Genomic DNA, 227,802 nt, shown 5'->3' with positions numbered 1-227,802 from the left:
GTTTCGTAGATCACGGCAAGCGCCCCGGCACAGGGAATGAGCCTGTGGCCGCGCTCGACGACGAGGTCCGGATTGGCGCAAATGAAGGGCAGTTTGCGCGCCGCGAGGAGGGCGAGTTCGCCGCGATAGTCCTCCGCCGTCTCCCGCTCGTCGTCGCGAAGGCCGGCGCAGACCACGGCCTCGGCCTCTTCCATCCCCACCTCGGTGACGCCGAGGCCGTCGAGCAACGGAAGGTCCTTTTCCGCGCCGATGAACCAGATCTTCTTCGGCCCCTCGGCGATCAGCGCGCGGGTGACGTCGCCGGAGGTGACGATGCGGTCATAGGCCTCGTCCACAACGCCGAGGCCGCGGATCTGCACGCGCACGCCCGGATGGGGGCGCGGCGAATTGGTGATGAGCACGACCGTGAGGCCCGCGGCCCGCGCGGCGGCAAGCGCCTCGCTCGCATGGGAAAAGGCCTCGACACCGTTATGCAGGACGCCCCAGACGTCGCAGAGCACCACGTCGTATTGCGCGGCGATGTCGCGGAAGGATTGGATGCGTTGAGCCATCAGGGTTTCCCGTGTCGAGATCGAGCCCGGCTGACATTGCAAAGCGAGGCCAAGAAAACAAGCCTCTTCCCGCATTTTTGCGCCGCCCGCCGGAAAACGGCCGAAAATTCACGGGACTGCCTTGATGGGCTGTGAAGGTGCCCCCATCTGCCGCCAGGCGGACGAGGACGGCGGTAACCATTCCGGCCGAAATAATTTCGAGGCGCCGTTCTTGACTCGAAGGGCCCTGCCGCCTATCTCGGTTCCGCTAGCACTCGCGATAGATGAGTGCTAACACCAATCCAACGGATCCGCTCGCGATCCGCAATGTCATTTGATCGAGGGAAAAGACAATGGCAAGCACCAACTTCCGCCCGCTTCACGACCGCGTCGTCGTTCGTCGCGTCGAGTCCGAAGCCAAGACCAAGGGTGGCATCATCATCCCCGACACCGCCAAGGAAAAGCCGCAGGAAGGCGAAATCGTCGCCATCGGCTCCGGCGCCCGTGACGAAAGCGGCAAGGTCGTCGCTCTCGACGTCAAGGTCGGCGACCGCGTCCTGTTCGGCAAGTGGTCGGGCACCGAAGTCAAGCTCGACGGCGAAGACCTTCTGATCATGAAGGAAGCCGACATCATGGGCATCATCGGCTGATCGCCGGTCATCCCTTCCCAATTTTGCTGACACCTCTTCAGGAGTTCTCACAATGGCAGCCAAAGAAGTAAAGTTCGGCCGCAGCGCGCGCGAAAAGATGCTGCGTGGCGTCGACGTCCTCGCAGACGCCGTCAAGGTAACCCTCGGCCCGAAGGGCCGCAACGTCGTCATCGACAAGTCCTTCGGCGCTCCGCGCATCACCAAGGACGGCGTTTCCGTCGCCAAGGAAATCGAACTGGAAGACAAGTTCGAGAACATGGGCGCCCAGCTCGTCCGTGAAGTCGCTTCCAAGACCAACGACATCGCCGGCGACGGCACCACGACTGCAACCGTCCTTGCCCAGGCCATCGTTCGCGAAGGCGCCAAGGCCGTTGCCGCCGGCATGAACCCGATGGACCTGAAGCGCGGCATCGACCTCGCCGTCGCCGAAGTCGTCAAGGATCTCCAGGCCAAGGCCAAGAAGATCAACACTTCGGAAGAAGTCGCGCAGGTCGGCACGATCTCGGCCAACGGCGAGCGCCAGATCGGCCTCGACATTGCCGAAGCCATGCAGAAGGTCGGCAACGAAGGCGTCATCACGGTTGAAGAAGCCAAGACCGCCGAAACCGAACTCGAAGTCGTCGAAGGCATGCAGTTCGACCGCGGCTACCTGTCGCCCTACTTCGTGACCAACCCGGAAAAGATGGTCGCCGACCTCGAAGACGCCTACATTCTCCTGCACGAGAAGAAGCTCTCGAACCTCCAGGCCATGCTCCCGGTTCTCGAAGCCGTCGTCCAGACCGGCAAGCCGCTGGTCATCGTCGCTGAAGACGTCGAAGGCGAAGCCCTCGCCACGCTCGTCGTCAACAAGCTGCGTGGCGGCCTCAAGATCGCTGCCGTCAAGGCTCCGGGCTTCGGCGACCGCCGCAAGGCCATGCTCGAAGACATCGCCATCCTGACGGGCGGCACGGTCATCTCCGAAGACCTCGGCATCAAGCTCGAGAGCGTCACGCTCGAAATGCTCGGCCGCGCCAAGAAGGTCTCGATCTCCAAGGAAAACACGACGATCGTCGACGGTGCCGGCCAGAAGGCCGAAATCGAAGGCCGCGTCGCGCAGATCAAGGCCCAGATCGAGGAAACCACCTCCGACTACGACCGCGAGAAGCTGCAGGAACGCCTTGCCAAGCTCGCCGGCGGCGTTGCCGTCATCCGCGTCGGCGGCTCGACGGAAGTCGAAGTGAAGGAAAAGAAGGACCGCATCGACGACGCCCTCAACGCGACGCGCGCTGCCGTTCAGGAAGGCATCGTACCGGGCGGCGGCGTTGCCCTGCTGCGTTCCTCCACGAAGATCTCCGCCAAGGGCGAGAACGACGACCAGGAAGCCGGCATCAACATCGTCCGCAAGGCGCTGCAGTCGCTGGTTCGCCAGATCGCGGACAACGCAGGTGATGAAGCCTCCATCGTGGTCGGCAAGATCCTCGACAAGAACGAAGACAACTACGGCTACAACGCCCAGACCGGCGAATACGGCGACCTGATCGCCCTCGGCATCGTCGATCCGGTCAAGGTTGTCCGCACGGCCCTGCAGAACGCCGCTTCGGTTGCCTCGCTGCTGATCACGACGGAAGCCATGATCGCCGAGCTGCCGAAGAAGGACGCTCCGGCAATGCCGGGCGGCATGGGCGGCATGGGCGGCATGGACATGATGTGATAGGCGCAAGCCTATCGCAGCGTGACCATCAAGCTTCGCCCATGCACTAAAGTTGGTTCAGCGCGTCAAGCGCGCTGAACTGGCGGCATGGACATGATGTGATAGGCGCAAGCCATCACATCTGAGCCATCCGGTTCAGTTCGGAAAGGGCGGTCTTCGGGCCGCCCTTTTCTGCTTGGAACGACTGTATCGTTTCCGGAGAAAGAATTTTTCCATTTGAATAATTATTATCAAAAACCCGTTGCTGGCATCAAAAAACCAACTATAAAGACGCCCCAAGTGAACTTTAAGATTCACCAAGGGGTTCAGGTACTGGTTTTCGGCGTATAGCCGGTCCGTTTCCGGGATTCCTCAAGTCTCATATCCCGCCGGCAGATTCGAATGGGAAATCCGCCGCGGTTTTCATGCGTACGTTCGATCCGATGCACGAGACGGAGCCGGACGCAGTTCAATACATGAAGGCATGGTTCGGCAGGCTTCGGGGAGTCAGCCGGCGCTGATTTTTACCATGTCGCGCCCGCTTCGGGCGGGCGTGCCGGCTGAATTCGAGCAACTGCTGGGGTCGTAGGTGTTCAAGATAATCAAGACCGATCTCTCCTCGCCCTTCCTTCCGGGTTCGATGGAATTCGACGAGACGGACAACGAACTGCTGACGCAATACTGCGTGACGGAGCGTTGGGCCGGCGATCTCTCCAGCGGGCTCTTCACGCTCGGCGAAAAGGCAGCGCTGGCGCACGGCCTGCCGCAGCGCCCCTGCGGGCTGCTCAACCTGATCCGCTGCTACGAGCCGGCCGACCGCGCGCGCGTGCTGGAGCTTTTCGAGCAGGCCGCGGCCTCCTCCTCGTCCTTCTGCTTCTCCACGACGATCCACCTCGACGGCGCCCCGCGCCAGCCGGTGTTCTGCGTGGGCGAATCCACGGGGCTTGAGGAGAAATACGCCGGCACGATCATCGGCGTCTTCATCTTCCCCCGCTTCCAGATCGACCTCGTGGGCCGGCGCTTCAAGCGGCAGTAGCAGAGGGGGTGAACGCCACCCGCCTCATTTCCGGTCTCAAGCCGCCGCCGTCTTCTCCATTGCGGGCCGGATATGCCCCACGGGAACGGGCCGGCCGAGGAAATAGCCCTGCGCCTCGTCGCAGCCCTCGTCGAGCAGGATGTCGAGTTGGCTGCGGGTCTCCACGCCCTCGGCCAGAACCGGCACGCGCAGCGTATGGCCGAGCGCCAGGATGGCGCGGATGATGGCCTTCGCCTCGGGGCTCGCCTCCACCTCGCTCATGAAGGAGCGGTCGAGCTTGATCTTGTCGAAGGGGAAGGCACGCAGGGTTTCCAGCGACGAATAGCCGGTGCCGAAATCGTCGATGGCGATGGTGACGCCGAAGGCCTTGATGCGGCGGAGCGTGGCGAGCGCCCGCTCCTTGTCGCCGATGATGGTCGATTCGGTGATCTCCAGCTCCAGGCGGCGCGGGCTGAGCCCCGTCTCGAGGAGGACGCGGTGCACGAGGTCGGCGACGTCGGCATTGGCAAGTTGCACCGGCGACAGGTTGACGGCGATCTTCTGCTCGTTGCCCCAGGTCGCGGCCTCGCGGCACGCTTCCCGCAGCACCCATTCGCCGATCGGCAGGATGGCGCCGCATTCCTCGGCGATCGGGATGAACTCGCTCGGCGGGATCGTGCCGCGCGAAGGATGGTGCCAGCGCAGCAGCACCTCGTAGCCGATCGTCTCGCCGGAATGGACCGCCTTCTGCACCTGGTAGTGCAGTTGCAGCTCCTTGCGGTCGACCGCCTGCCAGAGGTCGTTGGCGATGAGGCGGCGGCTGCGCGCGGCCTCGTCCATCGAGACCTCGTAGAAGCACACCGTCTCGGTCAGCGCGTCCTTCGCCCGGTACATGGCAAGGTCGGCATTGTTCAGCAGCGCCTCGATTTCGTCGGCGTCCTGCGGATAGATGGCGACGCCGATGCTGGCGCCCGGCTTGATGTCGTAGCCGTCGATGCGGATCTCCTCGTTGAGGCAGGCCTCGATGCGCTGGATGAAATCGGTAAGGTCCGACATGTCTTCGAAGCGCTTTGCGGCCGCGAACTCGTCGCCGCCGAAGCGGGCGACGGTCTCGTCGGCCTGCAGGCAGGCCTGCATGCGGCGCGACAGCGTGACGAGCACCTCGTCGCCGGCGGCATGGCCGCGCGTGTCGTTGATTTCCTTGAACTTGTCGAGGTCGATGCCGATGGCCGCGACCTTGCTGCCCGAGCGGCGGGCATTGTCGAGCTCCGCTTCCAGGCGGCCGTTGAAGTTCGCCCGGTTCGGCAGGCCCGTCAGGCCGTCGTGGCGGGCGAGGAAGGAGATCTGCTCCTCCGAGCGCAGGCGCTCGGAAATGTCCTCGTAGGTCGCGACCCAGGCGCCGTCCGGCAGCATGCGGTAGCGCAACTGGACCGAGACGCCGTTCGGCAGCTTGTCCACGGTCGCCCCGCCATTGTCGCCCTGGATGGCCGCGCGGCGGCGGATATAGGCATCGCGCGCGATGGCCGGGCGGACCTCCGGATCGGCATAGATGTCGGCCACGCCCCTGTCGACGATCTCGCGCAGGGTCATGCCCGGCCGCACGCTGCCTTCGGAAAAGCCGAAGATCTCGCTGTAGCGCTTGTTGGCGAGCAGCAGGCGCTCGTCCTTGTCGAAGAGGCAGAGGCCCTGCGACATGTTCTCCAGCGCGAGATCGAGGTTCTTGGTGACTTCGGCCAGCCGGTCGGCGTTGAGCTTCTCCGCCGTGACGTCCTTGGTGATCTTGGCATAGCCGATCAGCACGCCGGACGCATCGTGGATCGCATTGAGGACGACATTGGCCCAGAAGCGCGAACCGTCCTTGCGGTAGCGCCAGCCCTCGCTCTCGAACTTGCCCTCCTGCCGGGCGGCCTCAAGCGCCCGCTCGGGCAGGCCGGCGGCCCGGTCCGGCGCACTGTAGAACCGCGAGAAATGCACGCCGACGATCTCGTGCGCCTTGTAGCCCTTGGCGCGCTCGGCACCCTCGTTCCAGTTGGCCACGCGCCCCTGCGGATCGAGCATGTAGATGGCGTAGTCCTTGACGCCCTGCACCAGCATGGCGAACTGGCGCGTGCTTTCGCTGGCCGCAAGCTCGGCCTGCCGGGCGAAGATCGCCGCCGTGAGGCCGGTGAAGAGCAGCGAGAAGGCGACGACGGCGATCAGCGGCACCATCAGGCCGGTGGAGATCAGCGTGTCGTCGCTGACCGGCATCAGGCCGGGCTCGATCGTCACCGCCGTCATTCCCGTGAAATGGAGCGACACGACGCCGACCGCCATCAGCGCGGTGGCAAGGGCCCGGTCGCGCGCACGCGGCTGCGGGCGCATGCAGGCGATGAGCGAGAGCGCGCCGAAGACGCCGGCGAAGACGAGCGACAGGGCCACATAGCCGGGCGCCCAGCGGATGGCGCCGGGAAGCTCCACCGCCGACATGCCGATATAGTGCATGGAGCTGATGCCCGCGCCGAGCACGATACCGCCGGCGACCAGCGCGCCGCGGCCGGAACGGTAGGTGGCGATGGCAAGGCCGATGCTCGTGACGACGATGGCGACGGCCAGCGAAACCAGCGTCAGCTTCATGTCGTAGCCCACGACGACGCCCGCATCATAGGCCACCATGGCGATGAAGTGCGTCGCCCATATGCCGAAGCCGCTCGACGTGCCCGCCGCGCCCAGCCAGAGCGCGCGCGCCATCCCCTCCGATATCGCCGCCCGTTGCGCCAGCGTCACCGCCACATAGCTGGACAGGAAGCAGATGAGCGCGGCAAGCAGGACCAGGCGAAGGTCGTGCTCGACGGCGATGCAGGTGAGGATACGAAACATGAGCGGCCACCGGGCGGGATCAGGATGGCCCCAATCAGCCCGAGAACACTAAAGAATGCGTGAACCGGGAAAGCATCGCCCAGTTGGCGCAGGTCCGAGGACATATCATACTTAACGAATATCAAAATAATGCAACCGGGTGCCCCTGTCGGGGCCGCGCGGCGCAACCTCAAAGCGTCAGCGCCTTGAGGTCCGTGGCCGGGTCTTCGAGAAGCGCGCGCTCGGGCGTGCGGCCCATCTCGATCAGCTTCTTGCCGACGACATAGGCCTTCGCGTCGTTGATCGCATCGACCGCGATCAGCCGCCCGTCGCGGAAATACCAGACGGAGACGCTGCCCTCGCGCTGGCCGGGGCGCACGAACGTGTCGTCGAAGCCCATGCAGAAGCCGGCGATCTGCAGCTTGACGTCGTACTGGTCGGACCAGAACCAGGGCTTGGGCTCATAGGGCGCATCGCCCCCGGCGATGACGGCGGCGGCGGCCTCGGCCTGATCCACCGCGTTCTGCACGGATTCGAGCCGCACGCGGCTGCCCTCGAAGGGCAGGACCGCGCAGTCGCCCATGGCGAAGATCGAAGGATCGGAGGTGCGGGCATATGCGTCGACGACGATGCCGTTCGCCACCTCCAGCCCCGCCTCGCGGGCGAGCCCGTCGTTGGCCGCCACGCCGATGCCGGCGATCACCACGTCGACGGGCAGCACGAAGCTGTCCGTCAGTTCCGCGCCGGTGACGCGGCCGTTCTCGCCGAGAAGGCGCACGAGGCCGGTCTTCTCGCGCACGTCGACGCCGCGCGCGGTGTGGATCGCCTTGAGGATGGTGGCGGTGGCGGGGGAGGCGACGCGCGCGAGGATGCGGTCGGCCATCTCGATGACCGTGACATGCAGCCCCCGCCCCCGCGCGACCGCCGCCGCCTCCAGCCCGATATAGCCGCCGCCGACGACCAGCGCGCGCCGGCCCTCCTGCATTTCGAGGCCGAGCCGGTCGGCGTCGCGGTAGTCGCGCACGGTGAAGACGCCGTCGAGGTCGCCGCCGATCCCGGCCGGCAGGCGGCGCGGCGTCGCGCCGGTGGCGAGCGCCAGGAACTCATAGTCGAGCGTCAAGCCGTCGCTGAGCGCCACGCGCTTTTGCGCCCGGTCGATGGAGGTCACCTCGGTGGCAAGGCGGATCTCGACGCCGTTTTCCGCATACCAGTTTTCCGGGCGGAACATCAGGCGGGAAAGGTCGGCCTCGCCGAGCAGGTATTTCTTGGAAAGCGGCGGGCGCTGGTAGGGATGGGAGGCTTCGGCGGCGATGATGGTGATCGGCCGCTCGTCCTTCAGCGCGCGCAATTTGGCAACGAGGGCAAACGCGGCCTGGCCGCCGCCCGCAACAACCAGTCTTCCCGTCACGATGGCTCCATCCCTCTATCGTCCTGCCCAAGAGGTAGCGTGCCGCGGCGGGCGGCGTCAACGGGCCGCCGCGCCGCCGGTTTCTTCGTTTGCGTCAGCCCTATGCCGGAATCTCCAGGCCCTTTGCGGAGGCCGGGCGGGCAAGGCAGCGCTCCAGCCAGGCCATGACGGCCGGGAAGGACGCATAATCGAGCGCCTCGCGCCCGCCGTAGAAGACGTCCGCGCCGCGCACCCAGGGGAAGGTCGCGATATCGGCGATGGTGTAGTCGTCGCCCATCAGCCACTTACGGGTCTTCAGGCGCTCTTCCAGCACGGAAAGCAGGCGCTTCGATTCGTCCCGGTAGCGCTCCATGGGGTAGGAATTGTTGGCGACCTTGTCGGCGGCATATTTGAAGAAATGGCCGAACTGGCCGAACATCGGCCCGATGCCGCCCATCTGGAACATCACCCAGCACAGCGTCTCGTAGTGGCCCGCCGCATCGGCCGGCAGCAACTTGCCCGTCTTCTCCGCGAGGTAGACGAGGATCGCGCCCGATTCGAAGAGGCCGATCGGCTTGCCGTCCGGCCCGTTCGGATCGATGAGCGCGGGAATGCGGCCGTTCGGGTTGAGCGAGACGAATTCCGGCGACTTCACGCCCTCGGCGCCGAACTCGATGCGGTGCGCCTCATAGGCAAGGCCAAGCTCCTCCAGTGCGATCGACACCTTCACGCCGTTCGGCGTCGGCAGCGAATAGAGCTGGATGATATCGGGGTTTTTCGCGGGCCATTTCTTGGTGACGGGGAAGGACGACAGATCGGTCATGGGCGACTCCTTGGTGGGAGCCCATAGATAGGACAGGTCGGTGGGGGATGTCAGGGTGGGGATGGAGAAATTTGCGGCGGAGGTTGGGACACCCCCCTCTGGCCTGCCGGCCATCTCCCCCACAAGGGGGGGAGATGGGCAAGTCGCAAAAATCTTGCTCAAAGTGCAGCGTTAGAGATGGGCGAAACCAGGCCCCATCCAATCTCCCCCCTTGTGGGGGAGATGCCCGGCAGGGCAGAGGGGGGTGCCACGCGGTACTGACTCCTCAAACCACCCCGCGCACCCGCTCGACAATCTCCGCCACCACCGCACCCCCCTCATGCTCCGGCTTGCGGGCGCGCACGAGGCAGGCTTCGGATTTGAGGATCACGCCGTCGGCGAGGATTTTCAGGTGGTTGGCGACGAGGGTCGAGCCGGTCGAGGTGATGTCGACGATGATATCGGCGGAGCCCGAGGCCGGCGCGCCTTCCGTAGCCCCGAGGCTTTCGACGATGCGGTAGAGCTGGATGCCGTGGTTGCCGGAGAAGAACTGCTGCGTCAGCCGCCAGTATTTCGTGGCGATGGTCAGCCTGCGGCCGTGGCGCGCGCGGAAATCGGCGGCGACGTCGCCGAGGTCGGCCATGGTGTCGACGTCGAGCCAGATTTCCGGCACGGCGACGACGACGTCCGCATGGCCGAAGCCGAGGCGGGCGCAGAACTCGACGCGGGCGTCGGCCTCCGCCAGCCCCTCGCGCACGAGGTCCTCGCCCGTCACGCCGAAATCGACGGTGCCGGCGGCGATCTCGCGGGAGATTTCCGAGGCGGAGAGGAAGGCGATCTCGATGTCGTCGCGCCCCTCGACGCGGCCGCGATAGGAGCGGTCGTTGCCGACCGCCGTGACGGTGAAGCCGGCGCGGGCGAGCACGGCGGAACTGTCTTCCTTCATGCGCCCCTTGGAGGGAAGGCCGATGGTGATCGTCATGCCGCGGCCTCCGTCAGGCTCTGGATACGGTCGAGCCAGAGCGAGAAGCCGACCGCCGGGATACGCTCCCTCGCGCCCAGCAGCGTCAGGAGCCGGTCGTAGCGCCCGCCGCCGGCCAGCACCAGCGCCGATCCGGCCGGCGCGATCTCGAAGACGAGGCCGGTATAGTAGTCGAGCGGGCGGCCGAAGGCGGCGCGGTAGGCGATGCGCGCCGGATCGGCGCCGGCTTCGCGCAGCGCCGTAACGCGCCGGCCGAAGCGGGCAAGCGCCTCGCCGAGCGCAAGGCCGGCCTTGTCCGCGAAGGCGGCGAGCGCGGCGGGGGCCTCGGCAAGGGAGAGTTCCAGCGCGAGGAATTCCCTGAGCAGCGCCAGCGTGCGGGCGTCGAGCCGTGTGTTGGCGAGCTCCATCTTCTCGCGCAGGCGCCGGGCGATGTCGGCCGGGCTGCGGCTGGCATTGGTGGAGTAGCCGGTCGCTTCCATCGTCTCGTCGATATGGGCGATCAGCGCCGCCTCGTCGTCGAGCTTGCCGAGGATGGCGAGACGCTCGACCTCCGGGCCGAAGACGCCGGCGGGCGCGGGGCTGGAAAGGTCGGCCATCAGCCTCTGGAGCTGCGCCTGGTTGCCGAAGGCGTGGACCAGCCGCTTCTGCCAGCCGGCCGGCAGGCCGCAGGCCGCCACCACCGCCTCGAAGACCGACTGGTCGCCGAGGACGACGGAGAGCGTCACGCCCGGCAGGCGGTTCTCCAGCACGGTCATGGCATCGCGCACGGCGCGCGCATCGGCGCGGGCGACGTCGGTCTCGCCCAGATCCTCGATGCCGGCCTGGTAGAATTCGTTGGCGCCCTCGCGGCGCTGGCGGAAGACCTCGCCGAGATAGGCATAACGCCGCGGTGTGCCCATCGCCGTCTCGATATGGCGCAGGCAGACGGGAATGGTGAATTCCGGGCGCAGGCACAGGCTCTTGCCCGTCTCGCTCTCCGTCAGGAAGATGCGCCGGCGAAGGTCCTCGCCCGCCATGTCGAGGAAGGGCTCGGCCGGCTGGATGACCGGCGTATCGACGCGCTCGGTGCCGAGGCGTTCGAGATCGGCGGCAAGGTCGGGGGCGAAGGCGGGGAGGTTGCTCAGGGGCATGGCGTGAAGTACCCCCCTCTGCCCTGCCGGGCATCTCCCCCACAAGGGGGGAGATCGAATTGCCGCGCTGTCTCGCCCGTCTCCAACGCCGCGCGCCAAGCGCGGTTCTCGCTTCCTGCCGATCTCCCCCCTTGTGGGGGAGATGCCCGGCAGGGCAGAGGGGGGTGTTCCGGCAAAGCGATCATCATTGCCGTCAGCCAGCCCGCGCCCGGTCTTCGGCCTGCGCGTCGAGGATCTCGCGCACTTTCGCCACGAGCTCGGCCTCCGGCACGGAGACCTGTGCCACGCGGGCTTCGCGCCAGGTGGTGTTGTCCTCGATCTCGCCGGAAAGGCGCTTGCCCTCGATGAGGTCCTTGATCTGCACGAGGCCTTCGGCCCGCTCGTCGCCGCCCTGGATGATGGCGACGGGGGCGCCGCGGCGGTCGGCGTATTTGAGCTGGTTGCCGAATTTCTTCCAGTTGCCCTGGTACATCTCGGCGCGGATGCCGGCGGCGCGCAGCTCCTGCGTGAAGCGCTGGTAGCGGCCCATGCTCTCGATATCGCCGTCCATGACGGTGACGAGCACGGGGGCGACGACCTCCTCCTGCCCGAGCTTGCCGAGGTTCTTCAGCGCCGTCATCAGGCGCGAGACGCCGATGGAAAAGCCCGTGGCCGGCACCGGCTGGCCCATGAAGCGCGAGACGAGCCCGTCATAGCGCCCGCCGCCGCCGACCGAGCCGAAGACGACCTTCTCGCCCTTCTCGTTGGTGACGGCGAACTGCAGCTCGGCCTCGAAGACGGGGCCGGTGTAATATTCGAGGCCGCGTACGACGGAGGGGTCGATCTTGATGCGGTCCGGCCCGTAGCCGGCCGACGTGACGAGATGGCCGATCTGATTCAGCTCGTCGACGCCCTCGCCGCCCCTCGCCGTGCCTTCGACCAGTTTGGCGAGGTCGGCGGCGCTCTCGAAATAATCCCTGATGCCGACGAAGAAGAGCACCTTGCCGATCTGCTCTTCATTGAGGCCCGCGCCCTTGGTGAAGTCGCCGGATTCGTCCTTGCGGCCTGCGCCGAGCAGGAGCCTGACACCCTCGGGGCCGAACTTGTCGAGCTTGTCGATGGCGCGCAGCACGGTGAGGCGGGCGCCTGCCTTGTCGTCGCCGCCGAGGCCGATCGCCTCCAGCACGCCGTCGAGGACCTTGCGGTTGTTGACGCGGATGACGTAGTCGCCGCGGGCGATGCCGAGGGCTTCCATCGTGTCGGCCATCATCATGCACATCTCGGCATCCGCCTGCACGCCCGCCGCGCCGACCGTATCGGCGTCGAACTGCATGAACTGGCGGAAGCGGCCCGGGCCCGGCTTCTCGTTGCGGAAGACATAGCCGGCGCGATAGGTGCGGTAGGGAAGCTGGATCTCGTTGAAGTTCTCCGCGACATGGCGGGCGAGCGGCGCCGTCAGGTCGTAGCGGAGCGACATCCACTGGTCGTCGTCGTCCTGCAGCGAGAAGACGCCCTCGTTCGGCCGGTCGGCATCGGGCAGGAACTTGCCGAGCGCGTCGGTATATTCGAAGAGCGGCGTTTCCACCGGATCGAAGCCGTAATGCTCGTAGACCGCGCGGATCTTCGCGGTCATCTCGTTGACGGCGCGGATATCCGCGGCGTCCCGGTCGACGAAGCCGCGCGGCAGGCGGGCTTTCAGCTTCTGCGGTTTTTTCTGCTTTTCGCTCATCGGGATACCCGAAATTCCGTATTTCCGTTGCCGGTTTCCCTAGCGGATTGGGCGGGCAGCGGCAAGGGCGCAAAAGCCCGCCGGTTACGGACGGCGCGAGAGCGTATCCCAGCTATGCACGATGACGGCAGACGCGGTGGGCGCCTGCGCCTTCGGAATGAGGGTCGAATGGGTGTCGCCCCGGATGATGCCGCGCATCTCCGACTGGAAGGAAAGGCGCTTCAGCTGCACGTAGCCCTCCGGGATGGACGTCACCGAGAGCGCCGGGCCGCCATAGATCTCGATGCCGGCGATCTCGCGGGCACAAAGGCTTGCGACCAGCGCCCGGTCCTCGACGCAGGCGCGGTAATGGCCGGTGAGATAGCGGCGGATGCTGGTCCCGACCACGGCGCGCATTTGCGGGCTCTCGCGGTATTCCTGCTGCGAGCCGCCGAGGTAGCGGATGTCGCGGCCCTCCCAGAGATTGCGGCTTTCCCGCGAGGCGAGGATCGAGGCGAGCAGGCGCCGCTCGGTCTGCGCATCGGCCCGGCGCAGGAAATCGACGATGGCGCCGGTCGCCCGAAGGTCCGGCACGGCGATGCCGCGCTCCCAGCGCGAGACGGTGGTGGCGGAGAAGCCGAGCTTCCAGGCGATATCGTCCTGCGTCAGCCCCGTCTTGCGGCGATAGGCCTGCAACTGGTCGACCAGGTCGTGGCCGGTATGGAGGACGAAATCGGGCATTCAACCCTTCGGGGAATTTTTGGAAAACGCGCCGTCCAGTCGAGTAAACGACCAGTTGCCCCGCTTCCGGCGGCGGGCGATGTCGGTTACCCTTGAGAAAAGGTAAACGTCCATCCCGTCCGTTTGGCAAGGCGTTTTGCCCAGCGGGCGGCGGCAAATCGCGCCGGGTCCCCGGGCGCGGCCACCTTCCGGACCGATCGAATGGCATCGAAACCGATCATGCTCTCCCCGCGCCCCGCCTCCGTGGCCGATCTCATCGGCATCGACGCCGGCGAGCTGGAGACGGCCTTCGTCTGCGAGGAATGGCGGGCGGAGCTTGCGACGGGGCTCGTGCATCTCGGCCCTGCACGATCTTTCCGGCACGCGCTGCGGCATCATGGACCTCATCCAGTTCTACGAGCCGGCCGACTGGCAGAAGGTGCTGCTGGCGCTGGAGGAGGCGTCGACCGTTTCCACCACCTTCAGCTTCGCCACCGCGATCCGCCCCGGCCCCGGGCTCTACCGCCCCGTCTTCTGCTTCGGCCGGTCGGACCTGGAGGGCGTGGCGGGCGGCGTGCTTTTCGGCACCTTCGCCATCGCCCGCCTCTGTCTCGAAACCGCGTCCGGCCGTCACGGCATGGTGAACTGAGCGGTCCTTTTCTTTTGCGAAGGCAGCCCTTATCTCTGCCTGCATGAGACAGGTCCTCTTCGTCCTCGCCATCCTGGGCGCCATGATCTCCGGCTGGGTGCCGGTGGTCGCGGCGACGCTCCATGCCGCCCCGCAGGCCGGCATGCATGCGATGCACCCGATGGCCGGCGACGACGGCGCGGAGACCGGGCACAAGGGCAAGGCGGCCGCCCATCCGGTCGCGTGCTCGGCCTGTTTCGCCATCGAGGCCGAGCGGCCGGCGCCGCTTTACCGCCGCCTCGACATTTCGAGCCGCGTCCCGGCGGCAACGCCGCGGCTTGCGGGCCTCGGCCCCTTCCCACTCGATCCCCCTCCCCGGTCCTGAAAAGCGCGTGACCATCCGGGCGCCCCGCGCCCGGCCGACAACCCGCATTTTCAGAACTGGAAACGACAATGAATGCAAAGAACATGCTTCTCGGCGCAGCCCTCGCGCTCGCCTTCGCCCTTCCCGCCGCTGCCGAAGACGCCGGCAACACCGCCCATCAGGGCATGGAGATGGGAACCTCCGCGGGCAACCAGAGTGCCTCGACCAAGGCTTTTCTCGCCGCGAATGCCAAGATGCACGAAGGCATGGAGATCGAGTTCACCGGCAATGCCGACGTGGATTTCGTCCGCGGCATGATCGCCCACCACCAGGGCGCCATCGACATGGCCAAGGTCGAGCTCGAACACGGCAAGGACCCGGCCATCCGCAAGCTGGCGGAGGACATCGTCACCGCGCAGGAGGGCGAGATCGCCATGATGAAGGAATGGCTGGAGAAGAACGCCAGGTGACAAGACAGGGGCCTGCCGCAAGGCGGGCCTCTTTCTATTGGGCGGCGTGCCCTACTCCGCCGGCGTATGGTGGGCGGACGAGGCCTCGAGCAGCGAGGCGGCGATGGCGCGGGCCATCAGCAGGCTCGTCTCGCGGATTTCGGATTGGGTGCCGCTGCGGGCGGAGCGGATCAGGCGGAAGCCCTCGCGCAGCATGATTTCCTCGGCCTTGCCGCAGGCCCAGCGTTCGAGACGCATATCGACGGTTGCAGATGCGTTTGGCGCCATGTTTCCCCCACATGCCAAATCATTCAGCACAAAGCGGCACGCGCGCCAAAGCGCACGCTGACCCCGAAACTCGCATTACATGAATTTGCCGCTCAACCTTAGGCTACATGATTCGCTTGAAAAACAAACCCTTATTTACCTGACAAGACGCAAATTATGGCCTTTCGAGCTCCTTGCGCCGCTCTTCGACGGCCTGCCGGCAGAAGCAGCCCTCCACATGGTCGTTGACGAGGCCCATCGCCTGCATGAAGGCGTAGACGGTTGTGGGCCCGACGAAGGTCCAGCCGCGCTTCTTCAGGTCCTTCGACAGGCGCACGGAGGTGGGCGTGGTGGGATTGGCGGCGATGGTCTCCCAGTCGACGCGGGCGGGCCGCTCCTCCGGCTTCGGCTCGAAGCTCCAGAAATAGCGGGCGAGCGAGCCGAACTCGTCGCGCAGCGCCTGCGCGCGGCGGGCGTTGTTGACGGTCGAGACGATCTTGCCGCGGTGGCGCACGATGCCGGTATCGGCAAGGCAGCGGGCGATATCTTCGTCGCCGAAGGCCGCCACCCTGTCGAAATCGAAGCCGGCGAAGGCGGCGCGGAAGGCCTCCCGCTTCCTCAGGATGGTGAGCCAGGAAAGGCCCGACTGGAAGCCTTCGAGGCAGATCTTCTCGAAGAGCCGATGGTCGCTGGTGACGGGATAGCCCCATTCCTCGTCATGGTAGCGGCGGTAGTCGTCCAGATTGCCGTGCCAGGCGCAGCGCATGTTTCCGTCCGTGCCCTGCAGAAGTCCCCGTTCCGTCATTGCCGCCTCCGTTTCCCGTTTGTTCCGCTTTACCACTCGTCAACCACATTTGGAAAGCGGGCAATAACCCTACCCGAAGGTTTATCCGCATCGCACATATCGAATGAACGGGCGTTTACCTTTCGCTTCATCGAAGGGTGCAAGCATTCGAGGCGAACCAGCGCCGTCTTCCAATTTTTTCGCGGCGCATTCCCGGCGACGATCAGTAGCGAGTACGTCCGATGTCGATACGCATTCTCCTTGCCGCGGCCCTTCTTGCCGCCCCCGGCCTTGCCCATGCGGGCGACCGGTACATGAGCCGCCCGCCCGTCATCGTCAGCCCCGACCTCACCGCCCCCTGGGTGATGCAGCTCACCGGCGAAGGCGTGCAGCCGGCCGTCGCCACCCGGCGCGTCATCCAGCGCCAGCAGGCGGTCCAGCGCCGCGTCATCCGCCGCGACGGCGTGGCGCGCGTCGAACAGGTCTCGGCGACGGGCCAGGCGCGCACCGCCGTGCGCTCGAAGTTCGATCCCATGTACCTGCCGCAGACCGTCGCCTATGACAGCCAGTACAAGGCGGGCACGATCGTCATCGACACCAACAACCGCTTCCTCTACCTCGTCCTCGGCGACGGCAAGGCGCGGCGCTACGGCGTGGGCGTCGGCAAGCCGGGCTTCGAATGGGCCGGCACGCACAAGATCACCCGCAAGGCCGAATGGCCGACCTGGACGCCGCCGAAGGAGATGATCGAGCGCGAGGCCGCCAGAGGCCACTACCTGCCCGCCTCCATGGACGGCGGGCCGGCCAACCCGCTCGGCTCGCGCGCCATGTATCTCGGCTCGACGCTCTACCGCATCCACGGCACCAATGCGCCCTGGACGATCGGCTATGCCGTTTCCTCCGGCTGCATCCGCATGCGCAACGAGGATGTCATCGACCTTTACGACCGCGTGAATGTCGGCACGAGGGTCATCCTGATCTGAGGCCGCAAAGCACCGCGCACAGCCTGGTATAGCGACCGTCCCCCGCAGTCCGCCTGCGGGGGACGATTGCGTTTTACAGCGCTTTTGCAAGCAACGCTCCGAAGAAAACCCCGCCCGTGCGCGTCATCGATTGCGCGAGGCGACTTGAAATCGGTCAAAACTTGGCTAGCCTCGCCACATTCAGGAAGTGAGAGGGATATACCAATGCGGAAATACGCACCGATCCTGCTGGCGGCAGCCGTCGCCGTCACCGGGACCTTGCCGGCGACGTCGGCGAACGCCTTTCCCGCCGCACGACAGGGCGAGCGGATCGAGACCGCCCCGGCCGTGACGCTCGTCGCCCAGCCGCTGAGCAAGAAGCAGGTCGCGGCCAAGTTCAAGCGCACCAAGGTGCGCTTCGTCACCGACCAGGCGCCGGGCACGATCATCGTCGATACCAACAACAAGTTCCTCTACTTCGTCGAGGGCAAGAACCGGGCGACGCGCTACGGCATCGGCGTCGGGCGCGAGGGCTTCGGCTGGTCGGGCGTGGTGAAGGTCGGCCGCAAGGCCGAATGGCCCGGCTGGACGCCGCCGGCAGAAATGCGCCGCCGCGAGGCCAAGAAGGGCCATATCCTGCCGACCTTCCAGCCCGGCGGAGAGGACAATCCGCTCGGCGCGCGCGCGCTCTATCTCTACAACAAGGGCGGCCACGACACGGCCTTCCGCATCCATGGCACGAACCAGCCCTGGTCGATCGGCCTCAACCTGTCGTCCGGCTGCATCCGCATGATGAACCACGACGTGGAGCATCTCTACGCCCGCGCCGGCGTCGGCACCAAGGTCATCGTCGTCGGCCCCGGCAACAGGCAGGGCGCCGTCAGCTACAACGACCGCGGCGTCGATTTCTTCGGCAACCTGTTCGGCTTCGGGGGCTGATGGGCGGGGCCACGGCTCCGGCCGTGGCCTGCCTTGGGGGGCGAGGGATCCTCGGGTCAAGCCCGAGGATGACGACAGAAGAAAGGCATGGGGAATCGGGCAACGGTTCCGCATGCCGCACCGCTCGATGCGGTGGGCATCCTTCCCTCCCCACCGTCATCCTCGGGCTTGACCCGAGGATCCACCCACGTCGCAGACGACGCATGCCGGCCTCAGGCCGGCATTTTTATTGCAGCCGGCCGCTCCCCGCCGTAGGCCCAGTCCAGCAGTTCAACGGTGTGCAGGATCGGCACCGCGGTCCCGGTGGATATCTGGGTGATGCAGCCGATATTGCCGGTGGCGATGACGTCGGGCTTCGTCGCTTCGATGTTCTTCACCTTGCGGGCCTTCAGCTTCCCGGAAATCTCCGGCTGGAGGATATTGTAGGTGCCTGCCGAGCCGCAGCAGAGGTGCCCTTCCGCCGGATCGCGCACCGTAAAGCCGGCCGTCTTCAAAAGCGTCTTCGGCGCCATGGTGATCTTCTGGCCGTGCTGCATCGAGCAGGCCGAGTGATAGGCGACCGTCAGGCCCTTGGCCTCCTGCTGCGGCAGGTCGAGGGTTGCCAGATACTCCGTCACGTCCTTTGCAAGTGCCGAGACGCGGGCGGCCTTTTCCGCATAGGCGGGATCGAGCCGCAGCATGAAGCCGTAGTCCTTGATCGTCGTGCCGCAGCCGGAGGCCGTGACGATGATCGCATCGAGCCCTGCGCGCTCTGCCTCGGCGAGCCAGACGTCGACATTGCGCCGCGCCGCCGCCAGCGCATCGCCCTCGCGGCCCATATGGTGGACGAGCGAGCCGCAGCACACTTCGCCGGCCGGCGCCACGACCTCGACGCCGAGGCGGGTCAGGAGGCGGATGGTCGCCTCGTTGATCTCCGGCTTCAGCACCGGCTGGGCGCAGCCGGAAAGGATCGCGACGCGGCCGCGGCGCGCGCCCTCTGCCGGGTGCGTGCCCGGCCGTGCGCCTTGCGACGGCTTCGGCACCGCGCGCGGGGCAAGGTCCAGCATGGCCGCGAAGGGCTTCAGCGGCTCGAAGCGCCTGAGAAGGCCGGCGAAGGGCCGGCCGAGCGCCGCAAGCTTCAACGCCAGGCGGAAGCGGCCGGGATAAGGCAGGACGGCGGCGAGGATGCCGCGCGTCAGCCGGTTCCAGAACGGGCGCCTGTAGGTCTCCTCGATATGCATGCGGGCGTGGTCGACGAGGTGCATGTAGTCGACGCCGGAGGGACAGGTGGTCACGCAGGAAAGGCACGAGAGGCAGCGGTCGATATGGGTCACCACCTCCGCATCCGCCGGCCGGCCGTTCTCCAGCATGTCCTTGATGAGATAGATGCGCCCGCGCGGGCTGTCTAGCTCGTTGCCGAGCGTCACATAGGTGGGACAGGTCGCGGTGCAGAAGCCGCAATGGACGCATTTGCGGAGGATTTTTTCGGACGTCGCGACATGCGGGTCGGCGAGCTGTTTGGGGGTGAAGTTGGTTTGCATCAGCGGATACCTTTTCCATGCCGGCAATCGCACTGATGCCCCTCACCTGCCTGCCGGCATCCTCTCCCCGCAAGCGGGGCGAGGAACGATGGGCGCGCCGATTTCCTCCTTCTCCCCGCTTGCGGGGAGAAGGTCGCGGCAGCGGGATGAGGGGCCGTCACGACATCAACCATTTCCATTCACCCCATCATCCGAGACACGAACAACCCATCCGGATCGAAACTCGCCTTCACGCGACCCTGCAACGCAGCCACGGCTTCCGCCTGCGGCTGGAAGGCCTCTCCGGCGGCCAGCACCTCCGGCCGGGCGCGCAGGAGCGTCGCATGGCCGCCGCCGACGGCGTTGATGTAGCGGCGTAAAAGCCCGGCCTCGGGGGCCGCTTCCATGCGCAGCCAGACGAGGCCGCCCTGCCAGTCGTAGAAGGCGTCGACGCCGGTTTCGAGGCGGAGCGCGGCGACGAGCTGCTGGCCGGCGGTGGGGGCGACGGAGACGCGCCAGAGCGGGCGCGCCGTGCCGTCGGCGTAGGGCGTGGCGTCGCGAATCTCGCGCCAGAGGCGGCGCGTCTCTTCCGCTTCGAGGCGCGCGACCGGGCCGAAGCCGGCCATGGCGACGGCGAGTTTTTGCGCACGCACTTCGACGGAGGCAGAAAGGCCTTCGAGGCGCAGCGCCGTGGCGGCGCCCTCCGGCAGCGCGCCGCCGGCAAAGCGGCCGCGCACGCTTTCGGGCAGATGCGCGGCGCCGGAGACCTCCACCGACATCGACATGGCCGTCGCCATGGCGGCGGCGGCTTCTGCGTCGTTGAGGCCGGAAACGAGGATCGTGACGGCGGTTTCGGGCACCGGCAGCAGGCGGAAGGTGACTTCGGTGATGAGCGCCAGCGCCCCGTGCGAGCCGGCAAGCAGCTTCACGAGGTCGAGGCCGGTGACGTTCTTCATCACCCGGCCGCCGGCCTTCACCACCTCGCCCCGGCCGTTGACGAAGCGCAGGCCGAGCAGGCTGTCGCGCGCCGCGCCCGCCGTCAGCCGGCGCGGGCCGGAGGCATTGGTGGCGAAGACGCCGCCGATGGTGGGAATGCCGGAGGAACCGAGCACGCCGCGCAGGTCCGGCGGCTCGAAGGCGAGCATCTGGCGCTTTTCGGCAAGCGCGGCCTCCACCACCTCCAGCGGCGTGCCGGCGCGGGCGGTCATGGTCATTTCCGCCGGGTTGTAGGCGACGATGCCGGCAAGGCCGCGCGCGGAAAGCACGTCCGCCCCTTCCGGGGCGGCATGCAGGCTGCGCGTGCCGCCGCCGCGGATGACGAAGGGCGACTTGGTGAGGGCGGCGACCTGGACGAGGCGGGCGGCGGCCTCCTCGGAGAGCGGTTCGTGGATCGGCGTCATGCGGCGGGGCGCCCTTCGAGCGGGAAGACCTTCGACGGATTGAGCAGCCATTGCGGATCGAAGGCGGCGCGCACGGCCATCTGCTGGGCAAGGTCGGTGTCGGAATACTGGTGGCGCATCAGGTCGCGCTTCTCGATGCCGACGCCGTGCTCGCCGGTAAGGCAGCCGCCGACATCGACGCAGAGCTTCAGGATATCGTTGCCGGCCGCTTCCGCCTTCGCGGCGTCCTCCGGGTCGTTGGCGTTGAAGAGGATGAGCGGGTGCATGTTGCCGTCGCCGGCATGGAAGACGTTGGCGACGCGCAGGCCGTATTTTTCGACGATCTCGGCCGTGCCGCGCAGCACGGCGGGAAGCTGGCCGAGCGGCACCGTGCCGTCCATGCAGATATAGTCGGCGATGCGGCCCGTCGCGCCGAAGGCGGACTTGCGGCCCTTCCAGATCAGCGCCGCCTCCAGCGCGGACTGGCTTTCCTTGACGACCTTGACGCCGTGGCTGCGGGCAATGGCGATGATGCTGGCGAGCATCGCGTCCATCTCCGCTTCCGAGCCTTCCACCTCGACGATGAGGAGGGCTTCAACGTCCATCGGGTAGCCGGCATGGGCGAAGGCCTCGCAGATCTCAATGGCGGGCCTGTCCATGAACTCGATGGCGACGGGAATGATGCCGGCGCCGATGACGTCGGCGACGCAGGCGCCTGCCTCCTCCGAGCTGTCGAAGCCGAAGAGCACGGGCCGCGCGCTCTCGGGTTTCGCGATGAGGCGCACGGTCGCCTCGGTGACGATGCCGAGCTGGCCTTCCCCGCCGCAGACGACGCCGAGAAGGTCGAGCCCGCCGGCATCGAGAGCCTTGCCGCCGAGTTCCACGATGGTGCCGTCGATGAGCACCAGCTTGACGCCGAGCAGGTTGTTCGTCGTCACGCCGTATTTCAGGCAATGCGCGCCGCCGGAATTCATGCCGATATTGCCGCCGATGGTGCAGGCGAGCTGGGAGCTCGGGTCGGGCGCGTAGAAATAGCCGTCGGCGGAGACGGCATCGGAGATCGCAAGGTTGGTGACGCCGGCCTGAACCCTGGCGGTGCGGTTGGCGTAGTCCACCTCAAGGATGCGCGCCATCTTGGAAAGGCCGACGACGACGGCATCCTCCTGCGGGATCGCGCCGCCGGAAAGCGAGGTGCCCGCCCCGCGCGGCACGACCGGCACGCCGTAGCGATGACAGTATTTGAGGACGGCCGCCACCTGCTGGGTCGTCTCCGGCAGGGCGACGGCGAGCGGCAGGCGGCGATAGGAGACGAAGGCATCCGTCTCGAAGGGCACGAGTTCGCGCGGCTCGTGCACGAGGCAGCCTTCCGGCAGGAGATCGAGAAGGTCCGTGACGATCTCCCGGCGGCGGGAGAGCACCGCCGGCCGCGGCTGCAGAAACCCGATCTGATCCATATGCCTCGCCTCCGCCACAAGTGGTCTTTTTTCTTTACCACTTACCGATCCACCGGGCAAATAGTAAGCACTTTGTCCGCCCGGGCAACAATTGCCTCCACGACCTGGGGGACAAATATGGCCCCCGCGCGGCGGCGGATTGACCCTCCCGGCAGCGAATGCGACAGTCGCGCGACGGGGACTCGGCGGCATCGCGGACGCCTCCGTAACAAGAAAAGAGAGAGGAAACACCATGCGCAGGTCGCTCACCGCCCTTTCGGCCCTTCTGCTTCTGGCGGCTCCCGCCTTCGCGGAGGACGTGTCGAACCTCAATCCGGGCATCACCACGTCCGAGATCCTCGCGACCGCGCCGGTGCACTGGGTTTCCGTCGACCAGATCGCCGCCTCGCTGGAGGGCCAGGCGCCCATGGCCGTCGGTTTCGACGTGGACGACACGGTGCTCTTCTCCAGCCCCTGCTTCTATTACGGCAAGATGAAGTACTCCCCGACCTCGGAGGACTACCTGAAGATGGATGCCTTCTGGACGGACATCCATACCAACAATTGCGACCAGTATTCCATCCCGAAGGACGTCGCCCGCAAGCTGATCGACCTGCATACCGCGCGCGGCGACGACATCTACTTCATCACCGGCCGCACGCGCGGCAGCGGCGGCGAGACGCTGACGGCGGCGATCAAGAAGGCCTTCAACATCGAGAAGATGAACGACGTCGTCTTCACCGCTTCGTCCGAAAACAAGGTCGAGTTCCTGAAGGACCACAAGCTGAAGATCTATTACGGCGACGCCGACAGCGACATGAAGGCGGCCATCGCCGCCGATATCCGGCCGATCCGCGTGATGCGCGCGCAGAATTCCACCTACAAGCCGGAACCCAAGAACGGCAAGTTCGGCGAGGAAGTGATCGTCGACTCGACCAACTGAGACGGCGATAAGGAAGACGGCGCGTGACAAATCTCGGCGACCTCGAAATCTTCTCCCGCGTCATCTCCATGGGCAGCATGTCGGCGGCAGGGCGGGCGCTCGGCCTTTCCCCCGCCGTCGTCTCCAAGCGCGTGAAACGGCTGGAGGAACGGCTCGGCACCCGGCTCTTCCAGCGCACGACGCGGCAGATCTCGCTGACGGAGGCCGGACAGGGCTTCTACGACCGCATCGTCGGCATCCTGTCCGGCATCGAGGAGGCGGAGGCCTTCGTTTCCGGCCGGTCGGGCGCCGTGCGCGGTACGCTGCGCATCTCCGCGCCCACCTCCTTCGGCCGCATGCACATCGCGCCCCATCTCAAGGGGTTCATGGACAGCTATCCGGACCTCGTCGTCAATCTCGTGCTGACCGACGACTTCTCCGACATCGTCGGCGGCGGCTTCGACCTTGCGATCCGCATCGGCGAACTGTCGGATTCCTCGCTGGTCGCGCGAAGGCTGGCGCCCGTGCGGCGCGTGCTCTGCGCCTCGCCGGACTATATCGCCCGCCACGGCATGCCGGCGACGCTGGAAGAGCTATCGGGCCACATCTGCCTGCCGCCGCATACACAGGACGTCTGGCGCCTCGAAGGGCCGGACGGCAGCGTCACCTACCGCCCGCACGGCTCGCTCTACACCAATTCCTCGGAAGTGGTGCGCGAGGCGGTGTTCTCCGGCATGGGGATCGCGCTGCGCTCGACCTGGGACGTGGGGCCCGCGCTGAAGAGCGGCGAGCTCAGGCAGGTGCTGCCGGACTACGAGGGCTCGCGCAACGTCGTGCTCTCGGCGGTCTATCCGAGCCGCCAGTTCCTGCCCGTCAAGGTGCGGCTCTTCATCGACTACCTCGCCGAGCTCTACGGCCCGCACCCCTACTGGGAGCACTGAGGACACGCCTCAGTGCTTGTCCTCCTCGGCGTGGCGGTTGCGGATCGCCCGCACCATCAGCCACATGCCGGCGATGACGAAGGGCACGGCGATGCCCGTCAGCGTCTCCGGCTTGATGGCGAGGCCGAATTCGTGCAGCGCCTTGGCGACATAGCCGAAAAGCCCGATGACGTAATAGGAGATCGCCGCCACCGACAGGCCCTCGACGGTCTGCTGGAGGCGCAGCTGGAGTTTCGCGCGGCGGTCCATGGAATTGAGCAGCGTCGTGTTGAGCTGTTCCAGCTCGACGTCGATCCAGCTTCGCAGCAGCGCCGTCGCGCGGGCGAGTTTTCGCGAGAGGTTCGCCTGCCGCTCCTCGACGGACTGGCAGGTGCGCATGGCGGGCGCAAGGCGCCGCTCCAGGAAGAAGCCGAGCGTCTCGTAGCCGGGCACGGCCGTCTCGGCCAGCGTGCGGATGCGCTCCTGCACGATGCCGTAATAGGCGCGGCTCGCGCCGAAGCGGTAGAGGCTGAGGGCGGCATTCGCCTCCAGCTCGGCGGCAAGGCGGGTGATCTCGGTCAGGAGCTCGTCGGCCTTGTCGCGGGCGTGCTGCTTCATGGCGTTGGTGATGCCCGTCAGGCCATCCTCGATGCGGCGGATGTCCGGCGAGAGCGACTGGGCGAGCGGCAGGCCCATCATGGCGAGCGTGCGGTAGGTCTCGATGTCGAGCAGGCGCTGGACGAGCGCGCCGCGCCCCGCCTCCGTCATGCCGCGGTCGATGACGAGGATCGGCGTCAGCCCGTCGCCGTTCTGGCGAAAGTCGGTGACGATGATCGCCTGGCCGTTCTTGATCTCGCTGTAGCAGAGGCTCGTCGGATCGAAGGTGGCGATGGCTTCGCGCGTCTCCATCGTGTCGGGACGGATTTCCAGACGGATACCGGAGATCAGCGTGCCGGGCGGGGAGAAGCTGTCGCCGAAGGGATGGACGGGGACCTCGGCGCCGAATTTTTCCGGCACCGGCGCATCCCAGAAATAGGTGGAGAACTCCGTGTGCCGCTCCCAGCGCAGCGTGCCCTGCCCCCAGCTCAAGACATGGTGGCTGGAATCGCGGCCGGGCGGGGAAATGCCGCGCGAGCGCGACAGCTCCGCCATCACGGCATGGTCGACCGCCGAGCCGCCCTCCGTGAGGAAGGCAAGCTGGAAGATGACGCGCGGCGACGGCACCAGCGCATACGGCCTTGCGTGAATTTCCCCAAGCGCCTGCGCACGCGCGCTCGCCTGCGGAAAGGCGAAACTGCCCTTTGCCATGCGGCATCGTCCCCCTCATGATGCAACAGCACATCCTTAACAAATGTCAGGCCGGTTCAGATAGGGCGCATTGACGCAGCAGCGGAAAACGCACGGCTTTCCGCGCGGCCCGCCGAGTGGACAAGATTATTGACCAGTTTCCGGCCGCCTTGCTAAACTTCCACGCGTGACCGACAGCGCCTTCGACCTCTTTTCCCGCATCAGCCACAGCCGGACCTCGGACGAGGTCGTGCGGCAGATCGAGCTTCTACTCCTGGAGGGCATTTTGCGCGACGGCGACCGGCTGCCGGGCGAGCGCGAGCTTTCCCGCCGCTTCGACGTCTCGCGGCCGATCCTGCGCGAGGCGCTGAAGGAGCTGGAGAACCGCGGGCTCCTCGTCAGCCAGCATGGCGGGGGCACCTATGTCGCCGACATCATCGGCCAGGTCTTCTCCCGCCCCGTGGTCGACCTCATCGCCCGCCACCAGCGCGCGACGGAGGACTATATCGAATACCGCCGCGAGCTGGAGGGCATCACCGCCGAGCTCGCCGCCCGCCGGGCGACGGACTACGACCGGCAGATGCTGGCGCGGATCATGGAGGCGATGCGCGCGGCCCATGCGGAAGGCTCCTTCGACGCGGAGCTTGAGACGGACGTGGAACTGCACAACGCCGTGGGCGAGGCCGCGCACAACATCGTCCTGCTGCACACGCTGCGCGCCTGCTACCGGCTGCTGGCGCAGGGGATATTCTTCCACCGCCACCTCGTCTTCTCCTCCGAGGAGGCGCGCGGGCACCTGCTCTCCCAGCACGAGGCGATCTATGCGGCGATCATGGCGGGCGACGGGCCGGCGGCGCGCGCGGCCGCGCAGGCGCACATGGACTATATCGCCGCCGCCATCCGCCAGGCCGAACGCAGCGGCGAATGGCAGCGGATCTCGCAGCTTCGCATGCAGAAGCGCGGCCTTCCCCCGCAGGCCTGACTTGCGCCGCAAATCTCGCGCAAGCAAGATGACCGATAACAGTCATATACGCTTTCCCACGAAGGACCGAAGACCGCCTTGAACATTCTCAACCGCATCGTCAGCGACGTCCAGCTCATGTTCCGCCGTCCCGTGCGCGAGCAGTACGGCGCGCTGTGCTACCGGCTGAGGAAGGAGGACGGGCCGGCGGTCGAGGTGCTGCTGATCACCAGCCGGGACACCGGCCGCTGGGTCATTCCCAAGGGCTGGCCGATGGACGGCAAGAGCGCCTGCGCCGCCGCCGCGCGCGAGGCGTGGGAAGAGGCCGGCGTCAAGGGCGCCGTCTCCGCGCAGGCCGCCGGCAGCTACCGCTACAGGAAGGGCCTGCCGCATGGGCTCAAGGTCGATTGCCGGGTGCGCGTCTTTCCGCTCGCGGTCGACGACCTGTGCAAGAATTTTCCGGAAAAGGACGAGCGGCGCGCGGAATGGGTGAGCTGCGCCGAGGCGGCGGAGCGCGTGCAGGAACCCGGCCTCAAGGCCCTCCTCCTCGCCTTCGAGCGGCAGGTCCTCGCCGGGCAGGCGCCCGCCGCGAAAAACGGCGCGGGCAGCGCCTGACGAGCCGTTTCATATTGCCGCCCGGGCCGGGATTCTGTAGTCCCTTCGGTGAAACCGGAGCAGCATGAATGCCGAATTCTCAGGTCCAGCTTCGCAAGCCGACGCTGGACAAGGACCTCGAAAAACTCACCTTCACCGAGCAGGCGACGCAGTTCGTTCTGCGCTCGTGGACGGGCGTGGGCATTTCCCTGGTCTTCCTGCTGATCGCCACGGCGATTGCCGGCAGCTTCGCCGTCGGCACGTCCGGAGTGACGATCATCGCCGTGACGGCGGCGCTCGCCGCCTACATGGCCATGAACATCGGCGCCAACGACGTGACGAACAATGTGGGCGCGGCCGTCGGCGCGCGGGCGATGAGCATGGGCGTGGCGCTCGTCATCGCCGCGATCTTCGAGATCGCCGGCGCGCTGCTTGCCGGACAGGGCGTCGCCGAGACGGTCGCCTCCGGCATCGTCGACCGCTCGATCTTTCCGAATCCCGAGACCTTCGCCTGGGCGATGATGGCCGCGCTCGTCTCGGCGGCGCTGTGGATCAACATCGCGACGCTCGCCAACGCGCCGATCTCCACCACGCACGCCATCGTCGGCGGCGTCATCGGCGCCGGTGCGGCGGCGAGCGGCCTTCACAGCGTCCAGTGGGAAGCCATCGCCGTCATCGTCATAAGCTGGACGGTCTCGCCGATCCTCGGCGGCATCATCGCCGCCGCCTTCCTCTTCTTCATCAAGGAATTCATCGTCTACCGCGACGACAAGGTGGCGGCGGCGCGGACCTGGGTGCCCGTGCTCGTGGCGCTGATGGGCGGTTCCTTCGCCGCGTTCCTCGCCAACGGCGGCACCAACGGCTTCTACAGCCTGCCCTTCGGCGAGGCGATGCTGATCGGCCTTGCCTTCGGCCTCGCCACCTATGCCGTCACCCGCCCGATCGTGCGCCGCCATGCCGAAGGGCTCGACAACCGCAACCAGTCGCTGCGCACGCTCTTCCGCATCCCGCTGATCTTTTCCGCGGCGCTCCTTTCCTTCGCCCACGGGGCGAACGACGTCTCCAATGCCGTCGGCCCGCTCTACGGCGTCGTCTCGGCGCTCGGGACGGCGGGCGCGGCGACGATCCCGCTCTGGGTGATGGTCATCGGCGCCTTCGGCATCTCGCTCGGGCTCCTGCTCTTCGGCCCGCGCCTCATCCGCATCGTCGGCAGCGAGATCACCAAGCTCAACCCGATGCGCGCCTTCTGCGTGGCGCTCTCCTCCGCCGTCGCGGTGCTGACGGCCTCGGCCTTCGCCATTCCCGTCTCCTCGACGCATATCGCCGTCGGCGCCGTCTTCGGCGTCGGGCTCTTCCGCGAATGGTACACCCGCAATTCCCGGCGGAGGCTCGACTATATCCGCAGCCGCGGCAACCGCGTCGCACCGGAGGAGGAACCGGCCAACCCGGACGAGACGCGCCGGCGCTACCTCGTGCGCCGCTCGCATTTCATGACGATCGTCTCGGCCTGGATCGTGACGCTGCCCGTCTCGGCGATCCTGTCGGCCCTCGTCTTCGTCGTCCTCGACGCGCTCTTCACCTGAAGGACGGACCATGCGTGCCAATTACCGGATGCAGCGCCTCTTCATCGATGCCGGCCTTGCCGCGGGAAAGCCCGTCGAGGCTTCGAAGGAACAGTTCCACTACCTTGCCAACGTGCTGCGCATGGCGGAGGGCGACGCCGTGCTCGTCTTCAACGGGCGCGACGGCGAATGGCGCGCGGAACTCTCCTTCCCGACCCGCAAGCGCCTTCTCCTGACGCCCACGGAAGAAACCCGGCCGCAGCCGGCGCCGTCCGACCTCCACTACCTCTTCGCGCCGCTGAAGGTCGGCCGGCTCGACTATCTCGTGCAGAAGGCGGTGGAGATGGGCGCGGGCCTGCTCCAGCCCGTTATGACCCAACATGTGCAGGGCAAGATCAACAGCATCGAGCGGCTGGAAGCCAATGTCGTCGAGGCGGCGGAACAGTGCGGCATCCTGTCCATCCCGCGCGTCGCGTCGCCGCGCAAGCTGGAGGACCTGCTTGCCGACTGGCCGCGCGAGCGGCGCATCGTCTTCTGCGACGAGGGCCACGGCAGCCAGAACCCGCTGCCGGCGCTTGCCGCCATCACGGAGCGCAAGCTCGCCCTCCTCGTCGGCCCCGAAGGCGGGTTTTCCGACGAGGAGCGCACGCTCTTGCGCAGCCTCGATTTCGTGACGCCCATTCCGCTCGGCCCCCGCATCCTGCGCGCCGATACGGCGGCGGTCGCGGCCATGGCCGTCATCCAGGCGGCGATCGGCGACTGGACATAGGATGCGGCGAAAAGTCGAACGGTTTTTTTTGAACCTGCCTTGAAAGGAATTCGCTTGCACCGCATCTAATTCCGGTCCAAGCACCCTTCCAAGGCCCGGTCTTCAGCCGGGCACCATCCGTTCAGAAGAAGACGCCCATGGCCCGTGATACCACCGACCAGACGCCGATCCGCTCGCTCGCGGACATGGCGGAATACCTCGCCGCCGGCTGCAAGCCGAAGGAGAAATTCCGCATCGGCACCGAGCATGAGAAATTCGTCTTCTTTACGGCGGACAACAGCCCCGTCCCCTATTTCGGCGAGGCCAGCATCTCGGCCCTCTTGAACGGCATGCGCGGGAAGACCGGCTGGGACCCGATCATGGACGGCGAGAACATCATCGGCCTTGCCGAGCCGTCCGGCATGGGCGCGATCTCGCTGGAGCCGGGCGGCCAGTTCGAGCTTTCCGGAGCGCCGCTGGAAAACCTGCACCAGACCTGCAAGGAATCCAACCAGCACCTTGCCACGCTGCGCGAGGTCGCAGAGCCCCTCGGCATCCGCTTCCTCGGCATGGGCGGCAGCCCGAAATGGACGCTGGCCGAAACGCCGCGCATGCCCAAGAGCCGCTACGACATCATGACCCGCTACATGCCGAAGGTCGGCACCAAGGGCCTCGACATGATGTACCGCACCTGCACGATCCAGGTGAACCTCGACTTCTCCTCCGAGGCCGACATGCGCCGCAAGATGCAGGTCTCGCTGAAGCTGCAGTCGCTGGCGACCGCGTTCTTCGCCTCCTCGCCCTTCACCGACGGCAAGCCCAACGGCCTTCTCTCCTGGCGCGGCGACATCTGGCGCGACACGGACAATGCCCGCTCCGGGCTCATCCCGTTCGCCTTCGCCCCCGATTTCGGCTTTGCCGACTATGCCGAATGGGCGCTCGACGTGCCGATGTACTTCGTCGTGCGCGACGGCAAGTACCGCGACTGCACGGACATCACCTTCCGCCAGTTCATGGCCGGCGCGCTGAAGGGCAAGATCGCCGACTGGGAACCGAACCTCGGCGACTGGACGAACCATCTGTCCACCCTCTTTCCCGACGTGCGTCTCAAGCGCTTCCTGGAAATGCGCGGGGCGGACGGCGGCCCGTGGCGGCGCATCTGCGCGCTGCCCGCCTTCTGGGTCGGCCTTCTTTATGACGACGGCGCGCTCGATGCCGCCGAGCGGCTGACGCGCGACTGGACCGTCGCGGAGGTCTCGGCGCTGCGCGACGCCGTGCCGGCGCAAGGCCTCAAGGCCGAATTCCGCGGCAAGCCGCTGTTCGACATCGGCCGCGAGGTGCTTGCGATCTCCCGCCAGGGCCTTGCCGCCCGTGCGAAGGTCAACGGCGACGGCGTCGACGAGACCGTCTTCCTCGCCCCGCTCGAAGAGGTGCTGGCCAAGAAGGCGACGCTCGCCGAGGACATGCTGGCGCTCTACGAGGGCCGCTGGAACCGCTCGGTCGAGCCGGTCTTTTCCGAATACCAGTACTGAGCCGCCCTGAAGAAAGCGGTTTGCGCGGCCGAAATTCCCGTTATAGTGCAATCACATGCCTGCAAACGGGAGACGGCCATGCTTTCGCTTTACGAGATGATGATGCAGGCCCAGAACGGCAACGCCGTCGAGGCGATGGCGCGGCAGTTCGGCCTGGCGCAGGAACAGGCGGCCAAGGCCGTGGCCGCGCTGATGCCGGCCTTCTCCGAGGGCTTCAAGCGCAACGCCGCCAACCCCTATGACCTCGCCGCCTTCATGAAGGCGCTGACGACGGGCGAGCACGCCAAGTATTTCGAGGATATCGGCAAGGCCTTCACGCCGCAGGGCATGGCGGAGGGCAACGGCATCCTCGGCCATCTCTTCGGCAACAAGGAGGTCTCCCGCGCCATCGCCGCGCAGGCCGCGCAGATGACCGGTATCGGCCAGGAGATCTACAAACAGATGCTCCCCGTCATGGCGAGCGCGCTGATGGGCGGCCTCTTCAAGCAGACGCTCGCACCCTTCTTTCCCGGCGCCGGGGCGGGCACGACGTCCGCCAATCCCTTCGCCGACATGATGCAGCAATGGGCCGAGGCGACGGGCTTTGCGAAGAAGCCGGAGCCGGCCAACCCCTTCGACAATCCCTTCACGCAGGCCGCGCAGGAATTCTTCGGCACGAAGAAGGAAGCGCCCGCCAACCCCTTCACCGACAATCCTTTCGCAAAGGCCTTCCAGGACATGATGGCCGGCATGGCGGGCCAGCCCGCGGCGGCGGAAAAGCCGGACGCACCGGAAGGAACGCCGGCGGATTCGCTGAAGACCCTCGTCAACACGATGTTCGACACGGGGCTGGAGATGCAAAAGGACTACCAGCGCAACATCGAGACGATCTTCGAGACCATGCAGGGCGGCCCGAAAGCCTGAGACGAAAAAGCCCGACGCGGACCTTGGGAGTCGCACGCCGGGCAAGCGGCAGGGCTATTGGCTCTCACCCTGCGGGGAAGTGGGACGTCGCCCCGGGAGGTAGGGCGGCGCCGCGGGAAATCAATCCATGCGGCCGGTGCGCAGGTGGCGGCGGGCCCTCTCGCGCGAGACGATGGTCAGGTGCAGGCCGGCATCGGCGACGAAGGCGGCCGAGCGGACATCCTGGATATCGCTGCGGCACAGGCCCATGTCGAAGAGCTGGTGATCGTCGAGCTCGCTGAGGCGGTTGACGGCGCGGCGGTTCTGCCATGCGCGAACAAACTTGTAAGCCCCGTTGCGGACGCGCTCGAAGAGGCCGGGGGCCGCACGGCGCGTTGCGGGCGCGTCGATTTCCATTCTGCGGTCGATCATGCGCATGGCATTTCTCCTTTCCGGCCCGGCGATCCACCATGCTGCGGTGGGGTTTCGCGCAATGCCCGTAATCGTATGCCGCCCGCAGGGACGGGCGACTGCTCAAGGTCTGGTGCAAGAAGAGCCGCCCACCGGGAGGTCGGGGCGAAGCGGCAGATCCCGTCGAACGGTTTCCGTAGGGACAATCGTTCAACAATCCCTTTTTCGCAGAAAGCCATTGATCAGTCCAACGAATGTTTCTAATAGTATCGATCAAACAATCTTATGAGTATCGCCATGTCCGCTCCGTTAGACATCGACCAGCTCCAGACCTTCGTCGCGATTGCAGATACGGGAAGTTTCACGCGGGCCGCCGAACGGGTCTTCAAGACCCAGTCGGCCGTCTCCATGCAGATGCGCCGGCTGGAAGAACGCATCGGCAAGCAGCTTTTCATGAAGGACGGACGCGGCAACAGGCTGACCGCCGAGGGCGACCGGCTGCTCAACTATGCCCGCCGGATGCTGCGGCTCAACAACGAGGCCATCGCCGCCTTCGACGACAACCGCCTCGAGGGCCTGCTGCGCATCGGCACGCCGGACGACTATGCCGACCGCTACATGCCGGAAATCATCATGCGGTTCGCCAAGACACATCCGAATGTCGAGCTGTTCATCGTCTGCGAGCCCTCGGTGGACCTTGCCGAGAAGATGGCCAAGGGCGAGCTCGACATCGCGCTCGTCACCCACAATCCGCGCCAGCGCCAGTCCGACGTGGTGCGCACGGAGCCGCTGTGCTGGGTGATGTCGGCGAACCATCCCCTGCCGGAAAACGCCCCGGTGCCGCTCGCCGTCGGCCGGCGCGACTGCCAGTGGCGGCAGATCGCCTGCGCGGCGCTCGATTCGGTCGGGCGCGACTACCAGGTCCTGTTCACGAGCTGGTCGTCCACCGTCGTCGCGGCGGCGGTGATGGCCGGCATGGCGGTCTCGGTGCTGCCGGAATCGGCGCTCCGGCCCGGCATGAAGGTGCTGACGCAGGCCGACGGCTTTCCGCCGCTCGCCCCGGTGCAGATCGGCATCATGCGGCGGCCGGGCCTTTCGCCCTCGCTCTCCAACGCCATCACCAGCCATATCAGCGCGTGCCTCGACAACATCACGCCGCTGACCGCCGCCGACGACCTGCCCGAGGCGGAAGTGAAGGTCTTCCCCCGCATCCCGCGCCTGCGACCCAACCAGATCCTGCCGGGGTGGTGAGAGGGACCCGACGTGAAAGCGCCTTGGCCATTCCCCTACCCGCTCCCGCTATTGAGGATTGCCCCTCACCCTAACCCTCTCCCTGCAAGCGGGGAGAGGGGACGTGCCCTATGAACGGATTTTGCCTGGGGAAAGGGGCGCGGCATACCCCCTTCGCCCCGCTTGCGGGGAGAAGGTGCCGGCAGGCGGATGAGGGGCGCGGGAGGAGGATCAGCCGCCCGTGCCTTTCCATCCGTTGCTAAATTTTGTGACAGTGGAAATCTATCCCGGTAACATCCGTCCCGTTCAGTTTATATCCGAATATGCTCAATGTATTATAGACCTCCCCGTAAATCTTGCCACTTCCCCCATCGGCGAAAACGTCTGCCTTTGCCGAATAATAATAGCCCGCGCCATCCTCGTTGATAGTAAGCATTACCGATCTTATCTCGATCTTCTTCGGTTCAATATCGCATAAATCAGCGACGGTTCTTGCAAAAGCCGAACTCGCATCCATCTGAGCTGAACGGTAGTCGTATTTACGCTTCCCAACGCCGGCATATGAAGAAAATAAAATCAGGATCGGTAGCGAGGCAAAAATGACGGCTTTTCTCATTTACTTTCAAGCGCCCGGCTGCCGGGGAGACGTCCACCGCAAAGGACGCCACCCATATCATGTGATCTCATATTAAATAGTTTCCCCCGATGAACTTTTCTCCCGCCGCCCGCATGAGGCGATCCGTTGCTGCGCGGTTGGAGACGCTCTCTCCCACCGATCACCCGATATTCTTCTTCAGAAACGCCACCGTGCGCTGCCAGGCGAGGTCGGCGGCGGCCTTGTCGTAGCGGGCGGCGGAGGTGTCGTTGTTGAAGGCGTGGTTGGCGCCGTCGTAGACGTGGATCTCGAAGGTCTTGCCGTTTTCCTCCAATGCCTTGCGATAGGCGTCGATCCCCGCGTTGATGCGCTCGTCGAGGCCGGCATAATGCAAGAGCAGCGCCGCCTTGATAGCCGGCACATCCTTTGCGGGCGGCTGCGCGCCGTAGTAGGCGACGGCCGCCTTGAGCTCCGGCGACTTCGTGGCGAGGCGGTTGACCAAGCCGCCGCCCCAGCAGAAGCCGATAGCGCCCACCTTGCCGTTCGCCCCGTCGAGCCCCGCGAGGAACTGCAGGCTGGCCTCGGCGTCGGCGACCGTCACCGCCGGGTCGAGCTTGCCGATCATGTCGCGCGCCTTGTCCTCGTCGTCCGGCGTACCGCCGGAGGGCGAGAGGAAATCGGGCGCGAGCGCGATGAAGCCTTCGAGCGCCATGCGGCGGGCGACATCGCGGATATGCGGGTTGAGGCCGCGGTTCTCGTGGATGACGATGACGCTGCCGAGCGGCCCCGTCTCGTCCTTCGGGCGGACGAGGTAGCCCTTCATCTCGCCGGAACTGCCGCCATAGACGACATCGCGGGCGTTGAGGCGCGCGTCGTCCGCGGCGATCATCTCGGCGCTTGCGGAACTGGCGGCCAGCAGGGGCGCGATGGCCGCGGCGGCCGCGCCCGATCCGGCCAGCGCCGTCAGGCGCTCCATGAAGCGGCGGCGGTCGAGCGTCAGGTGGGTGTATTCGTCATAGGCATCGATCATCGCCTGCGTGATCTGCGACTTGTCCATGGCGGTTCCTCCGGTTGCCTGGCCGGAGGATAAGATAGGCCGGCCGCAGAGGGGCGCCCAACACTTCTGCGTTACCGCCGGTCAGGTGAGCGCCAGCCACACGGCAAGCCAGACCCACAGGAGGACGAGGACCAGCATTCCCGCAATGAAGAGCGGGCGCCGGTAGCGCAGGCGGTTGCTGGTGACATGCACATAGGCATGAGCATAGCGCAGCGCCACGAACAGCCAGCCGCCCGCCACCGTCACGGGATTGTCCGCATCGACGAGATAGAGAAGGATGCTCACCGCATAGAAGAGCATCGGCAATTCGAACTGGTTGGCGATGGAATTGCGCACCAGGAGGCTGTCGGCCGGCTCCTCGCGGTTTTCGCGGAACTGCTCGGGCCGCGCCCGCCCTTCCCGCACCGCCCGCATCCGGCGCGCGGACAGGAGAAGATAAAGGACAACGACCAGCGCGACATGCGCGATCATCGGCCAGATGGTGGCTTCAGTGGGAGACATGGCGATCCTTCGGCTTGTCGTTTCGACCGCATGCATAAAGCATTTCGGGGAAAAGTGGATACCGTACCGGCGACAAGCCGAAGGCGGCCCGTCCTATTGCGGCGTCAGGACTTCCGTGCCCGAGCCGTCCTTGCCGCTGATCGTCCAGGCGCCGTGCAGCGATCCGTCGTCGTTCACCTCGTAGACGACGAGGCCGACGGCATCGCCCAGCACATAGGCGGCGGCGAAGGCGTTGTCGTAAAGCATGCAGATGCCGTTGGACGTGGTCGAGCCGGTCTGCCATTCGATCGCGCAGGTCGTCTCGCTCGTCAGCGTGATCGTCGCCGTGCCGCCATAGGCCGAACCGTCGAGGTTCGTCCCCTCCACGTCGTAGGTGCCGGCATTGACCGTCTGCGCCTGCGCAGGCGCGATCAGCCCCAGGCCCAGCAGGGCGCCAGCCAGTATCTTCCTCATGATGTCCCCCAGTTGGCCGGCGAGATTGCCGACATTTCATCTTATGCGCGAAGACGAAAAAACGGAACGGGAATCAGAGGCCGTCCGAAAGCGAAAATGCCCGGCAAAGCCGGGCATTCCAGAGGGTGGCGGGGGCCTTTGGCGACCTCAGACGGCGCCCGGATAATTCGGGCTCTCGCGGGTGATCGTGACGTCGTGGGCGTGGCTTTCGCGAAGGCCCGCGCCGGAGATGCGAACGAAGGTCGCCTTCTCCTGGTAGTCCTTGAGATCCTTGCCGCCGACATAACCCATGGAGGCCTTGAGGCCGCCGGCGAGCTGGTGCAGCACGCCCGAGACGGGACCCTTGTAGGGCACCTGGCCCTCGATGCCTTCCGGCACCAGCTTCAGCGTGTCGCGCACTTCCGCCTGGAAATAGCGGTCGGCCGAGCCGCGCGCCATCGCGCCGACCGAGCCCATGCCGCGATAGGCCTTGAAGGAGCGGCCCTGGTAGAGGAAGACCTCGCCCGGGCTCTCGTCCGTGCCGGCGAGCAGCGAGCCGACCATGACGGCCGAGGCGCCGGCGGCAATCGCCTTGGCAAGGTCGCCGGAGAACTTGATGCCGCCGTCGGCGATGACCGGGATGTCGGAGGCCTGCGCCGCCTCGACCGAGCCCATGATAGCGGCGAGCTGCGGCACGCCGACGCCGGCGACGATGCGGGTCGTGCAGATCGAGCCCGGGCCGATGCCGACCTTGACGGCGTCCGCGCCGGCATCGATCAGCGCCTTGGTGCCGTCGGCCGTGGCGACGTTGCCGGCCATGATGCGCACCGAGTTCGACAGTTTCTTCACGCGGGCGACGGCATCCAGCACGCGCTGGGAATGGCCGTGCGCGGTATCGACGACGATGAGGTCGACGCCGGCGTCGATGAGGCGCTCGGCGCGCTCGAAGCCGTCGTCGCCGACGGAGATGGCGGCGGCGGCGCGAAGGCGGCCCTGCGCGTCCTTCGAGGCGTTGGGGTTGAGCTGCGACTTCTCGATGTCCTTGACCGTGATGAGGCCGACGCAGCGGCCGTCGCCGTCGACCACCAGCAGCTTCTCGATGCGGTGGCGGTGGAGGAGCCGCTTGGCTTCCTGCTGGTCGACCGTCTCCTTCACCGTGATGAGGTTTTCCCGCGTCATCAGCTCGTAGATCTTCTGCGACGGGTCGGAGGCGAAGCGCACGTCGCGGTTGGTCAGGATGCCGACGAGGCGGCCGGCCTTGCCTGCGCCGCCGTTCTCGACGACCGGGATGCCGGAAATGCCGTGCGCCTTCATCAGCGACAGCGCATCGGCAAGCGTGGCGTCGGGGCCGATCGTCACCGGGTTGACGACCATGCCGCTCTCGAACTTCTTGACCTGGCGCACTTCCTCGGCCTGCTCGGCGGGCGTCAGGTTGCGGTGGATGACGCCGAGGCCGCCGGCCTGGGCCATGGCGATGGCAAGGCGGCTTTCCGTCACCGTGTCCATGGCGGAGGAGAGGATCGGCAGGTTCAGTTCGAAATCGTGGGCGATGCGGGTCGCGATGTTCGTCTGGCCCGGCATGACCTCGGAGTGGCCGGGTTGCAGGAGGACGTCGTCGAAGGTCAGGGCTTCGAGTCCGGTTGCCGTTTCGATGATGCGCGCCATGGGCCAAGTTCCTTTGAGGGTAAAGCTTACGCACCAAGGGGAACTTTGGGAGCTGTCCACCTCGGTCGCTTGCAAGAAATTCTTGGAAGTTGGCGAGGGCTGGTAACACGTTCATGACGGATTGGGAATAGGAAAATGGGTAGAAGTGGCTTGCCCATAAGGGCCCACGGCGATTGCCCCTCATCCCGCTGCCGCGACCTTCTCCCCGCAAGCGGGGCGAAGGACGATCTAGCACCGCCTTGCTTCAAGTCCCCTTCTCCCCGCCTGCGGGGAGAAGGTGCCGGCAGGCGGATGAGGGGCAATCGCAGGACCGCGCCGTTCACATATCGAACTGATAGCTCACCGGCACGAAGCGAAACCCCTCGCCCGCCTTTTCCGCAAAGCCGATGGCCGGGAAGGGCATGTGGTAGCCGAGGAAGGCGAGGCGGTCGGTGGCGATCATGTCGAAGACGCGCTTGCGCGTCGCTGCCGCGGCGGCCTTGTCCATGTCGAAGCGCACTTCCCAGGCCGGCCGCTGCAGCGAGAGCACGTAGTGGTTTGCGGTGTCGGCCGTCAGCATCAGCGCCCTGCCCTCCGATTCGACGCGGAAGATCATGTGGCCGGGCGTGTGGCCGAAGGCATCGTGACCGGTGATGCCGGGCACGACCGCGCCCTCGTCCTCGATGAAGCTGAGCCGCTCGGCAAGCGGCTGCACCTTGGCGAGCACGCCCTGGTGGCCCTGCTCGGCGGGCGTGCCCATGCGCTCCGGATTGACCCAGAAATCGTATTCCGTGCGGCCGGCGACGTAGCGCGCATTCGGGAAGGCCGGCTTGCCGCCTTCCATCAGCCCGCCGATATGGTCGCCGTGCATGTGGGTGAGGACGACGACGGAGATCTGGTCCGGCGTATAGCCCGCATATTTCAGCCCCTCGCGAAGCCGGCCCATGCCGGCCTGCCGCCCGCCCTCGCCCATGCCGGTGTCGAACAGCACGACCTCCGCGCCGGTATCGACCAGCGCCGGGGTGAAGCTGTTGACGAAGCTGCCCGCGGGCAGGAAATTGTCCTCAAGCAGCCTGCCCACCGCCTCGGCGGGCTGGCCGATGCCGTAGGTCTCGCCCGGATTGCCGGAGGCGCGCATGCCGTCGCGCACCGCGAGAATTCGGAAGCTGCCGAGCTTGAAGCTGCGGATCTCGATGGGGCTCATGCGCATGTCCGTGGTGTCCTCGGCGGATCGGGCAAGGGCCGGCGTGCGGGAGAACACCAGCGGGGCGGCCAATGTGCCGGCACCGGCGGCCAGAAACAAGGACCGGCGCGAGATCGTGGAAGGGTCGTCCATGGCTCTTTCCTCTTTCGTGACGGCGCCGTCGGCGGCGCGATGCCACGGTTCCATCTAGGGCACGCGTGCGGCGCGGGCACGCCCGCATCACGGGCTTGTGATGGCGGCGGCAAATCCTCGCGGTTTGACAGATCGCGGCAAGGGGCGCAGAAGACGGGCCGGCCCGCACGGGGCCGCGGACCCGATTTGCCGATGAACCGTCTCGTACCCCTCATCCTGGCCGTCGCGCTCTTCATGGAGCAGATGGATTCCACGGTGATCTCCACCTCGCTGCCGGCGATCGCCGCCGACCTCGGCGTGGGGCCGATCACGCTGAAGCTGGCGCTGACGGCCTACATGGTCTCGCTCGCCACCTTCATTCCGCTCTCCGGCTGGATGGCGGACAGGTTCGGGGCAAAGCGCATCTTCCGCCTCGCCATCCTCGTCTTCATCGCCGGCTCCATCCTCTGCGCGGTGGCCAACAGCCTCGTCGCCTTCGTCGTCTCGCGCTTCCTGCAGGGCATGGGCGGGGCGATGATGACGCCCGTGGCGCGCCTCGTGCTGGTGCGCAGCACCTCGCGCTCCGAGCTCGTCTCGGCCATGGCGCTCCTGACCATTCCCGCCCTCGTTGGCCCGCTTGCCGGCCCGCCGCTCGGCGGCTTCATCACCACCTATTTCTCCTGGCACTGGATCTTCCTCGTCAACGTGCCGGTCGGCATCGTCGGCTATATCCTGTCGGGCATCTACCTGCCGGAAATCCGCGCCGCCGCGCCGCCGCCGCTCGACTGGCTCGGCTTCTTCCTCAGCGCGATCGCCGCCTCCGGCACCATGTTCGGCCTTTCCGTCGTCAGCCTGCCGGCGCTGCCGCCGATCATCGGCGTCGTCGCCACGGCCGTGGGGCTCCTCTGCGGCGTGCTCTATGTCCGCCATGCCCGGCGCCATCCGACGCCGCTGCTCGACCTGAAGCTCTTCCGCGACAGCGCCTTCCGCGCCGCGGCCATCGGCGGCACGCTGTTCCGCATCTCGGTCGGCGCCGTGCCGTTCCTGATGCCGCTGATGTTGCAGGTCGGCTTCGGCCTCTCGCCCTTCCAGTCCGGCCTCGTCACCTTCACCGGCGCGATCGGCGCGATCACCACCAAGGTCATCGCAAAGCGGGTGCTGGTCTTCGCCGGCTTCCGCACGACACTGCTCGTCGCCAGCGTCTGCGGAGCGGTGCTGACCTTCGTCAACGGCCTCTTCACGCCGTCAACGCCCTTCTGGTTCATGGCGGGCGTGCTGCTCGTCGCCGGCTTTGCCCGCTCCTTCTTCTTCACCAGCGTCAACGCGCTCTCCTTCGCCGACATCCCCGATGCCGACGCCAGCAAGGCGACCTCGATGAGTGCGGTGCTCCAGCAGATCAGCCTGGCGCTCGGCGTGGCGGTCGCCGGCTCCATCCTGGAGATCGAGAACGCGCTGACCGGCACCGGGCTGGAACTGAAGGATTTCCAGATCGCCTTCATGGTGATCTCGGCCCTGACGCTGACCGCCATCCTTCCCTTCCTCGCCATGGCAAAGAACGCCGGCGCCTCCGTCTCCGGCCATCGCATGGCGATGCAGCGGGAGGAAACGGCGGCGGTGAAATAGACAGGTTGAAGAGGGGAGCGCGGCTATTCCGCCCTCTCGCACACAGCGACGAGCTTGTTGCCGTCGTGGTCGCGGATGAAGGCGGCGTAGAAGCTGGCGTGGAAGGGGCGCAGACCCGGTGCGCCTTCGTCCGTCCCGCCCGCGGCAAGGGCGGCGGCGTGGAAGGCGTCGACGGAAGCGCGCGTCGGCGCGTCGAAGGCGATGGTGACGCCGTTGCCGAAGGTCGCCGGCTCCCGGTTGAAGGGTTCCACCACCCAGAAGCGGCAGCGCACGTCCTCGTCCGCCGCATAGCCGATCTCGCCCGGCGCCTGCTTCTGCCGGCGATAGCCGATGAGCGGCAGCACGGCATCGTAGAAGCGGCCGGCGCGTTCGAGATCGTTGGTGCCGACGGTGGTATAGAGCAGCATCAGGCTTCCTCGTCCGCCGGCTCTGCCTCTTCCCGGGCCTTGCGGCCCTTGAAGCCCTTGGCGAGCAGGAACATCTCCACCGATTCGGCGCGCGAGGCGCCGGGCTTCACATGGATGACCTGCCGGAAATTCTGCTTGAGCAGGTTGAGGAGGTCGCGTTCCGTGCCGCCCTGGAAGGTCTTCGCGAGAAAATGCCCGCCCTCGGCCAGCACCTCGATGGCGAAATGCGCGGCGACCTCGCACAGGTGCATGGTGCGCAGATGGTCCGTCTGGCGGTGGCCGGTGGTGGGCGCGGCCATGTCGGAGATGACGAGGTTGGGCGTGCCGCCGACCGCCTCGATCAGCTTTTCCGGAGCCTCGGGATCGAGGAAGTCCATCTGGAGGATGGTGACGCCCGGCAGCGGGTCCATCTCCAGGAAGTCGATGGCGGCGACGCGCGGGTCGGCATCCGTCGAATCGGTCACCTTGGCGGCGATCTGCGACCAGCTTCCCGGCGCCGCGCCAAGGTCGATGATGCGCCGTGCGCCGGAAAGGATATTGTGCTTCTCGTCGATCTCCAGCAGCTTGAAGGCCGCGCGGGCACGATAGCCCTCGAGCCTCGCGCGCTGCACGTAGGGATCGTTGATGTGGCGCTCCAGCCAGCGGCGGGAGGAGGCCTTGAGCTTCGTCTTCTTGACCTTCTGGCCGAGCTTGCGGCCGGTGCGGTTGCCGCCGATGGGGGGCTTGGTCATCACGCCTGTCCTTCGGGCTTTGCCGGGTTGCGGTGGCCGCCGCGATGGTTGCGGCGGTGGCGGCCGCGGCGCCAGACGCCGTCATCGGCCATCATGTCCGTGAGCAGGCCTTCCCGCAAGCCGCGGTCGGCGACGCGCATGCGGCGCGAAGGCCAGCGCTTGCGGATCGCCTCCAGGATGGCGCAGCCGGCAAGCACGAGGTCCGCCCTGTCCGGCCCGATGCAGGGATTGGCCGCGCGGGCCGAAAAATCCCAGGAGAGCAGGCGCGCCTGCATGGCCGTGACCTCGTCGTCGGAGAGCCACACGCCGTCGACCCGGCGGCGGTCGTAGCGCGGCAGGTCGAGGTGGACGCCCGCAAGCGTCGTCACCGTGCCGGACGTGCCGATGAGGTGGAAGTCCTCAGGCGCATGGACGACATCGCCGGGACAATCGAAATTCGCCAGCATGCCCTCGACTTCCGAGACCATGCCCGCAAAACTCTCCGGCGTCACGTCGCGCCCGCCATGGCGCTCGGAGAGCGTGACGACGCCGACCGGAAGCGAGGTCCAGTGGGTGATGTGGTTGGCAAGGCGACTGGAGCGGTTCTCGCCGATGCGGATGACCGCGATCTCCGACGAGCCGCCGCCGATATCGAAGAGCACGACGGATTTCGCCTCGCGCCCGACCAGCGAGGAGCAGCCGGAAACGGCAAGCCGCGCCTCGGTCTCGCGGTTGATGATCTCGAGCTCCAGCCCCGTCTCTTCCTTCACGCGCTGGAGGAAGGTCTCGCCGTTCTCCGCCGCGCGGCAGGCCTCGGTGGCGATGAGGCGGGCACGGCGGATGTTGCGGTTTTTCAGCTTGGCCGCGCAGATGCGCAGGGCCTCGACGGAGCGGTCCATCGCCTCGTCGGAAAGCCGGCCGCTCGCCGCAAGGCCCTCGCCGAGCCGCACGATGCGCGAGAAGGCGTCGACGACGCGGAACTGGCCCGGCCGCGTCGGCTGGGCGACCAGCAGGCGGCAATTGTTGGTGCCGAGGTCGAGCGCGGCATAGAGCGGCGCGTCGTAGCCGTCCCGTTCGCCGCTGCGCGGCTGCGAAGCGAAATCGCGCCGGGGCTGTTCGGGCTGGTGGGCGGGCCGAGGCGGGGCGACGGGCGCGGCGACCGCGATGCCGGCCTCGGCGGCGGGCGAAGCGGCGCGTGCGGCGGCCTTGCGGCCGCGATGCTTGCGGCGCGCCTTGCGGCCTTCGCCGTGGTGCTGGTCCTGCTGAAGCGTCTCGCGCTGGCCGACGGGCGCGAGCGGGCGCACGTTCTCGCCGCCGGCACTCCTGCCGTGCTTGCGGCGCTTGTTGCGGCGCGCGGTAGTGCCGCCGGGGACGGCCTGGGGGCGCTCGGCAAGGCCGGACGAACCGGCTGCCTGGCCTGCGGACGGCTGGGCGGCAGAGGGACTCATGGCGCCCTTCTGCTTTCCCTTGCGGCGGCGCGACCGCTTCGGCCGCCCCGCATTGCCCGCATCTTGCGCCCCGGAAACGGGCGGCTTTTCGCCGCTGTCGGGGTCGTTCACGTTACTGCCTATGGCGCCGCGCAAAGCTCAAATTGCTGCAAGCAGGCGCTCTCTCGATCTTCGTTGTCCCGACATTACCAGCGCCCGGCCCTTTCGCCAAATTCTTTTTGCGGCCGACCGGCGACGCCCAACCCTGCGAAACGGCCGATGCAATTTTTCCCGAAAAAACCATTTGCATCTCGCCGCCTTTTGTTTATAAGCCCGCCTCACAGGCACCGGCCCAGCCGGAACCAGCCATGCTGGGGAATAGTTCAACGGTAGAACGACGGACTCTGACTCCGTTAATCTTGGTTCGAATCCAGGTTCCCCAGCCAATTCTCCCTTCATAGAATTCAGCAGAAATATCAGCCGTTTCCGGCTGTCCGATGCGCTTGCGCATCCTGCGGATTCTCGTAGCCGCGACCCCACAACGCGAGCTATCGGCAATCCGGCGCGGCAGGCCGTGTTCGGCGATGAGGCGGGGGCTTAGAATTCGAAGCGCAGCGATGCGCCGATGTTTGCGCGCCAGACGTCGTCGATCCCGTAGGGATTGATCGGCGTGACGCCGAGGTTGCCGCTTCTCGTGGTGCCCGTCGCAAAGCCGCCGTTGTAGCTGAGCGCGGCGTCGAGGCCGAGGATTGCGCTTGGTGCCAGCCTGTGCCGGATCCCGGCGCCGAGCTGGGCCGCGGGGCTGACATGGGTGTGCCCGGCGATGTCGGCGAGGAACAGGCCCGATGCCCCGTCCTTCTCCACCACGTCGGAAAGGGTGTTGAACGAGAGCCCCACCCCGGCCGAGGCCCTGAGGATCGTGTCGCCGGAAAGCGCGAAATCGTAGCCGAGGTTCGCCATGACGGTGTCGCTGACGGCGGTGCCCTCGAAGCTGGAAACGATGCCGAAGGCGGGGAAGTCCACGTCCCAGTTCACGCCTCCCTGGCCGTGCCGGTAGCTGACGAATGCGGACAGGGCAGGATCGAACCTGTAGCCGATCTCGCCGCCGATCCCGACGGCGCCATGGAACTTGACGTTGCCGACCACGCCGCCGCCCGCCCAGGGCGCGCCGCCGTCCGTCGTGCCGGAGGAGCCGAAGGCCGTTCCGCCGGAAAGGTCGAGGCCGGCGAAAAAGCCCGTATCGTCGGCAAGGGCCGGTGCGGGGATGAAGGCGGCAACGACCGTTGCCGCAATCCAGGGTCTCGACGCCATCGTCACCTCCAGGAGCCGCCATCCCCTTCTTTTGGCAGAACATGGTTAATGAAACCCTCCTTCGCACGCCAGGCGTGTGGGCTTGCCGCTTGCCTTCGCTTCGCCCGCCGCCTATGTCCTTCCGCGAAAATCAGAAGAAAAAACAACGATGTCGATGACCCGAAACCTTCTCCTCTCCGCCCTCGTCGCCCTCGCCGTCGGCGGCGGCAAGATGGCTTACGACACCTGGCGCGGCGCGGAATGGGAGGTTTCTCCCCGGCAGATCGCCGATGCGAAGGCGCAAGGAAAGGCCGGTTACGAATCGTCTCCCGGCACCGTGGCCGTGCTGCCGATCCGCAGCGAGACGGCCGATCTCCTGCCGTTCATGTGGGTGCTTTACGGCCTTGCCGCCGGCGCCGTCACCTTCATCGGCCTTCGGAAAAGGAAAGCGGCCTGAGGAAGGTATAAATCCTGCGGCCGGAGACTTGCCAGCGATTTGCTCTGCTGGCACGGTGCAACCGCACGATTCACACTTGCCGGAGGGAGAAGCCCATGGCCCACAAGTTCGAGATCTACAAGGACAAGGCTGGCGAATACCGGGTTCGCTTCAAGTATAACAGCGAAGTGATGTTCTCGACCGAGGGCTATGCGAGCAAGGCTAGCGCGCAGAACGCCATCGATTCGATCAAGAAGAACGGCCCCGGCGCGCCGGTGGAAGACAATTCGCAGGCCTGACCGGCCCTGCCCCGAAAGCCCGCCCACCGGCGGGCTTTTCTCTTTCAGAAGGTCGGCGGCGTGCAGGCGCTGATGACCTCGCAGGGCACCGGCCCGACGCAGCGGAAACGGTGCGGCCGGCGGCTCTCGAAATAATAGGCATCGCCCGGGCCGAGGACGCGGCGCTCGTCGTCCACCGTCACCTCGAGCCGGCCGGAGAGCACGATGCCGCCCTCCTCGCCGTCGTGGACCAGCGGCACCTTTCCGGTGTCGGCGCCCGGCTGGTAGCATTCTTTCAGGATCTGCAGGCTGCGGCCGAAGAGGTTGTCGCCCACCTGGCGGTAGGAAATGCCGCCCTTGCCGATCTCCGTCAGCTCGTCCACCCGGTAGAAGGCCTTCTTCGGGCGGTCGGGCTCGAAGGCGAAGAATTCGGCAAGGCCGATGGGGATGCCGTCGAGGATGCGCTTCAAGGCCCCGACCGAGGGATTGGAGGCGTTCGATTCGATCAGCGAGATCGTCGAATTGGTGACGCCCGCGCGCTTGGCGAGCTCGCGCTGGGAGAGATTGTGGGCCATGCGCAGGTGGCGCAGCCTGCCACCGATATCGACGGACATGACATCCTCGTGTTCCAGATGTTCGAAATAGCGAAAATCGCCTCTCCCATATCCTTTCTTTTCAAACGCTTGCCGTCAACAAGAAAAGGACTTGTTCGCTTTGGCAAATCATGGCGTCAATCATTTTAACGAGAGGAGTTCTGTCATGAACGTTCACAACAAGCCCAACGCGCCGGTGCTCGACAGCTACTGGATGCCCTTCACCGCCAACCGCCAGTTCAAGGCCGCGCCGCGCCTGCTGGCCGCCGCCGAAGGCATGTACTACACCAGCGCCGACGGCCGGCAGGTGCTCGACGGCACGGCGGGCCTTTGGTGCGTCAATGCCGGGCACGGGCGCCGGCAGATCGCCTCCGCCGTCGAGCGGCAGCTGACGCAGATGGATTTCGCGCCCTCCTTCCAGATGGGCCATCCCATCGCCTTCGACTTTGCCGAGCGCCTTGCCGAGATCGCGCCCGGCCCGGAAGGCGCCAAGCTCGACCGCGTGTTCTACACGGGCTCCGGCTCCGAATCGGTCGACACGGCGCTGAAGATCGCCATCGCCTACCAGCGCGCCATCGGCCAGGGCACGCGCACGCGCCTCATCGGCCGCGAGCGCGGCTATCACGGCGTCGGCTTCGGCGGCATCTCGGTCGGCGGCATCGTCTCCAACCGCCGCGTCTTCCCGCAGCTTCCCGGCTCCGACCACCTGCGCCACACGCACGACCTTTCGAAGAACGCCTATGTGAAGGGCCAGCCCGAGCACGGCGCGGACCTTGCGGACGACCTGGAACGGCTCGTCGGCCTGCATGGCGCGGAAACCATCGCGGCCTGCATCGTGGAGCCCGTTGCCGGCTCGACGGGCGTGCTGATCCCGCCGAAGGGCTATCTCGAAAAGCTGCGCGCGATCTGCGACAGGCACGGCATCCTCCTCATCTTCGACGAGGTCATCACCGGCTTCGGCCGCCTCGGTGCCGTCTTCGCCACCGATTATTTCCGCGTGACGCCGGATATCGTGACCACCGCCAAGGGGCTGACCAACGGCGCGATCCCGATGGGCGCGGTCTTCTCCAGCCGCAAGGTGCATGACGCGCTGATGCAGGGCCCGGAAAACGCCATCGAACTCTTCCACGGCTACACCTATTCGGGCCATCCGGCGGCCTGCGCGGCCGGCCTTGCCACGCTCGACATCTACCGCGACGAGGGCCTTTTCACCCGGGCTGCCGACCTGCAGGACGACTGGCATGCCGCGATGCACTCGCTGAAGGGCCTGCCGCACATCATCGACATCCGCACGATCGGCCTCATCGCCGGCATCGAGCTTGCCCCGCGCGAAGGCAAGCCGGGCGCGCGCGCCTACGACGTCTTCGTCGATTGCTTCGAGAAGGGCCTGCTCATCCGCGTCACCGGCGACATCATCGCCTTCTCGCCGCCGCTGATCGCCGAGAAGAAGCACTTCGAGGATATCGTCTCGATCCTCGGCGATGCATTGAAGCGCACCGCCTGACCTTTCCCCGCTTGAAAACGCTGTTATATCTGGGCCCCTCATCCATGACGGGCCCAGTTTCATGCCAGCAGCCGCCAAAATCGAACCGAAACTCATCTTCCGGCTCCAGTTCGAGCCGGAGGGGCGAATCGGGCGCGGCAAGATAGAGCTGCTTTCGCATATCAAGGAGACCGGCTCGATCTCTGCCGGCGGGCGGGCCATGGACATGTCCTATCGCCGGGCCTGGCTGCTCGTCGACGAGATGAACCGGATGTTCCGCCAGCCGGTGGTGGAATCCCAGCGCGGCGGCAAGCAGGGCGGCGGCGCGCTGCTGACGCCCTTCGGCGAGGCGCTGATCGCCCACTATCACGCCATGGAAGAAAAGGCGCAGGCGGCGCTTGCGGACGACATCGGCTGGATCGTCGCCAACCTTTCGGACTGATCTATTCCAGCGCCACCGTCTTGATGACGGCGTGCACCGGCTTGCCGGTGACAAGGCCGAGGCGTTCGACCGAGAGCGCCGTGATGCGGGCGCGGACGTGATCGCCGCCGCAGGCAATGGAAAGGCTCGCCATGCCCTCCCCGTCCGGTTCGATGGCGTCGATGACCCCATCGAGGATGTTGAGGGCGCTGAGGCCTTCCGGGCGCACCGTCGCCACCATGACGTCGCGGGCGGGAATGCGAAGGCGCACCGCCTCGCCGGGCGAGACGGCCGCGCCCGGCACGAGGATCGCCGCGCCGCCGGCAAGGCGGATCGCGGCAAGGCCGTGCTCGGCATCGCGCGCCTCGACATGGCCGGCAAGCACGCTGCCGGCCTCGCGGCGGTCGGCGGCGGAGGCAAGGCGCGGGCCGCCGAGCACATCGGAGGCCGGGCCGACGGCCTCGACGCGCCCGTCCGCCATCAGCACGACGCGGTCGGCGAGGCGCGCCACCTCGGCCACCGAATGGCTGACATAGACGATGGGCACGCCCGCCTCGTCGCGCAGGCGCTGGAGATAGGGCAAGATCTCGCCCTTGCGCTCCTCGTCGAGCGCGGCGAGCGGTTCGTCCATCAGGAGGAGGCGCGGCGAGGAGAGCAGCGCCCGGCCGATGGCGACGCGCTGCTTCTCGCCGCCGGAAAGGTTGGCCGGCTGGCGGTCGAGGAGGTCCGCGATGCCGAGGAGGTCGATGACGCGGTCGGCGTTTTCCGTGCGCGCGCCCTTCGGCAGGAACCAGCGGCCGTAGTGGAGGTTCTGCCGCACGGTGAGATGCGGAAAGAGCCGCGCCTCCTGGAAGACATAGCCGAAGCGGCGGCGGTGCGGCGGCACGAAGCGGCCGCGGGCGGTATCGACCAGCACGTCGCCGTCGAGCACCACGCGGCCCTCGACCGGGCGCGCAAGGCCGGCGATGATGCGCACGAGCGAGGTCTTGCCCGAGCCGGAGCGGCCGAAGAGAGCCGTCACGCCCCCCTCGGAGGTGAAGGCGGCGTCCAGCGCGAAGGTGCCGAGCCTGTGGCGGATGTCGACGACGAGGCTCATTCGAGATGCACCTTGCGGCCGAGGCGCTGGGCGAGGATTTCCGAGGCGAGCAGCGCGACCATGGAGATGGCGATGGCGACGACGGTGAGGCGCAGCGCCCCCGCGTCGCCCCCCGGCACCTGCGTGAAGGTGTAGATGGCGGCCGACAGGGTCTGCGTCTCGCCGGGAATGTTGGAAACGAAGGTGATGGTGGCGCCGAACTCGCCCATGGCCTTGGCGAAGGAAAGGATCATGCCGGCGATGACGCCGGGCAGGATGAGCGGCAGGGTGACGGTGAGGAAGACCCAGAGGGGGCTTGCGCCGAGCGTTCCGGCCGCCTCCTCCAGCTTGCGATCCACCGCCTCGATGGAGAGCCGTATGGAGCGCACCATCAGCGGAAAGCCCATGACGCCGCAGGCGAGCGCCGCACCGGTCCAGCGGAAGGACAGCACGATGCCGAACCACTCGTCGAGCACGGAACCGACGGGCCCGCGCCGGCCGAACAGGATGAGCAGGATGAAGCCGGTGACGACCGGCGGCAGGATGAGCGGCAGGTGGACGATGCCGTTCAGAAGCGACTTGCCCCAGAAGCGCCCGCGCGCGAGCGCCAGCGCGACGAGGATGCCGAGCGGCAGGCTGACGACCACGGCCACCGCCGAGACCCGAAGGCTCAACCGGATCGCCGTCCATTCCTCCGCGCTCAAGGCCAGCCAGTCCAATGCGTCTTCCTTCGAAATGCGAATGGCCCCTGGTATCCGGAGCCGGGTGGAAGAGTAAAGCGCCCCCCTTCCCTACTTCCCGTTTCCTGCCTCCCTCCTCCCTCTCGCCTCTGTCATCCTCGGGCTTGACCCGAGGATCCATGCCGCGGGTGAGGCGGTGGATCCTCGGGTCAAGCCCGAGGATGACGTTGGAGAGGAGGTGGGTCTCGGTGCCCCAATACCCTCAATGCCCCGGGCCCCACAGCGCCCCGGATACCCACAGCCCCATCAGCGTCAATCAGCACCATCAGGCTAGTATCCGGGGCTTTCGCGAATCTGCCCTATTTCAGGACGGTAAATCCCTGCTCGGTGAAGAACGGCGCGGCCTTGTCGGACTTCAGGAAATCCAGATAGGCGCTCGCCGCCGGGCTCTTGGAATCGGCGAGGATGGCGACCGGGTAGATGATCGGCGGGTGGCTGTCTTCCGGGAAGGCGCCGACGATGGCGACGCCCGGATCGGCCGCGGCGTCCGTCTGGTAGACGATGCCGTAGGGCGCCTCGCCGCGCGAGACGAGGGCGAGCGCGGCGCGCACGCTCTCGGCGCCGGCCACCTTGCCTTCGACCGAGGACCAGATGCCGAGCTTTTCGAGCGCCGCCTTGCCGTACTTGCCGGCCGGCACGCTATCGACCGCGCCCATGGCGAGCTTGCCGTCGCCGATAAGGCCGGCAAGGTCGAAGCCTTCCTTGATCTCGACCTTTTCTGCCTTGTCCTTCGGGGCGATCAGCACGATGCGGTTGCCGAGGAGGTTGGAGCGGGTGTCTTCCCTGATCAGCTTCTTTTCCGCGACATAATCCATCCAGGCAAGGTCTGCCGAGATGAAGAGATCGGCGGGGGCCGCCGCCTCGATCTGCTTGGCGAGCGCCGAGCTTGCGGCATAGGAGACGGTCGTCTCGTTGCCGGTTTCCTTCTGCCATTCGGCATTGGCGGCATCGAGCGCGTTCTTCATGCTCGCGGCGGCAAAGACGGTGACCTTGTCGGCGGCGGCGGCCGGCAGGGCGAGCGGCAGCGCGGCAAAGGCGGCGACGACCAGTTTCAAAAGCAGACGACGGTTCATTCCTGTTCTCCCTTTTCCTGCCTTCCGGCATCGTAATATTGCATTGAATATATCGACGCTCGCGGCTTTGCCAGCGCTATATTTTCAAAAATATAGGGAAAATGCCTCAGGCAAACCGGAGGGAAGACGCCGGATCAGAACAGGGCGTCGTCGAAAAGCTCGTCGTCGCTCTGGGCCGCGACGGGGGCGGCCGGGGCATCCACGGGCGTGCCGAAGAGGCGGGCATGGACCTCGCGCTCGGAGACCATGGTGTAGGTGCGCGCGATGCGCCCGCCGAGCTCGGCCATCGCCTCCTCGAGGCCGGCGGTCTCGGGAAGGCCGGGGCCGGTCAGTTCGCCGGCACGCGCCGCGCAGTCGGCCAGCACGTCGCCAAGTTCGGCATTGAAATCGAGGTCGGCGATCGTCTTGCCGGCCTTTGCCGAGACGTCCGCGCCGCAGGCGCGCAGCGCCGCCATGTCCTCTTCCATGCGGTCGCCCGCCCGGCGGATATGGTCGAGCACGTCTTCGAGATGCGCGTCGAGCGAGCCGCCGGCGGCCGCGCCCGCCTCGCCGAGCTTGCCGGCATCGAGCTCCAGCGACTTGAGGGCGGCGAGGATGTGTTCGGCGGTCTCGTCGAGCTGGGCGGAGAAGGTGCGCAGCTCCGCGGTGACCACGTTGATCGCCCTGCCCTCTTCGCCGAGCTTGCTGCAGCGCAGGTTCGTGTTGAGCGCCATGTAGTGGATGTCGGTGCGCACGAGCTGGATGGTCTTCACGCCCTTCAGGAGTTCCTGCACCGTCTCGACGGTGCCGGAGCCGAGCGCGTTGGCCTTGCCGGCGGCAAGCTCGATCTCCTGCACCACGGCGCGGGCGGCCGCGATATCGGCCTCCAGCGTGCGCATGGCGCGGTCCGCCGAGCGGCCATCGGCCGAATCCATGCCGCCGTGCAGCGCCATCAACGCATCGATATCCCCGCCGAAGCTGCGGATCGTGCCGACGACCGTCCTGCATTCGCGCTCGAAATCGCGGGCGATCTCCACGAGCTGGTCGTGCACGAGGCAGCGCACGAGCGCCGTGAGGCGTTCGCCGCTCTCGCCGTCCAGCGTACCGGCGGAAAGATACTCGTCGAGGAAGGCGAAGGCGGACTGGCAATGCTCGATGCGCTGGCGCGTGATGTCGCCGATCTGCATGGAGGAGAGCGTGGTGGCGACCTTGCCCTGCACCTGGCGCGCGGAAGTGCCGACGCGGGCGGCAAGCTGCGAGAGATGGCGGCGCTGGCCGGTGAGGTCGGCGGCATTGCGCGAGAGGTTGCCGGCGATATCGGGCACGCTGCGGCGGAAGCGCTCCAGCGCCTCCCCGCCGCCGGCCGAGGCCGCGCCGATCACGCCGGCGAGCGTGGAAATCTTCGCGCCGAGCGCGTTGACCTCGCGCGTGCCGAACTGGATGCGCTCAAGGATCTCCTCAGCGAAACCGGCGAAATCGGGAATGGCCGCGCCGGTGATCTTGGCGGTGGTGGCGAAGGTGCGCAGGTAGCGCAGCGTCTCCTGCATGGTCGCGATGTAGCCGCCGAGCGACTTTTCGGTAACGGCGACGGCGGCAAGACGCTGCTGGCGCGTCTCCTCGATGCCCGGCAGGGCGGTGAGCCGCTCGACGGTGGCCGTCAGCCGGCCGGTCGTCGCCGCGGCGGTCTCCTCGTCGAGCGAGCCGGAAAGGTTCTCCAGCGATGCAACCAGCCGGTTCAGCACGTCCAGAACGGACAGGAGCACGACGCCACCATCGAGGAAACGCTGCTCGATGCGGGACCGGGCGCCTTCGAGGCGCGAGACGAGATCCGTCTCCGCCGTCTGCCGCTCCACCCGCGCTACGCTTGCTGCTCCTGACACGCCATACCCCATCCGCAAGAAATCCTGGCCGAAGCCTATGGGGCAACAAGGTAACGGCCAGTAAATTCGCGATTTCTCATAAAGTAAAACGGGGCCTGTCAAGCCCGGTTCGGGCCCTTCTACCGCGGGATGCAGGCACCCTCAGAATTAGGGATTTATAAATGATATCACTTATATCTAACTTTTTAGATTACTATTTAAAAATAATAGCTTATCTGATTTCCCTTCCGTAACGTCAGGTGTTGCATCGCTTGCCCGCCGACTACCATGGGCTGAAAGACTCAACCGGGATTTACCGTTCATTAAACCTGATCGGCGATTCTGACGCGGGAAATACTCTGTGTCAGAAGGACTACCGGGGCCGCCATGTCCATCACCCTGCCCGGTGACGCGCCGTTAACCTTACCGGCGTCGCTCACGATCAAGAATATATCGGCTGTCCGGGAGATGATCCTGGACTTCATGAACAATAATTCGACCGCGGTACTTGATATCGACGAAGAGGCACAGGTCGATCTCAGCTTCGTGCAGCTCGTCGTGTCCGCCCGCAAGCAGGCGGAAGCCGGCGAAGGCCGCCTTCTACTTGCCCGCCCGGCCGCGGGCGACCTTTACGACGTGCTGAAGCGTGGCGGTTTCCTCGACGCGATGACGCCCGAGGCCGCACATTTCTGGTTGCATCAGGAGAAGAATTGATGACCGCAAAAATCCTGACCGTCGACGATTCCGCCAGCATCCGCCTGACGACGCGGGTGACGCTCGGCAATGCCGGCTACACGGTGGAAGAGGCGGTCGACGGCCTCGACGGCCTCAACAAGCTGAAGGCCGGCGAATACGACCTCGTCGTCACCGACCTCAACATGCCGAACATGGACGGCCTCACCATGATCCGCGAGCTGCGCAAGCTGCCCGCGCATACGGGCGTGCCGGTCATCTTCCTCACCACCGAATCCGACGGCGAGCTGAAGGCGCAGGCAAAGGCCGCCGGCGCCACGGGCTGGCTCACCAAGCCGTTCGATCCGGAAAGCCTCGTCAAGATCGCCAGGAAGGTCCTCGGAAAATGAGCAACCCGGACCCGATCTCCGTCTTCCGGACAGAAGCGGCCGAACTGCTGGAACAGATCGAGTCCGGCCTTCTTGACCTGACGCGCAGCCTCGACGACCGCGACCGGATCGACGCCGTGTTCCGCGGGCTGCACACGCTCAAGGGCTCCGGCGCGATGTTCGGCTTCGACGCGCTGGCCGCCTTCACCCACCATTGCGAGACCGCCTTCGATCGGGTGCGCAAGGGCGACGTGCCCGCGACGCACGAACTGGTCTCCGCGGTCCTTTCCGCGCAGGACCACATGCGCGCGCTGCTGGAAACGCCGAACGGCGACCACGACGCGATGAGCGCGACCCTGCTCGACAACCTGCACCGGGCCGTCAACGGCGGCGCGGGCGCCCCTGCCCCGGCCGTCGCGGCTGCCGCTGCGGTTTCCGCGCCCGCCGCGCAAGCCGCCGGCGGCTTGCGCGAATGGCGCATCCGCTTCAGCCTGCCGGCCAATGCCATGGCGAACGGCACCAACCCGCTCGGCCTTCTCGACGAGATGCGCGACCTCGGCGAATGCCGGATCGTCGCGGACGCCGCAAAGGTGCCGGTGCTTGCCGCGCTCGACCCGCGCGACATCCATCTTGCCTGGGACGTGACGCTCAGGAGCGAAAAGCCGCGCAGCGACATCGAGGACGTCTTCATCTTCGTCATGGACGATATGGAGCTGGAGATCACCGAGATCGCCGTCGAAGAGCCGGCTCCCGCCCCCGTGGAAGCGCCCGCGGCAAAGCCCGCCGAGCGCGAGGCGCCGGCCGCGCAGGCCGTGAGCGATTCCAAGCAGGCGAAGTCGGCGGAGAACGTACGCGTTCCGGCCGAACGGCTCGACGAGATGATGGACCGCGTTGGCGAGCTCGTCATCGCCCAGTCGCGCCTCACCCAGCTTGCCGGCACGGCCGCGGACCTCGGCCTTCGCTCCGTCTCGGAAGAGATCGAGCGGCTTTCCGGCGAATTGCGCGACACGATGATGGTGCTGCGCATGATGCCCGTCGCCAGCCTCTTCAGCCGCTTCCGCCGCCTCGTGCACGATCTTTCGCGCGAGACCGGCAAGGAGATCGAGCTTGTCACCGAGGGCGAGAGCACGGAGGTCGACAAGACGGTCATCGACCGGCTCGCCGATCCGCTCGTCCATCTCGTGCGCAACTCCATCGACCACGGCCTGGAAAAGCCCGAGGAGCGCATCGCCGCCGGCAAGGAGCCGAAGGGCAAGGTGATCCTCTCGGCGCACCAGACGGGCGGCGAGGTCATCATCACCATCAAGGACGACGGGCGCGGCATCAACCGCGAGCGCGTGCGCGCCAAGGCGGAGGCCTCCGGCCTCATCCAGCCGGGCGCGATGCTGATGGACCAGGAGCTGCTGCAGCTCATCTTCCAGCCCGGCTTTTCCACCGCCCAGACCGTCACCAACCTTTCCGGCCGCGGCGTCGGCATGGACGTGGTGAAGAAGACGGTGGAGGCGCTGCGCGGGGCGATCGATATCACCAGCAAGCCCGGCGACGGCTCGGAAGTGTCGCTGCGCATTCCCCTGACGCTCGCCATCATCGACGGCCTGCTCGTGCGCGTCGGGCAGGGGTGCTACGTCATCCCGCTCTCGGCGGTCGAGGAATGCCTGGAACTCTCGCTCGAAGACGACCTGCGCTCGCGCGGGCGCTCCTTCATCTCGCTGCGCGACAGCCTCGTGCCGTTCCTGAGATTGCGCGAGCTCTTCCGCACCGGCACCGAGCCCGATCCGCACCAGAAGGTGGTCGTCATCTCGACGGGCGCCGAGCGGGTGGGCCTCGTCGTCGACCAGATCATCGGCGACCACCAGACGGTCATCAAATCCATGTCCAAGCTGCACCATGACGTCGCCACCTTCTCGGGCGCGACCATCCTCGGGGACGGCAGCGTCGCGCTGATCCTCGACGTCACACACCTGGTCGCAGCCGGCCAGCACCAGGAGGCGCAATTGCGCGCGGCAGGATGAGCGAAGCAGCACGGAAAATCGACTACGACGCGATCTGGGGCGAGGAGGAGGACCTGTCCGTCCTTACCTTCAACCTCAACGGCGAGACCTTCGCCATCGAGGCGATCGTGGTGCAGGAAATCCTCGATCTCCTGCCGGAAACCCATGTTCCCGGCAGCAAGCCCTTCGTTTCCAGCGTCATCAACTTCCGCGGCAAGGTGATCCCGCTCGCCGACATCCGCCTCGCCTTCGGCATGGACGCCACGGACACCACCATCGACAGCCGCATCATCGTCATCGAACTCGACCTCGACGACGAACCGACGCTGATCGGCATCCGCACCGACAAGGTCAACGAAGTCACCATGCTTCCGCGCCTTGCCAGCGAAGCGCCGCCGAGCGTGGGCATGCGCTGGCGCGCCGACTACATAAGCTGCCTCGTCAAGCGCGGCGGCGAATTCATCATCGTCCCGAACCTGCACGCGATCTTCTCCTCAAGGAAAGACCGCGCCGGCACGACCCAAGCGCCGAACTAGGCCCCGAGGAGAGACCCATGCGCTTCACCATCAAACTCAAACTGTTCCTGGCCTTCGGCTTCATCATGGCCATCCTGGCGGGCACCGCCGGCTACGGCATCGTGAACCTCGGCGCCCTCAACGATACGCTCGGCCACGTCATCACGGGCCCGGCCGCGCGCCTCAGCCTCGCGCAGGAACTCAACATCCTGCAGCTCCAGCAGATCCGCCAGCAGAAGAACATGCTGTCTTCCGCCAGCACCGCCGAGACGAACAAATACATCGCGGTCAGCGACAAGGCCCGTGCCGACTTCGACACGGCCTTCCAGGACGTGACGGCGAAGGCGACCGAGCAGGGCAAGGCCTTCTGGACCAAGCTCGACACGCTCACCGCACGGTTCCGCCAGCAGGACGACCGTATCCGCAGCATGATGCTGGCGGGCGATGCCGCGGGCGCCCTTCGCGTTTCGTCGTCGGAAGCGCGCACCGTCGCCACCGATATCGACGCCCTGCTCGCCGAAGTGGTCGACCTCGAGCAATCCCGCCTTCAGGAGGCCGACGACCAGGCCGAGGCGCAGTATGCGAGCACCCGCACGATCATGATCGCCGTCGCGTCCATCGCCTTCGTGATCGCCGGCGTCGCCGCCTTCTGGATCGTGCTGTCGATCAACCGCGGCCTCGGCCGTGCCGTCGGCGCCGTGCAGAACGTGGCGGACGGCGACCTCTCGCGCTTTGCCGACATCACCACCCGCGACGAGATCGGCGACCTGCTCGGTCACGTCAACACGATGATCGAGCGCCTGCGCGGCGTCGTCGCCGATGCCCTTTCGGCCTCCGACAACGTCTCCTCCGGCAGCCAGGAACTCTCGGCAAGCTCCGAGCAGCTCTCGCAGGGCGCGACGGAACAGGCGTCCTCCGCCGAAGAGGCCTCCGCCTCGATGGAAGAAATGGCCTCCAACATCAAGCAGAACGCCGACAACGCCGCCCAGACCGAGAAGATCGCCCGCCAGTCCTCCAAGGACGCGGAAGCCTCGGGCCTTGCCGTCGGGCGCGCCGTCACGGCGATGCGCACGATCGCGGAAAAGATCTCCATCGTGCAGGAGATCGCCCGCCAGACCGACCTTCTCGCCCTCAACGCGGCCGTCGAGGCGGCCCGCGCCGGCGAGCACGGCAAGGGCTTTGCCGTCGTCGCCTCGGAAGTGCGCAAGCTCGCCGAACGCAGCCAGGCGGCCGCCGCCGAGATCAGCGCCCTTTCCGGCGAGACGGTTTCCGTCGCCACGGAAGCCGGCGAGATGCTGAACCGGCTGGTGCCGGACATCCGCAAGACCGCCGAACTGGTTTCCGAGATTTCCGCCGCCTGCCGCGAGCAGGATATCGGCGCCTCGCAGATCAACGAGGCGATCCAGCAGCTCGACAAGGTGACGCAGCAGAACGCCGGCGCCTCGGAAGAAATGTCGGCGACCTCGGAAGAGCTCGCCGCCCAGGCCGAGGAACTCCAGACCTCCATCGCCTTCTTCCGCGTCGACAGCGCCGCCGTCGGCCGCAAGGAGCCGAGCCACGCCGACAAGTTGCGCGCCACCGCCGCGAAGATGGCGACCTCCGCCCCCGTCAAGCGCCCCGCCGCAGCACCGGCCCAGCGCCCGGCGCCGGTAACGGCCAAGGCAACGCGCACCAACGGTTTCGCCCTCGACATGTCGATGGGCGGCCCGGACGCCGACGACGCGGACTTCCGCGAAAGCGCCTGATCATCGTCATGGCGGCGCGTCCGGCAACGGACGCGCTGCGCCAGTCAACCCGGCGCATGTAGGCGCCGGCGCAAGGGCTGCATGGCAGCCCGCGGAAGGGTGAGTGTATCGGTCTTCACGCATGGGAGCGCCGCGGTCGCGGCCGCTCCGCCCTTAACAGGCATCTGCGACAAGGAGATTCCGGGATGCGCCTCACCATCAAACTGAAGCTGGGCCTTGCCTTCGGCTTCCTGATTGCCCTTCTTTGCCTTTCGGCCGGCATCGGCATCCGCGAGCTCGACGCGATGAACACGCTGCGCAACGACCTCATCGAGGGCCCGATCGAGCAGGACGACTACGCCAACGACCTTGCGGCCGCCTTCGACGGCCTCGGCCTTGCCGAGGGCGACCTGCTGATGGCCAACTCGCTCGAGCGCACCAACAAGGCGAAGGCGACCATTGCTGCCGAACGCGAAGCCTTCGAGAAGGCCCTCAACGAGGGCGAGAACGACGCGACCGGCGAATTCAAGGCCAAGTGGCAGGACATCCGCGATTTCTGGGACGACTACGTCGCCATCAACGACAGGATCATCGCGCTCATGGCGTCCGGCCAGCGCGAGCTGGCGCTGGAGGTCAACCAGACCGAAGGCTCCGTCGCCGCCGACAAGCTCGACGAGATGACCAAGGGCCTTTCCGCCCTGACCGAAGCGGCCATCACGAATTCCGACAGCGTGGCCGACGCCAGCTACGACACGGCGTTCTACACGCTCATCACGCTCGCGCTTGCCGCCTTTATCCTTTCCACCGGCGCCGCCGTCTGGATCGCACTCGGCATCAATAGCGGCCTGCGCAAGATCCGCGACGTCGCCGAGGCCGTCGCCGTCGGCGATCTCGACAAGAGCGTCGAGGTCAAGACGAACGACGAGATCAAGGACCTCGTCGACACGATCAACGTGATGACCGGCAACCTGCGCAACACGGCAACCATCGCCGACCAGATCGCCAACGGCGACCTCACCGTCACGCCGAAGCCGCTTTCCGGCAAGGATACCCTCGGCCTTTCGCTCGAAAGCATGGTGGAACGCCTGCGCGGCGTCGTTGCAGACGCGCTCTCGGCCGCCAACAACGTCTCTTCCGGCAGCCAGGAGCTCTCGGCAAGCTCCGAGCAGCTCTCGCAGGGTGCGACGGAACAGGCCTCCTCCGCCGAAGAGGCTTCCGCCTCGATGGAGGAGATGGCCGCGAACATCAAGCAGAACGCCGACAACGCCGCCCAGACGGAAAAGATCGCCCGCCAGTCCGCCAAGGATGCCGAGGCCTCCGGCGAGGCGGTCGGCCGCGCTGTCGGCGCCATGCGCACCATTGCCGAGAAGATCTCCATCGTGCAGGAAATTGCCCGCCAGACGGACCTTCTCGCCCTCAACGCCGCCGTCGAGGCCGCCCGTGCCGGCGAGCACGGCAAGGGCTTTGCCGTCGTCGCCTCGGAAGTGCGCAAGCTCGCCGAGCGCAGCCAGGCGGCCGCCGCCGAGATCAGCACGCTCTCCGGCCAGACGGTCTCCGTCGCCACGGAGGCCGGCGAGATGCTGAACCGGCTGGTGCCGGATATCCGCAAGACCGCCGAACTGGTTTCCGAGATTTCCGCCGCCTGCCGCGAGCAGGACATCGGCGCCTCGCAGATCAACGAGGCGATCCAGCAGCTCGACAAGGTGACGCAGCAGAACGCCGGCGCCTCGGAAGAGATGTCCGGCACGTCGGAGGAACTCGCCGCCCAGGCGGAGGAACTCCAGACCTCCATCGCCTTCTTCCGCGTCGACCGCGCTTCCGGCGTCCCGGCCGCAGCCCAGCATCGCCCGGCATCCCACGCCGCGCGCCCGGCCGCAAAGCCCGCCGCCTCGGCCGTTCGCAAGTCCGACAACAGCGTCAACGCCCAACAGGCCCGCGCCCGCGGCTTTGCCCTCGACATGTCGATGGGCGGCCCGGATGCCGACGACGCAGACTTCAGGGAAAGCGCTTGATCATGGCCGGCACGTCCTCCGAATCCCAGTACGTCACCTTCTCGCTCGACAACGAGGTCTTCGCGGTGCCCGTCTCGGTCGTGCGCGAAATCCTCGACCACGAGGACGCCTTCAAGATCCCGCACGGGCCGGATTACCTGCTGGGGCTTCGGGACGTGCGCGGCCAGGGCGTGCCGGTGATCGACCTGCGCCTTCGCCTCGGCATGTCGAAGACCGAGAAGACCCCGCACACGCGGGCGCTCGTGCTCGACGTGCCGATCGGTGAGAAAATCCTCACCCTCGGCCTCGTCGCCGACCGGGTCTACGAGGTCGTTCCCTTCCGGGACGAGGAGATCGAGGGCGCGCCGGACATCGGCGTGCGCTGGCCCTCCGACTACATTGCAGGCGTGGTGCGCCGCAACGGCGGCTTCGTCGTCATCGTCGATCTTGCGCGGCTCTTCTCCGGCGCGGAAGTGGCGATGATGGGCTCGGCGGGCCGCCTCGCCGCCACCGCATAAGAACCGGGAGAACGGGTGTGGGAGCAGCATTGCGGGCGCAGGTGAGCGAAGACGGCCTGAGCAGCCGGAATTTCGAGGCCCTGTCGCGCTATATCTACGATTACAGCGGCATCAAGATGCCGATCACCAAGCTGACGATGCTGGAGGGCCGCCTGCGGCGGCGCCTCCGGGCGACCGGCATTCCCAGCTTCAACGCCTATTGCGACTATCTCTTCAAGCACGGCGGCATCGAGAAGGAGGCGATCTTCCTCATCGACGCCGTGACGACGAACAAGACGGACTTCTTCCGCGAGCCCAAGCATTTCGAGTTCATGGAGCAGGTCGGCCTGCCGGAGCTTGCGGCGGCCGGCCACCGGCGGCTGCGCCTGTGGAGCGCGGCCTGCTCCATCGGCGCCGAGCCCTATACGATGGCGATGGTAATGCAGGATTTCGTCGAGAGCCGGTCGGGCATCGACTACCGCATCCTCGCCACGGACCTTTCGACGGACGTACTTGGCGCGGCCCGCCGCGGCGTCTATCCGCGCGACATGATCCAGCCGGTGCCGGCGGAGATGCAGCGGCGCTACGTGATGGTCTCGCGCGATGCCGGGCGGGGCGAGGTGCGCATTCATCCGCGCCTGCGCTCGGCCATCGGCTTTGCGCGCATGAACCTCATGGACAACGCCTACAGGGTGGGCGACCCCATGCACATGATCTTCTGCCGCAACGTGCTCATCTATTTCGACAAGCCGACGCAGGCCAGGGTGCTGTCGCGGCTGTGCGACTGCCTCGCCCCCGGCGGCTTCCTCTATGTGGGCCACTCCGAAACGGTCACCGGCATCAGCCTGCCGGTGCGCCAGGTCGCCAACACGGTTTTCAAGAAGATCTGAATGCCCCTGCCCGGAAAAAAGATCCGCGTCCTCATCATCGACGACTCGGCGAGCGTGCGCCAGGCGCTGACCCGCGTTCTGGAGGAGGATCCGGAAATCGAGGTGATGGGCGCGGCCTCCGACCCCTTCATGGCGGCGCGGAAGATCCAGGAGGAAATCCCCGACGTCATCACGCTCGACGTGGAAATGCCGCGCATGGACGGCATCACCTTCCTGCGCAAGATCATGTCGCAGCGGCCGATCCCCGTCGTCATGTGCTCCTCGCTGACCGAGGAGGGCTCCGAGACGCTGATGCAGGCGCTGGAGGCCGGCGCCGTCGACATCATCCTCAAGCCGCGGATCGGCGCGGCGGACCACCTTGCCGAATCGGGCACGCGCATCCGCGAGGCGGTGAAGGGCGCGGCCGTCGCCCGGCTCGGCACGAACCGGCGCGCCGCCGCCGCCTCGAGCGGGCCGAGCGCGAAGCTCACCGCCGATGCCGTGCTGCCGCCGCCGACCGGGCGCGCCATGGCCAAGACGACCGAGATGGTCGCCTGCATCGGCGCCTCGACGGGCGGCACGGAAGCGCTGCGCGTGCTGCTGGAGCAGTTGCCGGCCAATTCCCCCGGCATCGTCATCGTCCAGCACATGCCGGAAAAGTTCACCGCCGCCTTCGCAAAGCGGCTGAACAGCCTGTGCGAGATGGAGGTCAAGGAAGCCGTGCATGGCGATCCCGTCCTGCGCGGGCATGTGCTGATCGCCCCCGGCGACCGCCACATGATGCTGGAGCGGCAGGGCGCGCGCTACCATGTCGCGGTGCGCGAAGGCCCGCTCGTGTCGCGCCACCGGCCCTCCGTCGACGTGCTCTTCCGCTCCGCCGCGCGCGCGGCCGGCGGCAACGCCATGGGGGTCATCATGACCGGCATGGGCGACGACGGCGCGCGCGGCATGGCCGAGATGCACCAGGCCGGCGCCTATACGGTGGCGCAGGACGAGGCCTCCTCCGTCGTCTTCGGCATGCCCAAGGAGGCGATCGCCCATGGCGGGGTCGACAAGATTCTGCCGCTCGACCAGATCGCCCGGGAAATCCTCGCCGCCGACCGGCGCCGATAGGCGTTTTTCACCGGCTGTTAACCATGATTGGCGAGGATGGGGACGCACCATGCAGGGTGCTTCCTTCCGAGCGATGACCGGCTCGCCAACCCTCCGGGGAGCCTCATGCCCGTCATCACCTTCGCCAACACCAAGGGCGGCGCCGGCAAGACCACCGCCGTGCTGCTGCTCGCCACCGAGCTTGCCCGCCTCGGCTTCCGCGTCTCGGTGCTCGACGCCGACCCGCAGCACTGGATCACCCGCTGGCACGAGAACTCCGGCAGCCTCGTCGGCGGCCGCCTTTCCGTCGTGCCCTATGTGACGATGAGCACCATCGACCGGCAGGTGGCAGAGGAGAAGGCGCGAGCGGATTTCGTGCTCGTCGATCTGCCCGGCTCGCGCAGCTCGCTGCTCGCCAAGGCCGTCGGCCATGCCGACTACGTGCTGATTCCCGTGCAGGGCTCGGCCATGGACGCCCAGGGCGGGGCGAACGTCATCGAGCTGCTGCAATACCTGGAAGACAAGGCCGATATCCGCATCCGCCATTCCGTCGTGCTCACCCGCGTCAACTCGATGGTGACGACGCGCGCCATGCAGGCGGTGAAGGACCTGCTCGCCGCCCGCCGCGTGCACCTGCTCGAAACGCCGATCATCGAGCGCGCCGCCTTCCGCGACATCTTCGGCTGCGCCGGCACGCTCTATTCGATGGATGCGAAACGCATCAGCAACCTCGACAAGGCGCAGGAGAACGCCCGCGCGCTGGCGCTGGAAGTGCTGCGGCAGATCCCGGCCGCCGTCCGCCAAGCCGGAAAGGCGCCGCTGCGAAACGTCGCCTGAGGCGAATCACAACTTCCGCGAAGAACCGCATCATGCCCGGGCCTGCCCCGGGCATTCGTCGTTCTGCGCACACGCGGCATGGCCACCGGGCCGGGCCCGTCCGCTGCCGTTCTGTCTTCTCATCGGGGAAATTGGGTCCTGAAATGGAAAAGCCTGCCGCGGGAGGAGGAGGCGGCAGGCTTTCCGATAGAACCGAATGGCGACTGGGAGGAGGAGTGTCGCCATTCCCGCAGTCGGTCTTGGGAGGAGGAGTAGACCTTCTGCAACATCGAAACTTCGTGGGAGGAGGTACGTTGTTTCGATAAGTATGACTATACGCGATTCCTGATTATTTCATAGGCATCGTTTTGCAAGGCAGCTATGCGTTATGCGCTTGGCGTATGCCTCAATCGTGCCGAATCGGCCTAGCCGGCCTTCGCTTCTTCGCACATGCAAAAACGCCCGCCGGAGGGCGGGCGTTCCAGGAATTTCCGGCTTGCGGCGTCTTGGCTCAGAAGCCGACGGCAGCGCGGGCGACGGCCTTGATCTGCGAGCGCTCGATGCCCAGATCGCTGAGTTCGCGGGCGGTCATGCGGTCGAGTTCGTTGATGGTCTGACGGTACTTGCGCCAATTGCTGAAGGAACGTGCCATGTTCATGATGATCCCCTTTCCTGAGGCTCTCTGTTCGGCACCGATCCGTGGCGCCGCGTCTTTCGATGGGTGCTTTATACGTCGATGCTGCGATGCGAAACAGCGCCAAGTCGGCACGCCACCCATGCAACTGACGCATGGGTAAAAGGCCCGTTCCTTCGGCCTGCCGAGATCCGGTCGAAAAGCGTTGCGCCGCCCCGGCGATCCGCTAGGGTCGTGCCGCCGGTCCGGGACTTGCTCGGGAGACTGTCGGAACTGGTCGCGGACGAGTCGCAGACAGGCTGCACAGGCGCCGGGCGAGGCCCTAAAATCGGCCGCAAATTCTCATTGGGGTCTCAAGAATGGCAGAGTTTCCGCAAAAGGCGAAGGTCGTCATCATCGGTCTGGGCGGCATCGTGGGCGCATCCATCGCCCATCATCTCATCGAGCGCGGATGGGACGATATCGTGGGCATCGACAAGTCGGGCATCCCGACCGACATCGGTTCGACGGCGCATGCCTCGGACTTCTGCTACACGACGAGCCACGACTACCTTTCGGTCTGGACGACCCAGTATTCCATCGATTTCTACGAGAAGATGGGCCACTACGCCCGCATCGGCGGCCTCGAAGTCGCCCGCACGGGCGACGATACATGGATGGAAGAGATCAAGCGCAAGCTCTCCTCCGCCAAGGCCTTCGGCACGCGCGCGCACTATGTCTCGCCGTCCGAGATCAAGGACATGTTCCCGCTGATCGAGGAAGACCAGGTGCAGGGCGGCCTCTTCGACCCCGACGCCGGCCTCGTTATTCCCCGCTCGCAGACCGTCGCCGGCAAGCTGGTCGACGCTGCCGAGAAATCCGGCAAGCTGCAGGTCTTCGGCAACACGCCCGCAACCTCGCTCCTCGTCGAGAACGGCCATATCAAGGGCGTCGTCACCCATCGCGGCACGATCATGGCGGACCACGTCATCGTCTGCGCCGGCATCTGGGGCCGCCTCATCGCCGAAATGGTCGGCGAGGACCTGCCGGTCATGCCGGTCGACCATCCGCTCACCTTCTTCGGCCCGTACAACGAGTTCGAGGGCACCGGCAAGGAAATCGGCTTCCCGCTGCTCCGCGACCAGGGCAACTCCGCCTATATGCGCGATACGGGCGACCCGAAGACCACCGAGGGCGGCCAGATCGAGTGGGGCTACTACGAGACCACCAATCCGCGTCTCTGCCACCCGCGCGACATTCTCGAAAAGCACGAGGCGCGCCTTTCGCCCTCGCAGCGCGACCTCGACATGGAGCAGATCATCGAGCCGCTCGAAAAGGCGATGGAGCTGACACCGATCCTCGGCGAGCTCGGCTATAACGAGGGCCATTCGTTCAACGGCCTGCTGCAGGTCTCCGCCGCCGGCGGGCCCTCCTGCGGCGAGAGCCAGAAGGTGCGCGGGCTCTGGTACTGCGTCGCCATCTGGGTCAAGGACGGCCCCGGCTACGGCAAGCTCATCGCCGACTGGATGACGGACGGCCGCACGGAGATCGACCACAACTCGATCGACTATGCCCGCTTCTACCCGCACCAGCTCGAAGAGAAGTTCATCGAGGGCCGCACCTTCGAGGCTGCGCAGAAGATCTACTTCCCGGCCGTCCACACGCGCGAGCCCTATGCCAGCGGCCGGGGCGTCAAGCGCTCGCCCTTCTACGAGCGCGAAGTGGAACTCGGCGGCTACTTCATGGAGCTCGGCGGCTGGGAGCGCGCCCACGGCTACAAGACCAACGAACATCTTCTGGAAAAATACGGCGACCGCGTGCCGGTGCGCGAGAACGAGTGGGACAGCCGCCACTTCTGGCGCGTCTCCAATGCCGAGCACCTGGCGATGAGCGAGGATTGCGGCATCGTCAACCTCTCGCATTTCCACATGGTCGATATCGAAGGCCCCGACCACGTCGAGCTTCTGGAATGGCTCTGCGCGGCGAAGATCGGCGGCGACGGCAATATCGGCAAGGGCATCTACACCCACTTCCTCGACGACGAGGGCATGGTGCGCGCCGACTTCACCGTCTTCCGCATGGCGGACCGCTGCCGCCTCGTCAACGGCGCCGATGCCGGCCCGCGCGACTTCCACTACATGAAGCGCGTTGCCGAGGACCGCGGCCTCGACGTCACCATCACCGACGTCTCGGAGAAGTTCATCACCATCGGCATCTGGGGCCCGAACGCCCGCGAGACGCTCAAGAAGGTGGTGGCGGACCCGGCAGGACTCGACCAGGAGAACTTCGCCTTCGCCGCGATCAGGCAGATCGAGATCGCCGGCAAGCCCGTCACCGCCTTCCGCATCTCCTATGTCGGCGAGCAGGGCTGGGAGCTGCACATGAAGTACGAGGACGGCCTTGCCGTCTGGGATGCGCTGCGCGCCACCGGCGTCATGGCCTTCGGCGTCGAGACCTATGCCAACTCGCGCCGCATGGAAAAGAGCCTGCGCCTCCAGAACGCCGACCTTCTCACCCAGTACAACCTCATCGAGGCCGACCTTGCCCGCCCGAAGGTCAAGGAAGCCGATTTCCGCGGCAAGGCCAAGCACCTCGAATACAAGGCGCGCGACCACCAGCCCGCCATGCTCTGCACGCTCGTCATGACGGAGAACACCGACAGGAACGGCGTGAAGCGCTACCCGCTCGGCAACCTGCCGGTCATGGACCCGGAGACGGGCGAGGTGCTGGTCGACGAACTCGGCCGCCGCTCCTACACGACCTCCATTGCCTTCGGCCCGACCATCGGCAAGAACATCGCTCTTGCCTACCTGCCGTGGGCCTATTGCCAGGAAGGCCGCAAGCTCAACATCTCGTACTTCGACGAGACCTATCCGGTCGAGGTGGCCGGCATCGGCTACAAGCCGCTCTACGACCCGGAGAACCTGAAGCCGCGGACGTAAGCGGCAAGGCGATCAAAAAAGGGCGTGCCGGCGGAAGCGGGCACGCCTTTTTCATTTTGGGGAATGCCTATGGGGTCGTCCCACTCCCCTACTCTCTCCCTCTCTCTCTCTCACCCTCTCTCTCACCTCTCCTCCGTCATCCTCGGGCTTGACCCGAGGATCCATCCATTCGGCACGCCCTGAGTTTGAGAGGTGGATCCTCGGGTCAAGCCCGAGGATGACGACCGAGAGGGAGAAGAGGAAGGATGACCGAGAGGGAGGAGAAAGGAGGCGCCCTCAGCGCACCACGGCCCCGTTCTCCGCGACAAGCCGACCGGCCTTGAACACGCGGCGGCCCTTCGGCACGGCCACGACGGCCTCCGGCACATGCTCGGCGTCGAGCGTCACGAAATCCGCCTTCGCGCCGACGGCGATGCCGTAGCCTTCGAGGCCGAGGGCTTTTGCGCCGGCGGCGGTCACCACGTCGAAGGCGGCGGAAAGCTCTTCGTCGGTGTAGAAGCCGGAGCGGTAGCCGATCATCATCGCCCGGCCCAGCATGTCGCCGTCGCCGTAGGGCCACCAGGAATCGCGGATATTGTCGTTGCCGGAAAAGACGTTGACGCCCTCGGCGCGCAGCAGCGCGACGGGCGGGAAGACGTGGTCGCCGGGGGCGTTGGTCATGATCGAGATGCCGGCGGCAGCGATCTTCGCGCCGATACGGCGGGCAGCGTCCGCATCGAGGTCGCCGAGCCCGTAGGCATGGCTGATCACCACCCTGCCCTGCATGCCGAGCGCCACCGTGCGCGCGCAGATCTCCTCCACCGTGAAGGCGCCGAGCGTGCCGAAATCATGGAGGTGGATATCGACGCCGACGCCGCGCCTTTCCGCCACGCCGAAGACGACGTCGAGGTGGCCGTCGAGGTCGCGGTCGAAGCTCGCCGGATCGAGACCGCCGACGAGATCGGCGCCGAGGCCGATCGCCGCATCCAGAAGCTCCGGCGTGCCGGGGCTCGAAAGGATGCCGCTCTGCGGGAAGGCGACGAGCTGGATGTCGATGATGTCGCGATAGTCCTCGCGCACCTTCAGGATCGTCTCCAGCGACTTCAGCCCGACCGAGCCGTCCACCATGACGTGGCTGCGCATCTGGAGCGAGCCGTTGGAGACGCACAGCTCGAGCTGCTTGCGGGCGCGCTCGTCCATCGGCGCAGCCATCGCCATGTTCTCGGCCTGGAAGGCGACGCGCTCATGCACGTCGAAGCCGTCGGTGCAGGGTTTGTGGGGGATCCACCTGTCGCCGTAGAAGCTGGTGTCGAGGTGGATATGCCCCTCCACGAAGCCCGGCACGAGCAGCGCGCCGGCGATGTCGACGCGGCGGCCCGCCTCGCCCCCCGCCCCGGCCGGCGCGATGGAGACGATGCGGCCGCCGGCAACGCCGATGTCCTTCACGGAGCCGTCCGCGAGCTTCGCATTGGTGAAAAGCGTTTCGATAACGGTCATGTCCTTACGAGCTCGTTCCAGGCGGTGCGATCAATAGATGCCGGCGGTTTCGACGGCGGAGCCGAGCACCAGGATGGGCGTGCCGGGCTGGACGCGGTTGTAGAGGTCGACCACGTCCTGATTCATCATGCGCACGCAGCCGGAGGAGACGGACTTGCCGATGGTCCACCATTCCGGCGAGCCGTGGATGCGGTAGAGCGTATCCTGACCGTCGCGGAAGATATAGAGCGCGCGGGCGCCGAGCGGGTTCTTCAGGCCCGGCTCCATGCCGCCGTTGCGCCAGCTATAGGGCTCCAGCTCGGGCTGGCGGGCGATCATCTCGTCCGGCGGCGTCCAGCGCGGCCATTCGCGCTTGTACTGGATGACGCCGCGGCCGGCCCATTCGAAGCCCGCCCGGCCGAGGCCGACGCCGTAGCGCATGGCCTGCCCGCCCTCATAGGTGAGGTAGAGGAAGTGCGTGGCCGTATCGACGACGATCACGCCGGGCCGCTCGCCCGTCGGGTTCGGCACCATCTGGCGGTAGAAGCGCGGATCGATCTTCTGATAGGGAATGGCCGGCAGCGGATACGCCTCGTCCGGCTTCGGCCCGTACATCTCGGCGTAGATGCTGGTATCGACCGGCTCGGGCTCGACGGCGACCCTCTGGCGGACCGGCGTGACGCAGCCGGAGAGGATCGTGGTTGCCAGTCCCGCGCTGCCAAGCAGGAAGGACCGGCGGGTTACGCTTTCACCAGTCAATACAGTTCCTCACACATCAATCGTCATAGGGATCGGCCAGCGCGGCCTCGGGCCGGCTGACGGGATATTTGGTGCGCGAAATGCGCGCGGCCATGCCTTTCGCGCCTTCGTGCTTGAGCAGCGAGCGGAAGCTCGGATGCATGCCGCCGTCCACATAGGCGAAGCTCGAAACCGGCGTGGCGTTCGCGAAAGCCGCATCCAGCTTCCTTTGTTCCGCGCCGATCTTCGCCATCAGCTCGGGCTGGACGCCTTCGACCGTCGCCGGGCAGGCCGCGAGCGGATCGTCCGGCTCGCCGCCGACGAAGTCCTTGTCGAAGACATAGCGGCCGCTGCACAGCGAGACCTTCGGCTGGCTCCGCGTGAATTCGAAGGCGTCGTAGCCCTCCTTCAGCGTGCGCCAGAAGGGCATGTTCGGATCGCCGCGGTGGGCGACCATGTTCTGCGTCGTCATGCGGAAGGGGTAGGCCTGCACCTGGAAACGCTGCTGCCCGCCTTCAAGCGCCTTCTGCACGATGGCGAAGATCTCGCCGACGCCCTGGTCGGTCATGGCGTAGCAGCCGGAGGACGAGCAGGCGCCGTGCACCATCAGCGCCTCGCCCGTATAGCCGAGCGCCGATTCCAGCCTGTTCGGATAGCCGAGGTTGAAGGAGACGTAATATTGCGAGTTCGGGTTCAGCATGCCGGCGGAGACATGGTAGAAGCCTTCCGGCGCCTGACGGTCGCCGATCTTCGTCTTCGGCCCGAGCTTTCCGGACCAGCGGCACATCGGATAGGTCTTGAAGAGCGCGTATTTGCCGCTCGCATCGACCTTCCAGACTTCCAGCTCGCTTTCCTGCTTGAAGATGCGCACCAGAACCGGGCTTTCCGGCCGCATCTTCTTCTTCGCCATCTCGGCCTTCACCTTGCTGGAAAGCTGCGGAGCCTCGGCAAGCGAGGCGACATCCATCGCCATGCAGCCGGCAAGCAGGCCGCCGGCGACCGTCGCCGCGGCAAGGCGCGCGAGGAGGCGAAGGCGTGGACGGGCGTTTTCACGGGAAAGGCGATGGCGAAGCGCAAACATGGGTCGTTTTCGGTTGTTCGGGATCGGGGCGCGCCGCTTTCCGCGCGACGCATCATCCTGTCAGAGTCCAAGCGATTGCTTAGAACTTCGTTAATCTTGTGGCTCTCATCGGTCTTTGTGCGTATCCGGCCATAAACCTCAGACCCCTCGGCCTTCAAGGCCTGGCGCCACGGTTTATGCCATCCGGCGATCACGCAGCGAACACAAAAGCGTCAGAACCTTGCGCTGGCCCTGCGAAGACCCTCTCTGATGGAGTTCGATGGGTGCCACTTGGCCCTTCTCCCCGTCGGGGAGAAGGTCGCGGCAGCGGGATGAGGGGGAGCCGCAGGCGCAATGCAGCACGCTTGCCCCCTCATCCGACCCTTCGGGCCACCTTCTCCCCGGCGGGGAGAAGGGGAAAAGGCGACCGTCTGCCATATGCAATTGCCCCCCTTGTGGGGAGGGATTTAGGGAGGGGTCTTTCGCCGCGAGCCGCCCGCTAAACCAATCCTTGATTTGCCGGCCGTCTCCCCACATGTCTTGGCGAAGACAACACGAAGAGGCATGACATGCTGACCATCGGCGATCTTTCGAAGGCGACGGGCGTCAAGGTCCCGACCATCCGCTACTACGAGCAGATGGGCCTCCTTTCGCCCGCCGAGCGCTCGGAGGGCAACCAGCGGCGCTATTCGGCCGGGGAGCGCGACCGGCTCGCCTTCATCCGCCATGCCCGCGACCTCGGCCTGACGCTCGACGCCATCCGCGAGCTGATCGAGCTCAGCCAGCACCCCGAGCACCCTTGCCGCGACGCCGACCGGATCGCCGCCGAGCAGCTTGCCGCCGTGCGCCGCAAGATCGCGCGGCTGCGCAAGCTGGAGGCCGAGCTGGAGCGCATCACCACCCATTGCCACTCCAACCAGATCAGCGATTGCTACGTCATCCGCGCGCTTGCCAACCACGACCTTTGCAGCGACGAGCACGACTGAACCTACCGGATCGGCCGCAGGAGGCGCAGCGCGTTGAGCGTGACGAGGACGGTCGCGCCCGTGTCGGCGAGGATCGCCGGCCAGAGGCCGGTGATGCCGGCGATGGTCGTCACCAGGAAGACGCCCTTGAGGCCGAGGGCGATGACGATGTTCTCGAAGATATTGCGCATGGTCCGCTTCGAAAGGTCCCGCATCAGCGCGACGTCGCCGACGCGGCCGTGCAGGATCGCCGCATCCGCCGTTTCCAGCGCGACGTCCGTGCCGCCGCCCATGGCGATGCCGACATTCGCGGCGGCGAGCGCCGGAGCGTCGTTGATGCCGTCGCCGATCTTGCCGACGACGAAGCCCTCGCGCTGCAATTCGCCGACGATGCGCTGCTTGTCCTCAGGCATCAGCTCGGCGCGCACCTCGATGCCGAGCAGGCTGCCGACGGCCTCCGCCGTGCGGGCGTTGTCGCCCGTCAGCATGACGGTGCGGATGCCCGCCTCCTTCAAAGCCGCAAGGCCGGCCGCGGCATCGGGGCGGGGTTCGTCGCGCATGGCGAGGGCGCCGGTGAGCGTGCCGTCCACCAGGAGCAGGGAGACCGTCTTGCCGTCGTCGTTGAGCGCCGTGACGGTGGCCTGGACCTCGGCTGAAAGCGTGACGGTCTCGGCGGCGGCCTTCGGCGAGCCGAGGAAGACCTCCCTGCCCTCGACCGTGGCGGCGACGCCCTTGCCGCCGAGCGCCCGCGCACCGGTCGCGGCGGGGGGAACAATGCCCTCTTCGGCGGCCCTTGCGAGGATGGCGAGCGCCAGGGGATGGCTGGAGCCGGCTTCCAGCGCGGCGGCAAGGCGCAGCACCTCGCCCTCCGTTCCGCCGAAGGCGAGGATATCGGTGACCTTCGGCTTGCCCTCGGTGAGCGTGCCGGTCTTGTCGAAGGCGATGGCGGTGAGCTTGCCGAGGCCTTCCAGTACCGCGCCGCCCTTCATGAGCAGGCCGCGGCGCGCACCGGCAGAGAGCGCGGCGGCGATGGCGGCGGGCGTCGAGATGACGAGCGCGCAGGGGCAGCCAATCAGGAGCACGGCGAGGCCCTTGTAGACCCATTCGCTCCAGACGCCGCCGAGGAGAAGCGGCGGGACGATGGCGACGAGCGCGGCGACGACGACCACCCCGGGCGTATAGTATTTCGAGAAGCGGTCGATGAAGCGCTCGGTCGGGGCCTTGGATTCCTGCGCCTCCTCGACCAGCTTGACGACACGGGCGATGGTGTTGTCGGCCGCAGCCGCCGTCACGCGGATGCGCAACGCCGCATCGCCGTTCACCGTGCCGGCGAAGACCGTGTCGCCGGCCTCCTTGCGCACCGGCGTGCTTTCGCCGGTGACGGGCGCCTCGTCGATGGCGCTCTCTCCCTCGACGATGGTGCCGTCGGCCGAGATGCGGTCGCCCGGGCGAACGAGGATGATCGCGCCCACGGCAAGCGATTCGGCCGGCACCTCCTTCGTGCGGCCGTCCTCTTCCAGCAGCGCCGTCTTCGGCACGAGGGCGGAGAGCGAGCGGATGCTATCGCGCGCCTTGCCGGCGGCAACGCCTTCCAGCAGCTCGCCGACGAGGAAGAGGAAGACGACGGCGGCCGCCTCCTCCGACGCGTCGATGACGACCGCGCCGACGGCGGCGATGGTCATCAGCATTTCGATGGAAAAGGGCGTGCCGGCGAGCGCGGCCATGATCGCGCGCCGGGCGATCGGCACGAGGCCCACGGCCATGGCAAGGATGAAGGCATAGGTCGCGACAGCTGGGACGAGATGGCCGATGCCGTAGGCGACGAGCAGCGCCGCCCCGGAAAGGATGGTGAGCCGTCCCTTCCTGCCCTTCCACCACGGGCCTTCGGACGGGCCGTGGTCATAGCCGTGCAGGCCTTCGACGGCGGCGGCCTTCACCGCAGGGCCGTGGTCGTGCTCATGGTCATGATCGCAGCCGGGACCGTGTTCGTGTTCCGCCGCCGGCTTTTGCGCGGCCCCATCGGCCGGCATCACGCCGTAGCCGAGGCCGGAGACCTTGCGGCGGATCGCGTCGAGGTCGCTCGTCGCATCGTGCCGCACCCGCATCGTGCCTGCCGTCACCGAAACCGAAACGTCGCTGACGCCCGGCATGCGGCGCACGGCGGTGTCGATCTTGCTGGCGCAGGAGGCGCAATCCATGCCTTCGACCCTGAAACGCGTCTCTTTCACATCGGACATCGGCAAATCCTCTTTTGTCTCGATAATGTTCTACGACCTCTAGCGACTAGAGGTGCAAGAGCCGAAATCGGAAAATTTCCGGCAAAAGAGGTGCATTGAAATCCGTTGCCGCCCTGTGCTAGAGAGCGCCCCACTTAGTGCAGGTTTCATCTGCTGGTTGGGGAGGACGCCATGTCTTGCGACGCCCTCTTCCAATCGGGGATGGGCTCGGTCGATGCCCCCCGAACGGAAGAACGCTTTTCGATGCGTGCCATCGCGGCACGCTCTGGCTTTTATGCCGTTGCGCCCACCGGCCCCATGCGGCCGGTGAAGACACCGCGCCTGCCCGCTCTCCTGCCGGCACGGCACCGCGCCAAGGCGCTGTCGCACCGCCGTGTCCGCACGACGATACCGTAACATCCGGTTTCCAGTCCGAGACCCCGCGTAGCGGAGGGCGATGCCTTCCGTGCGCGCGGCGTTTTCGCATTGCCACTCCCCACGGAAGACAGGTCCCCATGTCCCTGACGACGCCCTACTATCTGATCGACAAGTCGAAGCTCCTCATCAACATGGAGAAGGTCGCGCGCCTGCGCGAACTTTCCGGCGCCAGGGCGCTGCTGGCGCTGAAATGCTTCGCCACCTGGTCGGTCTTCGATTTCATGCGCGAGTACATGGACGGCACCACCTCCTCCTCGCTCAACGAGGTGCGCCTCGGCCACGAGCGCTTCGGCAAGGAGACGCACGCCTATTCCGTCGCCTATGCCGACTACGAGATCGACGAGGTCGTCAGCCACGCCGACAAGATCATCTTCAACTCCATCGGCCAGCTCGACCGTTTCGCCGACAGGGCGGCCGGCATCGTGCGCGGCCTTCGCCTCAATCCCGGCATCTCGTCCTCCAGCTTCGACCTTGCCGATCCCGCCCGCCCCTTCTCGCGGCTCGGCGAATGGGACGTGAAAAAGGTCGAGCCGGTGATGGACCGCATCTCCGGCTTCATGATCCACAACAATTGCGAGAACGGCGATTTCGATCTCTTCGACCGCATGCTCGGCACCATCGAGGAGAAATTCGCCCCCCTTCTGAAGAGGGCCGAATGGGTGAGCCTCGGCGGCGGCATCCATTTTACCGGCGAAAACTATCCGCTCGAAAAATTCGCCGAGCGGCTGAAGCGCTTTGCCGGTGAATACGGTGTGCAAGTCTACCTGGAGCCCGGCGAAGCCTCGATCACCAAATCGACGACGCTGGAGACGACGGTGCTCGACCTTCTCGACAACGGCAAGCACCTCGCCGTCGTCGACAGTTCCATCGAGGCGCACATGCTGGACCTCCTGATCTACCGGGAGAACGCCAAGCTCTCGCCCAATACAGGGCCGCACCGCTACATGGTCTGCGGCAAGTCGTGCCTTGCCGGCGATATCTTCGGCGAGTTCGATTTCGAGAAGGAGCTGAAGGTCGGCGACCGCATCTCCATCCAGGATGCGGCCGGCTACACGATGGTCAAGAAGAACTGGTTCAACGGCGTGAAGATGCCGGCCATCGCCATCCGCGAGCTCGACGGAAACATCCGCACCGTCCGCGAATTTTCCTATGCGGACTACGAGACAAGCCTTTCCTGAACCCCCTATCCAACCCAGAAGGAGCTATTCCGGGACATGAAGAAGAACGTGCTCATCATCGGCGCCGGCGGCGTTGCACAGGTCGTGGCGCACAAATGCGCCCAGAACAACGACGTGCTCGGCGACATCCATATCGCTTCGCGCACAAAAGCGAAGTGCGACAAGATCATCGCGTCGGTCCATGAGAAGAAGGCGATGAAACAGCCGGGCGTGCTGGAAGGCCATGCGCTCGACGCGCTCGACATCGAGGCCACCAAGGCGCTCATCGCGTCGACGAGGTCGCAGATCGTCATCAATGTCGGCACCGCCTTCCTCAACATGTCGGTGCTGCGCGCCTGCATGGACACGGGCGTCGCCTATATCGACACGGCGATCCACGAGGAGCCGGGCAAGATCTGCGAGACGCCGCCGTGGTACGGGAACTACGAGTGGAAGCGCGCCGCCGAATGCGCGGAGAAAGGCATCACCGCCATCCTCGGCGCCGGCTTCGACCCGGGCGTCGTCAACGCCTATGCTCGCCTCGCCAAGGACGAATATCTCGACACGGTCACCGACGTCGACATCGTCGACATCAATGCCGGCAGCCACGGCAAGTATTTCGCCACGAACTTCGATCCGGAAATCAACTTCCGTGAATTCACCGGCGTCGTCTATTCCTGGCAGAACGGCGGGTGGCAAACCAACAAGATGTTCGAGATCGGCAAGGACTACGACCTGCCGGTCGTCGGCACGCGGCGCGCTTATCTGTGCGGCCACGACGAGGTGCATTCGCTGGCGAAGAACATGGATGGCGCGAATGTCCGCTTCTGGATGGGCTTCGGCGATCACTACATCAACGTCTTCACCGTCCTGAAGAACCTCGGCCTTCTCTCCGAGCAACCGGTCAAGACGGCCGAGGGCCTCGAAGTCGTGCCGCTCAAGGTCGTCAAGGCCGTGCTGCCCGATCCGGCCTCGCTCGCCCCCGGCTACGAGGGCAAGACCTGCATCGGCGACTACGTGAAGGGCCTGAAGGATGGCAAGGAGAAGACCGTCTTCATCTACAACGTGGCCGACCACAAGGAAGCCTATGAGGAAGTGGGCAGCCAGGGCATCTCCTACACCGCCGGCGTCCCGCCGGTCGCCGCCGCGATGCTGGTCGCCACCGGCGAATGGGACGTGAAGACGATGGCGAACGTTGAGGAACTGCCGCCGAAGCCCTTCATCAACCTCCTGAACCGGATCGGCCTGCCGACCCGCATAAAGGACGAAGACGGCGACCGCGCCGTCAGCTTCTGAGCATAGGAAGGGCCGGCGAAAGCCGGCCCTTTTTCGCTCCCCGCCGGTCCGTTTCTTTCCGGTCCGTTTCCGTCCGTTTCGTCTCCGTCCGTTCCGTTATCTTCCCTCTCATTCCGCTACCCTCCCTTTCCTTTCCCCTCCCTTCTGTTCCGTTCCGTTCCGTTCCCTCGCCCTCTCCTATCGTCATGGTCGGGCTTGACCCAACCATCCACGCCACAGGGTGGGGATGGGTCAAGCCCGAGGATGACGCAGGTGGGGGGAGGATGGAGGTGGGGGAGGGGGGAGGATGGAGGCGGGAGAGGACGGGGGGGAGGATAGAAGAGGTGAGGCGATGGGGAATACTGAAAGGAGGAAGAGGGAGAGGAAAAGGCGTGGAAAATCTCCTGCCAAACGAAGGCCAGCTCTCGCCGGCCTCTTCGTTTCAGGCGATCGTCATCACCTCGAGCTCCTGCTCGCCGATGGTGACGACGTCGCCGACGGATTTGCCCAGCAGGAGCCTTGCGACGGGCGAAACGTAGGAGATCGTGCCCATCTTGGGATCGGCCTCGTCCTCGCCGACGATGCGGTAGGTCTGCACGCGCCCGTCGTCACGGCTGAAGGTGACGGTGCTGCCGAAGGCGACCGTCTCGTTGTCGGCCGGCGGCGGCATGGGCTGGGCGGTGCGCAGCCGCTCGGAGAAATAGCGAAGGTCGCGCGCCGGGCCGGCCGCCTGCCGGCGCCGCTCGTTGGCGTCCTCGACGGCGTTCGCCGCCTCGAAGGCTTCGCGCGCGGTCTGAAGCGCATGCTCCAGCGCCTTGGGGCCGGTTTCGGTGACGAGATTGGGATGCAGCGAGACGGGGCGGTCCGGCAGTTGGGTTTCCGCCGCCGTTTCGGCGCTCTCTTCCTTGACGAATGCGACGCTCACGCCAGACCTCCGTTTATCTGCCTTCGAGGTTTACGGAGTTTCGCATCCGTTGCAAGGCTCTATGCTAGCGCAGCCAGATCGCGATGTCCGACGGCCGCCCGGCGCGCCGGCTCTTCAGCCCCAGTCGTTCCCAGGCGAATTTCTGCGCGGCTGCCCGCGCGGCGTCGCGATTGGGATACGTATCCGGCAGGACATAATCCTTGCCCTCGCAGGACAGGAGCGCGCGGCAACTCAGAACGTCGAAATGCAACTGGATATTGGAAACCTCTTCCATTTCGTCCTCCCTTCAAGACAGGGGAGAAACCGCGATCCTGACGGAATGTTCCGCGGGAACAAACATGATCTTGCGGAATTTCCTTCCCAGCGAAATCCGGAAACAATCCCATGACCTCAGCAGGCGAAACAACGATGCGGCAGCCGGAAACGCTGTTCTTTTCCGCAAGCGAATGGGTGCCGAACCACCCTTTCCTTCCGGTGCTCGTCTATCGCGGGGTCCTCGGTCCCGAGGTCGACGACCGGGCGCACGCCTTCGAGGGCCTTTTCTACGATTCAGGCTGGGAAGGCGTGTGGCGCAACGGCGTCTTCTCCTACCAGCATTATCATGTCGGCGCGCACGAAGTGCTCGGCATCGCCGAGGGGAAGGCCGAGCTCCTCATCGGCGGGCCGGAGGGCGCAAGCCTCGATGTCGAGGCGGGCGATTGCCTCGTGCTTCCGGCCGGCACCGGCCACAGGCGCCTCTCGGCGAGCGACGACTTCCTCGTCGTCGGCGGCTATCCGCCGGGCCAGCATGCCGATATCGAGACGGCGGCGGCAACGCCCGGCGAATTGAAGATCATCGCCGCGCTGCCGGTGCCGGGCAGCGATCCGCTCTACGGCCGCGCCGGCCCGCTTCTCACCCTCTGGAACCGTTCCGCAAGAAGCTAGCGCGCGGCCGCGATGCCGGAGGCAGCCGGTTCCCCCGCCGCGACAGTGGCAAGCGCCGTGCGGATGGCCGAGGGCGAGGAGGCACGGGCGAGCGCGCAGGTGGCATGCGACAGCGAGCCGACGCGGATCGACTGGCCGCCGCGCGCATTGGCGAGCGCGAACATCGATTCGTCCGTCAGGTCGTCGCCGACGGCAATCGGCAGGCGGCCGGCAAACGGCGCCTGCTCCAGGAAGGAAGCGACCGCATCGCCCTTGCTGGCGCGCGAGGGGCGCACCTCGAAGACCATCTTGCCGGGCTGCAACATCCAGTCCGGCCCCGCCTTCTCGGCGAAATCCCGCATGATCTTCTCCAGCGCCGTGTCGAGCGCCGGGGCCAGCCGGTAGTGCGCGGCGATGGCCGCGCCCTTGTCCTCGATCAGCACGCCCTCCATCCAGGCGGTCTCCTCCACCAGCCGGCGCTTCAATTCCGTAAAGGCGGGGGTGGCGCGGGCGACGGTCGTTCCGCCGTCGACGGCCCGCAGCTCCGCGCCGTGCAGGCCGGCGATGGGAAAGCGGGCGGGGGAGAACAGCTCGTCCGCATAGGCAAGGCTCCGCCCCGTCACCAGCGCCAGCGCCCCGCCGAGGCGGGAGGAGACGGCGGAAAGGTTCGCCGTCAGCGACAGCGGCACCTGGATGGCGTCCGGCGTCACGGCAAGGTCGATCAGCGTGCCGTCGATATCGAGGAAGAGGGCCCAGCGGTCCGGCTCGGCGAGCAGGCGGCGGACCAGATGGCGGATCGCCGCATCGGACGGTTGCAATTGTTCGTCGTCGTCTAGCATGACACCTGCAATTAGGCCGCAATCGCCCGCCGGCAAGGGTTCTGCGAGGAACAACTTTCGCTTCGCCGCATTTCCAATCCGCATACGCAAGGGAGCGGGCATGGGCAGCGAACAGCGCAAACGGCAGGCAAGACAGGATGACGAGATCGGCGCGCCGGTCTCCCATGGCGCCGGCGACCTGCCAAAGGTCGAGGTCGCAAGCTACAATCTGGAACTGCGCGACAAGGCCGGCTTCATCGGCGACCGCGCCAACAAGACCGCCTTCCGCGATGCCCTCGACGGCTGGCGCAAGCGGGTGCGCGCGGGCGGGCCCGATCCCCTCGGCGACACGCCGACCGACGATCTTTCCAAGAAGGACATCGACGGATTGCTGAAGGACGGCGAGAGCGAGGCGGCGACGCTCGTGCGCGCGGCCGTCGACGATTTCGCGGCAGCGCTCGCCGGCATTCTCCTTCGCTATCTTGATGAGGACGCCTGGAAGGGAACGCGCCGGATCGTGGTCGGCGGCGGGTTCAGCGACAGCAAGGCCGGGCTGATGGCGATGGCGCGCACCCAGCTTCTCCTTCGCGCCGAGGGCATGAAGGTGGAGCTCGTGCCGATCGGCCATCATCCAGACGAGGCCGGCCTTCTCGGCGCGGTCCACCTCATTCCCTCCTGGATGCTGAAGGGGCACGACGCCATCCTCGCCGTCGATATCGGCGGCACGAACATCCGCGCCGGCGTCGTCAAGCTCAACCTCGACGACAAGCCGGATTTCTCCAAGGCGAAGGTCTGGAAATCGGAGCTCTGGCGCCATGCCGACGACGAGCCGAAGCGCACCGCCACCATCGAATATCTCGTCGAGATGATCGAGGGGCTGATCGCCAAGGCGGAGAAGGCCAAGCTGACGCTGGCGCCCGTCATCGGCATCGGCTGCCCGGGCGTGATCGCGGCGGACGGGTCGATTGCCCGCGGCGGGCAGAACCTTCCGGGCGGCAACTGGGAAAGCACCCATTTCAACCTGCCCGAGGCGTTGCGCAAGGCGATCCCCGCCATTAGCGGCGAGCCCACCTTCGTCATCATGCACAACGACGCGGTCGTGCAGGGCCTTTCGGAGGCCCCGCGCATGGCCGATACGGAGCGCTGGGCGGCCGTCACCATCGGCACCGGCCTCGGCAATGCCAGCTTCCGCAACAGGAAGGAGGCGTGATCCTCCTCCTGCCGTGCCCGCTCAGATGATGCCGCCGCCACCGGCGGCGGAGGCCGGCCGCTCGGCCGCGACCTTGCGGCGGTAGCCGCTGGCGCGATAGGCGGCGACCGGGTCGATGGCCCCGCCCGTGCGACGTCGGGTTTCGGCGAGGATCGGCTCCACATCGGTGCGGTAGGCGCGCTTCAGCGTCTCGGTCGCCATCAATGCGTCGTTGCCGTCCTGATGGCCTTCGAGCGCCTTGCGGTCGACGAGAAGGGCCTGCGCATAGGCGCGGCGGATCTCGTTCGCGCTGTTGATCAGGCTCTCGATCGGATCGGTGACATTGTGCGACTGGTCAATCATATGGGCCGGGTGGAAGCCCCTGGCCCCGCGCTCCTCGGCATCCACCAGCTCGTTGAAGACGAGGAACAGGCGGTAGGGCTCGATGGCGCCGGCATCGAGGTCGTCGTCGCCGTATTTCGAATCGTTGAAATGGAAGCCGCCGAGCTTGCCGAACTGGATGAGCCGGGCGACGATCATCTCGATATTGGTGTTCGGCGCGTGGTGGCCGAGGTCGACGAGGCACTGGGCCTTGGGGCCGAGCGTCTGGGCGATGAGGTAGTTGGTGCCCCAGTCCTGCACGACCGTCGAATAGAAGGCCGGCTCGTACATCTTGTGCTCGGAGAAGAGCTTCCAGTCGTCCGGCAGCGCCTTGTAGATCTCCGCCATGGCGGCAAGGTAGCGCTCGAACGCCTTGGTGAAGTTGCTCTGGCCGGGGAAGTTGGAGCCGTCGCCGACCCACACCGTCAGCGCCTTCGAGCCGATGGCCCTGCCGATCTCGATGCATTCCAGATTGTGCTCGACCGCCTGGGCGCGCGTTGCCGCGTCCGTATGGCTGAGCGAGCCGTATTTGTAGGAATGCGCCTGGCCGGGCGCGTCGGAGAAGGTGTTGGAATTCATCGCGTCGAAGCCGAGGCCGAGCGCGTCGCCCTTCGCCTTCAGCTCCTTCGGGTCCGCCTTGTCCCACGGGATATGCAGGGAGACATTGGGCGTCGCCCGCGTCAACTGCTGGATGACCGAGCAGTCGTCCAGCTTGTCGAAGATGCCGCGCGGCTCGCCGGTGCCGGGAAAGCGCGCGAAGCGCGTGCCGCCCGTGCCGACGCCCCAGGAGGGCACGGCAACGAAGAATTTTGCCACCTTCGCCGTGACGGCCTCGATGTCGATGCCGCGGCGGGCGAGATTGGCGCCGAGCGCGTCGTAGTCCTCCCGCAGCGCCCCGGCCCGCTTGTCGTTTTCCGCGACGATCACATCCGCCGCGATCTTGAACTCAGCCATTTCCAGCCTCCCTGATCAGCGCGGAAAACTCTGCGCGTTGCCGGCATCCACGTTGATGATATTGCCCGTCGACTTCGCCGAAAGGTCGGAAGCGAGGAAATAGATGGCCTCTGCGATGTCCTCCGGGAAGACGTTCAGCTTGAGCATCGAACGCTTGCGGTAGTGCTCCTCCAGCTCGCTCACCTCGATCTTGGAGGAGGCGGCGCGCTGTTCGCGCCATTCGCCGCCCCAGATCTTCGAGCCGCGCAGCACCGCGTCGGGATTGACGGTGTTAACGCGGATGCCCGCTTCCGCCCCTTCGAGCGCAAGGCAGCGCGCAAGATGGATCTCGGCGGCCTTGGCGGTGCAATAGGCCGAGGCGTTCGGCGAGGAGGCAAGGCCGTTCTTGGAGGCGACGAAGACCACGTTGCCGCCAAGCGCCTGCCGGCGGAAGAGGCGGAACGCCTCGCGCGAGACGAGGAAATAGCCGGTCGCCAGAATGTCCATGTTCTTGTTCCACATCGAAAGCTCGGTGCTTTCGACGGGCGCGGAAGAGGCGATGCCGGCATTGGAGACGAGGATATCGACGCCGCCGAACTCGACGCAGGCTTGCGCGAAGGCGGCGATCACGCCGGCCTCGTCCGTCACGTTGAGCTGGACGGTGCGCACCGCGTCGCCGCTGTATTTCTTCGCGAAGTCCGAGCCGACCTCGCCAAGCGCATCGGCATCGATATCGGCGAGCACCACGCAGGCGCCCTCGCCCGCCAGCCGCTCGGCCGTCGCGCGGCCGATCCCGCCGGCCCCGCCGGTGATGAGGGCGACGCGGCCGGCAAGGCTCTTCGGCTTCGGCATGCGCTGGAGCTTCGCCTCCTCCAGCAGCCAGTATTCGATATCGAAGGCCTCCTGCTCGGGCAGGCCCTGATATTCGGAGACCGTGGACGCGCCGCGCATCACGTTGATGGCGTTGACGTAGAACTCGCCGGCTATGCGCGCGGTCGCCTTGTCCTTGGCGAAGGAGAACATGCCGACGCCCGGCACGAGGAAGATGACCGGGTTGGGGTCGCGCATCTTCGGCGAATTGTCGTGCTTGCAGGTTTCGTAATAGCGCGTGTAATCGGCGCGGTAGTCTTCCAGCGCCTTGTCGAGGCCGGCGATCACGGCGTCGGCATCGGGCTTTGCCGGATCGAAATCGACGATCAGCGGGCGGATCTTCGTGCGCAGGAAATGGTCCGGGCAGGAGGTGCCGAGGCTGCCGAGCGGCTTCAGGTCCTTCGAATTGACGAATTCGAGCACGGCGGGCTGGTCGTCGAAATGGCCGAGCTTGCGCTCGCCCTTGCCGATGCGGCCGCGGATTTCCGGCATCAGCTTCGCGGCGACGGCGCGGCGCTCGGCTTCACCGAGGCTCTGTGCGACGGCGCCGCCGAAGATCGTCTTGCCTTCCGTCTCCTTCGCGAACCACGCGATCGCCTTGTTGATGATCTCCAGCGTCAGGAGGTAGCAGTCCTTGGCGTCGTTCGCCCAGGTGAAGAGGCCATGGCTTTCGAGGACGACGCCCCTCGCCTTGGGGTTCGCCTTGACGAAGGCTTCGAGGTCGAGGCCGAGCTGGAAGCCGGGGCGGCGCCAGGGCAGCCAGCCGATGTCGTCGCCGAATATCTTTGCCGTCAGCTCCTTCGAGTTCTTCGCCGCGGCAATGGTAATGATCGCGTCCGGATGCATATGGTCGACATGCGTATAGGGCACGAAGCCGTGGAGCGGCGTGTCGATGGAGGCGGCGCGCGGGTTGAGGTTGAAGGTGCAGTGCGGCAGGAAGCCGACCATGCGGTCCTCGTCATGGACGCCCTTGTAGATGCCCTTCAGGGCCTCCAGCTTGTCCATGTAGAGGGTGGCGAAACCGTCGAGCCTGATCGTGCCGACGTCGCCGCCCGAACCCTTCACCCACATGACGCGGGCCTTTTCGCCGGTCAGCGGATCGGTTTCCGCCACCTTGGCCGACGTGTTGCCGCCGCCGTAATTGGTTATGCGCTTGTCGGCGCCGAGGAGGTTGGAGCGGTAGAGCAGCTTGCCGGGCTCGTCGAGCTTTGCGGCATGGGCATCATCCCAACGGTTTTCGAGAAGGCGGGGCTGACCCGTCATGATTTCCTCCCTGGCTTGACACTTGGCGGGACGCCACGCCGGCCTCCCGTCTCCTTCTGTGCGAGCTATGGCGCATTCCTTCCCGCAATGTCAATCATTTTTGATCATTAAAGATCATTGTGCAGCGCAACATGATCTTTTTTGATCGTTTCTGATTGACAGGATAAAAAGAATACGAATAAATCATCCTCAGGAGGAGCCCCATGCACGAACGCGAACGCCATCGCATCATTTTGAGCGCAATCCAGGAAAAGCCCGTCGTGACGGTGCAGGATATCGCCGAACTGACCGAGGCATCCGAGGCCACGATCCGCCGCGACATCGCCGCCCTGCACGTGCAGGGCAAGCTGCGCCGCGTGCGCGGCGGCGCCGAGGCCATGCATCCCCCGCAGCTCGGCAATCTGGCCGCGCGTCCGTTCAAGGTTTCCGAATCGATCAATATCGATCGCAAGCGCGCAATCGCCCGCCGCGCGGTCGAGCTGTGCGAGGAGGGCGATTCCATCGTCATCAACGGCGGCACCACGACGTTCCAGATGGTGCATTTCATGTCGGCCCGCCGCCTTCAGGTCATGACCAATTCCTTCGCCATCGCCGAGCATCTGGTGAAGCACTCCAAATGCACGGTCAGCGTTCCGGGCGGGGCGATCTACCGCGACCAGAGCCTGATCCTCTCGCCCTTCGACAACGACGCGATCCGCAATTTCTATGCGCGGCGCATGTTCATCGGCGCGCAGGGCGTCAACGCGCTCGGCATCATGGAATCGGACGCGCTGGTCATCCAGAGCGAGCAGAAGCTGATGCGCCAGGCCGAGGAGCTGATCGTCATGGCCGATTCCAGCAAGTTCGACCGGCGCTCCAGCCTCATCCTGTGCCCGCTCGAGAACGTCTCGACGATCATCACCGACGACAGGATTTCGGACGAGGCGGCCACGATGCTCGCCCATGCCGGCATAAAGCTCATCACCGTGAAGCCGATGGCTTCGACGGAGAAGGAGGATTCCACCTCGGCGGCCTAGGAACGGCGCCGGGAGGAGTGACTTTGGTTTCAACATCGGGAGGAAGACAATGAAACTATCCACGAAACTGCTCGCCGGCGCCGCGCTCGCGCTTACCGCCATGATGTCCTCAGCCAGCGCCGCCGACATGAAGATCGCGCTGCTCGTCAAGTCGCTCGGCAACGGCTTCTTCGAAGCCGCCAACAAGGGCGCGGAAGAGGCCGCCAAGGAACTCGGCGGCGTCGAGATCATCTATACCGGCCCGACCACGACGACGGCCGAAGGCCAGATCGAGGTCATCAACTCGCTGATCGCCCAGGGCGTCGACGCCATCGCGATTTCGGCGAACGACCCGGACGCCGTCGTGCCGGCCCTCAAGAAGGCCCAGCAGCGCGGCATCAAGGTAATCTCCTGGGATTCGGGCGTCGCGCCGGAAGGCCGCATCATGCACCTCAACCCCTCCTCCAACGAGCTGATCGGCAAGATGTGCCTGCAGCTTGCCAAGGACCACCTGCCGGACGGCAAGGGTGACTTCGCGATCCTGTCCGCGACGACCACCTCGACCAACCAGAACATCTGGATCGAGGAAATGAAGAAGCAGCTCAAGGACTTCCCCGGCCTCAACCTCGTCACCACCGTCTACGGCGACGACCTTGCCGACAAGTCCTACCGCGAGGCCAACGGCCTGCTCACCTCGCAGCCGAACGTCAAGGTCATCGTCGCGCCGACGACGGTGGGCGTTCTCGCCGCCTCGCAGGCCGTCAAGGATGCCGGCAAGATCGGCGAGGTCTACGTGACGGGCCTCGGCCTTCCCTCCGAAATGGCCGGCGCCATCAAGTCGGGCGCGACGAAGGAATTCGCCATCTGGAACCCGATCGACCTCGGCTATTCGGCAACCCAGATCGCCTATCACCTCGTCAAGGGCGACACGGACGGCGCTCCGGGCTCGGAAATCGAGGCCGGCCGCATGGGCAAGATCAAGGTCGGCGACAACGGTGAAGCCGCCATGGCCGATCCCTTCGTCTACGACGCCTCGAACATCGACCAGTTCTCGAAGATCTTCTGATCTTCCGAACGTCTTCCCGGCGGCGCATCGCCGCCGGGTCTCTTTCCATTTTCCGGTGTACCTGATGAGAAGCGTTGCATCCTCGATGATTGCCACGAAGGCCGAAACGGTCGGCGCGCCCATTCTGGAGATGCGCGGCATCTCGCAGATCTTTCCCGGCGTGAAGGCGCTCGACGGTGTCGATATCGCGCTCTATCCGGGTCAGGTGACCGCGCTGATCGGCGAGAACGGCGCGGGCAAGTCGACGCTGGTGAAGATCCTCACCGGCATCTACCGCCCCAACGAGGGCGAGATCGTCATGGACGGCGCGCCCGTCACCTTCGCCAATGCGCAGGCCGCCATCGACGCCGGCGTCACCGCCATCCACCAGGAGACCGTGCTTTTCGACGAATTGACGGTCGGCGAGAACATCTTCCTCGGCCATGCGCCGCGCACGCGCTTCGGCCTCATCGACTGGAAGACCATCAACGAGCGCGCCCGCGCGCTGATGCACCAGCTCGAAAGCGACATCGACCCGACGATCAAGCTGAAGGACCTTTCCATCGCCCAGCGGCATCTGGTGGCGATCGCCCGCGCGCTCTCCGTGGAAGCGCGCATCGTCATCATGGACGAGCCGACCGCCGCCCTTTCGCGCAAGGAGATCGACGACCTCTTCCGCATCGTCGAGACCCTGAAGAAACAAGACAAGGCCATCCTCTTCATCAGCCACAAGTTCGACGAGGTCTACGAGATCGCCGAGAACTACGCCGTCTTCCGCGACGGGCGCATGGTCGGCGCGGGGCGCCTCAAGGAGACCCCGCAGGAAGAGATCGTGCGCCTCATGGTGGGCCGCGACGTGCATGACGTCTTCCCCAAGAGCAAGGTCGCCATCGGCGAGACCGTGCTCAAGGTCGAGGGCTACTGTCACGACACCGAATTCCGCGACATCTCCTTCGAGCTTCGCCGCGGCGAGATCCTCGGTGTCTACGGCCTCATCGGCGCGGGGCGCTCGGAAGTCTGCCAGTCGCTGTTCGGAACGACCGTGCCCGCTTCGGGCAAGACCTTCCTCGACGGGCGCGAAATCGTCATCCGCTCCTCCGCCGATGCGATTGCCGCCGGCATCGTCTACGTGCCGGAGGAGCGCGGGCGGCACGGGCTCGCGCTCGACATGCCCATCTTCCAGAACATGTCGCTGCCCTCGCTTGCCCGCACCTCCGTGCGCGGCTTCCTCAAGGCGGCGAACGAATTCTCGCTGGCGCGCAAATATGCCGAGCGGCTGGACCTTCGCGCCGCCGCGCTTTCCGTGCCGGTCGGCACGCTTTCGGGCGGCAACCAGCAGAAGGTGGTGATCGGCAAGTGGCTCGCCACGCGGCCGAAGGTCATCATCCTCGACGAGCCCACCAAGGGCATCGACATCGGCTCGAAAGCGGCCGTCCACGCCTTCATCTCGGAACTTGCCGGCGAGGGCCTTTCCATCATCATGGTCTCGTCCGAACTGCCGGAAATCCTCGGCATGTCGGACCGCGTCATGGTGATGCGCGAGGGCCTGATGGCGGGCATCTACGACCGCGAGGGGCTGACGGCGGAAACGCTGGTGCGCGCGGCGACCGGCAATGCATAAGGACGGATCACCATGCAGCGTCTCCTGAAGAACCGTGAACTCCTGCTGGCGCTGATCATCCTCGTGATGATCGCCGGCTTTGCGACGCGCGCGGCCGGCTTTGCCGCGCCCGCCAACCTCGCCAACATCTTCAACGACACGTCGATCCTCATCATCCTCGCCCTCGGGCAGATGACGGTGATCCTGACGAAATCCATCGACCTTTCGGTGGCGGCGAACCTTGCCTTCACCGGCATGGCCGTCGCCATGCTGGACGCGGCCTATCCCGGCCTGCCGCTTGCCCTTCTTATCGTGCTCGCCGTCGTCATCGGCGCGGCGATGGGCGCGATCAACGGCTTCCTCGTCTGGCTGCTGCAGATCCCGCCCATCGTCGTGACGCTCGGCACGCTCACCATCTATCGCGGCATGGCCTTCGTGCTTTCCGGCGGCGGCTGGGTGAACGCCCACCAGATGACGCCCGATTTCCTCAACCTGCCGCGCCTTCCCGTCCTCGGCCTGCCGATCCTCTCCTGGCTCGCCATCGCCATCGTGCTCGCCATGTGGTTCGTGCTGATGCGCACGCCCTTCGGCCGGTCGGCTTATGCCTCGGGCGGCAATCCGACGGCGGCGGTCTATGCCGGCATCGACGTCGGCCGCGCGCGCTTCCTCGCCTTCGTGCTTTCCGGGGCGCTTGCCGGCCTTTCCGGCTATCTCTGGGTGTCGCGCTATGCGGTCGCCTATGTCGACATCGCCGCCGGCTTCGAGCTGGACACGGTCGCGGCCTGCGTCATCGGCGGCATTTCCATTGCCGGCGGCATCGGCACGGTCATCGGCACCGTGCTCGGCGCGCTCTTCCTCGGCGTCATCAAGAATGCGCTGCCCGTCATCGGCATCTCGCCCTTCGCGCAGATGGCAATCTCGGGCGTCGTCATCATCCTCGCCGTGGTCTTCAACGCCCGCGCCGAGAAGAAGAAGGGCCGCATCATCCTGCGTGAGCGCGCCGCCAAGGAGAAGCTGGCATGAGCACCGCAACGACCGGCGAGACCGCAACCCGCCGCCAGATCCCCGACCGGCTCGGCACGCCCTTCACGCGTCTCCTCGCAAGCTGGGAAGTGCTGCTCTTTGCCGTGGCGGTGGCGATCTTCATCGCCAATTCGCTCGCCTCGCCCTATTTCCTGAACGCCTGGAACCTTTCCGACGCCACGTTCAACTTCACGGAAAAGGCGCTGATCGCCTTCGCCATGGCGCTGCTGATCATCGCGGGCGAGATCGACCTTTCCGTCGCCGCGATCATCGCGCTCGCCTCCACCGCCATGGGCGCGGCGGCGCAGACCGGGCTCGGCACGCCGGGGCTCGTGGCCATCGGCATCGGCACCGGCCTTGCCTGCGGCGCCTTCAACGGCGTGCTGGTCGCCGGCCTCAAGCTGCCCTCCATCGTCGTCACCATCGGCACGATGAGCCTCTTCCGCGGCATTTCCTATATCGTGCTCGGCGATCAGGCTTATGGCAAATACCCCGCCGACTTCGCCTGGTTCGGCCAGGGCTATGTCGCCTGGGTCTTCTCCTTCGAATTCGTGCTCTTCCTCGTCATGGCCGCGGTCTTCGGCGTGCTGCTGCACCGGACGAATTTCGGCCGGCAGGTCTATGTCATCGGCAACAACCCGCTTGCCGCCCGCTTCTCCGGCATTCCGGTCGAGAGGGTGAAGTTCATCCTCTTCCTCCTGACCGGCCTGATGAGCGGGATCGCCGCCGTCTGCCTCACCTCCCGCCTCGGCTCCACCCGCCCCTCCATCGCGCAAGGGTGGGAGCTGGAAGTGGTGACGATGGTCGTGCTCGGCGGCGTGTCGATCCTCGGCGGGGCGGGCACCATCGCCGGCGTCGTCATCGCCGCGTTCGTCATGGGCCTCGTCACCTTCGGCCTCGGCCTCCTCAACGTGCCGGGCATCGTCATGTCCATCTTCATCGGCCTCCTCCTGATCGTCACCATCGCCCTGCCGATCATCGCGCGGCGGATCAAGCATGCGAGGAAAGCCTGATGGAGCGGTATGCCTTCAAGATGAAACTCAATCCCGGCATGGCGGCGGAATACAGGAAGCGCCATGACGAAATCTGGCCGGAGCTTGTGAGCCTGCTGCGCGAGGCCGGCGTTTCCGACTATTCGATCCACCTCGACCCAGAGACGAACATCCTCTTCGGCCTCCTCACCCGGACGGCGGACCACACGATGGCGGCCCTGCCCGATCATCCCGTGATGAAGCGCTGGTGGGCGCATATGGCGGACATCATGGAGACCAATCCGGACAATTCCCCCGTCCAGAGCGACCTCGTTTCCGTCTTCCACATGCCATGACCCATATCGCCGTTCTCGACATCGGCAAGACCAATGCCAAGGTCGTCGTCCTCGACGCGGAAACGGGCGCGGAAATCGCCAGCGCCCGAACACCCAACACCGTCCTCGAGGACGGCTCCTACCCGCACTACGACGTGGAGGCGCTGTGGGCCTTCGCGCTCGATGCCTTCCGGCGCTTTGCCGCCGACCCCGGCTTCGATGCCATCTCGATCACCACGCATGGCGCGTCCGCCGCGCTTCTCGATGCCGACGGGGGGCTCGTCCTGCCCGTCCTCGACTACGAGCACGAATACCCGGCGGACATCCGCGCGGCCTATGACGCCCTGCGCCCGCCTTTTGCCGAGACCTTCTCGCCGCGCCTTGCCATGGGGCTCAATCTCGGCGCGCAGCTGCATTATCAAAAGACCGTCTTCCCGGAGGATTTCGCACGGGTCGCGGCCATCGTCACCTATCCGCAATACTGGGCTGCCCGGCTGACGGGTATCGCCGCCAACGAGGTGACCTCGCTCGGCTGCCATACCGACCTGTGGAACCCGAAGGCGGGCGCCTATTCCGCGCTGGTCGATACGCTCGGCATCCGCCCGCTGATGGCGCCGGTGCGCCCGGCCTTCGATGCGCTCGGGTTGGTGCTGCCGGAGATCGCCGCGGTCATCGGCACGTCCGTCCCGGTCCATTGCGGCATCCACGATTCCAACGCCTCGCTGCTGCCGCATCTGGTGGGGCGCAAGGCGCCGTTCTCCGTCGTCTCGACGGGCACCTGGGTCATCAACTTCGCCGTCGGCGGCGATCTCGCGCATCTCGATCCGGCGCGCGATACGCTCGCCAATGTCGACGCCTACGGCCGCGCTGTGCCCTCCTCCCGCTTCATGGGCGGACGGGAGTTCGAGATGCTGTCCGCGGAGATCGGCAACGTTTCGGAAGAGGAAGCAACGGCTGCGCTGCCTTCGGTGATCGCCAAGGGGATGATGCTTCTGCCGAATGTCGTTTCCGGCTCCGGTCCCTTCCCGGGCCGCCAAAGCCGCTGGGTGAATGCCGAGGGCGCACGCCGCGCCGAACGGCACGCGGCCGCCTGCCTCTATCTTGCGCTGATGAACGAGGCCTGCCTCGGCCTGATCGGCGCGGGCGGGCCGACCGTGGTGGAAGGCCCCTTCGCGGCGAACGGGCTCTACCGCATCCTCCTTGCCGCGCTGACCGGGCGGCCCGTCATCGCCGTGCCTGGCTCGACCGGCACAAGCCAGGGCGCGGCGCTGCTGGCCGGGATTGCCCCGGTTGCAGCGCCGGAAACCCATGTCGCGCCCTCGGCCGTCCCCGGCCTCGACGCCTATCGCACAGCCTGGCTTGCCGCTTAATCCGCGCTGAGCGCCACGGCCGGCTGGAGGTGCGAGGCGTTGCGCGCGGGCAGGTAGCCGAAGACGAGGCCCGTCAGGAACGAGCAGGCGAAGGCGAGCGCGACCGGCCCGACGGTGAAGCTGACGGGCAGGCCGAAGACCTGCGCAAGCCCGCCGACCGAGAGCCCCAGCACGACGCCGATGGCCCCGCCGATCGCCGAGACGACCAGCGCCTCGATGAGGAACTGGAAGAGGATGTCGCGCCGGCGCGCGCCGGTCGCCATGCGCACGCCGATCTCGCGGGTGCGCTCGCGCACGCTCACCAGCATGATGTTCATCACGCCGATGCCGCCGACGAGCAGCGAGATGGCCGCGACCGAGCCGAGGAACAGCTTCATCGTGTTCGACGTCTCGGTGAAGGCCTCGCGCACGGAGGACATGTTGGTGATCTGCGTGTCCTCGGCCTTGTGGCGCTGGTTGAGCAGCGTCTGGATGGCATCCTGCGTGGCGTCGATGGCGGCGGCATCCTCCACCTGCACGGTGATGGTGCGCACGTTGCGCTGGCCGAAGAGCCGCATGCTGCCGGTCGACAGCGGCACCAGCATCGTGTCGTCCTGGTCGTTGCCGCCGGCGCTCGCCCCCATCTCCGCCATCACGCCGATCACCTGGAAGGGGATCTTGTTGACGAGGACATATTGGCCGAGCGGATTGCCGCCGTCCGCAAACAGGGTCTTCGCCACCGTCTGCCCCAGCACGACGACGGGAGCATAGGTGTCCATGTCGTCCTGGTTGATGAACTCGCCGGAGGCGACCTTCCAGGATTTCGCGCGCGGGAAGGCCGGCACCGTGCCGTTCGCCGTCGTCTGGTAGTCGATATTGCCGTAGCGCACGGTGACGGAGCTCGTCATCTCCGGCACGGCGAAGGTGACGTTCGGCACTTCGAGGATCGCATCGGCGTCGGAGGGGATGAGCGTGACGGGCGCGCTGCCGCCGCCGCGGAAATTCGCCATGCTCGGGCGCACCAGCAGGAGGTCCGAGCCCATGGCGGAGATGCGGTCGAGCACGGAATTCTGCGCGCCGGTGCCGATCGCCAGCATCGCCACCACCGAGCCGACGCCGATGACGATGCCGAGCAGCGTGAGGACCGTGCGGAAAAGATTGGCGCGCAACGCGCGGAAGGCCATCTTGACCGCCTCGGAAATGTCGGCGATGGCGGCAGAGCCTTCCTTGACCGCCTTTTGCAGGCCGGCCGCTGCCTCACCGGAGGCGCGCGGCTTGCGGTTGCGGTCGGCGATGATGCGGCCGTCGCGGATCTCGATCAGCCGGTCGGCGGCCTCCGCCACCTCGCGCGAATGGGTGATGAGGATGACCGTGTGGCCGTCCTCGTTCATCCGGCGCAGCAGCGCCATCACCTCCTCGCCGCTCTGGCTGTCGAGCGCGCCGGTCGGCTCGTCGGCGAGGATGACGCGGCCGCCGTTCATCAGCGCGCGGGCGATGGAAACGCGCTGCTGCTGGCCGCCGGAAAGCTGGTTCGGCCGGTGGTCGAGCCGGTCGCCGAGCTTCAGCGAGCCGAGCAGCATGTCCGCCCGCTCCTGCCGGGCGCGTGCGGGAAGGCCGGCATAGATCGCCGGCACCTCGACATTCTCGCGGGCGCTCGCCGTCGGGATGAGGTTGTAGCTCTGGAAGACGAAGCCGAAGGTGCGCCGGCGAAGGCCCGCAAGCTCGTCGCCGTCGAAGTCGGAAACCGGCACGCCGTCGATGCGGTAGTCGCCGGAGGTCGGCTGGTCGAGGCAGCCGAGGATGTTCATCAGCGTCGACTTGCCCGAGCCGGACTGGCCGATGATCGCGACGAACTCGCCCGCCTCGATATCGAGCGAGATGCCGTGCAGCACCTCGACGGAAAGGCCGCCGTTCTCGTAGGTCTTGGTGACGTCGCGAAGCGAGAGGAGCGCGCTCATCGCCCCCTCCTCAGAACATCGGCGGCATGCGCATGCCGCGGCGCGAGCCCCGATTGTTGCCGCTGCCCGCCGACTGGCCGTCCGAGCCGGGGGTGACGACGACGCGCTCGCCCTCTTCCAGCCCGCTCTTCACCTCGACGCTGACGCGGTTGCGGATGCCGGTCTCGACCTTGCGCACCTCGCTTGCGCCGGAGGCAGCCACCACCGTCACCTCGGCCTGCGGCTTGCCGCCGGCCTCGCCGCGCTTCATCCGCACGGCGCCGGCCGGCACCACGAGCACGTCGCGGGCGGCGGCCTGCACGAAGAAGACCTGCGCGCTCATCGACGTCATCAGCTCGCCGTCCGGGTTCGGCACGTCGAAGAGGGCATTGTAGAGCACGACATTGTTCTCGACGGTCGGCGTCGGTTCGATCTGGCGCAGCTTGCCGGCAAAGCGCTTGCCCGGCTGACCGAGCAGCGTGAAATAGGCCTCCATGCCGACCTTCAGCCGGCCGACATCGGCCTCGGAGACTTCCGCGCGCACCGTCATGGTGGAAAGGTCGGCGACCGTCACGATGGTGGGGGCGGACTGGGCGGAGTTCAGCGTCTGCCCCTCCTTCACCGGGTTGGCGACAATGGTGCCGGCCATGGGCGCGTAGATCTTGGTATAGCCGAGGTCCACCTCGTCGCCGGCAAGGGTCGCCTGCTGCTTGCGGATCTGCGCCTCGATGGCGTCGACATCGGCCTTGGCGCTCGCAAGGTCGGCCACCGCCTGGTCGAGCGCCTGTTTTGCCGCGGCATTGCCGGCGACGAGCGAGCGCTGGCGGTCGATATTGGCCTGCTTGAACACGAGCTGGGCCTTCTTGGCCTCTTGCTGCGCCTGGAGATTGGCGAGCTCCGCCCGGTCGATCTCGATGCGGTTCTCGATGGTCGCGGGGTCGATCTCGGCGACGAGCTCGTCCTTCGTCACCGTATCGCCGATGGCGACATGCAGCGCCTTCAACTGGCCGGAGACCTGCGCGCCCGCATCGACGGATTTCACCGCTTCCAGCGTTCCCACCGCCGTCACGGCGTTCTCGATATCGCCGCGCACGACAGGCTGGGTGACGACGGCCTCCGCGGTCTCGGCCGGCGCATAGGCGCGCCAGCCGTAATAGCCGGCGCCGGCGAGAAGGGCGAGCGCCGGCAGCCAGATCCAGGCGCGCGAGCGGCGCTTGCGGCGAACGGGGGGCGTCGCGCCGGGCATGAAGGTCACGTTCGTCCGGCCGGCATCCCCGGCGGCCTGATCGTCCTTGTGCGGTTTTACGGTGCTGGTCATCGCTGTTCCACAAGTCGAGGCTTTGCCTCTTCGTCCCTTCAAAGGACATGTGGCACCCCTTGCCCTCAAGGAGAAGCCCTTGGGATCATTATATTTCCGTAATGTTTGCCGCTTCGGGCGACGATATCGCCCGGGAAGGGCGAACCGCGCTAGCCTTCGGCGAGCGCGCGGACCTCGGCGATGTAGCGCTGAAGGCGGGCCGCGTTGTCGGGAAGATCGGGCCGCGCCGCCGCCCAGCCGATATAGGTGAGCGCGCGCAAAAGCAGGAAGAGCGGCAGGTGCTCCAGCTCCGCCTCGACCTGCGGCCGGATCCGGGCATAGCCTTCGATCAGCGCGGCCGAGAGCGCCGGATAGGCCGGCTCGCGGCGGTTGCGCAAAAGCGTCGTCGCAAGGTCGAACAGGCGGAAGCCGAAGCCGCAATCGTCGAAATCGATGAAGGCGACGGCATCTCCCTGCACGAAGATGTTCTCCCGCACAATATCGGCATGGATCAGGCCGTAGTCGAGCCCCGGGGCGATGGCCGCGAGCCGGGCGGCGAGCGTTTCGCGAAGGCCCGTCAGATAGGCCCGGTCCTCCGCCGCCAGCATCGGGCAATCCCAGAACCGGCCCCAGAACGGCGCCGCGCCGAGCAGGCCCGCCGCATCCCAGGCCGGGCGCTCGAAGCTAACCGGCTGGCGGAAGGCGTCCGCCGCGCCGTGCAGCAGCGCCATCTCGCGGCCGATGGCGCGGAAGATCGCGGCAAGGTCGCGGCCCTTCCCGGCGAGGAGAACGCCCGTCTCGCCGAGCGGCTCGCCTTCCACCCAGCCGATCAGGTCGGCATGGAAGGGTCCTTCGCCGAAGGCGACGAGCAGCGCGCCGTTCGCCGCCGGGATCGGCTGCGGCACGGCAAGGCCCCGGTCGCGCAGGTTCGCCATGAAGGCGAGCTCCGAGGCGAGCGCGGCCGCGGAATGATAGGCCTGGCGATGGAGACGGAGCGCTGCCGGCTCGCCCCAGGCGAGCCTCACCTTGAAGACCGCGTTCTCGCGGTACTTGATGAGCTCCGGCACCTGCCCGGGCAGGTCCCAATGGGCAAGGGCGGCGACGGCCCGCTGCGTCAGGGTCTCGGCCATGCCGTCCATGGTTCAGAGCCCGCCGAGGACGTCGTCGAGGGTCGACAGCATCAGGTCGGCATTCTCCTTCGAGAAGGGCATGGGCGGGCGGATCTTCGTGGCGTTCTGGTGGATGCCGAGCTTGCCCATCAGGACGCCGCGCTCGCGCATGCCGTTGATGACGCGCGTGGCGATGTCGGCGGCCGGGGTCTTCTCCTTCCGGTCGAGCACCAGTTCGGCGCCGAAGAACAGGCCGCTGCCGCGCACATTGCCGATGAAGGCGTGCTTTTCGGAGAGCTTCTGCAGGCCTTGCCGCGCGTATGTGCCGACCGCCAGCGCGTTTTCCCGCAGCTTCTCGTCCTCCAGCACGTCGAGCACGGCCATGGCGGCCGCACAGGAAACCGGGTTGCCGCCGAAGGTGTTGAAATAGCGGAAGGCCTTGCGAAAGGCGTTCAGCGTTTCGGCCCCAGCGACAACGCCGCCGACCGGATGGCCGTTGCCCATCGGCTTGCCGAGGGTGACGATATCCGGGGCGACGCCGGCCTTCTGATGGCCCCACATATGGGTGCCGGTGCGGCCGAAGCCCGGCTGCACCTCGTCGCAGATGAGAAGGCCGCCCGCCTTTCTCACCGCCGCGACGGCGGGGGCGAGGAAGCCTTCCGGCAAATCCGGGAAACCCTCGTTGGCGAAGAACGGATCGACGATCAGCGCGGAGAAGCCGAAGGGGCTTTCCTGCAAGGAGGCGATGGCCTCCTCCACCTTCGCCGCGAAGGCCTCGGCGAAGGCCTTGCCGCCCTCCCCGCCGAGCGGGCGCCAGGCATCGGGCGCCGGCACATGGCGCACATGCCCGCCATAGCCGCCGACGGGCGGCATGCGGGTGGAAAGCTGCGAGACTGCCGCTGTATTGCCGTGATAGGTGAAGTCGGTGGCGATCACGCCGGTCTTTCCCGTCACCGCCTGAGCCATGCGCAGCGCCACGTCGTTCGCCTCGCTGCCGGTGCAGGTGAGGATCGCCGTGTCAAGGCTCTCGTCGAAGGTGGCGGTCAGGCGCTCGACATAGTCGAGGATGCCTTCGTGCAGGTAGCGGGTATGGGTGTTGAGGGTTGATGCCTGCCGGCAGATCGCCTCCACCACGCGCGGATGGCAATGTCCGACATGCGGCACGTTGTTGTAGCAGTCGAGATATTTCCGCCCGTCCGCATCCCACAGCCACACGCCCTCGCCCCTCACCAGATGGACCGGGTCCTCGTAGAAGAGCGACATGTTGCGGCCGAGCAGGCGTTCGCGGCGGGCGCGGATGGTGTCGGTCATCGGCGTACCCCCCTCTGCCCTGCCGGGCATCTCCCCCTCAAGGGGGGAGATTGGATGGAGCGGCGTTTCGCCCATCGTTGGCGTAGCAGTTTGAGCAAAGGGCGTGCTTCTTGCCGATCTCCCCCCTTGAGGGGGAGATGCCCGGCAGGGCAGAGGGGGGTGAAATCGTCCATCGCCCTCACCCCCTGGCCGCCGAGAGCCCCGCATCCAGCGCCGAGACGATCTTCTGCACGTCGGCGGCGGTGATGACGAGCGGGGGCGAGATGATGACGTTGGCGCCGGAGGTGCGGACCATGACGCCCGCCTCGTAGGCCGTATCGTAGACCTTCTGCACCGCGTCCTTGGCGGCGGGGCTCTTCTTCGCGCGGTCGGAGACGAGTTCCAGCGCGGCCATCAGGCCCTTGCCGCGCACGTCACCGACAAGCTCGTGCCGCGCCTTCAATCCTTCGAGGCCGGCCATCAGCTCGACGCCGCGGGCGGCGGCATTGGCGGCGGTGTCGACCCTGGCGGTTTCCTTGAGGGTCGCAAGCGCCGCGGCGGCGCCGACCGGATGGCCGGAATAGGTGTAGCCGTGGCCGATGGAGCCGAGGGCATCCTTGTTGCTCTCGAAGACGCCCGCCACCTTGTCGGAAATCATCACCGCGCCGAAGGGGAAATAGCCGTTGGTGATGGCCTTGGCCGTCGTCATCATGTCGGGCCTGACGCCCCAGCCGCGCGAGCCGGTCCAGGCCCCGGTGCGGCCGAAGGCGGTGATGACCTCGTCGGCGATAAGGAGGATGCCGTGCCTGTCGCAGATGGCGCGCATCAGCGGCATGAAGGTCTCGTGCGGCACGATCACGCCGCCCGCGCCCAGCACCGGCTCCATGATGAAGGCGGCGATGGTGTCGGCGCCCTGGAAGGCGATCTCGTCCTCGAACTGGCGGGCGATGGCCTGAGCGATCTCAGCCGGGTCCGCCGTGTTGAACGGGTTGCGGTAGGGATAGGGCGCGGCGAGATGGAAGACGCCGGGCAGCAGCGGCTCGTAGTTGCGGCGGAAATTGGCGTTGCCATTGACGGAGGCGCCGCCGAAATGCGTGCCGTGATAGCCCTTCTTCAGCGCGACGAACTTGGTGCGCTCCGGCTGGCCGTTGATCTTGTGGAACTGGCGGGCAAGGCGCAGCGCCGTCTCCACCGAATCCGAGCCGCCCGAGGTGAAGAAGGCGCGCGTGAGCCCGTCTTCCCTGAAGAATTCGGCAAGCTCGTAGGAAAGCTCGATCAGCGGCGAATTGGTCGTGCCGCGGAAGGTGGAGTAATAGGGCAGCTCCTCGAGCTGGTCGCGGATCGCCTTCTTCACCGGCTCGCAGGAATAGCCGAGATTGACGTTCCAGAGCCCGCCGACGGCATCGAGCACCTTCTTGCCGTGGATATCCACCACCTCGACGCCCTCGCCGGCATTGATGATGCGCGGGGGCTTGGCCTGCATCTCGGCGGGATGGGCCATCGGGTGCCAGAGATGGCGGGCGTTGTTCTCGATCAGGAAATTGGAATCGCGCATGGGATTTCCTTTCAAATTCCAAGCATTTTCAGTGCCTGCGCATAGCTCTCGGCAGGCCGGGTCACGTCGAAATGCACATGGGGCAGGTTCACGGCCTCCGCCCCCTCGATGTTCTTCTTCTGGTCGTCGACGAAGACACAGTCGGCCCGGTCGATGCCGAGTTCGGCGAGCACCAGTTCGTAGGCGCGCGGATCGGGCTTCAGTATCTTCGTATAGGTGGCGTCGACGATGACGTCGAAAAGGTCGATCAGCGGGAAGCGCCTGCGGAAGTCGACGCCGTAGAAGAGGTCGAGCTCGTTGGAGAGGATGGCGAGCTTCAGGCCGGCATCCTTCGCGGCCAGGATCGCGTCGCGCGCCTCGGGCCGCAGCACCAGTTCGGCATCCGCTCCCCGCGCCCGCTGCACGAAGGTCTTCATGTCCGCCCACTCCTCGCCGAGGAGCGCGCCCACTTCTCGGGTGCGGGCCATCCAGTAGCCGCGCTCGGTGATTTCGCGCGCCTGCATCGACACCCAGAGCGGATCGCTTGCCGGATCGAAGGGGCCGCGCCAGGTGAGCGTTCCGGCCGGAAGCCCGAGCGCGCGCTCGGTGATGTCGTGCGTCTCGAAGAGCGTGCGGGTGACGACGCCGCCGAAATCGAGGATGAGGGCCTTCGTCATGCCACGCGCCCCTTTTCCACGATGCCCTCGGCGACCCAGCGGTCGAAGACCTCGAGCGCCTTGACGGCGAAATCGGGGGCGTTGATGTGCGCGTCCACCTCCGTGAAGGTCACGGAGGCCGGCACGGCCCTGCGCATCTCGTCGAGGAAGGCCTCGAGCGCTTCCGGCTCGTGCAGCGGCTCACCCATGCGGTCCCATTCCTGGATGCCCTGCGCGGGCAGGAGGAAGGCGACGGGCGCGGCCGAGCCCGCCATCTTGGCGGCGACGACGCGGGCGACCGCGCGGCGCTGCTCCGGCGAGACGGTGACGGAGGCGATCAGCCGGTTGTGAGCGTGGTAGGGCCGGCCGGCGAAGCGTGCCGGCGTCTCCTGCCAGGCGGGCATGTCGACCATATCGACCGCACCGGGCGCGACGATCTGCGGGATGCCGGCGCGGCCGGCATTTTCCAGCCGGTCCGGGCCGGAGGTGACGACCGTGCCGTTTTCCGCGTTGGTGACTTCCTGGATGCAGAGGTCGAAGACGGCGGCGAACCCGCCGCGGGCGGCAACCGCCTCATAGGCCCGCCCACCCATGCCGGTGGAGTGAAAGACGGCGACGTCGTAGCCGCGTTTTTCCAGCTCGGGTTTCAGATATTTCATGTAGCGAAGGCAGGAGGAGCCGAGCGAGGTCATGCCGATCAGCGGCCGTTCGCGGCCGGGCCGTTCCACGGCCTTCGCCGCCCCGACGACGGCGCCGGCGGCCTGCGAGAGCACGGCCTTGCAGATCGGGTTCAGCCCGTAGAGCCCGCCCGCCCACAGGATCATCATCAGATCGGGCGCGATGCGCTCCGGCGGCAGGAGATGCGAATAGGCGATGGTGGAGACGACGAATTTCGGCACGCCGATCGGCAGGACGGCGGCGACGTCGAGGGCGAGGTCCGTGCCGAGCGAGCCGCCGAGCGCGATCATCCCGTCGACCTTGCCGGCCTCGCAAAGCGCGCGCACCAGCGCCGCAGCCCCGCTCGCCATCAGCGCCATGGCGCTGTTCTCGTCGCCGCTGGCAAGGATCGCCTCCATGGAGGTGCCGGCGGCGGCGGCGACATCGTGCTTGGAATGGGCGGGAACATAGGGCGGATCGCCGAGCACGCTGACATCGACCATGACCGGCACGCCGCCGGCCTTGCCGATGACGTCGGCCATGAACAGCAGTTCCTCGCTCTTGGTGTCGCCGGTGCCGATCACCAGAATATGGGGCAGACGGGCGCTAGCGCTCATCGACCATTCCTCCTCGTTGCGTGGCCGGCCGGGATTGAGGGCGTTCGCCCCCTTTCCGTCAAGCCGACCCTCATCCGCCGCACCTCCTCCGGCGCCGCGAATATACTTAACACGATAATTAATTTGGCAGGAAGCGCATTGGATTGCAAGTCCTATATTTGAAGCAACGGATCATATAATGAACCATCGCAGCCTCAGAGCTGGATCCACGCCGTCTTCAGGTCGAGGTATTTTTCGAGCGCGTGAAGCGACTTGTCGTGGCCGTTGCCGGACTGGCCGACGCCGCCGAGCGGCACGGTATTATCCGCCCCGCCATAGGTGTTGACATGGACCACGCCGGCGCGGATGCCGCGCACCATGCGGTGGGCACGCGACAGGTTGGACGTCCAGACGGCGGAGGCGAGGCCGTAATCCGTGCCGTTGGCGATCCGCAGCGCCTCCTCCTCTCCGTCGAAGGGGATGATCGAGAGGATCGGGCCGAAAACCTCCTCGCGGGCGAGCGTCATGCCGGGCGTCACGTCGAAGACGGTCGGCTCCATGTAGAAGCCGCCGGTCTCGGCGAGGATGCGCCGGCCGCCGGTGCGCAGCCGCGCGCCCTCGCAAAGCGCCTGCTCGGCAAAGCCGAGGTCCTTGGCAAGCTGCGCCTCGCTGGAGACGGCGCCCGCCTCGGTGGTCAAAAGTAGCGGATCGCCGACCTTCATGGCGGCGGCGATACCGGCCACCTTTTCGGAGAATTCCCCGGCGATGGAGCGCTCGACGAGGAGGCGCGAGCCGGCGACGCAGACCTGGCCGGAATTGCGGAAGATGCCGTAGGCCGAGACCTTCGCAGCCCTGTCGAGATCCGGCGCGTCGGCGAAGACGACGTTCGGCGACTTGCCGCCGAGTTCGAGATAGACACGCTTGAGGTTGGAGCGCGCGGAATATTCGAGAAGCCGCCGGCCGATCGGGCCGGAGCCGGTGAAGACCAGCACGTCGATATCGGGATGGAGGCCCATCGCCTCCCCGGTAACCGCGCCGCGACCGGTGACGACGTTGAAGACGCCTTCGGGAAGCCCGGCCTCGGCGCAGAGTTCGGCGAGCCGCAGCAGCGAGAGCGAGGCGGCCTCGGCCGGCTTCAGCACGACGGAATTGCCGGCAGCGAGCGCCGGGGCGATCTTCCACGCGCCGATCATCAGCGGGAAGTTCCACGGCACGATGGCGCCGACGACGCCGACCGGCTCGCGGTGGACGAGGGCGAGGATATCGCCGGCCGTCGGCGCGATCTCGCCATAGACCTTGTCGATCGCCTCGGCATAGTAGCGGAAGCTGCCGGCGGCGCTGCCGGGCTCTGCCTTCAGCGCCATGGCGATTTCCGTGCCGTTGTCGCGCACGCCGAGCACGGCAAGCTCCAGTGCGTGTTTCTCGATCAGCTCGGCGATCCTCAGCAGCACCTTCTTGCGCTCGGCGGGCGCGGCCTTCGCCCAGCGGCCCTTCTCGAAGGCGGCGCGGGCGGCCTTCACCGCCCGGTCGACATCCGCCGCGCCGGCATCGGCAATCGTCGTCAGGCGCCGCCCGTCGATGGGCGAGACGACGTCGAGCGTTGCCCCGCCCTCCGCCTCGCGGAAGGCGCCGTCGATGAACAGCGCCTGCGGGGCGATGACGCGGTTGCGGAGCGCTTCGATCTTTTCCTGCATGGTCTTCCCTCGAAAGGACGGGTGGCGCCGGAGCGCCACCCCATTGTCTCAGACTTCGCGGCCGACGCCGAGCCGGGCGAAGGCGACGGCATCGCCGGCCTTCAGGCGCAGGGCGCACAGGAGGCCGATGACGGCGGCGATCAGCACGAGGCCCGGCAGGAAGAGGGCAAGCGCCCCTTCCGCCCCGGCAAGCGCGCCGAAATTGGTGGCAATATAGAACACCAGCGCCAGAAGGATGAGGCCCGTCACCACCGGCAGCACCGTCGTCACCAGCTTGTTGCGCTCAAGGCCCGGATTGCGGCCGAAGAAGGCGACGATGGAGAAGGCCGTCAGCGCCATCAGGAGGATGATCGCCAGCGTGCCGACATTGGTGAGCCAGGAGAACAGCGCCAGCACCGGATCCTGCCCCGTGGCAGCGAAGAGGCCGACGACGAGAACGGCGATGACCGTCTGGACGACCGAGCCGACATGCGGGCTCTGGAACACCGGATGGGTGACGCCGAGCGCCTTCGGCAGCAGGCCCTCGCGGCCGGCGACGTAGAAGTAGCGCGCGACCCCGTTGTGGAAGGCGACGACGCCGGCAAAGAGGCTGGTGACGAAGAGCAGGCCCATGACGGTGGTGATGCCGCCGCCGACATAGCGATCCGCAAGGCCGAAGAGGAAGGTCGTCGGATCGGCAAGGCCCTGCAGTTCCGGCACCAGCTTGTCGACGCCCGCGCCGTTGACCATCAGCCAGGAGGTCAGCATGTAGAAGAGGCCGATGATGAGCACGGAGATATAGGTGGCGCGCGGCACGGTCTTGGCCGGCTCGCGGGCCTCCTCGCTGTAGATGGTCGTCGCCTCGAAGCCGATGAAGGCGGCAAAGCAGAACAGGATGCCGATGGCCGGCGTGCCCGAAAGGAAGGCCGTCGGCGTGAAGGGCGCGGCCGAAAGGCCGCTGTCGCCGCCCTTCATGAGGATGGCCGCGTCGATGACCAACACGACGAGATATTCGAGGACCACCAGCACGGCGAGCACGCGGGCGGAGAAATCCACCCGGCGGTAGCCGAAGACGGCGACGAGCGCGATGCCGACATAGGTCCATACCCACCAGGGCAGGTCGAGCCCGTAGCCGGCGAAGAAGCCGGACGTGGCCGCGCCGAAGAGGCCGAAGACGCCGATCTGCATGGCGTTGTAGGCGAGGATCGCGATGAGCGCCGCCGCCCCGCCGGCAAGGCCGCCGAGGCCCTGCGCCGTATAGGCGTAGAAGGCGCCCGCATTGCTGATGTGGCGGGCCATGGCGACATAGCCGACGGCGAAGAGCAGCAGCACCGTCGTCACGAAGGCGAAGGTCAGCGGAATGCCCGGCCCGTTGCCGAGCAGCATGGACAGCGGCACGCCGCCGGCAACCGCCGTCAGGGGCGCTGCGGCCGAGACGACGAGGAATGTCACCGCCCCGACGCCGAGGCTGTTCTTGCGAAGCTGGTTCGCGCCGCCGAGCGGCGCGGTCTGGTCTGTCATGATCGTTCTCCCATCCATGGCGGCACGGCCGTCCCGCAGCTGCCGCCTCTCCTCAGCCGGCCACGACGCGGCCGGCGGTTCCCATTCAGATATTCCGCTTGCGGTTCATTATTTGAACCTCTATTTTAATTATAGATTTGCAAAAGCCATTTCCGGCGTCAAGTTATTTCTCATGTTAAGTATCTTTCGGGATGCGGGAAAACAGGAGGATGCGCGCGGCGACGGGAACGGCCCGAAGAAACCGGGGCTTCAAAGCCCCGTCCATCACGCCTGGAAGAGACGCATGAGCACCATCGGAAAAGCCCTCGCCCTCCTCGATTCCCTCTGCGAGCTCGACAGGGACATCGGCCTCAGCGACCTTGCGCGCCTCAGCGCCCTCGACAAGGCGACGACGCGGCGCTTCCTGGTGGAGCTGGAGAAATACGGCTTCGTGGAACAGGACGGCGAGACGCGCAAGTACCGGCTGGGCGCCGCGCCCGTGCGGCTCGCGCGCATCCGCCAGGCGCGCTTTCCCTTCGCCAGCGTCGCCGCGCCCTTCGTCAAGGCGCTCGCCGACGCGGTGGGCGAGACGGTGCACCTGTCGGAATTTGCCGGTGGGCGGCTTGCGACCATCCATGTGGAGGATTCCACGCAAGCCCATCGCGTGATCGTCGATGTCGGCGCCACCCTGCCCCTCCACGCCACCGCCTCGGGCCTTGCCTTCCTCGCCTTCCTGCCGAAGGCGGAAGCCGACCGCGCGCTCGCCCGGCCGCTGCAGCGCTTCTCCCCGGAGACCGTCATCGACGCGGATGCGGTGCGCGCGCTCCTTGCCGAAACCGCAGCGCGCGGCTTCTCCGTCAACCGGCAGGGCTTCGAGACGGGCGTCATCAGCGCCGCCGCGCCGATCGTCGCCCCGAACGGCCGGCCGGTCGGCGCGCTTGCCGTCGCCGCACCCATTGCCCGCGCCAATTCGGCGAAGATCCTCGACATCGGCGAAAGGACCGCATCCGCCGCCAGCGCCATCGCCGAAAAATATTACGGCACGAAACGCTGAGCGGAACCATTCCGCGCCTTGCGCGTTGAGATTGGCCGGCGCGTCCGATCAGGCGGACGTACGGAATGTGCTGCCTATAAATGAAACAGAAATTCCATATTCCTAAATTTTCGATCTCCGTATTCCATTTTCCCTTGCACGTTCATAAAAGTTCGCTTTTAATTCGTTCGCTTTCGCCACGAAAGCCAGGTGCGTGCGATCAAGGAGGGTCGGGCGCATTCGAGGACTGCCTTTTGCCGTGAAAAAAATGGGAGGAATCACCATGACACGCTTCACCTGGACCCTTGCGGCCACATCTGCGCTTTCGTTCTTCGTCGCATCCAACGCCTTCGCCGCCACGGAGCTTGCCTGGTGGCACGCCATGACCGGCGCCAACAACGAGGCGGTCGAGCAGCTCGCCAAGGAATTCAACGAGAGCCAGAGCGAATACAAGGTCGTGCCCGTCTACAAGGGCAGCTATCCCGAAGCCCTGAACGCCGGCATCGCCGCCTTCCGCGCCAAGCAGGCGCCGGCGATCCTCCAGGTGTTCGACGCCGGCAGCGGCGTAATGCTGGGCGCCGAGGGCGCGATGATGCCGGTGGCCGACGTGCTCCAGAAGGGCGGCTACGAGTTCAAGAAGGACGACTACCTGCCGGGCATCGTCGCCTATTATTCCAAGCCGGACGGCACCATGCTGTCCTTCCCGTTCAACTCGTCCTCGCCGATCCTCTATTACAACAAGGACGCCTTCAAGAAGGCCGGCCTCGACGCCGAGAACCCGCCGAAGACCTGGCCGGAGGTCTTCGAGGCCGCCAGGAAGATCAAGACGAGCGGCGCGGCCAATTGCGGCTTCACCTCGACCTGGCTGACCTGGATCCAGACCGAGAACTTCGCCGCCTGGAACAACGTGCCCTACGGCACAAACGAGAACGGCCTTGCCGGCCTCGACGTCGAACTGAAGATCGACGCGCCGATCTATGTCGATCACTTCCAGTCGATCGCCGACCTCAGCAAGGACGGCACGTTCCGCTACGGCGGGCGCACCTCGGAAGCCAAGCAGCTCTTCATGTCGGGCGAATGCGCGATCCTGACGGAATCCTCCGGCGGCCTCGGCGACATCGTCAAGTCGGGCGTCAACTACGGCGTCGGCCAGCTGCCCTACTACGAAGGCCACGGCCCGCAGAACACCATTCCGGGCGGCGCCAGCCTCTGGGTCTTCGCCGGCAAGAGCGATGCGGAATACAAGGGCATCGCCGAGTTCTTCCACTTCCTCTCGCGCACGGACATCCAGGTCCGCCTGCACGAGGTCTCGGGCTACCTGCCGGTGACGATGGCCGCCTACGAGGAGACCAAGAAGTCCGGCTTCTACGACAAGAACCCGGGCCGCGAGACGCCGATCAAGCAGATGATGGGCAAGGCCCCGACCGAGAATTCCAAGGGCGTGCGCCTCGTCAACCTGCCGCAGGTCCGCGACATCCTCAACGAGGAATTCGAAGCGATGCTCGCCGGCCAGAAGGATGCCAAGGCTGCCCTGACCGAGGGCGTGCAGAAGGCGAACGCCGCCATCGCCGCCGCCATCGGCAAGTAATCCTCCCGTCCATAACCCGCGCCGCCCGGCGGCGCGGGACCGTCCTTTCCGGAAGGGGAACGCCATGCAGTCTGTCGTCTTTCCCAACAAGGTCCTGCCGTATCTTCTGCTGACCCCGCAGATCGTGCTGACCGTCGTGTTCTTCTTCTGGCCGGCCAGCCAGGCGCTCTATCAATCGGTCCTCCGGGAAGACCCGTTCGGGCTGAGGTCGGGCTTCGTGGGGCTCGCCAACTTCCGGGCCATCCTCTCCAATCCGGATTACCTGCACTCGCTGAAGGTAACGGTGGTGTTCAGCCTTGCGACGGCGCTCCTCTCGATGGCGGTGGCGCTGCTTCTGGCGACATCGGCCGAGCGGGTCGTGCGCGGGCGCAACATCTACCGCACGCTCCTCATCTGGCCCTATGCGGTCGCCCCGGCCATCGCCGGCATGCTGTGGCTCTTCATGTTCAATCCGGCCATGGGCACCTTCGCCTATATCCTGCGGCGCAACGGCTTCCACTGGGATCCGCTTCTCAACGGCAACCAGGCCATGACGATGGTGATCATCGCGGCCGCCTGGAAGCAGATCAGCTACAATTTCCTGTTCTTCGTCGCCGGCCTGCAGGCGATCCCGAAATCGCTGATCGAGGCGGCCGCCATCGACGGGGCGCGCGGGGCCAAGCGCTTCTGGACCATCGTCTTCCCGCTCCTGGCGCCGACGACCTTCTTCCTGCTCGTCGTCAATACGGTCTACGCCTTCTTCGACACGTTCGGCATCATCCATGCCGTCACGGGCGGCGGGCCGGCCAAGGCCACCGAGACGCTGGTCTACAAGGTCTACAACGACGGCTTCGTCAATCTCGACCTCGGCGGCTCGGCCGCCCAGTCGGTGATCTTGATGATCATCGTCATCGCGCTCACTGCCTTCCAGTTCCGCTTCGTCGAGAAGCGGGTCCACTATTCCTGAGGCCCGGCCATGATCGAGAACCGCCCCATCTCCACGCTGGTCAGCCACCTGGTGCTCGTCATCGGCATCCTGGTCGTCGCCCTTCCCATCTACTACACGTTCATCGCCTCGACCCACACGTCGATCGAGATCGTGCGCCCGCCGATGTCGCTGCTGCCCGGCAGCGCCCTTGCCGAGAACTACGGCGAGGCGATCGGCGGCGGCGTCGAGCGCGTCGTCGGCGTCAGCCTCGAGCGGCTTCTGTTCAACTCGACGGTCGTGGCGCTCGCCATCGCCATCGGCAAGATCGCCATCTCGTTCCTGTCGGCCTTCGCCATCGTCTTCTTCCGCTTTCCGCTGAAGATGCTGTTCTTCTGGATGATCTTCGTCACGCTCATGCTGCCGGTGGAGGTGCGCATCCTGCCGACCTACAAGGTCATCGTCGACCTCGGCATGATCGACACCTATGCGGGCCTCACCCTGCCGCTGATGGCATCCGCGACGGCGACCTTCCTCTTCCGGCAGTTCTTCCTGACGATCCCGGGCGAGCTGGTGGAGGCCGCGCGCATCGACAATGCCGGCCCCTTCCGCTTCATGCGCGATATCCTGCTGCCGCTTTCGGCGACGAACATCGCCGCGCTCTTCGTCATTCTCTTCATCTACGGCTGGACGCAGTATCTCTGGCCGCTGCTGGTGACGAACGACGCGAAGATGAACACCATCGTCATCGGGCTGAAACGCATGGTGGATTTCGCCGATGCCTCCACGCCCTGGAACTATGTCATGGTGACCGCGATCCTCGCGATCATCCCCCCCATCGTCGTCGTGGTGCTGATGCAGCGCTGGTTCGTCAAAGGCCTTGTGGAGACCGAGAAGTAATGGCTGAGATCACCCTCAACAACGTCCGCAAGTCCTATGGCACCGTGGAGGCGATCAAGGGCGTCTCGCTCGACATCGCCGACGGCGAATTCGTCGTCCTCGTCGGCCCGTCGGGCTGCGGCAAGTCCACGCTGCTACGCATGATCGCCGGGCTGGAGGGCATTACCGGCGGCGACATCCTCATCGGCTCGCGCCGGGTCAACGACGTGGAGCCGGCCGAGCGCGACATCGCCATGGTGTTCCAGAACTATGCGCTCTACCCGCACATGACGGTGCGCCAGAACCTCGCCTATGGCCTGAAGAACCGCAACACGCCGCCGGCCGAGATCGAGCGGCGCATCGCCGAGACGTCGAAGACGCTGGAGATCGCGCAATATCTCGACCGCAAGCCGCGCCAGCTTTCCGGCGGCCAGCGCCAGCGCGTGGCCATGGGCCGGGCCATCGTGCGCGAGCCGGCCGCCTTCCTCTTCGACGAGCCGCTCTCCAACCTCGACGCCAAGCTGCGCGGGCAGATGCGCATCGAGATCAAGCGCCTGCAGCGCGCGCTTGGCACCACCAGCGTCTACGTCACCCACGACCAGATGGAGGCGATGACGCTCGCCGACCGGCTGGTCGTCGTCAATGCCGGCCGCATCGAGCAGGTGGGAACGCCGCTGGAGCTCTACGAGAAGCCCGCCACCACCTTCGTCGCCACCTTCATCGGCTCGCCCTCCATGAACCTCCTGGAAGGCACGGACACGTCCTCCGGCTGGTCGCTCTCCGCCGACGTGCCGCGGCCGGAGGGGCGCTACATGCTCGGCGTGCGCCCGGAGGACCTGCACCTTGCCCCGCCGGACGGCAGGCCCTTCGCCTTCCAGGCGACGGCGCATATCGACGGCATCGAGCTCGTCGGGGCGGAAAGCCTGCTGCACGGCAGGCTTGCCGACGGCACGCCCCTCGTCTTCCGCGTTTCCGGCCGCAGCCGCAGCGAGATCGGCGACGAGGTGACGGTGGGCGCGAGCGCCGACGCGCTCCACATGTTCGACGCGGACGGCAGGCGCCACGCATAGGCGTATCGGCCAAAACCGCCGCCCGCGCGCAGATTTTCTTTGACAGTCTTCCCGTGGCGGCTAAATCCCCCCATGACCCGTCGCGCATTCGCCCGGAAGGCATCATGGCACAGAATACACCCCGGTTTCCCGGCACGATGAAGCGCCTGCACAAGCTGCGCCCTTCGGTGCTCTACCGCTTCCTGAGCCTGGAACTGATGCGCACCCTGCCGCGGCGCAGCGAATTCGGCCTGATGCTGGCCGGCGCGCTGGTGGGTGTCGCGGCGGGGCTCTCCGTCTCGGCCATGACCTATATCACGCGCACCATGCACGCCCTGATCTTCGGGCTGGAGCCGGACGAACGGCTGAGCGGGGCGACCGTCGACGACAGGATCCTGCTGCTTGCCGCGCCGATTGCCGGCGGCATGCTGCTCGGCGTCCTCCTCTTCGTGCTCGCCCGCTGGCGCAAGCGCCCGCTCGTCGACCCCATCGAGGCGAACGCCCTGCATGGCGGGCGGCTGTCGCTGACAGACAGCCTGATCGTCGCCGTGCAGAACATCGTGTCGAACGGCTTCGGCGCCTCGGTGGGCCTCGAAGCCGGCTATACGCAGGTCGCCTCCGGCATCGCCTCGAAATTCGGCAGCAAGCTGAAGCTGCGCCGCGCCGACATGCGCATCCTCGTCGGCTGCGGGGCGGCAGGGGCCATCGCCGCCGCCTTCAACGCACCGCTGACGGGCGCCTTCTACGCCTTCGAGCTGATCATCGGCGCCTATACGATCGCCTCGCTGACGCCCGTCGTCGTCTCCGCCCTCATCGCCAACCTCGTCGCCCGGCTGCTCGCGGCCAGCGACGCCGGCATCGATGTCGGCAGCATCGGCAGCGTGGTGCCGGCCGACTATGTGCCGGCGCTGCTGCTCGGCATCGTGTGCGGCGGCGTCGGCATCCTCCTCATGCAGGCCGTCGCCTTCGTGGAGGAGACGGCGCGCAAGAGCTCGATCCCCGGCTATGTGCGCCCCGCCATCGGCGGAACGATCGTCGGGCTGCTGGCGATGATCAGCCCGCAGGTGCTTTCCGGCGGGCACGGCGCGCTCCACGTCAACCTGGAGACCGACGTGTCGATGGCGGGCCTGCTCGTCCTCTTCCTGCTGAAGGCGACGGCCTCGGCGGTCTCCATCGGCTCGGGCTTTCGCGGCGGCCTGTTCTTCGCCTCGCTTTTCATGGGCGCGCTTCTCGGCAAGCTCTTCGCCTTCGCCGCGCCCTTCATCGGCCATGCCGCGCTCGCGCCGGCAAGCTATGCGGTCGTCGGCATGAGCTCGCTTGCCGTCGCGGTGATCGGCGGGCCGCTGACCATGACCTTCCTCGCGCTGGAGATCACCGGCGACTTTCCGATGACCGTGCTGGTGCTCGCCGCCGTCATCACCTCCTCCTTCATCGTGCGCACGCTCTTCGGCTACTCCTTCGCCACCTGGCGCTTCCACCTGCGCGGCGAGACGATCCGCAGCGCGCACGACGTCGGCTGGATCCGCAACCTCACCGTCGACAAGCTGATGCGCGCGGACGTGCGCACCGCGGCCGCCGACATGTCGGTGAAGGATTTCCGCGCGAAGTTCCCCATCGGCTCCACGCAGCGCGTCATCCTCGTGGACGAGAACGGCAAATATGCCGGCATCGTCCTCGTGCCGGACGTGCACGGCAACCTCGTCGAGGGCGAGAACGAGGGCGCCTCCATCCGCTCCTTCGCCAGGCACCGCAACGACATCCTCCTGCCCACCATGAACGCCAAGCAGGCCGTCGCGCTCTTCGACGAGACCGAGAGCGAAGCGCTCGCCGTCGTCTCCGACATGATCGGCCAGAAGGTGATCGGGCTTCTTACGGAAAGCCACACGCTGCGTCGCTACAGCGAAGAGCTCGACCGCAACCGCCGGGAAATTTCCGGCGAGCTATGACTTGCGGCGGAAATGCCTATGATCGGCGGGGCCACGCCCTGCCCGACGAACGAGGAAACCGATGTCCCAGTCCTATCTCGCCGAAATCGCCGAACAGCCGGCGGCCATCCGCAAGCTCGCCGGCCTCCTGACGCCGCGCCTTGCCGCCGAGGTGCAGGCGATCCGCGGCGCCATCGGCCGCGGCGAGATCGGCCATGTCCTCATCACCGGCATGGGCGGCTCGCTGTTCAGCGCCTACGGGACCTGGCTGCGGCTGAGCGAGGGACTGTCCGTCCCCGTCTCGCTCTGGGATACGTCCGAGCTCATCCAGCAGGCCCCCGGCGTGCTGCGGAAGGGAACGCTCATCATCGCCGTCTCCCAGTCCGGGGAAAGCGTGGAGCTGCGCCGCATGACGGAAATCGAGGGCGGGGCGGCCGCGCGCGTCGCCGTCACCAACACGCCCGACAACACGCTGTCGCGCTGGGCTTCGCTGGCGCTCGCCACGGAGGCCGGGCCGGAACAGACCGTCTCGACCAAGACCTATACGGCGGGCCTTGCGGCCCTCTATCTCTTCGAGCAATTGCTTCTCGGCCGCGATAGCGAGGCGCTTGCCGGCGAGATCGAGGCGCTGGCCGATGCCGCCGGAAACGTCCTTGCCGACCTGCCGGCCCGGCTCGATGCCATGCTGGCCTTCCTCGGCCATGACCGGCCGCTCACCTTCATCGGCCGCGGCGGCAGCTACGGCAGCGCGATGATGGCGGCGCTCGTCACCGCCGAGGCGGCCAAGGCCCCGGCGCAGGCGCTTTCCGGCGGGCAGTTCCGCCACGGGCCGCTGGAACTGGTGCGCGAAGGCTTCCGCAGCGTCTTCTTCATGGGCGGCGAGGCGGCAACGCGCGACCTCAACATGCGGACCGTCGCGGACATCCACCGCTTCGGCGGCGCCAGCCTGACGATCGCGCCCGAAGGGGCCGCGGACGGCGCGACGGATGCCGGCATGCTCCTTACCCTGCCGGCTGTTGCCGAGGGGCTGCTGCCGGTGCTGGAGATCCTTCCGATCCAGCTTCTCATGGTGCCGATGGCGATCGCCCGCGGATACGAGCCCGCGAAATTCCTCAACGGCTCGAAGGTGACCGTGATCGAGTAAGGCGGCGCCTCACCGCGGCCGGAACTCGACGAGCAGCGATTTCAGCTCGACCTCACGGACGCGGCGCGCCGCTTCGTCCGGGGTGACCCAGGCGAGGACGCGCTCGCCCTTCTCCTTGAACTTCCCGGCAAGCCGCGTCGCCTCGACCTGGAAGACGTCGACGACGCAGGGCACGACCTCGCCGTCGTCCATCAGCTTCAGGTAGGTGTAGCTTCCGACGGGTTTCTTGCGGACCTTTCCGCTGACGCCGGCCTCCTGCCGGGCCTCGATGGCGGCCGCCTCGTAAGGCTCCTTGCCCTTCATCGGCCAGCCCTTGGGGATGATCCAGCGCCCGCTGTCGCGCGAGGTGACCACGAGGATCTCGATGCCCGGCCCGTCTTCTGCGGGGCGAAAGCACAAGGCGGCATATTGCTGGCGGAAAGCCCCCGAAAACAGCTTTTCGGGGGTCGCGGCCAGCTTCTGCAGGATCGTCTTCGGTTTTTCGGCCTTGTGCGCCTTCGCCTTCTTGATTGCTCTCCGCTCCTCGTCTGCGGGGCGATGCCGATTCCACCCCGATATTCCCCTTGCCGCTCATACGCCAACGACGCGCAAAAGGACAAGTTCCAAGCGGCAAGGATCGTCCACGAGGTACCCCTGCCCCCGGTTTCGCGCATGGAAAACCGTCGCCGGGGAGACCTTATGCGCCAAGCCCGGGCATTTCGGCTTTACAATCCCGCAATTAAGGATATTAAATATCCATAAGGATAAACTATATCCTTAATAAAGGAGACGGACATGACCCAACGCCTGAACTACCCGCAGCAATCGCCGGAATTCTTCAAGAAGATCTCCGAGCTCAGCATGGCGCTGAAGGACAGCGTCATCGAGCAGGGTATCCGCGATCTCGTGAACATCCGCGCCTCGCAGCTCAACGGCTGCGCCTTCTGCCTCGACATGCATGTCAAGGAAGCCAAGATCCACGGCGAGAGCGAGCTGCGCCTCTACCACGTCGCCATCTGGCGCGAATCCAACCTCTTCGATCCCCGCGAGCGCGCGTGCCTTGCCTGGACCGAGGCGGTGACCCGGCTGCCGGAGGGCGGCATTGCGGACGAACTCTACGAGCGCGTGCGCGGCCAGCTCTCCGAGAAGGAGGTTTCCGACCTCACCTTCTCGATCATGACCATCAATGCCTGGAACCGCCTCGCCATCGCCTTCAAGTCGGTGCCGGGCTCGGCCGATAAGCTCTACGGCCTCGACAAGGCCGGCCTCAACTGAGACCCGCCGCCGCCCGAAAATAGCGGGCAGCCCGGGTCGGCGGCTCAGCCGACCCGCTTCATCACCCATTCGAAGCTCTCCCGCCAGAGCGCCGGCGGAACGTCCTTCTCCAGGCTTTGCACGAGCATGGCGAGCGTGACGGCGCGCAGGCTCGCCCGCCATGCTTCGTCCGCATCCCACATGATGCGGGCGATGGCGCAGGGACCCGCATCGCAATAGCCTTCCGGCCGGCACGGATTGTTGGCGCGGATGTTGTTGCAGACGAAGGTGCGCTCCTTGCCCTCCACCGCCTCGACCACGTCGAGGAAGGTGATCTCGGCCGGCGGGCGCGACAGCCGGTAGCCGCCGCTCGGCCCCAGCGTCGAATCCACCAGCCGCGCCTGCGAAAGGCTCTGCAGCGCCTTGGAGAGGTATTCCTTCGGCAGCCCGTGGAACTCGGCAAGCGCCTTGGTGGAAAGGTAGCGGCCGTCCGGAAGTCCGGCGAGAATGGCGCAACAGTGCAGCGCCCATTCGACTTGGCTCTTGAGGATCATTCAACCTTGCCCATCCAATAAGGATAAACGATATCCGTATTGGAAAGCCCTGTAAACGGACAATTCCCCGTTACGGGGGCGCAAGCCCGCCTGGCGGGCAGAAAAGAGGCGTGACGCGGGTTGATTATCTTGATACCTGCCCATCTCACCTCCTGTGCGCAATGCGCAACACCTGCAATCGGACCCAAGCGAATGGATGAGACACCCCGTGTGAACGGACCCGCGGCGACGGCCTTCGCCCTGTCGGACCCGGAGAAGAACGTCATCATAGGCGGCGTTCTCCTGTCCATGCTGCTGGCCGCGCTCGACCAGACCATCGTGGCGCCCGCCATGCCGACCATCGGCAAGGCGCTCGGCCATGCCGACTACCTGCCCTGGGTCGTGACGGGCTATCTCCTGACCGCGACGGCCATGGCGCCGCTCTACGGCAAGATATCCGACGTCTACGGGCGCCGCTCGACCATCTTCGCGGCCATCATCATCTTCCTCGCCGGCTCGCTGGTGAGCGCGCTCGCGCCCAACATGCTGACGCTCATCATCGGCCGCGCGGTGCAGGGTCTTGGCGGCGGCGGGCTGTTCGCGCTGTCGCAGACGGTGATCGGCGACCTCGTGCCGCCGCGCGAGCGGGCGCGCTATGCCGCTTGGATCTCCGGCACCTGGGCCGTGGCGAGCGTCGCCGGGCCGCTGCTGGGCGGCACCTTCGCCGAGCATCTCCACTGGTCGCTGATCTTCTGGATCAACATTCCGCTGGGGCTTGCGGCGCTGGCGATCATCAACAACCCGCTGAAGAAGCTGCCGGCCGTCGCGCGCTCGCACAGCATCGACGGCGCGGGCGCGGCCCTGCTGGTGACCGCCACCGCGCTCCTGCTGCTCGCCCTCAACTGGGGCGGCAGCCGCTACGACTGGCTGTCGCCCGCCATTCTCGGCCTGCTCGGCTGCTCGGCCATCTTCTGGCTTCTCTTCGCCTTCCGCCTGCGCCACGCCGACGAGCCGCTGATCTCGCTGGAAGTGCTCGGCAATCCCATCGTGCGCTACGGCACGCTCGCCATGTTCATGGGGCAGACGGCCGGTATCGGCCTCTCGGTCTATATCCCGGTCTACGGGCAAGCGTTCCACGGGCTTACGGCCGGCAGTTCCGGCTTCGTCATGCTCGGCCTGCTGCTCGGCACCGTGTTCGGCGCCACGACCAGCGGGCGGACGATCCCGCATGTCACCCACTATAAGCGGCTCGCCGTCGCCGGCGGCCTCTTCAGCGTGCTTTGCCTGATCGCGCTGGCCTTCCTTTCGGGGCGGACGTCGCTGTTCTCGCTGGAGCTCCTGATCTTCGGCACCGGCTTCGGCTCGGGCATGACGTTCCCGGTCGCCACCGTCTCGGTGCAGAACGCGGTGGACCAGGCCCATCTCGGCGTCGCCACCGGGGCCCTCACCTTCCTGCGCTCGCTCGGCGGCGCCCTCAGCGTGGCGCTGCTCGGCGCCATCGCGCTCGGCAACGGCCTGCCGCTCGGCGGCGAGCACCTGACGGCGGCGGCCATCGGGGCCAGCGCCGCCTCGGCAACGGCCTTCACCTATATCTTCATCGCCTGCGCCGCCTCGACGGCGGTGGCGCTCGTGCTCTTCCAGCTCATGCCGGAAAAGCCGCTGCGCGGCCGCGAGACCGAGATCCCGCCGATCATGGAGTGACGCGGCGTCACTCCATCACGGCACTGTGGTCCATCGCCGGCGCCGCCTGCGGTTTCTTCAAGAGAAGGACGAGCGGCATGACGGCAAGCGACATCAGCATCAGCAGCTTGAAATCGTCCATATAGGCGATGATCGTCGATTGCAGCGTGATGACGTCGTTGAGCGCGGCGCGCCCGGCCGCCGTCAGCGGGCTGAGGCCCTGCGCCGCCACCGCGTCGAAGGCGCGGTTGAACGGCGTCACATAGGCGGCGATGGACTCGTGGTTGCTCTGCGTGTTCTCGACGATCAGCGCCGTCACCACGGAGATGCCGACGGACGAGCCGATGTTGCGCGAGAGGTTGTAGAGGCCGGTGCCGTCCCCGCGCATGTGGGCGGGAAGGGTCGAGAAGGCCATCGTCGTCAGCGGCACGAAGAGGAAGCCGAGCCCGGCGCCCTGGATGAAGCCGACCGAGACGATCGTCCATTGCGAGATGTCCGGCGTCCAACTCGTCATGTCGTACATCGCCCAGGCGGTGAGCCCGAGGCCGAGCGCCAGCAGCCAGCGGGAATCCACCTTGCCGATCAGCCGCCCGACGATGAACATGCACAGCATCGTGCCGAGGCCGCGCGGCCCCATGACGATGCCCGCCGTTATCACCGGATAGCCCATCAGCGTCTGCAGATAGGGCGTCATCAGCGCCAGCGAGGCAAGGTAGGTGATGCCGATCACGAAGATGAAGATCATGCTGATCGTGAAGTTCTGGTCGAGGAAGAGCCTTGGATTGACGAAGGACTTCTCGCTCGTCAGCGTGTGCACCAGCAGGAGATAGAAGGCCGCGGCGCAGACGATCGCCTCGATCATGATCTCCCCGGAGGAGAACCAGTCGAGCTGCTCGCCGCGGTCGAGAAAGAGCTGGAGCGCGGCGATGAACAGGCTCATCAGGGCGAAGCCGAACCAGTCGAGCTTGGCCAGCGCATCCCGCTTGGTCTCGCCGACGAAGACGACGATGCCCATGAAGGCGAGCGCGCCGATCGGCACGTTGATGTAGAAGACCCAGCGCCAGCTTATGTTGTCCGTCAGCCAGCCGCCGAGCACCGGCCCGAGGACCGGGCCGACCATGACCGAGACGCCGAACAGCGCCATGGCCGAGCCGCGCTCCTCGACGGTGTAGATGTCGAGGAGAATGCTCTGCGACAGCGGCACGAGCGAGGCGCCGAACAGGCCCTGCAAGAGGCGGAAGGCGACGATCTGGTTCAGCGACTGCGCAAGCCCGCAGAGGACCGACGCGCCGACGAAGCCGGCGATCGCCGCCAGCAGCACGCGCTTGCGGCCGAACTTCGCCGCAAGGAAGCCCGACGGCGGCGTCATGATCGCGGCCGCCACGATATAGGAGGTCAGGACCCAGTTGATCTGGTCCGCCGAGGCGGAAACGCTGCCCTGGATATAGGGCAGCGCGACATTGGCGATGGTCGTGTCCAGCGCCTGCATGATGACGGCAAGGATGACGCAGGCGGTGATGGCGCCGCGATTGGCGACCGTCACCGCCGGGGAAGCGGCGGAACTAGCCATGGGTCTTGCCGGTGAAACGGTCCAGGAGGGACTGGAGGGAATCCGGCAGGCCGCGGGCGTGGCCGGTCTCGACATCGACGACGGTGCTCATGCCGACGCGCAGCGGCGGCTTGTCCGCGCTCTCCTCGATGCTGACGCGCATGGGAATGCGCTGGACGACCTTGACCCAGTTGCCGGTGGTGTTCTGCGCCGGCAGCAGCGAGAAGGACGAGCCGGAGGCAGGGCTGATGCTCTCGACCTTGCCCTTCCAGGTGACACCCGGATAGGCATCGACGGAGATGGTCGCCTCCTGGCCGGGCTTGACGTAGGTCAGCTCGGTCTCCTTGGGGCTCGCGGCGATCCACAGGTGATGGGTCGAGACCAGCGAGAAGGCCTGCTGCGAGGCCTGGAGGTAGGAGCCGACCTGCAGGGCGCTGACATTGGTCACGACGCCGTCGAAGGGCGCGCGCACGACGGTGTGGTCGAGCTCGCGCTCGGCATTGTCGACATCGGATTTCGCCTGGAGATAGAGCGGGTTCTGCTCGACCGGCTGGTCGGCGTCGCCGCCGAGCTGGGCGAGGGTCGCCGCCGCTTCCGCCTTGCTGACCGCCACCTTCTGCCGTGCGGCATCAAGGTTGTGCTTGGCCTCGTCATAGGCCGAGCGGGCCGCCCCGCCGTTCGTCACGAGGTTCTGCTGGCGGTCGAACTGCGCCTGGTAATAGGGCAGGTCCGCCTCGGCCTGGGTGATCTCGGCCAGCGACTGGCGGTAGCTCGCCTTCAGGTTCTCGATCTGGTTGCGCTGGATGCCGAGCTGGGCCTTGGCGCCGTCGAGCTTGATCCGGAACGCATCGGGCCGCAGGCTGAAGAGCTCCTGCCCGGCCTTGATCGTCTCGTTCTCGTGCACGTCGATGCGCTCGACGATGCCGGAGACGTCCGTGGCGATGCCCACCATGTCCGCCTGGATATAGGCGTTGTCGGTCGACATGACCTGCCCGCCGGTGACGTAATAGTAGCCGCCGACGACGAGGGCGACGGGCAGGAGGGCAAAGAGCACCGGGCGCGCAAGCGGGCGCCGGCGGCGCGGCCGGACGGCAACGGGTGTCGCTTCGGCGGCAGCGGCGGCGGAAACCGGGGACGGGGCCTCGGCAACGGTCTCCTGCAAATCGAGGGCTTCGCTCTCGTCGGCAGCGTTCTCATCATCGGAAATGACACGGAAATTGGGTTTGTCAGTCATGCTTTCGCTCTTGTTCGGCAATGGGGGCCTCGCACGCCAGCACGAGGTTGTTCTTGATCTCGGAAAGGACGGTGAAGGTTTCCTCCAGCCGTTCGTCCGCAATGTCCTTCAACGCCTCGGCGCGCGTCGCATCGGCCAGGGCGTGAATCTCGTCGAGGAGCGGGCGCACCTCTTCGCGCAGGTAGAGAAGCCAGATGCGCCGGTCGGTCGGATGGCGCCGGCGCTCGACGAAGCCGCGCTCGCCGAGCTTGTCGAGAACGCGCACCAGCGTGATCGGCTCGATTTCCAGGAGCTCCGCCAGTCCGCCCTGATGAATGCCCTCGTTCTTCGACAGGTAGGCGAGCGTGCGCCATTGCACGCGCGTCAGGCCGAGGCTCTGGGCCCGTTGCTCGAAGCGCTTGCGTACCAGGCGGCCGATATCGGCGAGGAGGGAGAGAGACTGTGTGGAACTCATAGATGCGATTATCATTAGCGCCCTAATAATATGGTTGTTTAGCACACAAAACCGGGCCGCGCAATATGCGCCGGCCCGGTTTCGTTCATCGGTTACTGGGAGGATAACGGCGGCTCAGCCCGTGCCGGCGGCGCGGCGCATCTGGTGGCCGGCAAGATGGCGGCGGTCGTCGAGGCTCGAGCAGACGACGGCAAGCGCAATGCCGATGGCCGCGCCGAGGAGCGTGTCGAGCACGCGTTCCGGCACCATCGCCAGCCCGGCGGCGTGTGGCGCGGCAAGGTAGCTCATGAGCAGCGCCATCGGCGTCACGAGGATCTGCCCCAGCGCATAGTTGGCGCCGATGATCATCTCGGTGGCGAATTGCAGGCCGGCGAGCAGCGCGATCACCGTAAAGAGCGAGGGCGCCTGCTGCAGGATCAGCCAGACGACGACGGCGCCGATCGCGGTCCCGAGCGTGCGCTGGAGGGCCCGGTTCATGCTGATGTGCAGGTGCGGGCCCTGCATGACGGCCATCGCCCCGAGAACCGCCCAGGCGGGATGGGCCGCGCCGAGGGCATGGGCGGCAAGGGCCGCGACCATGGAGCCGAGCGCGATGCGCAGGGCGGCAATCGCCCTGTGGCTTGCCGGCCGCAGCGGTTCGGGCGCAGGCACGCCCTCCCCGCCGGCCTTGCGGCGGAGGATTTCCGTGGCGCTGCAGATGAGCCAGGCCAATGCCGCGACGGCGGCGGTGGCGAGGGCGCGTTCGGCGACCTCCGCTCCCGGGACCGCATGCCCCATGGACGCGCCGGCCGCGAAGACGAAGATGAGAGCGCCCGGCGGGCCGAACCGGCCCGTGGCGACGACGAAGAAGAACAGGCCGGACAGAAATGCCAGCAGGAGAAGCTGGCCTACGACCGGCAGTCCCGACCACGCCGCCAGCGACATGACCAGCACGGCGGCAACCTGCCAGAAGGCGCATTGCAGCACGACGCGGCCCCGCCCGCCGCGCGGCGCGAAGCGGCCGAACAGGGCGACGAGCGCGCCCAGCGAGGCGAAGCCGATGAGATGCGGCCAGGGGGAGAGATGGACGAGCGGCAGCGCGACCAGGGCCGTGACGGCTGCCTGCAGCCCGGCAAGCGCCGAATTGCGCCAGGCCTGCTGGGCCGAGAGCGCCATGCTTTCGCGGAACTGCCGCGGCTGCAGCAGGTGGCGCGCGGCGTCGATCCGCCGGGCGGGAAATGCCGCGCTCGATGGGCCCTGCGCGCTCATTTCGACGCCTCCTTGCGGCGGCGCACCTGCATGGCGGCAAGGCGCTCCTCGATCCTCTTGAAATGCTGCAGCATGGCCGCGATGTCGGCGTCCGAAATATCGGCCAGCATCTCCTCCTCGCCCCTGGCCAGCTCCCGGCGGATCGCGGCGACCCGCTTCTCGCCGTCTTCGGTGAGGAAGATCAGCCGGGCACGGCTGTCGTTCTCGTCGACGCGCCGCTCCGCCAGCCCCTGCCGGCAGAGGATATCGAGCAGGCGCACGAGGCTGGAGCCGTCGATGCCGACCAGCGCGGCAAGCTCCTTCTGCGTCACGCCGCCGCCGGTTTCCTGAAGATGGATCAGCGGCGCCCAGGTGGCATCCGACAGGCCGGCCTCGGCAAGGCGCTCGTCGAGCGCACGCCGCCAGCGGCGGGCGAGCAGGGAGAAACGGATGCCGAAGCGGGCGCGGGGCGATGATGGTTTCGTGTTCATGAGGCGGTTAAACAGCAAAATGATTTGAATTGCAATTCAAATCATTTTGCTGTGCCGCGCTGTCTCCCCGCGCAAACAAAAAGGCCGGAGACTTGCGGTCCCCGGCCCCGTCGTTCCTTCTTTCAGAGAAGGTTCTCTTCCCTGAACGCGGCCTGCACCTTCGGCCGCGCCACGACGCGCTCGCGCAGCTTCAGCGCCTTCGGATAGGCGGACAGGTCGATCTTGAGGCTGACACCCCAGCCGATGACGACCGAGGCATAGGCGTCGGGCTGCGTGAATTCCGCGCCGAGCCAATAGGGCTGCCCTTCCGGCAGCATGGCTTCGAGCTGCCCCATGCGGCGGTTGATGTTGGCGAGAACGCCGGCCTTCGTCTCTTCGCCGAGGTTGGGCGCGAAGAGGCCGCTGAAGGCGGCATGGAGGTCCGAGCAGAAGCCGAGCGCTTCCTGAAGGCGCGCCCGCTCCAGCGAACCATAGGCCGGCTTGAAGGCCGCGATGTCGGAATGGTCGCCGATATATTGCAGGATCGCCGCGTTCTGGGTGACGACGACGCCCGGCTCGACCTCGAGCGCGGGAACCGCACCGCGCGGATTGATCGCGAGGTAATCGGCCTGGTGCTCCGTCTTCTTCGTCTTCAGGTCGACGGCTTCCAGATCATAGGCAAGACCGGATTCGCTCAGGACGATATGCGGCGCGAGCGAGCAGGCGCCGGGCTTATAGTACAATTTCACGGAAGTCTCCTATCGGGTCATGACGGCCGGCTTCTATCAAGTCCCGCACGCCCGGCAACGCGGATACCTACACTTCTTCGTGTAGACGGCCGCCGTCTCGCGGTGCCGAAACCCGCGGAAAGGCGGCGGCCGGAGGCAATTACCCCGGTTTTCCACGAAAGATCTTACTCCTAAAATTGAAAGTCTTGTTCGCTTTCAACGAAAGCCTCCCCATGGCGGGCAAGGGGGCGTCCATTGCAACCATATGTTTTCGTTCGCCATTCAATCTGCAAAAAGGCAAAAATCCGGCCCGCTTCTCAACGCGCGGCGCGCGGCGGGAAGCGCGGGCGAGATTGACACCTCACGGCCGCGGGCTCACCTTCCGCGCCATAGTGTTCAACACGTCAGGGAGGGGACAAGGATGACGCTACCACTCGATGCATCGCCACAACTGTACAACGAGGACCTCGCGCCCGCGAAAGTGCGCAACTGGGGGGCCTTCTCGATCTTCAACGTCTGGACGTCGGACGTGCACAGCCTGTGGGGCTACTACCTCGCCGCCAGCCTGTTCCTGTTCTGCGGGAGCTTCCTGAACTTCATCGTGGCCATCGGCATCGGCTCGCTGATCATCTTCGCCCTGATGCACATGGTCGGCCTTGCCGGCGTGCGCACGGGCGTGCCCTTCCCGGTCCTCGCCCGCGCCTCCTTCGGCATCTGGGGCGCGAACTTCCCGGCGCTGGTGCGCGCCATCGTCGCCTGCTTCTGGTACGGCGCGCAGACGGCGGCCGCCTCGGGCGCCATCGTCGCGCTGCTCATCCGCAACGAAAGCATCCTGCAGTTCCACCAGTCGAGCCACATGCTCGGCCATTCGACGCTGGAGCTCATCTGCTACATCATCGTATGGGCCCTGCAGCTCCTGATCATCCAGAACGGCATGGAGACGGTGCGCAAGTTCCAGGACTGGGCGGGGCCGGCCGTCTGGATCATGATGCTGCTTCTCGCCGTCTATCTCGTCGTCAAGTCCGGCGGCTTCTCCTTCAGCCACACGATTCCGATGGACGTGCTGCTCGACAAGACCAAGGACGCGGGCGTGCCGGGCACGCCGGGATCGTTCGCCGCGCTCACGGCGGTCGCCGCGATCTGGGTCACCTATTTCTCGGCGCTCTACCTCAACTTCTGCGACTTCTCGCGCTATTGCCCGAGCGAACGGTCGCTGACGGTCGGCAACCTGTGGGGCCTGCCGGTCAACCTCGTGCTGTTCTCGCTGGTCGCCGGCGTCACCACCATCGCCGCCTACAACGTCTACGGCGAAGTGCTGCTCTACCCCGACCAGATCTCGGCCAAGTTCGACAGCGTCTTCCTGGCGCTGCTTGCCGCGGTGACCTTCGCGGTGGCAACGCTCGGCATCAACGTCGTCGCCAACTTCGTCTCGCCGGCCTTCGACTTCGCCAACGTCTTCCCCAAGCACATCGACTTCAAGAAGGGCGGCTACATCGCGGCGCTGATCGCGCTCGTGCTCTACCCCTTCGCCCCGTGGGAAGGCGGCGCGGCGCACTTCGTCAACATGGTCGGCAACACGATGGGCCCGATCTTCGGCGTGATGATGGTCGACTACTACCTCATCCGCAAAGGCCGGGTGAACGTCGAGGCGCTCTACCGGGAAGACGGTGAGTTCCGCTTCGAGAACGGCTGGCACGTCAACGCGCTGATCGCCGCCGGCATCGGCATCGTCTTCTCCTCGATCCTGCCGGGCCTGACGTCCATCATGCCGTCGTGGTGGGGCGTCTACGGCTGGTTCTTCGGCGTCGCCATCGCAGGCGTGATCTATTACGGCCTGCGCACCGCCAAGATGGGCAAGCCCCTGCCGGCCTGACCGGCCGCAGGGCAACCGCCGACAACCGAGGCCCCGGATGCATCGCAGCCGGGGCCTTTCCACAGGCTCATGTTCCCTCTCCCGCTTTCCGTGAAAAAAGGCATAGTGAGCGGCCCAGCCACGGAGGTGCGGATGCTCGTTGGAATCACCATCCTTCTCGTCTTTCAGTTGATCGGCGAAACCGCCGCCTATTTCCTCGGCGGCTTCGTGCCCGGGCCGGTCATCGGCATGGCGATGGTGGCCGTGGCGCTCGTGGCGACCGGCGGCGTGGCGTCGCTGCAGCCCGCCCACCGGCAGACCCTCGAAACCTCGCGGGCGATCCTGGCCAATCTCGGCATCCTCTTCGTGCCGGCCGGCGTCGGCATCATCCAGCACTTCGACCTCATCCGCGACCGGGGCCTGGCGCTTCTTGCGATCATCGTCCTGTCGACGGTGATCACGCTGGCGGTGACGGTCTGGGCCTTCCTCCTCGTCAAGCGGCTGACCGGAGGTTCTGCCGATGAATAGCGGTCTCTGGGTCTATCTCGCCACCTCGCCCCTCCTCTGGCTCGCCGGCACGCTGGTCGTGTGGCTCGCCGCCACGCGCATCGCCGCGCTCAGCCCCGGCAATCCGCTGCTCAACCCGATCATGCTGTCGATCGCCGCCATCGCCGCGGTGCTTCTTCTTTCCGGCGTCCAGTACGGCACCTATTTCGAGGGCGCGCAGTTCATCCATTTCCTGCTGGGGCCGGCGACCGTCGCGCTCGGCATTCCGCTTTACGAAAAGCTCGCGCTGGTGAAGACCAACCTTCTGCCGATGCTCGCCGCGCTCATCGCCGGCAGCCTTGCGGCCGTCGGCTCCACCGTCTTCCTCAGCCACCTCTTCGGCTTCTCGCCCTCGGTCGTCGCCTCGCTCGCGCCGAAATCCACCACGGCGGCCGTCGCCATGGCCATCTCCTCGGGCCTTGACGGCGATCCGGCGCTGACGGCGGCGGTCGTCGTCCTCACCGGCATCTGCGGGGCCATCGTCGTCACGCCGATGATGAACGCCATGCGCATCAGGGACTACAGCGCCCGCGGCTTTGCCGCCGGCCTTGCCTCGCACGGCATCGGCACCGCGCGCGCCTATTCCGTCGATCCGGTGGCGGGTCTCTTCTCCGGCATCGCGATGGGGCTCAACGCCGTCCTCACCTCCCTCATCGTCCACCTCTTTCTCTAGGCGGAGGCCGGCCGCTTCTCACCGGCGGTTAACGATTTCACGATAGGAATTGACAAAAGGAAGCCTCAGCACGTCGGTGGCGAATATGGGAAACCCAGCAGAAGACGCGGAACGGGACGTTCTCCAGCCCGTTTGCGATCTGGCTTCGGCGCCGCAATCCACGCTCTATTCCCTGTTGGGCCGCCTGCGCGCCGCCCTCACGGGCCCGTCCGACACGAAGGCCATCGGCCAATTGCAGCGGCAGGTCGAGCATCAGGCAGCACTCCTGCGCCGGGCCGAGGCGGCGCTTGCCGGCGTCGACATCTTCGAGCGCGCCTCCGCGGCCGCCCGCATGGGCATGTGGCAATGCGAGCTGCCCGGCGAGCGGCTTACCTGGAGCGGCGGGACCTACGACATCTTCGGCGTCCGGCACAGCCACGGCCTCGTGCGCAGCGACATCCTGAAAAGCTATTCGGAGGAATCGCTCGCCCGCCTGCAGAAGGTGCGGGGCGGCGCCATCGCGGCCGGGGCCGGCTTCCGGCTCGATGCCGAGATCCGCAGCGCCGAATTCGGCACGCGCTGGATCCGGATATCCGCCACCGTCGAGCGGCGGAACGGCGAGCCGGTCCGCCTTTTCGGCGTCAAGCAGGACATCACCGAGGAACGGACGGTGTTCGAGCACATGCGCCAGCTTGCCGAACACGACGTGATGACAGGCCTTGCCAACCGCACGCAGTTCCAGGTGCGGCTCGCCGACCTCTGCGAGACGGGCGGCGCGCTGATGCTCATCGACCTCGACGGGTTCAAGGAGATCAACGATACGCTCGGCCACGCCTTCGGCGACGAATGCCTGATCGAGTTCACCCGCCGGCTTTCGGCGACCTGCGCCTCGGCCGACCTGATCGCCCGGATCGGCGGCGACGAGTTCGCGGTGCTCTTCGGCCCCTCCGCGGACCTGCGGACGGTCGAGCGCAGCGCGCAGCGCGTGGTCGAGGCGGCAAGGGCGCCGATGACCTGCTCGGGGCGCGTCTTCACCATCAGCGCCTCCCTCGGCATCGCCTTTGCCGGAGAGGAGACGCCGGACGCCCTCTTCATGCGGGCGGACCTCGCGCTCTACGCCGCCAAGGCCGCCGGCGGCGACACGTTCCAGCGATCCGCCTGACGGCGCTGCGGCCGGGGCGGATATCCAGCCCGGCCGCATATGGTCCAATGTCGGGAGTTGAGGCGGGCTACTGGAGCTTCGCCGCGCCTTCCTGCGGCCAGCCGCCCATCGAGGCGTAGCGGATCCAGTCCTCGCCGCGGGTCGTTTCCAGCGTGTCGGCGGCCGTCTTCAGGAGATCGTCGAACTTCGCCTGGTCGGCGAGGATCACCGCGCCGGCCCGGATCGACAGGGGATAGCGCACGCCGGCCGGGAAGAAATCGAGGCCGGTGACATTGTCGTGGATGCGGTTGGCGACGCCCCTGGCATCCGCCTCTCCCGCGCCCGGCAGGAAGACGCCGAACTGGTTGCCGGAGATGCGGCCGACGATATCGCCCTGGCGGACGGTGCCGCGGATCGCGGCGGCGACCCGGGCAAGCGCCTCGTTGCCCCAGCTATAGCCGAAGCGGCCGTTGACCACCGGGATATCGTCGAGATGGATGAGGAGGATGGTGCCGCGGGTGGCGCCGTCCTCGACGGTGCGGCGGCCGGCATAGGTATCGACGAGCGCCGAGAAGGTGGGCTCGTTGAGGCAGGCCGTCAGCCCGTCGCGCTGGCCGAGGCGCTGGACTTCCCGGCGCAGGAGCTCGACCCGGCTCGCCATGCGGCTGCAGACGTAAAGGAGCGGCAGCGCGACGACGAGGGCCGCAACGCCGGCAAGGATGGTGCTGCCCGTCACGGATGCCGTGGGCGAAACCGCATTGGCGATGGCGGAGACGGCAAGCCCCAGCCCGAGCGCGGCCGCGCCGCCGCCGGCCAGCCATGTGGCCGTGGTTCCTCGCGGGGAAAAGGTTTCCTGCAGATCTCGCATGCCCATCGTCCGTCTCTCTCCGATGTCCCTGTATTGGCGAGAGCTATAAGGCAGGGGGGTAAAACCGCGGTTTCCGATACCTGTCGAATTCTAGCAATAAGCGATATAAATCGGGCCAGTTCAACGGAGAGCCCTTCCATGCCGGCGTTTCGGTCTCGTCTTTCGCCCGGTCGCCTTGCGATCCTTTCCGCCCTGCCGGCCCTGCTGCTCGCCTTTCCCGCCCCAGCGGAACAGACGGTCCGCCAGTTCGACGCGAGGGCCGGCAAATGGGTCGTGCGGCGCATCGACAACGCCAGGCTCGCCGGGCGCCTGAACGCCGCGCCGATCGCAGCGCGGAACGTCGCCTATGCCGGGGAATTCAAGGCCGGCACCGTTATCGTCGATACGCAGAAGCGGCGTCTCTTCTACGTCAACGGGAACGGCACCGCGCGCGAATACGTGATCGGCGTCGGCCGCGAGGGCTTTGCCTGGAAAGGGCGCGAGAGGATCAGCCGCAAGGCGGAATGGCCCGTCTGGACGCCGCCGGCCGAGATGGTGAGCCGGGAGGCGGCGAAGGGGCGGATATTGCCGGCATCGATGGAGGGCGGCCCGGAAAATCCCCTCGGGGCGCGGGCGATCTACCTCGGCGACACCCTCTACCGCATCCATGGAACCAACGAACCGTGGACACTCGGCAAGGCCGTATCCTCGGGTTGCATCCGGATGGCCAATGACGATGTGGTCGAACTGTTCGATAAAGTGGATGTCGGAAGCCTCGTCGTCGTGCGGTAATACGCGGGAAAATGTGGCAGAATCGCCACAAGGTTGTAGATAATATCGCATTGTTCTGATGCTCGTGCGGGGACCGATTGCCGCTTGCCTTTGGGCATGCCTAAGATGAGGTTAAGAGAATCTGGATGCCGGCTTTGCACGTCTGGCATATGTAATGGGGTTGGGGGCATGCATAAGTCGTTACTGGGCGCCGTTTCGGCAGCTCTGCTTGTTGGGGTGGCGTTTTCGCCGGTCAACGCGAATGCCCTCACGCTGAAAGAGGCGATGGCGGTCACGCTGGAGTCCAATCCCGAGATCGGACAGGCCAACGAAAACCGCGAGGCCACCGAATTCGAGCTGCGCCAGGCACGCGGCCTCTACCTTCCCAGCATCGACCTCGAAAGCGGGGTCGGCATCGAACGGCTCGACAGTGCCTCGCGGCGCCTTGGCGGGCTTGACGACGACCCGCTCTATCCCGCCGATGTCGGCCTTTCCGTGACGCAGAAGCTCTTCGACGGCGGCGCACGCCGGGCCGAGCTGGAGCGCCAGGCCGCCCGCGTCGACAGCGCCTCGTTCCGCGTGCTCGAGCGCTCCGAGACCATCGGCCTCCAGGTCGTGCGCGAATATCTCGAAATCATGCTGCAGGGCGAGATCGTCCAGGAATCGCGCCGCAACATGGCCGTCCACCAGCAGATGCTCGGCGACATCGGCGCGCTTATCTCCGGCGGCACGCTGACCGACGCCGACCGCCAGCAGGCACAGGAGCGGCTTCTGGCCGCCAAGGCCCGCACGAAGGAAGCCGAAGAGGAGCTGGAAGGGGCCAAGACGCGCTTCCTGCGCCTCGTCGGCAAGCCGTTCAGCAATGCCTCCATGCCGCCGTCCATGGCCTCCTTCCTGCCCAAATCGCTCGACGAGGCGATCGGCATGGCGCGCGCCAACAATCCGCGCATCAAGGTCGCCAATGCCGATATCGACGCGGCCGATGCGATGGTGAAGGCCTCGCGCTCCAACCTCTTCCCGGAGATCTACCTGGAAGGGCGCGCGCGCACCGGCATGGACATCGACGGCGCCGACGGTCGCACGTCGAGCCTGCAGGCCCGTGTCGTGGCCAAGTGGAACCTCTATCGCGGCGGCATCGACATCGCCAACGAGCAGGAGCAGATCCGGCGCGCCAGCGAGCAGCGCCTCGTGCTGCACCAGAGCTTCCGTGAAGTGGAGGAAGCGGTGCGCATCTCCTGGGATCGCCGCATCCGCCAGACGGAACTGGCCGCAACGCTCAGGCAGCAGGCACAGGCGAACGGCAACCTGGTGGAATCCTACCGCGAGCAGCTTTCCGTCGGCCGGCGCTCGCTGCTCGACGTGCTCGGCGCGCAGAACTCGCGCTATACCGTCAACGTGCTGTCGAAGACGGCGCAATATGCCGCGCGCTTTGCCGAATACCGCATCCTTGCCGCCAGCGGCATGCTGCTTTCCAGCATGAACCTTGCCGCGGCCAAGCAGTCCGAGGCCTATGCGCGCGAGGAATTCCATGTCCCGGAAACCGCGCCGGCCGAAACCTATCGCCGCATGCCGTCGAGGCAGGTCAACGACCTGCCTCTCGACCTCCTGGCGACCATGAAGTGACGAGCCGAAAGCAGCACGCATGCCTTGCCGCGACCCGATTGGCGTGAGCCGGAGCGCATCGACGCTTTTTGCGAAAAGCGCCGGGCCATCGCTTCGCTGCGGGCAATGCCCATGACGTCGGTCCCCGAAGCGGCCGGCATCGCGCAATCCATCCGCCAGCCGGCCTCGGCCGGTGGAGAAGCCTTCAGAACAGCCTTCCAGCGGGTCGCCGTCTTTCTCGGCCGGCCCGGGTCGGATGTCGTCCTCTTTTCCGGCGTGCCCTTCGACGAAGCGTCCCCGTCCTTCGAGGACGTGCAGCGCCTGAGCGACAGGATCGGCCTCGACGTGCGCAGCTTCGGCTGGCGCGACCTTGCCGCCGGCAATTTCGATCTTCCCGCCATCGTCCTCCTCAACGACGGCTCCGCCGTCACGCTGCTTGAGCTTCACGGCGGCGGCTCGTCCTATATCGAGGCGATGCGCAGCCAGTTGCAGGGCCGCCTGCCGGCCAGGGACGATATCCGGATGGTGCTCGCCTTCAGCGCCGTCAGCGCGGATACGATGAAATCCGCCGTCGAGGGCATGGACGGCGCCATCGTCCGCCAGCACTGGCTGGTGAGCGCGCTCGTGCCGTTCTGGCGCTCCTATGCGCAGGTCGCGGTCGCGGCGCTCTTCATCAACCTGCTGGCGCTGACCTCGCCGCTCTTCACCATGAACGTCTACGACCGCATCCTGCCGAACGACGCCAAGGCGACGCTCTGGGTGCTGGCGCTCGGCGTCTCGGGCGCCGTGGTCTTCGACCTCGTGCTGAAGACCGCGCGCGCCGCGCTGATCGATTATGCCGGCCGGCGCGCCGACCTCAAGCTGTCCTACCTGCTCTTCGAAAAGGTCCTCAACGCGAGCATGTCGTCGCGGCCGATGCAGACCGGCGAATATGCCAGCCGCATCACGCAGTACGAGTTCGTCCGCGAGTTCTTCACCTCCAACACGATCAGCGTGCTCATCGACACGGTCTTCGTCTTCGTCTTCCTGATCGTCATTTACCTCGTGGCGGGCTGGATCGTCATCGTTCCGACCTGCGCCTTCCTTCTGGCGCTGACGATCGGCCTCATCGCGCAGCACCGGATCGGCCGGCGGGTCGCGGCGGCGACGAACGAATCGTCCATGAAGCAATCGCTGCTGGTCGAGACGATCTCGACCATCGAGACGGTCAAGTCGCTGAAGGCCGAGCGCCATCTCCTGCGCAAGTGGCACGAGCTCTCCAAGAAGGCGGCGCTCACCTCGGAGGAGATCAAGCAGCTTTCCGCCTCGGCGGCCAACTGGACGCAGTTCGTTTCCCAGCTCGTCTCCGTCGTCATCATCCTTGCCGGCGCCTATGCGTTCTCGCAGGGCAAGATGTCGTCGGGCGCCATCATCGCGGCGGTCATGCTGTCCGGCCGCGCGGTCGCGCCGATGGGGCAGATCGCCATGACGCTCGCGCGCCTGCGCCAGGCGCTCCTGTCGCTGCGCATCCTCAATTCCATCATGTCGATGCCCGAGGACCTGCCGAGCGCCACCGGCTTCGTCAACCGCGATATCGACCGCGGCGGCTTCGCCTTCCACCAGGTGGATTTCGTCTATCCGGGGTCGGACCAGAAGGTGCTGAGCGGGCTGTCGTTCTCCGTCCAGCCGGGCGAGCGCGTCGGGGTCATCGGCCGCATCGGTTCGGGCAAGACGACCATCGGGCGCCTTCTCGGCGCGCTCTACCCGCCGACCGCCGGCAGCCTGATGATCGACGGCATCGACATCCGCCAGTATCACCCCGCCGTGGTGCGCACGGCGGTCGCCGTGGCCTCGCAGGCCGCCGACCTCTTCTCCGGCTCCGTGAAGGAAAACCTCCTCATGGGCAATCCGGAGGCGAGCGACGCGGAGATCATCGAGGTGGCGCGCCGCACGGGCGTCGACGAATTCGTCTCGCGCCATCCCCGCGGCTACGACATGCCGGTCGGCGAGCGCGGCGGCAACCTTTCCGGCGGCCAGCGGCAGGCGGTGGCCATCGCCCGGCTGCTTCTTGCCCGGCCGAAAATCATCTTCCTCGACGAGCCTTCCGGCGCGATGGACCTTGCCTCGGAGCGCCGGCTGATCAACAACCTCGCCACCGCCTTCGGCCCGGAAACGACCATCGTCATCTCCACCCACCGATACAGCATGCTCGAACTCGTCGACCGCCTGATCGTCCTCGATGCCGGCCGCGTCATCGCAGACGGGCCCAAGGCCGCGGTCATCGAGGAGCTGCAGAAGAAAGCGGGGCGCCCCGCATGACGACGGACGCCCCTCCCCTCTGGGCTCGCATGAGCCTCGTTTCGGTCGCCCTGCTGATCGTGAGCTTCGTCGTCTGGGCGGCATTCACCGAGGTGGACGAGATCGCGCGCGGACAGGGCAAGGTCGTGCCGGTCTCCCGCACCCAGCTCATCCAGGCGAGCGAGGCGAGCGTGGTGCAGGAAATCGCGGTCAAGCTCGGCCAGATCGTCAAGAAGGGCGACCTTCTCGTGCGGCTCGACGACACCGCGACGACCTCCACGCTCGGCGAGCTGGAGGCGCGCGCCCGGGCGCTGCGCGTGCAGATCGCCCGCCTGGAAGTGGAGCAGGCCGGCGACATGACCTCGCCGATGACCTGCCCGCAGGAGGTCGCCAAGACGAGCCCGGAAATCTGCGAGAACGAGGCCCAGCTTCTCAAGGCGCGGCGCGATGCCTTCCAGAACAAGCTTTCGGTGCTGCAGGAACGCCACCTGCAGCGGCGCAAGGAACTCGACGAGGCGCTGGTGAGCATTCGCCGGCTTGAGGAGAACGTCGCCCTCTCGCAGAAGGAGGCCGGCCTTCTGGAGCCGCTCGTCCAGCGCAAGCTCGCCCCGCAGACCGATCTTCTGCGCGTGCAGAAGGAGCTGACCGACGCCACCGGCCAGCTCAAGCTGCTGCAGGAATCGCTCGACCGCCTTCGCGCCGCCATCAAGGAAGCCTCTCTCCAGGTCGACGAACTGATGCTCACCTTTCAGCAGGAGGCGCTGGCGGAGAAGACCAAGGCGCTCGCCGACCTTTCCGTCGTCACGGAAACCGTGCGCGGGGCGTCCGACCGGGTGCAGCGCACCGACCTGCGCTCGCCGGTGGACGGCGTCGTCAACCGGCTGGAGATCACCACGATCGGCGGCTACGTGCAGCCCGGCACGGTCGTCGCCGAGGTGGTGCCGACCTCCGACACGCTGCTCGTGGAAGCGCGCATATCGCCCAACGACATCGCCTTCATCCGCGTCGGGCAGCCGGCGCTGGTGAAGGTCACCGCCTTCGACTTCTCCATCTACGGGGGCCTGCAGGGCGAGGTGTCCAACGTTTCCGCCGATTCCATGTTCGACGAGAAATCCAACGAGACCTATTATCTCGCGCAGGTGAAGACGGACAAATCCGAGATCTTCCGCAACGGCAAGTCCCATGCCATCATTCCCGGCATGGTGGCCTCGGTCGACATCATGACCGGCCGCAAGACGATCCTGCAATATCTCCTGAAGCCGATCAACAAGGCGCGCACCGAGGCCATGCGGGAACGGTAGCCATGGAGCGTCCTTCCGACACGGCGGGAGGCCGCCCGCCGACGCAGGACACGGATCTCGTCTTCCGCGTCGTGGAGGTTGACGGCGTTCGCCGCGGCATCCGCCTCGAAGCTGTCTACTGGCAGGTGCTGAAGGAGATCGCCGACGCCCGGCAGAAGAAGATCGGCGCGCTGGTCGGCGTCCTTCTCGCGGATGCGCCGCAATCGGCCAACGCGACATCGCTCCTGCGTGTCCATTGCCTGCGCTGGGCGCTCGACAAACTGGCCGCCGAGCGCAGGATCACCGATCCCTCCGGCATCGCCAACCTGGTGCGGGCTTCGCCCGGCCCGGCATTCGCCCTCGGGCCGGACAGGCAGCTCGTCGCCTACAACCAGGCTTTCCTCGGCTATATCCAGGCCCGGTTCCCGACCGCGGAAACGGAGCCGGTCAACCGCGACCTCCGTCTTGCGCTCGACGTGCAACTGAGCGCTCTGGCCGCCATCCTGAAGGAGAGCGGCAACCGGCCGCTGGGCGTTGGCTTTACGGTCGGGTTCGGCGGCCGGCGCATGCGCGGGCAGCTCAATGCCCTGCTGGCGCCGGCCTCGGACCGGACCGTCATCCTCTGCTACGTCCTGCCCTGAGCGGGCCGACGCCCCGTCAGAACGAGACGGGGATGCCCTCGCCCGGCTGCACCGCATCGAGCGAAGCGGGGCGCTTCTGCATGGCGTATTCCGAGCCGCGCTTGTAGCCGTGCACCCAGGCCCGCTCGGTTCCGAGCGAATAGAGCGCCTGGTATTCCGGCAGTTGCCGGTCGGTCAGGACCGCATCGCGCATGTTGTCGAGCACGTAGTTGCGGCCATCGACCGAGACGGTGAGGACGGCGTGGTAGAAATTGCGCCGCGATTCCCGCAGCACGACCAGCGTCATGTCGTCGGCCTCGACGCCCGCCTGACGCAGGGCGGCGAGCTTGAGGATCGCATAGTCCTCGCAGTCGCCGCGGCCGGAAGCGAGGATTTCCGTCGGCATGGCCCAGTAGTCGAACTTGCCGTGCACGTCGATATCCTTGCCGTAGCGGACCATCCGGTTCACCGCGACGTTGACCGCCTCGATCCTGCGCAGGAGCGGCTCGTCCGCCGAAGCGTCGATCGTCTCGCGCAGCATCTTCGAGCGGATCCGGCAGGTGACCTGCTCGCCGCAGTCTTCCTGCGAAAGGCCGGCGGCGGCCTGTTCGATCTGCTTCCAGCGCGAGAGAGCCCCCGGCTTGAAGGGGAAGGCGACGGAGCCGAAGAGGCCGGTCGTCACGGTGCTGGTCGTCGTCATGTCGAGGCCGAGGTCGAGATCGTTCGCCGCGCCAAGGTTCGCGCTCATCTCGACGCCTGCCGGGATCGCGGGGAGCGGGACATCGGCGCTCATGTCGCCATTGGCGACGCTGTCGGCGAAGAGAAAGCCGCCGAGCACGATGCCGCTTACCGCTGCGATGTAATGCCGTCCTGCCGAAAATGCCTGTTTCTTTGCCATCGGTCTGCTCTCCAAGGTTGAGAGCAAACTACCCGACCGAATTATATATCCCGCTAAAATACACGGTGAACGTGCGCTTTATTTCGAAATGCAACTTGACTAAAATTCTACGCGATGGCGCAACGGACCGTTAACCAAGAAGATGTGCCGGAACGGGTCAGGCCGCCGTTCCGGCTTCGAGGCGCGCGCCGTCGAAGCGGTCGAGCATGGCGAGGATCGTGCCGGTATCCGGCATGAGGCAGGCGGCCGTCGCCAGGGCGTCGGCGATTGCCGCCGAGGGGGCGGAAATGGAAATCGCCCGCCATTTCGCGGGCGCGGGCATTCCCGTCGCGGGATCGATGATATGGCCGTCATGTCCGGCCTGGTCGAAAGTCGTGCCGAGCGGGGCGGAAGTGGCGAGCGCGCGCTGGCGCAGCGCCACGCGCTCGCCCGTCTCCAGCCGCACCGGCCAGTCGCCGCCCCGCGGCTCACCACCGAGGGCGCGGAACTCGCCGGTGTCGATCAGGATGTCGGTGAGGCCCTCGGCCTCCAACAGCGTGGCGACCCTGTCGGCGACGTAGCCCTGGCCGATCCCGTTGAGGGTGAGCGCCATGCCGGGCCGGAGGGTGATTACACCGGCGTCGAGCGCCACCTTCTGCCAGCCGGTCTTTTTCAGCACGGCCTTGACGGCCTTTTCCGACGGCCGCTCGCCGCGGACCGCAGCTTCCGCCCAGAGCGCCCAGAACGGCTGCACGGTCGGGTCGAACCGCCCGGCGCTTGCCGCATGCACCGCGCCGGCCAGCGACAGGCATTCGAGAAGCTCGAAGGGCGGTTCGGCAAGATGCCCTTCGGCGTTCAGCCGCGAAAGGGCGCTATTCGGGCGATAGAGGCTGAGGATGTTTTCCAGCCGGTCGATCTCGGCCATGACGCGGGCGGCGATGGCCGCGCCGTCCGGGTGGTCGATGCGGATCGAGGCGCGCGCGCCGAGCGCCTGCCCGGTCCACAGATGCGCGGTCCCCGTGCCGGCGCGGGCGGCGGCGGGCAGGACGGCGAGAGCGGCGGAAATCGCGATCAGGCGGCGGCGGGTCAGCATCATGGGATCAATCTCCGTCTTTCTGTGGCAGGGCGCGCAGGCGGTCGAGGTAGTCCTCGTCGCCCTCCTTCTGGTCGTCCGCGCCGGTCTCCACCGGCGTCAGCACCATGGCATCGGTAATCTCGGCGAGCGCCAGCACGCGGCCGCCCTCCGCACGGGCGAAGACCTCGGCCTTTTCCCGTCTGGAGAAGGGCGCGGTCTCCGGCGCGCCCATGCCGCCGCGCCTGTCGGAGCCGACGACATAGAAGGCGGCGTCCGCGGCGATCCAGTTGCCCTTGCCGGGCTGGTCCCAGGTCGCCCCGGCCGCACCCATGTCGTTGACATAGACGGCGAGGATCGGCGCGACCTGCTCGGGCCCGCGCATATAGGCGATGGCGTCGCGCACCTGGCTGAAGAACAGCGGCGCGGCATTGCCTTCGAGGAAGACCTGCGCCTTGGGGCCGGGATGTTCCAGGAGGTTCATCTGGCAATAGTGGCCGAGGGTTTCCGGCGTCATCTCCTGCGGCACGATGTTCTGTTCCACATCCTCCTTGCAGGCGGACAGCAGCGCGAGGGCGGCAAGAAGCAGCACGGGGCGAAGGCGGGTTCTCATGGCGTCACCTTGCGGAAGGCGGCAACGGCGAGCGCGAGGGCGGCGAGCGGCCAGAGGAAGAGCGAGGCGGCCGATTGCCAGAGCGGGATCGCCCCGGCCGCCCCGCCGATGCCGCCGGCGGCCGCGACCGCCTCGGCAGCAGAGAGATTGAAGACGCGGAAGGCATCGGCCGGGTTGGCGAGCAAGGCGACGGGCAGCGCCCCGGTGGTGAAGGCCCCGCCGCCGTCGCTGACGATAAGCGCAAGGAGAGCGAGATCGTAGAGCACCACCGCGGCAAGCCAGAGGGCGATGGCAAGGCCCGCCGCGCCGGAGGGCCGGCGCGAGAGCGCCGAGAGCGCATAGCCCGCGCCGAGGAAGGTCGCCCCCAGCAGCACCGAGGACCAGATCAGCCGCCAAAGCGCGCCGAGCCCCTTGATCGCGGCCGGATCGGCCCATACCGCCACCAGCGCCGCCGCGCCGTAGCCGAGGCAGGCCGCAAGGCCGAGGATGGCGAGATGCGCGGCGAGCTTGCCGATGAGGATTTCGAGGCGCGAGACGGGATAGGTGAGCAGCAGCGGCAGCGTGCCGCGCTCCACCTCGCCCGCCACCGCATCGAAGCTCATCAGCAGCGCGAGCAGCGGAACGAGATAGACGGCGAGCGAGGTCAGCGAGGCGACGGTCACCGAGAGCCGGTCGACGCCGACATCGCCGGTCGGGGCGGCACCGGCGGCGGCAAGCACCAGCGCGAACAGCACCATCATGCCGGTAGCGATGGCGACCCAGCGGTTGCGGAAGGCGATACGGAATTCCGAGAGCGCGGTGGCGAGGATGCGGCTCATCATTGCCCGTCCCTCCGGCTGAAATGGCTGTAGATGTCCTCGAGGCTCGGCGGGATCACGTCGATATCGGCGACCGCCGCGCCGTGGGAGGCGATACGGGCAAGGAGCGGCAGCTTGTCCTTCTGCGCGCAGGAAAGGCGCAGGACGCCGTCCTCACCCCGGGCGGCTTCCGGAAAGGCCGCCGCCAGCGCCGGAGCATGGCCGGGCGCGGGGCGAACGGAGAAGGAGACCGGCAGCGCGGCGCGGGCGCGCAGGTCGGCAAGCGTGCCCTCGGCCACCAGCACCCCGCCGGACAGGATGAGGATGCTGTCGGTGCGCGCCTCAACTTCCGTCAGCACGTGGGAGGAGAGGAGGATCGCCGTTCCCTCGGCGGCGAGGCCGTCGAGGAGATCGTAGAAATCGCGCCGGGAGACCGGGTCGAGGCCGGAGGTCGGCTCGTCGAGCACGAGGAGGCGCGGCCTGCCGATCAGCGTCTGGGCAAGGCCCACACGCTGGCGCATGCCCTTGGAATAGGTGCCGATCCGCCGCCGCGCGGCATGGGCAAGGCCGACACGCGCAAGAAGGTCCATGGCCTGGCGCGGACTCTCGCCGCGCAATGCCAGATAATAGCGAAGTTGCTCTTCGCCCGTCAGCGCCGGGTGGAAGGCGACGTTTTCCGGCAGGTAAGCAACCTCTACCCGCGCGGCGGGCGAGCCGGGACGCAGGCCGCAAACGGAAACCTCGCCGCTGTCGAAGGGAATGAGGCCGAGGACGATCTTCATCATCGTCGACTTGCCCGCGCCGTTATGGCCGAGCAGGGCCGCGCGCTTTCCCGGCTCCAGCGCGAGCGAGACCGCCTTCAGCGCCTCCACCGCGCCGAAGCGCTTAGTGAGCCGCGAGATCGTCAGTGTCGGTGTCATCGTCATTTCCTTCGGCCCAGCGGCCGGCAGCCTCGGCTTCGTAGCCGAGGATTTCGGGCGGGACGGATATGGCAAGGGGGCGCATCAGCGGTGCGCTGTCGCGCACGCCGCCGGGGAGCGTGGCGGGAAAGTCCCGCTGGCTCCAGCGCACGAGCTGCACGGCGGGCGAGCCGATGAGGAGGCTTGCCGCCGGCTGCGACCAGAGGATCTGGTCCATCAGGTCGTTGGGGCGGTAGAAACTGTCGGCGATGCCGTCGCCGTTGAGGTCGAAGGCCGGGTGATCGGACCAGAAATTGCCCCTGCCCTCATGGCTCCATTCCATGTTGCGCGTGCCGACATATTTCACCTGCTCGCGGTTGGCGATGAAGGCGTTGCCGGTCAGCACGTTCTTCTCGGAGCCGGCGGTGAAATGGATGCCGATGCCGCAGCCCTCGAAGCGGTTGTTCCAGATGAGGTTCTTGTGGGCGTTGTAGATGAAGAGGCATTTCTTCGTGCCGCCGCGCACCAGGTTGCCGGTGACGTCGGCATTGTTGGCATAGTTGAGCATCAGCCCGTGCTCGCGGTCGCCGAGGCTGAGATTGCCCCGGATCTTCGTGCGGTCGGAGAACATGATGGCGAAGCCGAGATGGTTGCCGACGGAGACATTGCCGGAAACCTCGGTATTGCGCGTGTACATGAAATGCACGGCGAAACGCAGGTCGCGCATCACGTTGCCGCGATAGATGCTGTTCGAGCTGGCATTGGAGAAGATGCCGTCGCGGCCGTAGCGGATGAGGTTGCCTTCCAGCAGCGTGCCCGGGCTGTTCCAGACATAGATGCCGTTGCCGCGCTCGTTCATGCGGGCGTCGCGCGTGCCGACGATCTCGTTTGCCGTGACGGCGGCGTCACGTCCGCCGTGCACGTCGATGCCGTGCATGTTGCCGGCAACGAGCAGCTTTTCGATGCGGGCGCGGTCGGCGCCCTTGACGATCTTCACGCCGGCGTCGAGGTCCTCGTTGATGCGGCCGGAGCCGGTGACGGTGAAACCGGAAAGCCTCACGTCCGGCGCGGCGACCGTCATCACGCTGCCCTTGCCGAGCCCGTCGACCACGGCCCCGCGCGGGCCGGTGATGGTGAGCGGCCGGTCGATGACGACGGGGCCGGCATAGGTCCCGCCGGATAGCAGCAGCACATCGCCGGGGGCGGCCCCGGCGATGGCGGTAGCGAGGCTGCCCGCCCCGGGCGCGACCGCACGCTCCGCCGCGGCAAGCGGCGAGGCGAGAAGAAGGCCGATGAGGAGGACGGGCAGGCGCATGGCTCAGGCGTCCTTCGGTTCCACGAACATGCGCCCGCGCATTTCCATGTGCAGGGCATGGCAGAACCACTGGCAATAGTACCAGTAGACGCCCGCATTGGCCGCGACGAAGGTGACGGAGCTCGTCATCTGCGGCCCCACTTCCATGGCAACGCCGTGGTTGCCCATGGTGAAGCCGTGCGTCAGGTCGTCGATCTCGTCGAGGTTGGTGACGATCACCGTGACCTCGTCGCCTTCCTTCACCGTGAAGCTCTCCTGGCTGAAGCTCGGCGCGACGGAGGTCATGTAGACGCGCACCTTGTTGCCGTCGCGGATGACGGCGTCGGTCCACTCGTCGATGTTGACGCCGTCGGCCTCGGCCTGCTTGCGCGTCTCGGCCCAGTGCTTGTCCTGGCGATCCCAGACCGACTTGATGTTCGGCAGGATCGAGGGTGCGACGGCGATGGCGTCATGCGGCTCGGCGAAGGTCGGGCCGTCGTGCACCAGCTTCATCTTGTCGCCGGAGATGTCGATGAGCTGGTCGTTCTCCGGCTTCAGGGGACCGACATTGAGGAAGCGGTCCTTGGAGAACTTGCACAGGCACACCAGCCAGTCGTTGGCCGCATCCAGCGTCTCGCCCATCACGATCTTCAGGTGGCCGGGCTGGTACTGGACGTCGAGCTTGTCCTTGATCGGGTCGATCTTCTCGCCGGCATAGGCGCGGATGGCCTCCTCGATGTTCCACTTGACCACCTGGCTGTCGAGGAAGAGCGAGGTATAGGCGTTGCCCCGCCCGTCGAAGGCGGTGTGGAGCGGGCCGAGGCCGAGTTCCGGTTCGGCGACGACGGCGCTGCGCGGTTCGGCGTTCTCGTAGAAGATCGCGTCGAACTTCGTCACGTCGAGCACCGTGACCGTCGGCGAGAGCTTGCCGGCGACGCACAGGTGCTTCCTGTCCGGCGCCATATTGCAGCCGTGCGGGTTGTTGGCGACGGGGATGTAGCGGGTGAAGAGGGACTTGGCCTCCTTGCGCCCGTCGAGCACCTTGACGCCGTTGATCTCCTCGTACTTTCCGGCGGCAATCGCCTTCTCGATCTCGGCGAGGTTGAAGACGACGACGTGGTCCATCTCGGACTTGGTCATCTCCTCCAGCGACATGCCCATTTCCGAGTTGTAGGAGGTCGAGAAGGCCCACTTGCCCTCGTAGTCGGCATCGCAGTTGTCGAGGTTGCCTGAGACCTGCACCTGCCAGGCGACCTCCCACTTGTCGGCGTCGACCGCGGTGAAGATGTTCACGTAGGTCGACACGTCCGTCATGGTCGAGCCGTCGTTGACGAGCGGCGCTTCGTCCTCGCCGTTGCAGAAGACGTAGTTCGAGCGCGGCCACTTCTGCGGGCGCAGGCCGTGGATGCCCTTGGCATTGGGGATTTCGAGGATGGCGTCGGTCTTCATCACGTCGCAGCGCACGCGGGCGACGCGCGTGTTGGCCTTGTCGTTCATGAAGAGGTAGCGGCCGTCGTACTTGCCCTCGGTGAAGGACATGTGGACGTGGTGCAGGTCGCCGTTGTCGTGGATCTTCTTGCCGTTGGCGGCAAGCTGCTTCTTCGTCTTCTCCGACATCGTGCGCTGGTGGATGCGGATCGATTCATTGGTCTGGCCCCAGCCGGTGGCCGAGCAGCGGTTGAACACCGGAACGCGCATCAGCTCGCGCATCGAGGGGATGCCGAGAATGCGCATCTCGCCGCTCTGGCCGGAGGACCAGAAGCCGTAGTAGTCGTCGAGCTTGCCCGGTGCGACCGAGCCGTCGGCGCCGCTGGCGGCACGGGCCGGGGTGGCAAGCCCGGCGGCACCGAGGCCGAGGGCGGCAGGCCCCATCGTGCCGGCGAGAACGGCCGTGCCGGCGGTGGCGCTGAACAGCGCTCGGCGGCTCAGCCCCTTGTTTTCCTTCGATTCCATGGATGGCTCCTTGTGGTTAAACCTTGGCGGTTGGTTGTGGATGGGCCGGAGCGCCGCCGGGACTTGCCGCGAGCTTGGCGCGCGACTTCATCTTCTTGATCACGACGGGGCAGACGGTTTCGGACTGGTAGAGCACCTGGCAATGCAGGCAGTTGATGCATTCGTTCGGGTTGATCTCGCCGGTCTTGTGGATCGCCTGCACCGGACACTGGTTGGCGCAGGTCTGGCAGGGGTTCCCGCATTCGTGGTAGCGCTTCAGCCAGTCGAACATGCGGATGCGTGCCGGGATCGCCAGCGCCGCGCCGAGCGGGCAGAGGTAGCGGCAGTAGAACCGCTCGACGAAGAGCCCGGCGACCAGCAGCGCCACGGCATAGGCGACGAACGGCCAGGCGCGGATGAACTTCAGGATGATCGCCGTCTTGAAGGGCTCGATCTCGGCGAGGTGCTCGGCCTGCTCCACGCTGACCAGCGAGACGCCGAAGAGGCCGAGGAAGACCATGTACTTGATCGGCCAGAGCCGCTCGTGCAGGCCCCAGGGCAGCGTCCATTGCGGAATGTGCAGCTTGCGCGCGATCTGGTTCGTCAGTTCCTGCAGGGCGCCGAAGGGGCACAGCCAGCCGCAATAGGCGCCCCGCCCCCAGAACAGCAGCGCGGCGGCGACGGCGAACCACAGGATGAAGGTCAGCGGATCGAGCAGGAAGGCCTGCCAGCTGAAGCCGTTCACCAGGCTGCCGAAGAGCGCCATCAGGTTGACGACGGAAAGCTGCGCATTGGCGTACCAGCCGAGGAAGACCAGCGTGACCGTGAGGAAGGCGATGCGAAAGATGTAGAAGCCGCGTGCATTGCGGACGACATAGGTCTGGAAGAAGAACGCCCCCGTCAGCACCACCAGCATGGCGCCCAGCACCGCGATCTTCAGCCTGGAATCCTGCCAGATGCGCTTCCAGAGTTCGGCCTGCGCGCTGCCCTCGGTGCGCTCGGTGGCGACGGCGACCTCCTTGGCCGGCGGGGCGACCGCGGTAAGGTATTTCTGCGGCAGCTGGTAGGCGAGGTCGAAGGTGTGGAAGACCTTCTCGATCGGCCCGACCTCGCGATGCGCGAGAAGCTGGATGCGGAAGGGCTTTGCCGGGTCGAAGCCGACATTGGCGGGAATGCGGAACAGGTCCATCTCGGAGAAGTCCGGCGCGCCGGCAAGCGCGATGGCGCCGAGGCGGCGGTGGTCGCGGTCGCGGAAGCGCACGGAGACGTCGTCCTGGATCAGCACGATGCGGTCGAAGATGCCGCCGCGCACATAGCCCGAGCCCTTGAAGGAATAGAGACCGCGGCCCATCACGGCGATGGCGTTCTCGCCCTCCTTCAGCCAGCCCTTGAGGTTCGCCTCCTCGGCCGGGCCGAGCAGGGCCTTGCCGATGGCGGGGACGGAGACCAGCGCCGCCTGCATGTCGATGAAGGTGGCATCCGGCGCCTCGGTGAGCGCCCTGTCGCGGGCGCGCGCATCCGGATGGTCGGCGAAGGCCTTGTTGACCTGCGCCACGTCGAGCGAGAGCCGGCGCAGCGTGCCGTCGCCCTCGGCCTCGATCCAGTCGGCGGGGGCGGCGGCATCGGGATTGACCTTGAAGCGTGGGCCCTCCCCGTCCTTTTCCGGGGCGAGGCCGCCAAGGCCGAGCGCACGCGCGACCTTCAATCCCGAGCGGACGATGGAATCGTCGATCACCATCACCGTCACCGTCGCGCCGGAGATGATGTCCACCTCATGCGCCGTGCCGCCGGATTTCGCCTCGGCGGCAAGGTCGAGGCCGGCATAGCCGGCGACCAGCGCCTTCACCTTGGCTTCGGGAATGCCGATGAGGACGATGGGCTCGGAGTGCTTGACGAGCCGCACGCCGATGATCTTGGCATCCTTGCCCACCGCCACGAGGGTGTGGATGGGCTTGCCGGAATAGCCCGTCGTGCCGACGAAATCGGAGGTGACGAAGACCCAGGCCACCATCTCGCCGCCCTTCAGGACCGGCGCCACCGCAAGGTCCTCGCGGATCGGGCCGAAGCCCTCCGCGCCGGGGACGAAATCGGAGGCGACCGCGGACGGCAGGTAATCCTGCAATACGGTGCGCGCGCTGGCAGATACCGCGCAGCACAGGCTGGCGCAGAGCAGAAGGACGAAGCCGATGAATTTCATTCCAGGGTATTCCCGCAAGTCGTGGCGGGACATTGGAATGTTCGCGGCGGTCCGTCGTTGAGCTAAATCAATCCGGAGCGAAGGGGCAGTACCGGATCCGGCACGGCCCCTCCAAGTCTTATACTTACCAGGACTTGCTGAGCTTGAAGGTGATCGTGCGCGCCTCGCCGTAGCCGCAGACGTTCACGCCCTGGCACCCGCTGACATAGTCCTTGTCGAAGAGGTTCGCGACGTTGAGGGACGCGGTCCAGTCGTTCTTCTTGTAGCGGACCGCCGCATCGACGAGCGCCGCATCGGAGACCTTGAGCGTGTTCGCCTCGTCCGCCCAGGATTCGCCCTGGTAGCGGACGCCCGCACCGACGCTGAGCCCGTCGAGCGCATCCGTGGTGAAGGCATAGTCGAGCCAGAGCGAGGCGGTGACCGCCGGCACGATATAGGGCGAGTTTCCGACGAGGGACGGATTGAGCGGGTTCTTGCTGATCTCGATGTCCGTATAGGAGAAGGAGGCAAGGGCGCGCCAGTTCTCGTTCAGATTGACCTTGCCCTCGATCTCGAAGCCGCGCGACCGGACCTCGCCCAACTGGCGCGAGATCGTCGAGGGAGCGGGCTCGCTGACGGTGAAGTTCCGCTTGTCGATCTGGAAGAGCGAGGCGGTGATCATGCCGTCGACGAAGCCGGGCTCGTACTTGACGCCCAGTTCGTACTGCTCGCCCTCCTCCGGCTCGGCCAGCCCCGTGGCGGTCGTGGCGATGAGCGGGCTGAAGAAGGTCGCGACGCTCGCATAGGGCGTGACGCCGTTGTCGAATTCGTAGGCGATGCCGGCGCGGCCGCTCCAGGCGCTCTCGCTATAGCCGTAGCTGTTGGCAACGGGGTTGAACGCCGAGACGCCGTTGTCGCTGTCCGTCTTCACGACATCGTAGCGGCCGTTCAGGGTGACGAGCCAGCCATCGCCGAAACGCACCTGATCCTGCGCGTAGAGGCCGATCTGGCTCAGGCTGACGACCTGGTCGGTCGACAGCACGCCGGTGCCCAGCGGCAAGCCATGGACCGGGTCCGTGGCGCTGATCGGCGGGGTGGTGGTGCCGCAGCAATACTGCTCGGTATCGAGGCGGTAGTAGCGGTAGTCGAGGCCGGCCATGAAGCTGTGGCTCGTCGGGCCCAGATCGAACCCGGTCTCGACGCGGTTGTCGATCGTGAAGCTGTCGGCAACCGACTTGTGCTCGAAGCGGGACCGCGCCAGCTCGTAGTCGGGCCCGGTCGGAGCGCCGCCCACCCATCCGCCGAGGAAAAGGCTGTCCTCGTGCTTGCGCAGGTGGCCGTACCGGACGTCCTGGGAGAATTTCCAGCCGTTGTCGAACGTGTGCTCGAACTCGTAGCCGAGCATGTTCTGCACGTAATCGCCGTCGTCTATGCCCGGCTCGCTGTAGAAGGCCTTGCGATCGATCCTGCCGAACGGCGCGTCGACCTCCGTGCCCACATAGGGGAAGAAGCCGTTGCCGACATGCACCTGGTCGAGCGCGCCGGCATAGCCCCAGACGGTGAGGCTGGTGGACGCGTCCGGCGTGATCGTCAATTGCGGCATGAGGAAGCCGCGCAGGTCTTCCGAATAGTCGGAATAGTTGTCGCCGCCCGAGATCTTGCCGGTCAGGCGGTATTTCACGGTGCCGTCCGCGTTCACCGCATCGGACATGTCAAAGCCGAGGAAGGCGTTGCCGTTCGAGTTTATGCCCGTTTCGGCATAGCGGAGCGGGTCGTCGGTCGGCCGCTTGCGCACCATGTCGATCAGGCCGCCGGGCGTCGCGCCGCCGTAAAGAACGGAGGACGGGCCCTTCAGCACGTCCACGCGCTCCAGCATGAACGGATCGATCTGGGTGCCGCCGAAGCCGTAGGTGAAGAGGCTGAGGCCGTCCAGATAGACCCCGGTCTGCGCCACGTCGAAGCCGCGGATATAGAACCAGTCGGTATCCGGGTCGCTGCCGAACGGCTGCGTCGCGACGCCCGGCGTATAGCGCAGGATCTCGTCGACCTTGTTGGTGATCCCGCGGTCCTGGAACTCCTGCTGGCCGACGACGGAGACCGCCTGCGGGATATCGCTGATCGCCGTGTCGCTCTTCGAGCCGGCCGAAGACGCCTTGGCGACATAGCCCTTGACCGGCGCGACGGCGGAGCCCGCCTTGCCGGCCGCCCCCTCGACCACGACGGCCTGAAGCTGCGTCTCCTGCGCCAGCGCGGGCATGGCCGCGCCGAGCACGGCGGCGGCCGTGCTCGCCTTCAACAGACCCTTCATCATCCCCGGAACTCTCGTCTTCATGAAACAACCCCACCGATGCCGCAGCCCCTGCATGCGGCGTAAATAAGATGAGCAATTAACTCATCTTTAGCGGGGCGGATTGAACGCATTTGCGGTTCTTGAACGGATTTGGGCAATTTTGACCGCTTTGCGGCTACTTCTGCGCCTTGCGCCAATGGGCGGGCGGAAGGCCGGTGACCTGGCGGAAGATGCGGGTGAAATGCGCCTGGTCGGAAAAGCCCGTCTCCGCCGCGATGTCGCTCAGCGCATTGCCCTCCGACAGCAGCATCTGCTGCGCCCTGCGGATGCGCATCTTCATCTGCCACTGGTGCGGTGCCGCGCCGGTCGATGCCTTGAAGGCCCGGCTGAAATGCGATTGCGACAGGCCCGTCAGCGCCGCGAGCTCTTCGAGGCGGATGCCGCGCAGGCAATTGGCCTCGATGAAATCCAGCGCCCGCCGCAATTGCCATGCGGCAAGGGCGTTGCGCCGGCGCGGCGCGGACCGGCCGAGCTTCATCGCGTCGATGATCAGCGCCATCGCCAGCCCATCGCCGTAGAGGTCGTGCAGCGGCTGCGGATTGGCGCATTCGGCGGCGATGAGCTCACCGAGTGCAACGATCCCGGGATCGTTGAAAAGCAGGTGCGGATCGTCCAGCTTCTTCGGGTCGAGGTCCTCGCCGAGGCGCCTGAGAATGACCTGCGTATCGAAATGCAGGTCGAGATGGCGCATGGAGCGCACGCCGATCACGTCGACCCACAGGTCCATGCCGGCCGGCACGAAGGAGATCGGCCGCTGCCCGGTGTCCTGTGGCGTGGCGGCGCCGTCGGCGGTCATCTTCAAGAGCGGCCGCCCCTCGCCTTCCGCCTCGAGCAGGATGAACAGCCGCGGATCGGCGGCGATATAGTAGCCGCCGGCGCTCGGCGCGCATTCCACCTCGGTAAGATCGGCGGTGATGCCGTTCCACCGGCGGCTATGGATGTTGCCGACGACCTTGAAGCCGCTGATCCGGTTGTTCATTCGGGGCTGGAATGTCAACACGCACCCCATAAGTGGAGTATAAACTGAAACTTTCATGCGCGAAGGCGGCGCCACTGTCAATCGGGCATCTGCCCCGCGGCGCGACAAAAGCCGCAGGCTCAGGCTTTCGCCGCCCGGGCCGCCAGATGCGTGCGCGCCAGCAGGGGCACGAGCCAGTCGACGAAGACGCGCACCTTGTTGCTGAGGTGCCGGTTCGGCGGATAGACGACATAGAGGGGGACGGGAACGGTGCGCCAGTCCGGCAGCACTGGAACGAGCTGGCCTCTGGCAAGCGCCTCCTGCGCCATGAAGCACGGCATCGGCGCGACGCCGAGCCCGGCGAGCGCGGCGGCAAGGTAGCTGCGCGCGTCGTTGACCGAGACGATGTAGCGGCCGTTGACCTCGACCATCTCGCCCGCCCGCTCGAACTCGAACGGGATGACCCGGTTGGTCTGCGCGAGGAAATAGTTCACGCAATGATGCGCCGCCTCCAGCTCCGAAGGGTGCCCCGGCGCGCCGAAGGTTTCGAGATAGCGCGGCGCGGCGCAGGCGATCATGTCCATCTCCCCGACACGGCGGGCGATCAGCGACACGTTGCCCGGCGAACCGGCGCGCAGCGCGCAGTCCACGTTCTCGGCAAGATAGTCCACCGTCCGGTCGCCGACGCCGAGGTCGATATGGATATCGGGATAGCGCTCATGGAAATCGTTGAGCTCGGGGATGACGATAAGGTCGGCGAAGGCGCCCGACATCTCCACGCGCAGGCGCCCGCTCGGGCTGGTGCGCGAATGGGTGAGGCTGCCGTCCAGCTCGTCGAGCTCGCTGACGATCTGGTTCGCCCTTTCGTAGTAGAGTGCCCCGTCGGTCGTCACCATGACGCGGCGCGTGGTGCGGTTGAGGAGCTTGGTCTGGAGATGGGTCTCGAGATTCTGGATGAGGTTGCTGACCGTCGCCTTGGGCATGCCGAGCGCGGCGGAAGCCCGCGTGAAATTGCCCGTCTCCACCACGCGGAGGAAGGCGCGCATCGCAGAAAGCTGATCCATGGAACATTCCCGCCCTGGAAGATATGATTGTTCGAAATATTGGACAGTGAAATCGGTTTTACCATACTTATCCGAGGCAAAATGACGAACGATATAAATGGTGAGGGCCCCGCCTATTTCCAGACGGGCCGCAGGACAAAATCGATGCCCGTAGAGATCAAGGACATGACATTCGACACGGTGGCCCCCGGCCCCGTGCCGGTGCGCGTCTACCAGGGCGCCGAGTGCGCCAGGGGCGCGCCCGTCCTGCTCTATTTCCACGGCGGCGCCTTCAGGGAAACCGGGCTTTCGCATTGCCCGCTTGCCGAATGCATCGCCGGCACCGGCGCCATCGTCGCCGTGCCGGACTACAACGCCGCGGGCAGCGTCTTCCCCGCCCCGCTCGAGGTCGGCTTCTCCATCTTCTCCCATCTCGCCAAGAAGCGCGCGGGCCTCGGCGACCGCAAGTCGCCGCTCCTCGTCGGCGGCGAGGAGGCCGGCGGCAACATCGCGGCCGGCGTCGCGCTCAAGGCGCGCGACCACTTCGCCGACGAGCTGGACGGCCAGGTGCTGCTCTCGCCGCTGCTCGACCCGTTCATGGCGACGCAATCCTTCGGCAGGGCCGATAGCGGCATGCGCGAGCGCTGGGCGGACGGCTGGAGCCATTATCTCAGCGCCGGCGTCTGCCACCCCTATGCCGCGCCCTCGCTCTGCTCGCGCCTTGCGGGCCTCGCCCCGGCGCTGGTCCTTTCCTCGGCGGACGATCCGCTGCTCGACGAGACGCTCGGCTATGCCGCCCGCCTCACGCAAGCGGGCGTCACGGTTCGCCAGCATGTCCTTCCCGCGGGAACAGGCTGGCCGGGAATTTACGGCGGGACACTCAACGGGGCCGAACCCTGGGCGGATATCCTCTCCGACCAGTTCTGCGGCTTCATTCAAGATATTAGCGTTCACTGATTTTATATGAAAACAACGCATAGCGTGGCCTGAGGCCACAAGGAGAAAACAATGATGTCGAAGCGCAAGCGCTGGGCCCTCACGGGCGCCGGCCTGGGACTGGCCGTGTCCGTTTCTGCCGCGGCCCTGATGCTGCACCTGCCGGGCACGGCTGCGAAGGCCGAGGCCGTCGCAGTTGCCGAAGTGCCCGCCGTGCCGGTGACGGTCTCCGTGGTCGAGAATCGCGACGTCGTGACATGGCAGGAATTTTCCGGCCGGCTGGAGGCGATCGACCGCGTGCAGGTCCGCTCGCGCGTTGCCGGCGCCATCCAGTCGGTCGACTTCCGCGAAGGCGCGCTCGTGAAGGCGGGCGACCTTCTCTTCACCATCGATCCCGAGCCCTACAGGACGGCGGTGACGCAGGCCGAAGGCCAGCTCGCCTCCGCCGAGGCGCGGGTGAAGCTGGCGAAGGTCCAGCTCGAGCGCGGCGAGCGCCTCGCCCAGAGCAACAGCATCTCGCAGAGCGACATTGACCAGCGCCAGAACGCGCTGGCCGAGGCCAACGCGGCGCTCAAGACCGCGCAAGCGGCCCTGCACGCCGCCCAGCTCGAGCTCGACTACACCAATGTCCGCGCGCCCGTTTCCGGCCGCGCAGGCAAGGTGGAGATCACCGTGGGCAACCTCGTCGCGGCGGGGTCCGCCTCGCCGGCGCTGACGACGCTCGTTTCCGTCGATCCGATCTATGCGGGCTTCAATGTCAGCGAGGAGACGGTCACCGCGGCGCTCGCCGCCCTGCCCGCCACCGACGGCGCGCTGCGGCCCATCGAGCAGATCCCGGTCGAGGTCGGCACGCTCGCCGACGAGGGCACGCCGATCCGCGGCAGGCTCCAGCTCATCGGCAACGAGGTGGATGCGGCAAGCGGCACCGTCGCCGTGCGCGCCGTCTTCGACAATCCCGGCGGCAGACTGATCCCCGGCCAGTTCGTGCGCATCCGCATGGGCGAGCCGCGCGCCGAGAGCAAGATCCTCGTCAGCGAGAAGGCGGTCGGCACCGACCAGGACAAGAAGTTCGTCTTCGTCGTCGACAAGGACAACAAGGTGGCCTACCGGCCCATCGTGCTCGGCAGTCTGTCGGACGGTGAACGCGTGGTCGAAAGCGGTCTTGCGGCCGGCGACAAGGTCGTCGTCAACGGCCTGCAGCGCATCCGCCCCGGCGCCGTCGTCGATCCGCAGGTGCAGGAAAACGTCGCCTCCGTGAAGTAGGCGAAGCCCCCTCATCCGGCCCTTTCGGGCCACCTTCTCCCCCAGGGGAGAAGGGAAGAGGGCGGGCGCAGCCTCTCGTTTCCCCCTTCTCCCCTCGGGGAGAAGGTGCCGGCAGGCGGATGAGGGGGCGCGGCAATCGCCATACCCAAAAGATCAGCAGGACGCCCGCGCCCTGCCTCCAACCACAGAAATCCCATGCCTGCCGGCGGAGCCTTGCCCGCCGGACGGGTCCGTTCGTCCCTGGAGAGGGGTTCATGACATGAATATTTCCCGTTTCTTCGTGGATCGCCCGGTGTTCGCCGGGGTGCTGTCGATCCTCATCGTGGTGGCAGGCCTGATCGGCATGCGCGCCCTGCCGATTTCCGAATATCCGGAGGTCGTGCCGCCATCCATCGTGGTGCGCGCGGTCTATCCCGGCGCAAACCCCGTCGTCATTTCCGAAACCGTCGCCACGCCGCTGGAAGAGCAGATCAACGGCGTGGAGGACATGCTCTACATGAACAGCCAGGCGACGTCCGACGGCGTCCTGACGCTGACCGTCACCTTCAAGCTCGGCACGGACGCGGACAAGGCACAGCAGCTCGTGCAGAACCGCGTGGCGCAGGCCGAGCCGCGGCTGCCGGCGGAGGTGCGCGCGCTCGGCGTCACCACCGTCAAGAGCTCGCCCGACTTCATCATGGTGGTTAACTTCGTCTCGACGACGGACCGCTACGACGTCACCTATCTGCGCAACTACGCGACGCTGAACATCAAGGATCGCCTCGCCCGCATCGAGGGCGTCGGGCAGGTGCAGGTGTTCGGGGCGGGCGACTATGCGATGCGCGTGTGGATCGACCCGCAGAAGGCGGCCGAGCATGCGCTTGCGGCAAGCGACATCACCAATGCGATCCGCGAGCAGAACGTGCAGGCCGCCGCCGGCATCATCGGCGCCTCGCCGACGCCGTCCGACGTCAACCTCCAGCTCAACGTCAACGCGCAAGGGCGGCTGCGCACGCCGGAGGAGTTCGGCAACATCATCGTCAAGGCCGGCCCGGAAGGGCAGATCACCCGCCTCCGTGACGTCGCCCGCATCGAGATGGGCGCGGCCGACTATACGCTGCGCTCCCTCCTCGACGGCCAGCCGGCCGTCGCCATCGCCGTGCTCCAGGCGCCAGGCTCCAACGCCATCGAGATCGCCGACAACGTGCGCGCGACCATGGACCAGCTCCAGCTTTCCATGCCGGACGGCGTGAAATACGAGATCGTCTACGACACGACGGAGTTCGTCCGCGCCTCCATCGACAAGGTCGTCGATACGCTCCTGGAGGCGGTGGCGCTCGTCGTGCTCGTCGTCATCCTGTTCCTGCAGACCTGGCGCGCCTCGATCATCCCGCTGCTCGCCGTCCCCGTCTCCATCATCGGCACCTTCGCGGTGATGTATGCCTTCGGCTTCTCGGTGAACGCGCTGACGCTGTTCGGCCTCGTGCTCGCCATCGGCATCGTGGTGGACGACGCGATCGTCGTCGTCGAGAACGTCGAGCGCAACATCGAGAACGGCCTTTCCCCGCGCGAGGCGACCTACCGGGCGATGCGCGAGGTCTCGGGGCCGATCGTCGCCATCGCGCTCGTGCTCGTCGCCGTCTTCGTGCCGCTCGCCTTCATCAGCGGCCTGTCGGGCCAGTTCTACCGGCAGTTCGCGCTGACCATCGCCATCTCGACGGTGATCTCGGCGGTCAACTCGCTGACCCTCTCGCCGGCGCTGGCCGCCCTTCTCCTGAAGGACCACCACGCCCCGAAGGACTGGCTGACCCGCGCCATGGACCGCCTGTTCGGCTGGTTCTTCCGCGGCTTCAACCGGGTCTTCGGCGCGGCCTCGAACGGCTACGGGCGCAGCGTCGGCGGGCTCGTCTCGCGAAAGTCGCTCGTCATGGCGCTCTATCTGGTGCTGGTCGGGGCGACCTATACGGTGTTCAACGCCGTGCCCGGCGGCTTCGTGCCGGCGCAGGACAAGCAGTACCTCATCGGCTTTGCCCAGCTTCCGGACGGCGCCACGCTGGACCGCACGGAAGAGGTGATCAAGAAGATGAGCGAGATCGCGCTGGAACAGCCGGGCGTCTCCCACGCCATCGCCTTCCCGGGCCTGTCGATCAACGGCTTCACCATCGGCTCCAATTCGGGCATCGTCTTCGCCACGCTGGACGATTTCGACAAGCGCACGACGCCGGAGCTTTCCGGCGGGGCGATCGCCATGCAACTCAACCAGAAATTCGCCGGCATCCAGGATGCCTTCATCGCCATCTTCCCGCCGCCGCCGGTCAACGGCCTCGGCTCGACGGGCGGCTTCAAGCTGCAGATCGAGGACCGCGCGGGCCTCGGCTACAAGGCGCTCGACGAGGCGACGAAGGCCTTCCTTGCGAAAGCCTACCAGACGCCGGAGCTGGCGGGCCTCTTCTCCAGCTTCCAGATCAACGTGCCGCAGCTCTACGCCGACCTCGACCGGGCCAAGGCCCAGCAGCTCGGCGTCAAGGTGACGGACGTGTTCGAGACGCTGCAGATCTATCTCGGCTCGCTCTATGTCAACGACTTCAACGCCTTCGGGCGGACCTACAGCGTGCGCGTGCAGGCTGATTCCGCCTTCCGAGCGGAGCCGGAGGATATCGGCCACCTCAAGGTGCGCTCGCAGTCCGGCGAGATGATCCCGCTTGCCGCCCTCCTGAAGGTGGACGCCACGACCGGGCCGGAGCGCACCACGCGCTACAACGGCTTCCTTTCCGCCGACATCAACGGCGGGCCTGCGCCGGGCTTCTCCTCCGGCCAGGCGCAGGAGGCCATCGAGAAGATCGCCGCGGAAACCCTGCCGGCAGGCATCGACTTCGAATGGACGGACCTCACCTACCAGCAGATCCTCGCCGGCAATTCGAGCATCGTCGTCTTCCCGCTCGCGCTGCTGCTCGTCTATCTCGTGCTCGCCGCGCAATATGAGAGCCTGACGCTGCCGATCGCCATCATCATGATCGTGCCGATGGGCGTGCTCGCGGCGCTGGCGGGGGTCTGGTACACGGGCGGAGACAACAACATCTTCACCCAGATCGGCCTCGTGGTACTCGTGGGCCTTTCTGCGAAGAACGCGATCCTCATCGTCGAGTTCGCGCGCGAGCTGGAATTCGAGGGAAGGACGCCCGTGAAGGCCGCGATCGAGGCGAGCCGTCTTCGCCTGCGGCCGATCCTCATGACCTCCATGGCCTTCATCATGGGTGTCGTGCCGCTGGTGCTGTCGACCGGCGCGGGGGCCGAGATGCGCGCCGCCATGGGCCTTGCCGTCTTTTGCGGCATGATCGGCGTCACCTTCTTCGGCATCTTCATGACGCCGGTGTTCTACGTCCTCCTGCGCCGGCTGGCGGGCAACCGTCCGCTCGTCCAGCACGGCCGCTCGACGATGGCCGGCGAGCCGGACGCCCTGCCGGCACCGCAGCACTGACGAAAAAGGATGACCGGGGACGATGCCCCCGGTCACGTTGTCTGCCTGTTACTGGAACAGTTGCAGGGTATTCAGAAGGGTCTGGAAGACGCCCCAGACCAGCGGAATGCCGACGAAGCCCCAGGCGAGGACGAGCTGCAGGGTCGTGGTTGTGGTGCGATTGGTGTTTTCCATGGCCGCCTCCTATGCCTTGGCCGCTGCATCGGCGGCGCCCAATGCAGGAGTTTCGTTCTTCATGTGGAAGCGGGCGTCGACCGCCTTGACGAGGAAGTTGCAGATGAAGCCCAGCACGAACAGGCCCGCCATGATGTACATGGTGGTCCCGTAGGCCTGCGCCTTGGGAACGTCGTGGGTGACGTTGTACTGGCGGATGTAGTTCACCAGCACCGGCCCGAAGATGCCCGCCGCCGACCAGGCCGTCAGCAGAAGGCCGTGGATGGCGCCGACATAGCGGGTGCCGAACATGTCGCGCAGGTAGGCCGGCACCGTGGCAAAGCCCCCGCCATACATCGAGATGATGATGCAGAAGCACAGGACGAAGCCCGCGACGGAGCCGATCGCGCCGGTATAGGGCACGAGGCAGTAGAGGATGAAGCCCAGCGTCATGAATACGAAATAAGTGTTCCTGCGGCCGAGATAGTCCGACGTCGTCGCCCAGGCGAAGCGCCCGCCCATGTTGAAGAGGCTCATCAGGCCGACGAGGCCGGCGGCGGCGATGGGGGTGATCTGGCCGGGGAACATTTCCTGGCTCATGGCCGAGGCCTGGCCGAGCACGCCGATGCCGGCCGTGGTGTTGACACACAGCACCACCCAGATCAGCCAGAACTGCGGCGTCTTCAGCGCGTCGTAGACGTAGACGTCGTTCTTGCTGATGAGCTTGTTTTCCCTCGGGGCGACATAGCCTTCCGGCTTCCAGTCGGCCGCGGGAACCCTGACGATGATCGAGCCCACCATCATGAAGACGAAATAGACGATGCCGAGGACGACGAACGTCTCCATGACGCCGATATGGGTCTCGGTGTTGAACCTGTTCATCAGCCAGACCGAAAGGGGCGAGGCGATGAAAGCGCCGCCGCCGAAGCCCATGATGGCCATGCCGGTCGCCATGCCCGGGCGGTCGGGGAACCACTTCATCAGGGTCGAGACCGGCGAGATGTAGCCGATGCCGAGCGCGATGCCGCCGAGCACGCCGTAGCCAAGATAGATCAGCCACAGGTTATGGATGGAAACGCCGAAGGCCGAGATGAGGAAGCCGCCGGCCCAGCAGCAGGCCGCGGTGAACATCGCCCGGCGCGGACCGCCCTCCTCGACCCAGCGGCCGAACAGCGCCGACGAGACGCCGAGGAAGAAGATGGCGAGCGAGAAGATCCATCCCAGCTCGGTCAGCTTCCAGTCGTCGGGCGCAGATTCAGAAATGCCGATGAGCTTGGTCATCGGCAGGTTGAAAACGCTGAAGGCATAGGCTTGGCCGATGCACAGATGGACGCACAATGCCGCCGGCGGCACCATCCAGCGGCTGAAGCCGGGCTTGGCCACCGTGCGCTCGCGGCTGAACCAGCCGCCGCCCCCTGATCCTGTCTCCATGGGTTGTCTCCTCCTTGAAAAAATCCCTTAAAAACGTCTTCGAACGACACCGGGCACCCCTCCGTACCCGGATCCCGCGAGAAACCAGCGCTCCTCTTGGGATTCGGCAATTCTTTCATGCTCGTTCGACACGTCAAGCGGGCGAGCCCGCGCACAACCCCTTTGCACACGGGATATGTCGGAAAACGATACGTCTTTCACGCGAAAGCGGCCGCGGAAAGCCGGGCGGCCGCTCGCAGGAAGGAAAAACCGGGGCGAATCGCGCTCAGGGCGCCTTGAAGACCCCGGTATCCAGGAAGGTCTCGATGGTGTTGCTCCACGGCGCGATGTCGATGCCGTTGCGCTCCAGCCATTCGGGATTGAAATAGGTGCCGGAATAGCGGTCGCCGCTGTCGCAGATCAGCGTGACGAGCGAGCCCTCGCGGCCCTCCCTCATCATGCTGTCGGCGATGGAGAGGAGCCCGAAGAAGTTCGTGCCCGTCGAGGCGCCCACCCGGCGGAACAGGCGGTCGGAGAGGACGTGCGCGGCGGCGATGGAGGCCGCGTCCGGCACCTTGATCATGTGGTCGATGACCGTGGGGATGAAGGAGGGCTCGACGCGCGGCCGGCCGACGCCTTCGATCCGCGAGGGCGCCGTGCAGGTCGTTTCCGCGTCCCCGCTCTTCCAGGCGTCGAAGAAGACCGAATGCTCGACGTCGGTGACGCAGAGCCGGGTCGCAAGGTTGCGGTAGCGGATATAGCGGCCGATGGTCGCCGAGGTGCCGCCAGTGCCCGCGCCCATGATCACCCAGGCCGGCACCGGATGGGCTTCCCGCTCCATCTGGCCGAAGATGCTCTCGGCGATGTTGTTGTTGCCGCGCCAGTCGGTGGCGCGCTCGGCATTGGTGAACTGGTCGAGATAGTGGCCGTTCGTCTCGGCGGCGATGCGCGCGGCCGTCTCGTAGACTTCGCCCGGCGCGTCGACGAAGGCGCAGCGCCCGCCGAAGCGCTCGATGACGTCGATCTTCGCGCGGCTGGTGCTGCGCGGCATGACGGCGATGAAGGGCAGGCCGAGGAGGTTCGCGAAATAGGCCTCCGAGACGGCGGTCGAGCCGGAAGAGGCCTCGACCAGCGTGGTGCCCTTGCAGATCCGCCCGTTGCAGATGCCGTAGAGGAAGAGGGAGCGGGCCAGCCGGTGCTTCAGGCTGCCGGTCGGGTGCGTGCTCTCGTCCTTCAGGTAGATCGAGATGCCCTTCAGCCCCTTGAAGACCGGATTGACGAGGTGCGTGTCGGCCGAACGGCGGGCGTCGCCCTCCAGGATGCCGATGGCGTGCCGCGCCCAGGCGCGGTCCGCGCCGTCGAGCGAGGAGACCGGCTCCGGCTGGAACGAGGTCGAAAGCGTCGTATTGTCGGGATGGGAAGCCATCGTTCGGGTCCGCTCTGGTCAGCTATCGTAAAATCCGTGGGCGCCGGGCGCCTCTCCCGCAATAGCAGGTTCGCACCGCCGGCGCATTGCCGCGATGAGGAAAATTCGCGCGGTCAGGCCGGGTCGGGCTGCGCTACGGGATAGACGACGGATTTATCCGGTCGGATGACGGCCCCCGGCGTCAGGCGGGCGGATTCGAGCCGGCCCTTGTCCATGATGTGGATCACGGTTTCGCCGTGCGCGATCAGGTTGTCGGCGATGAGGCGGCGGTGGCACCGCCACCAGACGGCCTCCGAACACATGACCGCGCAACGTCGCTTGCGGCCTTCTCCGATCAGGTGGGCGAGCCCTGCACGGAATTCTTCCGTCAGCGCGTAGTCGGCGTAGTTGTGGAAGCTCCGGTTCTCCCACAATCCGTTGACGTCGGAGGGCTCAGCCGGCCGTCTGCCGCGAAGGCCGCCGAGCGCGGCGATATGCTCGTAGGATATCTGGTACGGCTCGAGCGCAAGCGGCAGGCTGTCTCGGTTGAACTGCGGGTTGGCCCGTGACATCGGCATCTTCCGCACGTCGACCACGCGCTCGACCCGCGGCTCCTGCAGCAGTTCGACGAACGTGTCGATGCTCCGGTTGGAGTGGCCGATCGTGAAGAACGGAAGCGTCACGCCTCTCCCCTATATGTGCCGGAGGGCGCTGCCTTTGTGAGCCGCGACGTGGTCGGTCTTGTCGCTCTTGATCTCATATTGCGGGTCTTCCTTGGAGGCGCGGTGCGTGTGGCCCTTGTAGTCGAAATCGCGGGTGTGGACCTTGACGATCGTTCCCGAGACCTGCCCCGCCTCGGAATTCCAGCCCACATGATCGCCCACCTTGAATGTCTTTGCCATCCCGGTTCCTTCCTTCGCGGCCGCCGGCGGCCTCGGCGGAGGACGTCCGACCCGATTTAGTGCTATTCCTTCAGGCGGCAAGGCTGCGCGGGTCCGGCAGCACAGGACGATGACAGGAGAACGACCATGGACATTCTACGGGCAGGTACACGATCCTCGGCAAAGGGGCCGGAGGCCTGGTTCACCGGGACGGTGCGCATCGATCCGCTCTTCAACCCGTTCGACGCCGAACGGGTGCAGGGCGCGCAGGTGACCTTCGAGCCGGGCGCGCGCACCGCCTGGCATACCCATCCGCTCGGCCAGACGCTCATCGTCGTCTCCGGCCTCGGCCGCGTGCAGCGCGAGGGCGGCGCCGTCGAAGAGATCCGCCCCGGCGACGTCGTGTGGTTCGCACCGGGCGAAAAGCACTGGCATGGCGCCGCGCCCGATGTCGCCATGACCCATATCGCGCTCCAGGAGGTCAAGGACGGCAAGGTCGTCGACTGGATGGAGCATGTCAGCGATGCCCAGTACGGCGCCTGAAGTTTGCATCCGCCAAGGCGCGTAATCGAAACGTCGCCTCCCGCAAATGCCCAGCAGCGTGCGGGCTGGAGATTGCCCGCACGCTGCCCCGAGCGCGCAAACCGGCACGAAAGCGCGGACCTCTGCCGGCCTGCCGCGCGGGAGGACCCTTACTCGCTCGAACCGGCCTTCGGCAGGGCGGCCCATTCGGCGAGGAACGCATCGCGGCTGCGGGCGGCCTCCTCCTCGTCGATCTTGAAGACCTTGATCGAGGAGAGTTCCGGCAGCTTCACGTAGTCGGAGACCTTGATGTCGGTGCGGCTCGGGCGGCGGAAGGCGACCTTCAGCAGCTCCGTCTGCGCTTCCTTGGAGAGCAGCGCGTCGATCGCCTTCTTGGCGTCGTCGCCGGCCGGCGCGCCCTTGACGAGAGCGGAATATTCCGGCGTCGTGAAGGTGCCGGAAGACGGGTAGACGATGGCGATCTCGGTCTGGCCGCCGTCGACATAGCTGTAGCTGTTGGTCTCGAAGGTCAGGCCCACGGCATATTCGCCCATCGCCACGCCCTTCGGCACGGCGGAGGACGAGGACGAGACGACGAGGTTGCCGACGAGCGCCTTGTAGGTCTCCGCGTCGAGCAGCTTGGAAAGGCCCCAGACGATGGTGTAGCCCGTCGAGCTGTTGGCCGGATCGGGAAGGATGATGCGGCCCTTCCAGGCGGGATCGGCAAGGTCCTTCCAGTCGGCGGGCGCGGGCGTGCCGTCAAGCTGGTCGGTGTTGACCATCACGGTGACGACATGGAGGTTGGCCGGCTGGAAATAGTCGTCGGCGACGCGCAGGTCCGCCGGCACATTGGCAAGTTCGGGCGAGGAATAGGGCTCCAGCACGTCCTTGAAGGCGCCCATCGTGTTGGCCGAGGACGACCAGAAGACGTCGCCCTGCGGGGCGGCCTTCTCCGCCTCGATGCGGCGCAGCAGCACGCCGCTGCCGCCGGTGATGATACCCGTGGTGAGGCCGGCTTTTTCCTTGATGACGGCCTGCGCGGCTTCGACGGCCGGCACCGGATTGGTGGTGTAGATTACCGGGTCGGCGGCATTCGCGCCGGCGGCAAGGCCGGCCAGCAGAAGGGTGGTTGCGGCAAGTTTCTTCATGGCAGTTCCTCTCTTTTGGTTTTGCGTTTCACTTCGAGGCGAACAGGTCGACCTTGAACACGGTGGTGGCGACGACCACCGGCACGAGGATCACGGCGACGAGCACCAGGCCGTAGGCCGAGGCATAGGCCATCAGGCCGGAATCGATGAGCCGGAAGATCTGGATCGGCAGGGTCTCGCGCCCGCCCGAATAGACGAGCAGCGAGGCCGAGAGCTCGGACACCGTCGTCGTCCAGGTGAGGATCGCGGCGGAGGCGACGGCGGGCAGCATCATCGGCAGCACGACGCGCAGGAAGGTCCTGAGCGGCGGCGAGCCGAGGCTGATCGAGGCCTCCTCGAGGGAGTTCGGGATGTTGTGCAGGATCGCCTGGCCGTTGCGCATGCCGAAGGGCATGCGGCGCACGACATAGGCAAGCACGATGATCGTCGAGGTGCCCGTCAGCGCGAGGAAGCCGCCGTTGAACGAGGCGAGCAGCCCGACGCCGAGCACCGTGCCGGAGAGCGCCAGCGGAATGGCCGAGACATAGTCGATCATCGGCGTCATCAGGTTCGGCTTCTTGACGACGAGGTAGCTCACCAGCGTCGAGAAGGAGACGGAGATGACCGTGGCGATGCCGGCATAGACGATGGAATTGACGAGCGGGCCCGGCGCGGTGATGAAGACGCGCGCCATGTTGTCGAGCGTCCATTCGCCCCAGCGCATGACCGGGCCGCGCGAGACCGTGAAGGCGCCGACGGCGATGGTGACGAGCGGCAGCAGCGAGACCGCGACGACGATGCCGGCGGCGGCGCTGACGAGGAGGCCCTGCGCGCCCTTCAGCGGCTGGGGCTTGGCGCCACGGCCCTGCACGATCTCGTAGCGGCCCTTGGCGATGATGCGGCGGTTGACGAAGAGCACGGCCATGACGATCAGCACCGAGGTGCTGGCGAGCGTGCTCTGCATGGTGAGGTTCGTCGCGCCCTCGGCGACCGCCGCCTGGTAGATGGCGACCGACAGCAGCGGCAGGTTATGGCCGAGGATGGTGGAGATGGCGAAGTTGCCGACCACCATGGTGAAGACGAGCAGCGCCGAGGCGAGGATGGCCGGGCGGATGACCGGCAGCATGACATGAAGGCGCGCGCGCACCGGCGGCGTGCCGAGGCTCTGGGCGGCCTCCTCGAGCTGCGCATCGAACTTGCCGATGGCCGCCACCGTGCCGATGTAGACATAGGTGTAGTAGATGAAGCTCATCGACGTGATGAGGCCGAACCAGCCGTAGAAGCTGGGGATCAGGATGCCGTAGCCCTTGAGGAAGCGGGTGACGACGCCGTTGTTGCCGAGGATCATCAGCCAGGTCTGCGCCGTCACGACTTCCGGTATGACGAGGGTGATGAGCGGCAGGAGCGTGATGAACAGCTTGCCGCGGAAACGGTAGCGCGCCGAGACATAGGCGAGCGGCACGCCGATCAGCGTTGCGAACAGCGTGACGACGCAGGCGAGAACAAGCGTGTTGCCGATGGCCTCCAGGCTGCGCCTGTCCTCGAGAAGCTGGAGCCAGCCGGACCGGCCCTCGCCGGCAAAGCTCGCCGTGAAGATATAGAGCAGCGGATAGAGGACGAAGACGCCGAGAAGGGCGAGCGCGAGGGCCGAAAGCCAGGGCCAGGGGGTGCGGAGCGTCGAGTGGTTCATGAGCGGATCACCCGTGCGGCTGCCGGCTCGAAGCCGAGATGGACATGGGCGCCCGGCAGGAAGGCATCATGACCCGCGCCGTGCATTTCGGCATTGAGGAGGAGGCCGCCGGCGCACTCGACGCTGTAGCTGGTGCGCGCGCCGAGATATTGCCGCCCGCGAACGGTCGCCGGCAGAGACTGGCGGCCCGCGGCGGGTTCGGCGGAGATGTTCAGGTCCTCCGGGCGCAGGACGAGGAGACCGCGCTCGGCGGGGCCTTCCAGCGCATCCGTCGCCGTCAGGCGATGGCCCGCCACCTCGACCTCGACGAGGCCTGCGGAAGCCGGGCGGACGGGGACCTCGGTGCGGTTCGCCGCGCCGACGAAATCGGCGACATAGCCGGTGCGCGGCGTCGCGTAGATTTCCTGCGGCGTGCCGAGCTGCTCGACCTTGCCCTTGTTCATCACGCCGATGAGGTCCGACATGGAAAGGGCCTCCTCCTGGTCGTGCGTGACGAAGACGGTGGTGATGTTGGCCTCGCGCTGCAATTCGATGATCGTCTCGCGGATCTGCACGCGCAGCTTCGCATCGAGATTGGAGAGCGGCTCGTCCATCAGCAGCACCTGCGGCTTGATGACGAGGGCGCGGGCGAGCGCCACGCGCTGGCGCTGGCCGCCGGAAAGGGCGGCCGGGTGGCGGGAGAGCAGATGGCCGAGGCCGACGCGCTCCAGCGCGGCCTTCACCTTCTCCTCGACGCCGGGGCCCTTCTCGCCGCGGGCGCGCAGGCCATAGGCGACGTTGTCGGCGACGGTCTTGTCGGGAAAGAGCGCATAGTCCTGGAAGACCATGCCGATGGCGCGCCTGTGCGGTGGAAGCTCGGTGACGTCGCGCCCACCGAAGCGGATCTGGCCGCCGCTGGCCGGCGCAAAGCCGGCGATGGTGCGCAGGAGCGTGGTCTTGCCGCAGCCGGAGGGGCCGAGCAACGTGAAGAAGCAGCCTTCCGGAATATCGAGGGAGAGGCCGGAAATGACGGTCTCGGCCCCGTACTTCACCGAGAGGTTTGAAATCGCTATGCCCATGGGTTCCCCCTCCTCCTTGGTCTTTTCGCTCATGCGCCGGCCGGAACGGCCTTCAGGTCCTTGATGAGGTCGAGCGCCTGGCGGTGGATCTTGGCATCGCCCGCGCCGAGAAGCTGGCCGGAGCTTTCGAGCGTCAGCGGCGCGCCGGCCCAGTCCGTGACGATGCCGCCCGCCCCTTCCACGATGGGCCGGAAGGGCGCGAAATCGAAGACCTTCTGGCCGCCGTCGATGGCAAGGTCCGTGCGCCCGTCGGCCAGCAGGCCGTAATTGAGGCTCGCCCCGCCATAGACGCGCGCGCTGGTGACGGCGCGCAGCCGGTCGAGCGCGGGGCGCTCCTTCAGCGCGAAATAATCCTGGTTGCTGTTGGTCATGATCGCCTGTGCCAGCGAGGGGCAGGCGCGGGTGCGCACGGGCGTGCCGTTGCGCGTCGTCTGCCGGCCCTCCGCGCCGATCCAGCGGGAATCGATTGCCGGAATGTCGATGATGCCGAGGCGCGGCACGCCGCCGACGGCAAGCGCGATCAGCGTGCCGTAGACCGGCATGCCGGCGATGAAGGCCGTCGTGCCGTCGATGGGATCGAGCACCCAGACATGCTCGGCGCCGGGGCGCACCCATTCGCGCTCCTCGCCGATGATGCCGTGCGCGGGATAGCGCGCCGCGATCAACGCGCGCAGGCGGTCCTCGATGAGGATGTCCATCGCCGTGACGAGGCTGCGGTCCGGCTTGACCGAGACGTCGACGCGCGCCACGTCGTTCTCGCGCAGCACCGTGCGGGCCACCTCCGCCAGTTCCACGGCAAATGCCACATGCTGGTCTTCGATGAGGGCGGCGCTGGTCATTGTCTGTTCGACGCTTTCCCGGTTTCAGGCAAGCCGCCGCCCTTCCCGCGAACATGCGGGTTGGCGCGCCGGCAATTGCATTGCGACCGATTGATGGATTTGGCCGGGCCATTTCCGGCCCTTGCCATTTACGTACATCCATTTTGCAGATGTGGCAATATGTGTTTTTAGTGGCAAAGTGAGTTTTTATGCGGCAAGTGACATGCCGCTTGTGGCAAAGCGAGGCGTCACGTATCAAGGAAGGCGCCAAAGGAGGTGCCGCATGTGGCAAGAAGAGCGTCAGCAGAAAATCCGTTCGCTGCTTGCGGCCTATGGCCAGGTGTCGATCGACCGCATCGTCGAGGATTTCGGCGTGTCGCGGGAGACGATCCGGCGCGACCTCATGGAGATGGAGGTGGCGGGCGAGCTGCGCCGGGTGCGCGGCGGCGCGGTGCCGGCAGCGCGCGAGGACACGACCTTCGGCGTGCGCATCACGCTGCGCCTGCAGGAAAAGCGCGCGATCTGCGCGGCGGCCCTCGGCTATCTGGAAAGCGGCCAGACGATCTTCATGGATGCGGGCTCGACAAGCTCCACCATGGCGGAGGCCTTGGCCGGGCCGACGGGCCTCACCAACCTCACGATCCTCACCAATTCCGTCGACGTGGCGAGCCAGCTTGCGGAGCGCACGGGCGAACTTTCGCGCGGCACGCGCGTCATCCTGCTCGCCGGCAACGTCAAGCAGGACCCGATGGAGACCTATGGCGAGGCGACCATCAACGACATCCAGCGCTACCGGGCGGATATCGCGCTGCTAGCCCCCTGGGGGGTCGACGCCTCGATGGGGGCGATGAACTACTTCCTGCACGGCGCCGAGATCGCCCGCGCCATGGTGCGCAATTCCGGCCGCACGATCATCCTCGCCGACCATTCCAAGGTCGGCGTCGTCAGCCGCTCGGTGTTCTGCGAGACCGGCGAGATGGCCCATCTCATCACCGACGCGAAGGCCCGCCAGAAGCCGGGCTTCGAGGCGCTTGCCGCGGCCGTGCCGGGCCTCGTCGTGGCGGGGGAATAGGCCCCGCGCCTATGACGGCACGGGGCCGCCCACAAGGCTGCGAATATAGGCGGAGAACATGTCGGCCATCGCATCGGCATAGGCCTCCATCTCGGCAAGGCTGCGCGGCGTTTCCGAGAATTCCTTGCCGACCGTGCTCATCGTCGTCATGACCAGGTCGGCGGCAAGGTCCCGCACGGCATCGGTGCTATCGGGAAGGACCTCCCGCAGGAAACCCGCGAAGATCGGATCGCCCGCCTCCTTCGCCTCGCGGGCCTCGGGCGCATCCCGATAGAGCGGGGCCGCGTCGTCGAGGGCGATGCGGACCGTCGCCTCCTCGCATTCGGACCGGATGAAGGCATGGACGAGAGCCCGCAGCCGGGAGAACGGCGGCTGCGCGCGGTCCTCCAGGATGCGCCGGAGAAGGTCGTTGGTCTGCTGCCACTCGTCGCTTTGCAGCCGGAAGAGGATCGCCGCCTTGTTCGGGAAATACTGGTAGAGCGACCCGATGCTGACGCCCGCCCTTTCCGCAACGCGGGCGGTGGTGAAACGCTGCGCCCCCTCCTCCGCCAAAACCTGAACAGCAGCCTGCAAGACGGCCTGGACGAGCGCGCCCGAGCGCGCCTGCTTCGGCTGTTTTCGCGAGGATATACGGGCACTTGGGCGGTCGGTCATGGGCGCGCTCGGCAATGCGATTAGAAAACGCGATGGATTATTCGTATTTTCACCGCGAACACAAGCCACGGAGCATTTTTCATGACCACCCTGACGACGGAGCCGCTCGCATCGCTTCTCGACCGGCTTTTCGAGGAAGCCGAGACGGCCTCCAGCCCGGAGATGGCCGCGATCCCGCACGACGAGCGCGAACGCCTCATGCGCAGCAAGACGGAATATCTCGATCTCTACGGCCGGATGAAGGACCTCTGGCTGCCGGTATCGCGCGAGACGGGCGCGCTGCTCTACATGCTGGCCCGCAGCCGCGGTGCGACGTCCATCGTGGAGTTCGGCACGTCCTTCGGCATCTCGACGCTCCACCTTGCCGCCGCCCTGCGCGACAATGGCGGCGGCCGGCTGATCACCAGCGAGTTCGAGCCCTCCAAGGTCGCGCGGGCCCGGCAGAACCTTGCCGAGGGCGGCCTGATCGATCTCGTCGAGATCCGGGAAGGCGACGCGCTGGAGACCCTGCGCACCGGCCTGCCGGCGACAATCGACCTCCTGCTGCTCGACGGCGCCAAGTCCCTCTACCGCGATATCCTGGAACTGGTGGAGGACCGCCTTCGGCCCGGCGCGCTGATCGTCGCCGACAATGTCGACTATTGCCCCGACTACCTCGCTCACATCCGCTCGGCCGCATCGGGCTACATCTCCGTGCCCTTCGCGGACGACATCGAGCTTTCCATGCGGGCGGCGTGACCGGCCGCTCCCGAAATTCGCACGATCAAGATCGGAAAACACCATGCACATATTCGTAACGGGAGCGACCGGCTGGGTCGGCTCAGCCGTCGTGGACGACCTGTTGAACGCCGGCCATCGCGTCACCGGCCTTGCCCGCTCCATGGAGAAGGCCGAGCGCCTTGCCGCCACCGGCGCCGACGTGCTTCTGGGCACGCTTGAAGACCTCGACATCCTGCGCGAGGCCGCCGCGGCGGCGGATGCCGTCATCCACACCGCCTTCAACCACGATTTCTCGAAATTCCTCGAGAACGCCGCCGGGGACCAGCGCGTCATCGAAGCGCTCGGCGATGCGCTCGAAGGATCGGACCGGCCGCTCCTGGTGACCTCGGGCCTTTCCGGCCTGCCGAGGGGCGCCACGGAGGCGGACCTTCCGAACCCCGCCGCGCCGCGAAAGTCCGAAACCGCCGCAAGGGCCCTTGCCGCGCGGGGCATACGGGCGGCGACCGTGCGCCTTGCCCCCTCGGTCCACGGCATCGGCGATCACGGCTTCGTGCCGATGCTCGCGGACCTTGCGCGCAGGACGGGCGTGTCGGCCTATATCGAGGAGGCAGAGAACTGCTGGTCGGGCGTGCACCGGCTCGATGCGGCCCGCCTCTACCGGCTTGCGCTGGAACAGGGCGTGACGGAAGCCGCCTACCACGCCGTCGCCGACGAGGCGGTGCCCTTCCGGCAGATCGCCACCGTCATCGGCCGTCGGCTCGGCCTTCCGGTCGCGGCGCGCCCGCGGGAGCATTTCGGCTGGTTCGCCATGATGGCGGGCGCGGACATGGCCGCCTCCAGCCAGCGGACCCGGGCCCTCCTTAACTGGCAGCCCGCCGGCCCCGGCCTTCTCGAAGAGATCGACCAGCCCGCCTATTACGGCGCGTAATCGCGGCCTCCTCCTGAAATGCCGCGCGCGTTCGCGCGCCCGGCCGTAAGCGTTCACGTCATCCAACGCGCTCACCAGCCCATCGGGAAGACGGCGTTCATGCCCCTCCCCGCCACGATCCTCATTCGGAGTGCGTATCCATGCCTGCCATCGAACGGCCTGATCCGGCCTATCGCCACGTCGTCGCCCTGACGATCGCCCTTTTCCTCTCCTATCTCACCGTCGCCATGTCGCTGTCGGCCGTGACCGTCCACGTCGTGCAGAATCTCGGCCTCGGCAACACCTATGGCGGCCTTGCCGTCGGCATCGCCTTCCTGTCGACGATCCTGACGCGCGGCTGGGCCGGTGCGCTCGCCGACCGGATCGGCGGCAAGCTGTGCATGCAGCGCGGCCTTCTGATCTATGCCGCCGCCGGCCTGATCTGCCTTCTTGCGGGCTGGCCCGGGCTGTCCGCCATGTCGCGCTATGAAGTTCTGCTCGCCGGCCGGCTCCTGCTCGGCCTCGGCGAGAGCGTCGCCATGGTCGGCATGATAAGCTGGGCGATCGGCCTGATGGGACAGGCCCGGTCCGGCAGGGTGATGTCGCTTGTCGGCATGGGCCTTTACGGCGCCTTCGCCGTCGGCGGCCCGCTCGGCCTGATGCTGCTCGACCGCCTCGGCTTTGCCGGCCTGATGATCGCCTGCACGCTCCTGCCGATCGTCGGCATGGTCGCTGTCAGCCCGATCCCGGCGGTCGCGCCGCAGTCCGGCCACCGCGAACCGTTCTGGCGGATCATCGGCCGGATCTGGCGGCCGGGCGCAGCCGTCGGATTGCAGGGCGTCGGCTTTGCCGCGCTGGGCGCGTTCTTCTCGCTCGCCTTCCTCAGCCGCGGCTGGCCCTATGCCGGGCTGGGGCTCACCTTCTTCGGCGCCGGCCTCGTGCTGGTCCGCCTGTTCTTCGGCCACATGCCGGATCGGTTCGGCGGCCTGCCCGTCGCGGCGGTCTCGCTGACGGTGGAAGCGGCCGGGCAATACCTGCTCTGGCTCGCGCCGGGGCCCTATGCGGCCCTTGCCGGGGCGTTGCTGACGGGCCTCGGCTGCTCGATGGTGTTTCCCGCCATGGGCTCGGAAGTCGTCAAGCAGGTGCCGGCGCATCTGAGGGGCACGGCGGTCGGCGGTTTCGCCGCGTTCCAGGACCTCGCCTACGGCGCGACCGGCCCGGTCGTCGGATTGCTGGCGGATGCCAGGGGCTATTCCTCGGTTTTCCTGGTCGGCGGGCTTTCCGCGACCGTCGGGCTCCTGCTGGTCCTGTCCATGCGCCGACCGGGGATGAGAAGGCCCGCCGAGGCCTGACCGCATCCGCAGCCTCCCCTCATATCGGGTGCCCGGCTCGCCTTTCGCCTCACGCGGCCGGCTGGGCGCCCAGTTCCATCGGATTCGAGATGAGATCTGCCAGCGTATAGCGCTCGACGGTGTGGCTGAACGCGGCGAACGCCTCGTGCAGGACGCCCCGCAGGCGGCAGCGCGGCATCAGCATGCAGCGGCCGTCTGCGGCAAAGCACTCCACCAGCGTGAAGTCCGGCTCCGTCACGCGCAGCACGTCGCCGAGATTGATCTCCTCGGGGGCCTTCGCGAGCGTCAGCCCGCCGGACCGGCCGCGGACCGCCTTCAGGAAACCCGTGCGGGTGAGCTGGTTGGCGATCTTCATCAGATGCGCGCGCGAGATCCCGTGCAGCGTGGCGGTCTCCTCGATGGTGATCAGCCGGTCGCCCCGCTCGGCCGCGAACATCAGCACCCGCAGCGCATAGTCGGAAAAATTGGTCAATCGCATCCGGCGGGCTCTCCTGATCTTTCGCCATTGCATTCCTGAAAACAGAGGAATACATGTATTTAAAATATATCTTTATGCCGAAATGACAAGGCGGTGCGACGCCGCCGTCTTCCTGCGAGGTTTCCATGCCCTTCAACGAACGCTCCAGGCACATCACGCAAGGCATCGCCCGCTCCCCCAACCGGGCGATGTATTACGCGCTCGGCTACGAGAAGGCGGATTTCGACAAGCCGATGATCGGCATCGCCAACGGCCATTCCACCATCACCCCCTGCAATGCCGGCCTCCAGCCGCTCGCCGATGCCGCCGCGCAGGCCATAAAGGAAGCGGGCGCCAATCCGCAGACCTTCGGCACGCCGACGATCTCAGACGGCATGTCGATGGGCACGGAGGGCATGAAATACTCGCTCGTCTCGCGCGAGGTGATCGCCGATTGCGTTGAGACCTCGGTGCAGGGCCAGTGGATGGACGGCGTGCTGGTGCTCGGCGGCTGCGACAAGAACATGCCGGGCGGCATGATCGGCATCCTGCGCGCCAACGCGCCCGCCATCTACGTCTACGGCGGCACCATCAAGCCCGGCCGCTGGAAGGGCGAGGACCTCTCCATCGTCTCGGCCTTCGAGGCGGTGGGCGCCTTCATGGCCGGCACGATGAGCGAGGAGGACTTCGAGGGGATCGAGCGGAACGCCTGCCCCACGACCGGCTCGTGCGGGGGCATGTACACCGCCAACACGATGAGCTCCTCCTTCGAGGCGCTCGGCATGTCGCTCCTTTATTCCTCGACCATGGCGAGCCCCGACCGCGAGAAGCTCGACAGCGCCGCGCAGTCCGGCCGCGTCCTCGTGGAGGCGGTGAAGCGCAACATCCGCCCGCGCGACATCGTCACGCGCCAGTCGATCGAGAATGCGGTAGCGCTCATCATGGCGCTCGGCGGCTCGACCAATGCGGTGCTGCACTATCTCGCCATCGCCCATGCGGCGGAGATCGACTGGACGCTCGACGATTTCGAGCGGGTGCGCCGCAAGGTGCCGGTCTTGTGCGACCTGAAACCGTCCGGCCGCTACATGGCTGTGGACCTGCACGCGGCCGGCGGCGTGCCGCAGGTGCTGAAGATCCTGCTCGATGCCGGGCTTCTCCACGGCGACTGCCTGACGATCACCGGCCACACGCTCGCCGAGGAGCTTGCCGACGTGCCCTCCGAACCTCGCGCCGACCAGGGCGTCATCATGCCGATGACCCGGCCGCTCTATCGCGAAGGGCACCTTGCCATCCTCAAGGGCAACCTTGCCGAAAAGGGCGCGGTCGCCAAGATCACCGGCCTCAAGAGCCCCGTCATCTCGGGCCCGGCGCGGGTCTTCGACGACGAGGCTTCCGCCATGGAGGCGATCCTTGCCGACCGCATCCGGCCCGGCGACGTGGTGGTGCTGCGCTATCTCGGCCCCAAGGGCGGGCCGGGCATGCCGGAAATGCTGGCGCCGACCTCGGCGCTGGTCGGCAGGGGGCTCGGCGAGAGCGTCGGCCTCATCACCGACGGCCGGTTCTCCGGCGGCACCTGGGGCATGGTCGTCGGCCATGTCGCGCCGGAAGCCTATGTCGGCGGCACGATCGCCCTCGTCGAGGAAGGCGACACCGTGACAATCGACGCGCACCGGCGGCTGCTCCAGCTCGAAGTGGCGGAAGAGGAGATCGCCCGCCGCCGCGCCGCCTGGATCCAGCCGGAGCCGCGCTATCGCCGCGGCGTGCTCGCCAAGTTCGCCGCCCTCGCCCGGCCGGCCGACGAAGGTGCGGTCACCGGATAGGGAACCCACGCCCATGAGCCATTTCGCCCTCGTCACGCTGCATCTCTTCGCCGCCATCACGTTCGGCGGCACCGTCTTCTTCGAAGTCCTCATTCTCGAAGGCATCCGCAAGCCCGTGGGGCGCGAGGCCATGCGGACCGTGGAGACGGCAATCGGCCGGCGGGCCCGCCGCCTGATGCCGTTCGTCATCGCGGTCCTCTATTGCGCCGGCATCCTCATGGCCTGGCAGTACCGCGACGACCTCGCCCATCCCTTCGCCAGCAGCTTCGCCACGCTTCTCTCGCTGAAGATCCTGCTCGCCCTCAGCGTCCTTGCGCATTTCATCACCGCCATCACGCTGAGCGCGCGCGGCAAGCTGAGATCGAGGCACTTCAAGTTCATCCACCTCAGCGTCTTCTGCCAGATATGCCTGATCGTCTTCCTGGCGAAGGCGATGTTCTACATAAGTTGGTGAGACGAAGCTTCTGAAGCGCGGAGACGGCGAGGAATGCGACGGCGAAGCGGTCCGGGACACGTTCGGAATAGGACCTGCACGGTTTGAGGATAAGGCGCCGCCTAGTAGCAGGCGACGCTATATCGGCCCTGGCTCTGCAGGACCATGCCGCTCACGGGGGCCAGCGAGCGGGCGGCCAGCGCACCGCCGGGCCCCGCAAAGCTCACGGCGGCAAGCGCGCTCCTCGTGGCCATGCTCGTCGCCTGCACGCGCCGCGAATGCGCCTGAAGCTGGTCGATGCACTTCTGCGCCGAGGCGTAGCCTCTTGCGCGCTCCCTGTCCCCGGCCGTGCCCTCGGGACGGCTGGCGGCCAGTTCCGCGGCGGCCTGCCGGTTGGCCATGTCGGCGCGCAGGGCGCTCATCCGCGCATCGCCGCTGCTGCAACCGGCCGCGAGCATGCAGAGCGCGCCTGCAAGAAAGCGTCCTGCGATCATGGTCCGGGCCACCCTTTGCGCGATGCGATCTCGAACAGCCGGGTATCCGGGCCGCCGCCGGACCGCCTCCTGAGCGCCGCCGATGCATGGACGGCCACAAGCAGGCCCCCGACCACGGTGATATGCTCCATCGCGACATGGAATTCCGCCGTCTTCCGCGGTTCTTCCATCGCCCAGAAATCGTGGGCGATGGGAATGGTCAGGAGGGTGAAGACGGCAAGGGCGCCCGCCCCCAGCCATGTCCCTTTATCGAGGATCACCAGCAGCGAGCCGATGAGCAGGGTGATGACGGTGAGGAAATAGTAGAAGAAGCCCGGCTCGAGCCCGAAATGCCGCATCTCGGCAAGGGCGGCATCTGCATCGCCGAGCTTTGCGAGCGCGCTCGACCAGAACATGAAGGTGAGCACCGTTCTGGCCAGATAGCCGAACCAGACCGTCGAAGCGGCGGCATCGCTCCTCCCCGATGTGGTTGCCTCGTTGGAAATGTCGAAGTTCATGGTTTTGTCCGTTCGTATGATTGGGGAAGCGAGCCGCTTCGCCTTAGAACCTGATGTTGAGATTGGCCTTCAGCGACTGGTCGACGGCGCCTGAGCCGACCTGCGTGCCATAGGAAACACCGAAATCGGCGTCCGGCGTCAGCGCGACGTCGAGGCCGGCTTCCACGACGGCGACGTTGCGGGCGACCGGCACGCCGGCGACGGTAAAGGCGTCGCCGGCACCGGCGAAGCGCATCCGCGAGGTCGGCGTCATGTTGCCGAAGCCGTGCCGCCAGCCGACCATGCCCCTGGCGGTGACCGTCGTGCCGTCGAGGTCGACATTCGTCGAAGCCCGCAGGCCGAGCGTCGTGAAGGCCATGTCGGTGCTGGACGCGCCGGCCTTCAGGGCGGCCGCGCCGCCCTTTTCGGCAAAGCCGTCCGTATGCAGGTTCACATAGGCAAGGTTCGCGAAGGGCTCGAAGCGGGCCTCGCCCATTCTGAAGCCATAGGCCAGCTCGCCGAAGACCTGCCCCGTGCCGGCATCGTAGTCGGCCTTCAGGCTATCGGTGAAGCCGGCGAAGGCGACGCTGCGGCTGGTCGAGATGTCGTGCCACGTATAGGCGCCGCCCGTGCGCAAGGCGAACTCGCCCCACTGCGCGCCGCCATAGAGGCCGAAATGGTAGTTGTCGCTCGATCCGGACGAGCCGCGGTCCTTCACCTCGAAGCTGCTGTGGCTGTAGCCGGCCACCGCGCCGAAGCGCCAGGTGTCGAACACCGACGCATCGGCACCGGCGAAAAAGCCGCCGGTCGAACGGTTCAGGCGCGCGGCATTGCCGTCGCCGCCCGTGTGATCCCAGGCGCCGAAACCCTGGCTCCAGAGCGCGAAGCCGTCCGTGCTCGCCGCCGCCGCGCCCGGCCTGCCGTCGTCATAGGTGGTGACGACGCCGGCCGGAGCGCCCGCGGCATCGAAGGCCGCCCGCAGGCGGTCGTTGACGGCACTGCGCAGGAAGCGGCTGTCCTCGATCCGCGCGGCCTTGGCCGAAGCGTGGATCTCGCCCGAAAGCCGGTCGAAGGCGCCGCGCGCCTGATCCGCGGAAAGGCCGAGGGCCGCATCGTAAACCGCATTGCCCGCGCCGAGGCTTTCCACCGCCCCGCCCGCCGCGACCTGGTTGCGCGTGTTGCCGACATTCTCGAAGGCGACGCCGTTGCGGGTCATCGTCAGGTAGACGTTGTTCTCGTCGTATTCGAGGTCGGGCGTGAGGAAGGCAAGGTTCGAGGTCACGCCGTCGAAACGGTCGTCCTCGCTCGCAAAGCCGCCGTCTGCGGAAAGGATGGTGTAGCGGGTGGAGGCGGCGTAGTTGCCCGTGCCCCCAAGCGCCATCACCGTGCCGCCGTCGAGCGTCGCCACGCCGGAGGCGAGGATATGGTCCGATTCCCCGTCCGCATTCACCTCGACCTCGAAAACCGAGCCTTCGTTGAAGGCGATGTCCGCGACGTGAAGCGTGCCGATCGACAGGCCCGGCGCGATCGTGCCGGAAACGACGACCTGCTCCAGCGTGCCGAGGCCGGTCAGGCGGCCGTCGGTCCCAACGTCCAGCAGGCCGGCGATCGAGCCCTCGTTACCCTCGTCGCCGATCTGGAGCGTCCCCTCGCGCACCTCGGTGCCGCCGCGATAGGCGTTCTCGCCCGTAAGGATGAGCTTGCCGAGGTCGGTCTTGATCAGCTTGCCCGCGCCGTCGAGCTTGTTGGAGATGGTTGCCGTATAACTCGCTCCGGCTGCCGTGCCGTCGCCGACGCGAATGAACGCATCGCCGGCCACCAGCTCGAGCAGTTCGCCTGATATGACATATCCGTCGGTGGCGAACTGCATGCCGGTCGCCTTCACCTCCCCGATGCCCGTATAGACGACGACGTTACCGGCCTTGCCGCCGAATACGGCGAAGCCGGGCTGCGGATCCATCTTGCCGTTCTGCATGCCGTATGCATCGGTGAAGGAGTAGCCGTACTTGCTCCACTGGCCGTCGCCGCCATCGATCTTGCCGTTGTCCCGGTTCGCCGGATCGTCGCCATCCCAGAACATCACGGGGCCGTAGTCGGGATCGTCCGCGACGAGGTTGACCTGCCCCGCCATTGACGTCTGCACGGCGAGATTGTCGGCATCGTAGCCCATCGGCGCGGTGCCGATCTCAAGGCCCCGGTCGTCGAGCGCGCCCGCATAGCTGATCAGGCGGTAGAGGCCCGGGCCGAAGCCGCCCATGTTGTTCACGTTCAGCGTGCCGTCCAGCACGAGGTCGCCGGCGACGTCGAAGAGCGCCGCGCTGTTCTCCGTGCCGAGGTTGGCCTCGACGATCGCGTTGCCCGTAAGGTAGAGGTCCCGCATGGACAGCGTGGCACCGCCCTTGCCCGCCAGGATGCCGCCGTCCACCGTCACGTCGCCGAGCTGGCCGGCCCCGCTGAGGCGGCCGCCGGTGACGAGAACGGGCGTGCCGGCGAAATTGCCGCCGACGGAGAGGTTCCCCGCTTCCACGGTGATCCGGCCGTAATAGTCGAGGCCGTCGCCATTGAGCGTCTGGCTGTTTCTGCCCACCTTCACCAGATGCGCCTCGTCGTCCCCGACGAGTTTCCCGCTGAAATCGGCCCCGACAGCCTGATCCGTGCCGAGCGTCAGCTTGCGGGAACCGAGATCGAGCTTGCCTGCGCTGGTGACTGTAGCGACCTGCTGGTCTGCTTCGAGCTTCAAGGTTCCCGCACCGAAGATGGCGTAGCTGCGGCCGGCAAGGACGTCCTCGGCCGCGGCCGTCAGTTGCCCCTCGTCGACCCTGAACTGATATCCGGCGTCGATGGCATTGGTGACGACGAGTTCGCCTGCCCCCGTTTTCGCCAGGAAATGCATTCCGCTGGCCTGATCGATCCGGCCCGACTGCGTCGCCGTGCCCGATGCGACGTGAAAATCCGTATTCCCGGTTATCAGGACGTCATTGCCGACCGTGACACCATCCGCATAGGACAGTGCCGACGAGTATCCGAACCGGCCGATGCTGAGCGTCCCCGTGCCGAGCGCATGGTCGTTCTCGACATGAACGATCCCGCTGCGCACCGTCAGGCCGCCCGAAAACGCGCTGTTGTCCGCCGAAAGGGTCAAAGTCCCCCCGCCGGTCTTCGTCAGGCCGCCCGTTCCCGACAGGGTGCCCGAGATCGTCGTGTGCTGCGCGGTATCGAGCGTGGCATTGCCGTTGAACGCCATGTCGTTGGAAAGCGTCGTCAGGGCGGGCGCGTAGATCCCGAGCGTCCCGCTGTCGAAGGTGATCGTGCCGGAGCCGAGCGCCTTGCCGTTTTCCGCCCGCACGGTTCCCTCGTGGATGAGAAGGCCGCCCGTGAAGGTGTTCTCGCCCGTCAGCGTCAACGTCTTTTCGCCGAATTTCTTGAAAAGCGACCCGCCGGAAAGCACGCCCGACAATGTCGTGTCCTGCATCGTGTAGAGGACGGTGGCATTGTTGAACACCATGTCGTTGGACATGGACAGCGCGTCAGGCCCCAGGAAGCCAAGGCTGCCGCCGTCGAACGTGACGGCTCCGGTGCCGAGGCCGCTGCCATGCGTCAACCACACATAGCCGCTGGCGATGTCCGTGCCGCCGGAATAGGAATTTTCCCCTGTGATGGTCAACGTACCCGGGCCGGTCTTGGAAACCGACCCCGTTCCCGAGATCGTCCCCGCCATGGTCGCACCCGTTGCTTCCTTGACGAGGAAGGTGGTGTTGCCCGGCTGCGAGATCGCGCCGGTTTCGACCTCGCCGTTTTCCAGCTCTATCGTTGCCGCCGGGGCCGGAAGGCCAAGCGCCAGCATCGAGGCCCCCGCCAGAAGCGCCTGTACATGCCGAAGACGCGGCCCCCTGGCCGGACGCGACGGATTGAAAGTCCTGTTCTGCAATTTCCTGCTCCCGTTTTTTTGCCGGCTGCGGACACGCCGACACCGGCGACGGACGCCTGCGCATCCGAAGTCTGAAAAACCGATTGTTCTGCTTGATGGTCCGCCCTGCCGCGGACGCGGCGCAGCCCCTCGGGCCGACGCCGCCGGCCGATGGACGGCGCTAACGCTCGCGATCTATCGCAAAGCTCCTTGTGGGGCCGAAAAGACGGTCAGCGACAATTCTTCTGTCGTTTCCCGCCCTGATGCCTGCCGCACGGCAGCATGGGAAATGCCGGCCGGCCGAACGGATGGACACGGCTGCGCGCGCATCGTCTTGCGCGCCCGCACGCGATGCCGTCAGCAGGCCGTTGCTATGAAATACCGAGCGCACTCCGTAACTCCCTGGTCATATCGAACTGTCTCCAACGTGGATTTGCGACGCGGAGACCGATTCCGCATCGTTGACGCTGAACGATACGAAACGGGGCCATGGTGCTCTTGGGAAATACGGAACCGATTTTTGACGCTGGACGCACATATGCCGGACCATCCGGCCGCTCGATCTCAAAAGGACGAGCGCCGGATCTCGGACGGCGTGGCGTTGAAGCGCCGGCGAAACGCCCGGCTGAATGTCGACAGGTCCGAGAAGCCGACATCGTAGGCGATGGCGGTGATCATGCCGGAATCCGCCTCGCGCTCCTTGAGCAGGCGGAAGGCGAGGTCGAGCCGACAGTCGCGCACATATTCCGTGAAGGTCGTGCCTTCGCTCTCGAACAGGCGCTGGATGTAGCGCGGGGTGACGCCCTGGCGCTGGGCGACGAGATCGATATGGAGCCCCGGATCGGAGAGGTTCTCCAATACGTCCCTCTGTACCAGCCGGCGCCGCGCGGCCGCCTTGCTGCGTTCGTTGCGCTCCGCCCCGCCGCGCACGAAGCCGTCGAGCACCAGCGCCGTCAGGTCGTAGATGTGGCGCGACGCCATGTCGCCGGCCTTGGCCGAGGCGGGCGGATGGCGGCGCAGCGTCTCGACATAGTTCGCCAGCAGCGGCATGCCGCAGGCCGATGCCGGTATCAGGTAGCTCGCTTCCAGCTCGATGCGGGGGGCGAGATCGGCAAGCGTCTGGCGATCCAGCGACACGAGGTCGACGGTCGTCGGCCTGCCGTACCAGAATTCGTGGCAGGTCCCCTCGTTCAGGAGAACGATATCGCCCGGGGCGATCTTGACCAGCGCCTTGCCGTCGATCGAAATCTCGTGCTCCTCGTTGTGGATCAGCAGCAGGTATTGTTCACGGCCGTCCTGCAGCAACTCCCGCGTCCGGGCGCCGCCCATCGGATTGTAGTGGCCCCGGGCCACCGTCAGGCCGCCGGGCAGGGGCATCGCCTCCATGTCGATGCGGACATTGTCGCGGTCGGCCGGGGCAAACCGGCGCCCGCCGATATGACGCGCCATGAAATCGTGCACGAAGGCAAGCCGCTCGCGCAGCGGAACGTCTTCCGTCGACAATCGACGCGTGGGAAACAGGATGGAACCCAACCGCTATCCTTTCAGTTTGGCGACTTCGAAGGTTTCCAGCAAATACGACGGATGCAGAGAGTTCGATTCTGTACCGTTTTGCGGAATTGTACAGGCATTCGCGCAAGGTTGGCTTGACCGGCAGCGAACACGTATTTTCCCGCAAGCGAACATATGCCGCCGCAAGCGAGAGGATCGCTCACCTCGCTCGGAAATAGCGGCACTTTTCCGGTGCCGCGACTTGACCGTGGAAACCGCCGTTTTCAAACTCAAGGAGAAGCGGGACTCGCAAGGTTGCCGCCGGTCCGCAGGGCAGGAGATTGCATGGAGAATATCGGTATCGCGCTGATCCTGTTGCTGGCGGTGGTCGTGAGCGGGACGCTTGCCCGCCTCTCCCCGGTCGCCGTTCCCCTGCCGCTGGTGCAGATCGCGCTGGGCGCGGCCATCGCCGGCGTCACCGGATCCAGGGTGGAGCTCGAACCGCACTTCTTCTTCCTGCTCTTCCTGCCGCCGCTCCTGTTCCTCGACGGCTGGCGCATTCCCAAGGAAGGGCTGTTCCGCGACAAGGGAACGATCCTCGAACTCTCACTCGGCCTCGTCGTCTTCACCGTGATCGGGGTAGGCTTCTTCATCAACTGGCTCATCCCGTCGATGCCGCTGCCCGTCGCCTTCGCGCTCGCGGCCATCGTTTCCCCCACGGACCCGATCGCGGTCTCGGCGATCACCGCCCGCGTGCCGATCCCCAAACGCCTGATGCATATCCTGGAAGGGGAGTCCCTATTGAACGACGCCTCGGGCCTCGTCTGCATGCGCTTTGCCGTTGCCGCCGCCCTCACCGGCGTCTTTTCGCCGGTTTCGGCGCTCGGCACCTTCCTGTGGCTCGCGCTCGGCGGCATCGTCATCGGCGCGGGCATGACCTGGATCGTCATGAAGGCCAAGGACCACCTCTCGCGCAAGCTCGGCGAGGAGCCGGGCTCGCAGATCCTCATCAGCCTGCTCATTCCCTTCGGCGCCTATCTCCTTGCGGAGGAGCTGCATTGCTCGGGCATCCTTGCGGCCGTCGCCGCCGGAATCGCGATGAGCTATGCGGAACAGACCGGCCAGGCCCTCGCCGTGACGCGCGTGCGCCGCGCGGCCGTGTGGGACACGGCGCAGTTCGCCCTCAACGGCATCATCTTCGTGCTGCTCGGCGAACAGTTGCCGAGCATCGTGGCGGGGGCGGCGCAGGTGGTGGTCGATACGGGTCATCACGATCCGGTCTGGCTGGCGATCTACGTCGTGGCGATCAACCTCGCGCTGGCCCTGCTGCGCCTCGTCTGGGTCTGGATATCGCTGCGCTTCACCCTCTATCGCGCCGCACGGCAGGGACGGACGGTCGCGAAGCCGAACTGGCGGCTGGTGGTGGCGATGTCGGTGGCCGGCGTGCGCGGCGCCATCACGCTGGCCGGTATCCTCACGCTGCCGCTCGTCCTCGACGACGGGACGCCGTTTCCGGCGCGCGACCTTGCCATCTTCCTTGCGGCGGGCGTGATCATCGCATCGCTCCTTGCCGCCAGCATCGGCCTGCCGTTCCTGCTTCGCGACCTGGAACTGCCGCCCGAGCCCGGCCATCAGCGCGAGGAGGACGCGGCGCGCATCGCCGCGGCGGAAGCGGCGATCCGGATGATCGAAAGGCTGCAACACGAACTGGGCGAAGGCCGGGGCGACGCCGACCTCTATGCCGACGTCGGGAGCCGGCTGATGGAGCTCTACCGCCAGAGGATCGACACCCGCTCCAAAACCGGCGACGAGGCCGAGCAGGTCAAGCATCTCGAGGAGATCGAGCGGCGGCTGCGGCTGGCCGGCGTGAGAGCCGAACGCGACGAGATCTACCGCCTCGGACGCGCCCGCAAGCTCTCCGACGACCTCGTGCGCAAGCTCGTGCGCGAAGCCGACCTCATGGAAGCCCGCTACGCCGCCATGGCCTAGGATCGCCGCGCAAGCTCAAAACCCGGACGGGGCCGCATCCAGCAGGCTGGGCTTGCCCTGGGAGAGCCGGTAGATGGCGAAACGGCGCTCGACGCGGCCGTTCGCATCGAAGCGGAAGACGCCCGTGGCGCCCGCGAAGCCCGATGCGGCACGCAGGGCGTCGTTGGTCAGGCCCGCCTCGCCCTTGGCGCGGACGATGCCCGCGGCAACCGCGACGGCATCGAAGGCATAGGCGGCCTCCAGCGAAAGCGGCCGGCCATAGGCCGCCTGGAAGCGGGTGGAGATGCGCTTCAATGCGCGCTGATCGACCAGCGCGAGGAGCGAGCCCTCCAGCGCGGGCTCGGCAAAGCTCTCGACCGGCCATGTGCCCGCGCCGAGGAAGGGAACGTCCGCGGGCAGCACGCCGCCCTGGCGCAGGATGGGTGCGATGACCTTCGGCGCATCGGCGCCGATCAGCAGCACCGCCTGCACGGAGCCGAGCTTGGCAAGGCTCTTCTTGCCGGCCGGAGAGCTGGGGTCGGTCACGATATCGACGAGGTTGGCGCCCGCCTTCTTGAGGCCGCCGCGAAGGCGCTGTGCCTGCGCCTCGCTCAACGGGCGCGCCGCTACGGCCATGAGTTCCGTCTTGCCGGCCCCCGCCGCATAGGCCCCGGCCTCGACAAGGGCGTCGATCTCGTCCGAGACGATGGCGACGCCGCCGCTTTCCGGTTCGCTGGAAAGAAGCACGAAGGCCGATCCGCCGGCGCTGTCCGCAACGGCCTTGGCAAGGGACGGCGAGCCGATGAAGAATTTCGTGCCTTCGGCCGAGGCCTTCCTCACCTGTCCGGCAAGGTCGGCCGATCCCGCCTGCAGGTCATGCACGGTGAGCGCGAGCTGGCCGGCACCGAGTTCCTTCGCCGCCAATGCGGCACCGTCGCGATAATCCTCGGCATTTGCCGCAACGGCGCGGTCGATGAAGAGATCGAGATGCACATTGCCCGTGCCGACGCTGGTCGAGGTATCGGCCTTGCTCTCCTGCTGCGCGCTTGCAAGCACGTCGGGAGTCGAGGCGGACTGGCATCCGGCCAGCACCCCGAGCGCAAGCGAACAGACGCCGAGAATGCGCCGGCAGCGGGAAAAGACGTGCATGGGTGGGATCAGTTCATGTATTGCAGCATGCGCGAATGGAAGCACTCGCACTTGTTGATCGAATCCTCGTCACGATAGCTGGCCTTGAGATAGCCATAGGCCATGCCGCAGGCGACCTTCGTCTCCGAAGCCCAGGTGAAGGCCGGCTGGCGGGAATTGATCCAGCGCGGATCGTCGGCAACGCCGACCGCCTCGTTCATCAGCCGCACCACCTCATCGGAGAGCGCCGCATTGTTCTCCTGGCCGAGCAGGCTCGAGCCCGTCGCCAAGGCGCATTGCGCATAGCCTTCCCCAAGATCGGCCGCCTGAGCGGTCACCCCGCCGGCAAGCAGGATCGCCGCGGCAAGAACCCTTCGCATCGAAAACATGAAATCCCCCGAAAGACTGGAAAGCCTCTATTCGTCTACGCTTGTTTTCAGTCCGTTTCAACGCCCGGCTGTCCTGGAAAGGCCAGCCGGGCGTTCGGTTCACGCATCAGGAATGCGGAATGACCGCTTCCTTGTGATCATCGTTATAGAGGATCTTGACGCCGGCACTGGCGTCGAGAACGGCCACAGTGTGGAAGTCGCCCGTATCGCCGCTGATGTTCACCTGCAGCTTGTCCGCCGCACCAACGCCCCCTTCAAGAACCCGTACGTGGTTGTTGATCTCCGCAGGCGCGATCGCGTGGAGAAGAGCACTCAGGTCGACCACGTCACCCTCGGAATTCTTGTAGTCCATGATCAGGTCGGCCATGGCCGGTCCCTCGGTCACCGCTGCGTGATCGATCACGAAGGTATCTGCCCCGGCTCCCCCCGTCAGCGTATTGTGCCCCGGACCACCAAGCAGGACATCATCTCCATCCCCGCCGGTCAGCCAGTCGTCGCCTATCTCGCCAATGAGCGTTTCCGAATGAGAACCGCCCACCAGTGCATCCGCACCATCCGTTCCCGTGATCGTCAAACCCGTCGTCGCGGCCTCGATCGCAAGCGTACCGCTGGCCGTGTCGCCATCCTTGTCTGTCGCCGTGAGATCGAAGTTCATCTCGATCGGGCTGGTCACTTTTGTATAGGAGACATCTATGATGCCGAAGTTTCCATCCTTGAGCCCTGGGACACCCGCGAAGGCGTCTTTGGCGGGGTTTTCGATTTCGATACGATCGAAGCCGGCATCCCCGTAGACGGTGATCCTGGAATCGGCCGTCAGCCCCGTGAGAAGATAACCACCGTGCCCGTCCGAAGTAAGCTCCGACAGCGCGCGGAACTCCGTGCCGACCACAATTCCGGTGATTTCACCTTGCGATGCATGTTCCGACGACAAACTATTCCAATGGGTAGCGGAGTCCGTGCCATCCGGATTGTTGTCCGGCGCATCATAGATACGAATCCAGACATCGATCCCTGAACCGGAACCATCCTTTACCTTCGCAAGACCGAAGGCTACCGAGCTTACCGAATAATGCTCGGAATAATTGAAATAAGAGTCACCGTGCTTCTTGCCGGTCTCCACATCCTTTGCGAAATCGATCCGAAGAATATCGTCATCGTTGATCGACTGCCCCTTGCTCACCCCGATCGATTTCTCGCTGGGGTTTACAGATTCCATTTTATAGCCCGAAACAGCTCTGGACGCGGCGGAGAATAGCAATTCATTGTCAGTTGGCGTCTTGAAGGTCTCTTTTGAGTTATCCTTGAAGTCCTCCATTGAACCATAACTTCCATCATCCAGAGTCTGATGGAATGTCACGGTATAAGAGTCTTTCGTTTCGTCCGTCGCATCGGGATGGAGATGAACCTCGAAGATCAGCTTTCCGTTGGCGCCACTAGGCGCTGCTCCGGTCTTGGCGAGCAACGTGGTGCCATCATCGGCGAGATACAGCTTCACGGTCTTGCCCCCGGAAGTCACGTTGTCACCGTTTGAAGTCAGGGTCGTGCCGTTTTCCACGTTGAAGACGACCTTACCGCCGTCTGCACCGATATGATCGAAGAAATGCAGCGCGCCGCTGCCTTCGGCGTCGGCCTCATTCACGATGTGCATCGGCGTTGCGGTAAACTTCTCCGGCGCATCGTCCTCCACAACGACCGTTACCTTTGTCGATGTACTGGCCGAACCGTCCGAAACATTCACGCTGACATCGAACGACAAATCATCCTCGCCGCCGTGCGCATGATCAAGGGGACCGGCAAGCGTTGCAGTTACATTGCCTGTATCGTCTACATGCAACGTGACGATCGTCTTGCCGTCGACCTTGCCAACCAACGTATCGCTGTCGGTGCCGGTCCAAACCAGGGAATGCCCGCCGGACTTCAGATCCGATGGCGTGGAGGCGAATGTGATAGCCAGCGCATCGCCGTCCGCATCTTGCGGGTGGACGCTACCCTGCCCGCTTGCCTCGTTTTTCGTATCCTCAGCGCCTGCAACGGACTTGCTGTCGGCGATGCCATGCGGCAACCCTTCTTCGGATACGCGGATCGTCACTTCCTGCGCCGTCGGCGGAGTGTTCTGCACCGGGAGAACCGGCGCCTCGACCGTGATCGTCACATGTCCGAGCGTGACAGCATCGCCATCACCGTCAACCGCAACGACATACTTGCCGAAATCGAGCTTCACGTCCTCGTCCTGGCTGTGATCAAGCGGGTGATAAAGCTTGAAGACGGCCTTTCCATCGACGATTTCGAGTGTGAAGACGGGGTCGCCGGAGTTTGCTCCGGTGTAGCCGATGAGTTTGTAGCCGGACTGCTCGTTACCGATCCTCTCGACCGTTATCTGTTCGTCGCCGGAGGTTACACCGGCAAGAATCTCATGCGCCTGCGAGAGTTGGAAACCGCCAGCCGCGTTCTGTCCGTCGGCCCCGAAGGCCGCCGCCGTCGAAAGATCGACCGTAGTTTCGGCGGGTACAACTACTCCGGGCGTAACAGAGCCCGTTCCGATAGTGAGGTCGTCGATCTGAACCTCTGTATTCACCGAGTTCGGAGGCCAGATTTCCAGTCGCACGATCTCCTTTCCGGCAAAACCGGACGCTCCTGCTCCCGCCGTAAAGAGGGTGGTCAAAGGGTTTCCGACAGGGGTGGTGTCTGGAACAGTAACGCTCTGTTCAGCGACAAGGTGCCCCTGCGCATCATAGCCGCGCAAGACGACTGTCATCGACTGAGTGGGTCCAGCCACACCGATCTTCATCTGGTAAACTTCGAAAGGCTGGGTGCTGTCTTTCGCCGTTATAACAATGGGTTTGCACTGAAGGCCGTAGACGCTACCGAAACCGGTCCCGATGGTGCTCCCGTTGAACGTCAGATTTCCGACATCAGGAGCATGTACAGTTTGAACGGTCTGGCTGAAATCGATCGTCGTCGTCAACGAATCACCAGGCTGAACCGTGATCCCGCTCTCGCTCACCGATCCGCCAACATCTACACCGCGTCCCGGTGAATCATCGTTGACCGCTACGGTCAGTTTCGCGCTGGCAGTGTCGTTGTCGCCATCGGTTACCGAATAGCCGAATTCAAGCCGCAGATTGTCTTCCCAGGAAGTCTGCGTGCCGACGCCGTTTTCGCTCGTGAACGGGTGAGCGAGCGGGGCCTGTATCACTAGAGCATAGGTGCCGTCCGCATTGACGGTGAGCGTGAATACATCGAACGGATGGTCGGCATCGGCTCCCTGTGCGGTGCCCTTGAGCGTGCCGCCGACGCCGTCCTGCGTCCATTCGACTTTCACGTCGCGCTCATGCCCGACGCCATCGCCGTCGATCCAGATCGCCTTCAGCGAGATTTCGGCGTTCTTGTCGTCGTAAGCCTTCACCGTCTCTGCAACTTCGACCTGCTTCAGCCCGTCGGCGCCGGCGTTGAATGTCAACTGGCCGGATATCTGCGTATCCGTGCCGCTCACATCGCCAGGCCCGTTTTCGACACCCGCAGACAGCGGGTTTTGAAGATTCTCGTCGTCTAGCGTCGGCGTGTTCGATGTGTTGTGAGCGTCCGGCGCATCGTCCTGGAAGCGGATCTGGTCGCCGATATCGACGGACTTGACGACCGTGTCGCCGTCGTAGTCGGTCACCGTCAGCACGACCTTGACCTTGCCGGCGAGCGTCTCGATGTCGTTTACGCCGTTGTTCGGGTCGTGCTCGATCGGCAGGTACTGCGCCACCGCGATGTGGCCGCTGGCAAGGCCGGTCGACAGCGAGACCGCGAAGGCGACCTTGCCGTGCGCATCCGCATGACCCTGGGCATCGGCCAGGCGGCCCACGACCAGCCCGTTTTCCATGAACAGGTAGATCGAAGCACCGCCCGTCGTCTTCAGGCCGGAATCGACATCGCCGCCGCTTGCAAGCCCAAGGCTCACCGTCCGGGTCGCCGGCTCATCTGCGCCGGGAACCGAGCCGAACAGGACCTGCGCCGCCAGATTGGCCGCATAGCCAAGGGCCGTGACCGGATGCCCGGGCGTGCCTTCCGCCGCTTCCAACGCCTGGAACTGGTGCTTCACGGAGGCCGATTTGGTATCGTCCGCCTGCAGGTTCGCACTCTCGTCGTGCGTCACGCTGAAGCCCGTCGCGGTCAGGAACGTCTGCGGGATGTCGTCGGTCACGGTCACGTTGACCTTGCCGCCGAGCCCCACAGTGTCTCCGTCGCCATCCGTCGCCTGGATGATCGCGCCGAAGTCGATGGCGGCAATGGAGCCGGACGAGGCCGTCGTGCTCTGCAGCCCGGTATTCTCCTCTCCGCCCGTCACATGATCGAGCTGGTCGAACAGCTTGAAGGTGAAGTCGCCGTTGCCCGAAAGCTTGAACTCAAAAACGGTATGGCCGTTGGCCGTCGCCGTCACCGTGTCGCCCGAGACATGATAAACGAGATCGGTCCCCTTCGACGTCAGCCCGAGGCCCGCAAGGGCGGCCTGGGCGTCTGCCGCCTTGATGAACGAGAAGCCGCCGCCGGCAGCAGGGCCGTCCGCACCGAAGTTCACCAGCCCCGCCAACTTGCCCGATGCCGTCGCCGGACCAGGATCGAACGGCGACGAACTGCCCGTATGCGAACCGTCCCCGTCCCCGTCACTCGGCGACGTGCCAACCGAGTACCACGTCACAATGTCGTCCTCATCGACCGTGATGGCGGCGTCCTTGCCGGACACCAGCGCCGGCGCATCGTCCTGGAAGCGGATCTGGTCGCCGATATCGACGGACTTGACGACCGTGTCGCCGTCGTAGTCGGTCACCGTCAGCACGACCTTGACCTTGCCGGCGAGCGTCTCGATGTCGTTTACGCCGTTGTTCGGGTCGTGCTCGATCGGCAGGTACTGCGCCACCGCGATGTGGCCGCTGGCAAGGCCGGTCGACAGCGAGACCGCGAAGGCGACCTTGCCGTGCGCATCCGCATGACCCTGGGCATCGGCCAGGCGGCCCACGACCAGCCCGTTTTCCATGAACAGGTAGATCGAAGCACCGCCCGTCGTCTTCAGGCCGGAATCGACATCGCCGCCGCTTGCAAGCCCAAGGCTCACCGTCCGGGTCGCCGGCTCATCTGCGCCGGGAACCGAGCCGAACAGGACCTGCGCCGCCAGATTGGCCGCATAGCCAAGGGCCGTGACCGGATGCCCGGGCGTGCCTTCCGCCGCTTCCAACGCCTGGAACTGGTGCTTCACGGAGGCCGATTTGGTATCGTCCGCCTGCAGGTTCGCACTCTCGTCGTGCGTCACGCTGAAGCCCGTCGCGGTCAGGAACGTCTGCGGGATGTCGTCGGTCACGGTCACGTTGACCTTGCCGCCGAGCCCCACAGTGTCTCCGTCGCCATCCGTCGCCTGGATGATCGCGCCGAAGTCGATGGCGGCAATGGAGCCGGACGAGGCCGTCGTGCTCTGCAGCCCGGTATTCTCCTCTCCGCCCGTCACATGATCGAGCTGGTCGAACAGCTTGAAGGTGAAGTCGCCGTTGCCCGAAAGCTTGAACTCAAAAACGGTATGGCCGTTGGCCGTCGCCGTCACCGTGTCGCCCGAGACATGATAAACGAGATCGGTCCCCTTCGACGTCAGCCCGAGGCCCGCAAGGGCGGCCTGGGCGTCTGCCGCCTTGATGAACGAGAAGCCGCCGCCGGCAGCAGGGCCGTCCGCACCGAAGTTCACCAGCCCCGCCAACTTGCCCGATGCCGTCGCCGGACCAGGATCGAACGGCGACGAACTGCCCGTATGCGAACCGTCCCCGTCCCCGTCGCTCGGCGACGTGCCAACCGAGTACCACGTCACAATGTCGTCCTCATCGACCGTGATGGGCGCTGCCTGTCCATCCACTGCGACTGGTATGTCATCCGTGATAGACGCGCTCGTGCTACCGGAGACAACATCACCGCTTTTGTCGGTGATGTTGAATGCAATGTCCTTCAAGGTGACGTGGTCTTCGCCAGCTTCCCCATGCTTGACCGGGCCGAGTATCTTTAGCTCAAGGTCGTAGGTAACCTGGGACGCCCCGGGATTCGCGATGGCACTTTTGAGTGATATTTCAACAAGTGAAACATTGCCCGCCCGGCCGATTAGGACACCGTTCTCAAGCGAAAAGACGATGGGAAGGCCATTGACGGAGTAGAGTTGGCTGTCCAAGCCGCTCACGTTCGCAAATTTGAAAGAGGCAGAAGGGTTCGTCGGCATATCATTGCCGAAGTCGACGATCACTTGCGCGGTGGCGGAAGCCATCCCGCCGGCATTCACCTCCCCCACACGCAGCGATGGCGAGCCATCCTGGTTGGCGCCCTTGAGGCCATCCTCATCCAGGCTGGAAAAATCCGTAATAGAGAGAATAACCGGATCGTCATCCTCTAATGTGAGGAAAATCTCCTGCTCATCGAGTGTGCCGATCTGCAGCGCAGTCGGGGGCAACAGACCGATGGCCGTGTTGGCCTCACCGATATCGGAAGCGGTCTCGCTGAAATTGCCGCCGGCGCTCTGGCTGCCGGAGGCCGATGCCGTCAGCGTGCCGTCGGGGCCGGCCGCAACGTTGATGTTGCTTGCCTCGAGCGCCGCGACCAGGGCTTCCTGCGGGATTTCCACGTCGTCGATCACGAAGGTGGGGACGTGGAGGGCCGCATGCTCGATGACGATCCGGGTGCCGTCCGGCTGGATGAGGATAAGGTTGTCGCCGTCGATCTCGATCTTCTCGATGGAGGTGCCGGCAGGAAGCTTGACGACGTTGTCCGCGGCCGCGACGACCTCGACGCCCGGCTGGGCGGCGGGAAGCGCATCGGCGCCTGCCTGCGTTTCGGCCTGCGCAAGCTGCTGCGGATGCGCTTCATGAAGCAGTGCCGCCGCCTCGTGCGGGAACGCCACAGGGCGCTCACCGTCATACGAAACGTCGGAAACGGACAGGTTGTCGCTAAAGCTCTCGGTAGTCATTGCCGAACCCCTTCTACAATTGCGCTAGCCAAATCACGGAATTTTGAGGCGTTCAAGAGGGGGGGAGCCCAAACAATATACTGCGATATATAGCCCCCGAAACTTTTTTAACGATTGGTTAACCTGTCAATCAAGCAAGACTGTAGGGGGCACGGGGTGAGCCTCCGACGTCTCAGCGGCGGCCCCTCGGCAGTCTCTTCCAGCTGGATAGCCGCGAATGAGGGAAGCCCGAAAGAGCCTTGCATTGCATATCCAATAGCGGCATGGATGAGATGGCCCCATGGACGGGGACTGATTTGTTTCCAGCAGCTCCATGCGGGATTACGAACGTCATGCAGGTCAGCGCCAGCGATACCCTCAAAAGCGGTTCGGACAGCGACAACGAACTCCCCCTCGCCGTCGTGGCCTCGGCGGAGGATACTGCCGCGGTAAACGTGATCGACGGTCTCGATACCGTTGGCGGCGACATTGTCGATTTGACTTTCCTCCTGGACAGTGCACTCGAGCCACCGCCGATCCCCTCCGCCGTCGCGGAGGTCATCGGTTTGGCGGCAGGCGGATTCGAGCAGGAAATCGATGGCAGCGTTGCTGGCGCTGGAGCCGTGCCGGCTTCCTCATTCGTCAATGAGCCGGGCTTCCGGATTCTCTACGATGACGATCTTGCGTTCCACCATGCCAATCCGGCTCTTTAGTCCTGGTTCAAGGCAAGACATAGCAGAGGATGATGCCGGGGCCTGAAACGGCCGCCAGAACGGCGTTCAACCTGCCCCGCAGGTTCTGGCCTCCGAGGCTGACGACGAAACCGATCTCCAGCGGCCGGTTGCCGTTTGCCTTCAATGTCGCAGCCAGGGGGGACAATTGAACGTCAAGGGCAAGTCCGAGATCGTGCCTCACCGGCTCGGGCTCGGCGTCTGAAAAATGAGCCTGGATGTAGTCGAGAAAGGGCTGGTTGTAGGCTACGAGCCGCTTGTCGAGCCCGAGGGCGAAAGCCGGCCCAGGCGAAGCCATCACCAGCTTGCTGACACCAGCGGGATTCGTGATCTCGCGCTCTGCGGCGAGCAAGTCACGCATCCAGCGCAGGCAATATGCCCGCAAGAATGCGGTCGCGTTGACTGACGGGGGAGCCTCGGCAAGAATGCTTCCGACTAGGGCGCCGATCTTCTTCTGTCTGGCGGCTGCGATTTCCCTCAAGACCTGCCAGTAGATCGCCTCGAGGCGGATGCCGCGACGGATTTTGCCCGCCTCGACCACACGAAAGACAAGTTCCGTATCCTGTGCCGCTGAAGAGGCCGGCGTAGCGGATACCTGTTCGCAGGTCGCGCTTGAGAGATGCTCCACCGGTCTATCCCTCTCGCTTGGCCGCAGCCAGGTTCATGCTGGCGCGAGCACGCGGAACGAGGCGCTGTCGACGCGGGCGGCCCGGCGCGCGCCGCCATCGAAGAGCTTCTCCGCCACGGAAAGGCCGACATCGGCAGGATAGAGCGGGTCGTCGTCAAGCCCGCCGAGGCGCCGCGAGGCACTGTCGAGCCGTTCGATGCCGACCCCGCTTTCGAGGTCGATGCCGGGAAGGTAAAGGCCGCGCGCCTGGCGCAGCTCGAATTCGGTGGCCTCGCGGTTCTCGTTGGCCTGTCCGATCTCGGGATTGGACTCCAGCGTGACCGCCATCGCCTCCTTCAGCGTGAGGGCATTCGCGTTGACCGGCGAAAACGCCACCCCAACAAGCAGAGCTGCCGAAACGGCGCCCAGTAACGACTTATGCATGCCCCCAACCCCAAATCGACGCGAGCGCCCTGTCCCCCAAGGCCGCCACGCGATAAAGTCGCATTCTCTATATCTATACACGCTCCATATCTACCATCAATTTCCCGCCGGGCAAGCGTCACTGATCCGGAGCAGCGTACCTAACCCCATGACAGACATGCCACGAATGTACAGGCTGGATAATTGCCAACCTTTCGGAATAGAGAATCGCGAACATTCGCGCGGCAGTTGCATCGAGCGCGGGGCGACGCTGATCAAACCGCCTCGGTCTTAGAGGATGCTGGTGTCCATGTTCTTCAGCGAACGGGCGCGCAGCTCCCGACATCGGCCGGCTTGAGGCGGCCTGCCTGAAGGTCGCTCCATTGCGGTATCGACGGGTCATGACCGCCGATCGATGCCTCGAAGGTGGCGCGGTCCAGCTTGACGATCCGTCCGCTTGACGTGAGGCTCACCATCTCCTTCTTGTTGACATAGGCCAGGCTGACATTCAGCCGGCAGAAGAACCGCTTGCTACCGTTCGAGACGATCCAGCCATACGCACCGGACTTTCCCCTTGTGAGTTTGCCGACGGCGTAATCCTGCCGTGCAAGCTTGGAAAAGGATTCCGCCTGCGCAATACCCGGCATGGCGGTCAGGCCGGCCATCGCGACGGCGACCAGCCACTTGAATGACATACACATTGATACCCCCGAAGCAGCCCGATACGTTCAATAGGGCCTGATAGAAAATTAATCCGAGAAATGCTTAACGCCAAAAGCATCCCTTAACTTGCGACCTTTGCCGGATGGTCACCTATCGAAAACAATGGTGATCAGCGCATCCGGCCCCAGCTCGATGGTAAAGTTCTTTAAGGATCATATCCTGATTGCAACAATACGGCGATCTGCCTTCGGGCAAATTACATCCCAAAATTGAGCTGTCAACCGGAAACATCGCATCGCGACATATTTTCAAAAGAAAGCTGCGCGAACGGCAGTTCTCTCTGCCCGTCGCCGTCGTTTCCTGCTGATTCATACTGCGGCGGGCTCTACCCCTCCTCGCCTACAGGAAATCGTCCCGGCGCGGGGTGAAGGTGTCGATCAGCAGGCCGGGCGTCAAGGCGACCACGCCGTGCACGAGGTTCGGCGCGACGATGAAGCTGCTTCCGGCCTCGAGCCGCGTGGTGACGCCGTCCACCGTGACGTCGAAGGAACCTTCGGCGACGTAGCTTGCCTGCGTATGCGGATGCGAATGGAGGGCGCCGACGGCGCCCTTCTCGAAGCGGAAGGCGACGAGCATCATTTCCGGGCGCTCACTCAGCACTGCGCGACGATTGCCGGGTGCGACCTCGGTCCAGACGGTGTCTTCAGGCAGGGTATAATACATAGGTCCTCTCATCGCAGCGCTTCCATCGGCACCTTGTCCATGTCCGTGAAGCTCATGTTATCGCCGGCCATGGCCCAGATGAAGGCATAGCGCCCGGTGCCCGCGCCGGAATGGATCGACCAGCCCGGCGACAGCACCGCCTCGCGGTTCTTGAGGACCACATGCCGCGTCTCGCCCGGTTCGCCCATGAAATGGAAGATGCGCGTCGCTTCCTCCATGCCGAAATAGAGATAGACCTCCATGCGCCGGTCGTGCACATGCGCAGGCATCGTGTTCCAGACGGAGCCCGGCTCGAACATGGTGAGGCCGACGAGGAGCTGGCAGCTCTCGCAGACGTCCGGATGCACATACTGGTTGATGGTGCGGGCGTTGGATTCCTCCGCCGAGCCGAGATGCACCTTCCTCGCCATCTCGCGCGTGATGTGCACGGTCGGGCAGGCGCGGTGCGCCGGCGCGCTCAGGAGATAGAACAAGGCGGGCTCGGCCGGGTCGTCGCTGGCAAAGGCAAGCTCCCCCTCGCCCATGCCGACATAAAGCGCCTCCTGGAAGCCGAGCGCGTATTCCCGGCCGCCGACGCCGACCCGCCCGGCACCGCCGATATTGACGACGGCGGCCTCGCGGCGCTCCAGAAAGCGCTCCGTGCCGGTCTCGGCGACCCGGTCGATCACGAGCGTTTCGCTGGTCGGCACGATGCCGCCGACCACCATGCGGTCGAGGTGGCTGTAGGTGAGGTTCACTTCGCCCGGCTGGAACAGCGCCTCGATGACGAAGCCTTCGCGCAGGCCCTGCGTGTTGCGCCTTGCGGCGTCCTCGGGCCCGACGACCTGGCGTACGGATACGGAAATGGTCACGGCATCTGCCTCCTGCTTTCGGGGACGCTCAGGTGAGCACGACATAGTCGGTGAGCTGGCTGATGGTCGTGTCGGCCTTGGCGACGTCGAAGACCTTCGTGCCGTGGCTCATGATCACGAACCGGTCGCAGACCTGGTAGGCGTGGTAGATATTGTGCGTCACCAATACGCTGGAGACGTTCTCCGCCTTCAGCTTCAGCACCTGGTTCAGGAGCGCCTCGGTCTCGCGCACGGAGAGCGCCGAGGTCGGCTCGTCGAGCAGCAGCACGCGCTTCTTGAAATGGACGGCGCGGGCGATGGCGACGGCCTGCTTCTGCCCGCCGGACAGGTTGCCGACCAGCGTATCGGGCGAATCGATGCCGGAAATGTGCACGGCGTTCTGCAGCACCTCCATGGCGATGTCGCGCATCTCGCGCTGGCGCAGGAAGCCGAAGCGGTCCGTCAGCTCGCGCCCCATGAAGATGTTGCGGGTGATCGAGAGCGAATCCACCAGCGCCGTGTGCTGGTAGATCGTCTCGATGCCGGCCTCGGCCGAATCCGAGCGGCAGGTGAACGCGGCCTTCCGGCCGTCGACGGTCAGGTAGCCGTCGGTCGGCTTGTGGATGCCGGAGATGAGGTTGACCGTCGTCGACTTGCCGGCGCCGTTGTCGCCGAGCAGGCCCACCACCTCCCCTTCGCCGATGTGGAAGCTGAGGTTGCGCAGCGCCGTCAGCGCGCCGAAGCTCTTGGAGATGTTGTGCAGTTCGAGGAGATGAGACATCACGCAAGCCCTCGCCGCTCGATAAGATGGTTGAAGATGGCGGCCAGCACGATCAGCGTCGCGATGAACATGTCGAGATAGAAGCCCGGCGCGCGCAGGAGCAGCAGCACGTCGGTGATGGTGTGGATGAGCAGCACGCCGAGGAAGACGCCGACGATCGAGCCGCGCCCGCCTCGCAGGGAAAGCCCGCCGATGACGCAGGCGGCAATCGCCTGCAATTCGAGCCCGGCGCCCTGCCCCGGCTGCACGCTGCCGACGCGGGCCGTGGCGAGGATACCGGCGACCGCCGCCATGCCGCCGGCAATGGCGAAGGCGATGAGCTTGACGCGGTTCGTGTCGATGCCGATGGCCTCCGCCGCGCCGCGGTTGCCGCCCGTCGCGAAGACGTGGTTGCCGAAACGGTGGCGGTGCAGCAGGAAGTGGAAGCCGATAACGAAGAGCACGATCCAGATGAAGGCGGCATTGATGCCGAGCAGCGTGCCGGAAAACAGGCTGGTGAAGGCCGGCTCGGGATCGAAGCGCACCTGCACCGCGCCGTTGTAGAGCAGCACCGCGCCCCGCCAGAACAGCAGGCCGCCGAGCGTGACGATGAAGGACGGCAGGCCGAAGCGCAGCGTGATCTGGCCGTTGAGGAGGCCGATCAGCACGCCGGCGAGGATGCCGAGCGGCGCGGCGAGAAAGGCGCTGAGGCCTGCGCCGACGAGGCTTGCCATCAGCACCGCGGTGAAGGTGTAGACGGAGCCGACGGAAAGGTCGAACTCGCCGGCGATCATCAGCACGCCCGCGCCGAGCGCCAGCGAGCCGAGCACCGGAACAGCCTTCATCAGGATCGTCAGGTTCTGCGGCGAGAGATAGCGGAAATCGTCGGGATAGAGGAGCGCGCCGGCGATGCAGACGATCTGCAACGTCACGAAGACGAGCAGGATCGCCCCCGCGGGCGTGGCCATGATCCGCTTGAGGATGGATTGTCTTTGGGTGCGCGAGCGGGGCGCGGCGCTTTCTGCAAGGATGGGTGTCACGGTCTGGACTCGATCGTTGGGGAACGGGAACCTGCCGGCAAGGCCGGCAGGCCCCTCTGGGCACGATTAGCGGTAGCTGCCGATCAGCGGCTTGACCGAACCGATGCGCGACTTGTCGAGGAAGGCGCCCTGCCCGGTATCGATATCGGTCGGCGTCAGGCCGTACTTCTTGGAAAGCGCGATCTGGGCGATCGGATAGTAGCCCTGGAGATAGGGCTGCTGGTCCATGGTCGCGAACATCGCGCCGCTCTCCACCGCATTGACGATCTCGACCGCAAGGTCGAAGCCGCCGAACGGGATATCCACGCCGGCATCCTTGATGGCGCCCGCGCCGACCGTGGAGGTGACCGAGCCCGTGCCGAACAGCGCCTTGACGTTCGGGTTGGCGATGAGGAACTGGGCAATGATGTTCTGCGCTTCCGCCGGATCGAGGCCGGCGCGCACCGTCTCGACCTTGATGCCGGCCTCCGTCATCGCCTTCTCGATGCCGCCGCCGCGCGCGACGGCGAAGCTCGCCTCCGGGATCTCGCGCGGATTGAAGACGACGTCGCCGGATTTCAGGCCGAATTCCTTGATCATGCGGTTGCCGAGCTCGTAGCCCGAGGCGAACTCGTTCATGCCGACATAGGCCTGGCGGCAATTGCCCTTGGCGCCGTCGAGGTCGTCGTTATTGAAGCCGATGACGACGATGCCGGCCTTCACGGCCGCGCAGATGCTCTCGTCGAAGGCGTCCGAGGAGGAGATGGAGACGGCGATACCGTCGACGCCGCTTGCCGTCGCGCTCTCGATCAGGTCGTTCTGGCGCACCGGATCGTTGTTGGCATATTGCACGTCGAGGTCGACGCCGAACTGGGCGGCGGCATCTTGCGCGCCTTTCACCACGGGATTAAAGAACTGGACGCTCGGATCGAGGTAGATGATCATCGTCGCCTTCACGTCGGCGGCGAGCGCCGTCGATGCGAGCATGGTGGTAACGCCCGCGGCAAGAACCGCGGCTTTCAACCTGGTCAATTTCATTTGCGTATCCTCCCTTTGGATGTGCAATGCGGGTCCAAAAGACCCAAGTCTCGGCTGGCGGGCTCCGACCAAAGATTTCGCCAGCCGAGATTTTCCTCCTCCTGATCGCCTCGCGGCAGCCGGTTATGCGAACCAGGGCGCCGGGCGCCCGAGCGTGACGTGCACGCCCTTGAACTGGGAATATTCGTCGAAGCCGTAGCGGCCGAGCTCGCGGCCAAGGCCGCTCTTCTTGTAGCCGCCGATCGGCAGTTCCGGCGTGCCGTCGATCACGCTGTTGATCCAGCAGCGGCCGGCACGGATGCGGCGGATGCTCTGCAGCGCGGTTTCCAGATTGGTCGACCAGACGGAAGCCGACAGGCCGAACTCGGTGGCATTGGCCATCGCGACGGCCTCGTCCGCCGTTTTAAAGGTCAGCGTCGAGAGCACCGGCCCGAAAATCTCCTCCCGGGCAATCGACATGTCGGGCGTCACGCCGGCAAAGATCGTCGGCGCATAGTAGAGCCCGGCGTCCCTGCCGACCCTCTCGCCGCCGAGCAGCAGTTCCGCGCCCGCCGCGACGCCGGCCTCTACGTAGGAATGCACCTTCTCGGCATGCGCTTCCGAGATCATCGCGCCGATCTTCGTACGCTCGTTGAGCGGGTCGCCGAACGTCACCTTGCGGGAAATGTCGATAAGGCGCTCCATCAGCGCATCGCGGATGCCCTCCTCGACGAGAAGCCGGCTGCCGGAAATGCAGCACTGGCCGGCATTGTGGTAGACGCCGTAGGCGATGCCGTCGGCCGCCGCATCGAGGTCCGCATCGGCGAAGACGATCTGCGGGCCCTTGCCGCCGAGCTCCAGCCCGACGCGCTTGACGCTGCGTGCCGCGATCTCGCCGAGCTTCGTGCCGACGCGCACGGAGCCGGTGAAGGCCACCATGTCGACGCCGGAGTCTTCCGCCAGAACCTGGCCCGCCGGATCGCCGTAGCCGGTGACGACGTTGAAGACGCCGTCCGGAATGCCCGCCTCGCGCGCCAGCTCCGCCATGCGGATCGAGGTGCCGGAGGTGAACTCGGACGGCTTCAGCACCACCGTGCAGCCGGCGCCGATGGCCCACGGCACGCGCTCGGAGGCGATGATGAAGGGGAAGTTCCAGGGCGTGATGATGCCGACGACGCCGACCGGCTCGCGCAGCACGAGGCCGAGGCGATCCTCGCCGATATTGTTGTGGCTCTGGCCTTCGAGCGCGCGCGCCTGCCCGGCCGCATAGGACCAGAGGTCGGCGCAAAAGCCGATCTCGCCGCGCGCCTGGGCAATCGGCTTGCCGACCTCCAGGCTTTCGGCAAGCGCCAGCTCCTCCTGATGGGCAAGGATGAGGTCCGCCACCTTGAACATCAGGCGCGAGCGCTCGGCGCCCGACATGCGCGGCCAGGGGCCGGTATCGAAGGCGCGGCGCGCGGCGGCGATTGCCGTGCGCACGTCGTCGGCCGAGGCGTCCGGCCAGGTGCCGACCACGACGCCGGCATGGCCGGGGCTCACCCGGTCGATGGTCCTGCCCGAGGCCGCGTCCACGGACTTGCTATCGACAAGCATCCGGTAGCGGGATTTAATGCCGAGGCGGGGATCACGGGAATCGGGCGCAATGAAATTGGTCAGCAATATCGTCTTCAGGCCGGCCACGCGGTGCCCGCCTCTCCCTGTTGCATCATCCGGTTTTCAGCCGCCGGATTTCTGTTGGCTTGAATTGTATGGTACTGTATGGTGGTTTAAATTGGATGTCAACGCGTGATGGCGGCGAAAGAAATGAACCTTGAATCCATGAAGATCGACACCGGCGAGACGGCGGCTGCGCAGGTGGAGCGGGACCTGCGCGAATCCATCATCCGGCTGGAGCTCGCGCCCGGCGTGCGGCTCTCCGAACAGGAGATCGCCACCCGCATGGGCGTATCGCGCCAGCCGGTGCGCGAGGCGCTGATCGCACTCGGCAAGTCGAAGCTGGTGGATATCCGCCCGAACCGGGGCACGGTCGTCGTGCGCATCTCCGCCCGGCAGATGATGGAGGCGCGCTTCGTGCGCGAGGCGATCGAGACCGCCGTCGCCCGCCGCGCCAGCGAGACCTTCGACGGCTGGACACGGCGCAGGATCGACACGATCCTCGCCCGCCAGAAAGCGGCGATGGAGGCGCAGGACCACAATGCCTTCCGCCGCGAGGACGAGCAGTTTCACATCGCGATCGCCGAGGGCGCCGGCTGCGGCCTTGCCTGGAACGCCATCTCCGACATCAAGGCCCACATGGACCGGGTCTGCAACCTCCAGCTCCGCCATCCCGATTCCATGACGAAGCTGATCGCCGAGCACGAGGCGATCATCGCCGCCATCGACACGCGCGATGCGGGAGCGGCCGAGGCCGCCATGCGCCGCCACCTCAACGGCATCCTCGCCGACCTGCCGCAGATCGAGGCCGACAACCCGGACCTCTTCGAATAGGCATGCGCCTTCCGGCCGTCTCGGCGCCTGATAGCGATTGTGTTTGCCGCTCTCGCCCCGGCTCCCTCAAGCGCGCATCGCCCTAACCACGGATCACGGCTCGGCGGATGACATCTCCCCCGCGAGGTTCGCGCGTTCGCGCGGCATGCCGAAGCCGGTGTCGGGGGCAAGGCCCGCGGCGGGCCGGCTCTCGATCATGTGCAGGTTCCGCCAGTTGCCGAAGCGGTAATAGGCCGCGGCCAGAAGCAGGGAGGTGATCGAGCCGGCAGGGAAGCTCCACCACAGCGCATCCTGGCCGAGCACGCTCCGCAATGCGTAGGCGAAGGTCGTGCGCACCAGCAGCACGGAGATGACCAGAATGATGAGCGGCGGCATGACGGCGCCGGTCGCCCGCACCGTGGCGAAGAGGACGATGGTGATGCCGAACAGGATGAAGGACCAGGAGGCGGCGTTGTTTATGTGGATGGCGATATCGATGGCGGCGCTGTCTCCTGTCAGGAAAAGGCCGAGCACCGCCCGGTCGAACAGGTACAGGGCCACGACCAGCACGCCCGTCAGCACGAGGTTGAAACCGACGCCGGCAGCGGTGATCCGGCCGATCCGGTCCCATCGGCCCGCGCCGACATTCTGCGCGGCCATGGAGGAAACCGCAGCCCCCACCGCCAGGGCCGGCATCTGGACATAGGTCCACAGCTGGGCGGCGATGCCGTAGGCGGCCGCGACCCGCGAGCCGTAGGTGTTCACGAGCCCCATCACCGTCAGCGCCGCCGCGGAGATCACGATCATCTGCAGGCCCATGGGGACCCCCTTGACGACGACGAGACGCAGGAGCGCAGCGTCGGGCCGCAGCAGCGAGAGGTCTTCGCCGGCAAGCCGCAGCGGATGCCGGCGCGCATAGAGCAGGGCCAGGATCGAAACGGCGCTGACGGTCTGCCCGATGAGCGTGGAGGTAGCCGATCCGGCGATGCCCATTTTCGGAAACGGACCGATCCCGTCGATGAGCAACGGGTTCAGCACGACGTCGAGGAAGACGGCGAGCGCCATGAAAACGAAAGGCGTGCGCGAATCGCCCGCGCCGCGTAACACGGTCATGACGAAGGCGAGCAGGTTCATCACCGGCACCGCGAGGAAGATGATGCGCAGATAGGATCGGGCCAGCGGAAGGGCATCGGCCGGCGTGCCGAGCAGGGTGAGGATCGCATCGACCCAGACCCAACCGCAAACCGCGAACAGGACCGAGATGGCCAGGAAGAACGTGGCGCTGGTGCCGACGATACGGCGCGCCTCGGGCAGGTCGTGCGCGCCGACGGACTGGGCCACCAGGATCGTCGCGGCCATGCCGATGCCGAAGACCGTGCCGAGAATGAGAAACAGGACAAGATTGGCGTTGGACGTGGCCGTCAGCGCCGACTCGCCGAGAAACCTTCCCACCCAGATCGCATTGATCGACCCGTTCAGCGATTGCAGGACGTTCGCGCCGAGCACGGGCAGCGCGAAGACGAGCAAGGTGCGCGCAATCGGCCCGGAGGTGAGATCGCGGGTTCGGCTGGGTTTCGCCACGGCATTCTCCATCGCAGGTGAACTGGTTGCCCGGACGTCTATCTACCGCGCCCGCAATTCATGTCCACCCCGTCGTGCACCTAGCGGCGCATGGAGACAGCAGCCGGTACCCGCTCCCCGTCGCGTCAGGCCGCGGAAGAACCCTCCAGCCTGACCGGCCATCGCGGTCATCGCGATGGCCGGTCAGGCTGGATGTGTTTTCATGCCGCTGCTGCGCGCCTCATGTGGCTGACCGTCAGCCAGATGGCGGAGACCAGGAAGTAAAAGGCGCCGAGGCCCGCATATCCGGCGACATTCGCGATCGACGGCTCGTCGGGCATACCCGCCTGGGCGATGAAGAAGGCGCCCGCTATTGCCGATTGTCCCCCGCTGAGGATCATTACCCACTGACCGCCGTTCGTCTTCCAGCGGCGGACGGCGGCGCTTAGCTGCAGCAAACCGGAAAAGATCGCCCATATGCCAAAGACGGCAAGCACCCAGTTCATGCTCACGTTCAGGGCGAAGATGACGATGACGGTCATGAGCGAACTGACTGCGAAATTGAACGCCTGACTGCGGTTCCTTGCCAAACCGCCGTTTCGCGTCGCATCGATGACGTTCGCCGCGGCATCCCATGCGGGATAGACGGCCAGCAGCAGGGCGGCAACGGCGAACGACTGCCTTCCTGCGACAAGCGCCGCGATGACCCACATAGTGGAGAATGCCGCCCGCACGAAATAGTAGCGCTTCAGCCAGTATTCGTTGTCGTTGAAGGTGCCGGGTGTCTGGTTGGTCATTGTATACGTCCTTGTTTTCGATTGATGGCTGCGTTTCACCCCTTGCCCGCGAAACGCTCAAATGTAGAAGGCGCGGCCGCCGGGAGGTGTTGTCTCGTCCCAGGCCGGCTTTCCGATACGTTCGCTCTCTCCCGAGAGCTTCCGGGGTCGCCGGCGGTGAAAATCCGCCGCCGGCTGGCCGCGCCGTTCGAGGCCAGCCGTGATGGCCGACTGCCGGGCGGCGACCCAGCGCCCGTCGGGATCCGTCAGGATCGAATTCGTCTGGCAGATACCAACGGGGCTCGATGGCGCCGTCGCCGAAACCGGCTCGATCGCGGCTAGCCGCCTCGACACAACGGCCTCCTCCCGGCCTCGCTTGAACATTCGCGAGTGCGCGCCATGGCGGCGATCGGTGTCTTGATCACATTTATCTTCCTACTAGTTGATAGGCAAAGAGAACGCATTTTGCCCACGGGCGACGGCTCGCCCGCGAGATTACTGGATAGCGGTTGCGGACAGGCGCTGTAGGGCCGGATGGAGCACCGCGGCAAACATGTCCGGTCGCCCATAGGCGCGCGCCGACAGCATCGCTCCGTGAACGCAGGCGAGGAACGTCTCCGCCTCGACCTCAGGGGGGCTCGACAGGGTCAGGGAACCCGTTACCGCGCCTCGCTCCATGACGACGGTCAGCCATCTGGAGAGGAAACGGAAGAAGGCGGTCACTTCCGTCGCGACCTCCGGCGGCAGCGAAGGCAGTTCGCTCGCCAGCATTGCGCAAACGCAGAACGGCCGGCTTGCATCCTCGATGCATTTCGCCCAGTGGTCCGCATATGTCCTGAGGATGTCGAGGGGTTGCCCGCCGCTATTCTCAAGGGCGGCGACGCCGCTTTGGGCGTCTTCCCGATAGCGCAGCACCAGTGTCCGGACAAGATCCGCCTTGGTCGGGAAATGATGGTGGATGCTTGCCTTGCGTATGCCGACGACGTCCGCAATGTCGGCATAGCTAAAGCCATTGTATCCGCCGTTCACGATCAACGTGCGCGCGGAAGCGAGGATCACGTCAGAGGTGGTCGATAAGTTGCTCATGTGGCCAATCTACCTTCCAGTAGGTAGTTATATCAAGTGCGACGCCCGCGTGGAGACTGCGCGAAAGCAGAGGCGGGAAAACGGCGGCATTCCCTCATGCCGCCGGGATTGATCCTAGTCCTGGAAGCCCGTCGATACGATGTCTTCCTTCCAGATCGCGACAGCCTCGCCAAAGGCGGCGAACTTCGCATGGGCGAGTTCGATGACGCGCGCGCTCAGAGGAAGGCGGAGCGGAGGGCTTTCGGAATCGATCGCCTTCATCATCAGCGCAACGCCTTTTTCAGGGTCCCCGAGCTGCCTTCCATCGTTCGTCGCGCGGTAGGTCCGGGCGCCGCCGGCCGAAACCGCGTAGTCGTCGATGACATTCCTTGCGACCGTCATCGAGCGCCCCAGGAATTCCGTCCGGAACGGCCCCGGCTCCACGACGATGACGGCGATGCCCAAGGGCGCCAGTTCCGCGGAGAGGGCATCGGAAAGTCCCTCCACGGCGAACTTCGTCGCATTGTAATATCCATGCCCGGCGGTTCCCCTCAGGCCGGCGCCTGACGACAGGTTGACGACCCGGCCGCCTCTTTGGCGACGAAGCAAGGGAAGCGCCGCCCTTGTCGTCTCGATCAGCCCGAAGACATTCGTTTCAAACAGCGGTCGATATTCGGCGGGCGTGCCTTCCTCGATAGCGCCGATCATGCCGTGGCCGGCATTGTTTACCAGCACATCGAGACGGCCGAACTCTTTCTCCGCGAAGCTTACGGCCCTTTGCGCATCTCCCGCACGGGTCACGTCTAGTTCGACAGCCCTTGCGGTTTGCGGATATTGAGCGGTGAACTCGCCGAGCGAGTCCAGATTGCGCGCCGTGGCGACGACACGGTCGCCGCGCGCAAGCGCACGATGCGCCAGGATTTTTCCAAAGCCGCCGGAGCATCCTGTAATCAGCCAGACTTTCATCAAACATCTCCTATATTCGGGATAGGTGCCGGGCCGTCCGTGATGGACGGTCCGGTCTCCAGGCTTCAGATCTGCTCCAGTCCGCCATCGACCGTCAGTTCGATACCGTTGATATAGCTGGCGTCCTGCGATGCGAGGAAAAGGCCGGCGGCGGCGATCTCGGCCGGCTCGGCCATGTAGCCCAGCGGGACCTCGCGAGCGGTGAAGTCTCTGAGAGCCTGGATCTCGGCCTCCCCCATATTGAGGCCATTCTTCATGAGAGGGGTGAGCGTGAAGCCCGGGCTCAGCGCGTTGACGCGGATTTTCCGGCCGCGAAGTTCGTTGGCCCAGGTACGCGCGAACGACCTGACAGCGGATTTCGAAGCGTTGTAGAGGCTCAGCCCCTCCATGCCGTTGTTGGCGCAGATCGATGCCGTCAGCACAAGCGAAGCCCCGTCCTTGACGAGGGGAACCAATGTCTGGACGGTGAAGAAAACGCCTTTGACATTTATATCGAACGTCTTGTCGAAATCCGCTTCGGCCGTGTTGCCGAATTCGTTCTTCTCGCAGATCCCGGCATTCGCGAAGACCGAATCCAGCGTATCGCCGCGTTCTTCGATCTCGCCCTTCAGCTTTTCCAGGTCGGAAAGGCTTGAGACGTCGGACACCACCGGGACGGCCGCGCCACCGAGCAGAGCGGCGGCCTCGTTCAGCGTGCCGGCCGACCGGCCGGTGATATAGACCCGCCTGGCCCCTTCGGCGATGAGCCCCTGGGCGATGGAGAAACCGATGCCGGTGGATCCTCCGGTCACCACGGATACGTGATTTTCGAACTTCCTTGACACTATTTTTAATCCCTTTCGAGGTGAGCGGATTCGCGTTTCCGAACCGGCCGTAAGCCGACGATCAATTTTCGGCTTCGACGACTATTTCGGAACCATTCAGTACCTAACAGGACGGAGCACGCAACGCGCATTCCCCATCCCCACCCTATTTGGAACCATTCAGTTCCTATTTCAAGTAAAATCTTTCCACCCCCTTCACGGGGAGCCGCCGGACCAGGGCCTACCAAATCTCAGGAAAGCAGTTTCATGACGAGATCGACATTCGCGCACATCTGCTTGCGGGATGATCCCGCCTTGCCGAGCACCCTCATCCCGTTGGCCTGGGAGACGATAAAATGCGCCACCGCCTGAGCGTCCAGGTGCTTGCCGAACTCGCCGGCCTTCTGGCCCCGCACGATCGCGTCAGCGAAGAGGTCCTGCAGCCGGCGAAACAAGGAAGCGATGCGCCGGGCGGCCTCGGGATTGGCCGGCAGCATTTCCGTTGCGGTCCCCACCGCGAAACACCCACGCCGCCCTTCATCGCCTGACGACAGATCCGCGTATCGCAGTAAGGCGTTCCGTATGGCGATCGCCGGCGAGACGTCGGCTTTCAGGATCTCGCGCATATCTCGAACGGCATCTTCGATATAGATATCCAGGGCACGGAGAAACACGGCTTCCTTGTCGCCAAAGGCCTTGTAGAAGCTTCCCCGCGACAGCTCCATGCCACCAAGCAAATCCGGCAGCGAAGCATCGTGATAGCCGCGGTCCCAAAAAACGTTCATCGCCTTTCGCGTTACCTCCCCGATATCGAATTCGCGGGGCCTGCCGATGGTAGGAGAAGGGCTTGATGGCTTTTGCATGCCATAATGTAGACTGAATGGTTTATATATGCAAACGACTATGCCGCCATTCGGCTGCGGAGCACCTATCGCTGCTATCAAAGGACGTCGATAGTGACATTCAGTGACTGCACAGACGTGGAAAGCGGCCTGGTCGCGAACATTGGCCGTCGCCTCTGTGCGGCGAACAATCAAGCGCGGCGCGTTGGGCACGGAGGCCAAACACATCAAGCCCCGCGGCTGTTTGGCTGCGGGGCTTGCTGTGAATGTTGGTTGCGGGGGCTCACAACCGTCATTATCGAAGCCAAATAAAGTGCTACATCTAGGGAAGCTTGCGTGACCGCTTCGCGCCGTCATCCCGGCCGTTCACCATCGGAGTTGAGCTTGCTGAAAGCTGCCTTTCGGTCGCAGGATATGTCGAACCCGCGAGTCTCGCATTCAATGCCCGCATCATTATAACGGTTGTTCCGGATCAACCGGCGACATGGCCGGAACCGACGATGCAACTGCGCGAAGAACTCTTTGCCGGCATCCTCGTTCGCGTTGCCATCCATATGATGCGCCCGGGCTCGATTCAGTTCTAGAGGCGTTACTACACTCGAACCGGCCCTTCTCGCGGTCGAACAAGTGCGCTTTCGAAATCGCCCGATTGGGTGCGCATCCACGATAGCACATGTTCAACCGTCGCATTCACAAACGGGGGGCGCAGGCCGCATTCCCACACGATTCCGACCCGCCATCCCGCGTCGTGAAGGGCGGCCTGTACCTTCGCGTCGCGAATCAGGTTTCCCTCGAACTTTGCCTTCCAGAAATCGGCTCTCGTGACCGGTGTGCTGCACCAGTGGCATCCAGCATGTCGGTGCCAGAAGCAGCCGTGAACGAAGATCGCGATCTTCCGAGATGGAAGAACAATATCAGGTTTTCCCGGCAGTCCGGCCGCATGCAGCCTGAAGCGCAGGCCGGCACGGTGAAGCCGCTGGCGCAGCATGATTTCCGGTTTCGTGTTCCTGCCACCTATGCCCGCCATCATGCGCGAGCGCGTGCTCGAATCGACTATGTCGCCCATGTATCGGAGTCTGTCATTTTTTCCTGGACCTGATAATCATCGAGCTTGTGCTCGTGTCTACTGAAAGAGTCCGATTCTTGCCAACATATTCCGTTGTCGACATATTTGCAGGCCCGGGAGGGCTGGCCGAGGGATTTTCCCGTGTCCCGGCGGGGAATGGCGAACATGCCTTCCACATCGCCCTCTCGATCGAAAAGGAAAAGACGGCGCATTCGACACTGCGACTGCGCAGCTTCCTGCGGCAATTCGGCGACGCGTTGCCGAAGGAGTATTACACGTTCATCAACGAAGGCGGCGAAGAGCCGGACTGGATGGCTAAATACCCCCAGCAGTGGGCCGCGGCAGTTGACGAGGCGTGGCAGCTCGAACTGGGCAAGGAAGACCCTGAAAAGAGATTGAACAAACGTCTCGATAAGATTCGGGCCGACAGCGATGGCCATACCATCCTGATCGGCGGCCCGCCATGTCAGGCCTATTCCTTGGTCGGCCGTGCCCGCAACTTGGGAATCAAAAAATACAAGGCTGCGGAGGACCACAAGCACTTCCTCTACAAGGAATATATCCGGATTCTCGATCGTCTTCAGCCTGCGGCATTCGTCATGGAAAATGTGAAAGGCATGCTCTCGTCGTCAATCGATGGCGAGAACCGCATTTTCGATCAGGTTCTTCGCGACCTCCGCGGAGAGCGACCCGGGGCTACTGCTTACACGCTCATTGCGCTTGATCCAAGATCACGCCGGCAACTGGATCTCACGCACTTCGAACCATGCGCGTCCGACTTCATCGTCCGTGCCGAGGACTTCGGCGTTCCACAGGCCCGGCACCGCGTAATTGTCGTAGGTCTCCGAGCTGATATTGCCGAGGGGTTGCCGCCGTCCTCGCTGGCCGATCTGATGGTAAAGCATAATCTGCGAGCCACTGTTGGCCATGTCCTTAATGGCATGCCGAAGCTGCGCAGCGGCCTCAGTCGAGGCGAGGATGGAAAGGATGAATGGAAACAAACCGTCGAGATCGCGATGGCGTTTGTTGCCGGAATGGACACCGGGCTCACTGCCCCGGCGCAGGAGAAATTCTCGGAGCGAGCGACAATATACCTCCAAGCTTTCAAGGCGCTCAACGAGGTTCCAGCGCGCGAAGCACATGGCGTGGGCATCGCGGACGACTGCCCGGCAGACCTCAGGGACTGGCTGATCGATTCGAAACTCGAGACCCTTCCGAACCACACGACTCGTGGTCATATGGCGAGCGATCTTGCTCGGTACTTCTTCGCAGCTGTCTTCGCGGAGGTCGTCGGCCGCTCACCGAAAGCGTCCGATTACCCGGACGAACTCGCGCCCGCGCATGCAAACTGGACCTCGGGTAAGTTTGCCGACCGGTTCCGCGTTCAGCTGTCAGGCGGACCATCGACCACCGTGACAAGCCATATTTCCAAGGATGGCCACTACTTCATTCATCCCGATCCGATTCAATGCCGCAGCCTGTCCGTGCGCGAAGCTGCCCGCCTGCAGACGTTTCCGGACAACTATTTCTTCAAAGGGAACCGTACGCAGCAGTATGTGCAGGTTGGCAATGCTGTTCCGCCACTGCTTGCGCGATGGATTGGTGGTGCGCTTTGGTTCATCCTCAATACACGGCGACTTGGTGACGAGACCGTGACGGAGGCCGCAGCGCTCGATCATGTCGGTTAACACTGAAGATTATGATCTCGCCAGTCCGGGTGCGGCCGAACTCTTCGAGTCCTTACGCGCGTTTGGCTATGATCTTCCCACTGCGCTCGCTGACATCATCGACAACAGCATTTCAGCGAGCGCCCGGAACATCTGGATCGAGATGATCTGGGATGGCCCCGAATCGCGCATTACAACGCGCGATGACGGGACCGGCATGACCGAGGATACGCTGTGCCAAGCGATGCGGCCTGGCAGTCTCAGCCCACTCGAGGTTCGCGGCGCAAATGATCTCGGCCGTTTCGGGCTCGGCATGAAGACCGCCTCCATCTCCCAGTGCCGTTGTCTCACCGTAATGTCGAAGACGCGTGGCGGCGAGATCAGCATCCGGCGCTGGGACCTCGACTATATCGCCTCGACCGGGACCGGCGAATGGCGGCTCCTCAAGGGAAAAGAGCTGCTGAGTGACGAGGACCGGGCGCTGCTCGATGGTCAGGAGCAGGGATCGATCCTCTTCTGGGACCGCCTCGACCAGCTCGTTGGCGATGCCACCATCGACGACGAGACCGCGCAGAAGCACTTCCGCGAGCGCGCAGATTCCTTGAAGGCCCACCTCGCCATGGTGTTCCATCGATTCCTGCGGGGAAGGAATGCGGTCAGACTTCACCTCAACGGTCGCCAGATCGAACCTTGGGACCCGTTTCTCGAGGATACCGACAAGGTCGATCCTCTGCCCGCCGAGACGCTCGTTGCCGATGGCGAGGCGGTCGAGGTCAAGGCGTTCATCCTGCCGCATCATTCGCGGATCTCGCCCGAGCAGCATGCCTGGGCGGCCGGCCCGCGCGGGTGGAATGCCCATCAGGGCTTCTATATCTACCGCAACAAGCGCCTGCTAGTCGCGGGCGACTGGTTGGGTCTCGGCATGCAGAAGGAAGAGCATTTCAAGCTCGCCCGGATCCGCATCGATCTCGCCAACTCCGCCGATCTTCTCTGGCAGATCGACGTCAAAAAATCCCGGGCGCGACCGCCGGCCGCGCTTCGCCGCGATCTCCAGCGGATCGCCCGCACTGCCCGGGGTCAGGCTGCGAGCATCTATCGCCATCGTGGCAAGGTCGTGCAGCGCAAGCTCGGCAGCAACGATGTGTTCCTCTGGAACCAAGTCGTGAAGCGCGGAAAGACCTACTACAAGATCAATCGCGATCATCCGCTTGCGCGCAAGGTGCTCGACACGGCCGATGACAAGGCCCCGGTCCGTGCCCTTCTTGCGCTCATCGAACAGACGATTCCGGCCCCGCTGATCGTCATCAACAACGCAGAGACACCCGACGGCTTTGGACAGCCGTTCGAGGACTCCGCCACCGATCTCAAAACGGCCATGGCCGAGACGTTCCAAGCACTGCTCGAGGACGGCCGCGGTCGTCCCGACGCAGCGCGTGCGCTCCTGACCATGGAACCGTTCAACCAGTATCCCGAAATGGTGGCAGCCTTTCTCGATGAAGTGGCGACCGGACAGTAGCAGGAGTGAAATTCATGGGGGGAGGCCCGGGGGGACCGATGTTCGAGGCTGCCTACGCCGTCGCGAACGGCTTGCTGATGATGGAAACGCGCGTCACGCCCGAGGCGCTCGACCGGGCTGTGGCGACGGTGGCCGGCATGCCCAATTTTGCCGGCATCAACGCCGATCGTCTTCGTCGCGAGCTGGAGGCCAACAACAATGTTCATGTCGGCGGCTATTCGGTCATCGACGACCGCGACTTCAAGGCCTGGATCAAGGCAGCGCGCGAGAACCGGAAGTTCGATTTCTGGTCCCGCTACCGTAAGTATCTCGAGCTCCGAAAGCGCATGGCGCGCGACGTGGTCGAGCAGCTCGACGGCCTGACCGACGACATTCTCGACCGACTGCGCGATCCGCTGACCGAAGGGGAATGGGATCGCCGCGGTCTCGTAGTAGGTGACGTGCAGTCCGGCAAGACGTCCAACTACACCGGCCTAATCTGCAAGGCCGTCGACGCCGGATATCCCCTCGTCATCGTGATGGCCGGCGTACACAACAGCCTGCGCAGTCAGACACAGATTCGCCTCGACGAAGGCTTCTTCGGGTTCGACACCCGTCTCAATCTTCGGGCCGACCAGCAGAACCAGCGCATCGGCGCAGGAGCATTGCCGGGTGCGCCCTTCCTGGTCGCCCATTCGCTGACGAGCAGCATGGAGAGTGGCGACTTCAAACTGTCTACCGCGCAGGGAACTAAGATCATTCCCGGCGGCAAGGATCCGGTGCTGCTGGTAGTCAAGAAGCGGGTCAGCATTCTCGAGAACCTGCACAAGTGGCTGAAGGTTCGGGCGGAGAGGGACGAGGGCGTGCCCGGAGGGGACATCGTTCGGGGCGTGCCGCTGCTGATCATCGACGACGAGGCCGACTATGCCTCCGCGAACACGAACGAGTATCGCGACCAAGACGGTAACATCGACGAAGATGCCGATCCGACCAATACCAACAAGCACATCCGCCGGCTGCTGACCCTCTTCGAGAAGAGCGCCTATGTCGGCTACACAGCCACGCCGTTCGCGAACGTCTTCATCCACCACGAAGGGTGGAGCAAGAAGTACGGCGAGGACCTCTTTCCTCGCAGCTTTATCATCAACATCCCGGCGCCTTCCAACTACATTGGCGCCGAGAAGGTCTTTGGTCTTGCCCGTCCGGGTCCCGACGGCGAGAGCCGGGGGCTGCCCATCATCCGCGAAGTCGACGATGCGGAGACCATCTTTCCCCCCAAGCATAAGAAGGAGCTTTCGGTCACTGCGCTGCCCGGAACACTGCACGAGGCCATCCTCGCCTTCATTCTCGCCTGCGCTGCCCGTCGTGTGCGGGGTGACGTGTCGGTCGACAACTCGATGCTCGTCCACGTCACGCGGTTTACGTTTGTCCAGCAGCAGGTCGCGCGCCTCATCGAAGAGGAGCTGACCGACATTCGCCGTCAGCTCGAATATCCCGGTACCGGCGGCGATGCGCTTGATCGTCTGGAAGCGGTCTGGCGCAGCGACTTCGAAGCGAATTTTCCAGCGCTGCATGAAATGCTCGCCGATCATCAGCTCGCACCGTTGGAGTGGGATCAGGTGCAAGAGCAACTGTTCGACGCCACGCGCCGCATCGAGGTGCGGGAGATCAACGGCTCCGCCAAGGATGCCCTAAACTATGCCGAGCACCCTGACGGCCTTTCGGTGATCGCCATCGGAGGTGACAAGCTGTCGCGCGGCCTTACTCTCGAGGGCCTTTCGGTCAGCTACTTCGTCCGCACCTCGAAAATGTACGACACGCTCATGCAGATGGGCCGGTGGTTCGGCTATCGCCCGGGCTATGCCGACCTCTGCCGTCTGTACACGTCGTCCGAGCTCGTAACTTGGTATCGTCACATCGCCGTGGCGACCTCCGAGCTGCGCGAGGAATTTGACCTCATGTACGCGACCGGTCAGACTCCCGACCAGTTCGGCAACCGCGTCCGGGCGCATCCAAACGGTATGCTGATCACTGCGGCGAACAAGATGCGCGCCGTGACCAAGGTGCGCGCCGGCTTTTCCGGTACGATCTCCGAGACGGTGTCATTCGACACCGCCAACGCGGCTCGCAATCTCGAGACCTTTTCCGGCTTCATCGCCGGGCTGCCAGTGATCCAGCCCGAACTCAACCGCTACATCTGGACCGGAGTCGATGGCGCGGATGTCGCGGCTCTGATGGCGCGGGTCGAGACAGCCAGGGAATCCTGGAAGGCGAATTCGCGCGCGATCAGCGACTACGTCTCCGATCGGGTGTCGGACGGGCAGCTCGACAACTGGACCGTCGCCCTGCTTGCCGGTGGGCGCGGCGGCGGGCGGCACTACATCGGCGGCTACGATATCGCCCTCACGCGCCGCGAGAACAAGTCGCCTCGCCAGAAGGGGAAATACACGATCGGCCGCTTGATCAGCCCTTCCGACGAGGTGCTCGACCTCGATCGAGCCCAGGTTGATGCAGCGTTCGATGCAACGCTGGCAGCTTGGGAACTCAAGAAGCCACCGAAGCGCGACCAGCCGAGCAGTCCCAGCGGGCCCTTCATTCGCCGTCAGCGCGATCCTTCGCGTGGCCTGCTGCTGATCTATCCGATCGACACTGGGGCGGGATCGACGCCGCTGATAGGCTTCGCGGTCAGCTTCCCCTGGGACGAGAATGCCCGCGAGATCGAATATGCCGAGAACAGTGTGAAACAGCTTGAGGACCTCTTCGATTGACCCCGGCCGACCTCATAGATCGCTGGGCGAATCTTGCTTCCGGGCGGCGCAGCATGTCGGGGATGGATCAACGCCGCCTCGACGCACAGGCGGCGGTCGACGTCTTCGCCTGCATCTTCTGGCCTCGGGGACGCAGCGGCCTTCTGGTTGAAGGCGACGGGCATATCGCCGATCTGGCGAAGCGTGTTCCGCGCTGCCGAGGAGTTCGCGTGGTCCTCGAGGAACATGGCGGCGGTGGTCAGCCCGAACGCACGCGGCTTGCGATCGTCCTCGAGGAGGAACGGCTGCGCGAAATCTTCGCCGTACTCTCGGCCGATCTTGTCAACGCCATCATCGCCGAGCCCAGTTCGGCATCAGCGCTGCAGCGCTGCATCAACCGGCTCTGCATGTGGCAGGGACTGTTCGATCGGATCGCACCGGAAGGCCTGTCAGAGGAACGACAGCGCGGACTGTTCGGCGAGCTCGTCGTCTTGGATCAGCTGTTTCTCGAGAGCGGAACCCTGCTCGATGGCGTCACGGCCTGGATCGGCTCCGACAGTGCCCACCAGGATTTTCGCCGAAGAGGGCTTGCGGTCGAGGTCAAGGCCTCGCTCGCCAAGCGTCACGCAAAGATCATCATCTCGAACGAGAAGCAGCTCGACGAGAGACCGCACGACACGCTCGTCCTTGCGAGCGTGCGGCTCGACGAAAGCGAGCCTCATGGCCTGTCGCTGCCCAACTTGGTCGCACAGCTGCGGCTGCGGCTTGCCGGTGACGAGCCTGCGGCCCGACTGTTCGACGAGCGCCTGCTGCTCGCCGACTATCTCGACGTCCACGCGCCGCTGTATGAGGCACGGTGCTATCGTGTCGCAATGACCCGGTGGTTCCGCGTCGAAGGCGAATTTCCGAGGCTGACCGAGGCAAACCTGCCGGCCGGGGTCGGCGATATCCACTATTCGATCATCGCCGACGACCTTGGAGCATGGGAAATGGATGAAGAGACCGTGCGTTATATGACCGGGGGCGGAGAATGACCGAAACCGAGGAACTAGCCCAGTTTGCGCGAGACCTGCAGCAGGACGTCTTCGCCAGGGCGGACGCGGCGGAGGATGGGGCGCTGCGCGCCAGCGCCTTCACCGAACTCATGATAGAATATTTGGTCGATGCGTCGGAAATCGATGACGGTACGGCTTGCGACTTCGAAGGGCGCGCCATGCGCTGCAGCGGCTGGTACTTATCGGAAGACGGCGACCGGCTCGACCTCTTCCTGTCGCTGCCCCGGCTGGACGGCAAGGCAGGAACGGTGCCTAAAGCCGATGTCGACGCCGCCTTTCGACGCCTGTTCACCTTCCTGTCGCGGTCGCTCGACGGGCAGCATCGCACGATGGAGGCGGCGCTCGATCGCTACGACATGTGTCGCTCGATCCACGATGCGCGCGACGATCTAAGCCACGTCCGCCTCTTCGTGCTAACGGACGGCGTCGCCACCGTCGATCGCATCGAGAATGAGATGATCGGGCGGATTGAGGTTTCCAGCCATCTCTGGGATTTGCGCCGCCTGATGCGCGCGTGCTCCTCGGGCGTCGACCGCGAACCGATCGAAGTCGATTTTGGCCGGCTGGGGAAGCCGGTTCGGTGCATCGTTGCGACCCCGCCTGACGCCGGCTATCGCTGCCTGATAACGATGCTGCCCGGCGACGCCCTCGTCGAGATGTATCGTCAGCACGGGCCTCGGCTGCTGGAGCGCAATGTGCGCAGCTTTCTCCAGCTGAAAGGGAAGGTTAACCAAGGAATCCGCAAGACCATCATCGAAGAGCCGGAGATGTTCCTGGCTTTCAACAACGGACTCTCTGTCACCGCCTCCGGCGTGAAGCTGGTGGATCATGGTGACGGCACCGCAGACCTGCTCTCTGCGAGCGACTTCCAGATCGTGAACGGCGGCCAGACCACCGGTTCGATTTTTCGGGCATGGCGCAAGGACAGCGCTGACCCTGCAAGGCTGCAGGTACCGGTGAAGATCACTGAAATCCTGTCGGACGGCGACCTCGACGACATCGCCCCGCGCATCTCGCAATCTGCCAACAACCAGAACAAGGTAAACATGGCAGACTTTTCGTCCAATCATGCCTTTCACCGACGGATGGAGGAGCTGTCGCGCTCGATCTGGGCGCCGCCGGTGGGCGGGCTCCAGCGACAGACACGCTGGTTCTACGAGCGTGCCCGCGGCCAATATCATGACGCGTTGGCGCAGAACCGGACCGACGCCGAACGCCGAAAATGGGAGCTAATCCATCCACGCAATCAGCTCATCACCAAGACGGATCTAGCAAAATACGAGCACAGCTGGTCGCAGCTGCCGCACATTGTCAGCCGGGGCGGACAGAAGTGCTATCTCGATTTCATGGACGTGCTGGAGCAGCGCGGAGGTTTCGAGCCGGACGAGTGCTGGTTCGAGCGTGCGATGGCCCGGGCGATCCTGTTCCGACAGTCAGAGAAGATCGTCTCGCGTCAAAAGTTCGGCGGCTACCGCGCGAACATCGTCACCTACAGCATCGCCTGGCTCTCCCATCACACCGAGCGCCGGATCAACCTCGACGGCATCTGGGCAGCCCAAGAACTGACCTTGGCACTGGCCGGCTTCGTCGAAACGCTCAGTCACCACGCCCACGAACACATCACCAATCCGCCCGGCGGTCAGAACGTGACTGAATGGGCGAAGAAGCTCGCCTGCTGGGAAGGCTTCCGTGATCTCGCCATCGAGATTCCGGCGGTCGTGAAGGCAGAACTCGTGACTCGCGACGGCGCGCGAACGGCAGAGGGCGCGCACGTCTTCGAAGAGCAGGTCAGCGCCTCGGAAAGCGAACAGCTCGCGCGGGTTGCGGCCGTGCCGTCGCAGACCTGGTTCGACCTCGCCGCTTGGGCCAAGGACACCCAGAGCCTCCAGCCATGGCAGAGGTCGCTGTCGTTCAGCCTTGGTAGGGCCGCCGGCAATGGCAAGCCGCCGACCCGCAAGCAGGCGGTGCACGGGGAGAAGATCCTGACAGAGGCGCGATCTCTGGGATTCAAGGGTTGAGTGCCGTCTTGCCCGCGGGCAGTTCCGATACGAGTCCCCTGCGCGAGTTCTTCGACGCACTCACGGAGCAGGAAGGGAAGTTCGCTGCTAAGCTCGCAACCGATAATCTCGGACTGTTCCTCCGTGCGGCGATCAACGAGCTGGACTGGTATTCCTACAATTTTGCGCGCGCGGCGGAGCCGACCTTCGATCAGCAGGAGCAGTTCTATCTCATGCACCTCGGTATCACCCGGTTGATCAAGCTGACGCTTGAAAGCCGACCGTCGTTCGATGTCCCTACGGTGCTTTTCCGCCGTGACCGCAGCATTACAATTCCTGTGCTAGAGATCGCTATAGGCTTGGGCATGATCGAGCACGGACGGCGCGTGGCGCAGATGGCAATGACGGGGCTCGGCAAAGTGGAGCGCACGGGACCGATCGAATATATCGTAACCCTGCCACCGGTCCTCCCGGACGATGAATATTATGAGCGCGCCGTCGCCGAACATTTCTACGCGATCGCGCGCGAGGACTTCGAGGAGCTTCTCCATTCGGAGATCGGCAGGGACATGGCTGCCGACGTCGAGCGGTTGCTGACCGAGCTGGTCCACCCCTTCATGGACCACTTCATCGGCTATGATGCCCACCCGACCCTCGACACGTACTTCTTCGGCGTCGCCTCCCACCTGCTTCGGATGAAGGAGGGATACGACGCTTTCCATTTCGCCGTGAGCTTCGGGGGCGTGCCCTTTCAGACGTACATGCTCGGGCTCACCTTCCTGATGTCCCTCGCTGTCCGGCACGAACGCTTCGCTGAAGCCCTCGTGAAGAAGGTGCCGGGCATTCGTCTCGAGAACGTGCTCACGGTATCCGCCGAAACCGCCCCGTTCCTCGACGATATGCTCGCGGCAATAAACTTCTTCGGCAGTCTATTCGACGACTACGAGGACGCGACGCCGGAGCAGGTCCGAACGGTGTTCGAGGTGCTCTCGGTCGGACGCGAGAACACCAAGTTCCTGGACAGGCCCGGCAGCCCGCTGCCGCCCATGATCAGATGCTCGGACAACGACTTCATCCGGTGCCAGTCGGCGGTTCTCGCCAATCCGATTCAGTACCTTCTGGACTCGCTGCGGCATCATTTTCCCGGTGAGTACGACCAGAACCAGCGAACGCGGGAACAGTCGATGCAGCGCGCCGTCAGGCGAGTGCTGGACGACGTCATTCCCGGGCTGGAATATCGCGACAATGTCCATCTCCGGAAGGGAGGAAGGACACTGACGGACATTGATGTGGTCGCCTTGGAGCCTGCAACCGGGACAGCGGTCCTCATCCAGCTCAAGCACCAAGACATCTACGGGATGGACATCCACTCGGGTCATCTGCGAGGCAGACGGCTTCGAGAACAGTCGGAGCGCTGGCTGGGCGCAGTTGCCGACTGGACACAATCCGCTGATGGCAGTGAAATCCGGGCGACCCTTCGCGTCGGGGCCGACTTTCCGAAAGTCGAAACGTTCCGCGTGATCGTCACACGACATTTCGCGCATCCGCTCGGCGGCGTCACGCAGGCGCCTGACGTGGCGTTCGCCAACTGGAATCAGTTCTACAACGCGACATTGCAGGCGCGGCACAGGCATGAACGGCTGACACTGGTCGACCTCGTGACACTGCTTCGGGAAGGCGAACGGCCTGGTGGCCCGATGCAGCATGAGCCCGAACCTCGGAGCGAGTGGAACATCGACGAGCTGAGATTCACCATCAGGCAGGAGGTCGCAGCCTCGGAGTCACCAGAGAGATAGATGATGACCGTGGCGAGATTCTGAAACCCGGCGCCCTCGTAGGTGGCATTTTCGGCCATGGGACGGACGTACGGCGATTGCGGCGCGGGTGTAACTGTCTTGGCCAAATTTTCGACCAGCCCGCGACGCGCTGAGCGCCGTGACTGCCGCTTACGGAGACGTGCCGATTTGGCGACAAAAAATGTCCGCTTCCTGATATTCCCCTAATATCTGACTGTCCGGAGTCGGCCCCCCTTCAAACCTAGACTTTGCGCGTTTTTCCTATGGCCAATGGTTGGCCTGAGGAGAACTTAAATGGGTATTGCGCAATATGATCCTGCCGCGCTGAGCAGACCGGCATGGAACGCCGGCCGACAAGTGGGCGTGAAGAAGCCGCTAAAGCAGCGCCAAATCTGGGCGGTCCGCTTCTTCCTAGATCGAGAGGGGCGAATGAGAGACCGCGCCCTGTTCGATCTCGCCATCGACAGCAACTTCGAGGCTGCGATCTCGTTAAGATCAAAATTGGGACCCTCGTCACAGGCCAAGAAATTTGGACTCGTTCCATGGTCGTTCAGCAGAAGACTGGACGTCCAGTACAGTTCGAGATCACGTCCGAGGTCAGGGCAAGCCTGCTTGCCTAGCTTCAGTGTAGGGGAGGAACTGTCGATGACTACGCCTTTCCCAGTCGAGTTGATCACGCCGAGCATCTCAGTACTAGACAATATGCCCGGTTGGTTGACGAGTGGGTGACGGCCATTGGTCTGAGGTGTGAGGACTACGGAACACACTCGCTTCGACGCACGAAGGCAGCAATGATTTACAAGGCAACAGGCAATCTTCGTGCGATCCAGATTCTACTCGGACACACTAAGATCGAGAACGCGGTCCGGTACTTCGGGGTCGACATAGAGGACGCGCTGAAACTGGCGGAGCATACAGAGATCTGACAATGAGCGGCCTCGCGCCATGTGGGGCCGCGCCTCGGCAGAAAGCGGCTAAGCGCCTTCGTCTTGGTCAAAGATGTCTGCACCGCTTTTGCCTGAAACGAGCCGTCATCTTTGAAAGAGATTTCGCTTCAGAGCCATGTTGTGCACGTATATCGGGGGTGTTGTCGTCCAACTACCCCAGAAACCCAGTGAGGCTTCGTGAGGTTTCAAGAGGGTGTTCGAGGCAAGACAATCGTGGGTTTGGTCGGGATCGTATGTGACCATCTTCCGCCGAGCTGGCTACAGGACCTTTTTCAGGGCGTCGACAACGCCTTTGTGCGGGAGGTAGCCGATAATGCCGTGAGCATTGCTCGTCTGATTGTCTACGGTTCCATCATTTTCGATCCCTGCCGCGAACGTGTTCTCATCCAGATCTTTTCCAAGCGCGACCAGATCGGAGGGGTCGTAGAAATTTACCCAGCGATTGACGAAGGAAGGCTTGCGGCGCGGCGGGCCGATCTTCTTCTTGAATGCGTCCAGTCCGAGCGGTGATCCCATGGTGATTAGCAACGGCATCTCGACACTTTTGCCCTGTGCTTCCATCTCTCTCAAGAGTTTAAATGCAATAACTGTTCCGAGTGAATGGGTGATCAGCACTTGCGGACTTTTTTGTAGGTATGGACGCACAATGGCGTCGACCGCCGTTCCCGCTCCCGGCGCGGACAGATAGGTGTGGCCTTGTTTGACCACCCGTAGCAGGATCGACCCTTTCGCCGGAGATATCTTTTCAAGCGCACGAACCAGACCGACAATGCGCCGGCCGAAGAAAGTGTCCATGGGAACGGCGTCGTTGCCTGCTTCCTCGAGTGCCGCTTCTATCTCTGCTTCTCCGCCACCACTTTCAACAAGAGCCTCCTCCAACGCTGAGGCTAGGAACTTCATTTCCTCATCGTCACCGATATCGACCTCAGTGTCATCGGCGCCCATCCCGACAGCGCCTTTCGTCTTGCGGGTCGTCCAGTCGGCAAGAGTGGTGCCGTAATAGGCCATATTGACAGTGGAGCCCTTGAGCAGGCCGGGCGCGACGCCGTGCAGGCTGTTGGTCCATTTGTCGATCAGTTGGTGCTGCGTCGCCCCTTCCTGGCCAATACCGTGGATCATCAGGACGTTCATATGTTCCCCTCCATGTGGAATTTTCGGATCAGGATCTCTGCGCCTTCCTTCTTAAACGACGAGAACTGCGATGGCAGCAGGAACGGGATGACGTTGCGTAGGCTATCGGCTGCCGCCTTCTCCTCAGCTTCCGGATCTTCGACGAACTGCCACCCCTGACGCAGCCACGGCCAGAAACCGGCGATTTCACCCCTTTGTGCGGGTGTTGCGCGTGCGACCCATTCCGGAAGAGCATCGTTGTGAGGGGATTGCCTACGCGCGTCTACGGCCGGCACTTTCGCCTCATAACCGTGCTGGCGACGCCTGATTGGGAGCAGTCCCATGAAAGCGATGTCGAACGGGATGGCCTGATCATACTGGCAGTAGAAGTAGGCCATGCGGCGTATGCTGTCGATATCGCCGCCATAGTCGTAAAGGTAGCTCGAAATCGCTCCGACGACCGGGTTGACGTGCTTCATTTCGCGAAGGCCTGCCGCCATCCGATCGACCTGATCGGCCGGCAGTTTGCCAAGTTGCAAATTGGCGATGACATTGATCGAGTTTTCGATTTGGGGCTGTACTTCCATCCATCGGTTCACACAAGTCCAGCCGATCACACCACGCTTGTCACGGCTCAAAACGGTGATCAGATCCCGGTAAACCACTGCCGAGGCAACTACCCTATCGCGAAACTCAACGAGAACCTGAACCGCCGCGTCTTCCACATTAATGCGATATTCGCTAGGACGCCCGGGACTGCCATTGCGCCAAGCGATCGCCGTCGCCCAGATGCGCTTCGGTGTCTGACCCAGCACGACCAGATTTGTACCGTCGCCTAGAAAAGCTTTTCCAACCGAGAAACTGTCGCGAACGTATCGCTGTTTCGTTGTTGATTCCCAATCTTCCAATGTGGCCCTGGGATCCAAATCCTCGGGTAGCTTCGTCTTCCACTCGGCGATGAGCCTGTCATGAGCTGGATCTTCGGGCGGTGCCGGCCACTGCGGCGGAGGTATATTGCCACCGGGCGATTTGCCGCGCTGAAAATAGACAGTATGTTCGCGGGGAATGCCGGTCGAGACGTCGGGCGAGCATTTCAGGCGGTATCGCTCACCGATCTCCCGCATTCGTGCTTGCGAGAACAGGCCAAGGGATTCTGGAATGACGCAATCCGGAAGGTACTTGTCGAAAGCCTCATCGCGGTGACCGCACAAACCTTCGAGTATGACAGTTGAGAAAATGCAGCGGGCAGGGGATGTCTGGTCTCCCTTCAGCATAAAGGCCTTCTCGCCATCCATGACCGCACTGAAGCGGTCGAGTACGGGCTGAACGGGATCATAAGGTCCACGCGGAAGGACAGGGTCCTCTGCTATATCTGCCGTCTCGATGTCTGGAGGGAGCGATCTGCAGGCGTCACTGAATATGGAGAGGCTCTTGATGCCGTGGCGGTAAAGTTGGCGTCTCAGCCCCTCGACCGAAATGCCCCGCATTTCCTGATACCAGTCGCTCGGCAGCCAGACGTTCTGTTCGGCGCCGGTACGAAATCCGTGTCCCGCAAAATGCAGGATGAAGAGTTCCACCTCATCGTTTTGGGGCAACATTGCCAGCAAGGTTTCACGGACACGAGATATCGTGACCGGCTCGTCTGCTTCGTCGGTGATCAGCTTGGTCGCGAAACCGGATTGTTGGGCCCAAGTGGCCATTTCATGAGCAACGGTTATCGCACCAGGCAACAGGGTTAGTGGGGTTGAACGAGACACCCCGATCGTCAGGCACAGCTTCACGATTATCCCCCAAGATCGCGCCTCCCCAAAAGGTATAGTACAAAAAACGGGTGCAATTTCAACTTGTCTCTCAGCGATCAATCGTCAAACAGTTGAGTTCAGTTGGCATTTTGTCACATTGGCGACACAAGACGAATGCGCGTCGCGTTGCTGATCCTCCGGCGAAACAGCGCAGCCCCGTCCTAAAGAGCAGCAGTGTCGAGCCATGTGCGTTGTGAAGTTTGCGAACCGGGGCGCTGGCCAGAAAGGCTTGGGCTCTGGTGGGCGAGGCGCGCTAACGCCGTCCGTTTCCAATCCGAGGGCTTGCTTAGCCTCCAGCCGAATGTCCGCTAGGTGCATCATTCTACGCGAAACCTGCCAGTCGGCTCCCGGCCCCTTTACCGTCATTTCTCTAACCCAGGCGATGTCCTTTTCCTCGCCAACACCCTGATCTGCTCGACGGCGAGTTCGAGTGTGTCGTCCGATAACTCTCGTGTGATAGACTGCAATTCCTCTATCAGCTGAGCCCTGCGCCTGGAGATCGGTGCTTCGTCGAAGTCGAACAAGGTCTTGAGCGGGACATCGAGCGCCTGCGACAGTTGCTCGACCGTGACAAAGTTCGGGAGGCTTTTGCCGCGCTCGATGTTCGACAACGCATCGACCGAGCGCCCGATCCGGGTGGCCAGTTCCTCCTGCGTCAGCTTCTTTTCCCTGCGGATCGCCTTCAGGCGCAATCCAAAGCGCGTTTTCGTGTCCATACCCGTATTTCAATCCGGGTTGGGGATTCGAGAACGGAGCGAAGTCGGAAACGATTTGTAAACCCGTACAACTATACGGTTTATATGCGAATCCCGATCTCGGCTCCTGTTTGTTCCGCGTCGTCACCGTCGACGGGTTTGTATCGGGGAAATCCCCTTCAACCAAAACCAGCCGCGGCCAAGGACCGCGGCAAGACGGAGTTCCTGTCGTGATCAGAGCAACATACCTTTCAAGCCTTCTCATGATTGTCGCGGCGTGTCCCGCAATCGCCGCCGATATCGACAAGCCGATCATCGCCGGCAGGCCGTTCTCGTCCTATGACAATGCCGCCGACACGACGGACATGCTGGAGCCGTCGGGCTCCGGATTTTCGGGTTACGTCGAAGGCAGCTTCAACAAGGCTTTCGACACGCCTTATGATGTCGACGGCCATGCCTGGGCCCTGCGAGGCTCCATCAATATCGAAGGTCCCGGCGGACTGAACGTCCAGTTCGATGGAGGCTATGCAAGAACTACCGTTGAAGACGTCGGAGTCAACCAGCTCATCGGCGCCGGACACGCCTATTACCGAGACCGGGAATTCGCCGCTGGCGGCTTCGTCCAGGCAAGTTCGATCGATGCCGATTACCTCGGTTATGGCCTGAACGACACGATCAAGGACTATCTGGGGGGCGTCGAGGGCGCCTGGTTCATGGATCAGGCAACGATCTACGGGCGCGCCGGCTACGGCCAGGCAAGGTGGGAAGGCTACGCGGCGGATCATGCCGTGGGCGCAATCGGCGCGCGCCTTTATGCGACCGACAATTTTCGCTTCGATGTGGAAGGTGCAATCAATCGCCTCAGCCATGCCGATCTCAAGCTGAATACCAGGTCTGCGACCTTCTCGATCAATTACAGGCCAGAGAGCGTTCCGGTCACCGTCTTCTCCGGCTATCGCTTCGACCAGATCGAGCCCTTCATGAGCGGAGCCTCCCTGGGACACGCCAATGTCAGCACGATATTCGCGGGTCTTCGGTTCTCCTTCGGCTCGAGCAGCCTCAAGGACGAAGAGCGCAATGGCCCGGTCTGGACAGCGTCGAGCCTACTGCCATGAACACGGTCATCAGGATCTCGACATGACCAGGATATATGCTCGCCCCGTTCTCGTCAGCAGGACGAACACACGCTGCGAGTTAGAGCGGATTCATCTGGGCGCCGGTACTCATGATGAGGCATGGCTTCAGGCATTGATCCACGATCATCCCGCCATCCTGCCCATCGCGGATATCGAGCCGGGTTTCGGCGACCTCCTGCCTGCCGCGCGGGAAGTCCCCTGTGGGCACGGTTTTATCGACAACCTCTACCTCACGCCTGCCGGCGACATCGTGCTGGTGGAAGCGAAGCTTTGGCGCAACAGCCAAATGCGGCGGGAGGTCGTTGCGCAGGTGCTCGACTACGTCGCTGCCCTCGGCAGGATGAGCTACGAAGGTTTCGAAGCCGCCATCCGGCGGGGGAACGGCGCACCGGAGCGGCTGTTCGATCTGGTCCGCGATCACCCGGAGGCGTTAAGCGAAGCCGCGTTCATCGACGCCGTGGCGAACAATCTGCGCCGGGGCAGGATGCTTGCCATCGCATTGGGTGACGGCATCAGGGCCGAGACGGAAGCGCTCGCCCAGCTCCTGCAAAGTCATGCCGGCGCGCATTTCACCTTCGCGCTGATCGAGCTGTCTGTCTGGCGGAATGCGACCGGTGACCTTCTCGTCGTGCCGAGCACGCTGGCCAGAACCGTCATGATCGAACGCGGTATCGTGCGTGTAGAGCATGGAGCGGTGTCGGTGCATCCCGTTCCACAGGAAGAGCAGCTCGGACCACAGTCGCTCAGTTCATCCGATTTCTGGGAAGCGATCGGCCGGCGCGGTCCACGTTTGCCGGGCGTTCTCCATGATTTCCTGGCGGCGCTGGAGCCTCTAGGCGTCTATCCCGATCTCAAGGCCAGCCTGAACCTGAAGGCCGATCTTCCCGACAGACAGAAGCCGATCAATCTTGGCTATATTACGAAGAATGGCCAGCTCTGGACGAACCCGGCGGCTTGGGAAGCGCCAGAAGACATATGGCGCCCCTACATGGAGAAACTGGCCGGATTGATTGGCGGCACCATTGCCACCGGCTCCACGAACTATGTCAGCATCGACGGCAGATCCGCTCCGCGCATCGAGCAGTTCCTGCCGGCCCACCGGGACGCATTCGTTCAGGCGATTGGGGACATGCTGCGCGCGCTTGCCGAACGGGATGCTACGGAGGCAAGGAGGCCTTCCCGGTTCATATGGCGGGAAGGAGACGTGATCGTCAAATAACGCTGCGGGATTTCTCTTATAAACATTTGTTTTTACTAGGTTAAACAGAAGAATAGGTCACGCAAACAAAAACCAGGAGTTTTGCGTATGACCAAATAGGACCCCTATCTCGACGACAAGATCGCCATCATCGCCGATTTCGTCGGCCGCGATTTCATGCGGTTGGCCAAGGAGCTGCGGCAGGTACAGGAGCAGCGCTCAGACATTTTTGCGGAGGTGGCCGAGCAGGTCGGCATCGGCAGGCGCCGGGCCTACGCATTGGCAAGAGTGGCCCGCATCTTTGACGATCTCAATGCCTCCGATGAGCGCTTGAACCGGATCGGCTGGGCCAAATTGAACCGCCTGAGCGGCCATCTCAACGAGGACAACGCCGAACAGCTTCTGTCTCTCGCCGAGGAAACGACCGCCTACGGCCTTGACGCTGTTCTCAGGGGCGAAGTGCCCGTCGCTGGCGCCAGGGTTGTACTGCTCTATCTTCCCGAAGCCGTACATGATCGCTTCCAGGCACTGTTGGTCAAGCACGGCGCCAAGCCGAAGGCAAACGGCGGTCTCACCGGTAAGGAGAACGCCCTCATGGGGCTTATTTCGGGGCTGGCCAATACCTGAGGACGGTCTCCACATCCTGCCTATGCCCGGAACCAGAGACTGTTTCGGGCATAACGGTTTTCGGGAGGCCTGGCGGTTTCCCTCCGCAAATCAAGGACATCCACTCCGGTAGCTATGCACTAGCCAAATTCACCCGGATCACCGGCTGAACCAGCTGATAAATCGGCACTTTTCCTCTTTCCAGCTCCACCTATCCTGATTGCCAGACACGCCCTCATGGTGACGGTGTGTGAACCGAGAGGCACAGGCAATGTCTTCCGTAAGGCGGAACGACAGGACGGGGAAAGAGACAAGGGCGACGCCGTCGCCTGATGCATTTGTGCAATTAATTGCACTTTCTCGCATCCTCGCCCGCCAGGCCGCCCGCGAAGCCATCGCCGCACGAACCGCCTCTCCTCACGACGATAAACAGGAGCACGAACCCGATGGCGCCGCTTGATCCCAATCGCATGATGACCCTGGAGCAGGCTGCCAACTTTCTGTCGGTCAGCACCCGCACGCTTCGCCGCAAGATCAAGTCCGGCGAACTCGCGGCCCACAAGTTCGGCCGTCTCTGGCGCATCGCAGAGAAAGACCTTCTGGCCTTCATCGAGCAGCACAGGAAGAGCTGATCATTCCAGTCCACTAATGGCCTGATAAGTCACCTCAATTCCGATTATCGGGACAATACAGACGCCAACTTTGGCCTCAAGTTCGCAGCGGTATTTTCCCGATTTTCCGCTCCTGATCACACCTGTCCTGTCAGGACCTCTCCCATCCCCTCTTGTTCAATTGTGACCTTATCAGAAGGAGCATTTTTTATGGCTATCGTCATCCGCAAGGGCGGCCGGAAACGCCAACCCATCGACACACTCGATGACCTCATTGCGTTCCTGGGCAACAACAAAACGCTGGCCGCCAAACGCCGCCGCGACCTGATCTCGGCCTGCAACAGCACGGCCAGGCTCGTCGGCCGGCCTCCGTCAGACATCCTGACCAATATCACAGCCTTGCGGGATCTGTTCGCCAAACTGCATCCTGTTCAGTGCCGCATCAGCAAGAAGCGCCTTGCCAACATCCGTGCGGACCTGGCCGCCGCTCTCGAACTTGCCGGCATCATCCCTGCCGACAACCGCGACACCGAGCCCCTTCCGGCGTGGACGGAGTTTCTCAACCATGCCACCGCAAAACACCATGCATGGTTCCTGTCACGGTTCGCTCGCTTCTGCAGCCAGCGTCAGACAGAACCGGCGAATGTTGATGATGCCATCGTGCGGGAGTTTCGCACCTGGCTCGATGCCCGCGTCCTGACCAACGATCCGAAGAAGATCGTCAAGGACACAGCGACCGCATTCAACGCCATCATCAAACGCGCCGGCCTCGACATCTCGCTGCTGACCACAGCCCTGTCTGAGCGTCACCTTGCCCGCCGCCTCGGCACCTACCCCGCTTCCCTTAGGGAAGACATCGAGTGCTACCTGAAGCGCCTGCGTGAACCCGACTTGTTTTCCGGGGAAGGGCCACGCAGGCCGTTGCGTCCGACGTCCCTGCGCAACATCGAGGCCCATATTCGCCAGACTCTCGATGCTGCGGTTGCCGCCGGCTACCCGCCCGAGCATTTCAAGGGGCTGGCCGATCTGATCCAGATCGCGGTGATCAGTGCAGCGGTCCGCCATATGATAGCGCGGCACGACGGGAAGTTCCCCTCCGGCCTCAGCAACATTCTCGCGACCATCATGGCCATTGCGCGCCACTATCTGAAGCTGGACAAAACCATCATCGACAAAATCGCCGCCGCCCAGAGCCAGGTTGGGGATCAACTGGGAATGAACCGCTCCTCCATGTCGGAGAAGAGCCAGCGCCGCATGAATCAGTTCGAGGCACGCGACAACATTCTCCGCCTCACCAATCTTCCCATGTCTCTGCTTCAGCGCGCGGAGAAGGCAGCAGGCAACAAGTCCGGTACCGTCGGCGCCATGATCGCCGCCGCCATCGCGATCCTTCTTTGTTGCCCCATGCGCGTCAAGAACCTGTCCAACCTGCACATGAAGGAGGATCTGACCATAGTCAGGGAAGGCAGGAGCGTCGTTATCCTCGTTCACGTTTCGCCCGACAAGACCAAGGGGCGTCAGGCAATCGACGCCGTGATCGAACCGCCCTACTCAACGGTGATCGCCCGTTACATCAGTCATCATCGCAAGTATGCAGCCGACGAGCTCTCCGACTGGCTGTTTCCCTCCATCTCAGGTGTGCCTCGTACCCCTGCTTATTTCGGGGAATTGCTCAAGGAACGCATCTTCCGGGAGACCGGCTTGATCATGAATGTGCACCTGTTCCGTCATTTCAGTGCCTACGTCTTTCTTGAGGCTCACCCCGGCTCCTACGAGGATGTCCGCCGCGTTGTCGGTCATGCGAAGATGGATACGACAACGTCGTTCTATGCCCCGGCCTCCACCAAGGCCACCTTCAAGCGCTACGGTGATGTTCTGCGGACCTATGTATCGAAAAGGCCGCGCAAATGACCGCCCCCATCATTCCTCTGATCATCAAGCTGGCCGCCTGGCCGAAGATTGACCGTAAACTGTGGGAACAGGCCTTCAACTCCGGAGGCCTGTTCGACACAGGTGGTGCGTTCGCCGGCTGGTCTACCGGTACCCGCCGCCTTCATGCCCAAAACTACGGAAGCTGGCTGTCATTTCTGCATCGCAGCCAGCCTGATCGTCTCGACCTCCTCCCGACCGAGCGCATCACAAAGGACGCCGTGAGTGCCTTCATCGATGAAGGCAAGCAGCGCCTCGAGCTCCGCTCGATCTCCAATCAGATACTGTCCCTTGCGGTTATCGTGAGGGGTTTCGATAAGGACGGCGATTGGTCCTGGCTCTTCCATGCAGCCCGGTCGCTCTACGAACAGTCCAACCCCCATCAGTTGAAGCCGCCCATTCCGATCACCGCCGCCGAGTTGTTTGAGTGGAGCCTCACTTTACTTAACCGGATTGTGGATATGCCTTCACCCAACCCGCTCGCCGATGCCATGCGGTTTCGCCAGGCATTGATGGTCGGCCTGTTGATTGCTCGCCCTGTCAGGGTGCGCGCCTTCATGGCCATGACCGTCAGCCAGCATATCGAGGTTTCAGACCACGGCATGGTCCTGGCGTTTTCGGCCGCGGATATGAAGGACCGGAAAGCACGCCGCTTTCCCTTTCCCGAGCCCCTTCTCCCCTTCATGCGCCTTTATCTCGACGTCCACCGCCCTACCCTGTTGCAAGGCAATGAGTCCGACGCCCTGTGGATCAGCCAGCGCGGCGGCCCGATGTCCATCGACAGCTTCACCGGCGGATTGGCCCAGTTGACAAACCGCGTCTTCGGACTCACGTTGAGACCCCATAAATTCCGTCACATCGCGGCGACCTCGATTGCCACCTACGCTCCGCAGCATGTCGGCATCATCCGCGACATCCTGGGTCATGCGACGCTCCGGATGGCCGAGAAGCATTACAACAGGGCGACTGCGGTCGAGGCCAGCCGCAAGTTCCAGGAGGTGTTGCGCAACCTGCGCAGCGACGGACGCAAGAGGGCAAAGGCAGAACGCCGCAACCGGCAAGCCTACAGAACGGAATAGGAAAGGACATCATGCGCGCCGCGATCTACGCCCGCTATTCCTCCGAACTGCAGCGCGAGGCTTCGATCGAAGACCAGCATCGCATCTGCCGCCGCCTCATCGACGAGCGCGGCTGGAGCGAAGCAAAGCTCTATGCCGACCAGGGCCTCAGCGGCAGCTCTCATCTGCGGCCCGGCTACCAGACGATGATGATGGATGCCCGCAGCGGCATGTTCGACATCCTTGTCGCCGAAGGCCTCGACCGCCTCTCCCGCGACCAGGAACACATCGCCGCCCTCCACAAACAGTTGCGCTACCTCGGCATTCCCATCGTCACGATAGCCGAAGGCGAGATTTCGGAGCTCCATATTGGCTTGAAGGGCACGATGTCCGCCCTCTTCCTCAAGGATCTCGCCCAGAAGACGCATCGCGGTCTCGAAGGCCGCGTCCGCGACGGCAAATCCGCCGGCGGCATCTCCTATGGATACCGGGTTGCCCGCCAGCCATTGCCGGATGGCACCTTCACCACAGGCGAGCGCGCCATCGACGAGCAGGAGGCCGAGGTCGTCCGACGCATTTTCCGGGACTATGCAAGCGGCATCAGCCCACGCGCCATCGCCGCCCGGTTGAATGCCGAGCGAGTCCCCGGTCCTGCGCGCACATCCTGGGGTGCCTCCACCATCTACGGCAACTGGCGGCGCGGGACCGGCATCCTCAACAATGAACTCTACATCGGCCGGATGATCTGGAACCGCCAGCATTTTGTGAAGGATCCGGAGACCGGCAAGCGGCAGGCCCGCCCCAATCCCGAGACTGAATGGGTCATCCAGGAGGTGCCGGAACTTCGTCTCCTCGAACAGGCGCTCTGGAATGCTGTCAAGGAACGCCAGGGCATCACACGGCGTGTCATGGAAACGGAAGACCGGGCGTTTCGCCCCGAGCGCGCACGCCGCACCCGCTATCTTCTCTCCGGCCTTCTCGCCTGCGGCTGTTGTGGCGGCGCATACACGCTCGTCGGCGGCCAGCATTACGGCTGCGCCAGCGCCCGCAACAAGGGTACCTGCGACAATCGCCGCATGATCCATCGCAGCCGCCTGGAGGACCGCGTTCTCGGCGGCCTGCGCGACAAGCTCCTCCATCCGGACCTCATCGCCGCCTTCGTCGAGGAATACCAGCGGGAATACAACAAGGCCATGCAGGCCGATCTCGCTATCCGCACGGCAAGCGAGACAGAATTGGCGAAGGTCGAGCAATCCATTACCCAGATTGTCGATGCGATTGCCGATGGCATGTATCACCCGTCGATGAAGGAGAAGATGACGGCGCTGGAGGCCCGCAAGATTGTAATCCGCGACGAACTGAGCGAGCTCGGTGAAGAGGAACCGCTCCGGCTTCATCCGGGTCTGAGCGACATCTACCGCCGCAAGGTCGCGGCATTAACGGAAGCGCTGAACAAGGACGAGCTTGCCCGCAACGAAGCGGTCGAGGTTTTGCGTGGTCTGATCAGCACGATCCGGTTGACGCCCGATGGTGAGGGCGATCTCCATATCGAACTCGTGGGTGAGCTCGGCGCGATCATGCTGCTTGGGGAGACAGACGACAAAAAGCCCCGTCGGGGTTCCAACGGGGCTTATTATGTAACACTGGTTGCGGGGGCAGGATTTGAACCTGCGGCCTTCAGGTTATGAGCCTGACGAGCTACCGGGCTGCTCCACCCCGCGTTATGGGTGGTTTTGTGGTTGAGAAGATTTTGATTGCCTTTAGCAGACCTGGCAGCGACCTACTCTCCCGCGTCTTGAGACGAAGTACCATTGGCGCTGGGGCGTTTCACGGCCGTGTTCGGAATGGGAACGGGTGCGGCCACCCCGCCATGACCACCAGGTCGGCTAAGGGCAATCTTTCGAGAAGCTGGTAGAGGAAGGGTTTCTTCCTCGTTTGTCTTTTGTGAACACGTCTTTTTCTTCGGGCTGCGCCTTCGGCCGGGGGGCCGCAAGCGCACGGAAGAGATGGCTCATCGAGTTTGTTGGATGAGCATGAACAATGAGAACGATCAAGCCAATCGAGCGATTAGTAACGGTAAGCTTCATGCATTGCTGCACTTCCACACCCGTCCTATCAACGTGGTCGTCTTCCACGGCTCTCAAGGGAATACTCGTTTTCAGGTGGGTTTCCCGCTTAGATGCCTTCAGCGGTTATCCCTTCCATATATAGCTACCCTGCTATGCCGTTGGCACGACAACAGGTCCACCAGAGATATGTCCATCCCGGTCCTCTCGTACTAGGGACAGATCCTGTCAATATTCCTACACCCACGGCAGATAGGGACCGAACTGTCTCACGACGTTCTGAACCCAGCTCACGTACCGCTTTAATTGGCGAACAGCCAAACCCTTGGGACCTGCTCCAGCCCCAGGATGCGATGAGCCGACATCGAGGTGCCAAACAACCCCGTCGATATGGACTCTTGGGGGTCATCAGCCTGTTATCCCCGGCGTACCTTTTATCCGTTGAGCGATGGCCCTTCCACGCGGGACCACCGGATCACTATGACCGACTTTCGTCTCTGCTCGACTTGTCAGTCTCGCAGTCAGGCGGGCTTATGCCATTGCACTCGACGAGCGATTTCCGACCGCTCTGAGCCCACCATCGCGCGCCTCCGTTACTCTTTCGGAGGCGACCGCCCCAGTCAAACTACCCACCATACACTGTCCCGGACCCGGATGACGGGCCGCGGTTAGACATCCATGACGATAAGGGTGGTATTTCAAGGATGGCTCCACAGGAACTGGCGTCCCTGCTTCAAAGCCTACCACCTATCCTACACATGCCGACACGAATGCCAGTGTAAAGCTATAGTAAAGGTGCACGGGGTCTTTCCGTCTGACCGCAGGAACCCCGCATCTTCACGGGGAATTCAATTTCACTGAGTCTGCGTTGGAGACAGCGGGGAAGTCGTTACGCCATTCGTGCAGGTCGGAACTTACCCGACAAGGAATTTCGCTACCTTAGGACCGTTATAGTTACGGCCGCCGTTTACTGGGGCTTCGATTCAAAGCTTGCACCTCTCCTCTTAACCTTCCAGCACCGGGCAGGCGTCAGACCCTATACGTCGTCTTGCGACTTCGCAGAGCCCTGTGTTTTTGATAAACAGTCGCTACCCCCTGGTCTGTGCCACCCCACCATACTTGCGTACAATGGGGTCACGCTTCTTCCGAAGTTACGCGTGCAATTTGCCGAGTTCCTTCAACGCAGTTCTCTCAAGCGCCTTGGTATACTCTACCTGACCACCTGTGTCGGTTTCGGGTACGGTCTATACGGTGGAGCTATTTCCTGGAACCGCTTCCCTGCACACCCAATCCAATAAGAATGTACAAGTTACGCAATCCGTCACTACCACCAGGCCCACGAATATTAACGTGGTTCCCATCGACTACGCGTGTCCGCCTCGTCTTAGGGGCCGGCTAACCCTGCTCAGATTAACTTTAAGCAGGAACCCTTGGTCTTTCGGCGAGGGGGTCTCTCACCCCCTTTATCGTTACTCATGTCAACATTCGCACTTCCGATACCTCCAGAGGCCCTCACGGGTCCTCCTTCGCAGGCTTACGGAACGCTCCGCTACCACGTATCTTGCGATACATCCTCAGCTTCGGTGCATGGCTTCAGCCCCGTTACATTTTCGGCGCAAAGACCCTTATTTAGACCAGTGAGCTGTTACGCTTTCTTTAAATGATGGCTGCTTCTAAGCCAACATCCTGGTTGTTTTGGGATCCTCACATCCTTTCCCACTTAGCCATGACTTGGGGACCTTAGCTGGAGGTCAGGGTTGTTGCCCTTTTCACGACGGACGTTAGCACCCGCCGTGTGTCTGCCGAGTAGTACTCCACGGTATTCGGAGTTTGGTTAGGATCAGTAAGACGGTGAGTCCCCATAGCCCATCCAGTGCTCTACCCCCGTGGGTATTCGCTCGACGCTCTACCTAAATAGATTTCGCGGAGAACCAGCTATCTCCGAGTTTGATTGGCCTTTCACCCCTAGCCACAAGTCATCCCAATCTATTGCAACAGATGCGGGTTCGGTCCTCCAGTTGGTGTTACCCAACCTTCAACCTGCTCATGGCTAGATCACTCGGTTTCGGGTCTAATGCAACGAACTGAACGCCCTGTTCAGACTCGCTTTCGCTGCGCCTACACCTATCGGCTTAAGCTTGCTCGTTACACTAAGTCGTTGACCCATTATACAAAAGGTACGCCGTCAGGCTTGCGCCCTCCGACTGCTTGTAGGCATCCGGTTTCAGGTTCTATTTCACTCCCCTTGTCGGGGTGCTTTTCACCTTTCCCTCACGGTACTTGTTCGCTATCGGTCATGCACGAGTACTTAGGCTTGGAGAGTGGTCTCCCCATGTTCAGACAGGATTTCACGTGTCCCGCCCTACTCAAGGACAACGGCTGTTCTACGTGTACGGGGCTATCACCCGCTAAGGCCGGACTTTCCATTCCGTTCCACTTCATTCACCGTTGCCACTGGCCTGGTCCGCGTTCGCTCGCCACTACTTGCGGAGTCTCGGTTGATGTCCTTTCCTGCAGGTACTTAGATGTTTCAGTTCCCTGCGTTCGCTTCTTACCCCTATGTATTCAGGGTAAGATACCTTATCACAATGCTTGGAAACCTAAGCCGTACCGAAGCACGGCTTAAATTCTCCAAGCATTTAAGGTGGGTTGCCCCATTCGGAGATCCATGGATCAAAGCTCATTCGCAGCTCCCCACGGCTTATCGCAGCGTATCACGTCCTTCATCGCCTGTGCATGCCAAGGCATCCACCAAATGCCCTTACGACACTTAATCGTTCTCATTGTCTATGCTCATCGTCTAGCCGTCATCCCGAAGAGATGAACGGCGGATAGGGCTACCTTTTACAACCCGACCCACTCGACAATGCCATCGACGTGTTCGATAGACCTGCTTTATCGGAGCCACGCCGAGCGGCTCGCTTGCAGTCTATCATTAAGACCAGCTTCTCGAGATCAAATCCGAGGATGCGCGGTCAGGCAACATCCACCAGGACACGCGTCAGACAAGGGCAAGCCCTCGAACAACACATGACC

Annotated in this window: 197 protein-coding genes, 2 tRNA genes, 2 rRNA genes and 2 pseudogenes (1 of these 203 running past the window's edge); 93 read left to right on the top strand and 110 right to left on the bottom strand. The window is 65.3% G+C overall.

Going from position 1 to position 227,802, the window contains the following annotated elements:
* Nucleotides 1-551, bottom strand: the 5' portion of a protein-coding gene (locus tag ACZ5TO_RS02835) for a TIGR01459 family HAD-type hydrolase (RefSeq protein WP_464799466.1). Its footprint begins 298 nt before the window's first position; only the first 551 of its 849 coding nucleotides appear in the window; it begins with the start codon at nt 549-551; its stop codon lies off the left edge, out of view.
* A 332-nt stretch (nt 552-883) separates the two neighbouring features.
* On the opposite strand from ACZ5TO_RS02835, the gene groES reads away from it, so the two are divergent.
* The 3 genes from groES to ACZ5TO_RS02820 all read left to right on the top strand — a co-directional run bounded on the left by groES (nt 884) and on the right by ACZ5TO_RS02820 (nt 3,885).
* Nucleotides 884-1,180, top strand: coding sequence for a co-chaperone GroES (gene groES / locus ACZ5TO_RS02830; protein ID WP_464799465.1), 297 nt, complete (start codon nt 884-886; stop codon nt 1,178-1,180).
* Between the two features lie 52 nt (nt 1,181-1,232).
* On the top strand, nt 1,233-2,870 hold the full coding sequence (gene groL, locus ACZ5TO_RS02825; RefSeq protein WP_464799464.1) for a chaperonin GroEL: 1,638 nt from the start codon (nt 1,233-1,235) through the stop codon (nt 2,868-2,870).
* A 568-nt stretch (nt 2,871-3,438) separates the two neighbouring features.
* Complete coding sequence (locus ACZ5TO_RS02820) at nt 3,439-3,885, top strand: hypothetical protein (RefSeq protein WP_184146503.1); 447 nt, start codon at nt 3,439-3,441, stop codon at nt 3,883-3,885.
* 36 nt (nt 3,886-3,921) lie between these two features.
* Here the strand turns inward: ACZ5TO_RS02820 and ACZ5TO_RS02815 are convergent, their stop codons facing one another.
* The 7 genes from ACZ5TO_RS02815 to ACZ5TO_RS02785 all read right to left on the bottom strand — a co-directional run bounded on the left by ACZ5TO_RS02815 (nt 3,922) and on the right by ACZ5TO_RS02785 (nt 13,428).
* Nucleotides 3,922-6,720 carry a bifunctional diguanylate cyclase/phosphodiesterase gene (locus tag ACZ5TO_RS02815; protein WP_464799463.1) on the bottom strand — a complete coding sequence of 933 codons (2,799 nt, stop codon included), beginning with the start codon at nt 6,718-6,720 and terminating at the stop codon, nt 3,922-3,924.
* Between the two features lie 169 nt (nt 6,721-6,889).
* Nucleotides 6,890-8,107 (bottom strand): NAD(P)/FAD-dependent oxidoreductase, encoded by a 1,218-nt coding sequence (locus ACZ5TO_RS02810; RefSeq protein WP_464799462.1) that lies wholly within the window; start codon nt 8,105-8,107, stop codon nt 6,890-6,892.
* A 100-nt stretch (nt 8,108-8,207) separates the two neighbouring features.
* Entirely contained in the window at nt 8,208-8,909 is a 702-nt protein-coding gene (locus tag ACZ5TO_RS02805; RefSeq protein ID WP_464799461.1) for a glutathione binding-like protein, read from the bottom strand.
* Nucleotides 8,910-9,174: 265 nt separating this feature from the next.
* The gene (gene hisG / locus ACZ5TO_RS02800; RefSeq protein WP_464799460.1) at nt 9,175-9,870 is read right to left on the bottom strand and encodes an ATP phosphoribosyltransferase; all 696 of its coding nucleotides are present in this window, start codon (nt 9,868-9,870) and stop codon (nt 9,175-9,177) included.
* Complete coding sequence (locus ACZ5TO_RS02795) at nt 9,867-11,000, bottom strand: ATP phosphoribosyltransferase regulatory subunit (RefSeq protein WP_464799459.1); 1,134 nt, start codon at nt 10,998-11,000, stop codon at nt 9,867-9,869. The genes hisG and ACZ5TO_RS02795 overlap by 4 nt, the downstream gene beginning before the upstream one ends.
* 193 nt (nt 11,001-11,193) lie before the next feature.
* Entirely contained in the window at nt 11,194-12,708 is a 1,515-nt protein-coding gene (gene hisS / locus ACZ5TO_RS02790) for a histidine--tRNA ligase (RefSeq protein WP_464799458.1), read from the bottom strand.
* Nucleotides 12,709-12,792: 84 nt separating this feature from the next.
* Nucleotides 12,793-13,428, bottom strand: a complete 636-nt coding sequence (locus ACZ5TO_RS02785) for a helix-turn-helix domain-containing protein (protein WP_464799457.1) — start codon at nt 13,426-13,428, stop codon at nt 12,793-12,795.
* A 316-nt stretch (nt 13,429-13,744) separates the two neighbouring features.
* On the opposite strand from ACZ5TO_RS02785, the gene ACZ5TO_RS02780 reads away from it, so the two are divergent.
* From ACZ5TO_RS02780 to copM, 3 genes are all read left to right on the top strand, one after another.
* Nucleotides 13,745-14,056 (top strand): hypothetical protein, encoded by a 312-nt coding sequence (locus ACZ5TO_RS02780; RefSeq protein ID WP_464799456.1) that lies wholly within the window; start codon nt 13,745-13,747, stop codon nt 14,054-14,056.
* A gap of 43 nt (nt 14,057-14,099) precedes the next feature.
* Nucleotides 14,100-14,420, top strand: coding sequence for a hypothetical protein (locus ACZ5TO_RS02775; protein ID WP_464799455.1), 321 nt, complete (start codon nt 14,100-14,102; stop codon nt 14,418-14,420).
* Between the two features lie 68 nt (nt 14,421-14,488).
* A complete protein-coding gene (gene copM, locus ACZ5TO_RS02770; RefSeq protein WP_464799454.1) occupies nt 14,489-14,869 on the top strand; it encodes a CopM family metallochaperone in 381 nt (126 codons plus the stop codon).
* A gap of 51 nt (nt 14,870-14,920) precedes the next feature.
* Here copM and ACZ5TO_RS02765 read toward each other — a convergent pair whose 3' ends face one another.
* Together ACZ5TO_RS02765 and ACZ5TO_RS02760 are read right to left on the bottom strand one after the other, a co-directional pair.
* Nucleotides 14,921-15,136, bottom strand: a complete 216-nt coding sequence (locus tag ACZ5TO_RS02765) for a hypothetical protein (protein ID WP_184146483.1) — start codon at nt 15,134-15,136, stop codon at nt 14,921-14,923.
* 154 nt (nt 15,137-15,290) lie between these two features.
* Nucleotides 15,291-15,920 carry a DNA-3-methyladenine glycosylase I gene (locus ACZ5TO_RS02760; RefSeq protein ID WP_464799453.1) on the bottom strand — a complete coding sequence of 210 codons (630 nt, stop codon included), beginning with the start codon at nt 15,918-15,920 and terminating at the stop codon, nt 15,291-15,293.
* 221 nt (nt 15,921-16,141) lie between these two features.
* Here ACZ5TO_RS02760 and ACZ5TO_RS02755 point away from each other — a divergent pair, with 221 nt between their 5' ends.
* Together ACZ5TO_RS02755 and ACZ5TO_RS02750 are read left to right on the top strand one after the other, a co-directional pair.
* The gene (locus ACZ5TO_RS02755) at nt 16,142-16,882 is read left to right on the top strand and encodes a L,D-transpeptidase (RefSeq protein WP_464799452.1); all 741 of its coding nucleotides are present in this window, start codon (nt 16,142-16,144) and stop codon (nt 16,880-16,882) included.
* Nucleotides 16,883-17,086: 204 nt separating this feature from the next.
* Nucleotides 17,087-17,800 (top strand): L,D-transpeptidase, encoded by a 714-nt coding sequence (locus tag ACZ5TO_RS02750; RefSeq protein ID WP_184146477.1) that lies wholly within the window; start codon nt 17,087-17,089, stop codon nt 17,798-17,800.
* Nucleotides 17,801-18,012: 212 nt separating this feature from the next.
* Here the strand turns inward: ACZ5TO_RS02750 and glcF are convergent, their stop codons facing one another.
* The 3 genes from glcF to ACZ5TO_RS02735 all read right to left on the bottom strand — a co-directional run bounded on the left by glcF (nt 18,013) and on the right by ACZ5TO_RS02735 (nt 22,132).
* Nucleotides 18,013-19,320 (bottom strand): glycolate oxidase subunit GlcF, encoded by a 1,308-nt coding sequence (gene glcF, locus ACZ5TO_RS02745; protein ID WP_464799451.1) that lies wholly within the window; start codon nt 19,318-19,320, stop codon nt 18,013-18,015.
* Between the two features lie 179 nt (nt 19,321-19,499).
* Complete coding sequence (locus ACZ5TO_RS02740) at nt 19,500-20,699, bottom strand: FAD-binding protein (RefSeq protein ID WP_464799450.1); 1,200 nt, start codon at nt 20,697-20,699, stop codon at nt 19,500-19,502.
* Nucleotides 20,696-22,132 carry an FAD-linked oxidase C-terminal domain-containing protein gene (locus ACZ5TO_RS02735; RefSeq protein ID WP_464799449.1) on the bottom strand — a complete coding sequence of 479 codons (1,437 nt, stop codon included), beginning with the start codon at nt 22,130-22,132 and terminating at the stop codon, nt 20,696-20,698. The genes ACZ5TO_RS02740 and ACZ5TO_RS02735 overlap by 4 nt, the downstream gene beginning before the upstream one ends.
* A gap of 232 nt (nt 22,133-22,364) precedes the next feature.
* On the opposite strand from ACZ5TO_RS02735, the gene aphA reads away from it, so the two are divergent.
* Both aphA and ACZ5TO_RS02725 read left to right on the top strand, forming a co-directional pair.
* Nucleotides 22,365-23,054 (top strand): acid phosphatase AphA, encoded by a 690-nt coding sequence (aphA, locus tag ACZ5TO_RS02730; protein ID WP_184146790.1) that lies wholly within the window; start codon nt 22,365-22,367, stop codon nt 23,052-23,054.
* Nucleotides 23,055-23,077: 23 nt separating this feature from the next.
* Nucleotides 23,078-23,974, top strand: a complete 897-nt coding sequence (locus tag ACZ5TO_RS02725; RefSeq protein ID WP_464799448.1) for a LysR family transcriptional regulator — start codon at nt 23,078-23,080, stop codon at nt 23,972-23,974.
* A 9-nt stretch (nt 23,975-23,983) separates the two neighbouring features.
* On the opposite strand, the gene ACZ5TO_RS02720 is transcribed toward ACZ5TO_RS02725, so the two are convergent.
* Nucleotides 23,984-25,261: a DUF3422 family protein gene (locus ACZ5TO_RS02720; RefSeq protein ID WP_184146787.1), complete on the bottom strand. Its 1,278-nt coding sequence runs from the start codon at nt 25,259-25,261 to the stop codon at nt 23,984-23,986.
* A 166-nt stretch (nt 25,262-25,427) separates the two neighbouring features.
* Here ACZ5TO_RS02720 and ACZ5TO_RS02715 point away from each other — a divergent pair, with 166 nt between their 5' ends.
* From ACZ5TO_RS02715 to ACZ5TO_RS02690, 6 genes are all read left to right on the top strand, one after another.
* Complete coding sequence (locus tag ACZ5TO_RS02715) at nt 25,428-26,222, top strand: FCD domain-containing protein (RefSeq protein WP_184146785.1); 795 nt, start codon at nt 25,428-25,430, stop codon at nt 26,220-26,222.
* Between the two features lie 78 nt (nt 26,223-26,300).
* Nucleotides 26,301-26,816, top strand: a complete 516-nt coding sequence (locus tag ACZ5TO_RS02710; RefSeq protein WP_464799447.1) for an NUDIX hydrolase — start codon at nt 26,301-26,303, stop codon at nt 26,814-26,816.
* A 68-nt stretch (nt 26,817-26,884) separates the two neighbouring features.
* Nucleotides 26,885-28,378: an inorganic phosphate transporter gene (locus ACZ5TO_RS02705; protein WP_464799446.1), complete on the top strand. Its 1,494-nt coding sequence runs from the start codon at nt 26,885-26,887 to the stop codon at nt 28,376-28,378.
* 10 nt (nt 28,379-28,388) lie between these two features.
* Nucleotides 28,389-29,126 (top strand): 16S rRNA (uracil(1498)-N(3))-methyltransferase, encoded by a 738-nt coding sequence (locus ACZ5TO_RS02700; RefSeq protein ID WP_464799445.1) that lies wholly within the window; start codon nt 28,389-28,391, stop codon nt 29,124-29,126.
* A gap of 137 nt (nt 29,127-29,263) precedes the next feature.
* Complete coding sequence (locus tag ACZ5TO_RS02695; RefSeq protein WP_464799444.1) at nt 29,264-30,637, top strand: glutamate--cysteine ligase; 1,374 nt, start codon at nt 29,264-29,266, stop codon at nt 30,635-30,637.
* Nucleotides 30,638-30,715: 78 nt separating this feature from the next.
* A complete protein-coding gene (locus ACZ5TO_RS02690) occupies nt 30,716-31,540 on the top strand; it encodes a DUF937 domain-containing protein (protein ID WP_464799443.1) in 825 nt (274 codons plus the stop codon).
* Nucleotides 31,541-31,660: 120 nt separating this feature from the next.
* On the opposite strand, the gene ACZ5TO_RS02685 is transcribed toward ACZ5TO_RS02690, so the two are convergent.
* Nucleotides 31,661-31,951 (bottom strand): DUF1127 domain-containing protein, encoded by a 291-nt coding sequence (locus ACZ5TO_RS02685; RefSeq protein WP_184146773.1) that lies wholly within the window; start codon nt 31,949-31,951, stop codon nt 31,661-31,663.
* Between the two features lie 276 nt (nt 31,952-32,227).
* On the opposite strand from ACZ5TO_RS02685, the gene ACZ5TO_RS02680 reads away from it, so the two are divergent.
* On the top strand, nt 32,228-33,181 hold the full coding sequence (locus ACZ5TO_RS02680) for a LysR substrate-binding domain-containing protein (RefSeq protein ID WP_184146771.1): 954 nt from the start codon (nt 32,228-32,230) through the stop codon (nt 33,179-33,181).
* Between the two features lie 238 nt (nt 33,182-33,419).
* On the opposite strand, the gene ACZ5TO_RS02675 is transcribed toward ACZ5TO_RS02680, so the two are convergent.
* The 6 genes from ACZ5TO_RS02675 to ACZ5TO_RS02650 all read right to left on the bottom strand — a co-directional run bounded on the left by ACZ5TO_RS02675 (nt 33,420) and on the right by ACZ5TO_RS02650 (nt 38,725).
* A complete protein-coding gene (locus ACZ5TO_RS02675; RefSeq protein ID WP_184146769.1) occupies nt 33,420-33,776 on the bottom strand; it encodes a hypothetical protein in 357 nt (118 codons plus the stop codon).
* Nucleotides 33,777-33,936: 160 nt separating this feature from the next.
* Nucleotides 33,937-34,812 (bottom strand): dienelactone hydrolase family protein, encoded by an 876-nt coding sequence (locus ACZ5TO_RS02670; protein WP_464799442.1) that lies wholly within the window; start codon nt 34,810-34,812, stop codon nt 33,937-33,939.
* An 81-nt stretch (nt 34,813-34,893) separates the two neighbouring features.
* Complete coding sequence (locus ACZ5TO_RS02665) at nt 34,894-35,313, bottom strand: MAPEG family protein (protein WP_184146765.1); 420 nt, start codon at nt 35,311-35,313, stop codon at nt 34,894-34,896.
* A gap of 93 nt (nt 35,314-35,406) precedes the next feature.
* On the bottom strand, nt 35,407-35,766 hold the full coding sequence (locus ACZ5TO_RS02660; RefSeq protein ID WP_184146763.1) for a hypothetical protein: 360 nt from the start codon (nt 35,764-35,766) through the stop codon (nt 35,407-35,409).
* Between the two features lie 147 nt (nt 35,767-35,913).
* Nucleotides 35,914-37,410, bottom strand: coding sequence for an IMP dehydrogenase (gene guaB / locus ACZ5TO_RS02655; protein ID WP_184146761.1), 1,497 nt, complete (start codon nt 37,408-37,410; stop codon nt 35,914-35,916).
* Nucleotides 37,411-37,729: 319 nt separating this feature from the next.
* Entirely contained in the window at nt 37,730-38,725 is a 996-nt protein-coding gene (locus ACZ5TO_RS02650) for an MBL fold metallo-hydrolase (RefSeq protein ID WP_464799441.1), read from the bottom strand.
* A 192-nt stretch (nt 38,726-38,917) separates the two neighbouring features.
* Between ACZ5TO_RS02650 and ACZ5TO_RS02645 the strand changes: the two genes are divergently transcribed.
* Nucleotides 38,918-40,327, top strand: a complete 1,410-nt coding sequence (locus ACZ5TO_RS02645) for a DHA2 family efflux MFS transporter permease subunit (protein WP_464799440.1) — start codon at nt 38,918-38,920, stop codon at nt 40,325-40,327.
* 23 nt (nt 40,328-40,350) lie between these two features.
* On the opposite strand, the gene ACZ5TO_RS02640 is transcribed toward ACZ5TO_RS02645, so the two are convergent.
* From ACZ5TO_RS02640 to ACZ5TO_RS02630, 3 genes are read right to left on the bottom strand one after another with little or no spacing between them, the layout of a single operon-like run.
* Nucleotides 40,351-40,734 carry a VOC family protein gene (locus ACZ5TO_RS02640; protein ID WP_464799439.1) on the bottom strand — a complete coding sequence of 128 codons (384 nt, stop codon included), beginning with the start codon at nt 40,732-40,734 and terminating at the stop codon, nt 40,351-40,353.
* Entirely contained in the window at nt 40,734-41,465 is a 732-nt protein-coding gene (locus ACZ5TO_RS02635) for an RlmE family RNA methyltransferase (RefSeq protein ID WP_184146753.1), read from the bottom strand. Before ACZ5TO_RS02635 ends, ACZ5TO_RS02640 begins: the two co-directional genes overlap by 1 nt.
* Nucleotides 41,465-42,892, bottom strand: coding sequence for a Ppx/GppA phosphatase family protein (locus tag ACZ5TO_RS02630; protein WP_464799438.1), 1,428 nt, complete (start codon nt 42,890-42,892; stop codon nt 41,465-41,467). Before ACZ5TO_RS02630 ends, ACZ5TO_RS02635 begins: the two co-directional genes overlap by 1 nt.
* A 351-nt stretch (nt 42,893-43,243) precedes the next feature.
* On the opposite strand from ACZ5TO_RS02630, the gene ACZ5TO_RS02625 reads away from it, so the two are divergent.
* Nucleotides 43,244-43,317 (top strand) — tRNA-Gln (locus ACZ5TO_RS02625).
* A 151-nt stretch (nt 43,318-43,468) separates the two neighbouring features.
* On the opposite strand, the gene ACZ5TO_RS02620 is transcribed toward ACZ5TO_RS02625, so the two are convergent.
* Nucleotides 43,469-44,182 carry a hypothetical protein gene (locus ACZ5TO_RS02620; RefSeq protein ID WP_464799437.1) on the bottom strand — a complete coding sequence of 238 codons (714 nt, stop codon included), beginning with the start codon at nt 44,180-44,182 and terminating at the stop codon, nt 43,469-43,471.
* Between the two features lie 148 nt (nt 44,183-44,330).
* Here ACZ5TO_RS02620 and ACZ5TO_RS02615 point away from each other — a divergent pair, with 148 nt between their 5' ends.
* Together ACZ5TO_RS02615 and ACZ5TO_RS02610 are read left to right on the top strand one after the other, a co-directional pair.
* The gene (locus tag ACZ5TO_RS02615; RefSeq protein WP_464799436.1) at nt 44,331-44,618 is read left to right on the top strand and encodes a hypothetical protein; all 288 of its coding nucleotides are present in this window, start codon (nt 44,331-44,333) and stop codon (nt 44,616-44,618) included.
* Between the two features lie 95 nt (nt 44,619-44,713).
* Nucleotides 44,714-44,896, top strand: coding sequence for a YegP family protein (locus tag ACZ5TO_RS02610; RefSeq protein WP_184146745.1), 183 nt, complete (start codon nt 44,714-44,716; stop codon nt 44,894-44,896).
* Between the two features lie 44 nt (nt 44,897-44,940).
* On the opposite strand, the gene ACZ5TO_RS02605 is transcribed toward ACZ5TO_RS02610, so the two are convergent.
* Nucleotides 44,941-45,489 carry a cupin domain-containing protein gene (locus ACZ5TO_RS02605; protein WP_464799435.1) on the bottom strand — a complete coding sequence of 183 codons (549 nt, stop codon included), beginning with the start codon at nt 45,487-45,489 and terminating at the stop codon, nt 44,941-44,943.
* A 145-nt stretch (nt 45,490-45,634) separates the two neighbouring features.
* Between ACZ5TO_RS02605 and aptA the strand changes: the two genes are divergently transcribed.
* Both aptA and ACZ5TO_RS02595 read left to right on the top strand, forming a co-directional pair.
* Nucleotides 45,635-46,972, top strand: coding sequence for an omega-aminotransferase AptA (gene aptA, locus ACZ5TO_RS02600; RefSeq protein ID WP_464799434.1), 1,338 nt, complete (start codon nt 45,635-45,637; stop codon nt 46,970-46,972).
* Nucleotides 46,973-47,033: 61 nt separating this feature from the next.
* Nucleotides 47,034-47,393, top strand: coding sequence for a winged helix-turn-helix domain-containing protein (locus tag ACZ5TO_RS02595; RefSeq protein WP_184146739.1), 360 nt, complete (start codon nt 47,034-47,036; stop codon nt 47,391-47,393).
* Nucleotide 47,394: 1 nt separating this feature from the next.
* On the opposite strand, the gene modC is transcribed toward ACZ5TO_RS02595, so the two are convergent.
* From modC to ACZ5TO_RS02575, 4 genes are all read right to left on the bottom strand, one after another.
* A complete protein-coding gene (modC, locus tag ACZ5TO_RS02590; protein ID WP_464799433.1) occupies nt 47,395-48,468 on the bottom strand; it encodes a molybdenum ABC transporter ATP-binding protein in 1,074 nt (357 codons plus the stop codon).
* Nucleotides 48,465-49,166, bottom strand: coding sequence for a molybdate ABC transporter permease subunit (gene modB / locus ACZ5TO_RS02585; RefSeq protein WP_464799432.1), 702 nt, complete (start codon nt 49,164-49,166; stop codon nt 48,465-48,467). The genes modC and modB overlap by 4 nt, the downstream gene beginning before the upstream one ends.
* A 320-nt stretch (nt 49,167-49,486) precedes the next feature.
* Nucleotides 49,487-50,260, bottom strand: a complete 774-nt coding sequence (modA, locus tag ACZ5TO_RS02580) for a molybdate ABC transporter substrate-binding protein (RefSeq protein WP_464799431.1) — start codon at nt 50,258-50,260, stop codon at nt 49,487-49,489.
* A gap of 134 nt (nt 50,261-50,394) precedes the next feature.
* Complete coding sequence (locus tag ACZ5TO_RS02575; RefSeq protein WP_464799430.1) at nt 50,395-52,119, bottom strand: chemotaxis protein; 1,725 nt, start codon at nt 52,117-52,119, stop codon at nt 50,395-50,397.
* 366 nt (nt 52,120-52,485) lie between these two features.
* On the opposite strand from ACZ5TO_RS02575, the gene ACZ5TO_RS02570 reads away from it, so the two are divergent.
* The 10 genes from ACZ5TO_RS02570 to ACZ5TO_RS02525 all read left to right on the top strand — a co-directional run bounded on the left by ACZ5TO_RS02570 (nt 52,486) and on the right by ACZ5TO_RS02525 (nt 62,675).
* On the top strand, nt 52,486-52,812 hold the full coding sequence (locus tag ACZ5TO_RS02570; protein WP_184146729.1) for an STAS domain-containing protein: 327 nt from the start codon (nt 52,486-52,488) through the stop codon (nt 52,810-52,812).
* Nucleotides 52,812-53,180, top strand: a complete 369-nt coding sequence (locus ACZ5TO_RS02565) for a response regulator (RefSeq protein ID WP_184146727.1) — start codon at nt 52,812-52,814, stop codon at nt 53,178-53,180. The genes ACZ5TO_RS02570 and ACZ5TO_RS02565 overlap by 1 nt, the downstream gene beginning before the upstream one ends.
* On the top strand, nt 53,177-55,171 hold the full coding sequence (locus ACZ5TO_RS02560; protein WP_464799429.1) for a chemotaxis protein CheA: 1,995 nt from the start codon (nt 53,177-53,179) through the stop codon (nt 55,169-55,171). The genes ACZ5TO_RS02565 and ACZ5TO_RS02560 overlap by 4 nt, the downstream gene beginning before the upstream one ends.
* Nucleotides 55,168-55,686, top strand: a complete 519-nt coding sequence (locus ACZ5TO_RS02555; protein WP_184146723.1) for a chemotaxis protein CheW — start codon at nt 55,168-55,170, stop codon at nt 55,684-55,686. The genes ACZ5TO_RS02560 and ACZ5TO_RS02555 overlap by 4 nt, the downstream gene beginning before the upstream one ends.
* 17 nt (nt 55,687-55,703) lie before the next feature.
* On the top strand, nt 55,704-57,410 hold the full coding sequence (locus tag ACZ5TO_RS02550) for a methyl-accepting chemotaxis protein (RefSeq protein WP_464799428.1): 1,707 nt from the start codon (nt 55,704-55,706) through the stop codon (nt 57,408-57,410).
* A 185-nt stretch (nt 57,411-57,595) separates the two neighbouring features.
* Nucleotides 57,596-59,401: a methyl-accepting chemotaxis protein gene (locus ACZ5TO_RS02545; protein ID WP_464799427.1), complete on the top strand. Its 1,806-nt coding sequence runs from the start codon at nt 57,596-57,598 to the stop codon at nt 59,399-59,401.
* 2 nt (nt 59,402-59,403) lie between these two features.
* Nucleotides 59,404-59,898 (top strand): chemotaxis protein CheW, encoded by a 495-nt coding sequence (locus tag ACZ5TO_RS02540; protein ID WP_184146717.1) that lies wholly within the window; start codon nt 59,404-59,406, stop codon nt 59,896-59,898.
* 17 nt (nt 59,899-59,915) lie between these two features.
* Entirely contained in the window at nt 59,916-60,767 is an 852-nt protein-coding gene (locus tag ACZ5TO_RS02535; protein WP_184146715.1) for a CheR family methyltransferase, read from the top strand.
* On the top strand, nt 60,768-61,859 hold the full coding sequence (locus tag ACZ5TO_RS02530) for a protein-glutamate methylesterase/protein-glutamine glutaminase (RefSeq protein ID WP_464799426.1): 1,092 nt from the start codon (nt 60,768-60,770) through the stop codon (nt 61,857-61,859).
* Nucleotides 61,860-61,964: 105 nt separating this feature from the next.
* A complete protein-coding gene (locus ACZ5TO_RS02525) occupies nt 61,965-62,675 on the top strand; it encodes a ParA family protein (RefSeq protein WP_464799425.1) in 711 nt (236 codons plus the stop codon).
* 490 nt (nt 62,676-63,165) lie between these two features.
* Here ACZ5TO_RS02525 and ACZ5TO_RS02520 read toward each other — a convergent pair whose 3' ends face one another.
* Nucleotides 63,166-63,312: a DUF1127 domain-containing protein gene (locus tag ACZ5TO_RS02520; protein WP_184146709.1), complete on the bottom strand. Its 147-nt coding sequence runs from the start codon at nt 63,310-63,312 to the stop codon at nt 63,166-63,168.
* A gap of 335 nt (nt 63,313-63,647) precedes the next feature.
* Here ACZ5TO_RS02520 and ACZ5TO_RS02515 point away from each other — a divergent pair, with 335 nt between their 5' ends.
* Entirely contained in the window at nt 63,648-66,209 is a 2,562-nt protein-coding gene (locus tag ACZ5TO_RS02515) for a GcvT family protein (RefSeq protein ID WP_464799424.1), read from the top strand.
* A gap of 276 nt (nt 66,210-66,485) precedes the next feature.
* Here ACZ5TO_RS02515 and ACZ5TO_RS02510 read toward each other — a convergent pair whose 3' ends face one another.
* From ACZ5TO_RS02510 to ACZ5TO_RS02500, 3 genes are read right to left on the bottom strand one after another with little or no spacing between them, the layout of a single operon-like run.
* Nucleotides 66,486-67,685, bottom strand: coding sequence for an amidohydrolase family protein (locus ACZ5TO_RS02510; protein ID WP_464799423.1), 1,200 nt, complete (start codon nt 67,683-67,685; stop codon nt 66,486-66,488).
* Nucleotides 67,686-67,715: 30 nt separating this feature from the next.
* On the bottom strand, nt 67,716-68,423 hold the full coding sequence (locus ACZ5TO_RS02505; RefSeq protein WP_464799422.1) for a L,D-transpeptidase: 708 nt from the start codon (nt 68,421-68,423) through the stop codon (nt 67,716-67,718).
* A gap of 16 nt (nt 68,424-68,439) precedes the next feature.
* Complete coding sequence (locus tag ACZ5TO_RS02500; RefSeq protein WP_184145084.1) at nt 68,440-69,483, bottom strand: L,D-transpeptidase family protein; 1,044 nt, start codon at nt 69,481-69,483, stop codon at nt 68,440-68,442.
* Nucleotides 69,484-70,031: 548 nt separating this feature from the next.
* Between ACZ5TO_RS02500 and ACZ5TO_RS02495 the strand changes: the two genes are divergently transcribed.
* Nucleotides 70,032-70,448: a MerR family transcriptional regulator gene (locus ACZ5TO_RS02495; protein ID WP_184145083.1), complete on the top strand. Its 417-nt coding sequence runs from the start codon at nt 70,032-70,034 to the stop codon at nt 70,446-70,448.
* A gap of 2 nt (nt 70,449-70,450) precedes the next feature.
* On the opposite strand, the gene ACZ5TO_RS02490 is transcribed toward ACZ5TO_RS02495, so the two are convergent.
* Entirely contained in the window at nt 70,451-72,664 is a 2,214-nt protein-coding gene (locus ACZ5TO_RS02490; RefSeq protein WP_464799421.1) for a heavy metal translocating P-type ATPase, read from the bottom strand.
* 171 nt (nt 72,665-72,835) lie between these two features.
* Here ACZ5TO_RS02490 and ACZ5TO_RS02485 point away from each other — a divergent pair, with 171 nt between their 5' ends.
* From ACZ5TO_RS02485 to ACZ5TO_RS02475, 3 genes are all read left to right on the top strand, one after another.
* A complete protein-coding gene (locus ACZ5TO_RS02485) occupies nt 72,836-73,060 on the top strand; it encodes a hypothetical protein (RefSeq protein ID WP_464799420.1) in 225 nt (74 codons plus the stop codon).
* 98 nt (nt 73,061-73,158) lie between these two features.
* A complete protein-coding gene (locus tag ACZ5TO_RS02480; protein WP_464799419.1) occupies nt 73,159-74,259 on the top strand; it encodes a carboxynorspermidine decarboxylase in 1,101 nt (366 codons plus the stop codon).
* A 36-nt stretch (nt 74,260-74,295) separates the two neighbouring features.
* Nucleotides 74,296-75,534, top strand: coding sequence for a saccharopine dehydrogenase family protein (locus ACZ5TO_RS02475; RefSeq protein ID WP_464799418.1), 1,239 nt, complete (start codon nt 74,296-74,298; stop codon nt 75,532-75,534).
* A gap of 421 nt (nt 75,535-75,955) precedes the next feature.
* On the opposite strand, the gene greA is transcribed toward ACZ5TO_RS02475, so the two are convergent.
* Nucleotides 75,956-76,438, bottom strand: a complete 483-nt coding sequence (gene greA / locus ACZ5TO_RS02470; protein WP_464799417.1) for a transcription elongation factor GreA — start codon at nt 76,436-76,438, stop codon at nt 75,956-75,958.
* A 64-nt stretch (nt 76,439-76,502) separates the two neighbouring features.
* A complete protein-coding gene (locus ACZ5TO_RS02465; RefSeq protein ID WP_184145078.1) occupies nt 76,503-76,712 on the bottom strand; it encodes a hypothetical protein in 210 nt (69 codons plus the stop codon).
* Between the two features lie 110 nt (nt 76,713-76,822).
* Between ACZ5TO_RS02465 and ACZ5TO_RS02460 the strand changes: the two genes are divergently transcribed.
* Nucleotides 76,823-77,362 carry a cupin gene (locus tag ACZ5TO_RS02460; protein WP_464799416.1) on the top strand — a complete coding sequence of 180 codons (540 nt, stop codon included), beginning with the start codon at nt 76,823-76,825 and terminating at the stop codon, nt 77,360-77,362.
* Here the strand turns inward: ACZ5TO_RS02460 and otsB are convergent.
* Nucleotides 77,359-78,180: a trehalose-phosphatase gene (otsB, locus tag ACZ5TO_RS02455; RefSeq protein WP_464799415.1), complete on the bottom strand. Its 822-nt coding sequence runs from the start codon at nt 78,178-78,180 to the stop codon at nt 77,359-77,361. The two genes, ACZ5TO_RS02460 and otsB, sit on opposite strands and share 4 nt — an antisense overlap.
* A gap of 100 nt (nt 78,181-78,280) precedes the next feature.
* On the opposite strand from otsB, the gene ACZ5TO_RS02450 reads away from it, so the two are divergent.
* A complete protein-coding gene (locus ACZ5TO_RS02450) occupies nt 78,281-79,369 on the top strand; it encodes an ROK family protein (RefSeq protein WP_464799414.1) in 1,089 nt (362 codons plus the stop codon).
* A 21-nt stretch (nt 79,370-79,390) separates the two neighbouring features.
* Here ACZ5TO_RS02450 and rhaI read toward each other — a convergent pair whose 3' ends face one another.
* Nucleotides 79,391-80,683: an L-rhamnose catabolism isomerase gene (gene rhaI, locus ACZ5TO_RS02445; protein ID WP_464799413.1), complete on the bottom strand. Its 1,293-nt coding sequence runs from the start codon at nt 80,681-80,683 to the stop codon at nt 79,391-79,393.
* A 15-nt stretch (nt 80,684-80,698) separates the two neighbouring features.
* On the bottom strand, nt 80,699-82,795 hold the full coding sequence (locus tag ACZ5TO_RS02440) for a bifunctional rhamnulose-1-phosphate aldolase/short-chain dehydrogenase (protein ID WP_464799412.1): 2,097 nt from the start codon (nt 82,793-82,795) through the stop codon (nt 80,699-80,701).
* A gap of 203 nt (nt 82,796-82,998) precedes the next feature.
* Here ACZ5TO_RS02440 and ACZ5TO_RS02435 point away from each other — a divergent pair, with 203 nt between their 5' ends.
* The 7 genes from ACZ5TO_RS02435 (at nt 82,999) to ACZ5TO_RS02405 (ending at nt 90,134) form a co-directional block, all read left to right on the top strand.
* Nucleotides 82,999-83,811, top strand: a complete 813-nt coding sequence (locus tag ACZ5TO_RS02435) for a DeoR/GlpR family DNA-binding transcription regulator (protein WP_464799411.1) — start codon at nt 82,999-83,001, stop codon at nt 83,809-83,811.
* Between the two features lie 49 nt (nt 83,812-83,860).
* A complete protein-coding gene (rhaS, locus tag ACZ5TO_RS02430; RefSeq protein WP_464799410.1) occupies nt 83,861-84,856 on the top strand; it encodes a rhamnose ABC transporter substrate-binding protein in 996 nt (331 codons plus the stop codon).
* Nucleotides 84,857-84,920: 64 nt separating this feature from the next.
* Nucleotides 84,921-86,456 carry a sugar ABC transporter ATP-binding protein gene (locus ACZ5TO_RS02425; protein WP_464799409.1) on the top strand — a complete coding sequence of 512 codons (1,536 nt, stop codon included), beginning with the start codon at nt 84,921-84,923 and terminating at the stop codon, nt 86,454-86,456.
* 12 nt (nt 86,457-86,468) lie between these two features.
* Nucleotides 86,469-87,458 carry an ABC transporter permease gene (locus tag ACZ5TO_RS02420; RefSeq protein ID WP_464799408.1) on the top strand — a complete coding sequence of 330 codons (990 nt, stop codon included), beginning with the start codon at nt 86,469-86,471 and terminating at the stop codon, nt 87,456-87,458.
* The gene (locus tag ACZ5TO_RS02415; protein ID WP_464799407.1) at nt 87,455-88,471 is read left to right on the top strand and encodes an ABC transporter permease; all 1,017 of its coding nucleotides are present in this window, start codon (nt 87,455-87,457) and stop codon (nt 88,469-88,471) included. Before ACZ5TO_RS02420 ends, ACZ5TO_RS02415 begins: the two co-directional genes overlap by 4 nt.
* The gene (gene rhaM / locus ACZ5TO_RS02410; protein ID WP_184145068.1) at nt 88,471-88,785 is read left to right on the top strand and encodes an L-rhamnose mutarotase; all 315 of its coding nucleotides are present in this window, start codon (nt 88,471-88,473) and stop codon (nt 88,783-88,785) included. The genes ACZ5TO_RS02415 and rhaM overlap by 1 nt, the downstream gene beginning before the upstream one ends.
* Nucleotides 88,782-90,134: an FGGY-family carbohydrate kinase gene (locus ACZ5TO_RS02405; protein WP_464799406.1), complete on the top strand. Its 1,353-nt coding sequence runs from the start codon at nt 88,782-88,784 to the stop codon at nt 90,132-90,134. Before rhaM ends, ACZ5TO_RS02405 begins: the two co-directional genes overlap by 4 nt.
* On the opposite strand, the gene ACZ5TO_RS02400 is transcribed toward ACZ5TO_RS02405, so the two are convergent.
* The 9 genes from ACZ5TO_RS02400 to ACZ5TO_RS02360 all read right to left on the bottom strand — a co-directional run bounded on the left by ACZ5TO_RS02400 (nt 90,131) and on the right by ACZ5TO_RS02360 (nt 102,383).
* Nucleotides 90,131-92,071 (bottom strand): MacB family efflux pump subunit, encoded by a 1,941-nt coding sequence (locus ACZ5TO_RS02400; protein ID WP_464799405.1) that lies wholly within the window; start codon nt 92,069-92,071, stop codon nt 90,131-90,133. The genes ACZ5TO_RS02405 and ACZ5TO_RS02400 overlap by 4 nt on opposite strands.
* A gap of 10 nt (nt 92,072-92,081) precedes the next feature.
* A complete protein-coding gene (locus ACZ5TO_RS02395; RefSeq protein WP_464799404.1) occupies nt 92,082-93,368 on the bottom strand; it encodes an efflux RND transporter periplasmic adaptor subunit in 1,287 nt (428 codons plus the stop codon).
* Between the two features lie 149 nt (nt 93,369-93,517).
* A complete protein-coding gene (locus tag ACZ5TO_RS02390) occupies nt 93,518-94,486 on the bottom strand; it encodes a phosphotransferase enzyme family protein (RefSeq protein ID WP_464799403.1) in 969 nt (322 codons plus the stop codon).
* A gap of 3 nt (nt 94,487-94,489) precedes the next feature.
* Nucleotides 94,490-95,767, bottom strand: a complete 1,278-nt coding sequence (locus ACZ5TO_RS02385; protein ID WP_464799402.1) for an aspartate aminotransferase family protein — start codon at nt 95,765-95,767, stop codon at nt 94,490-94,492.
* A gap of 178 nt (nt 95,768-95,945) precedes the next feature.
* The gene (locus ACZ5TO_RS02380; protein ID WP_464799401.1) at nt 95,946-97,301 is read right to left on the bottom strand and encodes an aminotransferase class III-fold pyridoxal phosphate-dependent enzyme; all 1,356 of its coding nucleotides are present in this window, start codon (nt 97,299-97,301) and stop codon (nt 95,946-95,948) included.
* Nucleotides 97,302-97,312: 11 nt separating this feature from the next.
* Nucleotides 97,313-97,957, bottom strand: a complete 645-nt coding sequence (locus ACZ5TO_RS02375; protein WP_464799400.1) for an HAD family hydrolase — start codon at nt 97,955-97,957, stop codon at nt 97,313-97,315.
* Nucleotides 97,954-99,210, bottom strand: coding sequence for a Tm-1-like ATP-binding domain-containing protein (locus ACZ5TO_RS02370; RefSeq protein WP_464799399.1), 1,257 nt, complete (start codon nt 99,208-99,210; stop codon nt 97,954-97,956). The genes ACZ5TO_RS02375 and ACZ5TO_RS02370 overlap by 4 nt, the downstream gene beginning before the upstream one ends.
* 194 nt (nt 99,211-99,404) lie before the next feature.
* Entirely contained in the window at nt 99,405-100,883 is a 1,479-nt protein-coding gene (locus ACZ5TO_RS02365) for an aldehyde dehydrogenase (RefSeq protein ID WP_464799398.1), read from the bottom strand.
* A gap of 48 nt (nt 100,884-100,931) precedes the next feature.
* Complete coding sequence (locus tag ACZ5TO_RS02360; RefSeq protein WP_464799397.1) at nt 100,932-102,383, bottom strand: APC family permease; 1,452 nt, start codon at nt 102,381-102,383, stop codon at nt 100,932-100,934.
* 283 nt (nt 102,384-102,666) lie between these two features.
* On the opposite strand from ACZ5TO_RS02360, the gene ACZ5TO_RS02355 reads away from it, so the two are divergent.
* The 7 genes from ACZ5TO_RS02355 (at nt 102,667) to ACZ5TO_RS02325 (ending at nt 110,884) form a co-directional block, all read left to right on the top strand.
* A complete protein-coding gene (locus ACZ5TO_RS02355; RefSeq protein ID WP_464799396.1) occupies nt 102,667-103,416 on the top strand; it encodes an IclR family transcriptional regulator in 750 nt (249 codons plus the stop codon).
* 262 nt (nt 103,417-103,678) lie between these two features.
* Nucleotides 103,679-104,983 (top strand): sn-glycerol-3-phosphate ABC transporter substrate-binding protein UgpB, encoded by a 1,305-nt coding sequence (ugpB, locus tag ACZ5TO_RS02350; RefSeq protein ID WP_464799395.1) that lies wholly within the window; start codon nt 103,679-103,681, stop codon nt 104,981-104,983.
* Between the two features lie 64 nt (nt 104,984-105,047).
* Entirely contained in the window at nt 105,048-105,929 is an 882-nt protein-coding gene (gene ugpA / locus ACZ5TO_RS02345) for a sn-glycerol-3-phosphate ABC transporter permease UgpA (protein WP_184145055.1), read from the top strand.
* A 9-nt stretch (nt 105,930-105,938) separates the two neighbouring features.
* Nucleotides 105,939-106,787, top strand: coding sequence for a sn-glycerol-3-phosphate ABC transporter permease UgpE (gene ugpE, locus ACZ5TO_RS02340; protein WP_464799394.1), 849 nt, complete (start codon nt 105,939-105,941; stop codon nt 106,785-106,787).
* Nucleotides 106,787-107,836 carry a sn-glycerol-3-phosphate import ATP-binding protein UgpC gene (locus ACZ5TO_RS02335; RefSeq protein WP_184145053.1) on the top strand — a complete coding sequence of 350 codons (1,050 nt, stop codon included), beginning with the start codon at nt 106,787-106,789 and terminating at the stop codon, nt 107,834-107,836. Before ugpE ends, ACZ5TO_RS02335 begins: the two co-directional genes overlap by 1 nt.
* Before the next feature lie 137 nt (nt 107,837-107,973).
* Nucleotides 107,974-109,761 carry a chloride channel protein gene (locus ACZ5TO_RS02330; protein WP_464800320.1) on the top strand — a complete coding sequence of 596 codons (1,788 nt, stop codon included), beginning with the start codon at nt 107,974-107,976 and terminating at the stop codon, nt 109,759-109,761.
* 61 nt (nt 109,762-109,822) lie between these two features.
* The gene (locus ACZ5TO_RS02325; protein ID WP_464799393.1) at nt 109,823-110,884 is read left to right on the top strand and encodes an SIS domain-containing protein; all 1,062 of its coding nucleotides are present in this window, start codon (nt 109,823-109,825) and stop codon (nt 110,882-110,884) included.
* A gap of 9 nt (nt 110,885-110,893) precedes the next feature.
* Here the strand turns inward: ACZ5TO_RS02325 and ACZ5TO_RS02320 are convergent, their stop codons facing one another.
* Entirely contained in the window at nt 110,894-111,394 is a 501-nt protein-coding gene (locus ACZ5TO_RS02320; RefSeq protein ID WP_184145092.1) for an NUDIX domain-containing protein, read from the bottom strand.
* 264 nt (nt 111,395-111,658) lie between these two features.
* On the opposite strand from ACZ5TO_RS02320, the gene ACZ5TO_RS02315 reads away from it, so the two are divergent.
* Nucleotides 111,659-112,138, top strand: a complete 480-nt coding sequence (locus ACZ5TO_RS02315) for a carboxymuconolactone decarboxylase family protein (protein WP_464799392.1) — start codon at nt 111,659-111,661, stop codon at nt 112,136-112,138.
* A 44-nt stretch (nt 112,139-112,182) separates the two neighbouring features.
* On the opposite strand, the gene ACZ5TO_RS02310 is transcribed toward ACZ5TO_RS02315, so the two are convergent.
* Nucleotides 112,183-112,671, bottom strand: a complete 489-nt coding sequence (locus ACZ5TO_RS02310) for an RrF2 family transcriptional regulator (RefSeq protein ID WP_464799391.1) — start codon at nt 112,669-112,671, stop codon at nt 112,183-112,185.
* A 192-nt stretch (nt 112,672-112,863) separates the two neighbouring features.
* Between ACZ5TO_RS02310 and ACZ5TO_RS02305 the strand changes: the two genes are divergently transcribed.
* The gene (locus tag ACZ5TO_RS02305; RefSeq protein WP_464799390.1) at nt 112,864-114,351 is read left to right on the top strand and encodes an MDR family MFS transporter; all 1,488 of its coding nucleotides are present in this window, start codon (nt 112,864-112,866) and stop codon (nt 114,349-114,351) included.
* Between the two features lie 7 nt (nt 114,352-114,358).
* Here the strand turns inward: ACZ5TO_RS02305 and ACZ5TO_RS02300 are convergent, their stop codons facing one another.
* From ACZ5TO_RS02300 to gst, 6 genes are all read right to left on the bottom strand, one after another.
* Nucleotides 114,359-115,900: a DHA2 family efflux MFS transporter permease subunit gene (locus ACZ5TO_RS02300; protein ID WP_184145048.1), complete on the bottom strand. Its 1,542-nt coding sequence runs from the start codon at nt 115,898-115,900 to the stop codon at nt 114,359-114,361.
* A complete protein-coding gene (locus ACZ5TO_RS02295; RefSeq protein WP_184145047.1) occupies nt 115,893-117,113 on the bottom strand; it encodes an HlyD family secretion protein in 1,221 nt (406 codons plus the stop codon). Before ACZ5TO_RS02295 ends, ACZ5TO_RS02300 begins: the two co-directional genes overlap by 8 nt.
* Nucleotides 117,106-117,567 carry a MarR family winged helix-turn-helix transcriptional regulator gene (locus tag ACZ5TO_RS02290; protein WP_184145046.1) on the bottom strand — a complete coding sequence of 154 codons (462 nt, stop codon included), beginning with the start codon at nt 117,565-117,567 and terminating at the stop codon, nt 117,106-117,108. The genes ACZ5TO_RS02295 and ACZ5TO_RS02290 overlap by 8 nt, the downstream gene beginning before the upstream one ends.
* Before the next feature lie 114 nt (nt 117,568-117,681).
* Nucleotides 117,682-118,815 (bottom strand): FUSC family protein, encoded by a 1,134-nt coding sequence (locus ACZ5TO_RS02285; RefSeq protein WP_464799389.1) that lies wholly within the window; start codon nt 118,813-118,815, stop codon nt 117,682-117,684.
* Nucleotides 118,812-119,285, bottom strand: a complete 474-nt coding sequence (locus ACZ5TO_RS02280; protein WP_464799388.1) for a MarR family winged helix-turn-helix transcriptional regulator — start codon at nt 119,283-119,285, stop codon at nt 118,812-118,814. Before ACZ5TO_RS02280 ends, ACZ5TO_RS02285 begins: the two co-directional genes overlap by 4 nt.
* Before the next feature lie 122 nt (nt 119,286-119,407).
* Nucleotides 119,408-120,013: a glutathione transferase gene (gene gst / locus ACZ5TO_RS02275; protein ID WP_464799387.1), complete on the bottom strand. Its 606-nt coding sequence runs from the start codon at nt 120,011-120,013 to the stop codon at nt 119,408-119,410.
* A gap of 400 nt (nt 120,014-120,413) precedes the next feature.
* Here gst and ACZ5TO_RS02270 point away from each other — a divergent pair, with 400 nt between their 5' ends.
* The 4 genes from ACZ5TO_RS02270 to ACZ5TO_RS02255 all read left to right on the top strand — a co-directional run bounded on the left by ACZ5TO_RS02270 (nt 120,414) and on the right by ACZ5TO_RS02255 (nt 124,204).
* A complete protein-coding gene (locus ACZ5TO_RS02270; protein ID WP_184145042.1) occupies nt 120,414-121,865 on the top strand; it encodes an NCS1 family nucleobase:cation symporter-1 in 1,452 nt (483 codons plus the stop codon).
* 132 nt (nt 121,866-121,997) lie between these two features.
* On the top strand, nt 121,998-122,372 hold the full coding sequence (locus tag ACZ5TO_RS02265) for a CidA/LrgA family protein (protein ID WP_464799386.1): 375 nt from the start codon (nt 121,998-122,000) through the stop codon (nt 122,370-122,372).
* Nucleotides 122,365-123,063, top strand: a complete 699-nt coding sequence (locus ACZ5TO_RS02260; RefSeq protein ID WP_184145040.1) for an LrgB family protein — start codon at nt 122,365-122,367, stop codon at nt 123,061-123,063. Before ACZ5TO_RS02265 ends, ACZ5TO_RS02260 begins: the two co-directional genes overlap by 8 nt.
* 85 nt (nt 123,064-123,148) lie before the next feature.
* Entirely contained in the window at nt 123,149-124,204 is a 1,056-nt protein-coding gene (locus tag ACZ5TO_RS02255) for a diguanylate cyclase domain-containing protein (RefSeq protein ID WP_464799385.1), read from the top strand.
* 67 nt (nt 124,205-124,271) lie between these two features.
* Here the strand turns inward: ACZ5TO_RS02255 and ACZ5TO_RS02250 are convergent, their stop codons facing one another.
* Nucleotides 124,272-125,051, bottom strand: a complete 780-nt coding sequence (locus ACZ5TO_RS02250) for a GGDEF domain-containing protein (protein WP_464799384.1) — start codon at nt 125,049-125,051, stop codon at nt 124,272-124,274.
* 138 nt (nt 125,052-125,189) lie between these two features.
* Between ACZ5TO_RS02250 and ACZ5TO_RS02245 the strand changes: the two genes are divergently transcribed.
* The 5 genes from ACZ5TO_RS02245 to ACZ5TO_RS02225 all read left to right on the top strand — a co-directional run bounded on the left by ACZ5TO_RS02245 (nt 125,190) and on the right by ACZ5TO_RS02225 (nt 131,601).
* Nucleotides 125,190-125,822, top strand: a complete 633-nt coding sequence (locus tag ACZ5TO_RS02245; protein WP_184145037.1) for a L,D-transpeptidase — start codon at nt 125,190-125,192, stop codon at nt 125,820-125,822.
* A gap of 168 nt (nt 125,823-125,990) precedes the next feature.
* Nucleotides 125,991-127,424 (top strand): TolC family outer membrane protein, encoded by a 1,434-nt coding sequence (locus ACZ5TO_RS02240; RefSeq protein ID WP_184145036.1) that lies wholly within the window; start codon nt 125,991-125,993, stop codon nt 127,422-127,424.
* Nucleotides 127,425-127,535: 111 nt separating this feature from the next.
* Nucleotides 127,536-129,701, top strand: a complete 2,166-nt coding sequence (locus ACZ5TO_RS02235) for a type I secretion system permease/ATPase (RefSeq protein ID WP_464799383.1) — start codon at nt 127,536-127,538, stop codon at nt 129,699-129,701.
* Complete coding sequence (locus ACZ5TO_RS02230; RefSeq protein WP_184145034.1) at nt 129,698-130,981, top strand: HlyD family type I secretion periplasmic adaptor subunit; 1,284 nt, start codon at nt 129,698-129,700, stop codon at nt 130,979-130,981. The genes ACZ5TO_RS02235 and ACZ5TO_RS02230 overlap by 4 nt, the downstream gene beginning before the upstream one ends.
* A 2-nt stretch (nt 130,982-130,983) precedes the next feature.
* Nucleotides 130,984-131,601 carry a ribbon-helix-helix domain-containing protein gene (locus ACZ5TO_RS02225; RefSeq protein ID WP_464799382.1) on the top strand — a complete coding sequence of 206 codons (618 nt, stop codon included), beginning with the start codon at nt 130,984-130,986 and terminating at the stop codon, nt 131,599-131,601.
* Nucleotides 131,602-131,617: 16 nt separating this feature from the next.
* Here ACZ5TO_RS02225 and ACZ5TO_RS02220 read toward each other — a convergent pair whose 3' ends face one another.
* The 11 genes from ACZ5TO_RS02220 to ACZ5TO_RS02170 form a co-directional block, all read right to left on the bottom strand.
* Complete coding sequence (locus ACZ5TO_RS02220; protein ID WP_464799381.1) at nt 131,618-132,478, bottom strand: transglutaminase-like cysteine peptidase; 861 nt, start codon at nt 132,476-132,478, stop codon at nt 131,618-131,620.
* A 157-nt stretch (nt 132,479-132,635) separates the two neighbouring features.
* Nucleotides 132,636-133,553 (bottom strand): FAD:protein FMN transferase, encoded by a 918-nt coding sequence (locus tag ACZ5TO_RS02215; RefSeq protein ID WP_464799380.1) that lies wholly within the window; start codon nt 133,551-133,553, stop codon nt 132,636-132,638.
* 4 nt (nt 133,554-133,557) lie between these two features.
* Nucleotides 133,558-134,142 (bottom strand): nitrous oxide reductase accessory protein NosL, encoded by a 585-nt coding sequence (locus ACZ5TO_RS02210; RefSeq protein WP_464799379.1) that lies wholly within the window; start codon nt 134,140-134,142, stop codon nt 133,558-133,560.
* Nucleotides 134,139-134,963 carry an ABC transporter permease gene (locus ACZ5TO_RS02205; protein ID WP_464799378.1) on the bottom strand — a complete coding sequence of 275 codons (825 nt, stop codon included), beginning with the start codon at nt 134,961-134,963 and terminating at the stop codon, nt 134,139-134,141. Before ACZ5TO_RS02205 ends, ACZ5TO_RS02210 begins: the two co-directional genes overlap by 4 nt.
* Nucleotides 134,960-135,859 (bottom strand): ABC transporter ATP-binding protein, encoded by a 900-nt coding sequence (locus ACZ5TO_RS02200; protein ID WP_464799377.1) that lies wholly within the window; start codon nt 135,857-135,859, stop codon nt 134,960-134,962. Before ACZ5TO_RS02200 ends, ACZ5TO_RS02205 begins: the two co-directional genes overlap by 4 nt.
* Entirely contained in the window at nt 135,825-137,153 is a 1,329-nt protein-coding gene (locus tag ACZ5TO_RS02195) for a nitrous oxide reductase family maturation protein NosD (protein ID WP_464799376.1), read from the bottom strand. The genes ACZ5TO_RS02200 and ACZ5TO_RS02195 overlap by 35 nt, the downstream gene beginning before the upstream one ends.
* 3 nt (nt 137,154-137,156) lie before the next feature.
* On the bottom strand, nt 137,157-139,085 hold the full coding sequence (nosZ, locus tag ACZ5TO_RS02190; protein ID WP_184145026.1) for a TAT-dependent nitrous-oxide reductase: 1,929 nt from the start codon (nt 139,083-139,085) through the stop codon (nt 137,157-137,159).
* Between the two features lie 16 nt (nt 139,086-139,101).
* Nucleotides 139,102-141,261: a 4Fe-4S binding protein gene (locus ACZ5TO_RS02185; RefSeq protein ID WP_464799375.1), complete on the bottom strand. Its 2,160-nt coding sequence runs from the start codon at nt 141,259-141,261 to the stop codon at nt 139,102-139,104.
* A gap of 124 nt (nt 141,262-141,385) precedes the next feature.
* Nucleotides 141,386-143,572, bottom strand: a complete 2,187-nt coding sequence (locus ACZ5TO_RS02180) for a TonB-dependent siderophore receptor (protein ID WP_464799374.1) — start codon at nt 143,570-143,572, stop codon at nt 141,386-141,388.
* 133 nt (nt 143,573-143,705) lie between these two features.
* The gene (locus ACZ5TO_RS02175; protein ID WP_464799373.1) at nt 143,706-144,569 is read right to left on the bottom strand and encodes a helix-turn-helix domain-containing protein; all 864 of its coding nucleotides are present in this window, start codon (nt 144,567-144,569) and stop codon (nt 143,706-143,708) included.
* A gap of 119 nt (nt 144,570-144,688) precedes the next feature.
* Complete coding sequence (locus ACZ5TO_RS02170) at nt 144,689-145,612, bottom strand: LysR family transcriptional regulator (protein ID WP_464799372.1); 924 nt, start codon at nt 145,610-145,612, stop codon at nt 144,689-144,691.
* Nucleotides 145,613-145,756: 144 nt separating this feature from the next.
* Here ACZ5TO_RS02170 and ACZ5TO_RS02165 point away from each other — a divergent pair, with 144 nt between their 5' ends.
* The 3 genes from ACZ5TO_RS02165 to ACZ5TO_RS02155 all read left to right on the top strand — a co-directional run bounded on the left by ACZ5TO_RS02165 (nt 145,757) and on the right by ACZ5TO_RS02155 (nt 151,247).
* Entirely contained in the window at nt 145,757-146,548 is a 792-nt protein-coding gene (locus ACZ5TO_RS02165) for an alpha/beta hydrolase fold domain-containing protein (protein WP_464799371.1), read from the top strand.
* A gap of 51 nt (nt 146,549-146,599) precedes the next feature.
* Nucleotides 146,600-147,790 (top strand): efflux RND transporter periplasmic adaptor subunit, encoded by a 1,191-nt coding sequence (locus ACZ5TO_RS02160; RefSeq protein WP_464799370.1) that lies wholly within the window; start codon nt 146,600-146,602, stop codon nt 147,788-147,790.
* A gap of 259 nt (nt 147,791-148,049) precedes the next feature.
* The gene (locus tag ACZ5TO_RS02155; protein WP_464799369.1) at nt 148,050-151,247 is read left to right on the top strand and encodes an efflux RND transporter permease subunit; all 3,198 of its coding nucleotides are present in this window, start codon (nt 148,050-148,052) and stop codon (nt 151,245-151,247) included.
* Between the two features lie 48 nt (nt 151,248-151,295).
* On the opposite strand, the gene ACZ5TO_RS02150 is transcribed toward ACZ5TO_RS02155, so the two are convergent.
* From ACZ5TO_RS02150 to ACZ5TO_RS02130, 5 genes are all read right to left on the bottom strand, one after another.
* Nucleotides 151,296-151,421, bottom strand: a complete 126-nt coding sequence (locus tag ACZ5TO_RS02150; RefSeq protein WP_281396987.1) for an MFS transporter small subunit — start codon at nt 151,419-151,421, stop codon at nt 151,296-151,298.
* Nucleotides 151,422-151,430: 9 nt separating this feature from the next.
* Nucleotides 151,431-152,831: an L-lactate MFS transporter gene (locus tag ACZ5TO_RS02145; RefSeq protein WP_184145018.1), complete on the bottom strand. Its 1,401-nt coding sequence runs from the start codon at nt 152,829-152,831 to the stop codon at nt 151,431-151,433.
* Between the two features lie 265 nt (nt 152,832-153,096).
* Nucleotides 153,097-154,236: a PLP-dependent cysteine synthase family protein gene (locus ACZ5TO_RS02140; RefSeq protein ID WP_464799368.1), complete on the bottom strand. Its 1,140-nt coding sequence runs from the start codon at nt 154,234-154,236 to the stop codon at nt 153,097-153,099.
* Nucleotides 154,237-154,349: 113 nt separating this feature from the next.
* A complete protein-coding gene (locus tag ACZ5TO_RS02135; RefSeq protein WP_464799367.1) occupies nt 154,350-154,898 on the bottom strand; it encodes a DUF488 domain-containing protein in 549 nt (182 codons plus the stop codon).
* A gap of 9 nt (nt 154,899-154,907) precedes the next feature.
* On the bottom strand, nt 154,908-155,117 hold the full coding sequence (locus ACZ5TO_RS02130) for a hypervirulence associated TUDOR domain-containing protein (protein ID WP_464799366.1): 210 nt from the start codon (nt 155,115-155,117) through the stop codon (nt 154,908-154,910).
* 126 nt (nt 155,118-155,243) lie between these two features.
* Between ACZ5TO_RS02130 and ACZ5TO_RS02125 the strand changes: the two genes are divergently transcribed.
* Complete coding sequence (locus tag ACZ5TO_RS02125; RefSeq protein ID WP_464799365.1) at nt 155,244-155,639, top strand: (R)-mandelonitrile lyase; 396 nt, start codon at nt 155,244-155,246, stop codon at nt 155,637-155,639.
* A 149-nt stretch (nt 155,640-155,788) separates the two neighbouring features.
* Here the strand turns inward: ACZ5TO_RS02125 and ACZ5TO_RS02120 are convergent, their stop codons facing one another.
* Genes ACZ5TO_RS02120 through ACZ5TO_RS02105 form a run of 4 tightly spaced genes read right to left on the bottom strand, consistent with a single transcriptional unit; the run spans nt 155,789 to nt 160,332 of the window.
* Nucleotides 155,789-156,766, bottom strand: a complete 978-nt coding sequence (locus ACZ5TO_RS02120) for an extracellular solute-binding protein (RefSeq protein ID WP_464799364.1) — start codon at nt 156,764-156,766, stop codon at nt 155,789-155,791.
* A gap of 28 nt (nt 156,767-156,794) precedes the next feature.
* Entirely contained in the window at nt 156,795-158,435 is a 1,641-nt protein-coding gene (locus ACZ5TO_RS02115) for an ABC transporter permease (protein WP_464799363.1), read from the bottom strand.
* On the bottom strand, nt 158,432-159,493 hold the full coding sequence (locus ACZ5TO_RS02110) for an ABC transporter ATP-binding protein (RefSeq protein WP_184145011.1): 1,062 nt from the start codon (nt 159,491-159,493) through the stop codon (nt 158,432-158,434). The genes ACZ5TO_RS02115 and ACZ5TO_RS02110 overlap by 4 nt, the downstream gene beginning before the upstream one ends.
* Nucleotides 159,494-159,522: 29 nt before the next feature.
* On the bottom strand, nt 159,523-160,332 hold the full coding sequence (locus tag ACZ5TO_RS02105; RefSeq protein ID WP_464799362.1) for an inositol monophosphatase family protein: 810 nt from the start codon (nt 160,330-160,332) through the stop codon (nt 159,523-159,525).
* A 262-nt stretch (nt 160,333-160,594) separates the two neighbouring features.
* Between ACZ5TO_RS02105 and ACZ5TO_RS02100 the strand changes: the two genes are divergently transcribed.
* Nucleotides 160,595-161,383, top strand: coding sequence for a DeoR/GlpR family DNA-binding transcription regulator (locus tag ACZ5TO_RS02100; RefSeq protein ID WP_184145009.1), 789 nt, complete (start codon nt 160,595-160,597; stop codon nt 161,381-161,383).
* Nucleotides 161,384-161,392: 9 nt separating this feature from the next.
* Here the strand turns inward: ACZ5TO_RS02100 and ACZ5TO_RS02095 are convergent, their stop codons facing one another.
* On the bottom strand, nt 161,393-162,037 hold the full coding sequence (locus ACZ5TO_RS02095; RefSeq protein ID WP_464799361.1) for a TetR/AcrR family transcriptional regulator: 645 nt from the start codon (nt 162,035-162,037) through the stop codon (nt 161,393-161,395).
* An 81-nt stretch (nt 162,038-162,118) separates the two neighbouring features.
* Between ACZ5TO_RS02095 and ACZ5TO_RS02090 the strand changes: the two genes are divergently transcribed.
* The 3 genes from ACZ5TO_RS02090 to ACZ5TO_RS02080 all read left to right on the top strand — a co-directional run bounded on the left by ACZ5TO_RS02090 (nt 162,119) and on the right by ACZ5TO_RS02080 (nt 165,016).
* Nucleotides 162,119-162,775 (top strand): O-methyltransferase, encoded by a 657-nt coding sequence (locus ACZ5TO_RS02090; RefSeq protein WP_464799360.1) that lies wholly within the window; start codon nt 162,119-162,121, stop codon nt 162,773-162,775.
* Between the two features lie 43 nt (nt 162,776-162,818).
* Nucleotides 162,819-163,685: an SDR family oxidoreductase gene (locus tag ACZ5TO_RS02085; RefSeq protein WP_464799359.1), complete on the top strand. Its 867-nt coding sequence runs from the start codon at nt 162,819-162,821 to the stop codon at nt 163,683-163,685.
* Between the two features lie 140 nt (nt 163,686-163,825).
* Nucleotides 163,826-165,016: an arabinose transporter gene (locus tag ACZ5TO_RS02080; protein ID WP_464799358.1), complete on the top strand. Its 1,191-nt coding sequence runs from the start codon at nt 163,826-163,828 to the stop codon at nt 165,014-165,016.
* A gap of 49 nt (nt 165,017-165,065) precedes the next feature.
* Here ACZ5TO_RS02080 and ACZ5TO_RS02075 read toward each other — a convergent pair whose 3' ends face one another.
* Nucleotides 165,066-165,494 carry an RrF2 family transcriptional regulator gene (locus ACZ5TO_RS02075; RefSeq protein ID WP_464799357.1) on the bottom strand — a complete coding sequence of 143 codons (429 nt, stop codon included), beginning with the start codon at nt 165,492-165,494 and terminating at the stop codon, nt 165,066-165,068.
* A gap of 125 nt (nt 165,495-165,619) precedes the next feature.
* Here ACZ5TO_RS02075 and ilvD point away from each other — a divergent pair, with 125 nt between their 5' ends.
* Both ilvD and ACZ5TO_RS02065 read left to right on the top strand, forming a co-directional pair.
* Complete coding sequence (ilvD, locus tag ACZ5TO_RS02070; protein ID WP_464799356.1) at nt 165,620-167,293, top strand: dihydroxy-acid dehydratase; 1,674 nt, start codon at nt 165,620-165,622, stop codon at nt 167,291-167,293.
* 13 nt (nt 167,294-167,306) lie between these two features.
* Complete coding sequence (locus tag ACZ5TO_RS02065) at nt 167,307-167,747, top strand: CopD family copper resistance protein (protein WP_464799355.1); 441 nt, start codon at nt 167,307-167,309, stop codon at nt 167,745-167,747.
* A 101-nt stretch (nt 167,748-167,848) separates the two neighbouring features.
* Here ACZ5TO_RS02065 and ACZ5TO_RS02060 read toward each other — a convergent pair whose 3' ends face one another.
* The 4 genes from ACZ5TO_RS02060 to ACZ5TO_RS02045 form a co-directional block, all read right to left on the bottom strand.
* Complete coding sequence (locus ACZ5TO_RS02060; RefSeq protein ID WP_464799354.1) at nt 167,849-168,148, bottom strand: hypothetical protein; 300 nt, start codon at nt 168,146-168,148, stop codon at nt 167,849-167,851.
* A gap of 68 nt (nt 168,149-168,216) precedes the next feature.
* Complete coding sequence (locus ACZ5TO_RS02055; protein ID WP_464799353.1) at nt 168,217-168,717, bottom strand: DoxX family protein; 501 nt, start codon at nt 168,715-168,717, stop codon at nt 168,217-168,219.
* A gap of 43 nt (nt 168,718-168,760) precedes the next feature.
* Nucleotides 168,761-172,624 (bottom strand): autotransporter domain-containing protein, encoded by a 3,864-nt coding sequence (locus tag ACZ5TO_RS02050; RefSeq protein WP_464799352.1) that lies wholly within the window; start codon nt 172,622-172,624, stop codon nt 168,761-168,763.
* Between the two features lie 543 nt (nt 172,625-173,167).
* Nucleotides 173,168-174,136: a helix-turn-helix transcriptional regulator gene (locus ACZ5TO_RS02045; protein ID WP_464799351.1), complete on the bottom strand. Its 969-nt coding sequence runs from the start codon at nt 174,134-174,136 to the stop codon at nt 173,168-173,170.
* A 303-nt stretch (nt 174,137-174,439) separates the two neighbouring features.
* Between ACZ5TO_RS02045 and ACZ5TO_RS02040 the strand changes: the two genes are divergently transcribed.
* Nucleotides 174,440-176,083, top strand: a complete 1,644-nt coding sequence (locus ACZ5TO_RS02040) for a Na+/H+ antiporter (RefSeq protein WP_464799350.1) — start codon at nt 174,440-174,442, stop codon at nt 176,081-176,083.
* A gap of 15 nt (nt 176,084-176,098) precedes the next feature.
* Here ACZ5TO_RS02040 and ACZ5TO_RS02035 read toward each other — a convergent pair whose 3' ends face one another.
* From ACZ5TO_RS02035 to ACZ5TO_RS02025, 3 genes are all read right to left on the bottom strand, one after another.
* A complete protein-coding gene (locus ACZ5TO_RS02035; RefSeq protein ID WP_464799349.1) occupies nt 176,099-177,211 on the bottom strand; it encodes a type 1 periplasmic-binding domain-containing protein in 1,113 nt (370 codons plus the stop codon).
* An 8-nt stretch (nt 177,212-177,219) separates the two neighbouring features.
* Nucleotides 177,220-177,579 carry a hypothetical protein gene (locus ACZ5TO_RS02030; RefSeq protein WP_464799348.1) on the bottom strand — a complete coding sequence of 120 codons (360 nt, stop codon included), beginning with the start codon at nt 177,577-177,579 and terminating at the stop codon, nt 177,220-177,222.
* Between the two features lie 106 nt (nt 177,580-177,685).
* Complete coding sequence (locus tag ACZ5TO_RS02025) at nt 177,686-184,555, bottom strand: DUF5801 repeats-in-toxin domain-containing protein (RefSeq protein WP_464799347.1); 6,870 nt, start codon at nt 184,553-184,555, stop codon at nt 177,686-177,688.
* Nucleotides 184,556-184,887: 332 nt separating this feature from the next.
* Between ACZ5TO_RS02025 and ACZ5TO_RS02020 the strand changes: the two genes are divergently transcribed.
* Nucleotides 184,888-185,247, top strand: a complete 360-nt coding sequence (locus ACZ5TO_RS02020) for a hypothetical protein (protein ID WP_464799346.1) — start codon at nt 184,888-184,890, stop codon at nt 185,245-185,247.
* Between the two features lie 7 nt (nt 185,248-185,254).
* Here the strand turns inward: ACZ5TO_RS02020 and ACZ5TO_RS02015 are convergent, their stop codons facing one another.
* The 9 genes from ACZ5TO_RS02015 to ACZ5TO_RS01975 all read right to left on the bottom strand — a co-directional run bounded on the left by ACZ5TO_RS02015 (nt 185,255) and on the right by ACZ5TO_RS01975 (nt 192,966).
* Nucleotides 185,255-185,893 carry a ribbon-helix-helix domain-containing protein gene (locus ACZ5TO_RS02015; RefSeq protein WP_464799345.1) on the bottom strand — a complete coding sequence of 213 codons (639 nt, stop codon included), beginning with the start codon at nt 185,891-185,893 and terminating at the stop codon, nt 185,255-185,257.
* Nucleotides 185,894-185,926: 33 nt separating this feature from the next.
* Complete coding sequence (locus ACZ5TO_RS02010) at nt 185,927-186,316, bottom strand: TolC family protein (RefSeq protein ID WP_464799344.1); 390 nt, start codon at nt 186,314-186,316, stop codon at nt 185,927-185,929.
* Nucleotides 186,317-186,612: 296 nt separating this feature from the next.
* Nucleotides 186,613-186,990 carry a hypothetical protein gene (locus tag ACZ5TO_RS02005; RefSeq protein ID WP_464799343.1) on the bottom strand — a complete coding sequence of 126 codons (378 nt, stop codon included), beginning with the start codon at nt 186,988-186,990 and terminating at the stop codon, nt 186,613-186,615.
* Between the two features lie 367 nt (nt 186,991-187,357).
* Nucleotides 187,358-187,681, bottom strand: coding sequence for a cupin domain-containing protein (locus ACZ5TO_RS02000; protein ID WP_464799342.1), 324 nt, complete (start codon nt 187,679-187,681; stop codon nt 187,358-187,360).
* Between the two features lie 8 nt (nt 187,682-187,689).
* Nucleotides 187,690-188,532: a 5-dehydro-4-deoxy-D-glucuronate isomerase gene (gene kduI, locus ACZ5TO_RS01995; protein WP_464799341.1), complete on the bottom strand. Its 843-nt coding sequence runs from the start codon at nt 188,530-188,532 to the stop codon at nt 187,690-187,692.
* A 28-nt stretch (nt 188,533-188,560) separates the two neighbouring features.
* Complete coding sequence (locus tag ACZ5TO_RS01990) at nt 188,561-189,292, bottom strand: ATP-binding cassette domain-containing protein (protein WP_464799340.1); 732 nt, start codon at nt 189,290-189,292, stop codon at nt 188,561-188,563.
* On the bottom strand, nt 189,292-190,311 hold the full coding sequence (locus ACZ5TO_RS01985) for an ABC transporter permease (protein ID WP_464799339.1): 1,020 nt from the start codon (nt 190,309-190,311) through the stop codon (nt 189,292-189,294). The genes ACZ5TO_RS01990 and ACZ5TO_RS01985 overlap by 1 nt, the downstream gene beginning before the upstream one ends.
* Nucleotides 190,312-190,377: 66 nt before the next feature.
* On the bottom strand, nt 190,378-191,328 hold the full coding sequence (locus tag ACZ5TO_RS01980) for a sugar ABC transporter substrate-binding protein (RefSeq protein WP_184144992.1): 951 nt from the start codon (nt 191,326-191,328) through the stop codon (nt 190,378-190,380).
* A gap of 123 nt (nt 191,329-191,451) precedes the next feature.
* Nucleotides 191,452-192,966: an aldehyde dehydrogenase family protein gene (locus tag ACZ5TO_RS01975; protein WP_464800319.1), complete on the bottom strand. Its 1,515-nt coding sequence runs from the start codon at nt 192,964-192,966 to the stop codon at nt 191,452-191,454.
* 126 nt (nt 192,967-193,092) lie between these two features.
* On the opposite strand from ACZ5TO_RS01975, the gene ACZ5TO_RS01970 reads away from it, so the two are divergent.
* Entirely contained in the window at nt 193,093-193,794 is a 702-nt protein-coding gene (locus ACZ5TO_RS01970; protein ID WP_464799338.1) for a GntR family transcriptional regulator, read from the top strand.
* Between the two features lie 93 nt (nt 193,795-193,887).
* Here ACZ5TO_RS01970 and ACZ5TO_RS01965 read toward each other — a convergent pair whose 3' ends face one another.
* The 7 genes from ACZ5TO_RS01965 to ACZ5TO_RS01935 all read right to left on the bottom strand — a co-directional run bounded on the left by ACZ5TO_RS01965 (nt 193,888) and on the right by ACZ5TO_RS01935 (nt 199,728).
* A complete protein-coding gene (locus ACZ5TO_RS01965) occupies nt 193,888-195,354 on the bottom strand; it encodes an MATE family efflux transporter (protein ID WP_464799337.1) in 1,467 nt (488 codons plus the stop codon).
* A gap of 200 nt (nt 195,355-195,554) precedes the next feature.
* Nucleotides 195,555-196,130, bottom strand: a complete 576-nt coding sequence (locus tag ACZ5TO_RS01960; protein WP_464799336.1) for a DUF308 domain-containing protein — start codon at nt 196,128-196,130, stop codon at nt 195,555-195,557.
* Between the two features lie 57 nt (nt 196,131-196,187).
* Nucleotides 196,188-196,463, bottom strand: a complete 276-nt coding sequence (locus ACZ5TO_RS01955; RefSeq protein WP_464799335.1) for a hypothetical protein — start codon at nt 196,461-196,463, stop codon at nt 196,188-196,190.
* 141 nt (nt 196,464-196,604) lie between these two features.
* A complete protein-coding gene (locus ACZ5TO_RS01950; protein ID WP_464799334.1) occupies nt 196,605-197,195 on the bottom strand; it encodes a TetR/AcrR family transcriptional regulator in 591 nt (196 codons plus the stop codon).
* A gap of 114 nt (nt 197,196-197,309) precedes the next feature.
* Nucleotides 197,310-198,140 carry an oxidoreductase gene (locus ACZ5TO_RS01945; RefSeq protein ID WP_464799333.1) on the bottom strand — a complete coding sequence of 277 codons (831 nt, stop codon included), beginning with the start codon at nt 198,138-198,140 and terminating at the stop codon, nt 197,310-197,312.
* A 65-nt stretch (nt 198,141-198,205) separates the two neighbouring features.
* On the bottom strand, nt 198,206-198,931 hold the full coding sequence (locus tag ACZ5TO_RS01940; RefSeq protein ID WP_464799332.1) for an SDR family oxidoreductase: 726 nt from the start codon (nt 198,929-198,931) through the stop codon (nt 198,206-198,208).
* Between the two features lie 263 nt (nt 198,932-199,194).
* On the bottom strand, nt 199,195-199,728 hold the full coding sequence (locus tag ACZ5TO_RS01935; RefSeq protein WP_464799331.1) for a TetR/AcrR family transcriptional regulator: 534 nt from the start codon (nt 199,726-199,728) through the stop codon (nt 199,195-199,197).
* Nucleotides 199,729-200,117: 389 nt separating this feature from the next.
* Here ACZ5TO_RS01935 and ACZ5TO_RS01930 point away from each other — a divergent pair, with 389 nt between their 5' ends.
* Nucleotides 200,118-200,369 carry a hypothetical protein gene (locus ACZ5TO_RS01930; RefSeq protein ID WP_464799330.1) on the top strand — a complete coding sequence of 84 codons (252 nt, stop codon included), beginning with the start codon at nt 200,118-200,120 and terminating at the stop codon, nt 200,367-200,369.
* Nucleotides 200,370-200,377: 8 nt separating this feature from the next.
* On the opposite strand, the gene ACZ5TO_RS01925 is transcribed toward ACZ5TO_RS01930, so the two are convergent.
* On the bottom strand, nt 200,378-200,812 hold the full coding sequence (locus ACZ5TO_RS01925) for a very short patch repair endonuclease (protein WP_464800318.1): 435 nt from the start codon (nt 200,810-200,812) through the stop codon (nt 200,378-200,380).
* A 116-nt stretch (nt 200,813-200,928) separates the two neighbouring features.
* Between ACZ5TO_RS01925 and ACZ5TO_RS01920 the strand changes: the two genes are divergently transcribed.
* The 7 genes and pseudogenes from ACZ5TO_RS01920 (at nt 200,929) to ACZ5TO_RS01890 (ending at nt 212,534) form a co-directional block, all read left to right on the top strand.
* The gene (locus tag ACZ5TO_RS01920; RefSeq protein WP_464799329.1) at nt 200,929-202,539 is read left to right on the top strand and encodes a DNA cytosine methyltransferase; all 1,611 of its coding nucleotides are present in this window, start codon (nt 200,929-200,931) and stop codon (nt 202,537-202,539) included.
* The gene (locus ACZ5TO_RS01915; RefSeq protein ID WP_464799328.1) at nt 202,529-204,034 is read left to right on the top strand and encodes an ATP-binding protein; all 1,506 of its coding nucleotides are present in this window, start codon (nt 202,529-202,531) and stop codon (nt 204,032-204,034) included. Before ACZ5TO_RS01920 ends, ACZ5TO_RS01915 begins: the two co-directional genes overlap by 11 nt.
* Before the next feature lie 38 nt (nt 204,035-204,072).
* A complete protein-coding gene (locus tag ACZ5TO_RS01910; RefSeq protein ID WP_464799327.1) occupies nt 204,073-206,781 on the top strand; it encodes a Z1 domain-containing protein in 2,709 nt (902 codons plus the stop codon).
* Entirely contained in the window at nt 206,778-207,794 is a 1,017-nt protein-coding gene (locus ACZ5TO_RS01905) for a PD-(D/E)XK motif protein (RefSeq protein WP_464799326.1), read from the top strand. Before ACZ5TO_RS01910 ends, ACZ5TO_RS01905 begins: the two co-directional genes overlap by 4 nt.
* Nucleotides 207,791-209,833, top strand: coding sequence for an AIPR family protein (locus ACZ5TO_RS01900; RefSeq protein WP_464799325.1), 2,043 nt, complete (start codon nt 207,791-207,793; stop codon nt 209,831-209,833). Before ACZ5TO_RS01905 ends, ACZ5TO_RS01900 begins: the two co-directional genes overlap by 4 nt.
* On the top strand, nt 209,830-211,608 hold the full coding sequence (locus tag ACZ5TO_RS01895) for a hypothetical protein (protein WP_464799324.1): 1,779 nt from the start codon (nt 209,830-209,832) through the stop codon (nt 211,606-211,608). The genes ACZ5TO_RS01900 and ACZ5TO_RS01895 overlap by 4 nt, the downstream gene beginning before the upstream one ends.
* Before the next feature lie 294 nt (nt 211,609-211,902).
* Nucleotides 211,903-212,534 (top strand): annotated as a pseudogene (locus tag ACZ5TO_RS01890) (tyrosine-type recombinase/integrase).
* 279 nt (nt 212,535-212,813) lie between these two features.
* On the opposite strand, the gene ACZ5TO_RS01885 reads toward ACZ5TO_RS01890, so the two are convergent.
* From ACZ5TO_RS01885 to ACZ5TO_RS01875, 3 genes are all read right to left on the bottom strand, one after another.
* Nucleotides 212,814-213,686 carry a hypothetical protein gene (locus ACZ5TO_RS01885; RefSeq protein ID WP_464799323.1) on the bottom strand — a complete coding sequence of 291 codons (873 nt, stop codon included), beginning with the start codon at nt 213,684-213,686 and terminating at the stop codon, nt 212,814-212,816.
* A complete protein-coding gene (locus tag ACZ5TO_RS01880; RefSeq protein ID WP_464799322.1) occupies nt 213,683-215,446 on the bottom strand; it encodes a caspase family protein in 1,764 nt (587 codons plus the stop codon). Before ACZ5TO_RS01880 ends, ACZ5TO_RS01885 begins: the two co-directional genes overlap by 4 nt.
* 383 nt (nt 215,447-215,829) lie before the next feature.
* Nucleotides 215,830-216,183, bottom strand: coding sequence for a helix-turn-helix domain-containing protein (locus ACZ5TO_RS01875; protein WP_464799321.1), 354 nt, complete (start codon nt 216,181-216,183; stop codon nt 215,830-215,832).
* 209 nt (nt 216,184-216,392) lie between these two features.
* Here ACZ5TO_RS01875 and ACZ5TO_RS01870 point away from each other — a divergent pair, with 209 nt between their 5' ends.
* From ACZ5TO_RS01870 to ACZ5TO_RS01840, 7 genes and pseudogenes are all read left to right on the top strand, one after another.
* The gene (locus ACZ5TO_RS01870) at nt 216,393-217,277 is read left to right on the top strand and encodes a hypothetical protein (RefSeq protein WP_464799320.1); all 885 of its coding nucleotides are present in this window, start codon (nt 216,393-216,395) and stop codon (nt 217,275-217,277) included.
* Between the two features lie 22 nt (nt 217,278-217,299).
* A complete protein-coding gene (locus ACZ5TO_RS01865; RefSeq protein ID WP_464799319.1) occupies nt 217,300-218,517 on the top strand; it encodes a hypothetical protein in 1,218 nt (405 codons plus the stop codon).
* A gap of 156 nt (nt 218,518-218,673) precedes the next feature.
* Nucleotides 218,674-219,123, top strand: coding sequence for a hypothetical protein (locus ACZ5TO_RS01860; protein WP_464799318.1), 450 nt, complete (start codon nt 218,674-218,676; stop codon nt 219,121-219,123).
* Nucleotides 219,124-219,548: 425 nt separating this feature from the next.
* Nucleotides 219,549-219,734: a helix-turn-helix domain-containing protein gene (locus ACZ5TO_RS01855; RefSeq protein ID WP_464799317.1), complete on the top strand. Its 186-nt coding sequence runs from the start codon at nt 219,549-219,551 to the stop codon at nt 219,732-219,734.
* Nucleotides 219,735-219,923: 189 nt separating this feature from the next.
* Complete coding sequence (locus ACZ5TO_RS01850) at nt 219,924-221,624, top strand: tyrosine-type recombinase/integrase (RefSeq protein WP_464799316.1); 1,701 nt, start codon at nt 219,924-219,926, stop codon at nt 221,622-221,624.
* Complete coding sequence (locus ACZ5TO_RS01845; RefSeq protein WP_464799315.1) at nt 221,621-222,721, top strand: tyrosine-type recombinase/integrase; 1,101 nt, start codon at nt 221,621-221,623, stop codon at nt 222,719-222,721. Before ACZ5TO_RS01850 ends, ACZ5TO_RS01845 begins: the two co-directional genes overlap by 4 nt.
* A gap of 11 nt (nt 222,722-222,732) precedes the next feature.
* Nucleotides 222,733-223,761: pseudogene (locus ACZ5TO_RS01840) on the top strand (recombinase family protein); the annotation flags it as partial.
* Between the two features lie 583 nt (nt 223,762-224,344).
* On the opposite strand, the gene ACZ5TO_RS01835 reads toward ACZ5TO_RS01840, so the two are convergent.
* The 3 genes from ACZ5TO_RS01835 to ACZ5TO_RS01825 form a co-directional block, all read right to left on the bottom strand.
* A tRNA-Met gene (locus ACZ5TO_RS01835) sits at nt 224,345-224,421 on the bottom strand.
* A 46-nt stretch (nt 224,422-224,467) separates the two neighbouring features.
* A 5S ribosomal RNA gene (rrf, locus tag ACZ5TO_RS01830) occupies nt 224,468-224,582 on the bottom strand.
* Nucleotides 224,583-224,746: 164 nt separating this feature from the next.
* A 23S ribosomal RNA gene (locus tag ACZ5TO_RS01825) occupies nt 224,747-227,542 on the bottom strand.
* Between the last annotated feature and the right edge of the window lie 260 nt (nt 227,543-227,802).

It is taken from the genome of Shinella sp. Sh6 (assembly GCF_055392685.1).
The sequence above is the reverse complement of the archived record's forward strand: the minus strand, read 5'-3'. Positions and strand labels throughout refer to the sequence as shown.

Excerpts from the sequence above, each read along its gene's own strand:
- ilvD (WP_464799356.1), top strand. The coding sequence starts at position 165,620 with ATGCCCTTCAACGAACGCTCCAGGCACATCACGCAAGGCATCGCCCGC.
- ACZ5TO_RS02615 (WP_464799436.1), top strand. The coding sequence starts at position 44,331 with ATGTCGATGACCCGAAACCTTCTCCTCTCCGCCCTCGTCGCCCTCGCC.
- ACZ5TO_RS02300 (WP_184145048.1), bottom strand. The coding sequence starts at position 115,900 with ATGGCTAGTTCCGCCGCTTCCCCGGCGGTGACGGTCGCCAATCGCGGC.
- ACZ5TO_RS02415 (WP_464799407.1), top strand. The coding sequence starts at position 87,455 with ATGAGCACCGCAACGACCGGCGAGACCGCAACCCGCCGCCAGATCCCC.
- ACZ5TO_RS02105 (WP_464799362.1), bottom strand. The coding sequence starts at position 160,332 with ATGACCAGCGCCGCCCTCATCGAAGACCAGCATGTGGCATTTGCCGTG.
- ACZ5TO_RS01885 (WP_464799323.1), bottom strand. The coding sequence starts at position 213,686 with ATGAACGTCCTGATGATCCACGGTATTGGCCAGGAAGGGGCGACGCAG.
- ACZ5TO_RS02185 (WP_464799375.1), bottom strand. The coding sequence starts at position 141,261 with ATGAAATTCATCGGCTTCGTCCTTCTGCTCTGCGCCAGCCTGTGCTGC.
- ACZ5TO_RS02380 (WP_464799401.1), bottom strand. The coding sequence starts at position 97,301 with ATGCGCGATTCCAATTTCCTGATCGAGAACAACGCCCGCCATCTCTGG.
- ACZ5TO_RS02095 (WP_464799361.1), bottom strand. The coding sequence starts at position 162,037 with ATGACCGACCGCCCAAGTGCCCGTATATCCTCGCGAAAACAGCCGAAG.
- ACZ5TO_RS02480 (WP_464799419.1), top strand. The coding sequence starts at position 73,159 with ATGTCCCTGACGACGCCCTACTATCTGATCGACAAGTCGAAGCTCCTC.
- ACZ5TO_RS02680 (WP_184146771.1), top strand. The coding sequence starts at position 32,228 with ATGTCCGCTCCGTTAGACATCGACCAGCTCCAGACCTTCGTCGCGATT.
- ACZ5TO_RS02735 (WP_464799449.1), bottom strand. The coding sequence starts at position 22,132 with ATGGATCAGATCGGGTTTCTGCAGCCGCGGCCGGCGGTGCTCTCCCGC.
- ACZ5TO_RS01845 (WP_464799315.1), top strand. The coding sequence starts at position 221,621 with ATGACCGCCCCCATCATTCCTCTGATCATCAAGCTGGCCGCCTGGCCG.
- ACZ5TO_RS02085 (WP_464799359.1), top strand. The coding sequence starts at position 162,819 with ATGCACATATTCGTAACGGGAGCGACCGGCTGGGTCGGCTCAGCCGTC.
- ACZ5TO_RS02225 (WP_464799382.1), top strand. The coding sequence starts at position 130,984 with ATGGAGCGTCCTTCCGACACGGCGGGAGGCCGCCCGCCGACGCAGGAC.
- rhaM (WP_184145068.1), top strand. The coding sequence starts at position 88,471 with ATGGAGCGGTATGCCTTCAAGATGAAACTCAATCCCGGCATGGCGGCG.
- ACZ5TO_RS02400 (WP_464799405.1), bottom strand. The coding sequence starts at position 92,071 with ATGAGCGCGCTCCTCTCGCTTCGCGACGTCACCAAGACCTACGAGAAC.
- ACZ5TO_RS02120 (WP_464799364.1), bottom strand. The coding sequence starts at position 156,766 with ATGAAGAAACTTGCCGCAACCACCCTTCTGCTGGCCGGCCTTGCCGCC.
- ACZ5TO_RS01980 (WP_184144992.1), bottom strand. The coding sequence starts at position 191,328 with ATGAAATTGACCAGGTTGAAAGCCGCGGTTCTTGCCGCGGGCGTTACC.
- ugpA (WP_184145055.1), top strand. The coding sequence starts at position 105,048 with ATGCAGTCTGTCGTCTTTCCCAACAAGGTCCTGCCGTATCTTCTGCTG.
- ACZ5TO_RS02010 (WP_464799344.1), bottom strand. The coding sequence starts at position 186,316 with ATGCATAAGTCGTTACTGGGCGCCGTTTCGGCAGCTCTGCTTGTTGGG.
- ACZ5TO_RS02640 (WP_464799439.1), bottom strand. The coding sequence starts at position 40,734 with ATGCTGCTCTATACCACCGTCGGCACCAACGATCTCGAACGCGCCGGC.
- ACZ5TO_RS02370 (WP_464799399.1), bottom strand. The coding sequence starts at position 99,210 with ATGAGCGCTAGCGCCCGTCTGCCCCATATTCTGGTGATCGGCACCGGC.
- ACZ5TO_RS02305 (WP_464799390.1), top strand. The coding sequence starts at position 112,864 with ATGGATGAGACACCCCGTGTGAACGGACCCGCGGCGACGGCCTTCGCC.
- guaB (WP_184146761.1), bottom strand. The coding sequence starts at position 37,410 with ATGGCGCGCATCATCGAAACGGCAACCGGACTCGAAGCCCTGACCTTC.
- ACZ5TO_RS02525 (WP_464799425.1), top strand. The coding sequence starts at position 61,965 with ATGCCCGTCATCACCTTCGCCAACACCAAGGGCGGCGCCGGCAAGACC.
- ACZ5TO_RS02550 (WP_464799428.1), top strand. The coding sequence starts at position 55,704 with ATGCGCTTCACCATCAAACTCAAACTGTTCCTGGCCTTCGGCTTCATC.
- otsB (WP_464799415.1), bottom strand. The coding sequence starts at position 78,180 with ATGCTAGACGACGACGAACAATTGCAACCGTCCGATGCGGCGATCCGC.
- ACZ5TO_RS01900 (WP_464799325.1), top strand. The coding sequence starts at position 207,791 with ATGACCGAAACCGAGGAACTAGCCCAGTTTGCGCGAGACCTGCAGCAG.
- ACZ5TO_RS02755 (WP_464799452.1), top strand. The coding sequence starts at position 16,142 with ATGTCGATACGCATTCTCCTTGCCGCGGCCCTTCTTGCCGCCCCCGGC.
- ACZ5TO_RS02040 (WP_464799350.1), top strand. The coding sequence starts at position 174,440 with ATGGAGAATATCGGTATCGCGCTGATCCTGTTGCTGGCGGTGGTCGTG.
- ACZ5TO_RS02295 (WP_184145047.1), bottom strand. The coding sequence starts at position 117,113 with ATGACTGACAAACCCAATTTCCGTGTCATTTCCGATGATGAGAACGCT.
- ACZ5TO_RS02060 (WP_464799354.1), bottom strand. The coding sequence starts at position 168,148 with ATGAGCGCCCTGCGCGCCGACATGGCCAACCGGCAGGCCGCCGCGGAA.
- ACZ5TO_RS02785 (WP_464799457.1), bottom strand. The coding sequence starts at position 13,428 with ATGCCCGATTTCGTCCTCCATACCGGCCACGACCTGGTCGACCAGTTG.
- ACZ5TO_RS02000 (WP_464799342.1), bottom strand. The coding sequence starts at position 187,681 with ATGTATTATACCCTGCCTGAAGACACCGTCTGGACCGAGGTCGCACCC.
- ACZ5TO_RS02495 (WP_184145083.1), top strand. The coding sequence starts at position 70,032 with ATGCTGACCATCGGCGATCTTTCGAAGGCGACGGGCGTCAAGGTCCCG.
- nosZ (WP_184145026.1), bottom strand. The coding sequence starts at position 139,085 with ATGGAATCGAAGGAAAACAAGGGGCTGAGCCGCCGAGCGCTGTTCAGC.
- ugpB (WP_464799395.1), top strand. The coding sequence starts at position 103,679 with ATGACACGCTTCACCTGGACCCTTGCGGCCACATCTGCGCTTTCGTTC.
- groL (WP_464799464.1), top strand. The coding sequence starts at position 1,233 with ATGGCAGCCAAAGAAGTAAAGTTCGGCCGCAGCGCGCGCGAAAAGATG.
- ACZ5TO_RS02665 (WP_184146765.1), bottom strand. The coding sequence starts at position 35,313 with ATGTCTCCCACTGAAGCCACCATCTGGCCGATGATCGCGCATGTCGCG.
- ACZ5TO_RS02100 (WP_184145009.1), top strand. The coding sequence starts at position 160,595 with ATGTGGCAAGAAGAGCGTCAGCAGAAAATCCGTTCGCTGCTTGCGGCC.
- ACZ5TO_RS02605 (WP_464799435.1), bottom strand. The coding sequence starts at position 45,489 with ATGTCCGTCGATATCGGTGGCAGGCTGCGCCACCTGCGCATGGCCCAC.
- ACZ5TO_RS02795 (WP_464799459.1), bottom strand. The coding sequence starts at position 11,000 with ATGCCCCTGAGCAACCTCCCCGCCTTCGCCCCCGACCTTGCCGCCGAT.
- ACZ5TO_RS01945 (WP_464799333.1), bottom strand. The coding sequence starts at position 198,140 with ATGAAAGTCTGGCTGATTACAGGATGCTCCGGCGGCTTTGGAAAAATC.
- ACZ5TO_RS02155 (WP_464799369.1), top strand. The coding sequence starts at position 148,050 with ATGAATATTTCCCGTTTCTTCGTGGATCGCCCGGTGTTCGCCGGGGTG.
- ACZ5TO_RS02620 (WP_464799437.1), bottom strand. The coding sequence starts at position 44,182 with ATGGCGTCGAGACCCTGGATTGCGGCAACGGTCGTTGCCGCCTTCATC.
- ACZ5TO_RS02560 (WP_464799429.1), top strand. The coding sequence starts at position 53,177 with ATGAGCAACCCGGACCCGATCTCCGTCTTCCGGACAGAAGCGGCCGAA.
- ACZ5TO_RS02385 (WP_464799402.1), bottom strand. The coding sequence starts at position 95,767 with ATGACCGACACCATCCGCGCCCGCCGCGAACGCCTGCTCGGCCGCAAC.
- ACZ5TO_RS02310 (WP_464799391.1), bottom strand. The coding sequence starts at position 112,671 with ATGATCCTCAAGAGCCAAGTCGAATGGGCGCTGCACTGTTGCGCCATT.
- ACZ5TO_RS02630 (WP_464799438.1), bottom strand. The coding sequence starts at position 42,892 with ATGAGTCCCTCTGCCGCCCAGCCGTCCGCAGGCCAGGCAGCCGGTTCG.
- ACZ5TO_RS02390 (WP_464799403.1), bottom strand. The coding sequence starts at position 94,486 with ATGGACGGCATGGCCGAGACCCTGACGCAGCGGGCCGTCGCCGCCCTT.
- ACZ5TO_RS02035 (WP_464799349.1), bottom strand. The coding sequence starts at position 177,211 with ATGCACGTCTTTTCCCGCTGCCGGCGCATTCTCGGCGTCTGTTCGCTT.
- ACZ5TO_RS02315 (WP_464799392.1), top strand. The coding sequence starts at position 111,659 with ATGACCCAACGCCTGAACTACCCGCAGCAATCGCCGGAATTCTTCAAG.
- ACZ5TO_RS02090 (WP_464799360.1), top strand. The coding sequence starts at position 162,119 with ATGACCACCCTGACGACGGAGCCGCTCGCATCGCTTCTCGACCGGCTT.
- ACZ5TO_RS02200 (WP_464799377.1), bottom strand. The coding sequence starts at position 135,859 with ATGACACCGACACTGACGATCTCGCGGCTCACTAAGCGCTTCGGCGCG.
- ACZ5TO_RS02195 (WP_464799376.1), bottom strand. The coding sequence starts at position 137,153 with ATGCGCCTGCCCGTCCTCCTCATCGGCCTTCTTCTCGCCTCGCCGCTT.
- ACZ5TO_RS02210 (WP_464799379.1), bottom strand. The coding sequence starts at position 134,142 with ATGAGAACCCGCCTTCGCCCCGTGCTGCTTCTTGCCGCCCTCGCGCTG.
- ACZ5TO_RS01865 (WP_464799319.1), top strand. The coding sequence starts at position 217,300 with ATGACCAGGATATATGCTCGCCCCGTTCTCGTCAGCAGGACGAACACA.
- ACZ5TO_RS02375 (WP_464799400.1), bottom strand. The coding sequence starts at position 97,957 with ATGACGAAGGCCCTCATCCTCGATTTCGGCGGCGTCGTCACCCGCACG.
- copM (WP_464799454.1), top strand. The coding sequence starts at position 14,489 with ATGAATGCAAAGAACATGCTTCTCGGCGCAGCCCTCGCGCTCGCCTTC.
- ACZ5TO_RS02675 (WP_184146769.1), bottom strand. The coding sequence starts at position 33,776 with ATGAGAAAAGCCGTCATTTTTGCCTCGCTACCGATCCTGATTTTATTT.
- modC (WP_464799433.1), bottom strand. The coding sequence starts at position 48,468 with ATGAGCCTCGTCGTCGACATCCGCCACAGGCTCGGCACCTTCGCGCTG.
- ACZ5TO_RS02065 (WP_464799355.1), top strand. The coding sequence starts at position 167,307 with ATGAGCCATTTCGCCCTCGTCACGCTGCATCTCTTCGCCGCCATCACG.
- ACZ5TO_RS02110 (WP_184145011.1), bottom strand. The coding sequence starts at position 159,493 with ATGGGCATAGCGATTTCAAACCTCTCGGTGAAGTACGGGGCCGAGACC.
- ACZ5TO_RS02515 (WP_464799424.1), top strand. The coding sequence starts at position 63,648 with ATGGCAGAGTTTCCGCAAAAGGCGAAGGTCGTCATCATCGGTCTGGGC.
- ACZ5TO_RS02270 (WP_184145042.1), top strand. The coding sequence starts at position 120,414 with ATGACGCTACCACTCGATGCATCGCCACAACTGTACAACGAGGACCTC.
- ACZ5TO_RS02740 (WP_464799450.1), bottom strand. The coding sequence starts at position 20,699 with ATGACGCCGATCCACGAACCGCTCTCCGAGGAGGCCGCCGCCCGCCTC.
- ACZ5TO_RS02425 (WP_464799409.1), top strand. The coding sequence starts at position 84,921 with ATGAGAAGCGTTGCATCCTCGATGATTGCCACGAAGGCCGAAACGGTC.
- ACZ5TO_RS01925 (WP_464800318.1), bottom strand. The coding sequence starts at position 200,812 with ATGGCGGGCATAGGTGGCAGGAACACGAAACCGGAAATCATGCTGCGC.
- ACZ5TO_RS02565 (WP_184146727.1), top strand. The coding sequence starts at position 52,812 with ATGACCGCAAAAATCCTGACCGTCGACGATTCCGCCAGCATCCGCCTG.
- hisG (WP_464799460.1), bottom strand. The coding sequence starts at position 9,870 with ATGACGATCACCATCGGCCTTCCCTCCAAGGGGCGCATGAAGGAAGAC.
- ACZ5TO_RS02440 (WP_464799412.1), bottom strand. The coding sequence starts at position 82,795 with ATGACGGGTCAGCCCCGCCTTCTCGAAAACCGTTGGGATGATGCCCAT.
- ACZ5TO_RS02805 (WP_464799461.1), bottom strand. The coding sequence starts at position 8,909 with ATGACCGATCTGTCGTCCTTCCCCGTCACCAAGAAATGGCCCGCGAAA.
- ACZ5TO_RS02075 (WP_464799357.1), bottom strand. The coding sequence starts at position 165,494 with ATGCGATTGACCAATTTTTCCGACTATGCGCTGCGGGTGCTGATGTTC.
- ACZ5TO_RS02280 (WP_464799388.1), bottom strand. The coding sequence starts at position 119,285 with ATGAACACGAAACCATCATCGCCCCGCGCCCGCTTCGGCATCCGTTTC.
- ACZ5TO_RS02230 (WP_184145034.1), top strand. The coding sequence starts at position 129,698 with ATGACGACGGACGCCCCTCCCCTCTGGGCTCGCATGAGCCTCGTTTCG.
- ACZ5TO_RS01935 (WP_464799331.1), bottom strand. The coding sequence starts at position 199,728 with ATGAACGTTTTTTGGGACCGCGGCTATCACGATGCTTCGCTGCCGGAT.
- ACZ5TO_RS02355 (WP_464799396.1), top strand. The coding sequence starts at position 102,667 with ATGAGCACCATCGGAAAAGCCCTCGCCCTCCTCGATTCCCTCTGCGAG.
- ACZ5TO_RS02290 (WP_184145046.1), bottom strand. The coding sequence starts at position 117,567 with ATGAGTTCCACACAGTCTCTCTCCCTCCTCGCCGATATCGGCCGCCTG.
- ACZ5TO_RS02055 (WP_464799353.1), bottom strand. The coding sequence starts at position 168,717 with ATGAACTTCGACATTTCCAACGAGGCAACCACATCGGGGAGGAGCGAT.
- ACZ5TO_RS01950 (WP_464799334.1), bottom strand. The coding sequence starts at position 197,195 with ATGAGCAACTTATCGACCACCTCTGACGTGATCCTCGCTTCCGCGCGC.
- ACZ5TO_RS02255 (WP_464799385.1), top strand. The coding sequence starts at position 123,149 with ATGGGAAACCCAGCAGAAGACGCGGAACGGGACGTTCTCCAGCCCGTT.
- ACZ5TO_RS02420 (WP_464799408.1), top strand. The coding sequence starts at position 86,469 with ATGCAGCGTCTCCTGAAGAACCGTGAACTCCTGCTGGCGCTGATCATC.
- ACZ5TO_RS02435 (WP_464799411.1), top strand. The coding sequence starts at position 82,999 with ATGCACGAACGCGAACGCCATCGCATCATTTTGAGCGCAATCCAGGAA.
- ACZ5TO_RS02330 (WP_464800320.1), top strand. The coding sequence starts at position 107,974 with ATGAAGCGCCTGCACAAGCTGCGCCCTTCGGTGCTCTACCGCTTCCTG.
- ACZ5TO_RS02030 (WP_464799348.1), bottom strand. The coding sequence starts at position 177,579 with ATGTTTTCGATGCGAAGGGTTCTTGCCGCGGCGATCCTGCTTGCCGGC.
- ACZ5TO_RS02325 (WP_464799393.1), top strand. The coding sequence starts at position 109,823 with ATGTCCCAGTCCTATCTCGCCGAAATCGCCGAACAGCCGGCGGCCATC.
- ACZ5TO_RS02610 (WP_184146745.1), top strand. The coding sequence starts at position 44,714 with ATGGCCCACAAGTTCGAGATCTACAAGGACAAGGCTGGCGAATACCGG.
- ACZ5TO_RS02140 (WP_464799368.1), bottom strand. The coding sequence starts at position 154,236 with ATGGCTTCCCATCCCGACAATACGACGCTTTCGACCTCGTTCCAGCCG.
- ACZ5TO_RS02260 (WP_184145040.1), top strand. The coding sequence starts at position 122,365 with ATGAATAGCGGTCTCTGGGTCTATCTCGCCACCTCGCCCCTCCTCTGG.
- ACZ5TO_RS02530 (WP_464799426.1), top strand. The coding sequence starts at position 60,768 with ATGCCCCTGCCCGGAAAAAAGATCCGCGTCCTCATCATCGACGACTCG.
- ACZ5TO_RS02175 (WP_464799373.1), bottom strand. The coding sequence starts at position 144,569 with ATGAACAACCGGATCAGCGGCTTCAAGGTCGTCGGCAACATCCATAGC.
- ACZ5TO_RS02020 (WP_464799346.1), top strand. The coding sequence starts at position 184,888 with ATGCAGGTCAGCGCCAGCGATACCCTCAAAAGCGGTTCGGACAGCGAC.
- ACZ5TO_RS02405 (WP_464799406.1), top strand. The coding sequence starts at position 88,782 with ATGACCCATATCGCCGTTCTCGACATCGGCAAGACCAATGCCAAGGTC.
- ACZ5TO_RS02635 (WP_184146753.1), bottom strand. The coding sequence starts at position 41,465 with ATGACCAAGCCCCCCATCGGCGGCAACCGCACCGGCCGCAAGCTCGGC.
- ACZ5TO_RS01860 (WP_464799318.1), top strand. The coding sequence starts at position 218,674 with ATGCGGTTGGCCAAGGAGCTGCGGCAGGTACAGGAGCAGCGCTCAGAC.
- rhaI (WP_464799413.1), bottom strand. The coding sequence starts at position 80,683 with ATGGCTGAGTTCAAGATCGCGGCGGATGTGATCGTCGCGGAAAACGAC.
- aphA (WP_184146790.1), top strand. The coding sequence starts at position 22,365 with ATGCGCAGGTCGCTCACCGCCCTTTCGGCCCTTCTGCTTCTGGCGGCT.
- ACZ5TO_RS02235 (WP_464799383.1), top strand. The coding sequence starts at position 127,536 with ATGACGTCGGTCCCCGAAGCGGCCGGCATCGCGCAATCCATCCGCCAG.
- aptA (WP_464799434.1), top strand. The coding sequence starts at position 45,635 with ATGAACGTTCACAACAAGCCCAACGCGCCGGTGCTCGACAGCTACTGG.
- ACZ5TO_RS02285 (WP_464799389.1), bottom strand. The coding sequence starts at position 118,815 with ATGAGCGCGCAGGGCCCATCGAGCGCGGCATTTCCCGCCCGGCGGATC.
- ACZ5TO_RS02115 (WP_464799363.1), bottom strand. The coding sequence starts at position 158,435 with ATGAACCACTCGACGCTCCGCACCCCCTGGCCCTGGCTTTCGGCCCTC.
- ACZ5TO_RS02465 (WP_184145078.1), bottom strand. The coding sequence starts at position 76,712 with ATGGAAGAGGTTTCCAATATCCAGTTGCATTTCGACGTTCTGAGTTGC.
- ACZ5TO_RS02720 (WP_184146787.1), bottom strand. The coding sequence starts at position 25,261 with ATGGCAAAGGGCAGTTTCGCCTTTCCGCAGGCGAGCGCGCGTGCGCAG.
- ACZ5TO_RS02460 (WP_464799416.1), top strand. The coding sequence starts at position 76,823 with ATGACCTCAGCAGGCGAAACAACGATGCGGCAGCCGGAAACGCTGTTC.
- ACZ5TO_RS02500 (WP_184145084.1), bottom strand. The coding sequence starts at position 69,483 with ATGTTTGCGCTTCGCCATCGCCTTTCCCGTGAAAACGCCCGTCCACGC.
- ACZ5TO_RS02395 (WP_464799404.1), bottom strand. The coding sequence starts at position 93,368 with ATGACCAGCACCGTAAAACCGCACAAGGACGATCAGGCCGCCGGGGAT.
- ACZ5TO_RS02365 (WP_464799398.1), bottom strand. The coding sequence starts at position 100,883 with ATGCAGGAAAAGATCGAAGCGCTCCGCAACCGCGTCATCGCCCCGCAG.
- ACZ5TO_RS02130 (WP_464799366.1), bottom strand. The coding sequence starts at position 155,117 with ATGGCAAAGACATTCAAGGTGGGCGATCATGTGGGCTGGAATTCCGAG.
- ACZ5TO_RS02660 (WP_184146763.1), bottom strand. The coding sequence starts at position 35,766 with ATGAGGAAGATACTGGCTGGCGCCCTGCTGGGCCTGGGGCTGATCGCG.
- ACZ5TO_RS02520 (WP_184146709.1), bottom strand. The coding sequence starts at position 63,312 with ATGAACATGGCACGTTCCTTCAGCAATTGGCGCAAGTACCGTCAGACC.
- ACZ5TO_RS02360 (WP_464799397.1), bottom strand. The coding sequence starts at position 102,383 with ATGACAGACCAGACCGCGCCGCTCGGCGGCGCGAACCAGCTTCGCAAG.
- ACZ5TO_RS02265 (WP_464799386.1), top strand. The coding sequence starts at position 121,998 with ATGCTCGTTGGAATCACCATCCTTCTCGTCTTTCAGTTGATCGGCGAA.
- ACZ5TO_RS02475 (WP_464799418.1), top strand. The coding sequence starts at position 74,296 with ATGAAGAAGAACGTGCTCATCATCGGCGCCGGCGGCGTTGCACAGGTC.
- modA (WP_464799431.1), bottom strand. The coding sequence starts at position 50,260 with ATGAACCGTCGTCTGCTTTTGAAACTGGTCGTCGCCGCCTTTGCCGCG.
- ACZ5TO_RS02170 (WP_464799372.1), bottom strand. The coding sequence starts at position 145,612 with ATGGATCAGCTTTCTGCGATGCGCGCCTTCCTCCGCGTGGTGGAGACG.
- ACZ5TO_RS02125 (WP_464799365.1), top strand. The coding sequence starts at position 155,244 with ATGGACATTCTACGGGCAGGTACACGATCCTCGGCAAAGGGGCCGGAG.
- ACZ5TO_RS02540 (WP_184146717.1), top strand. The coding sequence starts at position 59,404 with ATGGCCGGCACGTCCTCCGAATCCCAGTACGTCACCTTCTCGCTCGAC.
- ACZ5TO_RS01910 (WP_464799327.1), top strand. The coding sequence starts at position 204,073 with ATGTTCGAGGCTGCCTACGCCGTCGCGAACGGCTTGCTGATGATGGAA.
- ACZ5TO_RS02750 (WP_184146477.1), top strand. The coding sequence starts at position 17,087 with ATGCGGAAATACGCACCGATCCTGCTGGCGGCAGCCGTCGCCGTCACC.
- ACZ5TO_RS02490 (WP_464799421.1), bottom strand. The coding sequence starts at position 72,664 with ATGTCCGATGTGAAAGAGACGCGTTTCAGGGTCGAAGGCATGGATTGC.
- ACZ5TO_RS01960 (WP_464799336.1), bottom strand. The coding sequence starts at position 196,130 with ATGACCAACCAGACACCCGGCACCTTCAACGACAACGAATACTGGCTG.
- ugpE (WP_464799394.1), top strand. The coding sequence starts at position 105,939 with ATGATCGAGAACCGCCCCATCTCCACGCTGGTCAGCCACCTGGTGCTC.
- ACZ5TO_RS02240 (WP_184145036.1), top strand. The coding sequence starts at position 125,991 with ATGCATAAGTCGTTACTGGGCGCCGTTTCGGCAGCTCTGCTTGTTGGG.
- groES (WP_464799465.1), top strand. The coding sequence starts at position 884 with ATGGCAAGCACCAACTTCCGCCCGCTTCACGACCGCGTCGTCGTTCGT.
- ACZ5TO_RS02005 (WP_464799343.1), bottom strand. The coding sequence starts at position 186,990 with ATGTCATTCAAGTGGCTGGTCGCCGTCGCGATGGCCGGCCTGACCGCC.
- ACZ5TO_RS02650 (WP_464799441.1), bottom strand. The coding sequence starts at position 38,725 with ATGGACGACCCTTCCACGATCTCGCGCCGGTCCTTGTTTCTGGCCGCC.
- ACZ5TO_RS02670 (WP_464799442.1), bottom strand. The coding sequence starts at position 34,812 with ATGGACAAGTCGCAGATCACGCAGGCGATGATCGATGCCTATGACGAA.
- ACZ5TO_RS02700 (WP_464799445.1), top strand. The coding sequence starts at position 28,389 with ATGCGTGCCAATTACCGGATGCAGCGCCTCTTCATCGATGCCGGCCTT.
- ACZ5TO_RS02775 (WP_464799455.1), top strand. The coding sequence starts at position 14,100 with ATGAGACAGGTCCTCTTCGTCCTCGCCATCCTGGGCGCCATGATCTCC.
- ACZ5TO_RS02150 (WP_281396987.1), bottom strand. The coding sequence starts at position 151,421 with ATGGAAAACACCAATCGCACCACAACCACGACCCTGCAGCTCGTCCTC.
- ACZ5TO_RS02215 (WP_464799380.1), bottom strand. The coding sequence starts at position 133,553 with ATGATGCTGACCCGCCGCCGCCTGATCGCGATTTCCGCCGCTCTCGCC.
- ACZ5TO_RS02695 (WP_464799444.1), top strand. The coding sequence starts at position 29,264 with ATGGCCCGTGATACCACCGACCAGACGCCGATCCGCTCGCTCGCGGAC.
- ACZ5TO_RS02245 (WP_184145037.1), top strand. The coding sequence starts at position 125,190 with ATGCCGGCGTTTCGGTCTCGTCTTTCGCCCGGTCGCCTTGCGATCCTT.
- ACZ5TO_RS02595 (WP_184146739.1), top strand. The coding sequence starts at position 47,034 with ATGCCAGCAGCCGCCAAAATCGAACCGAAACTCATCTTCCGGCTCCAG.
- glcF (WP_464799451.1), bottom strand. The coding sequence starts at position 19,320 with ATGCAAACCAACTTCACCCCCAAACAGCTCGCCGACCCGCATGTCGCG.
- ACZ5TO_RS02570 (WP_184146729.1), top strand. The coding sequence starts at position 52,486 with ATGTCCATCACCCTGCCCGGTGACGCGCCGTTAACCTTACCGGCGTCG.
- ACZ5TO_RS02545 (WP_464799427.1), top strand. The coding sequence starts at position 57,596 with ATGCGCCTCACCATCAAACTGAAGCTGGGCCTTGCCTTCGGCTTCCTG.
- ACZ5TO_RS02205 (WP_464799378.1), bottom strand. The coding sequence starts at position 134,963 with ATGATGAGCCGCATCCTCGCCACCGCGCTCTCGGAATTCCGTATCGCC.
- ACZ5TO_RS02145 (WP_184145018.1), bottom strand. The coding sequence starts at position 152,831 with ATGGAGACAGGATCAGGGGGCGGCGGCTGGTTCAGCCGCGAGCGCACG.
- ACZ5TO_RS02485 (WP_464799420.1), top strand. The coding sequence starts at position 72,836 with ATGTCTTGCGACGCCCTCTTCCAATCGGGGATGGGCTCGGTCGATGCC.
- ACZ5TO_RS02080 (WP_464799358.1), top strand. The coding sequence starts at position 163,826 with ATGCCTGCCATCGAACGGCCTGATCCGGCCTATCGCCACGTCGTCGCC.
- ACZ5TO_RS01855 (WP_464799317.1), top strand. The coding sequence starts at position 219,549 with ATGGCGCCGCTTGATCCCAATCGCATGATGACCCTGGAGCAGGCTGCC.
- ACZ5TO_RS02510 (WP_464799423.1), bottom strand. The coding sequence starts at position 67,685 with ATGACCGTTATCGAAACGCTTTTCACCAATGCGAAGCTCGCGGACGGC.
- hisS (WP_464799458.1), bottom strand. The coding sequence starts at position 12,708 with ATGAGCGAAAAGCAGAAAAAACCGCAGAAGCTGAAAGCCCGCCTGCCG.
- ACZ5TO_RS02705 (WP_464799446.1), top strand. The coding sequence starts at position 26,885 with ATGCCGAATTCTCAGGTCCAGCTTCGCAAGCCGACGCTGGACAAGGAC.
- ACZ5TO_RS02555 (WP_184146723.1), top strand. The coding sequence starts at position 55,168 with ATGAGCGAAGCAGCACGGAAAATCGACTACGACGCGATCTGGGGCGAG.
- ACZ5TO_RS02765 (WP_184146483.1), bottom strand. The coding sequence starts at position 15,136 with ATGGCGCCAAACGCATCTGCAACCGTCGATATGCGTCTCGAACGCTGG.
- ACZ5TO_RS02160 (WP_464799370.1), top strand. The coding sequence starts at position 146,600 with ATGATGTCGAAGCGCAAGCGCTGGGCCCTCACGGGCGCCGGCCTGGGA.
- ACZ5TO_RS01915 (WP_464799328.1), top strand. The coding sequence starts at position 202,529 with ATGTCGGTTAACACTGAAGATTATGATCTCGCCAGTCCGGGTGCGGCC.
- ACZ5TO_RS01875 (WP_464799321.1), bottom strand. The coding sequence starts at position 216,183 with ATGGACACGAAAACGCGCTTTGGATTGCGCCTGAAGGCGATCCGCAGG.
- ACZ5TO_RS02815 (WP_464799463.1), bottom strand. The coding sequence starts at position 6,720 with ATGTTTCGTATCCTCACCTGCATCGCCGTCGAGCACGACCTTCGCCTG.
- ACZ5TO_RS02690 (WP_464799443.1), top strand. The coding sequence starts at position 30,716 with ATGCTTTCGCTTTACGAGATGATGATGCAGGCCCAGAACGGCAACGCC.
- ACZ5TO_RS02645 (WP_464799440.1), top strand. The coding sequence starts at position 38,918 with ATGAACCGTCTCGTACCCCTCATCCTGGCCGTCGCGCTCTTCATGGAG.
- ACZ5TO_RS02685 (WP_184146773.1), bottom strand. The coding sequence starts at position 31,951 with ATGATCGACCGCAGAATGGAAATCGACGCGCCCGCAACGCGCCGTGCG.
- ACZ5TO_RS02335 (WP_184145053.1), top strand. The coding sequence starts at position 106,787 with ATGGCTGAGATCACCCTCAACAACGTCCGCAAGTCCTATGGCACCGTG.
- ACZ5TO_RS02180 (WP_464799374.1), bottom strand. The coding sequence starts at position 143,572 with ATGAAGACGAGAGTTCCGGGGATGATGAAGGGTCTGTTGAAGGCGAGC.
- ACZ5TO_RS02760 (WP_464799453.1), bottom strand. The coding sequence starts at position 15,920 with ATGACGGAACGGGGACTTCTGCAGGGCACGGACGGAAACATGCGCTGC.
- ACZ5TO_RS01990 (WP_464799340.1), bottom strand. The coding sequence starts at position 189,292 with ATGTCTCATCTCCTCGAACTGCACAACATCTCCAAGAGCTTCGGCGCG.
- ACZ5TO_RS02450 (WP_464799414.1), top strand. The coding sequence starts at position 78,281 with ATGGGCAGCGAACAGCGCAAACGGCAGGCAAGACAGGATGACGAGATC.
- ACZ5TO_RS02025 (WP_464799347.1), bottom strand. The coding sequence starts at position 184,555 with ATGACTACCGAGAGCTTTAGCGACAACCTGTCCGTTTCCGACGTTTCG.
- rhaS (WP_464799410.1), top strand. The coding sequence starts at position 83,861 with ATGAAACTATCCACGAAACTGCTCGCCGGCGCCGCGCTCGCGCTTACC.
- ACZ5TO_RS02165 (WP_464799371.1), top strand. The coding sequence starts at position 145,757 with ATGCCCGTAGAGATCAAGGACATGACATTCGACACGGTGGCCCCCGGC.
- ACZ5TO_RS02250 (WP_464799384.1), bottom strand. The coding sequence starts at position 125,051 with ATGCGAGATCTGCAGGAAACCTTTTCCCCGCGAGGAACCACGGCCACA.
- ACZ5TO_RS01850 (WP_464799316.1), top strand. The coding sequence starts at position 219,924 with ATGGCTATCGTCATCCGCAAGGGCGGCCGGAAACGCCAACCCATCGAC.
- ACZ5TO_RS02220 (WP_464799381.1), bottom strand. The coding sequence starts at position 132,478 with ATGGCAAAGAAACAGGCATTTTCGGCAGGACGGCATTACATCGCAGCG.